This is a genomic window from Leeuwenhoekiella palythoae (genome assembly GCF_900130045.1).
GTDB lineage: Bacteria > Bacteroidota > Bacteroidia > Flavobacteriales > Flavobacteriaceae > Leeuwenhoekiella > Leeuwenhoekiella palythoae.
The window spans coordinates 57,672-288,357 of the sequence record NZ_FQXT01000005.1 but is presented as its reverse complement, the minus strand read 5'-3'; the positions used below and the strand labels follow the sequence as shown (position 1 = coordinate 288,357).

Genomic DNA, 230,686 nt, shown 5'->3' with positions numbered 1-230,686 from the left:
CGCGTTGAAAAAGCCAGATGGGGACGATCGAATATCATTAAAGGTAAGGTGAAGATCGAGCTTCCAAAAACGGTAGATGCTCAAAAGCTGACGCTTGAAGAGGTGAAAGATATTCTAGAAAAGCAAGGTCCTAAGCCAAAGAAAAAAGCGACTAAGAAAAAAACTACCCGAAAGAAATCAACTGCAAAAAAGAAGTAGTCCATGGCTTTTGAGAACCTTCTGCCTATTTCAGATGCTGTAATAGCGCATTCCGCATTATTACATGAGCAAAGTTTATTTAATCAGATTCGCCTGCATACACGCCAAGATGGGTTGCCCAATCTTAGCGAACTTCAGATCGCCATAATAGGCGTTCGTGAAAATCGGGGCGCAGCAGACACTCAGGAAACCTTGATTGATTTTGCGCCTATACGCAAAGCGTTGTATCGATTGTTTCCGGGGAATTGGCATACGGTAATTGGTGATCTGGGAGATTTAGAAGCTGGCGATCAAATTTCAGATACATTTTATGCGCTTCAGGATATGGTTGCGCAGCTGGTAAAAAATAACGTGATTCCAGTCGTTATAGGAGGAAGTCAGGATTTGACGTATGCGCTGTATCGCGCTTTTGATAATCTGGATCAAATGGTTAACCTGGTGAATGTTGACGGTTGTTTTGATCTGGGTGACAGCAGTCTGCCTATGACGCACAAATCTTTTGTGGGTAAAATAATCATCGATCAGCCTTATAATTTGTTCAATTATTCCAACTTGGGGTATCAAACCTACTATAATAGTCAGGAGGAAATTGACTTGATGGAAAAACTGTATTTTGACTCGTTTAGGCTGGGGAATACGGTGTCTAATTTAAGTAGTGTTGAGCCTGTGATGCGAGATGCTGATGTGGTGAGTTTTGATCTTTCTTCTGTTCAATCAGAAGTTTTAGGAGGGATGCACCCTGAAAAAGTTAATGGTTTCAACGGAAGAGAGGCTTGTGCCATTACTAGGTATGCGGGGCTTAGCGATCGTGTAAGTGTTTTTGGGATTTTTGAATATCTGTTAGCTGGAAACACAGAGACCGCTTCGGCATTGGTTGCACAATTAATTTGGTATTTTATTGAAGGTGTAAATTACAGAATGACTGAATCCCTAACTGATAGGGATACAGATTTTCTGCATTACAATGTTCCGGTAGATGATGAGCTGTTGAGCTTTTATAAAAGTACCAAGTCAGAACGATGGTGGATAGAAATACCTTTCTTAGAAGGTGTTAATAATAAATTAAAGCGACATACGTTATTACCTTGCACGCAAGAAGATTATGAGAACGCCTGTAATCAGGAGATTCCCGAGCGATGGTATAAGGCAAAACGCAAGAACGAAATTTAATTAACAAAAATTTCTGGGTTTGAATGTTATTTTTATCAAAAAATTGCTTTTTAGCATTTTTATAGATAGGTTTACTGTCTCAAATCTAGATTTAACCTAATTTACTTATGAAGAAGTTTATTGCATTTATTGCGATGGTAAGCTTATTAGTGAGTTGTGGTCGCAATGACCGTGGCGAACTTGTGGGAGTAAAAGGCAAAAAATGGAATCCTGAAAAACCCTACGGAATGACGTTAGTCTCTGGTGGGGCTTTTATCATGGGTAAAAGTGATGATGATATCGCAGCCATCAAGAATGCCCCAACTAAAACTGTTACTGTTCGTTCATTCTACATGGACGAAACCGAAATTACCAATTCAGAATACCGTCAATTTGTAAGCTGGGTGCGAGACTCTGTTATTCGTGCACGTTTAGCGATCGAAGCTGATCTTATGGGAGAAACCCCTGGGACTGGTGGCATAGGTGAGTATGCGTTTCAGGACTATGATCCTAATAATATGACGCCTTACGAGCAATATATGTATGATAACTACTATAGCTTAAGCGATGACTATAGTGATCGTAAATTAAACTGGGATATTGATCTAATCGAAGATCCTATGAATTATCCTGATGAGTATTACGTTTCTGTGATGGACACGATGTATATTCCATTAGAAGAAGCATATAACGGGCAGCGTACGGTTGACGTAGAAAAGCTTGTTTTTAAATACAAGTATCTAGATATGGAGGCTGCGGCCCGCCAAAAGAAAGGTTCTCGAAAAGATTTTATCATTACGGAAGAAACCAAAATTTATCCTGATACTACAGTTTGGATCAAGGATTTTGCTTACTCTTATAATGAGCCTATGCATAATGATTACTTCTGGCATAGTGCTTATGATGACTATCCTGTAGTTGGAGTTAGCTGGCAGCAAGCAAAAGCATTCTGCCAATGGCGTACTGATAATAAGAATTCGTATAAGAAACAACGTGGTCAAGAGCTTGTAAACCGTTTTAGACTTCCTAGTGAAGCAGAATGGGAATATGCTGCGCGCGGTGGTTTAGAAGGAGCAACTTACCCTTGGGGTGGTCCTTACACTAAGAACGATCGTGGCTGTTTTATGGCAAACTTTAAGCCTTTGCGTGGTGATTATGCAGCTGACCAAGCATTGTACACGGTAGAGGCAGATTCTTATGAGCCTAATGATTACGATTTGTATAATATGGCAGGAAATGTTTCGGAGTGGGTAGGATCATCATACGATCCTAACGCATACGAATACATTTCTACAATGAACCCTAATGTAAACGATACTAAAAATGAGCGCAAAGTGGTGCGCGGCGGCTCTTGGAAAGATGTTGCTTACTTAATTCAAGTGAGCACACGTGACTATGAATATGCAGATTCTGCACGTAGTTACATCGGGTTTAGAACCGTTCAAGACTATCTTGGAGTAGATCAAGAAGTCAATATGAGAAAAGGCCCGTCTCGACGCTAACCTCTAATATATTTCCCCAAAATATATCTTAACCTAATTTCACAAAAACAAAAAATCTATTAAAATGGCAAAAAAAGGAAAACTTTCAGTGACTAATATGATTTACGGTCTTGGAGCGGCAGTAGTAATTGTAGGAGCACTTTTTAAAATTCAGCACTGGCCCGGAGGATCTGAGATCTTAACACTAGGGATGGTTGTTGAAGCTTTGGTATTTGGCTATTCAGCTTTTGAAAGACCAACCCAAGAATTAGACTGGTCGTTAGTTTACCCTGAACTTGCCGGAGACGCTCCAGCGGTTAAAAAAGCTAAACTTGTTGAAGAGCCAACAGAAGCTAAAGGTTTACTTTCAGAAAAACTAGATGCGATGCTTAAAGATGCACGCATTGATTCTGAATTGATGACCAGCTTAAGCACAAGTATTAGAAGCTTTGAAGGAGCAGCCAAAGGAATGGCTCCTACTGCTGAAGCGATGAACTCTACAAAAAAATACAGCCAAGAAATGTCACTTGCTGCTGCACAATTAGAATCTTTAAACAGCTTGTATAAAGTACAGGTTGAAGCTGCAGGTCGTCAGGCTGAAATTAATAATGAGGTTGCTAATAACGCCGGAAGACTTAAAGAACAAATGGAAAGTCTAGCGACTAACCTTTCTTCTCTTAATGGCGTTTATGGTGGAATGCTTTCTGCAATGAATAAGCGCTAAGCTGAATTCTTGATACTAATTTAATAATTCAGTAGAAAAACCACACTATGGCAGGAGGAGGACAGTCGCCAAGACAGAAAATGATCAATCTTATGTATCTCGTTTTTATCGCGATGATTGCGATGAACGTAGATAAAGAGATCTTAAACGCGTTTAAAATATTTGACGTGAAATTCACTAGTTCAAACGCGCGTTTAGAACAAGACAATCAGCTGGCAATGGCTGGTTTAGAAGAAAAGGCTACCGAGCAACCGGCTAAGTATCAGCCGTTGCTAGGAAAAGCGAAAGAGGTTAAAGAAATATCAGATGAATTCTTTAACTACTTAGGAAGCATAAAAGACACGCTTACAGACGGTATCGACACCAGTAGTTACGCGAACTTAGATAAAACCGCTGTTCTTGATGAATTATGGTTTACCGGAGATCGTTATACTAAACAAGGTGATGCGTTCTTAGCTAAAATCGAGAACTATAAGTCAGAAATGAAAAATGCTTTAGGTCCGGAGTTTAGCGAAGTGAATGCTATTATCGAACGCACATTTGCAGTGGAGCCGCAAATTAACAAAGACGGCAAAAAGATTGATTGGTTGCGCTATAACTTTCTGGGATATCCATTAGCGGCATCAATCACGCGTTTTACTCAGATGCAAAATGATGTACGTACCGCGGAATCTGAAGTATATTCTTCGCTTTTACAAGGACAGCTTAGTAAAGACGTTTCTTTAAGTAATTATCAGGCTATCGTAATTCCAGAAAAAACGGCTTTTTTCTCTGGTGAGAATTTTAAAGGAAAAGTTGTTTTAGGACGTTTTGATAACTCTTTAAATTTTGATAAAGTGGTTATTAACGGCAATGAGGTAGATAATTTACAAGCAGGTCAAGTCGTTTTAGATTTTCCTGCAGGAAACGTTGGAACACGTAAAATTACCGGTGAGCTTGTTTACACCGAAGAAGGTGAGCCAAAATCAATTCCGATTAACAGTGAATATGCGGTAATTAACAAGCCTAATTCAGCTACGATTTCTGCTGATAAAATGAATGTAGTATATCGCGGAGTTGCAAACCCAATGACTATTAGTTTTGCAGGTGTTGCAGATAATAATGTTAGTGCTAGCGCTCCCGGACTTTCAAAAGGTTCTGGTAGTAGCTATGTGATGAATCCTGGACAAGGTCGTGAAGTAACCATTAGCGTTTCTGGGACATTGGCTGACGGGACTAAAGTAAGTGACTCCAAACAATTCCGTATTAAAGATATTCCAAGTCCTATTGGTGCCGTGCGCGGTGAAGATGGGATACTAAAAATGCAACGTAATTCGTTAGAGATATCTGAGGTAAGTGCAAAATTACCTGACTTTGATTTTGAATTGAATCTTAGAGTAACCGGTTTCAAGTTTAACGTTCCGGGACAGCCTACCGTGCAAGTGAGCGGTAACAAACTAGATTCGCGTGCAAAAGATGTTTTACGTAGAGCGCAACGAGGATCTACCGTTCAGATATTTGATATTGATGCTCAAATTGCAGGAAACAGCAGTTACAGACTTAAGAAAGTTTCACCTGTACTGATTGAGCTTACTAATTAAAAAAGAGATTGTATGAAAAGCCAGATGCAAGCTTTTAGCATATTATGTTTAATGATTTTAGGAGGTGCTGCTTCGGCACAGACTAATATTCTCAATGCTAAAATGCCTGGTGAAATGTTTGAGAAAACAGAAAGCCAGATTCAGCTAGATAATGATAAACCTTTGCCTTATGGTTATGTTGATAGCCGTGATGTTTTATGGGGTAAGAATACTTGGGAAATCGTTGATCTTGATGAGCGTGTAAACTTCCCGTTATATTATCCGGTAGATACCAATAATATTGGTTCTGATAGAAGATCATTATATGATGTTCTTGTAAAAAATGTAAAGGAAGGAAAGCTTGACATCTATGCAGATTCATACTTTAATCAAAAAATTGAATTGAATGATATTGCAGCAGCAATGTCTCGTGTAGATACTACAGATCTAGGGATCGAACAAATCAACGCCGGTTATGAAGTTGATGAGCAATACATTGATCGCAGAGATATTTCAGCAGCTGATATTGAGCAGTACTGGATTCGTGGGTATTGGTATTTTGATAAGCGTCAAGGAGAGTTAAAGTATCGTTTGATTGGGTTGGCTCCTGTGGCTCCTGATGTAAACTTTATTGATGATGAAGATCCTGTAATGGTACCATTATTTTGGGTTTGGTATCCTACTGCTCGTGAAGTTTTACATGAAGCTAAGGTGTTTAATCCGCAAAACTCTGCACAGCCTATTTCTTTTGATCACATCTTGAACTCACGACGGTTTAATGGGGTTATCTATCAAGTAGATAATATTCAAGGAGATCGACAGGTTAAAGAGTATATTGCAGATAATGCGATGATGCAATTGTTAGAATCGCAACGTATCAAAGAGCAAATAAGAAACTTTGAAATCGATATGTGGAATTATTAATTTCACATTCGAGATAAAATAAAAACGCCTTTTTTAAGGCGTTTTTTTATACCCTATTTTACCAGATGAAGCAAGTTGATTACATCATTGTAGGTTGCGGTCTCGCCGGGATGGCTTTCGCAGATATCTTAGAACGCAAGGGGCACACTTTTACTATTATAGATAAGCAAACGGATGCCGCAAGCCGGGTTGCTGCGGGTTTAATCAATCCGGTGATTCTAAAACGCTATACGATGCCGTGGCAAGGCGAAATGCAATTTGATTTAGCGAATACCTTCTTTAATGATTTAGCTTCGCGATTACAGGTTGAAGCAGTAAAGCAACTTCAGGTGTATAAATTGTTTTCTTCGGTTGAAGATCAGAACAATTGGTTTGAAGCTTCGGACAAACCTATTTTATCACGATTTCTCAATTCACAATTAAAAAGTGATGTTGCGCCTCAAGTGGAGGCAAAGTTACACTGCGGCGAAGTACGTGAAACCCTTAAGATTGATATTCCGAAGTTATTAGATGCGTATAGAGCATATTTGGAAACCATAGGAGCCTATGCTCAAGAGAATTTTGAGTATGAAGCTTTACAAATGTTAGGTGAGCATCAAGTGCAGTATAAAGATATTTTGGCTAAGAAAGTCATTTTCGCCGAAGGCTACGGAATTCATAAAAATCCTTTTTTTAACAAGCTTCCGTTAGTGGGGAATAAGGGAGAATATATAGATATTCACGCGCCGGGTTTAAAACTCACTCAAGCTGTGAAAGCTTCATTTTTTATAATTCCATTAGGCGCTGATCTGTATAAAGTAGGCGCGACTTTCAACTGGAAGGATAAAGATTCGATACCCACAAAAGAGGCGCGAAAGGAACTTATTGAGAAATTAAAAAAGGTGCTCAAATGTGAATTTGAGGTCGTAGCACAACATGCGGCTGTGAGACCAACGACCGGTGATCGCAGGCCGCTTTTGGGCGTTCATCCACAGTATAAACAACTCGTGCTTCTTAATGGTTTAGGAACTCGCGGAACAATGATGGCACCTTACCTTGCGCAGCAACTTTATGCGCATCTTGAATTGGGTGAGGCGCTAGATGAAGAACTATCAATTATGCGTTTTCCGAAGAAGTTCTAGGTGCTTTATTTGTTTTTTTCGGATCGTAATCAAAGAAAAAATTAATCCAGATATTTCGGCTTAGACGCATTATTATTGGTGCAAAAATAAATAGCGTGCCAATGATAGCGAAAAAAGCGGTTACTAAGCTTGTGCCTATAAAAAAATAAGAAATTACAAATGCGGCCACCGCAAAAGCAATACCCACAGCGTAACTCACATACATAGCGCCGTAAAAAAATGAAGGTTCAATTTTATACTTTGTGTGACAATGCGAGCAGCGCTCGTGCATCTTTAAGGTAGAAGATAACTTATACGGATTGCTTTTTACATACATACTTTCCTGTTGGCAAACCGGGCAGCTGCCTGTAAAAATGCTATAGAGCGGATTTCCTTTGAAGATATTTTTCATACTGCAAAAATACGCACTTTCAAAGATTCTATACGTAACACGAGTTACCAAAACCGATTTTATTTAATGCTTTAAAGTCTCTTATTTAATGATAACTTTGCGCCTTAAAATTATGCAAGATGCTTAACATACATAACCTTTCTGTTTCATTTCAGGGAGAATATTTATTTGAAGAAGTAACCTTTAGATTAGGAGAGGGAGACCGCGTGGGACTCGTGGGTAAAAATGGTGCAGGAAAGTCAACAATGTTACGCATTATTTCTAGAGAACAAGAATATGACACGGGCCAGATCGCTACAGATAAAGATATTCAGATCGGGTTTTTAAAGCAGGATATAGATTTTGTAGAAGGTAGAACGGTGCTTGAAGAATCATATCAAGCATTTGAGCTGATCAAAACTTTAGAAAAACGACTCGAAGAAATTAACACGCAGCTTGCAGAGCGTACCGATTACGAAAGTGAATTTTATCACGACCTGATGGTTGAGCTTAATGAAGTACAGCAGCAATACGAGATTCACGGCGGGTATAATTATCAGGGAGAGACTGAGCGTATTTTGATGGGGCTTGGTTTTAATCGCGAAGATTTTAATCGAATTACCGATACCTTTTCCGGGGGATGGCGTATGCGTATTGAACTCGCAAAGTTGCTGCTTCAGAATAATGATGTGTTACTCCTTGATGAGCCTACTAACCACTTAGATATTGAGTCTATAATTTGGCTTGAAGGTTTTCTCAGAAACTATGCCGGTGCAGTGGTGATCGTATCGCACGATAGAATGTTCTTAGATAATGTCACTAATCGTACGATAGAAATTTCGCTAGGTAAAATTTACGATTACCCAAAACCGTATTCTGAATATTTGGTTTTGCGTAAAGAGATGCGCGAGCAGCAAATGGCAGCGCAGAAGAATCAGCAAAAAGAAATTGAGCAGACCGAAAAACTCATCGAGAAGTTTAGAGCAAAGGCTTCAAAAGCGACGATGGCACAGTCACTGATCAAAAAGCTCAATCGTATGGATGTGATTGAGGTTGATGAAGATGATAACAGTGTGATGACGCTCAATTTTCCGGTTTCTGTGGTTCCCGGAAAAGTTGTGATCGAAGCAGATGGGGTTAAGAAAAGTTACGGAGAGAAAAAAGTACTTGATGGCATAGATCTTCTTGTAGAGCGTGACAGTAAAACCGCTTTTGTAGGTCAAAATGGTCAAGGAAAATCTACACTAGCTAAAATTATTGTTGACGAAATCACTCACGAAGGGACGCTAAAACTGGGTCATAATGTGCAGATAGGATATTTTGCTCAGAATCAAGCAGACCATCTTGACGGAAGCAAAACCGTGCTCGATACGATGATCGACGCAGCTAATGAGAAAAACCGAAGTAAAGTGCGCGATATTTTGGGTTCGTTCTTATTTAGAGGGGACGAGGTTGAAAAATATGTACGCGTGTTGTCGGGGGGAGAGCGCAATAGATTAGCGCTAGCAAAACTTATGCTTCAGCCTTTTAACGTGTTGGTAATGGATGAGCCCACCAACCACCTTGACATCAAATCAAAAAATGTGCTTAAAGAGGCTTTAAAACGTTTTGAAGGTACCCTGCTAATTGTATCGCACGACCGGGATTTTCTTCAAGGTCTAACAAATACGGTATACGAATTCAGAAATCATAAAATCAAAGAATACCTAGGAGATATTGATTATTATCTTGAAAAAAGAGCTGTTGAAAACCTTAGGGATTTAGAGAAAAAAGATCCGAAAGCAAAGGTTAAGGCAGAAACCACCGTTACCAAAGATTCCTATAAAGATCAAAAGAAAATCAAGTCGCTTAGTAATCAACTGAGCAATATAGAATCTGAAGTGAATAAGCTGGAGCGCCAGATGAAAACTATGGATGAAGAGCTTGCTGCAGATTACGAGAAAACGAGTTCAAATCCTGACTTTTTTGATAAATATCAAGCTAAAAAGAAAAAGGTAGAGCAGCTTATGGAAAAGTGGGAAACCATATCAATAGAATTGGAATCCTACAGCTAAAATTGCTTTTTATGCTTTTTTTAACTATTCCGCTCGATTAGTCGGGTATTTTTGCGAATAGTTAATTTTTTCATAAAAGGATATAAATGCTTCAAGCTGTACGCGCTATCGTTGCTATTCTCATATTGGGCATAGCAGTCACCATAGGTTATTTTATCGCAACGCGCGATAAAGAAATGCCTACCGAAATCGTTAAAGAGGTTAAAACGGTTTTTGTAAAAGAAGTTCAAAACCGCACGGTACCCATTGTCATTCCGGCAAATGGTAATCTCACAGCAAAAAATAGACTTGAGCTTTATGCAGAAGTTCAAGGTGTTTTTAGATCTAGCGCTCACGATTTTAAACCCGGGCAGCAGTATGGCAGAGGGCAAACTTTACTCAACTTAGATGCTTCAGAATATTACGCTTCTGTGCAGGCAGCTAAAAGCGAATTATTCAATTTGATCACTTCCATAATGCCGGATTTACGATTAGATTATCCGGATTATTACGAGAAGTGGCAGCGTTATCTTGATGGTTTTGATATCAACACAAGTACGCCGGAACTTCCGGAAACCGCTTCTGAGAAAGAACGTTATTTCATAACGGGCCGCGGTATCTTTTCTTCATACTATAATGTGAAAAACTTGGAGCAACGCTTGGGTAAATATCGCATCGTAGCACCCTTCTCGGGAATCTTAACGGAGGCCTTGGTCAATAAGGGAACTTTAGTGCGCTCAGGTCAAAAGCTAGGAGAGTTTATAGATACTTCGGTGTATGAACTTGAGGTTGCTGTAAGTAAGCGCTTTAGTGATTTACTCGAAATAGGAGAAGAAGTGCGTCTTTCTGACCGAAATGGGATCGAAAATTTTATGGGTAAAGTTGTGCGCATCAATGGTAGGGTAGATCAGGCTACACAAACTATAAGAGTTTTCATCGAAGTCAAAGGTTCAGAAAAGCTTAAAGAAGGTATGTATCTTCAGGCTAATCTTGAAGCAAGAGACGAACCTGATGCGATAAGCATTCCGCGTCAATTGCTGGTAGACAACTCGCAGATCTATGTAGTGAAAGATAGTGTGCTGGATCTGGTAGAGATAAATCCGGTGTATTTTTCAGATAAAGAAGCCGTGATTAGTGGTCTTCCTGACGGAACAAAATACCTTTCTAAATCGGTTCCCGGTGCTTATGCAGGAATGCGGGTTAAGATTTTTGAAGATCAAGCAACACCATCAGAGTAGGCTTATGAAAAAAATTATAAGCTATTTTATAAAATACAGTGTTGCCGTAAATGTGGTGATACTCGCATTTGTGATTTTTGGAATCATCGGTATCCTACGTATGCGGTCCTCTTTCTTTCCGCTTATAGATTCACAGATCATTACGATCAGTGTAGCGTATCCGGGAGCAGCGCCTCAGGAAATTGAAGAAGGAGTCATTCTGAAAATCGAAGATAACCTTAAAGGGCTTGTAGGGATAGATCGTGTAACCTCTACTTCTCGTGAAAATGGAGGGAGCGTAACGATCGAAATTGAACAGGGCGAGGACATTAATGTCATTCTTGCTGAAGTGAAAAATGCCGTAGATCGTGTTCCTAGTTTCCCTACAGGAATGGAGCCTTTAGTAGTCGCCAAACAAGAAGCGATACGGGAAACCATTAGTTTTGCGGTAAGTGGAGCTACGCTAGATTTAGCTACGCTGAAGCAAATTGCTCGATCTATTGAGTACGATTTACGGGCGATGGATGGAATTTCTCAAATTGAGATCACCGGTTTTCCTGAAGAAGAAATTGAGATCGCCGTTAGGGAGAATGACTTATTAGCTTACGGTCTTACTTTTCAAGAAGTGGCTCAGGCGGTTTCTAGAGCCAACATTCTAACCACAGGAGGAAATATAAAAACCGAAACGGAAGATTACCTTATTCGCGCAAATAACCGTGCGTATTATGGTAAAGAGCTTACCAATCTTATCGTTCGCGCCGATGCTGATGGTTCTCTTGTGCGTCTAAGCGATGTAGCTATTATTAGAGATCGTTTTTCAGAAACACCTAATGCTTCTTATTTCAATGGAAATTTGGCAGTAAACGTTGAGATCAGCAATACGAATAATGAAGATTTACTTCCCACAGCTGCGAAAGTCAAAGAATATATTGAAGATTTTAATGCGCGTTATGAAGCGGTACAGCTTGATATTACTTCAGATTCTTCGGTGCGTTTAGAACAGCGAACCAAATTATTGGTGGTTAATGGAGCCGAAGGAATTTTGCTGGTACTGCTGTTTTTATCGTTTTTCCTTAATACGCGTCTGGCATTTTGGGTAGCTGCAGGTATTCCGGTAGCGTTTTTAGGAATGTTCATTTTTGCAGGAGGATTCGGAGTTACCATAAATGTGCTTTCCTTGTTTGGGATGATTATCGTGATCGGGATATTAGTAGATGATGGGATCGTGATTTCCGAGAATATTTACCAGCATTACGAGATGGGTAAAACGCCTATTCGGGCTGCGATTGATGGTACTTTAGAAGTGATTCCGCCAATTATTTCAGCGATCATTACTACGGTATTGGCGTTTTCAACTTTTTTATTTTTAGATAGTAGAATTGGTGAATTTTTCGGCGAAGTTTCCACAGTGGTTATTCTTACATTGGTCGTTTCGCTAGTCGAGGCTTTGATCATTTTACCGGCGCATATTGCGCACAGTAAAGCTTTAGTTCACGAGTCTGAAATTGATATTGCATCAAAAAAAGGCATTGATAAGTTTTTGTATAAGCTGCGTTTCTTCAATGAAAAAGGAGATCAGTTTATGAGCTATATGCGTGATAAGCTCTATGCGCCTACACTGACGTATGTGCTGAAAAATCAACTGCTGGCGTTCTGTATTCTTCTTGCAATGCTGGTACTAACCATAAGTTCGATTATGGGGAGCGTGGTAGGTGTGACGCTTTTTCCTAGCGTGGCGAGTGACACGGTTAGGATCGAATTACTTATGCCCGAAGGTACCAATCCAGAGCGCACAGACAGTATCATCACGATGGTTGAGGACGCTGCCTGGAGGGTAAACGAAGATTTTACCGCGAGACAAACAGATCAAATGCAAGTGGTAGAGAATATCATCAAGCGCGTAGGTCCCGGAAATAATAAAGCTTCTTTACGTATCAATTTGCTTCCCGGTGAATACAGAGATTTTGCATCACCAGATATTACCAATGCGATTCGGGATGAAGTAGGGCCTGTTTTTGGTGTAGAGCGGCTAACCTTTGGTTCTGGTGGAAATTTTGGAGGAAGTCCTATTTCGGTTTCTTTGTTAGGCAATAATACGGAAGAACTTGAGGCTGCAAAAGAAGAATTGCGAGCGCAGTTAGAGGATAACATTTTACTTAGAGACGTAGTAGATACAGATCCTGAGGGAATCAAAGAAATCCAAATTCAACTGAAAGAGACTGCCTACGCACTTGGGCTTAATCTAAACAGTGTGATGGGGCAGGTGCGTAGCGGATTTTTTGGAACGCAAGCACAGCGCTTTCAGCGTGGTCAAGATGAGATACGGGTTTGGGTGCGTTATGATCGCAGTGATCGTAGCAGCCTAAATGATCTAGATGATATGCGTATTGTGACTCCAACGGGAGATCGCATCCCACTACGGGAGATCGCGACATACACCATATCAAGAGGCGATGAGTCTATTAGCCATTTAGAAGGACAGCGTGAAATTCAAGTCAATGCAGATATGGCTGATCCTAACGGAAGTGTAACAGATATTATGGCTGATATTCAGCAAAATGTAATGCCTGAGATACTCTCAAAATATCCTACGATTTCGGTTTCTTATGAAGGTCAAAATCGTGAAGCAGAAAAATTGAGTAATTCGGCGAATAAAGTAGTTTGGGTGATTCTGTTCTTGATTTATGCGACCATTGCGTTTACCTTCCGCAGTTATAGTCAGCCGTTCTTATTGCTATTTATGATTCCGTTCAGTATCATAGGAGTTGCTTGGGGGCATTATTTTCACGATTTCCCTATCAATGTGCTTTCAGCATTGGGGATTATCGCTTTGATCGGGATTATGGTTAACGATGGTCTCGTGCTCATAGGTAAATTAAATGGTTCGCTTAAAGCTGGCGTTAAATTTGAAGAAGCCTTGCTAGATGCCGGTAAATCACGTTTTAGAGCAATCTTCTTGACGAGTATTACTACTATTGCAGGTTTGGCACCGCTGCTTTTAGAAAAGAGTAGGCAAGCTCAATTTTTAAAGCCTATGGCGATTTCCATTTCCTACGGAATAGGAGTAGCGACAATTCTAACATTACTTATGCTGCCGTTATTGCTTTCTATCTCAAATACAATCAAAACCAAAGCAGCTTGGGTACGTACCGGAAAAGAACCAAGCAGAGAAGAAGTAGAACGAGCTATAAAAGAATTAAAAGAGCAAGATGAAGCGCACTAGATTACAATTTACATTGCTTTCCTTGTTATTCGTTTTACAAGGAGTTGTTGGAGTAGCTCAAGAGCAAGTATTGTCTAAAGCAGAAGCAATAGCACAGACTTTAGAAAATAACTATAACATTGCGGTTGCCGGTAACTCGGTCTTGATCGCTGAGAATAATGCAGATCTTCTGAATTCAAATTATCTACCTACGGTTTTTGGCCTGGCTGGGACCAATTACAGCGTGCAGGATCAAAGTACAGATAGAGATGATGGTGGTTCTTTTGACCTAAATAATGCAAAGTCAGAAACGTATAATGCTTCGGTGAATTTGGAGTATACCTTGTTTGACGGTTTAGGGCGTTTGTATAATTACAGAAGTTTAAAGGAGACTTATAACCTCTCTAAGCTTGAGGCTAGAGAAACCATTGAAAATACGGTGTTGCAGTTGTTTTCTGTGTACTATGAAGTAGCCCGATTGACTAAAAATGTTGAGATTTTAGAGCAGACTCTAGAGATCTCTCGTAATCGTGTGAAGCGGGCGGGTTATCAATTTGATTATGGACAGAACACGAAGCTTGAGGTGCTGAATGCTGAGGTAGATGTGACTAATGATAGCATCAACCTAATGAATACACGACAGCTCTTACAAAATACTAAACGAGATCTAAATGTGGTTCTTGCCCGGGACCTTAAGGAAGGTTTTGCGGTAGATACTAATGTGGTGTTTATTCCTAAAATTCAGTTAGAATCGTATATCGATATGGCTGAAGAGAACAATGTGCGCGTTCTTCAAAGTGAATCTGCAATAACCTTAAGTGAATATGATATTCAATCTTCTAAAGCGCGCTTTTTACCAACGGTAGGGTTGAGCGGTTCTTATGGCTGGAATCAATCTATCTCTCCTGCTTCGGCATTTTTTGGAGGAAGTACGCGTCAAAATACAGGCTGGCAAGGGGGCTTAAGCTTACGATGGAATCTTTTTGACGGTGGTACAAGTATCACGCAGTTTAAGAATGCTAAAATCGCTAAAAACAATCAGGAATTACTCAAGCAGCAAATCAAACTAGAAGTGGCGCGTGACGTTGCTAATGCATTGGGGAATTACGAAAACCTGGTGGAAGTGTTTGAGATTCAAGAACAGAATGTAATTACCAATAAAAATAATTTTGAGCGGTCTAGAGAGCGTTTCAATCTTGGTCAGATTACTTCGATAGAATTTAGGCAGGCACAGATTAATTTGATCAACGCGCAAACCAATAAAAATTTAGCTAAATATGAAGCTAAATTTGCCGAACTTCAGCTACTGCAACAGATTGGGCAATTGCTCAATATTGAATTTTAAAATGGAAGAACATTTTTTTCAGTGTCCGTATTGTTGGGAAGAAATATCGATGTTATTAGATACTTCGGTACGGCGTCAAGTGTATGTAGAGGATTGCGAAGTGTGTTGTAATCCCATCGAACTTACAGTAGGTTATGACGACGGCATCTTGATGACTTTTGAGGTAGCAAGCATTGAACAATAAATTTCTATATTTGTTAAAACCCCTCTCTGTGTTATTTGATTTCAGTCTTTCTGATAATTCTATTGGTTACATCGTAGAAGGTACGATGGATTATAAAGCCGTTCAAGAACTTAAAGAAGCAATCCTTGATAAGTTTAAAAAGCACGACAGCATCAACCTGTATTTAGAAGATAACAATATTGAGCGTTTCAGTCTCGACGCGGTTTTTATTGCAGGAATTTTCCCGATGCAACACAAAAATCAATTGAATAAAGTAGCCATGGTAACCAATCGAAAATGGATTCACGCCATTGCGAATTTCAATAAAGCGGTCATAGGTAAAGACCTGCGCAACTTCACTATCGATCGCCGTATGGAAGCTATGAATTGGATAGCGAGTCAGGATTAGTCTAGCGCGGTAACGGTTTTAAGCATCCCTTCCTTTAAATTGAGCCACAAATAATTAAAGAATGATTTGTTCTGATCTCTATTTACGTCGCCAGAACCTTCTTTAAAGCCTCCTTCTTCATTTTTACTGGTCTTGGCAATAAAAATATTAGCAAGTGTTGAAACCAGCCATTTCTTGCGTTTCTTTTCCTTGTTTAAGATGCTAACTTTAAAATCATCGTAGGTCATTTGCATATCAATATGCGAGCTGTAATCTGTGCCATAAATCGTAAAATACGTGCGTGCAACATTTCCTGTCATTTCTACGCCTAGATTAGGGCCGGTAAAAGCTTCAAGTTCGTTTGCCGGTAGATGAGACAAGGTGCCTATCAATTTAAATTTATCTTGAGGATCGTTGATGTCAAAATCCCAGTCGATAGTGATGGGAGCGTGCTGCATAAAGCGCGCATCAATAGCGATAGCGGTCTTTTTTTCGCCCGAATTGTACGTGTTGCCAACATTGGTCAAAGTGGCATTAAGTTGATCAAACTGAAGTTGGCCTGCTTCGGCTTCATTATTAACACGCTCAGTATATAAGATCGCGCCGTTTTGAATTTGAATCGTGTCAATCATCAAATCAAATTGCAACTCCCGAAGCATTTTAGAATACAAGGGTTTGGTGGTGTAATCATCAGCTACACGTTTGTCGCGGTAAATATTTAAAGCCGGAGTGCCAAGGGTTAATTTCGGACTGTTAAAAAAGAATTTACCCTCGCTCTGACCGTATTTTAAATCCTTAAAATGAAGCCTTTTTATTTGAAAATTGACGTGATCTCTTTCTTTATCTATGAGCTCGCTCAGCCTACTGCGGGAGACCTCTGTGAGTAATTGGGTTTCTAATAATTCTAACGCGGTGCCATTCCATTCTAGATGACCAATCTTTAATGCATCAAAGGCATTCATTTTAAAGTAGAGTGAATCGGTCTTGATCAAGACATCTTCATATTCAAATGGCCGAAGAATACGCTGCGATTGTGCCGGAGTAACATTCTTTAAACTAAAATCAAAATGTGCCGTGCGCAAGGCTACTTCGGCAGATTCAGGTTTTAAGATCTGTATATAATCTGCGGTGAGCTGAAAATCTTTGATTTTAAATTTTCGGTCTAATTTTTCAGCAGCAATAGGATTGTTAAGGCTGTCATTGTCCTTAGATTTTTTTTGTTCCTTATTTTTGGGTTGTCTGTAGTGCGTAAGAGTGTCGGCGTGAATCTTGACCTCGTTAAAGTAAATGTCTTTGCTTTTGAAGTAAGTCCAATGATTAAAACCGGTAAGTTTTACGGTGGCATTTTTTACTTCGCTTTTAGGTACAGTATCCGTAATATTTATGCGCACCGTGGCGTTGGTCAAACTGGCATTTCCTTGCCAGCTGTCTATTTCTAAATCTTTATATTCTAAGGAAAGGGATTGCGGTAATTCGTTTTCAATTATTCCTTTTAATTGATTTTCTAGATACGTGTTGAGGTAAATTGCAGCCGCTCCCAGCAGTACAATCAAAATTAAAAGGCCAATTAAAAATTTTTTCATCTTGATAAAGATATCTAATAGTCAGCCTACTAAATGTTATTGAAACGATAATATTACAGGAGTGAAAAAAAACTTTTCAAAACCCCTTGTGAGAACAGAAAAAGGGTTGTATATTTGCCGTCCAATATCGCGGGATAGAGCAGTAGGTAGCTCGTCGGGCTCATAACCCGAAGGTCACTGGTTCGAGTCCAGTTCCCGCTACTATATTTTTTCTTACACCTGCATACTGGAAGGTTCAGTATTTAATGTATACTGAAAATGACAAATTCGATATTGAATACCGATTTGGAGATAATATCTACGAAGAAGTAGTGGCTTGTTTGCTTGGTGGATTCGGGCTGAAATCTGAAGTAGGGTTAGCAGCGTTTGACCGTTTGAGGAGAAAAAATCTAATCAGAAGTGGAACTAAATATGAAGACATTATTTCCTGCTTAGAAAAGCCCTTTGAATTAAATGGGAAGAAGATTCGATATCGTTTTCCAAACCAGAAATCTAAGTATATCACACAATTTCTAAATAGAAATGACTTAGATAATATTCCATTATTTGATGACATTGAATTGCGGGATTGGTTGTTATCAATTAACGGTATTGGCCCTAAAACCGCAGCTTGGGTCACGAGAAATTATCTTAATAGTGAAAATGTAGCTATAATAGACATCCATATCTATCGAGCTTTGCTAATAATGGGTCTCTATAAACAATCTTATTCCGTTCAAAAAGATTATGTTAAATTAGAGCATATTTTCTTGAAATTTTGTGGAGAATTAGATGTTCTGCCTTCAAGAATGGATGCTTTAATCTGGTTGCAGATGAAGCAAGCAAATCGAAACGTTTTAAAATTAATAAATCAGTAATCATATGTCAGGAAGTTCAGGAGGTGGAGGAATTCCATCTATTAATCGCCCCAATCAGAATGAAAATTGTGAAGGCCTAATCATTAATACCAATTTAGCTTCACCACAGCCCGAAGTTGTATCAAGTTTGAATCAAGGGGATTTTCTTGAAATCACTATAGCTTCAGATCAAGGTCCTATACAGGCTTTTGATGCTGAGGGCAATTTAGCTGGAAATATTATTTCAAGAGAACAGGTAAAGCTACTTAACTGTATAATTTCTGGTACTGAATATACGGCAGAAGTAATTTCTATATCTGGAGGCCAATGTAAGATTCAAATACGACCAATATGATTGTAGTTGGGGGTACTTATACCGAGATTTGCTTTGAACCCATATGGGAGAATATCTACGGTTCGGGTTTTCGTGCAGTTGATTTAATTTTACAAAATAGTGATTTTGAATCTGTTGAATTTCATACTTGTGGTGATGAAGAAATAAAGGCGCATTTGGGCTATTTTCAAAGGCTAAATCCGAGTCTAAGAAACAATATCACTGACATTTCTAAAAGTCCTGAGTTTCATTACGATTATCCACTACGAACCCCTATGATAGTTCCAAGGTCTGATCTATTTAGTGAAAACAAACCAGAATTAAATGTTGAGGGAAAAAACATCCTCTTTTTTGGCTTATTAGAAGCTTCAGTTTCAGTAAAAGGTAGCAAGGTTGTTTATGATCCCCAATCACCCGCAAATCCAATCTCTTTTTCAGATACAGGTTCTATTGCAGATGATCTCATTACCATTATAAATATTGGTGAAGCGAAAAAGTTAACTGGTCTATTGGATTTAGGAGATATAGTTGATTACTTTTTTGATTCCGAAAAGTGTTCCGCAATTATAATAAAAATGGGCGCGAAAGGAGCCCTTTTATTTCAACCAGCAAAAAAAGAGCCTGTAAGAATACCAGTATTCAAAACGAATTCCGTTTGGACGATTGGTTCAGGAGACGTGTTTTCCGCTTTTTTTGCTATGAATTGGTTTAAAGGTCGAGATATTGAATCGAGTGCGATATTAGCGAGCAAGGCTACAGCATTATACTGTGATTCTAAAGATCTTTCAATTGTTGATAGACTTAAAAACTTTTCATTTGAAAAATTAGTGATAGATAAAGTGCCAAATGGACAAATTTACCTTGCAGGTCCATTTTTCACGTTTAGTGAAAGATGGTTGATTAATGAGGTATGGAATACTTTCAAGTCTATTGGTTTAAAAGTGTTTTCACCTTTTCACGATGTCGGTCACGGAAAAGCGAAAGATGTCGTCGATAAAGATTTACAAGGTTTGGATGAATCGGAGATTGTTTTCGCAGTAATAGATGGGCTGGATTCAGGAACTCTATTTGAGGTGGGTTACGCGATCTGCCAAAAAAAGAAGGTGATCGCATTTGTTCAAAAGGAGGGTGAAGAATCTATAAAAATGTTAGAAGGCACTCACTGCATAATAGAAAGAGATTTTACAACAGCTATTTATAAACTTTACTGGGAACTTGCAAAAAAATAACTCGGCAATATTACTATCAGGTGGAATGGACTCAATTGCTCTCGCCTATTTAAAAAGACCTAAATATGCCTTTACATTAGACTATGGTCAAAAAGCTGCATTGGCAGAAATTAATGCAGCAAGACAGGTGTCTAAAGAATTGTCAATAGACCATCACATAATTAGGGTAGACTGCGGGAGTTTAGGTTCAGGAGATATGAGCAGTAAACCTTCAATATCGATGTCCCCAGTTTCCGAATGGTGGCCCTACAGGAATCAATTATTAGTCACCTTAGCCTGTATGAAAGGCGTTGTTCTGGGAATTAACGAATTAATTGTAGGTTCTGTTAAGACTGATGATGCTCATAAGGATGGAACAATGGAGTTTTACAGTTACTTATCAACTCTTGTTCAGTATCAAGAAGGAGCAATAAAAATTAGTTGCCCTGCTATAGATTTAACCACGATAGAATTAATACGTAAATCTAAATTGCCTGAGTCGTTATTACTATGGGCTCATTCTTGTCACACCTCAAACGAACCCTGTATGAATTGCAATGGCTGTAAAAAGTACTTGTTTACTCTACAATCGCTTAACTTGGATTGATGGAAAATCCAAAACCTAAAAAAACAATTCAAGAGTTTGTCCCTTTTGATTATCCAATCAGTTCAAAAAAAAGGTTAAAACGTACTTTCGATAAAAAGGAAAGAGATTTTTTAGATGTATTATTAACTCGAAGATCCTCTGCAGAACTTGGAAGTATATCGCTTGATACAATAAGTGAATTGCTATTTTTAAGCAATAACATTCAACAAATAGATATTGATGAATCGGGGTATTTAATATCCAAGAGAACGGTACCATCTGCTGGAGGTAGGCATCCAGTAGACATATTAATATCACTTCCTTCAGAAGATAAAAGATTACTTCATTATTACAATCCTATTGAGCATTCTCTTGGTGAACTTTCATTGTCCCAAGAAAATCTTAAACATTTTTTTGAAGATGTAAATATGAATTTACCAATTGATAAAGGATGTTTAATTTGGTTTGCAATCCAAACTAATAAAACGAAGACAAAATACACTAATCCAGAAAGTCTATATTGGAGAGATGCTGGAGCCTTGCTTTACTGCTTACAATTAGTAGCAAATTATTTGAATTTGAAAAGTTGCCCTTTAGGAGGACTTGCAGTTAGTTCTTTTGATCAACTGTTTGATGTGAAGAATTTGCTTTCTGGTGGAGGTTTATTAATTGGTCAGTGATATTGAGATAATAAACAACTCTTTTTTGATTTGCTTCTATTACCACATAAGTTATCGATAGTGGTTCTAGTTAAAAAGGCCAACTTTCCCCTGGTTGTTTGCTCGTAACTTTCCATTGACCATCCACTTTTGCCAACTTAAAAACACCTGGCTTATCATCATACGAAGTATTGTATTGAAAAGCGATTTAGCCTTTTACTAATTGAGAATTTTGAGCGGGTTTATGGTGAGATAAGGTCAACATTCAAAAATTAATATCACTATCTTTATCCCCTAATTTACTTTAATGAATGCCAGAAACAAACCGCATAGAATACAAACGAGAATTGTCCGATGGGCTTGAAAAAGAAGTCATTGCATTTCTGAACTACCGTGAAGGTGGCATTCTATATATTGGTATCGATAAAGACGGAAACACCTATGGTTTGGCTGATGCAGACAGCGACCAGTTGAAGATTAAAGATAGACTGAAGAATAATATCCGTCCTTCTGCTTTGGGTTTATTTGACATCGTGAGCGAGGAAAGAGATGGCAATGATATCCTGAAAATCATCGTGGCGAGCGGTCCCGAGAAACCCTATCATCTCAAAAAGTATGGGATGAGCGAAAAGGGCTGTTTTATACGCTTAGGCTCAGCAGCTGAACCGATGCCACAAAAGATGATAGACGAGCTGTTTGCTAAACGTACTCGAAATTCCATCAGTAAGATTAAAGCAGGGCGACAAGATTTAAGCTTTAGCCAGTTGAAAATCTACTATGAGGAAGCTGGTTACACCCTCGGCAATGCTTTTGCAAAGAACTTGGAACTACTTACCGAGGATGGTGCATTCAATTACGCCGGCTATTTGTTGGCCGACAAAAACAATACCTCTATAAAAGTTGCCAAATATTCAGGAAAGACCCGTACTGACTTAATAGAAAGCAATGAATATGGTCACGAATGTTTAGTCAAGGCCACTAAACAAGTGATAGATAAAATTGCGGTCGAGAACAGAACCGCTACCAAAATCACAGCCAAAGAACGACAACAAGCCAACCTTTGGCATCCCATCGCTTTGCGTGAAGCAATCATTAATGCCTTTGTGCATAATGACTATACCAATGAGATTACCCCAAAGTTTGAAATCTTTACGGATAGAATTGAAATCACATCAGCTGGTGGTCTGCCAGAAGGTTTGAGCAAACAGGAATTTTTCGAAGGCTTTTCAGTCCCTCGGAACAAAGAACTGATGCGGATTTTTAAGGATTTGGAACTGGTGGAACAATTAGGTTCTGGCATCCCTCGTATTTTGGAGCACTATGGCAAAGAGAGCTTTAATTTTTCAGATAACTTTCTTAGAATGACATTTATGGCCAAAGAAACTGCTGTTGAAGAAGGTGGTCAAAAAGGTGGTGCAATAGGTGGTGTAACAGGTGGTGCAATAGATGCTATAGATACACTTACTAAAAGACAAAAAGAAGTTGTTAAGCTTATAGCTGCAAATCCATCTATAACTTACAATGAAATAGCAGACGCTTTAGGTATTAATGAATCTGCTGTTGGAAAACATATAACAGCTATCAAGAACAAAGGTGTTTTGGTACGTCAAGGTGGCACACAAGGTTATTGGGAAATTAAGCTACCGAAAACCTAAAAAACAACTTTCATCAAAAAGGCGATTTATCCTTTGAACCTCTCGCATCTGCCAACCATTTGCCATCCTGTTTAACCAGTTTAAAAACACCAGGCGTCTTATCGTAAGCTGTGGTATATTTTACCCAAGCCACGTCGCCCATAATAGTGTCTTGCAAAACAGTAAAGTTTGAATCATCTTTTACCGCCGCATTAAACATATTTATGGTATTCATATAGTTGGAATATGCCTGTGATGTCGAGTTGGCTTTTAAGGTTTCTTCATCCTTTTCATAAAAACTTTCGATAACAACCTGGGCTGTGGCACTTGGTCCTGAAATTTTAGTTGTGGAATCAGCACACGAAAGGAACAGCAGTACGAGCGTGAAAACGATACTATTTTTCATAATGACTTTAATTTGGGTTATTGATATATCTGTGCGATAGTTTCATCTCAATATTTCGTTCGCCATCCTTTTCATTCAGTTCTAAAATTGCCCTACGGTCATTGGATAACGAGAACTTGGGCAACACATAAACGAACCGTATCGTTTGACCTTCTACAATTTTTGAAGGCAGATTATGTTTATAAATCGGCTCTTGATACAAACGTTGTAACGATTTTCTTTTTCCTTTCTGTCGTGTTTCAATCGAAAGGTTCAAGAAATTCAAATCGTAATCCAAAGTAGAATTATTCTCAATCTGGATAACGAAGTACAGTTCTTCTTTATCAAAAACGATATTCTCAATACTTAATACAATGCCTTCATTTCGCTTTTTAATTCGACCAATGCGCTGTTTTCTATTGAGAAGATACGAACAGAATTTTTGGTAATAATAGGTGCTGTTATCTACACGCTCTTCAGAAGATTCAGCAAGAATTGAATCAGTCACAATCGGTTTTTCATTCCCGATACTACTTGATATCGGAATAAAATAATTGAGCTTAGAAAGCTGTTTTTTATACCTTACAATATACGAAAAAATAGAGCCATTTCGGTTGACTACCAGTAAATTACTTTCCTTCCCTGGCTTGGCTTGTAGCAAGCCAAAATACTGTTCTTTCTCACGGTTATAGGTAAAGACAAAATTATCTGAACCGGTTATGCCTTGCCGAATAGGTTCTGGGAAGAATAGTGCAACATTCTTGGTGTCGTTGGCATAAATGGTATCAAGTACGTGCGTCATTTGTGCGTTCGCTGTATCCTGTGCCGAGCAAGGTCGAGGTACGAAAGTGGAAAGTATCATTGCGAATACTAAAGTGGTTGTTTTCATAGTCTGGGTTTTAGAATTAATCTGTAATTATTCAATACGGTAACTTTCACCCTTCGGTTAGAGCGCCTGAATACTTGTGTAAGTCCGCCAACTTGTGGGACACTCGGGATATTGATATCACCAATAACATCATCGAGCACCTCTCTCGTCGCTTCTTCCCTAAAGTTGTTCTCAACATAGATGCCCTCGCTACCGTCTTGCAAATCGAATGCTTTGAGTTTGGTGGGATGATGCCTTATGTTTTCAATCTCAATCAATGCACGATTGGGTTGAAAGCTGATAAAACCATAAATCGGTGTGTTCTTTGGCATCAGTTTGCCATTGATAGTAGCCGATTTCGTTAGGCGCATCCGTAATCGGGTATTTGCTTGAACAACTTGGTCGCCATCCACGACTACATAAATCGTTTCGTCTGTATTGCCGATAATTGAAACTTCATTGGGTTTGGGCGCAGCGGCAAAGAATAGTTGATGTTCCAAGCCCAGTTCTTTAGCTTCAATTTTTTGAGCTCTTTTAGCTTCAGCTGAATCCACATTTGGTACTGTTTGTTGAACAGCTCGCCTTTGCCCCAAATTTTGATACCGTATTTCGGAATACTTAATCTTGCCAGCATCATAGATACTGTCAACAATGCGTTCTTTTTCACGTTCCGGTAAATCTGGGTCGTAAAAGCCCAGGGAATCAATCAGCTTTTCATCATAGATGCTGGGCGCGTTGGTTTCACGCACTTCCTTGAGGTCGTTGATGGCATCCAGTTTGGACTCGTATTCCTTCTGGTTTTCTTCCAAATCAGGTACTAAGGTCTGTTGTAGGCTTTCGTTCTCACTTTCATCATCGCCCATAACCATTACCGAATAGGAAATGAGGAATATGAAAATCACCGCCAATACCGCTGCAAATACTATTTTGTTTTTCTCTACTTTCATAATCGTGGTTTTATTAAATGCCGATTATCGGCTCAACTTTCATTGTTTAATTTTTTAAGGGTGTTTTCGAAGTAATTCGTAATCAAAAGTCCGTGCGGATTATTGGGAAAGTTCCGGTTCACCATAATTAGGTTTCCGGTGGAAACCAATTCGTAGGTATCGATGATAGAGCCTCTATTGATTTCAAAAATGGTTGTGGTCGTGAAACTGTACGTACCGTTGCTTTCTGAAATTTTTGAATCAATACTCAATACTTTTTGAACCAAGGAATACTGAAGCAATCGGTTGTAAACACCATCCGCTTTTTTCTGACGGTACAGATTGTCCACGGAACTATTGCCCAACCAAAGCGCCTTTTCCAAGTTCCGTTCATAATTGCTCGCATCGATGTTGTAGAAGTTGTTGTGAAACAGTTCCAGATGCGCCAAAGCTTCCACCCTGAAATTCTCTTTTTGTGTAACGAGTTTTAAGGGAATAATACTGCCATCAGTATTGATGGCAAAAGCGCTATTGAGTGCCTTTTGATTGGTGTTGAATACCATCCAAACCGAAAAGGTGCTGGACAGCAACGAACAGACAACGACTGCCAAAACGATAAACCGATTTAATTTTAAGACATTATAAATATTCTTGTAAGGTGTTTTCATTTTGAATTGAATTAGTTGGTAAAGAGTCTGAGTGTGAAGGATGTGGCACGTCTGTACAATTTGAATTTCAGGAAGACGATAAAGCCAACAGAACCCAATTGAACGACAGGTGCAAAAAAGCCCTGACCTGTGTCAGTTCCGAATAGGTTGACCCAGAAATTGGTGTTGATTTCCGTATAAATGGCATTGATAAATACATTGACCAGAAAGAACGCTGGCACAAGCATATAAACGGCGGCGTACAACTTAAAGAAGGTATAGGCGAGCGAACGAAACTTTTCAAAAACCGCAAGGCTAATGACCAACGGGAAGAATGCCTGCATTATCCCCAAAAGGAAAAAACGCTCTGCCAAGAATAGCGGATAGATGAACAAATCCAATATCCAGAGTATGGTACTTAGGATAAAGGCCAATATCTTGAACCCATATAATGGTGTTACCAATGCCTCATACAAAAGCGTCATTGCCGAACTTGCGGCATCAAATAGGCTTACATCTTCCTCTAATGGAATATCCTGCATTTGCAACGGAAGTAACGCAGGTGCCGTGCCCCTATATTGTCCCTCGATGGCTACCAATATCCCATCAAAGAATCCTAACACCTGCGTTGAAAATATGACCAATAGGACAATGGCAAAATTCTTGGCCAGTTCGCCTGGACTCAATCCCCAAGTGTAGCCGTCCTTGTCTGCAATACCTTCGTTGTATTTTTTAAGAATATTGACCAAGAAAAATAGGACAGCAAGTGTTTTCATTCCCGCAATGGTATATTGCGAGAAGTCGCTGGCCTGTATGGTCTGGAACACCGTATCAATGTATTCCAACCCTATCCCTAAAATGATGGTCGCTGTCATTTTTAATATTCTGTTTCGCGGTTATTGACTTTATCCTGCATTTTTCTGAAAGAAATAATGTCACGATAGCGTTTCGTTTTCGTAGTGATGTTGGAAACCATTTGTTTAGATTCCAGTTCTTTTGCTTTCAGTATTTCGGCGCGTTCGGCATCACTCATTTTGAGATAATCACTTGAGAGAACTTCGTCTATGAAATCCACCGTGTCCAAGGAATTTTGTACAATGGTTTCGAAAGAACCCATAACCTTGTCAATTTCCTCGGGTTTGATGTAGGGGGAATTGAGAATATCCTGAAGGTCATTCTGCATTACATTAATAAGGCGCTGATTGTTCTGTGCGATTTCCTCAACTGCCCTAAGCTGTTGGACAACGCTTGATACTTTCTCTATCGCCTCTTTGGCATCCTTCAAGAACTTTACGGACTTAATCATTTCTGCCGTCTGTTTACCCGATTCCAAGAGCTGTTTAACCAAACTGATGAAGTTGGTATTGTCATAAACTGGCATTCCCTGGGCAGTAGCACCTCTTGGTATTAAAAGGGCTGCTGTCATAGCCAATCCAAATAGAATTGTTTTAATTTTTGTCTTCATAACATTATGTTTTAGATGTGAATTGGATTATTGCTTTTTCCATATCGTGATGCTCATTGTAGAGCTTCATTATTTCCTCGTTTTCCTTTCCATCCGTGAGGTAAGCTGCATACACTTCCTTCGGCACTTCAAGCCTGAAGATGTTGCTTTCCTTTCCGATTTTGATGAACATTTCGGTGTATTTGCGTGGTCCGGAAAGACTGTTTTTGATGGATTTTAACTGGTTTAGGTCGTGGCTGGAAAGGTTGAGCCGTTTGACCAGTTCGTCATATCCTTTTTCATTGTTGAGACTATAAATGATTTGGGTGTTTTCAAGAATACTTGCCGAAGTGGAATTGTTGGGTAATTGATTAATGGATTGCAGGATGATACCGATGGCACCGTTTTGTTTTCGGATAGCTTGATAGTAAAATTCCACACTTTCCAGTACGTTGTCAAACTTCAGTTGCTTCGCAAACTCATCAAACAGGATGATGCCTTTTTCGGCACGATTTCGCCAAATGGTACGCTGGATAGCCGACTTAATCAACTTGAGCATTACGGACAGGATTTCTTTATTGTCCTTCACTTCATCGAGCTCAAAAACAATCAATCGCTTATCTTCTATTTTATAAGTCTGGTCTTCGCTAACCTCAAAGAGAAAACTATATAGACCATCGCCGACATACTCGGACATTACGTGCAAGAAGCTCGTCACATTAAAGTAGTCGGGATGGATTTTAAGGGTGTTCAGAATATCCTTCTGATGCCTTTCTATAAAATTGTAGAAGCCTTCCAGAGAATGGTTTTCAGAGGTGCTATCGTAATAATGGCGCAATATCTTTTTGACCGAAACCGATTGGGCTTTGGTCACTTTTAAATCTGAAGCAAACAATTCAAAAAGGAAAATTGATAAATCCTCTAAGCGTTCTGGTGTCAGGTCATTTTTATCGCTGATGAAGAATGGGTTGATACCCAAATTCTTTCCGCTTTCATATCTAAGCACTGTGTACTTTTCAGGATATAGCTTGGCGAATTTGGTGTACGAGCCACCCAAGTCTATGACGACCAGGCGAACGCCACTTTCAAAATATTGGCGCAGTATGTTATTGGCAAGGAACGATTTACCTTCGCCCGTTGGGGCGAAAATGGCAAAGTTTCGTGCTTTGATACGCTTCTTTTGTTCATCCCAAACATCCTTTAAAACTGGAATGTTATGTTCCCTGTCATTAAAGATAATTCCGGTATCATCTGATTTGTAGTTGGTATTATTGATGAACAGGCAAAGCGCGTGCTTTAAATCGGTCACGTACAAATCATTGTTTGAGAAGTTGGAAGAGAAACAGCAATAACTGTTTAGGATGTAATTCTTGCGTTCTTCACCTCTTGGATAGTAAGGGATGATATCGAGTTCTTTAAACTCGGTTTTAATTTTAGAAGTGATGGAATCGAGGCTCTTTTTGTCTTTAGCCCAATACACTACGTTGAGATGACCACGGATAATCCGAGCATTGTCATCCGCATTGATTTGGTCAAGTATGTACTGGATTTTACCAAGCACCACTTTATTCTGTGAACCGAAGTTTGAACTTTTGTTTAGCTCTTCGATTTTCTTATTGAGTAGTTTTCGCCATTTCTGTTTGTCATCCAAATAGAGGATTTGGTTGACGATATGGTTCTCATTTAATGTAAGCCCTAAGCCATCAATAAACCCCTGGTGAAACACAAAATCGTCCGAAGTGAATTTCTCATTGGTCTTGCTACTCTGTACACTTTCGCCAAAGCACAGTTCGCTGTTGACGGCCAGGGCATCAAAATGGTTGTCACCGATTGTGACTTTTTTCTTTTCGAGAAGAATATCGGTATCAAAACCTTCACTGAATCCATTGAAGTATGATCTCGTCAAGTCTTCAATCTCTTTCGCTTCAAGTGAAAGAAAACGCATTTTTCGGCTATTATTGATGAATGAGACTGAATCGCTTACCGCATTTGCAAAGACTTTTATATTGTCATCCATCTGCTGAACAATGCCTTTGGAAACCTTACGGAACGGATTGACATATTTTGGATTGTTGAGCGCCTTGTTTTTGGTCAGGATAAAAAACAGATAACATTGGTGCTCGATATACCCACGCCCATTAAAATGGTTGTGCGTAGCTTTTTCGAGAAAGGATGTATTGGGAAGCTGTTCTGAAGAGTAGGACTTCTTCAAATAGATATCCTGTTTGTGAACGACCGTTCCAACAGGTAAAGACTTCAAAGCCTGAAACCACGCACCGTGTATATCCTCGAAGTCTTTTTCGGAAAGCGAATAGATTTCAGGTAAGTTCCCTTTGAAGCACAATACCACATTGCCATTGTTGGCAAAGACGATATTATCCTGAATATCTGTAATGGGTTGATATGCCGAAAGGTTCATCTTATTCATATTCAAAACCTGAGTTACACTTGTTACTGATGATTTTTGGAAACGGATTGCCCATTTGGAAAAGCTGCGGATTGTTGGCTATTCGGGTTAGGGCAACATAAAGTCCGCCATTAAAGACCATTAGCCCGATGATGATGCCAAAGCTGAAGGAAAAGATGATGATAAGCAGTGATGCCAAAATAGATACCATCATCAAAGCAAATAGCGAAATGGGCAGGCCAAAGATGACCGCCCGTTTCCGCATATTTCTATAGACTTCAAACTTCTTCACTATACTACGATGCCTATTAAATAGGTGAAGATTCCAACTACCGCACCTGCAATGAGTACAAAGACCAAGACACGGGTAATCCCTTTCTTGAGATCTGCGTTTTCACCAAAGAAATGACCTGCATTAAACAGGAAGCCAATAAGGAATATGACCCCTAAAATGATTGGGAAAATGGCTCGGATGGTATCGGAAACATCGTTTACCGAATCTTCAATACCACCAATTTGTGCAAAAAGCGATGTGGATAAGAGCGAAAGAAAGCCCGACAAATAATATGTTTTTTTCATAACGAATGGGTTTAATTTTTTGGTTCATTTTTGTTATGAGAAATTTACATATATTTGAATATAAATAACTGAAAATCAAATATTTGTGAATAAAATATTATTTGATAGTGTTTGGTTTTCGTTGCCATTAAATGGTATCAAATTCTATGAAATTTTGAAACCAAACTGTTGAAAACCCAAAACCTTGAAATGAAAAAGTGGCTCAAAAACGTCAGTTTTGTGATTTTGCTTATCAAAAGTTGCTTGCTTTTGGGTCAGGATTTGGATGAGAAAAAAATCATAGTCATTGACCCTGGCCACGGCGGAAATGATTCTGGTGCAATTGGGGTAAATAACTTAAAGGAAAAAAGTATAACCTTAGAAATAGCAAGGTTGATTTCAGAATTGGCTGTGAAAAACCACTATAAAACTGTGAAAATTTATCAAACACGTTATAGCGACACCTTAATTTCTTTAAGTGATAGGACCAAACTGGCTAAAGCTCTTAACGCAGATTTGTTCCTTTCCCTGCATTGCAATCACTCGGATAATCCGAATGCAAGAGGTGTAGAAATCTATTTATCCAATACACAATCTAAATATTCCGGCGAATCTGTTTGGACGGCGTTTCAATTACAAGTTGACTTGAATGAAAAGCTGGGCTTAGAAAGTAGAGGTGTGAAGTTTGCCAATTTTCAGGTGCTTCGGGAAACCACAGATTTTATGCCTTCGGTACTTTTGGAATTGGGGTTTTTGAGTAATGAAGATGAAGGTAGTTATTTATTGAAACCCGAATCACTGGACTCATTAGCGTCGGTTATATGGGAATGTTTAATCAAAAAATTGGATGGTTATGAGAGAATTGGGGATTGAGATTGTCAGGACAATCAAGTTAGTTCTTATTGAGATTTACAAACATCTTTTCGTTAAACCGAAACTATAGAACGCCCTTGATCATTTTAACTATATCAAAAGATTCTTCTTCGATCCACTCTTCTTTGTCAATGAGTGATCGTATAAGCAGTAATTCATTTCTGGAAAAAAAATTTAGATTTAGTCCCGATAATTCTTTTGTCAAATCCCAATGACTATTGTGATAGGGTATATAGGTACTCACTCTTTTATGCGGCGCGTTGGGAAATAATAAATAAATTGTTCTATTGCGTTCTTTCAACTTAGTCTTTATTCTCGAAAAGATTTGTAAACCGGCTAAATCCCAGTCGCAGGAATAGTATATAGGTTTAGAGAGGTCAGATTCATCTATATCATCAATAATAGATATATTATTGCCGCCTACATACCATAATTTAGTTTGTGTTTCTTTAGCTATCCAGGGTTGTTTTAAAAAAGATTTATTCTCGCACATTATTACCGCTAACGGATTTTTATTATCAATAACCAGACGCCATTGATTCTCTTTCTTGTCCAATGAAAATCTTTCTATATCCAGTATTTTAAAGACCGCATCTTTGACACTTTTCCTATTTTTAAGGTGTTTCGAAATATCAAAAAATTCATTAGAAAAATCTTCTATGGTTGTGGGATTGTTTTTTAATTCTTCCTTGTTTTCAGCGATCAGCATTAACGACTTTATTTCTTCAATAGTGAAGGTCTTATTTGCAGTCGGTGCTATATCGTTTTTAATTAGAAATCTTTTGGCCTCATTAAAGGCTATTTTGAATTCTTTTTCATAAAATATTTCAAACTCATCCGTTGTTATGATAACCTTAGTATTATCCGGCTTTAAATCCAGAATCCCTTTATCGTAAATAAGATATTTTATATAAGGATGATTTTGAATACTTGCTCTTGATTTTTTTAAATGGTAAATGTCGTCGAGAGCCTTTAATTCTTTCCAAGTAACGTTTTTATTCATCGTCAGAAAGTGTATTTATATATTCTTCTATATCCTCAGTAACTTTATCAGAAAATATACCTAATGGCGGAACAAAGCTGTCGATATTGGCTAAATTATTTTCGTTCATTATATAGATATACTGTCCATCATCTGTTATTTCACCAGCAGTCTCAATAGCCATAGTGATAATTTGGTACTCTTCTTTTTTCGCAAGTTTGTGTAGCATATCATAGTTGCTTCCCAAGCCTTCCGCCTCGTCAATTGGCATAATCTTTAATCCGTCTTTACCCTTTTCCTCAATCAGTGATAATCTAGCCAAACATAATAAGGCATTTGCTGCGTATGTCTGTCCGTTGCTGCCAGAATTAATATCTTCATTTTCTAATTTCAGTTCAAAAACCAAATCAAAATAGGAGGTAGGGTTCATTAAATCTTCGGGTAGAACTTTAGTACCGCCACCAAGTTTTTGAAATGCCCTTATCATCATTTTATTTATGTCTATCTCATCTCGAAGATCACTAAAAAGGCCAGTGTAATTCATCTGAGTTTGTAGTTGTTTTCGAAAGGTACTCAGCCAATTTTCGGGATAATGAATTGATTTTTTAAATGTAAGCGATGCTTTATTTCCACCTGTAATTTCTTTGTTATCCTTCTTTAAATACTCATTGATATCATTGATTTTTGTTAGATATTTTCGATAAACATTGTAAACATCGTTAAAGACGCTTCCTATGATGTCAACTTTTCTTGAGCCAATTTCCTGTATGTCTTGAGTAAGCTTGCTAAGTCGTTCTACAATGTCGTTTGAGATTAAATCTTCATCAACTTTTGAAGAGGGAAACACCGTTGGCAATAAGTAATTGGCTAATTGACCTATAGTAGCTGTCTCATCGTACGGAAGGTCTTTAGTTATCAACTTCAGATACTCAATATACGCTTGCTGAGACCTATTAGCCTTACTTTGAACAGATTGATAGCCACCGTCGTCAGGATTCGTCAATTCCTCTTTATTGCCTATTAAGTCGATTGAGCTATTAAAAAGTTGTTCATTTAATAGCTCTGTTTGCTCTATTTCTTCTTGCGCAACAGAAATCAATTTATCCTTGTCTTCAATTCTTATATCTAACTCCTTTATTTTAGCTGAAAGTTCATATTTCAACTTAGTAAGTTTATGCTGGGTACTTATTTCCTTAGCATAGGAATCCAGGAACAACTTTTTATTAAACTTCTTCTCTTTTAAGTATTTTTCCAATTCGAGTAGCTTTTGACTATTGGAATCAATTTTTTTCGATACTACTTGAGTGTCTACTGAATTGGCATTTTCAAAATGAATTGCCATTAATTTTTCAATTGATTTTCGATAACCTTCTAAGAGACTTTTCCAGCTAGTAAATTCTTCAAATTCCTTTTGCAAAGATTTGTATTGCTTTAGCACATTTTCTTTGTCCTCATAAGTTTTCAAAATAAGGTCAAAAGAATCTTGAGTAAGATTAGCTAAGCTATCATCGATTTTATAGTTCAATAACTTATCTTTTCTTTTGAAGAGCTCAATGTGCTTTTCAAGATTAGAGAAATTAAATAATGTTTTCTTCAGATGTTCTTCATTTCGAATTTCAACTCTGAGCTTGGCCAATCTATCTTCAATATTTTCCTTGTACTTGGATAAAGATTCTTTTATGGATTCAGGACTTTTGACATTAAGAATTTGATCTTCCGAGTAGGTGATAAACTCGTACACACCGTCTAGATTTAGCCAAAATCCATCTTTAGTCTTTTTCTTAATATTTACACTCAAATCTTGAAACAGTAATTCTGGAAACGGAACATATCGACTAGAGTTTGTTTCCGACGGTTTGATCTTCCCAAATTTCTGAAAATACTTCAAAGTGCTTTCTTGTATCCGTGAAAGTGGAAATGTTAAGTTATCTAAAGCCCAATTTACCAAGGACTCACTATCACTTGAATCTGAAAATTTGGATAGAGATTCAAGTTCTGAAATTTGCCTTTCAAATCCTTCAATTTTTTCAGAGTATAGCGCATTCTCTTTTTGGTAATTGCTTAGCCAATTTGACTTTTCGAAAGCATCTAGAATATTATTATCTGATAGGTATTTCTTAAAGTTTAATAACGCTAACTTATTCTCATTTTTAGAGCTTTCAGCAGCGAACCATTCTTTTATTTTTTTTATTTGACCATCGTTGGAAATAAACCATTTATCGGCCACCTCGATCTGTAATTTAGACTGACTGATTGCAAAAAATTCAGCTTCAATATTATTACTGTCTTTATGCTTTTCGGTAAGACTACGAACCTTTTCTTGTGTGCTAACAAGCTCTTTCAACTCAATTATTTCTAATCTTAGAATTTCTTTCTTGACAAAATCCTGTTCCGTCTTTTTCTTTTCTAGTTTAGCATTTATTTCAACCTTTTGATTGATTGTTTTGTTCCGGAAACAATTCCAGTAATTGAACTTTTTGCTAATGTAATTTGCATATATAGCCTTATATTCCTTTTGCTTTTCTAGCGCGGTTTTTAATAAAATCTGTTTGTCGTTGATTAGCTTGATTTCATCAGTATATCTGATATGCTCGTGAAAATCATTACTGATATTATTTACTTCCTCTTTATATTTTTGCAGTATGGCGTTTTGCTCATCATCGCCAAATAAGAATTTTTTTAAATTCTCAGATTCTGTTTTAAATCCTTTTCCTCTAGAAAAAGACCTTAAAATATTTGCATAGGTTTTTAGTGTCTCACTCTTAGTCAGGTCTAGAGATACAATATTATTATCAAATAAAATTTGGTGATAGGTTTTTCGCCTGAACGATTTCATTCTGGCAAATTGAATAGTGTCACAAAGATTACTTAACGTATCTACCTTATTATCAACAATTAAATCCTTATTTAAGATGGGTTTATGTAATGGAGCGAGCTCATTCCAATCATAACCATCTTGGATAATGAACATTTCTGCCGCATTACTTGTGCCTTCAATATATGCGCCAATAACAATGTATTTTTTAGGTTTAATTTCAACATTTAGAAAAACATAACCTCTAGCCAATGTTTTCCCCTTCCTAGAAATCAACATACCCTTAACATCTCTATGCTTATTGCCTTGAGTTGCTGATTTGAATTCACCCGAGCCTACTAAAATCAATTGAATCATATCGGCCACCATACTTTTCCCGCTTCCACTCTCACCACTAAAATCCGTTCTATATTGATGAAAAATATAATCAGCATTAAAGTGCTGTTTAATGCCTATAGTAGATAAACTGTATATTCGAGGGTAATTATTCTGCATCCTTTACTTCATTAATTAAATCATCAATAGTTTCAATTTGGGGCTGATAGATAATTCTCAAACGCTCAAATGATGGCATTACTTTAAACTTATTTTTATCACTATCCTTATCCCACACTAGCCAGCCCAAGTCCCCAAACTTCTCAAAAGATTTAGAGATTACATTTTCAAACCGTTGGTCACCTAAATCTGTACTCTTATCAGAAGAATTATCGTTGATTAACTTTCGTAATGCGTTTTTTTGATCATCGTATTCTTCGTAAAGTAAGGAAGTGAAATCAGAAATACTGTCAAGTTCAATATTCCCATCAAGCTTATACATCTTTAAAAAAAGCATACCTATTATGATAAATTCACTTTTTAGGTATTCTCTATTATCAGAGGGAACGTTACTTGTGCCATCATCATTTAAATTCAGATAATAATAACTGTTAAAATCACTTCCCTCTTTGACAAGAACCAAATTGTAAAATTCCTCATAGTAGCTTTTTAATGATTCAAAATTATCAGCATCACTTAAAAATCTGTACAGATTCACATTTTTAGGGTATTCTCTCTGTATATGAATGCCATTTCTAAGAGTATAATCTAACTTAGCAAAAATGCTTTTTGCCCTTTTGTTATATAGAAAGCCATATGGTTCTATTTTTTCTGTAATGTCATTTGCCATATCGATATGCCTTTTTTATTGGTGTCGGATTGTGCTTCTGTTTTGATATCTATCTTATATTTATTTCGGTACGCTGTTTTTTTTCTAATAATACTATGAGCTGTTTTTACTGCGATGGTAATCTTGTCTTCCTTAAGGATTTTAAAAAATAAAGGGGTAAAATCGAACTTACCTTTTTCTTCCAATTCTTTAAATGCTAGTTTGGTCCAATAACTAATTTTTTCTTTATCTCGTTTCCATTTCAATGTCTTTTCTAAAAGTTCCTTTCTTTTAATAGTATCAACCGTCTTTTTAGTTACCGAAATGGGTAGCTTTGGGCTTATATTTCTATTAGGTATTATATTAAGCTTAGGGTTGTGATCAGAGAATTTTATAGCTAAACCCTTTAAACCATCAGGAAGAATTATTCTTTTAGAACTTCCTTCTCTGACTACAGTGGATTTTTCTAATAGGTGGTCGATAAATCTTTTGGTTTTTCTGTCAAAATTCTTTTGGTTGAAGTCGTAGATAAACTCTCGGATTCTTGGCTTTATCTTTTCAATTCTTTTACTAACCTGCTCTAACTGGCTTCTAGATTCATTGTGAAAATTCTGAACTCTTTGTATGTCTAGAGAATTAATATTCCCGTTGTTGCCTTCTAAAAGTCCAATTAGCAGGTCATCGATATCGTAGGATATCTGGAACGCATTTCTAAGTTCTGTAGCTTGTTCTTTTATTATCTCTAGTCTAATTTCAATTTCTCTTAAAGAAGAAAGTATATTTTGGTCTTCAGATTTTATACCTGCTTTGAAATCCTTTACAGAGTCGTTAACTTGTTGGTCTAAAATCTCAATTTGAGTTGTTAACTCAGGAAGTCTTAATTCAAAATGGTCTTCAATCCATTCGCCGAAATCCCTGCCTTCCTCTATGTTTTCGCTTAGACTTTTATATAGTTCAGCAAAGAACCTTTTAATCTTTGCTGGATTATATTTTTCAATCAACCGCTTCTCGATGTTTTGGCAGAGCTCTAGTCCATACTTCTTGAATTGATAGGTTCTTTTTGAAGTATTGCGCCATAGAAAAGATTCTTGAAATCTCAAGATTATGGCATTATTGCGATTGTATTCTGTTCGCGAACTTTCGTTTCCTTGATCTTTAAAAACCTTAGTAATAGCTGCAATTATATTCTCTTCTGTAAAATCTTTATCTTTAAATTTTCCATAGAGAGATAAAAGAATCAATCCGTCATTCCGTTCTGGAATGAGCTTTTCATATTGGTCTTTTGCCTCTCTGTAAAGGTTGAAACTATCCATAATCAAAGGTTCATAGGAAATGGCTTTTTGAATTTTAAAATAAAAAAAGCCAATGACTGAACATTAGCTTTTTAAAAAATCTATATGTGCCTTTTTCGCTTATAAATATATTAATTTATTAACATAAAGGCTTATAGAATAGTGCAGTTAAATCTTTCTTGTATTATTTATTTTCGCTTATCCCCAGCCGCCTTATCAAATGCAATCAGGTTAAAGAGCTCTCGCATTCTGCTTCTAACACGGTTGCCATAGCGTTCTTCCAATTCCTCGGCGTTAAGATTGGTAGTGGCGTGGGTCTTGATTTTCCGTTTAGTATCAAGATAGAGTTCATATCGGGATAAGAGCACTTCGCCCATCACATTAAGATCCTTTCCGTAGAACCTTCCGGACGGTTCAACACCCAAATCATCAAAACAATAGAATTTGGTGTTGCCATATTCTTCAACCGTTTTAAAACCAAGATGGTTAAAGCTGAATGTTACGTTACGGCACGGAATCATTTCATAAGGGCGTTGCAAGGGAACCAAGTGGCGTAATAGCTTCATCAAGCTGGTCTTTCCACAACCTACGGGTCCGGAAAGCAGAATCCCTTTTTCAATATCAATTCCGTAGGTATTACAATTTTCCTTGTCCTTGATGAAGTAAGAACAGAGCTTCAGTAGAATATCCTTGTCCTCATCGTAAATCCTAAATTTTTTTCCGAACAATAGTTTGCCTTTGGCATTCAAGTAAATCAGAATTTTAGGAAAGTCGTAGAGCACACTTTTACCATCAAATTTTCCCAGCGAATATTCCACGCCACCTTCGATAATTTTAGAGGGGTTGTCCATAGTCCTTGTTTTTAGTGGTTCGCAAGTTGTCCTTGATTTGGGACACTTCTTTTTTGTTTGGTTTGTTTTCTTCTTCGAAAAGCTCAGTTCTATCCATCCAGTTTGTGGCCAATGAGCGCCAATCACGTATCGGTTTTCCGTCGCTTGTTTTCCATTCTCGGTCTGCATAATGCTCGTAGAATTTTTTTCCTTCATCAGCATCAAAACCTTTTTCTTCAAAAAATAAAACAACAGCCTGCCAGCCCTTTGGCTGTTTTATATTGTTTTCTTGTTTGATATTGTTTGTATTAGATACCAATGCTTGTCCATCTGTGGGACGGTGTTGGTACACAACCTGTCCATTTTTGGGATGGTGGTGTCCTTCAAGTGGTACACCTCTGGGATGGTACTGTTCCGCAAGCTGTTCTAAAATGGGATTGTACTGTCCCACAACTGGTTCATCACTTGTCCCAATAATGGCCATCTTGATTTTGCTGCCCTTGTAGGGATTGTTGGAAGGAAAGTAGGATAGGTACTGCCAAGAATCTAATTCCACAATACATCTATGGTATGTTGATTTTGAACCAATCTTGGCAACGCCCATCAGTTCCCGTCGGTTTACATAGAATTCATCCATAAACCGAGAGCTGTTCCATTCCTGGAACAGCGCCATATACAAACTGATATGGGTAGGGTTTAAGCGGTCATCAAAATAGAACTTTTCAAAAGCCGCATTAAGTAGCTTTATATAGTTCATCGCTTAAGAATTTAGACCGTGATGCACACGGTTGGCATCCATCACTTTTTGTATTTCCTCTGAATCGTAATAGATAATCCCACCTACTTTGGTATAAGGCAAGGTGCCATTAATACGAAGATTTTGCAAAGTGCCTGGACTGACTTGCAATAAGTCCATCACCTCAGAAGATTTGAGGTATTTTTTTAGTTTCCCACTGGCTTGTCTTGTAAGTAGTTTTTTGATGTCATCGAGCAATTCCATTTTGAATTCCCGAAGGTCGTCTGTGGTAATAATACTTGTCGGCATAATAGAACGGTTTTAATTGAAAGGGACTATCTGGGTTTATACTTTTAATTGATAGTCCCTGACCTAATTTGACTTTCGTTCTACAAATTTGAATAGGTTTATTGGATTTTATTCCCCAGTACGACCGTACTACGGTCAAAATTTAACATCTTGAAATTTGTTATGTTTTATACTGTTTTGAGATAATTTTTATGAAATGATGCTATCAAATCACTCTAAAATTTATGGTAAATTGATGCGGAACTCGATTACCGTAGGTCAACCGTACTACGGTCTTTTATTAAGAGAAAAATTTGCTTGTTATTCCTCGCTTTTATCCATTTCAATGAGTAGTGATGTAGAAAGTTCGTCGAGAAAAAGTGTTCTGCTGTTTTTCCTGTTTTTAATGTCCTGAAAGGTTTTGTAGATGTCCTTTGGTTCAATGTTAAAAAGTTGTTCCAACTTTTTTGAAACTTGCATAATCCCTTGATTATTTTGTTTTCCCAATCCCTTTGAACACAATGCATAGAGCAATTCTACGTAATCTGTATTTGAAAATGGCCAGTCAATTTTTTCCATTGATTTGATGCTCTTGTGTTTTCCGTTTAATCCGTTACGAACCCTATCTTTCTTTTCATCAAAATAGGTCACTAAATAATCATACGCCTTGTATTTGCCCAAAAGCATATCTCTCGGTGTGCAAAATTCAGGGTCTTGGAAGTAGAATTTGGATGTTGTGATATGAAAGGTTTCGAGATAATCTCGTGTGTAATATTCCTTGTCAAAATGGGTAGCCCCAGAATTGACGTATCGACCAAAATCAATATTGTAAAGGAAAAACCGATTTATTTTATTGATTTTTTTCTTTATCGATTTTAGTTGAGCATCCTTATCGCCTTTGGGAAGTTGAATCTCAAATGAATGTATTTCAGAAAAGTAGATGAGTTTAATGAGTGGAATCTGCTTTGTGTTCTTGAAGAAATTTATCTCATCTTGAACTGTCTTAAATTTCGTTTTGATTATTTCTTTTTTATAGGCGCTCAGTAGTTTGCGACAGGCCTTTATGGAAAGGTAGGCACTTTCTATAATGTTTCCATTCTGAATTTTGATTTCATCCAGATCCTTTAAAAGTTTTTGAGATAGCAATTGTGAGTTCATAAGCAGGAACTTTAATATAGTAAACCATAGAAATGGGATTTAGTTGATAAGGTTGGTTAGATGATGTCATAGTCCTGCAAAATGGTATAAATGAAAGTCACGCTTTATAAAATTTGTGGTTCATTGATGTATTTTAGGGAACTCTATCTAAAGTAACTTTACCTTGTGATTTTACAAGGAAAACGTACCGTATATAATTACGGAATAGTCCGTATTTTTCTACGGATAACTTGTGAGGCATAGCCAATAGTGGGTTCTGTAAAGAATTGAATTTACTTATTTTTTCTTCCTGAATCGCTTTAAAAATTCACGCCTATTCTTTACGCCTGTCTTTTTGAAGATATTGGATGCGTGTTTCGATACAGTACTTTCAGCGATGAACAAATCTTTGGCTATATTTTTATAACTCAAATTACTCAGAATTGACAAGGCTACCTCGATTTCCCTTCGAGTCAAATCCTCATAGATGATTTTGCGTTCTACAGATTCATCACGTTGTTTTTTCTTTAGGGCAAATACCTCATACATTCGATTGTTGTTTTCTATAAAATACAAATACCTATCAGCTTCAATAGCAGTTATCGCAAAAAACGCCAAGTTCATTACGGTAAAAGTTATCCATTGGTAGTCGCCTATAACCGTACAAATAGGTAATAAGGCTATGCTTGCCACACTAACCATCGACAGCTTGTTTCGCCTTACAATAAAGGTATTTGGGTTGCTGGGATTTGCGATTCTACGGTAAAAAATGAACAGAAAAATAAAGGCTATTATAGATATGGGAATAGTAAAAAGGAAACGTGCCGATTTCAGTGATTCTGTCAGAAAATAGGGGATCAAAAATAAAACTACAAAACTAACGCTTGCCAGTATAGCGAGATTTCTAATCGATGAGTTGAACTTCAATACAACAATGTCATACTCTTTATAAAGGTAGTAAACAATGTAAACGCAAAGCGCAATGGCCACACCATATGTGATTATATATTGAAGGATAAAAGGTCCAGGAAAGTTTTCTACGGGTAGAAATCCACCGGTGGCATTATAGGCTATGAATAAAATTCCGAGATAAAGAAATCGCCTCAGACTACTGCGCGTTTTCTTTCTTGAAAAATAAAGGGTAAGCAATACAATGAACGTATCTATTAAAAGATAGAAGAACGTTGTCCAATGTATTGAAGTCCCAAACATTTATATTCCTACTCATTGCGCTCAAATTTGTTGGTTTCTAAATTTTTTGAAACATTGTTCCAAAGAAAAATTTGTCCGTTCATAGCAATATAAACATCCGGTTTTAGAAGCTGTAGCGAGCTGATTGCATATCCTAAATTAAATGGTGCATCTGTGTTCTCAGATGAGCCTAAAATGAAAGACCCAACCAGAACAATGGTTTTTTTCAGATTGAGTCTTCCTATATATTTTGCGGTATCTTCCATCGTGAAAGTACCGTGTGTTATTAAAATCTTAGTCGCATTAGATTCCTTAATCTTGCAAACCAACTGCGCTCTGTCATTATTCGTTATGGCTCTGCTATCTTTTTTGAATACACTTTCTATGGTGTAATCAAAACCAATATTGGCTTTATCAAGAAAGCCTTGAATACTGATATTTGATTGGGAAATACCTTTACCATCTACATAATCCAGTCCCTCAATGGTGCCACCTGTTGTAAGAATATGTATCATAAAATAGGACGTGTTGTGACCTATAAAGATAGCGGATTTTTATCGGTAAATCTTTAGCAGCAACATTATGAGAACTTTGAAACATTATGATTACCATTTCATCCGTTGCAACCGAACCGCATTTAATATAGCAAGCAGCGCCACGCCCACATCGGCAAATACCGCTTCCCACATTGTGGCAAGACCACCTGCACCGAGAATAAGCACAATTACTTTTACCCCAAATGCCAAGCCAATATTTTGCCAAACGATGCTTCGGGTAGAACGTCCAATTTTAATTGCCCTTGCAATCTTGCTTGGTTGGTCGGTTTGGATGATAACATCTGCCGTCTCAATGGCAACATCGCTGCCCAAACCACCCATTGCGATACCTACACCACTTGCTGCCAATACAGGCGCATCATTAATACCATCGCCTATAAAGGCTACTTTTATGTCTGGTTGTTTTTTGAGTTCTTCTACCTCGTTTAACTTATCTTCCGGTAGTAGGCCACCTTTTGCCCAATCAATATTTAATTCTTTGGAAACCTGTTGTGTAATGGAATCTTTATCGCCTGAAAGCATTATGATTTTTGAAATTCCCGCCTCACGTATTTGCTTAATGGCTTGGTGGGCATCTTCCTTCAGTTCATCTGCAATGGTCACATAACCTGCAAACTTTCCATCAATGGCAACCATTACTATGGATTCTACAATGCTATCGGTTTCAGAAGGTACTTCGATGCTGTTCGAGGTCATCAATGCTTTGTTACCGACCAAAACGGTTTTTCCGTTGACCGTTCCTTTTAATCCTTTTCCGGCGACTTCAGAAACTTCGGTCGCTTCCAAATCTGCACCATCTGCCTTATATTCCAAAATTGCTTTTGCAATGGGATGGGTGGATTGTTCTTCCATCGCCATCAAGTATTGCATAAATTCCGCTTCCGCGAAAGCGGATTTATTGACTACTTCCTTAATCTTAAATACCCCTTTTGTAACAGTTCCTGTTTTGTCCATTACCACAGTATTTACTTTGGTCATTGCGTCCAAAAAGGATGCGCCTTTGAATAGAATACCGTTGCGCGATGCTGCACCCAATCCGCCAAAATAACCCAAGGGAATAGAAATGACCAACGCACAGGGACAGGAAATAACCAAGAAAATCAGCGCACGATAAAGCCAATCCCTAAATACATAATCGTCTACAAAAAAGTAAGGTAAAAACGTTAAACCGATAGCAAGAAATACAACGATAGGTGTGTAAATCCGTGCAAACTTTCTGATGAACAATTCAGTCTTTGATTTACGTGCGGTGGCATTTTGCACCATATCAAGAATACGGGCAATGGAACTGTCCTTAAATTCTTTGGTGGTTTCAACTTCGATGACACCATCGAGATTGATACTTCCCGCAAAAACCTTTTCGCCTTTCGCAATGGTATCGGGCTTGCTTTCGCCTGTTAACGCTGCGGTATTAAACGACCCTTTCTCTGAAAGTAAAATACCATCAAGTGGTACTTTTTCACCCACCCGAACCTGAATTTTCTCGCCAATCTCGACGGTTTCAGGATTGACAGAGACAAAATCATCATCACGATAGACCAATGCTTCATTAGGGCGCACATCGAGTAGTGCTTTAATATTTCTTTTGGCACGGTTGACCGCTGCATTCTGGAACAGTTCACCCACAGCATAGAAAAGCATAACCGCCACACCTTCGGGATATTCGCCTATGGCAAATGCCCCCAATGTGGCAATGGACATTAAGAAAAACTCTGTGAAGAAGTCGCCTTTTAAGATGCTGTTCCAACCTTCCCGTATAACAGGAAATCCCACAGGAATGTAAGCCACAGTGTACCAGACAACTCGAATCCAACCTTTAAAGAAGGGGAAGGCATCAAAATAATCAATAGCAATACCAGCAATTAGCAACACAAAGCTGAAAATGGCGGGCAAATAAGTTCTGAAGTTTGACAATTCTTCCTGACTGCTATGATTGTGTCCGTCATCGTGGCTGTGCTCGCCCTTATGTTCTTTAGGGTCTATGTCGCGTAAATTTACTTTTTTCTTTTTCATCTATTTTGATATCCAAATTTTTGCTTGTTCTTTATCTTTTAAATCGAAGTATTTTACTTCCGAGCTTGTGAAGAAGTCGGTGGCTTTCGCAGCCCATTCTTGCCATTTCTTTTCGCCGACAAACGCCATTTTTCCATAGTCGTTAATATGTGCGGCATCAGTTTTTATGTCTTCCCAAAATCCTTTAAGGGTATAGCCTTCGAAATTTTCCATTTCAAAATAAAAGTCCACTTTATGACCCTTATCGATAATTTGGTGTATGCGTTCGTGGACGGTCTTTAAATTTTCTTCGTCCAATTTGTCCGATAGCATCGCGGCAATAAGGTTTTCTTTTTGTGTGTCTATAAACTGTATCATAATTTTTCAATAATATACTTACAATTTAAGGGTTCTAATTATGCAACGGAAGTGCATTTATTGCCCACTACATTTCTCACAGATGCCTTTCAGAACCAAGTTTGCATCTTCAGCAATGTATCCTTCGGGAAGATTGATGTGTGGAATCTTATGTTCGGTCAAACACACGGTTTCATCGCAGTTGTTGCAATGAAAATGCAGGTGCAAGTCCTGTTCAAGGTCGCAATTACATCCTGGTTCGCATAATGCGTATTTCTGTATTCCGGTGCCATCGTCTATTTGGTGTACCACACCTTTATCCTCAAAGGTTTTAAGGGTGCGGTATAGGGTTGTCCTTTCCGCTTTCGCGAAAGCGGTCTCAATATCCGTTAACGAAATGGCCACTTCCTTTTCTGCCAAATATTTGTAAATGAGTATTCGCATTGCTGTAGGGCGAACACTTTTGTTTTCCAATGTTTTTTCTATTTCTTTCATTATTTATCAAGATTCTTTTTAATGTTTTTTGCTTTGGTAAAGGCTTCCCACCCTTCTTTTGCCGCGTAGGGGACAATTAATAATGCCGCGATAGGATCGGCCCACCACCAGCCTAACCAATTCACAAGTAGTAATCCTAATAAAACTACTACAGTTTGATAAAGGCAAATAAATGTATCCTTTGCATCAGCTTTTAGAGCTGGACTGTCCAATTTGTTACCATATTTTCTTTTGTAATAAATCAAAATGGGATTTACAACCAATGATACCATCAGTATCACAATGCCAATCGTTGACCAAAAAGCCGTTTCTTGACTAATCAGTTTGGATATGGAATCATAGGATATAAAAGCACAGATGAGCGCAAAGGATATCGCAATGACGTAAAGCGTTATCATTTTTCTTTTCTCTACACGCCTTTCATCGATGCCCTTAATTTCGCCGTGCAATCGCCAGCCCAATGTTCCGGCACTTATCACCTCGATGGTACTGTCAAGCCCCCAGCCTATCAAGGCAGAACTGTTGGCAGTAAAGCCTGCGATAAGCGATACGACCACTTCGATGACATCATAGATGACGTTCCAGATTTGAAGTGTTCGGGCTTCCTTTAAGTCTTGTTTTCTTTTAGTATTCATAGTCATAATTTAGAATGTGGATAATTCCGAGACCATTTCGCTCTACATCTAATCCTGATGCCCACCTTCGGATTTGTTCATTACCGCTTTTAGGGTGTATGCGCCTTTTAATACTATGGCCGTGGTATCCTGTATTTCATCATAGCTCTTTACTTGAACAAATTGGTCCGATTTGATTCCCGGTTCAAAGGCCACTTTTTCAAAGTTGATTTCATTTCCGTTGGTCACGGTTTTGATAAAGAAATAGGAAGTTCCCTTATCCGAGATTATGGCAGAAGTCGGCAGCACCCTTGTTTTTTTGCTGTCCTGCATAATTTTTGCTTCCGTATAAAGCCCTGGTATCAACATCTCATTTTCCTTGAAATGGGCGTGTACCCTTATGGTTTTGGAAACCATATCAAGGTTCTTGCCCACCAAGGAAACTTCCGCTTCAAAAACGGGACTGCCCTCAAAGGCCGGAACGGTAAACTGCACCCTTTGTCCTTTCCTTACTTTGGGAATATCCTTTTGAAACACTTGAAGTTCCAAATGCATATGCTCCCTATTGATGACCTGCATAATCTCTTGGCCAGACACTACTTTCTGGCCGTTATGGGCAGATACCGACGTAACCGTACCGCCAAAGGGCGCGCGCAGATAGACCCGATTCTGAATTTTACCGTTCTCTATAGCACTTGCCCTAATCCCTACATAGGCCAATTGCTCTTTCAAAGCAGCCAGTTCGGCTTTTTTTGCCGAATATTCGGATTGTGCCTGTTGTAGGTTTTTCTTTGCGCCTACATCGGCATCGTTTAGGACTTGCTGTCTGTCCAGTTCCTGTTTCAGATAGCTAAGGCGACCGTACACACTTAGATATTCCTGTTGCAGTTTTACATAGGCCGGGTCTTTTAGTTCTACCAATATCTGACCTTTTTTGACCACATCGCCTTCCAGAAAGTTGATCTTGACCACGAATCCATCCAAAAGGGAAGATATGGATGCCATATTGTTGGGCGGTAGTTCAATAGCACCATTGGCCTCGATCGGTGTTTTGATTTCTTCCTGGTCAAAGGTACCATAGGTAAATCCCGCATCCTCAGCCTGTGATTGCGTTAAGGCGATATGTCCTTCTTCGTGATGTCCCATTTCAGGATTTTCCGTCTCTATTTCGGCGGTATCGGTTTGATTGTCCTTACAAGCGGTCAACGATAAAACCGTAAAACCGAAGGCAGCTATTTTTGATAGATAATTCATTTTTTTACTTTTTAGTAGTTAGGTATTCGACTTCCACAACCGATAAATTGTAATTGAGCAGGGCGTCGAACCAATTGATCTTTATGTTGGTCGCTTCGGACAAGCTCTGTATGTATTCGATATAATCGATGCCGCCCACACGAAAAGAAAGGGACGCCCCGTCGAAAAGTTCCTCGCTCATAGGCAGCCCGGTTTCCTCATAATAGGCCACCTGCTGCAACCATTGTTCGTAATTGGCGGTTGCCGTTGCAAGTCGTTTCGATAACGTCAGTTTTTCATTTTTAAACAGTTCCTCTTGGCGCATCCTTTCGATTTTCAGGGCCTGTACGTTCCCTTTTTGGGAATTGAAAATGAGCGGGATGCTTATCCCGGCCTGAAACCCATAAAACCCGCTGGTTCCATCAATCGTCTGTAACGAATATTGCAAGTTGATATCGGGTAACCATTGGGATTGCTGGACATCGGTTTCTTCCTCGGCCAAATTGACCAACTCGTTTCGATAGGAAAGGAAAGCGTTCCCTTCTGTCAAGAGGTCGTTTCCGTCCTCTATCAGTAAAGGGGTATGCTTTATTTCCGATGGGTACACTTCCGCGGAAATTTTCGAGGCCGTCAACTGTTCCAGTTCCAAGACCGCGGAATTGTAGCGTACTTTTGATTCCTTTAGCCTCAGTTCGATTTGTTTTCGATTGCTACTGGCATTTAGTTGTTCCAATTTGGTCGTTTCGCCGGTCTCGTACCGAAGTTTGGCCGCTTTCTCGAAATTGGTGTATAGACTGTCCAGACGATTGTAAAATTGGACCTTCTGATATCCGTTTACCCATTTATAATAGGCCGTTGCCACTTGCCGTTCAAGTTCATTGCGCTGTAGCTGATAGCTTTTTTCAGAAACTACCGTTCGCTGTTTCAACAGTTGTGAGCGCTGGATATAGGTGGTCGGAAAATCGAAATTTTGGCTAATGCCATAGCTATTGATCCCGCTTCCTAGATTGGACTGGTTAACACCGTTGCCGGGTACTTCCTCCTCTGAATAGAAAAAACTCGTATTCGACGGATTGAATGCCGTCGCCTGCAGTTTTCTGTTCTTTGAAATGTTCAGACTATCCGCTTTTAGCATAGGGTTATTTGCAATAGCCCTTTGCTTTAGCTGCTCAAGGGATACGCCCTTGCTTTCCTTCCCGGTCTGTGCGTGGGTTGAAAAAGAAACGAGTAGCAATATCAGCACCGTTGCAATCGAAGGGTTCAGTTCTATTTTTTTAGGTTTTTCGAACCAGCTGTACAAGACTGGCAAAACGATTAACGTAAGTAAGGTTGCCGTGAACAATCCGCCAATGACGACGGTCGCCAGGGGCCTTTGAACTTCCGCACCTGATGAGCCGGAAAGGGCCATAGGCAGAAAGCCTACGATGTCGGTTACAGCTGTCAGGAAGATGGGGCGGAGGCGGGATTTGGCCGCTTTACGTATCCGGGTCTTCAAATCTGTCACACCATCGGCCTTCAGCTCGTTCAAACTGCTTATCAAGACCAGACCGTTGAGAACGGCAACCCCGAACAGGGCTATAAAACCTACCCCTGCGGAAATACTGAACGGCATACCGCGCAACCAAAGCGCAAACACGCCACCTACCGCGGCAAACGGAATGGCAGTATAGATCAAAAGGGATTGCTTCAACGAGCGAAGGCTGATGAACAGGATGACAAAAATGAGCACCAAGGCCAAAGGAACTACCAACGAGAGTCTTTTTTGTGCTCTTTGCAGGTTTTCGAATTCGCCACCATAGGTAACCGAATAGCCGGGCGGAAGGTCGAGCCGCTGTTGCAGGGTATTCTGCATTTCTTCCACCAAGGATTGGGTATCCCTATTGCGTACGTTGACCCCGATGACGATACGGCGGCTTGTATCATCACGTGAAATCTGGGCGGGCGCATCCTCAAAAGTGATGTCCGCCACCTCTCGCAGCGGGATTTTCTGGCCGTTGGCAAGCGGGACATATAGATTTTGAATGGATGCGATGCCCTCACGTGATTTTTCCTGTAGCCTGACGGTAAGGTCGAACCTTCGTTCCCCCTCAAAAACCTTTCCTGTGGTCGCCCCTGCAAAGGCGGTACTAACGATCTGGTTAAGCTCAGAAATGGTAAGTCCGTATTCCGCCATTCGATTCCTTTTGAAATCGATAACGATTTGGGGCAGTCCTACCACCTGTTCCACACGGACATCCGCCGCACCGGAAATACCCCTTATAATTTCCCCGGCCTGGTTTCCTTTTTCCTGTAACAGTTCCAAGTCCTCACCATAAATTTTCACGGCGATATCCTGTTTTACCCCCGTCATCAGTTCGTTGAAACGCATTTCGATTGGTTGGGAAAATTCAACATCCACCCCCGGTAGAACCGATAGGGCTTCTTCCATTTGCTCGGCAAGTTCCTCTTTGCTATCCGTGGAAGTCCATTCATCCTTATTTTTTAGGCTGACCATTATGTCCGCACCTTCAATGGGCATCGGGTCGGTAGGAATTTCGCCCGCCCCGATTTTGGTTACCACAGTCTTGACCTCAGGAAATTTGTCCAATAGTATGGCTTCCAGTTTGCCCATATTCTTGGTCATTTCTTCAAGGGAAGTTCCGGGCGCCATACGTGTTTCCAATGCAAAATCGCCTTCATCCAGTTTTGGGATAAATTCCCCACCCAATGTCGAGAATATGAAAATGGAAATCCCCAAAAGGACTACAGCACCAATGACCACAAGATTTTTTGCTGATAGTGCCCAATCCAGAACAGGACGGTACCTGCGTTCCAGCCAGCCCATAAATTTGTCGCCCCAGGTTTCTTTATCCAGTTTTTTGGAATACAGTAGGCTGGATGCTATCATCGGTACATAGGTTAAGCATAGAATCATTGCGCCTATGATGGCGAATCCGAAAACGAGTGCCATCGGTCGGAACATCTTGCCTTCAATTCCGCTAAGGGTCAGGATTGGAATGAATACGATCAGAATGATAATCTGGCCGAAAATCGCCGCGTTCATCATCTGGGACGAGGATTTGAACGCCAATTTGTTCACCTCGGATTTCCGCTCTTCCTTCGATAGTTTTTTGAGCTTTGCCAGTCTCGCTACCAAAAGGACGACCATTGCCTCTATGATGATGACCGCCCCATCGACAATGATTCCGAAATCTATGGCTCCAAGGCTCATCAGGTTGGCCGAGACGCCAAAAGTGTTCATCATTCCCAATGCAAAAAGCATCGAAAGCGGAATCACGGAGGCTACGATAAGTCCGGAACGCCAAGTTCCCAACAGGAATACCAAAAAGAATATCACGATAAGCCCACCGATAATGAGGTTTTCAGAAATAGTGGATGTCGTCTTTTCTACCAGTCGGGTACGGTCAAGGAAAGGTTTGATGGTAATTCCTTCCGGAAGTGTTTGCTGTATTCTGGCAACATTGTCCTTGACGCGGGCAATGACATCGGCAGAATTGGCATCTTTTAGCATCATTACGATTCCTACGACGGTTTCGCCCTTTCCGTCCTTGGTAGCGGCCCCATAGCGTGGTGCCTTCCCAACACCCACCTCGCCGATCTGGCCAACGGTAAGCGGCACATCGTTCCTGTTCGTGATTACGGTCTGGCGTATATCCTCAAAATCCTTGGCCAATCCCTTGCTGCGTATATAAAAAAGTTCGGGACCTTTTTCGATGTAGCTGCCCCCCGTATTGGCATTGTTCTGTTGCAATGCATTGAAGACTTCGGGCAAGGTCAGGTCATAGGAATTCAATACGGAAGGGTCAATCGCCACTTCGTACTGCTTGATGTACCCGCCCCAGCTACTGATTTCCACTACACCAGGGGTCATACTCAACTGGCGTTTTACAATCCAGTCCTGGATACTTCGCAACTTTACGGCATCGTATTGGGATTCATAGCCAGGTTCTACTTCCAGCGTGTATTGATAGATTTCGCCAAGTCCGGTTGAAATTGGCCCGATAGAGGGTGTTCCCAAATCGGCACCGATATTTTCTTCGGCTTCCTTCAGTTTTTCGTTTACAAGCTGGCGGGGTAAATAAGTACCCATATTTTCTTCAAAGACCACGGTCACCACGGAAAGTCCAAAGCGGGATATGGAACGGATTTCCACTACCCCGGGAATATTGGCCATCGCCAATTCCACGGGATAGGTAATGAATTGTTCCACCTCCTGTGCGGCGAGGTTCTGTGAAGTTGTGATGACCTGCACCTGATTGTTCGTTATATCGGGTACGGCATCAATGGGTATTTGATTGAGCGAGTAGATTCCCCAGCCTGCAATGAGCAGGGTAAACAGCCCAATAATAAGTTTATTAGTGATTGAGAAATCAATGATTCTGTTGATCATAGACAGGGTATTAATTCAGTAAAAAATGAAATGATGTTTTCGCAAATACGAAAACGGCCTTGAAACTTCCTTGAAGAAATTTCAAAACAGGATGTAACTATCTTAAGAGAACTGAATTAAACCCGAGGGGGCTGGAAAAGGGATTCCAAAAATCTGGAATTGAACTGAGAAGTGTAATGGTCGAACTGGCTTTTGCTCTCTGGCCAGTGCGCTTTTATTTCAATACTATTTGAGTTGGCAATGAACACTACAGGATGACAACATTGGTGGTGGGTGTGATTTGGAACTTTGTCTTTTTCAGAACCATCGTGATGCCCTTCCTTATCGCCATCATCGTTAAAATAATCCTCTACTATAAATTCAAAGAAGGAATCGCCGTCATAGACCTTGTGTTCTTGGTAGTGCGTGATGAAATTGGATATTTTTTCCAGTTGCTCGCACATATCCATATCTGTGCCCATTCCCTGAAACAGGAATAGCATTGATAATGATATGGATGTTATGAGTTTCATTTTGAAATGTAAAGATAACAGAATTTTGCTGCAACTGTGTTGCAAAGAATTTTAGGTTATGTGTAAAGGCCAGGAATATATGTTTTAGGTGTCAAAAAAGGTATGGTCAATCTCGCCTGAACAGTTTGATTGAAAACATAATTCTTGAAACCGGAAATTTCAAAAAAATCATTACGTGTAGGTTCAGAATCTAAAGCATAAACCAAACCAAATGGTGGATAGGTAATCTCACCAAGAGTGTGAAACCCTTTTTCCGTTCTTGCCATTCCCCAACCATTTCTGACTTGCTTTGTAGCAGTATGATATACAAAAACCCTTATATTTTCTGGAAGTGCCTGGGAATCTTTATCCAATAGAAATTTTGATAGCCTTTCTAAATTTAGAAGTTGGTCACTTGTATCAATCGACATAAACATAGACAAGACTTGCTTTAGTATGTTGAGAGGTTGAATGGCGTATTCAAAAGCTATAACCTTTGATGCCCAAATTCGATTTGTCACGGCCATCATTCCCATATATGCAAACTTCTTATAGCTTTCGCCGTAGTAACTGCCCGTTAAGTTGTTGCAGGATTTGCAAAGATAATAGCCGCCAGCACCTTGATTACTGCGAATGCGCTTTCCATACAAGGGACTTTTCTTATCGTGAAGATGTACTGATTTCTGAAAAAATACGGGGTTAGTGTTGAACGCACTCTGAGGCGGAACGTGCTCGAACGTTAGTTTGCCAAATTTGCCGCATATTCTGCAAGTACCTTCGCGTGTCGAATAAGGCTTTGTATTTTTTCGGTTAGACCTTCATCTTGTTCTTTAGTTACAGCTTCACGTTCAACACGCAGTCCTAAGCCCTTGGTCTGATTGATATGATTTGAAGTAAATTGATTTACGTGTGTATAGATGATACCTATATCACTATCTAACCGGCTGTCCCAATCAAATCCATAAAGTTCATCCAACCATTCAGTCGGTGTACTTCTAAACATTACATTCGGGTTTTTATAATGGCGGCCATCGTCCAATAGTATAACCATAAGATAGACCCTACTAAAACCAATTTCAGCATATCCATTAGCTTGTTGAGTCCCTTTTTTCTGTACGCTGTTTACCTTATTTATTTTTGGTGGTTTATTCTCTGAAGATTTTGACTTTACAATTTTACATTCTATACCAATGGTATTTTCTGGTTGCCCATCTTCAAAAAGAAGAATATCAATATCGCCGGGCATTTTATTAGGTACTGTGATGGGCTCTTTAATACCGCAATGGTATTTTACAGAATTGGATGCGGGAAATAAGTTTTCAAATAGCATTCTTCGAAAATCGTTATTGTCCATAAGAGAATTAACGGTCTCATCTTCGCTCTCAAAAGTTCGTGTTACGCTAACATCTGGCTTGGGATTGTTTACGAAAAAGGAAATAGTCGATTTACCATCAATACGCTGTCTGTCCGAAAACACAAATTGCGTTACCTCATATTCAGGTTGTTTATTTTTCTGAAATAGTTTTTTGAGTTTGTTCCTGAATCTTGCAAATAACTTCATAGATTAAAATGGCAATACCTGATTTGTAAATTCTTTGAATATTTCGCTGGCTAATGCTTTATCTAAGGCTTTGGCAGTTACCAAATCATACAACTTAGATTTTAATAGTTGACCGAAAGATTTTTTACTCAGCTTCGGAATATCATCCCTCAGCTCATCAAATTCATCAAATATGATTTGTTGGCCCATTCCCAACTTCTTGACTTCTTTTAAAACACTTTCTATAAGTGCTTTTAGCTCTTCTTCAGAACTACTAATTTTTGAGTAGTCTGTTACTTGGGCTTTTCTTGCCTGCTCTATGGCATATTTTCCTTCCAATGTGAGTTTTGCATTGACGTCCTTACCATTAAGACATTCTATTAGATTTCGATTTTCAAGCATTCTTCCAAAGTCCCAATCTTCACTATGGCCGCACAGTTCAATACCATTGCCTTCAAGAATCCATTTAATGGAATGGTACTTTCTATCGTCATACAGGTCGTAAAGTTTGGAAAGAATAAAGTCGAGCTTGCCTTCCGTATCAAGGGTTTTTCGCTCTTCTAAATCAATTTCATCGGCACGAATTATAGCATCAGAAATGAAGAGTATTTTTAGGTAATATTCGAGGCCATTGATTTCATCTTTTAGAGCTTGGATGACATTTTTAATTTTTTGGTCAATGCCTAACTTCATTCCCAGATTATAGCCTCTCTGGGCTTTGAATTCATAAGCGAAATTAATGTGTTCTGGTTCAAAGGATTTTTTAACAAATTCTATCACATTATTTTCCCAAGACTGCTTTGAAGCTTTTAACTCGGCAAATTCTTCTTCAGTTCTTGAAGATTTATATTTTTCAACCAGAGCTTCGCCCTCAATTATATATTTATCGATTTGACTTTTGAAATCTATCCATTTGACCTTTAAAACCATAAGCAAAAATTTTAGCTTATAAAGGTAGAAGAATGAAATTCTAAAATGTTAGAATTATTATGGAAGATGTTCACAGCTGGCAAACATTTTGCTTAAAAATTTACTACACTGTCCAAAGCATCATCGGCATCTTTGTGGATGAAATTTGCTTGATATCTTATCGTTGTAGTTACAGAAGAGTGGCGATATAATTTTTGCAACATCTGGATTGAGATTTTATCACCAGAAATATTTCCAAAGCTATGCCGAGCAATATGCATACTTATATTTTTCTGTATTCCGAGGCTTTTTGCTGCAATTTTTAATCGTCTGTTCAAATTGCGGGTAATGGATTGGGTTCTTTTTGATACTTCCTCGGTGTTATTTAGATTTACACCTTTCAGTTGAGGAAACACGAGGCCATTATAATTTGAGTTTTCCTTGTAATGATTGAAAATTTCGATGGCTTTATCAGGAATTTTGAGTGAAACCAGTTTACTGTTTTTGTTCATTCGGTAGAGTAGGCGCCCATCATTAAAATCTGACCACTTTAATTTTAAAACATCGCCAACGCGTATTCCAGCAAAGTAAAAACTGATAAGCCAAATATGGATTGCCTTTTGTTGTGCTTCGGTAATACCGTTTGCATTTTCTAGCTTTTGTATTTCATCAGCACTAAATCCTATTTTTTGAGCCTCTGGGATTTTGATTGTCATTTTACCTTTTCCAAATGGATATAATCCTCTATCTGCAATTGATTCAGAAATTGCAAGATTGAATATCGTTCTAATAAGGATTAAATAATTCACGACTGTTCTGGGCGCAAGTTTTTTCTTGTGAAGCAGGAAAGTTTCAAACTTTTTAAGAACTGTTGAATTCAGCTTGTTGAACGGAAGAATATCTTTATCAAGAAATTCCTTGAACTTTTTTATTCGCCCAAGTTCAGTGTCATACTGATGATGTTTATTTCTGTTTTTTAAGTTTTGAAGGTGCATTTCAGCTACGGCAAAAAAATCAAGTCCCTTTGTAGCAATAATTTTCGTTTTAATATCCGATACGGTTTGATACTCAGGATTCATTTCAGATTTCAAAACCTTATCGTTAGCTTCTGCAACCTTGGTTGAAATAAAATTATTCAGCATCTTTGAATTAGGGTGCGACTTCCTAACATTGCGGTTTTTCTCGTCCCAAAATTTTACATCTATATATTGACCTGTATTTAGGTAAGAACTTTTACGGTCTTTAGTTATGCGAATAGCAATAGGAAACCTTCCGGCTTTATTTTTCTTTTTTCTTAAAACCACTCTTACTGTTGCCATAATAATTACTTTTGGATTATAAAGATAATTATTTTAGGTACAACATAGGTACAACATTTGTTAGTTTTATTTGATATTATTTGCTGTTAAAATATATTAAATCATATATAAAACATTGATTTATAGTATTTTTAGGTTAAATTGATATGGTAGTATCAAAAACTCATAACCCGAAGGTCACTGGTTCGAGTCCAGTTCCCGCTACTAGCAAAGACAAGGCTTCACAGAAATGTGAAGCCTTTTTGTTTTTGGTTGCGTTGTAAATTATAACAACGTTGAGATTTGCTTTGAGAACTTGTTATTGGGATTCTGGCGGAATTAAAATAAAAAAACCTGCTCGTAAAAGCAGGTTTTTGTGTTGTTTTGTTCTTAAAACCTATTCGAAACCAAGTTCTCCTAAAGCCTTATGGCTGATTTTGATCGCTTCTAGCGGCTCGTGATTGAAGGTTTGATCTTGTTCTACAAAATAGTATTCCATCCCTGATTTTTCCTTATTGGCTAAAATTCTAGCTAAGTCTATGCTGCCTTCTCCTACCGGAGCAAAGCGCCCTTGATCATCCATATCCTTAACGTGCCATAGTTTAAAACGACCCGGATACTTCTCAAAATATGCTACAGGATCTGCACCGGCCTTGGTTACCCAATAAAGATCCATCTGAAAATTCACAAATTCAGGGTCAGTGTTTTCAAGCAAATAATCAATAGGGATAATACCTTCAGCATTTTCTTTATATTCAAAATCGTGATTGTGGTACAGTAGTGTAAGACCTTGCTCTTTGCATTTTTTACCTAACGTGGTTAAAATATCTGCAAGTTCTTTAGGAGTACCTTCCATTCCTAAAGTTTGAGACTCGGCATCAAAAGTGAACATTCCCATTGGCGGAACCGGTACTACAAAATACTTGAACCCGGCTGCTTTAACATCAGCGATCATTTGATTAGCATTCTCTAAACTAACAGATCCTTGATGGGTGCTCATAGGAGTGATGTTGATGCTATCTAAAAAGCTTTTAAAAGCCTCTGGTGTCATTCCGTAGAACATTCCATCTTCGTATCCTGCAGCTTCAACATAGGCATAGCCATCTTCAGCAACGGTTTGTAAAGTGCCTTTTGGGTCTTGGGCCATCGCATCTCTCAGCGTGTATAAAGCGAGTCCGCCAAAATTAGATGCTTCCTCAGTTTCGGTTGTGATTTGAGTGGTCTCTGAATCAGATTTTTTCTTTTCACCACATGAGATGGCAAAAGTGGTCAGTACTAGTAACAGAAAAAATCTGTTGTAAAAAGTTGTTCTCTTAATAAGTGACATAGTGTATGGTTTGTGTGAAGTATTGATTATTGTAATAAAAGCGTTACTGGAAATTATCAAAAAACGAATTTAAGCGTTAAAATATGACAATTTTTTATTTTTATAAGCTTGTCTTATTTTATTTGATATTTGTCAAAACTACATTAGATTTGCGGCATTTTCCGGGACATTAACTCAGTTGGTTTAGAGTGTCACGTCGACAACGTGGAAGTCATTGGTTCGAATCCAATATGTCCCACTTGAAAGCTTAAGTTCAAAGACTTAAGCTTTTTTTATGCATTGTAATCGCCAAAAATACCCGCTATCGGGTATTTTCAATATAAGATATCACAAGTATATTGCATTTGTAATTACAGGTCATTTTAAATTGATGCTTTTATAATTACAAAAAAATCTTGTTGGATTTAGATTTAAAATGGGCTTATAAAGAATAGGGGACTTTATAGGCTCATTTTTATTGGTGCCAAAGGGTATCTGGTAAAAACATTGTATCTAAATTAAAGTATATCCCGTCAATACCTTATAAACTTCCCTCAGAGATGTTCTGCTTATTGAGAAAATTGTGGAGTAAATTCTGATTACTTTAAAATTACTAATTGTTGCTGTCTAATAGATCTAATAAACCTTCTAGCTTCATTCCGCGGGAACCTTTAATGAGGATTGTTGCTTCTTTTAATTTATCCTGCAAAACCTCTGGAAATCCCGAATTTTCAAGGGCTTCAAGATTTTCGTATTTATATCCCGATGTTTTTACTTTGCCAAAATTCTTTCCTAAAAATACCGTGTAATCAATGTTTAGGTTTGCGCAGGTATCTGCTACGATCTGATGCTCTTCGTGCGCGGTATCTCCCAATTCAAACATATCACCAAGAAATGCGATTTTATTCGCTCCCTTTAAGTCTGAGAAATTCTGAAGCGCCGCAGCCATACTGGTGGGGTTGGCATTATAGGCATCAAGTATGATGGTTTGCTTTCCTTTATTGATGATCTGCGATCTGTTATTTGTGGGTATATATGACTCCAGAGCTTCTTTAATGGCTGTTTTATCAATTTTGAAGAACATCCCAATAGTTGCAGCTGCGGCCAAGTTGATGGTGTTGTATTGGCCCATCAGATTGCTTTGCACGTGTAAATCATCAAATTCAAAATTGGCAAAGGGCTGCGCTTCTTGATAAACGATTTTTGTGTCGGCGTCTTCCAGTGCGCTGAAGCAAAAACTGTGCGTGCTTTTTACTTTTTTTGTCTGAATAGGGTCATCCAGATTTAAAAACAACGTGCCTTTATGTGCTATGAGATATTCATAGAGTTCGCTCTTTCCCTGAATTACACCTTCAACACTACCAAAACCTTCTAAGTGCGCCTTTCCAAAGTTAGTGATGTACCCAAAATCGGGCGCTGCAATTGCTGCGAGTTCTGCAATTTCGCCAATGTGATTAGCGCCCATTTCTACAATACCTATTTCGGTGTTTTTAGTCATAGATAGGAGCGTGAGCGGTACGCCTATATGGTTGTTGAGGTTGCCCTGCGTGGCTGTCGTATTAAATTTTTTAGAAAGGACTTTATTAATAAGTTCCTTGGTGGTGGTTTTTCCGTTACTTCCGGTAAGTGCCAGAATGGGAATGTCTAAATATTTTCTATGGGTGTAAGCCAGTTCCTGAAGCGTTTTTAAAACATCGGTTACTAAAATGGTCTTATCACCGGTGTCGAATGCTTCTTCATCAACAATTGCATAAGATGCGCCGGAGGCTAAAGCTTGATAAGCAAAGGTGTTTCCATTAAAATTGGCGCCTTTGAGGGCGAAAAAAAGCGTGTTCTTACGAATCGCTCTGGTATCGGTGCTTATTCCGTCGCTTTCCAGGAATAAGTGATGAATCTCTTGAATAGTCATATGCAGGAATAAAAAAACGCCCAAAGCTAGTGAACTTAGGGCGTTTAAATAAGATTAGTACTTTATTTAGTTACGCGGACTTTTATTCTTTGTAGATTTTGAGCCTACGCGAGACATTGCGTTTCTAAATCCAATATCGTCTGTAGCCATCGTTTGTGGTAAATATCTACGCTGTGCCGGGTCTAACCAATATTCTCGGTCTCTCCAAGAGCCTCCTTTATAAACTCGAACTTCGTCATCTACAAGAGTAGTACGATCGTTTTGTTTGTCATATTCTTTAACCATCCCTTCTTCTCCAGCAGAAATACGGTTTACCGGAGAGTCATACATACGGTCATTGTCAGACTCTGTGTCTGAGAAACTCTGGTAATATCTAGATGATTGTTTGTCACCATCTCTAAAGTTTCGGTTGTCGCTTTCAGAAAACTGGGTTCTTAAATACGTTTCTTCATCATCAACAGGAACTTGCAAAATTTCTCCCGGGAGATTGCGAGCTACGATTTTTCCATTTTCTAAAGTGTCATAAACGATATCTTCTGTAGTAAGGATCTTTACAGTGCCATCTTCGTTGATTGCGTTTTTAGTATACACGTTACCACGATAGTAGTTAAAGTCGTTATACTCATCGTCAACAATAGGTCTGTACACATCTGCAACCCATTCTGAAACGTTTCCGGCCATATCATAAAGTCCAAAATCGTTAGGTTCGTATGACTTAATTTCAGCAGTAATATCAGCATTATCGTCAGACCATCCTGCAATCCCGCCGTAGTCACCATCACCTTGTTTAAAGTTGGCTAATTGGTCACCACGTGTTTTGCGGTTTCCAGAGCGTGTGTAAGCACCATCCCAAGGGTATTTTTTTCTACCGCGGTACACATTGTATTCTCTTAAACCTACAAGGCCTAATGCGGCATATTCCCATTCAGCTTCGGTTGGAAGACGGTATTTTGTGGTTGAAATAATACCATCTTTCATTTGAACGTAAATATCTTTCGCCTCTGTTCCTGCGCCCGGATTGTTGGGGTTAGCACGAGGAGTATTGTTCTTTTCGCGCTGCGCTGAAGCTTTTCCACCTCTGATCACGTCATCTTGACCGCCATAAGTTAAGCTAGGTGCCTGTAAGTAGGTGTCTGTGTCAAAAGTAGATTGTGCATCTACATTATATTTTGCTCCTTTTTGCGTAAAACCTTCTTGTTCTAAAACATACTCGTTGTAGCGGTTGGTTCTCCAAGTACTGAACTCAACAGCTTGAATCCAACTCACACCTACTACCGGATATCGTGCGTAAGCAGGATGTCTTAGGTAGTTCTCAGTCATAGTTTCGTTAAAGCCTAATCGGTTACGCCATACTAAAGTATCTGGCAATGCACCGTAATAGATGTTTCTGTAGTTTGCTTCTTCGGGTGGGAAAACACGTTTAAGATAATCTAGATATTCAAGATACATAAGGTTAGTAACCTCAGTTTCATCCATATAAAAAGATTGTACGTGCTGTTGTGTAGGGGTGTTGTTCCAGTCGTGCATTACGTCGTCTTGAACACGACCCATGGTAAATGTTCCACCTTCAATAAAAATAAGACCTGGTGCAGCCTCTTGCTCTTTGTAATCTGTATTGGCCTGAAAGCCTCCATCGCGGTCATTGATACTCCAACCGGTGGCACGGGAACTGTTTTTGTAGTCTTTGCCGTTGCGGCCGCAGCTAACGAAAAGTATCGTCGAAAGGCCAAAAACAAGCGTTCTAAACACAAGATTCCTATTCATATGTGTAAATTCTTAAGAAGATTTGGGACTGCAATATACTATAAAGTGCCCAAATTGCAATAAATAATTCATTTTTGCAAATGCTTAATCTTTATGATTCATTGGGGTTTACAAGGCTATTAACGAAAATCACAAGCGTTTAGTATAGTAGTCTGATTTAAAAGGTTTATGTTAGTTTTAAGAACGCGATTGCATGCAGAATAACTACTTAAAATTTTTCCTGTTTTTTGTCCTTTTAAGTGTGCTGAATACTGAGGTGTTTTTTGGGCAAGAAAAAACTCATGAGATTTCTTGGCAAGATGCAGTGAATGTTTCTTTTAGTGCAAAACCGCATCAAGTACCCGGTTTTGCGCCAGAACATTTTGTGTATGCTGTACGGTCTGGTGTGCGTTATGCAGACAAATGGAAAACCAATGAAACTTTTGATCTAAAATCGGTGAGGTTAGAGCGTGTTGTTTATGAGACACTTTCTCCGTCAGCACTAAAGCAGCTGCGTTTAGAGCAAGTACCAGAATCGCACAACTTACAAGTTGAGTTCTCGGGAGCTCGTGGAACCCGATACTTTGAGTATAGTTTTGCGCCCATCATTCAGCAAAATGGAGTCGTAAAACGGGTGAAGCGGTTCACTATCGCTTATGATCGCATCCGCAGTACTATTTCAACACAGCATAAAAATCCGCAACGCAGTAACTCTATTTTACGATCGGGGACTTTTTATAAGTTTTATGTAGATACTACCGGAGTTTTTAAGTTGGATTATGATTTTTTACAGCGTTTGGGGTTCAACCCTCGTACGATCAATCCGCAGACTTTAAAAATTTATGGGGATGGTGGTGCTATGCTTCCGCTGAAAAATGAAGACAATACAGTTTTTGATCCGCAAGAACTTGCGATTAAAGTAGTGGGTGGTGAGGATGGAAGCTTTGATCGGGAAGATTATATATTATTTTATGGGGAAGGGACGCGGCAGTTTAATGCAGAAAGTTTAACTCATGTCAATGCATACGATGATCGCTCTTATTATTTTATTACTGCCGATGGAACTTCCGGACTCCGCGTACAGTCCTTAGTAGAGCCGACAACCACAGCAACGAGAACCATCACCACATTTAGGGATTACCAATTTTACGAGCGCGATGAGTATAATCTTTTAAATCTGGGCAGGCGATGGTTTGCAACGCGGTTTGATGTCGAAAACTTGCAGGGTTTCGAATTTAATTTTCCTAATCGGGTGGCCGATGCGGCTGTGGATTTACGGGTGTACACAGCCGCAATTTCAGAATCGTCAACCTATTTTGCGGTGCGTGTAAACAATCAGCCTGTGGCGAGCTTGAATATTTTGCCAATCAACGAATCTGTTCTAGCTCGGGAGGCTTTTTATGATAGTTATGCCTATCCGGCTGCGAACCCTACGGTTACTACTGCGGGAGATAATATTAGTGTTCAGTTAGAATATAACAATAGCGGAAACCCTTCAAGCGAAGGTTATCTGGATTTTATAGGAGTTGGAGCTACGCGTAATTTATCAGGAACCGGAGGTCAACTAAAATTTAATGGGATTGCTCCTGAAGTTTCAAATGAAATAGGGCGATATCAATTGCAAAATGCTTCAGGGTTTGCTGAAGTTTGGGAAATTACCGATCAATCCACAGTGCGCGTAGTGGATAATAGTGAAGCTTTGGCGACTTTGACGTTTCAGACGTATTTGAATGCTGCTAAAAAATATGTAGCCATTCATCCTGATGATTATTTTGAACCGCTAATTGACCCCGAGAATACTTCCGTAGCCAATCAAGATTTAAAAGGAACTATTTTTCAATCTTCGGGGAGTTTTGAGGATGTTGATTACCTGATAATTACTAATGATCTGCTGCGTTCTCAGGCCGAACGACTGGCAAATCACAACAGGCTGTACCGCGGCTTGCGTGTAAAAGTTGTCGCGTTAGATGAAATTTACAACGAGTTCAGCTCCGGGAAGCAAGATATTGGTGCGATTCGCAATTTGGTGCGTTATGTTTATGCCAATGCGTCATCGGCTGAAAACAGGTTGAAGTACCTCTGTTTGTTTGGGGATACTTCTTTTGACTACAAAGATCGGGTAGATCGCAATAATAATATGGTGCCTACTTTTAACACCTATTATAGTTTTTCGCAATCGCAATCCTATATGAGTGATGATTATTTCGGGGCGATGGATGCAACAGAAGGTGTGATCGAAAACAACAGTCCGGCCGGGAGTGGTGGTTCAGATCGTCTGGATATAGCAGTTGGGCGAATTCTTGCCGATACACCGATGCTCGCTAAGACAGCGGTTGATAAAATTATAAGCTATGACGAAAGGGCCTCTTTTGGTCGCTGGCGAAACAATTTTGTGCTGGTTTCTGATGATGTAGATCAGCCTTGGGAGTTTGAAGAATTAGAATCTACTATTGATGCTCTGGGTGATCAGATTCAACAAGAAAAGCCATTTATTAATGTCAAGAAGATTCACGCAGATAGTTACCAGCAGCAATCCTCTGCAGGCGGAGATCGCTATCCTGAAGTCAATGAAGCTATTATTGATGCTTTAGAATCAGGTGCTTTGGTGATGACCTATTTGGGACACGGGGGTGAAAACACACTGGCTTCAGAATTTATATTTACGCGTGAAAATGCGCAAAATCTGGCTAACGGTGAACGGCTTCCGTTGATTGTGACGGTGACTTGTGAGTTTACTCGTTTTGATAATCCTAATCGGGTGGCTGCAGGAGAAGAACTGTTCTGGAATGATCAAGGCGGGGCGGTCGGTCTGGTGGCGACCACGCGGGAGATTTCGGTGCGCTTGGGAGTTTTGTTTAATGAAGCCCTAGCGTCTAATCTTTTTTCCTTCGGAACCAATACTATCAAAAGTGTTGCTGAAAATCTTCGGGAAACTAAAAATCAAATCAATGATGACAACCGCCGCGTTATTTTCTTTATTGGTGATCCCGCGATGAAACTGGCGTTTGCTAAACCGGATATTCGCCTGACGGCGATCAATGACACGCCCATTACGCAGCAAGTAGATACGCTCAAGGCTTTAAGCCGAATGAAAATGAGTGGAGAGGTCGTTGACGAAAATGGGCAATTACTCACTGATTATAACGGGAAACTTTCGGCAACCGTTTATGATAAATATATCAATCAGCAGACGCTAGGTAATGATGGTGTCACCGATGCTAATGGTAACTTGTTGATTCTTGATTTTAAAACTTTGGGTGCTATTTTATATCGCGGTCAGGCGAGTGTTAATGATGGTTTGTTTGATTTTGAGTTTGTGGTTCCTAGAGATGCAGCGATTCCTTTGGGTAATGGGCGTGTGAATTTTTACAGTGTAAGAGACGGAGTTTTAGAAGATCAAGCGGGAGCTAATGAGCAGATTTTAGTGGGCGGTTTAAACGAGAATGCCGCAGAGGATAACGAAGGGCCAATCATCAATCTTTATATGAATGATGAGAATTTTGTGAGCGGTGGAATAACAAACACTTCGCCTACATTGCTGGTGAAAGTAGAGGATCTAAGCGGAATCAATACCGCTGGTGGAATTGGTCACGATCTGATCGCGATTCTTGACGGCGATGAAGAGAACCCTATAATTCTCAATGATTTTTATGAGAGCGATGTAGATAATTTTAATATCGGGCAAGCACTGCGTACTCTGCGCGATCTTGAGCCGGGATTACATACAGTTACGGTCATTGCTTGGGATACGTATAATAATTCATCTACGGCTGATCTGCAATTTGTGGTCGCCGGAGATGAAGAGCTTAAGCTGGAGCGTGTGCTTAATTATCCTAATCCGTTTGTGAATTATACTGAGTTTTGGTTTAATCATAACAGACCTTACGAGCCGCTAGAAGTGCAGGTGCAGATCTTTACTGTTTCAGGGAAAGTGGTTAAAACGATCAATCAGGTGGTGACCACAACAGGCTTTTTATCAAGAGAGATCACTTGGGACGGACTGGATGATTTTGGTCAAAAAATAGGGAAAGGCGTTTATGTATATAAGATTACGGTGAAATCTACGTTAACGAACAAGAAGGTTGAAAAGTTTGAGAAATTAGTCATCCTCTAAGGTTTATCTATATATTTGTCAAAAGACCCTTTTTTTAATGAATAGATCATTACTTGTTTTAGGCTTTTGTTTTACCGTTCTTCAAAATTTAAATGCACAAGAGGTTGAAGGGCGCCCCATCACTACCGGAGTTCCTTTTCTGGCGATAGCCGCAGACGCGCGCGCCGCAGGAATGGGAGATCAAGGGGTGGCAACACGCCCTGATGCGTATGCCCAACAATGGAATCCTGCCAAGTATGCTTTTATTGAAAAACAGCAAGGTGTTGGGTTTAATTACACGCCATATTTGAGTCAGATTGTTGATGATATCTTTCTGGGTCAGATCACTTATTTTAATCGTATTAACGACCGAAGCGCTTTTGCAGGTAGCTTGCGCTATTTTAGCCTCGGGGATATTGAGTCTATTCAAAGCAGCAATCCTTCTCAAGCCGAATTAGAAAATCCGCTTATTCTTAGTCCGAACGAATTTACGCTTGATGTGTCTTATGCATTGCGTTTGGGAGATCGTTTTTCAATGGCAGTTGCAGGGCGTTATTTGCGCAGTAATTTAAAACTACAGATCAACGATGAAGATGCCAGTGCGGCGAGTTCTATTGGTGTTGATATTGCGGGATTTTATCAATCTGAAGAAATAAGTTACGACGACTTTAACGGGCGCTGGCGTGCGGGATTCAATATTTCAAATATTGGACCTAAGATCAAATATGACGAAGCCGGTCAAGAAAACTTTATTCCCGCCAATATGAGATTGGGTGGAGGTTTTGACTTTATTCTTGATGCATACAATGTAATTGGTGTTGGACTTGAATTTAATAAGCTACTGGTGCCTTCTCCGCAGGATTTTAACGGGGACGGCGTGATTGATGGTTCTGACACCGAAGAATATCAAGCTATAGGCTTTTTTGAAGGAATGTTTCAGTCTTTTGGCGATGCACCTAATGGAATAAGTGAAGAAATAAAAGAGGTTACCTGGTCTTTGGGTGCAGAATATAAATACGATAATGCGTTCGCTTTGCGTGCAGGTTATTTTAATGAAAGCGATTTAAAAGGAGCGCGTAAGTTTGCCACGCTTGGACTTGGCTTTAGATATTCGGCGATAGACATCGATGTTTCTTATTTATTCTCTACCACTCAAGTACGGAATCCTTTAGAAAACACACTGCGTTTTGGCATTACCTTTAATTTTGGTAATGAATACATAGAATACTAAATTTCAGTATGAAAAAAATAAAAATCGAATCTGAACTCGAGGTTTTTGAAGATTTTTCAGAATTGCCTCAGGAGATTCAGCGATTGATGGAAGCGGCTTTTGAAGCACGCGATTCGGCCTACGCACCATATTCAGAATTTCATGTAGGAACAGCTTTATTACTCTCAAACGGGAAGGTGATCAAAGGGAGTAATCAAGAAAATGCAGCTTATCCTTCAGGTCTTTGTGCAGAGCGAACAGCGATCTATTATGCAGGAGCTAACTTCCCTGATGAAACACTAGAGGTGATGGCAATTTCAGCTACCGCAAAACATAAGCCTACAACTACGCCTATACCACCTTGCGGTGCGTGCCGTCAAGCTATTGCAGAATACGAAGTCAAGCAGAAGCAACCTGTGGTGATCTATTTTATGGGAGCTAGCGGTAAGATTTTTAAAAGTGATTCTTTGAGCAATTTATTACCCTTTCTTTTTACCCAAGAATACCTGTAAGTCCTGGCTTTGATAGTTGCACAAAACCTACGTGTAATCGATTCAATTTTTTCTACAAAGATTTTCACGCTTCGTTCCGAATATACTATTTTTGTTCTCCGTCTTTTTGGGCGGTAAAATTATGCCGGTAAAAATCTCGGTATGTTTAATAAAATAACGATTTGAACAAAGCTTTCAATTCGTTTTAAAACTCACACTGTGAGTAAAGTGTATAGATAAATCTATAATTTAATGAAAGAAATCACAAAAGAGGTATACCTGAATTGGTATGAAGAGATGTCCTTCTGGCGCAAGTTTGAAGATAAACTGGCTCAAGTTTATATTCAGCAAAAGGTTAGAGGATTTTTGCATTTGTATAATGGTCAAGAGGCTATTCTTGCAGGAGCCCTTCACGCAATGGATCTTACAAAAGATAAGATGATTACGGCTTACCGTAACCACGTGCAGCCAATAGGTATGGGAGAAGATCCTAAACGCGTAATGGCTGAACTCTACGGAAAGAAGACAGGTACTTCTATGGGATTAGGTGGTTCTATGCACATCTTTTCTAAAGAGCATCGTTTTTACGGAGGTCACGGTATTGTAGGAGGGCAGATTCCTCTAGGTGCCGGTCTTGCCTTTGGTGATAAATATTTTAAGCGTGATGCAGTAACCTTAACCTTTTTTGGAGACGGTGCTGCACGTCAAGGTTCGCTACACGAGACGTTTAACATGGCGATGAACTGGAAACTTCCGGTGGTATTTTGTGTTGAAAATAATGGGTATGCCATGGGAACTTCAGTGAAGCGTACGGCAAACCACGAAGATATCTGGAAGTTAGGTCTTGGGTATGAAATGCCTTGCGGACCGGTAGATGCGATGAATCCGGTGGCTGTGGCAGAAGCTTTTGATGAAGCAATTGCTAGAGCACGTCGTGGAGATGGACCTACGTTCTTAGAATTGAAAACCTATCGTTACAGAGGACACTCTATGAGTGATGCTCAAAAATATAGAACAAAAGACGAGGTAGCAGAATACCAGAAGATCGATCCGATCACTCAGGTGAAAGATATCTTATTGGAGAAAGAATTCGCTACAGAAGAAGAATTAAAGGCAATTGACAAGCGCGTTAAAAAGCGTGTTGCCGAGTGTGAGAAATTTGCTGAAGAAAGTGACTTCCCTGAAAAAGAAGTTATGTATGATGTCGTTTACGAGCAGGAAGATTATCCATTTTTAGCACATAAACCAGAATAATATTATGGCAGAAGTAATTAAGATGCCCCGCCTTAGTGATACAATGGAAGAAGGAACCGTTGCATCTTGGCTAAAGAAAAAAGGTGATAAAGTAGAAGAAGGTGATATCCTTGCTGAGATCGAAACAGATAAAGCAACGATGGAGTTCGAATCATTTTATGAAGGAACGCTGTTGCATATTGGTATTGAAGAAGGCGAAACTGCAAATGTCGATGCACTTCTTGCGATCATTGGTGAAGAAGGAGAAGATATTTCTGGTTTGATCGACGGAAGCGCTGATGCAGATTCAGAATCTGAAGATGAAGAAGAAACTTCAGAAAATGATAGTGCAGATGATGCTGAAGCCTCAAGTGAAGAAGAGAGCGATGATACATCAGAAGAAGAAACTTCTGATGACGCCGGTTCAGAAATTCCTGAAGGTGTTGAGGTGGTAACTATGCCACGTCTTAGCGACACGATGGAAGAAGGTACTGTTGCTTCTTGGTTGAAAAAAGAAGGAGACAGCGTTGACGAAGGTGATATTCTCGCAGAAATAGAAACAGATAAAGCGACAATGGAATTTGAGTCGTTTTATAAAGGAACTTTACTTCATATCGGGATTCAAGAAGGTGAAACTGCAAAAGTTGACGCACTTCTTGCGATCATTGGTGAAGAAGGAACTGATGTTTCTGGAGTGATCAGTAATTTCAAATCTGGAGGTGCTAAAAAAGAAGCGCCTAAGAAAGAAGAAAAGCCTAAAAAGGAGGCTCCGAAGAAAGAGGAAGCTAAGAAAGAAGCTCCTAAAAAGGAGGCTCCTAAAAAAGAAGAATCAAAACCTGCAAAAAATACTTCATCTAGCGATGGCCGTATTTTTGCTTCACCATTAGCTAAGAAACTAGCTGAAGAAAAAGGTATTGATCTTGCTAAAGTTCCGGGAAGTGGAGAAAACGGTCGTGTAGTGCGCAAAGATATTGAGAACTATACTCCGGCAGCTTCAGGAGCAGGTGTGCAACAATTTGTTGCTACAGGAGAAGAAAGCTATGAGGATGTAAACAATTCTCAAATGCGTAAAGCGATTGCCAAGTCTCTTGGTAAATCAAAATTCACAGCACCGCATTACTACTTGAATGTAGAGTTTGATATGGAAAATATGATTGCTTTCCGCAGTCAGTTTAACCAGCTTCCGGATACAAAAGTGTCGTATAATGATATGATTATTAAAGCGGTTGCTATCGCTTTAAAACAGCATCCTCAAGTGAACTCTCAATGGTTTGACGATAAGATGCGTTTAAACAAACACGTGCACATTGGTGTTGCAGTTGCAGTACCAGACGGACTTGTAGTACCTGTTGTTGAATTTGCAAATGAGAAGTCTTTACAGCAAATCAATGCAGAGGTTAAAGAGCTTGCAGGTAAAGCACGTAACAAAAAACTGAAGCCAGAAGAAATGCAAGGAAGTACCTTTACCATTTCTAACCTGGGAATGTTTGGTATCACAAACTTTACTTCGATCATTAATCAGCCTAACTCTGCGATCTTATCAGTAGGGTCCATCATTGAGAAGCCGGTTGTGAAAGATGGTAAAATTGTAGTGGGTAACACGATGACTTTATCTATGGCTTGTGATCACCGTACTATTGATGGTGCTACAGGTGCTCAGTTTTTACAAACATTGAAAACCTATATCGAGAATCCGGTATTGATGTTGGCTTAATTAAGCAAGCATTTTAAAAATAGATAACTTTAAAACCCATCAGTATTTGATGGGTTTTTTTATATTGAACGTATGAATAAGATTATTTTAGGTCTACTTAGTTTAACCATTTTAAGTTGCGGAAGCACTCCAGAAGTGCGTCAGGTAGATGCAGCGGCAGCAGCAAATGCTTCAAAAGAATATGCCGTTTCAAATGAGCCGGCAGAAAGCATAACAACATCGGCGGCGCCCAATCCTAATGCTGTTACTTTTAAAAAGAACGTTAGCGCTTCAGCAATTCAGAAACATATTGAATTTTTAGCTTCAGATGCTCTTGCCGGAAGAAAAACAGGAACAGAAGGAATCGATGAGGCAGCTAATTATATCATTAAAGAATTTCAACAAGCAGGAGTAAAACCGTATTTCACTTCGTATCGGGACAAGTTTGATGCTAAAGGTTTAGATGGATATAATGTAGTCGGTATGCTTGAAGGAACCGATGCTGAGTTGAAAAACGAATTTATTGTCATCGGAGCGCATTACGATCATATTGGCACTGCTGATGCTGTTGGAGGTGATACCATTGCAAATGGTGCTAACGATAATGCATCAGGAACTTCTGCAGTTATTGAGTTGGCGAAGTATTTTGCAAAATCAAAAACCAACAAGCGCAGTATTATTTTTGCGCTCTTTTCTGCTGAAGAAATGGGCTTGCTGGGATCAGCGCATTTGGCGGAGCGCCTAAAAACAACGAATATCAATCCGTATGTGATGTTCAACATAGAGATGATTGGTGTGCCAATGACTGACAAAGATTATTCGCTTTACCTCACCGGTTATGAGCAGAGTAATATGGCGCAAAAATTCAATGCGTATGCAGGAGCTAAAGTGATGGGTTTTTTACCACAGGCAAAGCAGTACAATTTGTTTAAGCGCAGCGATAATTATGCGTTTTATGAGCAGTTTAAAATTCCGGCGCAGACGGTTTCAACCTTTGATTTTACCAACTTTGATCATTATCATAATGTTGGAGATGAGGCAGCTGCTATGAATTTTGAACACGTAGCGAATATTGTGAATCAGTTGATTCCGGGAGTTGAAGGTATGGCAAACAGCGCGACTCAAGAAATTATTTGGAATGAGTAAGAAGATAATAATTACCGGAACGAGCCGTGGAATTGGTTTTGAGATGACTAAACTGTTTGCTTCGGAAGGGCATCAAGTATTGGCCTTGTCCCGAAACGAGAAACCTTTAAAAGAGCAAGCTTTAGAACGCATTGAGGCTTTTCCCTTTGATATATCTAAGACTGAAGATCTACATAAAGTAGCATCTTATGTAAAGACTGAATGGGGAGGTAGTGCCGATGTTTTGATTCATAATGCAGGAGCATTGATCAATAAACCCTTTGAAAGTCTTACACAATTAGACTTTCAGAAAGTTTATGAGGTCAATGTTTTTGGAGTTGCGGCTTTGACGCAGGCCGTATTACCTTTTATGAAGTCAGGAAGTCACGTGGTAACAGTGAGCAGTATGGGTGGCATACAAGGCAGTGTGAAATTTGCCGGTCTTGCGGCTTACAGTTCGAGTAAAGGTGCGGTGATCACTTTAAGCGAGTTGCTTGCTGAAGAGTATAAAGAACAAGGAATCGCATTTAACGTATTGGCTTTAGGTGCTGTACAAACCGAAATGCTAGAAGAAGCCTTTCCGGGGTATCAAGCGCCACTTTCTGCTCAGGAGATGGCAGCGTATATTAAAAACTTTGCGCTTACCGGAAACGCATTTTACAACGGGAAAGTTTTGCAGGTTTCGGCTTCTACGCCATAGACTATGAAGCAGATTTTAGGGAAATACATACCAGAACAAGCGGTGGATCCGGTTTTTGAGTTGATCAAGAACTTTGGTGTTCATCTTAAGATTGTTGATGAGCGTGTTACCCGTCACGGAGATTATAGACGTTTGCCGAACGGCGGACATCAAATTACCGTGAATACCAATTTAAATTCGTATCGTTTTTTGATAACCTTAATTCATGAGATCGCCCACTTAGTGGCTTTTGTGAAATTTGGTAACCGAATTAAGCCTCACGGGAAAGAGTGGAAGTACACGTTTCAGAATTTAATGCTGCCGTTTATACGACCTGAGATCTTTCCGAAGCAACTCTTACCGGTTATCGCCAATCACTTTAAAAATCCCAAAGCGAGTAGCGATACTGATGCTAAATTATCTTTGGCGCTCAAGCAATTTGACCCACCCAACGATAAAAACTATATATTTGAAATTCCGAGAGGTAGTCTCTTTAAACTCTACAACGGCAAAGTTTTTCAAAAAGGAGAACGTCGCGTAAAACGGTATGAGTGTGTAGAGACCGCTACAGGAAAAGTATACTTGTTTCAACCTAACGCCGAGGTTGAACTTTTAACTTAATAACACCAGATGACAAACCACAACTACTATGCAATTATAATGGCCGGGGGCGTAGGTTCCCGTTTTTGGCCGTTGAGCAAAGCAAGTTATCCTAAGCAATTTCATGATATTTTAGGTGCCGGAGAAACCTTGATCCAGCGCACTTTTGGACGCTTGTCTCAAACCGTACCTTCAGAAAACGTACTGGTTTTAACTAACGAAAAGTACAAAGGCCTGGTAAACGAGCAACTGCCTGAAGTTAAAGATGAGAATATTGTTCTAGAACCTGCGATGCGCAATACTGCACCTTGTATTTTGCTAGCTGCGTTAAAGATTTATAAAGCCAATCCTGACGGAGTAATGATCGTGGCACCTAGCGATCACTGGATCGAAAATGAGAAAGCCTTTTTAACGGACTTAAATACAGCTTTTGAAGCGTGTGCTGAAGATACTTCGGAAGAAAAACTGCTGGTTACCTTGGGTATCGAACCTACATTTCCGCATACCGGCTACGGTTACATTCAGTATAATGCTTCAACTGCTGCTGTGAAAGGGGTGGAAGCTTTTAAGGAAAAACCTGATTATGAAACGGCTAAACAGTTTTTAGCGGAAGGAAATTATTCCTGGAATGCCGGAATCTTTATCTGGAGCGCCAGGGCCATTATCGAAGCTTTTGAGAAATACCTTCCGGAAATGTATGCGTTGTTTAATTCAGGTTTTGAGGCTTTAAATACCGAAGCAGAGCAGCAATTTATTTTGGATAACTATGCCAAAGCAGAGAACATCAGTATCGATTACGGTATTCTTGAAAAAAGTGGTCACGTTGGGGTGATCCCGGCAACTTTTGATTGGAGCGATCTAGGAGCTTGGGGTGCACTTTACGATAACTTAGGAAAAGATCAGGATAAAAATGTCATTGTAAATGCTAAAACGGTGCTGCGTGAAGCGCAAGGCAATCTTATTCGTTCTGAAAAAGGGAAAGTAGTTGTCGTAGAAGGGCTCAACGATTATATCGTGGTAGATAGCGATGACGTTTTGGTAATTATGCCCAAAGCCAAAGAGCAAGACGTAAAAATTATACGTGCTGAAGTTGAAAAACAATTTGGGTCAGACTTGGTTTAATATTCCATGGAAGAACAAAAGAAAGTAGGGGATAATGTTTCTAATGAGGCGGTGAAGCGTGATGCCAAGAGCCTATGGCGCAGCGTACGCGTATTTTTATCAGAATTATTAGACATTCGAAGTGATACCGATCGGGATTCAACCATTGAGGCGGTAAAAAAAGATATATCGTTCAAAGGACACAACGCTTGGATTTTGATCTTTTCCATTTTTGTTGCTTCCATTGGTTTAAATGTGAGCAGTACCGCGGTGGTGATAGGAGCGATGCTTATTTCTCCACTTATGGGACCTATTGTAGGTATCGGACTTTCTCTTGCTATTAACGATATAGAAACGCTAAAGCGATCACTCATCAACCTTGCGGTTATGATCATTCTAAGTGTGCTTACCGCTACGCTTTACTTTGCAGTTTCTCCTATCTCTGAGCTCACTCCTGAACTTGAAGCGCGAACCTACCCAACTATTTTAGATGTATTGGTTGCTATCTTTGGTGGACTTGCCCTAATCGTTGCTAAAACTAAAAAAGGGACTATCGCCAGTGTGATTTTTGGTGTAGCGATCGCGACGGCTTTAATGCCACCGCTTTGTACAGTGGGTTATGGTCTTGCTATGGGAGAATGGCATTATTATGCGGGAGCGTTTTACCTCTTCTCGATCAATGCTGTTTTTATAGCGCTTTCTACGTTTTTGGTAGCTAAATTTTTACGCTTCCCGATGGTGAAGTATGCCAATTCTAAACGCAGACGCTTTGTGACTCAAATGGCATCCTTAATCGCTTTGGTGGTGATGATCCCAAGTTTATATCTATTTTATATTCTGTATAAAGAGCAGGTGTTTACTTCAGCGACTAAAGATTATGTCACCCGCGTAATACGTTATGAAGGTGCTGAGGTGGTTAAGTTTTCGCAGGACTATAAATCAAAACGAATAGATGTGTACTTGATCGGTGCTTTGGTTCCGAAAGCGAAGATCGAAGAATGGTACACGCAATTGACCGAAGATGCTTCTCTTGCTGATGTAAGTTTGAAAATTCATCAAGGATCAGATCAGTCGTCGCAAATGGCAGAGCAACTTTCTAGTGCCGTAAAATCTGGTATTCTTGAAGATTTATATGTAAACAACCAGCAGGCATTGGCAGATAAGAATTCGCAAATACAGTTGCTGGAAGATGAGATCAATCGACTTAAAGCTTCGGCTTTGCCTTTTCAAAGTTTGAGTGAAGAGGTGCATATAAATTATGAGAATATCGCACGCTTTGGTTTTTCAAATACGATCAATACCAATTTTGAAAAAGCAGATACGATACCTACATTTTTGATCGAATGGAAACCTTCACTTTCAGAGCGCACAAAACGTAATGAGGAGGCGAAATTGAAAGCTTGGTTAAAAGTGAAATATAATCTAGATACCCTTTCGGTAGCGCGTTATTGATTCTCTTTAAGAACCGCTTCGCGCACTTTTTTAAACAGATCTGAAGAATATACAAAATTGGTCACGTCATCATTGTCGGCTTTAAAGATGGTTTCTTTAGAGCCTTCCCAAGCGAGATGACCTTTTTGAAGGAACACGATCTTTTCACCAATTTCCATAACAGAGTTCATATCGTGTGTATTGATGATCGTCGTGATCTCATACTCGTGTGTGATCTCTTGAATAAGGTTATCAATAAGCGTCGCTGTACGCGGATCTAAACCAGAATTGGGTTCGTCGCAAAATAAATATTTCGGGTTGTTTACAATGGCGCGGGCAATTGCAACACGCTTTTGCATTCCTCCTGAAATTTCTGACGGAAGTTTGTTATTTGCATTGATCAAGTTTACCCGTTTGATCACTTCATTGGCACGTTCCCGGCGTTCTGCCTTGCGCTGTTTTGTGAACATTTTTAGCGGAAACATAATATTTTCTTCAACCGTCATGGAGTCAAACAAAGCACTTCCTTGAAAAACCATTCCCATTTGCTCACGCAGCGTGCGTTGTTTTTCTGACGAAAGTTCAGAATAAGCTTCGCCGTCATAAAGAATTTTACCTTCCGTGGGTCTAAAAAGTCCGAGAAGACATTTTAAAAATACCGTTTTACCCGAACCACTCTGACCAATAATTAAATTGGTTTTTCCTTTATCAAATGTTGTAGAGATTCCTTTTAAAACCAATTCATCTCCGCCAAATCCTTTCTTTAAATTTTGTACTTCGATCATTAGCTTAAAAGTAATTGAGTGATGATATAATTGGTTAAAATGATAAAAACACTAGTCCATACAAAAGATGTGGTACTTGCTTTACCTACTTCAAGCGCGCCACCTTTCATATAATATCCAAAATAGGATGGGATGGTCGCCAGCAAAAGCGCGAAAACAAAGGTTTTTATAAACGCATAAACCAGTTGAAACGGAACGAATTCTTCCTGAAGCCCTTGTATGAACTGATCCCCGGTTGCAAAGCCACCGAAAACCGCCGCGGCGTATCCGCCTAAAATTCCTAAAAACATGGCGATTGCAATCACAAATGGGTAGAACAACATCGCGATTATTTTAGGGAACACCAGATAATTTAAAGAGTTGATCCCCATAACTTCTAAAGCATCAATTTGCTCAGTAACGCGCATGGTACCAATACTCGAAGTGATGAAAGAGCCTACTTTACCTGCCATAATGATGGAGATAAATGTAGGAGCAAATTCTAAGATTATTGACTGTCGCGAGGCAAAACCAATGAGCGACTTAGGAAGAATAGGATTGTCCATATTCAATGCGGTTTGAATCGCAACCACACCGCCCACAAAAAAGGAGATGAAACAGACAATACCTAAAGAGCCAATGATAAGGTCATCAATTTCTTTAAGAACTAAATTGCGTAGTACTGATGTTTTAGTGGGTTTGATAAAAACACCCTTAAGCATCATAAAATAAAGACCTATCTCTTTAAGGTATCCCATAGTTATTTTTTCAGGTCTAAAAATAGCAAAAATAGGCGGGATGCATATTTAAGATTAACTTAAACTTACATCTTGACTCTTATGCTTTAGCTTTGTGTGTCTAAAAAAATATAGAATGAATTTATCACCCTTAAAGTCACTGGCGTTTGGTTTAATAGCCTTGACTGGTACGGTATCCTTTGGTCAGAAAACTTCACAAAAACCTAAACTTGTTGTTGGGATCGTTGTTGATCAAATGCGTTACGACTATCTAACACGATTTGAAAATCAATACGGAGAAGACGGTTTCAAGCGGCTTCAGAATGAAGGTTTTGATTGCCGAAACAATCATTACAATTATATGCCTACTAAAACGGCGCCGGGGCATACTTCAGTTTATACCGGTACTACACCGCAAAATCACGGGATAATTTCTAACGATTGGTATAATAAATTTGAGAAAAAACATGTGTACTGCGCCGAAGATACTACGGTGGCTTCTGTAGGCACAGATGCTGTAGGACCGGGTCAAATGTCACCTCGACGTATGCGTACCTCAACCATTACAGATCAGAACAGATTGCACACGCAAATGCGCGGAAAAACCATCGGTATCTCAATTAAAGATCGTGGGGCAATCCTTCCTGCAGGGCATACCGCAAATGGAGCCTATTGGTTTCAGGGTGGTGACGAAGGCGTGTTTATCACCAGCACCTATTATATGGATGAATTGCCAAAATGGGTGAAAGACTTTAATAAGAAAAAGCCGGCTAAAGCCTATATGAAGGATTGGGATACCTATAAACCAATCAAAACTTATATAGAAAGTGGTGAAGATCTCAATGCTTATGAAGGCGGTTTTAGAGGAAAGGAAACAGCGACATTTCCATACGATCTAAAGAAATTAGGAAAAGAGAATGGGGGTTATAGTATTTTAAAAACAACCCCTTACGGAAACTCGATCACCACTGATTTTGCTCTTGCTGCTTTAGAGGGCGAAGATCTTGGTCAGGATGCAGATACAGATTTTCTTGCGGTAAGCTATAGCTGTACTGATTATGTAGGACACAATTTTGGAGTGAATTCAAAAGAGGTTGAAGATACCTATGTACGTCTGGATCTTGAGATCGCAAAACTTCTTAGCGAACTAGATAAAAAAGTAGGTAAAGGAAATTACTCCGTGTTTTTAACTGCAGATCACGCGGCGGTTCACGTTCCTTCTTTTTTAAGCGATAATAAAATTCCTTCAGGTTATTTTGATATGCGCAGTTTTAGAAATGAACTGGAGACGTTCATTCAACAGAAATATGGGAGAGATGATTTAATCGAAGATATTTCTAACGATCAGGTGTTCTTTAGATATACCGTGCTGGCTGATGAAAGCATCGACGCCGAAGCTTTGCAGAAAGACATAAAGCATTTTGCGCTTCAGCATAAAAACATCAGCAAGGTGTTTACGCGCGCACAAATGGAGCAAGGTTCTTACGATAGCGGCGTGGCTGCGTTGGTTCAAAAAGGTTTTGATCAAGAGCGTAGTGGTGATGTGTTCTTTATTCTAGATCCGGGCTATTTAACGGGTGGTCCTACAGGTTCTTCTCACGGAACACCGTACAGTTATGACACCCACGTGCCTCTGTTATTCTACGGAAACGGAATTAAAAACGGTCATACATTTGAGCAAACGGTAATTACCGACATCGCTCCTACGGTTGCTGCACTTTTAGGAATTCAAGATCCTAATGGCACCACCGGAACGGTGATCAGCGAGGTTTTAGAATAATTTCTGCTTGATTTTACTCCAGCGGAGCTTTCTTATAAAAGCACCTTCTTCTTGGGTAACCAAAAACGGAAGGTGTTTTTTTTGTGCCTTAAAATAGCCGTTCAGGTAGTCTTTAAAGAGCTTGAAGCTTTTCTTTCTAAACGCCAACTTTCCTGAAGCGATTGCAGTAAGCGCGAGTCCGTAACGCATTCCGTAGAAGGCCTCGCCTTGCTTATATTTTGCTTTTGCTGAATACGTGTGCCCGGTAGGTTTTAAATGTTTTACGTGCAGCGTTTCATTCGTAGCAACTTCCCAGACGTGATATTGCGCCAGCAACTCGTCTAAAGTATCCCATCCCATCGCTGTTTTGAGTCCGCCAATGGCTTCAAAACAAGCTTTTCGATAACTTTTGAGCGCGCCGCGGATGTGATCTTTATTAGTAAGGTTTTCGAGCTCCCAAGAGCCGTTGCGCTCCACATAGCAAAAACCACCGTACATCCCCAGATTTTGATTTTGTTCGAAAGCCTTTACGACGGTTTCTAAATAGTTTTCAGGAAAAATCAAATCTGCATCAAACTTGCACAGTATGTCATAATCAGTATCTAAACGCTCCAAACCGTAATTAAATGCCTGCACGACTTTGCTTCCGGGTAAATGTGCAGCTTCAGAAGATTTCTGTATCAGTTGAATGGAAGGATTCTTTTCGGCATACTCAAGAACGACGTTGGGAGTTTCATCGGTGCTTCCATCATCAACAATAACTATTTTTTCTGCTGAAAAACGTTGCGCCAGAAGCGAGTCTAAGGTTTTGCCTATTAGTGCAGCCTCATTATATGCCGGTATGATGATTACTAGTTTCATTTTCGCTCTGCGTAAACAATATAATACCGAGGAGTAAAAAGTCGAAGAAGAGGTCTAAACCCTATTTTTTTTACCGGATGCGTGAATTTTTCCCGCTTTTTGATTTCCCAACCAGACTTCTCTAAAAGCCAGTCAAACTGCCAATCTTCAAACTCGTGATAATGCCTATCCCACATATCGGTTTTACTACGATATGCGGGAGCAAACCAGAGCCTGAGTGGTATACTTGCCACAAGCTTAGTAGCCTTAATGTCTTTTAAAACCTGATATGGTGCTAGTAAATGCTCAAAGATCTCAAAAGCAGTCACCACCTCAGCGTTGGTGTTTTTAACGGCAGACGTATCAAGATCGAGATCTTCTCCGCCCGTGTTTGTAACCGAATATCCTTCAGCTTTCATAATTTCAGAAAAAGGATTACTAACTCCCAAATCTAATATTTCAGCCCCTGTTGGCACTGTATTTTTTAAGAAGCGCGCTGTGATCGCATAGCGTTTATTGGGAAAAGTTTTTTCGTACACCGTAACTAAATTGAATTGCTAAAGCAGCAAATGTAACAGATTAGGTTGATTTATTGGGGCCGCCAAAGGGTGTAATACTCTTAGGCTTGCCCTGAGGTAGTTTACTTAGATGGATATAAGGCTTTCTTATGTTACTATTGACGAAAATAATTTTACTTTTAGCCTACTGTTGAGAATTACGTAAATTTGCGGCTTGTTCTATAACTGACTTACCAATTATGGCAGACCACCAACTCGATCCCCAAAAATGGGTGGATAAATACTCTGATTACCTCTACAATTACACGATTGTAAAGGTGAACGATAAGGAGGTGGCCGAAGATATAATTTCTGAAACCTTTTTGGCGGGATTGAAGTCAATGAAAAATTTTAAAGGAGAAGCTAGCGAGCGTACGTGGCTGATTTCTATTTTAAAACGAAAAATAATTGACTATTATCGCAAGATAAATTCAAAAAAAGGAAAAGCCGAAGTGCGTATGAACTACGCCGATGATGAGGAAGGCGGTGACTGGCTTGAAGAGCGTGTTGCTGATCCTTTTGATCGTACTGCTGAAGACGAACTAGAAAATACTGAGCTGGGCGTGGCGATCTATGCCTGCTTAGGGAAGTTGCCTGAAAAACAGGCGGCTATTTTTAGAAAAAAAACTATCGAAGGGCAGGATACTGAAACTATTTGTAAAGAATTTGATATTACGCCGTCTAACTTGTGGGTGATCATTCACAGAGCCCGTACAGCACTGGCGAGTTGCTTAGAAGAAAACTGGTTATAAAGCATGAAACTATTTATTAATTGTAAGGAGGCTAGACAAATTTGTGATAGAGGTCAATATGAAGAGATCTCTTTTATGGAAAAGCTAAGCGTAAAATTGCACCGATCTATATGTTCAAGATGCGTTAAGTATTCTGAGCGTAACGCCAAGCTTACCCATCTGCTAAAAGACTCTAAGTGCAAGCATATGACTCCTGAGTGTAAGAAACGCATTCGAGAAGAACTAGAGCGTGAACTAGCTAAAACGCCAGAATAAAAATTCCCCAAAGAATAGGGATTCCTTCCACTACAAAAGATGCATAATAATGAGGCTGCTTACTGTTGGATCTAATGATCGCTAAAGCTGTAAGAAGTAGAATAGCATAAGTGCTGAATGCATTGGCTTTAAATGCCTCAAGAACCATACATCCCAAAACCATTGATAAACCAACAAGCTTGGTTTTTTTTATGCCTAATACCTGCGGAAGTGTCCCCAACGCGTTAGAGTCGTAGGTTAAATCGCGTATTTCAAATGGAATAATTAACGCGAGGACTAGCATAAAACGTTGTGCGATTTCGAGATAAAATTCGGTAGAAAAATTAGTAACACTATAAGCGACCGGTAAATATACCGTTACCCCGGCCCAGACTGCGGCGATGATAAATATTTTAATTGATGGTACTTTTCTTAAGTTGGTTTTATGCGGTAAAAAAGGGATTGCATAAAGAACAGTGAGCAAAGCCAAAGGAATACAGGAAATCCAAAAGCTTACCGTAAATTGATAAGCCACATACACTAAGCCTATAAAGCAAATAAAAGAAAATGTCTGTATCATTTTAAGCCTATCGGTGAGGTTTCTGTGATGCAGACCGGCGAGAGCAGCGTATTTCACAAAATTATAGCCGGTAATGGTTCCTAAAAAAATAAAGAGATTGAAGTAGAGATCTAGTTCAAGATCCAATTGTTTTTCGGTAATCAATGCAAGCGCGAGCACAGCAAAGGCCACGTGTATACTGCTGTTGATATAAAAATCAAAAAGGCCTTTGAGAGATTTCATCAGGTAAAGATACAGCAACTGTTAATAAGTGCTTTAAGTGGTTAAAAAAGTAGGAGGTATATCGCTCAGAATATATATCTGAAATTGTACTTTTGCGCCATTCTAAACACACATAAATTGCATATGAGAACAGATGTTTTTTCACTAAGACACATTGGTCCAAGACCTGAGGAGAAGGAGGAGATGTTGAAAGCGATCGGGGCAGAAAATATAGATCAATTGATCTACGAAACCCTGCCTGACGGAATTAAATTGAAAAAAGCCCTTGATCTGGAGCCGGCGCTTAGTGAATATGAGTATGCCACGCACATCAATGCTTTGGCCAATAAAAACAAACTGTTTAAAACATACATAGGTTTAGGGTATCACGAGTCTAAAATTCCTGCGGTTATTCAGCGTAATATTTTAGAAAATCCCGGTTGGTACACGGCTTACACGCCGTACCAAGCAGAGATCGCGCAAGGTCGTCTAGAAGCTTTATTAAACTTCCAGACGATGATTAGCGATCTGACCGGGATGGAACTTGCCAACGCTTCTTTGCTCGATGAATCTACAGCAGCAGCAGAGGCGATGACGCTTCTTGCAGCAGTGCGTAGTCGTGATCAAAAGAAAAACGATGTGGTTAGATTCTTTGTTGATAAAGAAGTGTTACCACAAACTTTATCAGTTTTAGAAACACGAGCCCTTCCGGTAGGAGTAGAGTTGGTTGTAGGAAATCCACAAGAGTTTGATTTTAGTTCAGAATTCTTTGGGGCGCTATTACAATATCCATCTGCATCAGGCGAAGTTCACGATTATGCCGGATTTATTGCTAAAGCGAAAGAAGCAGACATTAAAGTTGCTGTTGCGGCAGATATTATGAGCTTGGTGCTTTTAGAATCACCGGGACATTTAGGAGCAGATGTTGTAGTGGGAACTACCCAGCGTTTTGGAATTCCGTTAGGATATGGTGGGCCGCACGCTGCTTATTTTGCGACACGTGAAGAATATAAAAGAAATATTCCGGGGCGTATCATTGGGGTGACCAAAGATCGCAATGGAGACCGTGCGTTACGTATGGCGCTTCAAACCCGAGAGCAACATATCAAGCGCGATAAAGCGACTTCAAACATTTGTACCGCGCAAGTACTTCTTGCGGTGATGGCAGGGATGTATGGGGTGTATCACGGGCCAAAAGGTCTTGAATATATCGCGACCAAAATTCAGCGTACCGCAGCAACCCTTGCTGATGCTTTAGAAAGTTTAGGATTGTATCAGTTGAACTCTGCGTATTTTGACACCATTCGTGTAAAAACAGATGCAGCAACGGTACGTAAATATGCAGAAGCAAACGAAATCAACTTCTACTATCCGGATGCTGAAACGGTTTCCATTGCAGTAAACGAAGCGACAAGCCTTTCTGATCTTAATAAGGTCATTTCCGTTTTTGCTGAAGCATTAGGCAAAGAATTCACCCATTTAGAAGCTTTAGTTGATGAGATCACAATTCCTGAAGCCTTAGGTCGTAAAACAGAATTTATGACCAACGAGGTGTTTAACAGCTATCATTCTGAAACGGAATTGATGCGTTATATCAAGCGTTTAGAGCGTAAAGATCTTTCGTTGAATCACAGTATGATCTCCTTAGGATCGTGTACGATGAAGCTGAATGCTGCTGCCGAAATGCTTCCGCTAAGTGATGCACGCTGGGGCGGAATTCATCCGTTTGTGCCGGTAGAACAAGCCGAAGGATATCAAACGGTTCTTAAGAAATTAGAAGATCAATTAACCGAAATTACCGGTTTTGCGGGAACGAGTCTTCAGCCTAATTCAGGAGCGCAAGGAGAATATGCAGGATTGATGGTGATCAAAGCCTACCATGAAAGTAGAAATGATCATCACCGAAATATTTGCTTGATTCCATCTTCTGCCCACGGAACGAACCCTGCAAGTGCTGTAATGGCAGGAATGCAAGTGGTAGTAACTAAAGCTACTGATGCAGGAAACATTGACGTTGACGATCTTCGTGAAAAAGCAGAAAAATATAAAGATAACCTTGCTGCCTTGATGGTGACTTATCCATCAACGCACGGGGTTTATGAAAGCGCGATTCAAGAAATAACTTCGATCATTCACGAGAATGGTGGTCAGGTATATATGGATGGTGCAAATATGAATGCGCAGGTTGGTTTGACCAACCCAGGGAAAATTGGTGCCGATGTTTGTCACCTTAATTTGCATAAAACTTTTGCAATTCCTCACGGTGGTGGAGGACCAGGCGTTGGACCTATTTGTGTGGCAGAGCAGCTGGTTCCGTTTTTACCAACGAACCCTGTGATCAAAACCGGAGGTGAACAAGCGATTTCTGCAATTTCTGCAGCGCCTTGGGGATCTTCCTTAGTGTGCTTGATCAGTTATGCCTACATCAAAATGTTAGGCGCAGAAGGATTAAAACAATCTACGGAAGCTGCCATTCTAAACGCAAACTATATTAAAGAGCGTTTAAAAGGAGCTTTTGAAGTATTGTATTCTGGAGAAAAAGGACGTGCGGCTCACGAGATGATCATCGATTGTCGTCCATTTAAAGATAACGGGATCGAAGTGGTTGATATCGCTAAGCGTTTAATTGATTACGGTTTTCATTCGCCTACGGTATCGTTCCCGGTTGCAGGAACAATGATGATCGAGCCTACAGAGAGTGAAAGCAAACAGGAGTTAGATCGTTTTTGTGATGCGATGATCAGTATCAGAAAAGAGATCGATCAGGCAACTGCAGATAATGATAATAACGTGCTTAAAAATGCACCGCACACGATGCATATGTTGACTGCTGAAACGTGGGATTTGCCGTATACGCGTCAACAAGCGGCTTATCCACTAGAGTATGTTGCAGATAACAAGTTCTGGCCTTCTGTACGTCGAGTAGATGATGCTTATGGGGACCGAAACTTAATCTGTACTTGTGCTCCAATTGAAGAGTATATGGAAGAAGCGTAGTCTTCTAAAACATAAATTAAAAAGCGCCATTCATAACGAGTGGCGCTTTTTTAGTTTAGAGCAATTGATAAAGATTGAAAGCGCAAAGAGCAGTGTAAAGTGTCGCAAAGAATACAAAAAGTGTATTCATACCGTAACTTCCTATTTTAAAGATTGGATTTTTGGGAATGTCATACATTGGGTAGTATGCGATTTGAGTGGCAACCTTACCTACCCAGTAAGCAGCAATAAGAGAAGTAAGTGCCAGCGCTAAGGCGCTTCCATTAGCTAAATGTTTTGGAATAACAATTGCGATCAAACCAAAAGAAAAATTCAGCCCTTGAATATAATGTCCATATGTTTTAGCGATCTCTTGGTTCAATGGTTTGAGTTGTTTCACATCATTGTACCAATCAAAAACGCGATGCCGGATAAATGGATAGATCATAGCGGTAAAAATCTGACCAAACCCTCCCGCGATAATAAAATAATTGAGTGTATTCATATCATTATTTTTAAACTTTCAGAAAATATTGAAATGTGTAATTGTATATGTTTTTGAAAAATTCTTCTTAGCCTGAATTTATCCCTTAGAAACCTAAGCTGAAGCTAGGTCATCAGTTTCATGATGGTCTTGGTGATCCAGTTTTCTTTTTGGTTGACGATTTTTTCAAGCATTGTATCTGCTTTGTTTACAAAATCATGAAGCTCTTGGGTTTTCATTTTAAACTTTAAAGCTTCCGGACTTTTGTCGGTTTCGTCAAAGTTTTTTACGCCTTCTAAAACCCTAATTGCCGGTTTGATTTCCCGCTTGCTGCGTTCCACGGCAATCTTGCGCGCCAGCGAATCTACGTCTTGATCCGCTTTAAAATACTCGCGACGCTCGCCGGGTTTGTACTCTTTATATACAATTCCCCAATCTATAAGTCCGCGCAGGTTCATACTGGCATTACCGCGAGAGATCTGCAATTCTTCCATCACATCTTCCATCGATAGTGAATCTGGCGAGATCATTAATAACGCGTGAATTTGCGCCATCGTTTTATTAATGCCCCATTGCGAGCCTAATGCGCCCCAGGTTTGTAAAAATTGTGCTTTTGCTTCATTGAATTCCATACTCAAAGATACTTAAATATTTTAAAGTTTCAGTAATTATTGAAACTTATTTTAATAACGCCGTTAATAGGTATAATATCTAAAGGCGTGATTCGAAATTGGTAGCCAGTTTCCAACTCACGCCTCAAGGGCTTGCAGTGAGGTTGTTTACTGCTGTAGTAAAACTATCTTTGTGCTATGAATGCATTAATTATAGGTAATGTCTGGCCGGAGCCGGTTTCGTCAGCGGCGGGAACGCGCATTATGCAGTTGCTAGAAAGCTTGCAAGCGCAAGGATATACGGTGAGTTTTGCTTGCGCGGCCGGTAGAACGCCCTACGCTGAAGACCTGGATGCACTTGGTGTGCAAACGCACAATATTCAATTGAACAACGCATCGTTTGATGTCTTTATCAAAAAACTCAATCCCGATCTGGTGTTGTTTGACAAGTTCGTGATCGAGGAACAATTCGGTTGGCGCGTAAAAGAGCAATGTCCGGGTGCGCTACGTGTTTTAGAAACGATTGATCTGCACGGCTTGAGAAAGGGGAGAGAGGCCGCTCTAAAAGCGAATGAAGCCTTCTCTGAAAAGTATTTGCATACCGATTACGCAAAACGCGAGCTTGCCAGTATCTATCGGTGTGATCTCTCGCTAATTATTTCGGAAGCTGAAATGCAATTATTGCAAGAGATTTTTAAAGTGCCTGATGCGCAATTGTTGTACTTGCCGTTTATGGTTGCGCCAATTACTTTGGAAGAGCAACAGGCTTGGAAACCTTTTGAGACACGGAAGCATTTTGTGACGATCGGTAATTTCAGACACGAACCCAATTGGCTTTCGGTGCGGTATTTAAAAACGGAAATCTGGCCGCTCATTCGTAAGCAGTTGCCGGATGCCGAAATGCGTGTTTACGGTTCGTATCCCGCAGAAAAGCATACGCAGTTGCACAATCCTAAAGAGCATTTTTATGTGCTAGGCAGAGCCGAAAGCGCACACGAAGTTATTGAAGAAGCTCGGGTGTTACTCGCACCTTTGCTTACAGGAGCAGGTTTAAAAGGAAAATTACTAGACGCAATGCAATGCGGAACACCTGCAGTAACCACAAGCGTAGGTGCCGAAGGAATGCACGGCGAACTGGACTTTAACGGAAGCGTCGTCGATGATCCTAAAGCCTTTGCAGAAGCTGCGATCACACTTTACAAGAACAAGAATAAATTTACCGAAGCGCAAACTAATGGGGTAAATATTGTGAATGAGCGCTTTTCTAAAGAAGCGTGGAATTCCGTTTTTCAAAAGCGCTTAAGCGATATACAAGCCAATCTGGAAAAACATCGCCTTTCCAATTTTACAGGTGCGATGCTTTGGCATCAATCGCTACAGGCTTCTAGGTTTATGAGTAAATGGATAGAGGAGAAGAATAAATAAAAAAGCCTCATCAAGTGATGAGGCTTTGGCTTTTCTATTGTATCAATCCGGCTCTTTTTAAAAGTGCTTCAGGATTAGGTTCTTTTCCGCGGAAGCGCTTGTATAAAACCATAGGATCTTCGGTGCCTCCTTGAGAGAGTACGTGATCTTTAAATTTTTGTGCGACTTCAGCATTAAAAATACCGTTTTCTTTAAAGTAAGCAAAAGCGTCTGCATCCAAGACCTCTGCCCATTTATAGGAGTAGTATCCGCTAGAATATCCACCTTGAAAGATGTGAGAGAATGAAACACTCATACAATTTTCAGCAACATCTGGGTAGAGTTTAGTGTTTTCAAAAGCCGCTTTTTCGTGCGCTTTTACATCGGTTATTCCGCTAGGGTCTGCACCGTGCCAAGACATATCTAAAATGCCAAAACTCAACTGGCGAAGCGTTTGCATCCCTTCTTGAAAGTTGGCTGCTTTTTTGATCTTATCGATCAAAACCATCGGGATGGTTTCTCCGGTCTCGTAATGTTTGGCGAATAGTTCTAAAGCCTCAGGCTCGTAACACCAGTTCTCTAAAACCTGACTGGGTAATTCAACGAAATCCCAATATACAGATGGTCCAGACAGGCTAGGGTAGGTGGTGTTCGCCAGCATTCCGTGGAGTCCGTGACCAAACTCGTGGAATAACGTTGTCACCTCATTAAAAGTTAACAAAGACGGTTTTGAAGCGGTAGGTTTTGTAAAGTTGCACACATTAGAAACGTGTGGTCGTTCATTCACTCCGTCTTTTTTAAACTGACCTTTGTATTGCGTCATCCAAGCTCCTGCGCGTTTACCGGCACGTGGATGAAAATCAGCGTAGAATATGGCGATGAAATTATCCTGGTCATCAAAAACCTGATATGTTTTTACATCTTTGTGATACTTTGGAATGTCTTGTACTTCAACAAAACGAAGCTTGTATAATTTCTGAGCAATAGTGAAAACACCGTCAATAACATTCTCTAACTTGAAATACGGCTTCAGTTGCTCATCATCCAATTCAAAAAGTTCTTGCTTTAGTTTTTCAGAATAAAAAGCGCTGTCCCATTTTTGCAATTCTTCAATGCCATCGCGTTTCTTAGCGAAGTTGGCAAGCTGCGCAAACTCGCGTTCTGCTGCAGGTTTTGCTTTCTCCAATAGATCTTGTAGAAAACGCTCTACATTCTCAGGACTTTTGGCCATGCGTTGTTCAAGAACAAAGTGCGCGTGCGTTTTATAGCCTAAAAGATTAGCACGCTCCTGACGTAGCTTAACAATTTCAAGCACGTTCTCCTGATTGTCGAGTTCGTCATTATGAAAACCTTTTGCACCGAAAGCTATCGCCATCTTTTTCCGCAATTCACGATTTTCGGCGTATTTCATAAACGGAATATAGCTTGGGTATTCAAGCGTAAATACCCAGCCTTTTTTACCTTTTTCTTCAGCGGTTTGTGCGGCTGCTTCTTTGGTACTTTCCGGTAATCCGGCAAGATCTGCTTCATCAGTAAGATGCAGCTCAAACTTGTTTGTTTCCGCTAAAACATTTTCACCAAACGTCAGCGAAAGCTTAGACAATTCGGTATCAATCTCACGTAAGCGCGCTTTTTTATCTTCAGCTAAATTAGCACCGTTACGAGAAAAGCCTTTATAGCGTTTGTCTAATAAAACTTCCTCTTCTCTTGTAAGCTCAAGAGACTCTCGGGAATCGTAAACATTTTTTACACGTTTAAACAAGGCTTTGTTAAGGGTGATATCATTAGAAAATTCTGATAGTAGCGGAGAAACCTCTTGTGCTGTTTTTTGAATCGTCTCGTTAGTTTCGGCGCTGTTGAGGTTAAAAAAAATGCTCGTAACTCGGTCTAATTGATATCCGGCATAGTCTAATGCGGCAATCGTATTTTCAAAAGTTGCCGGCTCTGGATTGTTTGTGATGAAGTCAATTTCTTGTCGGGCTTGAGCGATAGCGGCCTCAATAGCAGGTTTGTAATCTGCATTTTGTATCGCGTCAAAAGGTGCGATATCAAAACTTTGAAGTAGTATATTTTCAGAATTTTTCAATTTTCTATAGTCTTTTTTAGGTTATATGTATTTTAGCTAGTATTATGATACCTTTAGCGAAAATTATAGTTACTTTAAGGTAAATTTGCTAAGCCATAAAATATTGATTTAGATATGTAGGAAAGGTTTGATTAATAATATTTAGAATGGTTAATAAATACTTTAATTTACCTGATACATTTCTTGAGAGCCGTTTTTAACGGCTCTTTTTAGTGGCATATACTTCCTGTTGGTTTGCAGTAAAAAAGTTTACTTTTTGATCGAGGCAGCGCCTTTTATTACCTTCTCTTTTAATCCAGCCTTAAAGTCAACAATGCGATTGCGAACAGCTTCATCTGAAGCGCCAAGAATTTGAGCGGCTAGAATGCCTGCATTTTGCGCACCGTCAAGGGCTACAGTTGCTACAGGAACACCTCCCGGCATCTGTAAAATAGAGAGCACAGAATCCCAACCGTCAATAGAGTTGCGTGATTTTACGGGTACGCCAATCACCGGAAGCGGAGATAAGGATGCGATCATTCCCGGTAAATGTGCAGCACCACCGGCACCGGCAATGATTACCTGAATTCCACGCTCGTGAGCATTCTTTCCGTAATCAAACAATTTGTCTGGAGTGCGGTGTGCTGAAACGATATCAACTTCAGTTTTTATTCCTAGTTGTTCAAGAACATCTATCGCTGCTTGCATCACCGGCATATCGCTGGTACTTCCCATGATTATTCCTACCATACTTGTTTTTTTATTACGCCTAGGCGCTTTTAATTGAATTTGTTTTGTTGAAGTTCAGAATTTATTTGGTGATTACGCGAATGGCATTTTTCACTTGTTCGGCGATGTTACGCGCTTCGCTCAGGTCACTATTAACAATGGTTACGTGCCCCATTTTTCTAAAGGGTCTGGTCTCCCGTTTTCCGTAAATGTGAGGTGTTACGCCTTTGAGCGCCATAATATCTTCGATTTTCTCATAATATACATCTCCGGTATGACCTTCAGCACCTACAAGATTGACCATTACTGCTCCAATTTTACTTTCGGTTTCACCTAACGGAAGGTTTAAAATTGCACGCAGGTGTTGCTCAAACTGGTTGGTATAACTGCCTTCAATACTGTAATGACCGCTGTTATGCGGGCGCGGTGCTACTTCGTTAACCAGGATTTCATCATCTTCGGTTTGAAACATTTCAACTGCTAAAAGTCCTACGTGCTCAAAGGCTTCTGAAACTTGGGTAGCAACTTCGCGGGCTTTAGTCGCGACTTTATCATCTATGCGCCCCGGGCAGATCACGTATTCAACTTGATTGGCCTCCGGATGAAATTCCATTTCTACGACAGGATAGGTTTTTACTTCGCCTTTGGGAGAGCGCACAACAATCACTGCCAATTCGTTCTTAAAAGGAATCATTCTTTCAGCGATGCACGGCGTGTCTACCAGCTTTTCAAGATCTTCTTGTGAGCGAACGACCTGCACCCCTTTACCGTCATAACCGCCCTGGGTGCTTTTCCAAACAAAAGGAAAACTACTTTGATTGGCCGTCAGCGCAAGCTTGAGATCTGCAAGAGTAGGGTATTTCTTATACGGTGCAGTTGGGATGTTTTTTTCAGTGTAAAAATCTTTTTGCACCCCTTTATCCTGAATTTTTCTCAGTGTTTTAGGGCTGGGATACACAGTAATTCCTTCAGCTTCTAGTTGTTCAAGAGCATCTACATTTACTGCTTCGATCTCAAAAGTTACGATGTCAGCTCTTTTTCCAAAGTGATACACCGTATCATAATCCATCAGATTACCTTGCTGAAAAAAATTAGCGGCTAACCGCGAAGGCGCTTCAGGATTAGGGTCTAAAACCAAGGTTTGAATATCAAATTTGCGGGTTTCATAAAGCAACATTTTGCCCAATTGACCGCCACCTAAAATGGCGAGTTTAAAATCTGAAGAAAAATATGAGGTCATTAATTCTAGGTCTTTTTTACTACAAAAAATTAGTCATACAAAAGTAACTTTTTACACAGAGAAAGCCGAAGCAACGCCCGAAATACTTCAGGCTAAAAATTTGATTACACGAGCTATTCTAATTGAATAAGGCTCAAAGCGATATTCGTGAACAATATGTATCTTTGCCGCCTGACACTAACGACCATCAAGCGAATCATGATTACATTAAACGGACTTCAATTTGAGGAATATATTTCTGAGGAAAAATTACTTCAGGCGATAGATAGGGTAGCGGAGCAAATTAATCTTGATTTTAAAGGCAAAGAGCCGGTTTTTCTTGTGGTGCTCAACGGCGCTTATAAGTTTGCAACCGAATTGTTGAGCAGATTTGATGGTGATTGTGAGATCGAATTTATTAAGATGAGTTCGTATGATGGTACCTCAAGTACCGGTCAGGTGCAGACGCATATTCCGCTAGAGGCTGATCTTGAAGAACGAGAGGTGGTGATCATTGAAGATATTGTAGACAGTGGGAACACGATCGAAAAAATCACCCAAATGATGGTAAACGCGGGTGTGAATAAATATCGCATCGCCAGCTTATTTTATAAACCAGCGGCATATACTAAAGAATATAAAATACATTATGTAGGTCTGGAAATCCCTAATGATTTTATCGTGGGATACGGTCTGGACTACAACGGATTGGGGCGTAACCTCAATGCTATATATAAACTAAAAACCACAAAAATGACAAATCTGGTATTGTTTGGCCCTCCGGGAGCTGGTAAGGGTACACAAGCCTCTTTTTTAAAAGAAAAATACAATCTGGTTCATATTTCAACGGGAGATGTGTTTAGATATAATATTAAAAACGCAACCGAATTGGGTACTTTGGCAAAGTCGTATATAGACAAAGGTCAGTTAGTACCAGATTCTGTTACAATTGATATGTTGAGCGCTACAGTAGATAAAACTCCAGATGCAAACGGATTTATTTTTGATGGTTTTCCTCGTACTACAGCACAAGCTGAAGCATTAGATAAACTTCTTGCTGAAAAAGGTACTGAGGTTGCTGCGATGATCGCTCTTGAAGTCGATGATGAGATCTTGGTAAAACGTCTTTTAGAACGTGGGAAAACTTCCGGCAGAAAGGACGATGCAGATGAGGCTGTAATTCGCAACCGTATCAAAGTATATTATGATGAGACGGCAATTTTAAAAGGCTATTATCAAAAACAGGATAAGTATTTTGGCGTTGATGGAGTGGGTGAGATCAAAGAAATCACCACACGCCTAAGCAGCGTTATTGATGCGTTGTAAGCTGTATAAACCAATGTGTTGAGAGTAAACCGCTTTTGTCAAGAGCGGTTTATTTTTGTATTTTAAAAGAAACAGAATAGAAGATGACCGAAGGGAATTTTGTTGATTATGTAAAAATGCACGTGAGCTCTGGGAAGGGCGGTGCGGGGTCGGCGCATTTGCGACGCGAAAAGTTTGTTGCCAAAGGTGGACCTGATGGAGGTGATGGTGGTCGTGGAGGTCATATTATCGCACGCGCTAACCCTAATCTATGGACGCTACTGCACCTAAAATTCAAGCGTCATATTAAGGCCGGTCACGGCGAAAATGGCGGTAAGCAAACCAGTACGGGAGCTGATGGTGAAGATGTTTATATTGAAGTGCCACTAGGGACAGTCATACGTGACACCGAAACGCAAGAGATTTTAAAAGAGATCACAGAAGAAGATCAGGAGTTCATCATCGCCGAAGGCGGAATGGGCGGTCTGGGAAACTCACATTTTAAAACATCAACCAATCAAACTCCGCGCTATGCACAACCCGGAATTGACGGGCAGGAAGTTGATGTGACTTTGGAGTTAAAGGTGCTTGCAGATGTGGGATTGGTAGGCTTTCCTAATGCAGGAAAATCAACTCTACTTTCAGTAATCACTGCGGCAAAGCCTAAAATTGCCAATTACGAGTTTACGACTTTAAAACCCAATTTAGGAATCGTTCAGTATCGGGATTTTCAAACTTTTGTGATCGCTGATATTCCGGGGATTATTGAAGGGGCGGCAGAAGGAAAAGGGTTAGGGTATCGCTTTCTTAGACACATCGAGCGCAATTCGACTTTATTGTTTATGATTCCGGCAGATGCTCCGGATATTACAGAACAGTATCAGATCTTATTACACGAATTAGAGAAATACAATCCGCAGCTTTTAGATAAAGATCGGCTAATTGCCATCACAAAGAGCGATATGCTTGATGCTGAACTCAAAGCTGAACTCAAAGAAGAACTAGATAAAAATCTGCCTATTGAATATATGTTTATATCGTCAGTAGCGCAGCAAGGTCTTACACAACTTAAAGATCGCTTGTGGGCTATGCTCAACCGTCCTGCGGTAGAAGAGTAGTTTAGGTTTTAGGATTTTATTGACTAAGAAGATGCTTTGTATTGTCTATTTTTAAAAGAAAAGACAAGATGAAGCATTTTTTTATTTTCGTACTTGCGGTGGTAGCAATTTCCTGCGGAAGCACCCGTGTAGATTATGACTATGACGAGCAAATAGATTTTTCTCAATATCAAACCTATAATTTTATGCCGGAAATGGATAGCGGCCTGAGTCAGCTTGATTTAAAACGACTTATGGATGCTACCGATGCAGTAATGCAGGCCAAAGGATTTACAAAATCTCAAACTCCGGATGTGTTGATCAATATTATTGCAGAAGAGTATGAAGACGTTCAGCGTAACTCGGTTGGAGTTGGTATTGGCGGCGGAAGCTATGGCGGTGGGGTAAGCGTTGGAGCCGGTATTCCGCTAGGCGGTAATAAAAATCATCAAACCATAACCTTGGATCTTGTTGATGCGCAAAAAGATATTTTGGTGTGGCAAGCGGTAAGTGATAGCAATATTAAAGTGGGTACCAATCCGCAAGAGCGCGTGACCCATTACACAAAAATTGCTCAAAAGATTTTTGAAAAATTCCCTCCGGAGGAATAAACTACCTTTTGTCAAGCTGTTACGTTTTAAATTCATTATAGACATCATTAAAAATCATTTTAATAGTGGCGTGCTTTTTGTTTAGATTTGGCAAAAACAACCATTTATGCATTTGAAGTTTTTAATTGCACTCTTGTTTACTGCTTCGGTTTTTGGTCAGCAGGCTGATTATGAAAAGGCAGAAGCGTATTTCAAGGCAGAAAAGTTTGAGCACGCCAAGCCACTCTTTTCAGCCTACTTAAAGGCGCATCCTAAACACGCTAAAACCCGGGAATATTTAGGCGATATAGCGGCTTATGCAGAAGATTGGGATACAGCCATTGCTTATTACGAGCCTTTAGTAGAAGAGCAACCATCAAGTGCTAATTACCACTTTAAATTTGGTGGTGCTTTAGGGATGAAAGCGCTAAACATTAGTAAACTTCGTGCACTGACGTACATTGATGATATCAAAGAACATTTTACAAAAGCTGCAGAATTAGACCCAAAACATATAGAAACTAGGTGGGCACTGGTAGAACTGTATTTGCAGTTGCCCGGCATCGTGGGCGGAAGCACCAAAAAAGCCGAAGCCTATGCGATGGAACTTCAAACTATTTCTCCGGTTGATGGGTATTTGGCAAGAGGGTATGTGGCCGAATATCAGGATGAGATGCAGGAAGCCGAAGCTTTATATAAAAAGGCAATTGAAGTAGGCGGTTCACCTACCACCTATGAGAAACTAACCAATTTATACGAGAAAAAAAATCAACCTCAGAAGGCGATTGATAATGCAGCTTCAAGCTTAAAATTACATAAGCGTAACCAGATCAATTATCAAATAGGTAAGATTGCAGCTGAGTTCGATATGGAACCCGAACTGGGATTAGCAAGCTTAAAACAATACATAAAAAACCATTCGGTTAAAGATGGGGTTCCGGTAAGTTGGGCGCATTTTAGGATGGCTCAGATCTACAAAAACCTGGGAGATAAAACGCGTGCGACGCATTACATTAACCTTGCCTTGGCTGATAAACCTGATTTTGAGCAGGCTTTAGAAGAGAAACGACGTATTGAAGAATTATAGGGTAGAAACCTGTTTTAATTCCTTTTCTAAAACTGCGATTTCTTAACTTGCAGATTCTATTTTAAAGAGTCTATACAGGATTATGCGAGTACATTTTATAGCGATTGGAGGAAGTGCAATGCACAATTTGGCTTTAGCCCTACATCATAAAGGATATGAAGTAAGCGGAAGTGATGATGCTATTTTTGAACCCTCAAAATCCCGATTGGCTAAATATGACCTGCTTCCTGTAGAGATGGGATGGTTTCCAGAAAAAATTGATGATCAACTTGATGCTGTAATCCTGGGAATGCACGCAAAACCAGACAATCCTGAATTGCTTAAAGCGCAGGAGTTGGGCATAAAGATCTACAGTTATCCTGAGTTTCTTTACGAGCAGTCTAAAGAAAAAACCCGAGTGGTTATCGGCGGTTCTCATGGAAAAACAACCATTACTTCAATGATCTTGCATGTGTTGCATTACCACGATCGTGAGGTAGATTTTATGGTGGGCGCGCAGTTGCCGGGTTTTGAAACTATGGTGCATCTAACCGAAGAAAATGATTTTATTCTGTTGGAAGGGGATGAGTACTTATCCTCACCTATTGATCGCCGTCCGAAATTTCATTTATATAAGCCAAACATTGCCTTGATTAGCGGTATTGCTTGGGATCACGTAAACGTTTTTCCTACGTACGAGAATTATGTTGAGCAATTTGAAATCTTTGCTGATTCTATTTCGCGAGGCGGAATATTAGTTTATAATGAAGAAGATGCTGAGGTAAAACGCATTGCCGAGGCAGCAACAGCACCCACCAGAAAGCACGCTTACGCAACACCGGAGTACACAATCGAATCAGGGGAAACCCTGTTAGAAACTCCAGAAGGACCAATGCCTATTTCCGTTTTCGGGAAACATAACCTGAGCAATCTTGCAGGAGCAAAATGGATTTGCCAGCATATGGGTGTTGATGAAGATGATTTTTATGAAGCCATTGCCAGTTTTGAAGGTGCAGCCAAACGCTTGGAAAAGATCGGTGAGACTGCTGATGCGATCGCCTATAAAGATTTTGCTCATTCGCCCAGTAAAGTTGCAGCAACTACTAAAGCTGTAAAAAATCAATATCCTGATAAAAAGCTGATCGCCTGTCTAGAATTGCATACCTACAGCAGTCTAAATGCCGAGTTTATCAAAGGCTATAAAGGCGCTTTAGATGCAGCTGAAGAAGCAGTAGTCTTTTACACGCCCGAAGCAGTAGCGCTCAAAAAGTTAGAGGCGATTAGCGAGAATCAAATTGCAACTGCATTTGATCGTGATGACCTAAGCATTTTTACAGACGCTGAAGATTTTAAAACCTACTTAGATACTAAATCTTTTGACAATGCGGTGTTGTTACTTATGAGTAGTGGCAATTACGGAGGGTTGGATTTTGACAGTGTTCAAGATCTGCTGGCAAAGTAAATTAGCCCTTGGTGATGTGCCGGCTATAGATTGCTGTCAAATAGTCTTCCATCAGATCTGCGTAGTTGTTGGTTAGCGCTTGTTTTGCTTTTTCTTGATCTATACTGTTTTTATCTTGAGAGAGTTTAAATTTTCCTTCCCAGGCGGTTATTTGCAATTCAAATCCGGTAACATAGTTTACGAAGGTTTCAACTCTTGGGTCTGTTTGTTCAAGCCTGTAGCGCTGTTCTTTACCTTCTAAAAAAGAGGTAAGCGCGACCATCTCACTTTTCAACCCTTCATTAGTGAGTGTTTTTACAACTTTTGTCTCTAAATGTATTTTAATGTAATTCCACGTGGGCAATTGTGAAGTGGTATAAATACTTGGTGAAATATAGGTGTCCGGGCCGTTAAAAAGTACAGTTACCTGTGAACCTTCAGCCAAATGTGGAACTTGCGGATTGTTGTTATCTATATGACCTATAAGTTTTCCGTAGCCCTTATCGGCAACATATCTCAATGGTAAATGAGTGATCACAGGACGCTCGTTTTCTACCGTGATCAACGTAGCTAACGGAAAGGTTTTAAGCGTTTGTATAATATTCTTAAAGTAGGCTTCCTGATGATGTGCCGGAGGATATGTGCTCATACGCCAAATTGGTTAAGATGATGATCCAGATGTTTATACTGCAATTTTCCCCATTGGTCAGTAGTGAGTTTGCCAAAAACCGGATGCGGCTCTAAGTGAGCATTTGGAGTTAGTTGATAAAATGCTTCAATCAATTCTTTAAGTGCGGCTTTTTCAGTAGTAAAATCTTTAGGCTCACTAACTTTAAAACGCTTGGGAGTAGGCATATTTTTTCTGAAGGAACTGTCGTCATACATCGCCTTTTTAAAAAATGTTCTAATCAAAAAATTAGATTTCAGCCCAAAATCTTTATTGTAAAGTGCAATCTCTAAAGGTTTTTGACAATGCGCCAGCATCTGTCTTACAGTCATCTTTCCCCACTGTGGCTTTTGACTAGGCGTTAAGGCATCTATTCGATCAAGGGTTTTAGCGTAACTTTCTGTTGTAAAGAGACTTTCCATTTTATTTTTCGATTAATAACTGAAATCTAAAAATACATTTTTTAATTTTAGACAAGGATCGCTGCCCCACGAGTTCCGTAGAATTTAGACGAATTATTATGCAGCAGAATTCAGAAAGTTTTTCTATCAAACAGTGGTCTTTAGATGATCGTCCTCGGGAAAAATTATTACAAAAAGGAAAAGATGCACTCAGCGACGCAGAGCTTGTGGCAATATTAATCGGTTCCGGAAGTCGAAATGAAAGCGCAGTAGCATTGAGCAAGCGTATTCTTGCTTCGGTAGATCATAACTTGAATGCTTTAGGCAAACTGAGCCTTTCACAGCTTATGAAATTTAAAGGTATTGGCGAGGCTAAGGCGGTGAGTATTGCCGCCGCCACCGAATTGGGTCGCAGGAGGCAAACCGATAAAGCCGAAGAGCCTACTAAGATCACGGGCAGTCACGCGGTTTTTAGATTGCTGCAACCTATTTTAGGTGAACTGCCGCACGAAGAATTCTGGATTCTATACCTTAATAACTCTAATAAGGTTTTACACAAACATCAATTAAGCAAAGGCGGAATGACAGGCACATTGGTCGATGTCAGATTGGTGTTAAAACTGGCTTTAGAACGCGGAGCAGTATCTTTGATTCTCGCACACAATCACCCATCAGGCGGTTTGCGTCCTAGTGAGGCCGATAAGGCGATTACTTCAAAATTAAAAACAGCGGCGGCCAGCCTCGATATTAAAGTGCTAGACCATCTTATCATTACTGAAAATTCCTATTTTAGCTTTGCTGACGAAGGTTTGCTGTAATTCCTTCCGCTTTAATTAAAAATTGCGGAAATTGCCGCTATAAAACTACTTATGCTTCTTATTTACACGCATAAAATCACCCCAAGATTGCGATATACCTTTAAGCATATCTGCACCAATATTCTTGGGATTCCTGTAAAATTCACCACCGCGGTAGACGAGTTTATCGTGCACGATAGTTTGAAGCTTTCGTACACCAGTAAACCGCTAGGGAAAGAGTTGCATATAAAAAGTCAGGAGGTTTTATTTGAACAAGGCATCACAGATATTGAGATCAATATGCAGCCTTGGCGAGAAACAAAGTGTTTTTTTGTGACCGGAACTAAAAGCGCGCTACCCTTTGATATATTTGCTGCGGCCTTTGTGCTTCTTAGTCGATATGAAGAGTTTTTACCTCACGTAAAGGATGAACAAGGCCGGTTTCCGGCTACCGAAAGTCTTGCTTATCAAGAGGAGATTTTAACCCAACCGGTTATTGATATCTGGGCAGGATATTTTAAAGAAGTACTTTTAGAGAAATATCCTGATTATCCTTTTGAGCAGCGTAAATTCAGTTTTCAGGCATTGGTAGATGTTGAGCAGGCTTATGAGATGTACGGCATTGGCATTATGCGGTGGGTGACCAGTTTTTTAATTGATCTGGTGCATTTGCAGTTCAGCAGAATCTGGCTGCGCTTACGGGTGAACCTTGGCTTGCGTAAAGATCCTTATGATACCTTCAGTTGGTTGATCAACGTGCAAAAGAACGCCAAGTTTAAGTTTGTTTTCTTCTTTATGGTAGGTAATTATTCGACCTACACACGGAACATCAGATACAATAAGAAAACCTTTAGAGAGCTTATTAAAATGGTGGGCGATTACAGCGAAGTAGGTTTGTTGTTATCTAAAGAGGCGTTATCAGTAAAACGCCAAATGAAGTTAGAAAAGAAAAGAATTGAGGGGATTACCAATAAACAATTAAGTGCTGTACGTTGTAGCAAGTATATGCAGAGTCTTCCTGAACATTACCGCGAAATGATTCAGTTAGAGATGAAAAACGATTATTCTATGGGGTATCCTGAATATTTGGGTTTCAGAGCAGGAACCTGCACTCCGTTTAATTTTTATGATCTCGATTATGAGACGATAACTCCGTTGCTCATTCATCCTATTTGTGCGCAAGCTTCGGCATTTGAAAGCAGTGCTTCTGATGAAAAAGAACTTAATCAGGAGCTTGATACTTTTTTTGAAATGAAAAAACAGGTAGAACAGGTAAAGGGAAGTTTTGTGTTTAGTTTCAGAAATAAATCAGTCACAGGTAAAGGTCAGGATCAAGGCCAGTGGAAACAATTTTTTAGAGAATTAGTAAATGACTAAAATCAAAGACATAGAGCACATTTTTTTTGATCTGGATCACACCCTTTGGGATTTTGACCGAAATTCCAGATTAGCTTTTGCAGATATTTTTCAAAAGAATAAAATTGATGTTGCGATTGATGACTTTCTGGAAGCTTATGAGCCTATAAATTTTCAATATTGGAAATATTATCGCGAATCTCGAATTACCAAAGAGCAGTTGCGCTACGGAAGACTAAAAAATAGCTTCAAAGCAATTGGGGTTTCCATTGACGATCATTTGATCGATAGGCTTTCGGTGGATTATATTGATTATTTGCCAAAGCATAACTATTTATTTGATGATGCTGTAGAGCAGTTAGAAGATTTGCATAAGCGCTTTAAACTCCATATTATCACAAACGGATTTCAAGAAGTGCAACAGCTTAAATTACAAAACTCGAAGATTGATCACTATTTTAAAACGGTGACCAGTAGCGAGTCTGTAGGTGTCAAAAAGCCAGACTCGAAGATTTTTCTTCACGCGATGGATCAAGCTGCTGCGGTGCCAGGAAACAGTTTGATGATTGGTGATAATTATGAAGCAGATATAGAAGGTGCGCTTAATGTAGGTATGCGTAGCATCTGTTTTAACTATCATAAAACCGTACTACCACCGCACATTCATAAAATTGATTTTTTAAGCGATATAAGTCGTTATTTATAAACTATTTGAAGAAAAAGAGCGTTATTTTGCTTTATACCCCTTCTAATGAAACTACGCTTTACTCATTTTCTATTCTTACTTACCGGCTTGTTTTTAGGTTGTTCAGAGCAAGTTGACTTTGATCAGGCCAACGAAGTTTCTTTAACCAGTACTCAAGATATAGATCTGGTTTATTTTACGCTCAATCAAGATACTTTTGTAGACGGTACCGGGCAATTGCAACAAACCGGCGTTGTTGAAGCGGTAAAACTAGATTTTTTAGACGATCCGTTTTTTCAGAATCATTTGATAAAGATTGTTTTTGCTTTTAAAATGACCAACACATTTCCGCAAGATCTTACTGCGGTGATTAAGTTTAACGACAGCGCCGGTGTAACCCGAGAATCTATTGCTCTTGAAGCGGCCGGAAGCCCGGACGGGACTGAAGTTATTTCTGAATATGAAGTAGTCAAAGAAGGGGCTGCGATTGATAATATTACCAATGCAGATAATGTGCTGGTTGAATATTATTTAAATACCGAAGGCTCCCCGATTGTAGGTAGTTTAACCTTTGAATCAAAAGCAGCATATACCGTTGAATTGTAAAGTTGGACTACTTTTTTTAATGCTGATCAGCGCTTTTAAAACCGTTGCGCAAATTCCGCAGTTGTATGATGCAGACTATCTTCCGCAGAGTTTAATGCTAAATCCCGGTAATGAAGTTGACTTTGATAAGCATTTAGGGATACCGTTATTGAGCGGAATTGGAGTAGGTGTAGGCCTGAGAAATGTTTCGGTTTACGATATCTTTCAAGTGAATGAGAATACTGAAATTAATACCCGTATTCGTGCAAAGGCAGACCAACTGACCAATAAAGATTATGGAGTGCTTCATCAGAATCTCGAAATTTTAAGTGCCGGCTTTCGGAATAAAAAAGGGAATTACATCTCTTTTGGTTGGTACGAAGCGCTAGACGCAGTTGCTTATTTTCCTAAGGATATGGCTACCCTAGCCTATGAAGGGAATCAACAAAATTTGGGCTATTCTTTTAAAGCTTCAGATATTAAAGCCAGAGCCGAAATGGTTTCTGTTTTTCATATTGGGATGAATAAAAAGATCAATGAGCGTCTTACGCTAGGCGGCCGATTTAAGATTTACAGCGGAATGCTCAGCGCTGAAAGCACAACCAACACGGGGACTTTTACGACCTATCTTACGCCAGACGGAAATAACTTTTACGAGCATCGGCTGGCGAATATTGACGGTGGACTAAAAATTGCAGGAACCGGAAGCTTTGAAGAATTTTCGCAGTCGCAAATTCTGCAAAATTCGGTCTTCAGCGGAAATTATGGAGCGGGTATAGATCTAGGTTTTTCTTATAAATTGAATGAACGCTGGGGTGTGAGCGGAAGTCTGCTAGATCTGGGTTTTATTCATTATAGCAGCAATACGTATGAGTATTATGGTGAAGGCGATTTTACGTTTGATGGTATTGAATTTATTTTCCCTTCTGTGGTTGATAATAATATGGTGATACGACCCTACTGGACCGATCTCGAGGATGAATTCAGGGAAAATATGACTTTTGACGAGCGCGCCGATATTCAATATACCGTATTGCGCCCAGTAACTTTGCTGGGAGGACTAAGCTATGCTTTTGGTGAGCGTTTAGATTGTAATTGTTTAAAGCCTGAAGAAGATCGTTTTCGGTTTAAAACAGGTTTGCAGGCTATGGCGATCAAACGACCTCGCGGAGTGCAAGCAGGGTTGACGGCATTTTTGGATGCACCACTTACTTCGTTCTTAAATACAAAACTTACATACGGAATTGATGCTTTTACCTACACAAATGTGGGCTTTCTAATTTCTGCTAAAATCCGTAGTTTTAATGTGTATTTAGCGGCAGATAACTTACTTTCATATTCAAATATTGCCGACTCAAATACAGCCAGTTTTCAAATTGGTTTACAATTAATTTCAAATAAAAACTAATGAATACAAGACACTATATTTTACTTGCGTTTATCGCTTTCATTTCGTTAACATCGGTTTCCGCGCAAGAACTAAAAGATTATAAATACATCGTTATACCGCAGAAATTTGAATTTCAGGATGAGGCCGGACAATATGAACTAAATGCGTTGACTCGTTTTTTATTCATTAAATACGGCTTTGATGCTTATTTAGAAAATGAGCAGCTTCCGGATGATCTTAATGCTTCAGGATGCAATACTCTGTATGCACGTGCAGATATTAGTGGTTTTTTGAGTACGAAAGCTTTGATCACTTTAGTGAATTGTAGAGGGAAAGAAGTTTTTGTACTTCCAGAAGGGAAAAGTAAGATCAAGGATTTTAAAGGAGGACATCAGGATGCTTTTAGGGATGCATTTGAAGAACTTGAAGAAGAATACGGGTATACGTATTCTGATGCCATCGTAGAGCGAGCAGAGCTGATAGAAGAGGTAGAAGAAGAAGAGGAAGCGCCGCAAACTCTGGTTGATGCAGTAGCAAACAATAAACCGCCAAAAAAGGAGGTTGTGGTTATAGCAATACCAAAAAATAGCGATGTGGTTATCAAGGAAGAAGTAAGCACCGCAATTGATGCAGAAACAAATAACGCGGCTACTAATGAAGCAGAAATTGAACAAGATATTAAAACGGTGTTGACTAGTGCAGATGGAGCTTTTAGTATGCGAGCGACTGCAAATGGATTTGATGTTTATGAAGGAAGTAGCAAAATAGGAACTGCTACCAAAACTTCTGCGGGGTCTTATTTAGTGAATACCTCACAATTCACTGGAGTAGGATACTACAATGGCACAGAATTCACCGTAGAACGCGAAATAAAGGGTGTAAGCGGACTGGTAAAAATGATTTTTACACAGGAGTAAATACATAGAATTACAGAGAGCCTCGTTTTAAATGTTGTTTTTCGCTGAGAGAAATAACCTTTGAAACGAGGTTTTTTTATGGCCGCGCGATAAAAGAAATAAGATCTCGAAGTAGTCTTAATAATTGTACTTGTCTCCCCAGCGGTTTTTAAGAAATTTTCTAATGCCATCTTCACGTGCGTTAGCACCGGGATCATATAGCTTTTGATTCGCGATCTCCTCCGGAAGAAATTCTTGTGCAATAAAGTTGCCCGCGCCGTCGTGAGAGTATTTATATTCATCACCATAACCCAATTCCTTCATAAGCTTAGTAGGCGCATTGCGCAAGGCAAGGGGTATAGGTAGATCGCCTGTTTGTTTAACGAGCTGCTGCGCTTTATTGATCGCCATATACGACGCATTACTTTTAGGCGAAGTAGCGAGATAGGTTACGCATTGACTCAGAATAATACGAGATTCAGGATAGCCTATTGTGGTTACAGCAGTAAACGCATTCGTCGCCATTATCAAGGCAGTTGGGTTGGCATTGCCAATATCTTCTGAGGCTAAAATGATCAAGCGTCTTGCAATAAACTTGAGATCTTCGCCACCTTCTAACATACGAGCGAGATAATAAACTGCTGCGTTGGGATCGCTACCTCTTATAGACTTTATAAAAGCTGAAATGATATCGTAGTGCTGCTCACCGGTTTTGTCATACATCACCGTATTTTGCTGTACTTTTTGCTGCACCATTGCATTAGTGATCACGACTTTTTCTGAAGTTTCGGTGGTCACTAAAAGTTCAAAAATATTCAAGAGTTTGCGGGCGTCACCACCACTTATACGCAATAGCGCTTCGGTCTCTTGCAGTTCGATATCTTTTTTGGATAATATAGTATCTTGCTGCATAGCCCGCTTTAAAAGCGCTCTGAGGTCGTCTGCAGAAAACGGATTCAAAACATATACTTGACAACGGGACAATAGTGCGGGAATCACCTCAAAACTTGGGTTTTCGGTGGTCGCGCCTATTAATGTTACCCAGCCTTTTTCAACCGCAGCCAGTAAGGAGTCTTGTTGCGATTTGCTAAACCGATGAATCTCATCAATAAACAATAACGGATTTTTTTGTGTAAACAATCCGCCGGCATTCTTAGCTTTATCAATGACTTCGCGTACATCTTTTACACCGCTGTTGATCGCGCTTAAAACATAAAACGGCCGCTTAGATTCTTCTGCAATGATAGAAGCTAAAGTCGTTTTACCCACGCCAGGCGGACCCCATAAAATCAATGATGGGATTACCCCAGATTTTATTGATGAGGTTAGCGAACCCTTGTCACCAACCAGATGTTCTTGGCTCAAATAATCGGCTAACGTTTTAGGACGTAAACGTTCGGCTAATGGTGTATTCATAGCTTCAAAAATATTTAATTGTAGCAGATAAACTGCCAGTATTTCTTACTTTATGATTTTGGCTAAAGTATTGCTAGATTACCGAATACTATGAGCGCTAAAAAACAAACGTCGGCTTTTCAATTCACCACAGGAGTGGTGTTGTATCCTTTAATAGGAGTGCTCACGCTTTGGCTGGTTTTTTGGTTTGAGTTGAAATTTGGTTTTAATTTCACCCCTTATGGCGTTTTGCCACGTGATCTGAAAGGATTGTTGGGTATCATTTTTTCACCCTTTATACATTCTAATTTGAGCCATTTGTGGCATAATAGCGTTCCTGTTTTGGTTTTGATGGCAGGGTTAATCTATTTCTATAAACCGGTGGCAGGGCGTGTGCTTTTTTGGGTAGCAATAGGTTCAGGGCTGGGAACCTGGCTTATTGGTCGCGAGGCGTACCATATTGGAGCCAGTGGCGTAGTTTATGGTCTGGCTTCTTTTTTATTCTTTAAAGGAATTTGGTCTAAACATTATAGGCTGACTGCCTTTTCCCTCATAGTGGTTTTCCTCTATGGAAGTCTGATCTGGGGAACTATGCCCATAAGAGACGGAATGAGTTGGGAGGGGCATCTTTCAGGATTTGTAACCGGACTGGTTTTAGCTTTTGTGATTAAATCGAAAATAGCAAAGCCCGTAAAGTATGTTTGGGAAACCGAAGCTTATAATCCGGAGGACGATCCTTTTTTACAGCAATTTGATAAAGATGGAAACTTTATTGATCCGCCTCTGGAAGAGGATGATGACGAAGATCGACTTACTTAAGGCGTTGTCTCACAACTTCATAGAGAAATGCACCACATGCTACCGAAACATTTAGCGAACTAATAGTACCTGCCATAGGTAGTTTTGCTTTGTGATCTACCAATTTTAATACACCGGGAGTAACTCCTTTTCCTTCACTTCCCATAACAAGCGCAGTTGGTGAAGAATAATCTAAATCGTAAATAGAATCGTCAGTCTTTTCGGTTGCTGCCACAATCTGTACTCCAGAACCTTGCAAGTAGAATAATGCATCCTTGATATGGTCAACTTTACAAATGGGTATGTTGAAGATCGCTCCTGCTGATGTTTTTACCGTATCGTCAGTTACCGGTGCTCCTCCTGATTTAGGAATGATAATCGCATCAACTCCCGTGCATACTGCAGTTCTGATAATTGCGCCAAAATTTCTAACGTCAGTGAGCTGATCTAGAAGTAAAAATAGGGCTGGCTTATCACCGGCGAGAACCGCTTCAGCAGTAGCTTCAAATTCAGCAAATTGAATAGGGGAGATGGTCGCAATTGCACCTTGATGATTTTGGTCTGAAAGTTTGTAGAGCTTTTCCTGCGGAACATATGAAACAGAAATACCATGCTCACGAATCAACTTTTCTAATTCCTTAGAAAGCGGATTGCTTAATCCTTTTTGAAGATAAATCTTACCAATTTCTTTACCTGCTTGAATCGCTTCGATGATTGCGCGGGTTCCGTAGATGTTTGTGCTTTTTGACATAGGGCAAAGATAAGTTGGTTATTTAAGATGCAGAAATAAAAAAGCCACCTAAAAGGTGGCTTTTCAAAATCAAATAATAACTTAAAAATTAGTTTACGTCCCAGAATAATTTACTCAAGATCGTATCCCCGTTACCTAAATCAGCTGCAGCTGCTGCGCGGTTTTCACCGTTAAGCGTTTGCAGGATTTGCGGGTATCTTAAACGGAAAGGTAAATCCGTTACGCCATTTACACCAGATTCAAAGGTGTAAGACTCAATTCTGTTTCCTTCTGCTTGAGCGTCCACTTGATTTTGTGGTAAGTCAACTGTATCTCCAGGTACTAAAAGTACATTAGGATAACCAGTTCTTCTATACATTGCGTAAGCAGTATTAGGTTGCATATATAAAGCTACATACTTTTGGTTAAGTACGTTTTCTTCAGAAGCGGCAGGCAAAGTGCTTACAAAAGCAGTGATGTCTGCATCAGCAACACCCCATTTTTCCATAGAAGCACGTACACCTTCTTCGTAGTTCGCTTGATCAAATCCATTCTCTTCAGAAAGGATAAAAGCAACTTCAGAATATTCCATAAGTACCTCACCGTAATCTGGTCTTAGAACTTTACTACTCATAAACGAGTAAGAAGTAGAAGGAAGTGCATTCATATTTCTAAAAGCGTATGGAGCTCCTACATAGTCAGCAGGGTCATCACTTGTAGTATAGTTGTCATCTTTTACATCTTCAATACCTACTGAAATAGGTGCTGCCATCTCAAATAATCTTGGGTCAAGACCAAAGTTACCAGTCTCACCTTTTAATAGGTTGATAAATGGAGCAGTTACTGCAAAGTCAGTTCTACCAATGAAGGCTCTCCACCAAGGTGAAGCGTTTAGATCTACTGTTTCGTAGCTCTGAACAGCGTTATCAGCATTAGAAGTCATTACACCAGACTGAATAGCGGCATTAATAGCGCTAGTAGCAGTTGTAGGGTCTACATCACGAAGATTGTTTGCAACTCTTAGAATTAAAGAGTTTGCAAATTTTTTCCATTTTGCAGCATCACCACCAAAAATGTTATCACCAGATGTAAACACAGCAGCATTAACATTGATCATATCTGCAGATTCTCTTAATTCATTTAAAATATCTGCATAGATCTCTTCTTGAGGAGCAAATACAGGATTTAAATCGTCGTCTACAGCAAGTGCTTGAAAATTCTCATTATCCGAACCATAAGAATAGTAAGGTACATCACCAAAGAAATTAGTCAACTCGTAAAACATATAGGATAACATAATACGAGAAGCTGCAATCTGGTTGTCATTATCCCCTGAAGCAGCGGCGTCTGCCATTGTTGCTTCATCAGTGTTAAGGTCAATGATTGATTTAAAGTCTGTTGCAACTAGGTAAGTATTTTGGTAAATACTTTCTGCTGAAGACTCACGATATAAATAACGATCTTCATCAGCATAGGCTGTTTGTCCCCAATATTCTACCCAGTTCTGAGTTAAACGTCCTGAGTTAAAAGCGTTTCGGCTAAAGTCGATATAGCTTTTAGTTGCAGATGCAAAAATATTTGCAGTAGGTACGAGCTCAGGGTCGTTAGGGTTTAGGTTAACTTCTTCTAAGCCATCATCACAAGAACTAAATCCCGCCGAGATGACGAGCATTAATAAGATTATAAATTTATTTTTCATCTTTTTCTTAAAATTTTAATTGAACGTTAAGTCCGTAAGAACGTGTTGATGGTAAAGAACCACCTTCAGAACCTTGAATGTTACCACTACCTGTAGTTGCGATTTCTGGATCAAAGTTGTCATTGTCTAGACCCCATACAAGTAGGTTTCTACCAAATGCAGTAAGTCTTACTTCACTAAATGCATTACCAATCCAGTTTTTAGGTAGGTTGTAACCAAGAGTTACTTCACGTAATTTCCAGTAAGAAGCATCAAATACGTTTTGTGCATCATTACCAAAATAGAAATCAGTACCATATTGCTGTGCAGAAATTACTTGCGTATTTTCAGCAGTATTTGATACTGTGTAAGAACCGTCATCATTATAAGTTACATCACCAGTTACACCAGGAAGAATTAAACCTTCTTCACGAATGTTATTAGCGGCAGTTTGCTCTAAGATACCAGAGTAGTTACCCCAAATGTTGGTCAATGAGCGGTATACACCACCTTTTTGTCTGTCAATTAATACGCCTAAGCTGATACCTTTATAGGTAAAAGTGTTGCGAATACCCATATTGTAATCAGGTAAGATAGAACCAAGGTTTTCTACGTTTTGAGTTTCAGCATAGCTACCATTTGAGTTTACAACGCGATTACCAGCATCATCATAAACGTAGTTAGTACCACGAATTTGACCGTAACGCTCACCTACAACTGCATTTAAAGAAACACCGTTAAAAGGGAAACTTGCTAGCTGAAGTGTTTCAAGACCTTGAGCTAAGCTAAGTAGCGTGTTTTCGTTCTTAGCAAAGTTCCAAGTAACATCCCAAGAAAAATCCTCAGTCATTATCGGGGTAGCATTTACAAGAATCTCGATACCTTTATTTTCCAATTCACCAGCATTAAGAACTGTAGAAGTAAATCCTGTTGAAGGATCAACTTGTACTGGAGTAATCAAATCTTTAGTTAGCTCATTGTAATACGTTACATCAAAACCTAAACGTCTATTGAAGAAAGATGCTTCAACACCAAATTCATAGGTGCGCTTCTCTTCTGGTAAAAGGTTAGGGTTTTTATTACTGCTAACAAGAGTAAATGGTACTGAACCTAAGAAAGGATTACTTCCTGTAAATACATTGCTTAATTGATAAGGGCTTGTATCACTACCAACTTCAGCATAACCAGCTCTTACTTTTAAGAAAGAAAGCCAGTCTGCATTAATAAATTGAGATGCAATAAAACTACCACTTACAGATGGGTAGAAGTATGAGTTATTCTCTGCAGGTAGAGTAGAAGACCAGTCATTACGACCAGTTACTGTTAAGTAAGCAAAATTGTCATAACCTAAAGAAACAGAACCAAATAAACTGTTTATCTGACGCTGAGAATCACTTTCACTAACAGTTGGGTTATCTACAGAGTTACTTAAGTTGTAGAATCCTGGAACTACAAGACCTCCATTAGTATTAGCACCTAAGAAGTGATATTCGTTAACCCTTCTATTACCACCTACAAAGGCGTTGATGCTTAATTTGTCTTCAAAAACAGATTTGTCAAAGTGTAATCTTCCCTCATAGTTGATCTCTTGAAAATCGCGATCACTTTCTGAGTAAGAAGCTTGTGCTTGAGAACCAACAGCTGTTCTTTGATTAATTCTAAAGTCATAAGTATCACCATATACTTTAGCTACCGCATAGAAATCATCAGTAAAGTTATAAGTAGCACCTACAGTACCATACCAACGTGTTCTTTTATCCTCTGCTGTATTTTCATTAAGTACCCAGTATGGGTTATCTGTATACTGTGGAAGAGGATCATTGTAAGCTCTTCTGTTCCAAGTTCTCTGGCGACCATCTGCAGTTTTATATGCCTTAAGACGATCATAGTCTAATGAAGTTTGACCAAATTGATACAACTGAAGAATTACACTTTCTCCTGTATAACCTGAAGCTGGTCTGTTAAAACCATCAGTTACTGTAAAGTTTACCGAAGCATCTACTTTTAATTTATCACCAATTTTAGTTGAACCATTAAAGTTAATACTGGTTTTATTCAGTTTAGTATTTGGTAAAATACCTTCAGTCTGCGTATTGTTGATAGACATACGCATGTTAGAATCTTCTCCCGCTTGAGAGAATGCTACACCATTATTATAAGAATACCCCGTTTTGAATAAAGTGCTACCGTCATTAGCAGGAGCTACCCAAGGTCTAGTTTGTAAATAGCCAGGAGTTCCTGGTTCAAAAGCATCCCAATGTAAAACTGGTTGTCCTTCATATCTTGGTCCCCAAGATTCATCAGTTGCATAATCAACTAAATTGTATGTAGTACCATTAATAGTAGCTTGGTTAAAGCCGCCTTGGTCACCAATAGTGTAGTTACCACCTCCACCGCCGTAGAGTTTTTGAGTTTGTGGTAGAATGTTTACTTCTTCAAAAGTGATACCTGTGTTTACAGTTACTTCACCTTTGCCTTTTTTACCTGATTTGGTAGTGATTTGAATAACCCCGTTAGATGCACGTGATCCGTAAAGTGCTGCTGCTGCACCACCTTTAAGAACGTTCATACTAGCAATATCATCAGGGTTGATGTCAAAACCAGTATCACCAAAATCACGACCACCTCCACCATTTTGGGTAGATGTACTGTTGTAGTTACTGTTGTCTAATGGGATACCGTCAACTACAATTAAAGGTCTGTTTTCTTGTGTGATAGAACCAATACCGCGGATTAAAATTCTTGAAGAACCTCCTAAGTTACCACTTGCATTAGAAATTTGAACACCTGCAACTTTACCAGAAAGCGCATTAAGTGCATTACTATTTCTTGTTTGTGTAAGTTCTTCACTGCTTACCTCCTGAGTTGCGTATCCTAAAGATTTCTTTTCTCTAGAAATACCTAAAGCAGTTACAACTACTTCATCAAGAGCTTCACCTGCAGTTAGACTCACATTAATTGTGCTTGAGGCTCCTACTACTTGTTCAGAATCTCCAAAACCTACGTATGAAAAGACTAAGGTCTGACCCTGAGATGCAGAGATTGCATAATTACCATCAAAATCAGTTTGTGTACCTGTAGTAGTGCCTTGAATTACGATGTTAACACCGGGAAGTGGCACTCCACTTCCATCAGTAACCGTACCGGTTACTTCTTTGGTTTGTGCAAACGAGAATTGCACCACTAACGCTAAGAATAGCGTTAGCAATCCAGTAAATTTAATTTTCATGTTATTGTTTATTTGAATTAGCCGAGGGCGAATTTGTAGAAATAATATTCAATAAACAATTTATTTGTCATAAAATTTTAATAGATGGTTGTTGTATATTCATTAAAAAAGGTGTTTTAATGAGAAATATTTATCATCAAGGATGGTTTATTTGTGTTAATTACAAAAAATGCAAAAGTTGTGTTAATTAAAAGTATAAGGTGTTGTGGTTGTTTTATTTAAGAGTGTTTACATTATGTTAATTTAAAATTTATTAAATCGTTATAGTGATGAAATTTGATAACTGTTTGAATTAGATCTTAATAGTAATTTGATTTTTATTTTCAATCTATAAAAATAAAAAAGCCTGCAATTTTACTTGCAGGCTTCCTTTTCGATTATTGGCTAATAATCTCTACGTGGTTTCTTATAATTATTGTGCACACACTGTGATAGGTAATAAGCCAGATGCTTGCTCACCAAAATCACCAGAATCGTACACTAAATCTCCGTTAGGTGCATATACCTCGAAGCGAATCTCACCATAGTTATCACCTGGGAAGTTCCATTCTGCACTTACTGTGCCTTCTGGTATAGTAACAGTTGCCACGCCCTCGTAACCATCATTTGGTGTACAACCTCCTTGACTTTCATCTAGGAATGCTCCGGAGTTACACCCTCCATAAGGGGAGCATAAACCAACTTCTAAAGTTGTGCTATCTAAAACAATAGTGATTCCTGAGCCACCATTACCACAATCAGTTTGCCATCCATCTCCATAAGAATCAAACATTCTAACGGTATAGTCACCAGGTTCTGGAGAGCAGGTTAATAATGCATTGTATTGAAATGGCGCCTTAAAGAATACACCTGTCAATACACCTGAACTACTTTCTGGCCCTAAAGATCTACCATCTGTAAGGTTTAATACAAGTTCAAAAATGAACACATCACCAGCGGTGTATTCACTGTCAGTAATTCCCATTGCGCTAATAGCTTCTCCGAAAGTAGCGGTCAATGTAGCTCTTGGTAAACCTACAGGCCCTTCAGTGAAGTCAGATGCAGGAACCGTTTTTACTAGGCTTCTGTTTGGATCTGAAGTTCCATTATCGCTTGTAAGGTCTCTAAGTGAAACGTAGATGTCAACACTCTCCATAAGTCCACCGTCTAATTCATCTTGCTCTTCTACGGTCACTGCGAAAGTTGATGTAGGGTCACTAGAGTTTAGAGATGCATTAATAACTTCAATAGTTCTTAATACAGCGCCTTTTTCGTAATCTAAAACAGTATAGATTGCATTATCTGGGTCATCATCACAAGAAACTGTGTTGAAGACGAGCCCTAGAATAAGTATGTATTTTAAAATATTTTTCATCTTCATATAATTTTAGTTTGCAGGGTTAGTAACTCCGGCATCCCAGAATACCTGCGTTAAATTGTCTTGTCGCTGACTAACATTTGGGTTAGCATTAACCTCACTTGATGGGTAAAGAAGTGTTCTAGGGAATGGTCCTGGATTTGGATCAATGTTTCTTGCCAAAGTTCTTGGATACCCAGTTCTTCTTATAAAATTAAATGCATCTGCACCACCGCCATACATAGCGATGAAAAATTGTTCACCTAGGATGTCTAGTTTAGATTTTTCTACAGGCCAGTCAAATGCATCTAATGCAGTGTTCTCATCGGCATCAGAGAACTCGTCAGTAATATCAGCTATAAATTCTGAAATATCTTCTGCAGTAGGAGCCAGACTTGTGTCTGCTGTAGGATCTGTAAACGTGGTAACATAGTTCACAGATTCTGTTACACCAGCTTCAAAAGCATCTTCTGCTGGATCATCCTGCCCAAGCATTAGATATGCTTCAGCTCTCCAGAATTCTACATATGACGAAAGAATAATAGGCTCTATACCTGCACCTCCGGCACCGCGACCAAGACCTACAGCTGCATCATAAAACGTGATGTTGCTTTGATCTGGATTTAAAATTACCCAATCTAAATTGTCATCAAATCGACCTCCAGCTGGATAAACTCCTGTTGCTGTTCTTGTAAATGAATCTGGCGGAATACCTTCATTGTTACCGTGTATTCTTCCCCAATATCCTAAGCGCATAGAACACCAATAATCTTCTTGCTCTGTAAATTCTAAGTGCGATGGTACGTCTTGTGCAGAGCAAGCTAACGATGCTGCGTCTACTGCGCCGTCATACAAATAGTAATTTTCATCAGCTTCCCAGAATAATAGGGTGAAGCTACCTGGAGTAACCGCATTTTGACGGTAGAAGTAATATCTTCTTCGTGGGTCATCATTACCTGAGAAGTCCCCGTAGGTACCTGCCATAAGATTCATTAACCAGTTAGATCTATAAAGACCTGCTCCACTATCAGTGTAATCACTTGCGTAATCAGGATGACGTGTATCTGGTTGCTGTAAATTAGTGCCATAAGCGAAGGTGAAATTATCTTCAGCGCTTTCGATTACGTTGGTAGCGTTGATTACACCATTGTAGTCACCGGTAGTTAACGCGGCTCTCATTTTAAGTGTATTGATAAACTTGATCCATTTACCTCCATCGCCTTCGTAAAAAAGGTCTGTAGATGTCCCAACGCTAGCTCCTTGTAACAGAGAAGAAGCTTCGTTTAGTAAGCTTAGTGCAGCGTCATAAACAGCTGCATCATCGTCTAGATTAGGGTTGGGAAAATCTAGAGGCATATTTGCTTCACTCCAAACAATGTCACCAACATAATCTACAAGTAGCATCATAAGGTGTGCTTGCATTGCTTTTGATGCACCAAGAATATAATCATAAGAACCATCAGTGTTTGATTCTTCAATTACTGCAATATCCGGGTTCATCGAACTGAATAAATTTCCCCAAGGTCCATTAAGGGTTCCGCTTCCGTAGTTATTAAAATAGATACGACCACTCATATAGTCAATTCTACCAAGCTGCGCGCCAATATTATTAAATGACGACACGCCATTACGGTAACTCAATTGCACACTGTTAAACAGAAGTGATGGGTTGGCCTGATCAGGGCTCAGAGAGTTAGGGTTTTCTAGCATTTCGAGCTCTACCGTCTCGCAACTCTGAAAGACTGTAAGGGCTGAAAGAAACGCTATAAATAAAACATTATATATTTTTTTCATATTAAAAATTTTTAGTAGATGCTTTTTAAGTTAAGTGCTTCTACGATTAGCTTAGAATGTAGCTTTTACGCTCAAACCATATCTTCTAGAACTAGGTCCATTTAGATAGTCAAATCCACGCCCGTTACCTACACCAATACCAGCTACGTTAGGATCAAAATTAGCGCGATCTGGAGTGTTGTATGCGTCATACCATAAGTTATATCCGGCAGCAGTAATCGATAAAGTGCCAAAAGGAGTTTTTTCCAACCACTTTTTAGGCATTGTATAACCTAGGGATAGCTCCTTAAGACGAATTACAGAAGCATCATAGATTCTCAACTCGCTAGGACCAAAAAGAACATTATCAAAATAGAATGAAGAGTTGTCTAGCTGCTGTCTGTTAGGAGATCCGTCAGCTAAAACACCAGGAAGAATAAAAGGCTCTCTACGATCCGGGTTTATTAAACCACGACCTAGCAACGTACCTATTGTCTGAGAGTAAATGTCTCCACCGCTTACGTGGCTTACTTGAAAACCTAGCGTAAGATTCTTATAAGAAATAGTGTTGATAAAGTTCATTACATAATCAGGGTTAGGATTACCGATGATAGGTGCTATAGAACGAGCTCCTGGAGTATCGGCATTTACCTCATTTCCTGCATCATCAATATAAACCTCAGTCTCTGATACGTAAAAACCATCATTACCTACTACAAATGAACCATTATCATCTCTAAGAATTCTGCTTCCTACGATAACCCCTAGTTGTTCACCTTGAATTGCAGCATTACCTAAATTAGAGAATCCTGCATAAACTATCTGGTCACTACCAAGTTCGGTAACTATTTGCTTATTGGTAGTGAAGTTCACTCTGGAGTTCCAGCTGAATCCACTAGGCTCTGCACTTTTAAATATGTCAACCCCTAGGTCAACTTCCCATCCGGTTCCTTCAACCTTTCCGATGTTACCCGTTGTGCCGGTATAACCTGAAGATGTTGATAATGGGATTCCTACAATCTGGTCTTTAGTTGTACGATCGTAATATGATAAGCTAACATCTAAACGGTTTTTTAGCAATCTTGCATCAAAACCTACTTCCCATTCGCTGATCAACTCAGGTCTTAGATTTGGATTAGCAAGAGCGTCGCTAACACCATTGGTAACAATTCCTGAAGCTCCACCAACAGCTCCACCAGAAACTTGAGTTGATTGATTGATAGTATTTACGGTTGGGTATCCTGTAGGGAACCCTGCAGAAGAACCAAGACCGGCTCTTAATTTAAGGTAATTTAGTCCTAGGCTGTTCCCTCCGCCAAAACCTTCAAATGCAGAAGTTGGAATGAAAGAGGCGCTAACACTAGGGTAAAACTGACTGTTGTTTTCTGCGATCAAGTTTGAGATCCAGTCATTTCTTCCGGATAGCGATAAGTATAAGAAGTTATCATACTCAAATGAAAGATCACCAAATAAACCAATTGTGTTTCTCTTTTGAGAAAACTGAATAGGTAGCTGGTTTTCAAAGTTGAAGTGTCTCTGAACGTCATAAACGATTTGAGCAGAGCTCGAAACCCCTTGTCTGTCGTAGTATTCTCCTAATGTACTTCCTCCTAAAAGAAAGCTAACATTTAATTTTTGATCAGCTGTTAAGTCGTAATTACCAGATACCGCAGCATAGTGATTAAAAGTAGTGCTGTTGTTATCCCAAGTGTCATAGTAACCAAAACGGTCAGCATCACTGTTAACTCCTCCTTTATTTGCGTAAGAGTGGTTACGTTCGTTATAGATATCAATACCACCTCTATAGAGTACACTTACATTATCGTTGAACTCGTAAGAAAGTTGTGCATTACCAAAAACACGATTGGTAAGCTGACCATTCTGTGCATTTTTAACAGTCCATCGTGGGTTTACAATGTCGTTTCCATTACGGTAATAGATACTACCACCTGTTTCGGGGATTTCAAAAGGTAAGCCCATTAAGTCAACACTTATGGGGGTGAAGAATACCTGACCAAATACAGATAAACCATAATTTGCGTTACCATCACTAGCTGCAACCGGAGGTGTTTTAAAATCAGTGCGTGAATAGTTTAAAATACCGGTTACTGTAAATTTGTTGCTCAATTTAGCGAGTCCACCAACAGAAAGTGTGTTTCTGGTAAGGCTGTTGCCAGGGGTGAAACCTTGATCATCTGTATGCCCGAAGTTTACGTTGAAAGACATGTTACCATCATTTGAAGCGCCTCTGATGTTCAAGGAGGTATTGCTTACACTACCAGTTCTAAAAAAGTTCTCTACACTAGCGTAGGGTCTGTAAGCATAGTCAACCCCTTGGAAGGATTGATACAATTCGTTCTCTCCGCCTAAAAAGTTACTTAAGAAGGCGTTTGTGGCATATGGATGCGGAACATTTCCGTTAGCATCGATAATTCCAGCGGGATCATTTAAATATCCGTCAACTCCTGTTGCATTGAAGTTTGGTCCGTAGTTACTGAAAAACCAACCAAAAGACTGGTTAAAACCACCACCATAATTCTGTTGGTAATCAGGAAGGGATGCGATCTCGTTGAAAAAGAAAGACTGATTTAAAGTGATTTCTGTTTTCTTTTTTGAAGACTGCCCGCTGTTTGCTTTCGTTGTAATTAAGATAACACCGTTACGCCCGTCAGTTCCATAAAGTGTTGCGGCAGCAAGACCTTTAAGAACAGTAACGCTTGCGATGTTGTTGGGATCAATATCTAAGAAACGGCTCGAACCAGTATTACCATTCACAAAACTCCCTGAAGAATTAGTGTCACTGGCAAAGGGAACACCGTCAACCACAAAAAGCGCTTGGTTGCTTCCGTTAATAGAGGTGTATCCTCTAATAACTACGTTTGTTGCAGATCCTGATGTACCATTTTGTGCGGTGATCTCAACACCAGATGCTTTACCTGAGAGTACACGAGCAACATCAGATTCGGGACGCTGTTCAAGAGCTTCAGAAGATACTTCGCTTACAGCATAACCGAGTGCTTTTTTCTCCCTTTTAATTCCTTGGGCGGTTACTACTACTTCTTCTAAAGCTTCTCCAGCGGCAAGCTGAACATCAATTGTAGATGAAGTTCCTACGGTTACGTCTTGAGGAGAAAAGCCAACATAGCTAAATGTAAGCACATCTCCCGTAGATGCTTCAATAGAATACAATCCATCAAAATCTGTTTGTGTTCCGGTTGTCGTTCCAGAGATGAGGACGTTAACTCCTGGCAGCGGAACTCCGCTATCATCGGTTACCGTTCCAGAAATTGTTCTGGTTTGCGCAAAAGAAACTTGCACAACTAATGCTAGGAATAACATTAGAAATCCTTGTAATCGTTTTTTCATGTTTAATATTTATTTGAATTAGCCGATGTTAAAAATGATTAAAAAAAAGCATCAACACAACATTTTAAATCATAAAATTTAATTTTTTGTTAAATTAAATAGCATTATATGTTAATTATGATAATTCTATAAAATTTGGATTATTAAATAAGAATACTTCATTATTGAGTATTTTTAACTAATTAAAACTGTTAAATAGGTTAAATCGTCAGAAAGACTATATCTTACGAAAAATGTAATTGTGGTTGTTTTAGAATTGTGTTAACAGGGTTAAATGTAGGATTGTGTTGCTGAATTTTGGCGTGTTGCCTAGGGTGGTTCCGTTAGCGAAGTTCAGTTTCAAAGTGCCGCTTTGTGTGACTATTGAGGCGCCAAGACCGATAGAGTAGAGGTGGTTTTCTGAATTGTTGATATGATTCTTGCTATAGGCTAGATCAAAAATGCTATTAATGGTTAATCCATTTGTGAGGACTTGTCTAAACTCTGTTAGTAGGGTGGAGTAGGTGCTAGAGAAAATGCTGTTTTCTTTAAAGCCGCGGAGTGTTTTTATGCCGCCAAACCGAAACAGCTCGTTTTCATAATAATCTTCAGAGTTGAGAATACTGGTATTGCTTTCTAAGTAGAGTTGCTGTTTAGAGGAGATTGTAAAGGTTTTTAATGCTTCAATTGTTGTGAAAAATTGACTATTAGTATTTTGGTCTATTCTTCGTGCGCCTCCTATGTCAATTTTGAACTGAGTGATTTGAGGGAGAAGTATATAGTTCTTTCTGTTTGTATAAGTCAACCCTAGGCTTAGGCTGTTTTTGGTAAACGGATTGCTGTCTGGTGTCGAAGTGGTGACATTGGAGCTGGTGTGATTGTATGTGGTGTTGATGCTAAGGTTTTGTGCGGCTTGAAATTCGGCTGAAAGGGATTGTGAGGTGTTAGAGAATAAGCTGTCTTGTCTAAAAAGATTAAAGTTGGCGCTTAGGCTAATTGGGGATTTAAAAAGGTAGGGGAGTCTGGCGGAAAGCTCTAGGATTTGTTGGTTGTCACCGTTGCTCTTGTAATAGAAGCCAAGGGATTCTCCGTAATTGAAGTTGTTTGTTAATTGAAGATCTATGACTCCGTCTATTCTCAATTTATTAGTTTCTTCATCTGAGGCAAAGCCTATAAAACCTTCAAATTGATTGATGTTATTCTTCTCTATATATAGATATAGGTTGGTGCTATCTTTAGTGAAAAGGATTTCGGGAGGTTTTGTTTGGGTGGTAAAAAGGAGGTTGTTAAGATTGTCTGTTTTTTTTTGAATTTCAGATCTGTTGAATGTTTTTGTGGTGTCTAATCTGGCGTAGTGTTTTAGAAATGACTTTGGAAACTTGGGGTATCCTTTTATTAAGAAGTTAGAAACTTTACGTTGTTGTTTTCTTTCAAGATGTAGTTCTGCTGTGAGTTTATTGTTGTCTAAGCGTATATTTTTTAAGCTGGTGGTGGATAGTGGATGTCCTGCGTCGGTTTCCTTTTTGGTAATGTTTTGAAGGAATGCGGGGAGTTTAGTTGTGACAAGTGATTTTTTTTTAGTGAAGTCTAGTTGAAGGTTTTTGTCTTTTATATATAATGTGATCGAATCTGATCTGTTTCCGGGCGTTACTTTAATGAGTTGGTTGTTTTTTGTTAATGAAACTATGTGTTGAAAGTAGCCTTCTTTGTAGAGAGAGTCTTTTAGTCTGTTGAGTGACTCTTGTGCTTCTGAGAAGGAGTCAAATTCTGCTTTCAAGCCAAATGTCTTCAGTAAATCTTTTTCTGTTTTTTCTGAATCAACAATTTGTAGGTGTATTTTTTGGCCGAATAAAGAGCTTCCTATCAATAGGGTGGCGTAAAAGATAATGAGATTCAGCTTCAAGATTGCGATTTATTAGTAGGGTTTGGTGTGCGGTTTTTCAATATCTGAAAAATACCTTTGAAAATTAATGATTTAAGTGTTGAAATACTTAAATTATTTTGTAGCTTTGCACACCCTTAGAAAAGGGCTATTATAATAACTATAATTTAGGTAAAAGGAAATTATGCCAACAATTTCACAATTAGTACGAAAAGGAAGAGCCAAAATAACCAAGAAGAGTAAATCGGCTGCTTTGGATTCGTGCCCACAACGCCGCGGGGTTTGTACCCGTGTGTACACCACTACGCCTAAGAAACCTAACTCAGCGATGCGTAAAGTAGCGCGTGTTAGATTAACTAACGGTAAAGAGGTGAATGCATACATTGGTGGTGAAGGACACAATTTACAAGAGCACTCGATAGTATTGGTTAGAGGTGGAAGGGTAAAAGATTTGCCAGGTGTTAGATATCACATTGTACGTGGAGCTTTGGATACAGCAGGTGTTCAGGGAAGACTACAGCGTCGTTCTAAGTATGGAGCAAAACGCCCTAAGAAGTAATTAAAAACTTTTAAAGAGAAGAAATGAGAAAAAGACAGGCCAAAAAAAGACCACTTTTACCAGATCCTCGTTTTAACGATCAGCTGGTTACGCGTTTCGTTAACATGATGATGTGGGACGGTAAGAAGTCGGTAGCCTTTAAAATCTTTTACGATGCAATGGATATCGTAGAAGAGAAGAAAAACAACGAAGAAAAAACTGCTTTAGAAGTTTGGAAAGATGCATTGTCTAATGTTATGCCTCACGTTGAAGTGCGTAGCCGTAGAGTAGGTGGTGCAACCTTTCAGATCCCTATGCAGATCAGACCAGATCGCAAGATTTCTACTGCGATGAAATGGTTGATTAGTTTCGCTAGAAAGCGTAATGAAAAATCAATGGCTTCTAAGTTAGCTGCGGAAATTTTAGCTGCTGCTAAAGAAGAAGGTGCTGCTGTTAAAAAACGTACAGATACTCATAAGATGGCAGAAGCAAATAAAGCATTCTCTCACTTTAGATTCTAATAAAAATGGCACAAAGAGATTTAAAATTTACAAGAAATATAGGTATTGCGGCTCACATTGATGCGGGTAAAACTACAACTACTGAGCGTATACTTTATTATACTGGTGTGAGCCATAAAATAGGTGAGGTGCACGATGGTGCGGCTACTATGGACTGGATGGAGCAAGAGCAAGAGCGTGGTATTACTATAACTTCTGCTGCTACTACTTGTACTTGGAAGTTCCCTATGGAAAATGCTCAGCCACTTCCTGATACAAAGGATTATAACTTCAATATAATTGATACTCCGGGACACGTTGATTTTACTGTAGAGGTAAACCGTTCATTACGTGTTCTTGATGGTCTTGTGTTCTTGTTTAGTGCGGTTGATGGCGTTGAGCCTCAGTCTGAAACTAACTGGAGACTTGCTGATAACTACAAAGTGCCACGTATGGGCTTTGTAAACAAAATGGACCGTCAAGGTTCAAACTTCTTGGAGGTTTGTAAGCAGGTTAAGGAGATGCTAGGTTCTAATGCAGTGCCTATCGTTCTTCCTATTGGGGAAGAAGCAGACTTTAGAGGGATTATCGATCTTGTGAAAAACCGTGCGGTTGTATGGCACGATGAAACTCAAGGTTCAACTTTCGATGTTGTTGAGATTCCTGAGGAGTTGAAAGAAGAAGCAAAAATGTATCGTGGTATGTTGATCGAAGAGGTTGCTGCTTACGATGAGAACTTGCTTGAGAAATTTATGGAAGATGAAGATTCTATTACTGAAGATGAGGTGCACGCTGCGCTTCGTGCAGCTGTAATGGATATGTCTATCATTCCTATGATCTGTGGTTCTGCTTTTAAAAATAAAGGTGTTCAGTTCTTATTAGATGCTGTGTGTCGTTACTTGCCTTCTCCTGTAGATAAGGAAGGTATTAAAGGTATTAATCCAGATACTGAGAAAGAAGAATTGCGTAAGCCTGATGTAACTGCACCTTTCGCAGCATTAGCGTTTAAAATTGCTACAGACCCATTTGTTGGTCGTTTAGCATTCTTCCGCACCTATTCAGGTCGTCTAGATGCAGGTTCTTATGTATTGAACAACCGTTCAGGTAACAAAGAGCGTATTTCTCGTATCTATCAAATGCACTCTAATAAGCAAAACGCTATTGATTTTATCGAGGCTGGTGATATTGGTGCGGCTGTAGGATTTAAAGATATTAAGACTGGTGATACATTATCAGATGAGAAACACCCAATCGTACTTGAGAGTATGGAGTTTCCTGATCCGGTAATTGGTATCGCTGTTGAGCCTAAAACTAAGGCTGATGTTGATAAATTAGGTATGGCTTTGGCTAAGTTGGCAGAAGAAGATCCAACATTCCAAGTGCGTACAGATGAGGCTTCAGGTCAGACTATTATTTCTGGTATGGGTGAGCTTCACTTAGATATTATTGTAGATCGTCTTAAGCGTGAGTTTAAGGTAGAGGTTAGCCAAGGTCAACCACAGGTTGAGTATAAAGAGGCTATCACTCGTGTTGCAGATCACAGAGAGGTTTACAAGAAGCAGTCGGGTGGTCGTGGTAAATTCGCAGATATCGTATTTACTTTAGAGCCTGCTGAAGAAGGTAAAGTTGGTTTGGAGTTCGTTAACGAAGTAAAAGGTGGTAACGTTCCTAAAGAATATATTCCTGCTGTTGAAAAAGGATTTAAGACTGCAATGATCAATGGTCCATTAGCTGGGTTTGAAGTTGATGCTATGAAAGTTACACTTAAGGATGGTTCTTTCCACCCTGTGGATTCTGATGCATTATCTTTTGAACTTGCTGCAAAACTAGGATTTAAAGCAGCTGCTAAAGCCGCTGGAGCTGTAGTTCTTGAGCCAATGATGAAAGTAGAGGTTATCACTCCTGAAGAAAATATGGGTGATATTGTAGGTGACCTTAACCGTCGTCGAGGACAAATGAGTAGTATGGGTGACCGTGCTGGAGCGAAAGTTGTGAAAGCAATCGTACCGCTTTCTGAGATGTTTGGTTATGTGACTACTTTACGTACGCTTTCTTCTGGTCGTGCAACTTCTACAATGGAATTTTCACACTATGCAGAAACTCCTTCTAATGTATCTGAAGAAGTAATCGCTGCAGCTAAAGGAACTGCTAACGCTTAATTTACTAAGACATGAGTCAGAAAATCAGAATAAAACTTAAATCTTACGATCATAACTTAGTAGATAAGTCTGCTGAGAAAATCGTAAAAACGGTAAAAAGTACCGGTGCTGTAGTAACTGGGCCAATCCCACTTCCTACTCACAAAAAAATCTTTACTGTATTACGTTCTCCACACGTAAACAAGAAATCTCGTGAGCAGTTTGAGCTTAGCTCTTACAAGCGTTTACTTGATATCTACAGTTCATCTTCAAAAACCATCGATGCGTTAATGAAGCTTGAATTGCCAAGTGGGGTTGAAGTAGAGATCAAGGTATAATTCTCATTCCGTATAGCGGAATAACATGTCCTGAGCTGCGAGCGAGGGAAAAACGGATAAAAATACATTCAGGGTCGAAGGTATTTTGACCCTGTTTTATTTCGATGAAAATCGAAGTTTAAATAAGTAAAATAGTAATAATCAATAATAATTAATATGTCTGGGTTAATTGGAAAAAAAGTAGGTATGACCAGCATCTTTGATGAGAATGGGAAGAATATTCCTTGTACCGTTATCGAAGCAGGTCCCTGCGTTGTTACCCAAGTCAGAACCGAAGAGGTTGACGGGTATAGTGCTCTTCAATTAGGTTTCGATGACGCAAAGACTGCAAATAAAGCTGCTCAAGGCCACGCCAAGAAAGCAGGTACAGTTGCAAAGCGTAAAGTTGTCGAGTTCCAAGATTTTGAAGGTGAGTACAAATTAGGTGATGCAGTAACTGTTGAAGTCTTTAAAGAAGGTCAGTTCGTTGATGTAGCTGGTACTTCTAAAGGTAAAGGTTTTCAAGGTGTTGTTAAGCGTCACGGATTTGGTGGTGTAGGACAGTCTACCCACGGACAACATAACCGATTAAGAGCTCCTGGTTCTATTGGTGCGGCGTCTTATCCAGCTCGTGTATTTAAAGGTATGCGTATGGCTGGTCAAATGGGGAATGAGCGAGTAAAAGTTCAAAATTTAAGAGTATTAAAGGTAGTTGCTGAAAAGAATCTACTTGTGGTTAAAGGTTGTGTGCCTGGTCACAAAAACTCTTATGTAATTATTGAAAGATAATGAAAGTAGCAGTAGTTGATATTAAAGGAAAAGAAACAGGTAGAGAGGCAAACCTTTCTGATTCTGTTTTTGCTATAGAGCCTAACGATCACGCTATCTATTTAGATGTAAAGCAGCACCTTGCTAATAAAAGACAAGGTACGCATAAATCTAAAGAGCGTGCTGAGATTGCAGGTAGTACACGTAAGATTAAAAAACAGAAAGGTACAGGTACCGCTCGTGCTGGTAGTATCAAGTCTGGTGTATTCAAAGGTGGAGGTAGAATGTTTGGTCCTAGACCACGTAATTATTCATTTAAATTGAATAAAGGTCTTAAGCGATTAGCAAGACGTTCTGCACTAACTCTTAAAGCAAATGACAAGGCGATTATGGTAATTGAGGATTTCAATTTTGAAACTCCAAAAACCAAAAATTTCGTTGACGTTGTAAAGGCTTTAGGCTTAGATAATAAAAAGTCTTTGTTTGTGTTGGGGGCTTCAAATAATAATGTATATTTGTCGTCACGCAATTTAAGGACCTCTGAGGTTATAACGAGTTCAGAATTAAGCACTTACAAAATTATGAATGCAAATAATGTAGTGTTTTTAGAAGGATCTCTAGAAGAAATTGAGCAAACTTTAAGTAAGTAACAACATGAGTATTTTAATAAAACCCGTGATTACCGAAAAAGCTACAATGGATAGTGAGCTAAATAGCCGTTATACATTTGAAGTAAATCCCGGTTCGAATAAGATCGAAATTAAAAATGCTGTAGAGGCAACTTATGGTGTTTCGGTAATTAAAGTTAGAACAATGAACGTTCGCCCAGATCGTAATACCAAGTTTACAAAATCTGGTATGATCACTGGTAAAACAAAAGGCTTTAAAAAAGCAATTGTACAGGTGGCGGAAGGTGATGTGATTGATTTTTATAGTAACATTTAAGACTAAAAAATGTCAGTAAGAAAATTAAAACCGATCACTCCAGGACAGCGATTTAGAGTAGTAAATGGGTTTGACGCCATTACTACTGATAAGCCGGAAAAAAGCCTTTTGGCTCCGATTAAAAAGTCTGGAGGGAGAAACAGTCAAGGTAAAATGACCATGCGCTACAAGGGTGGTGGTCATAAAAAGCGTTATCGCGTTATTGATTTTAAAAGAAATAAAGAGGGTGTTCCTGCTACAGTAGCGAGCATCGAGTATGATCCTAATCGTACTGCTTTTATTGCGCTTTTAAATTATCAAGACGGAGAGAAGCGTTACATTATTGCGCCAAATGGTTTACAGGTAGATCAGAATGTAGTTTCTGGTTCTGGTGTTGCTCCTGAAATAGGAAACGCGATGCCTTTGTCTGATATCCCATTAGGTACTATTATTTCTTGTATTGAGTTACGTCCAGGGCAAGGAGCTATTATGGCTCGTAGTGCTGGTGCTTTTGCGCAGCTTATGGCTCGTGATGGTAAATTTGCAACTGTAAAATTACCATCAGGTGAAACTAGATTGATTCTAGTGAATTGTATGGCTACAATAGGTGCGGTTTCTAACAGTGATCATCAGCTTATCGTTTCTGGTAAGGCTGGTAGAAAGCGCTGGTTAGGTAGGCGTCCACGTACAAGACCAGTAGTGATGAACCCTGTTGATCACCCAATGGGTGGTGGTGAAGGTCGTGCTTCTGGAGGTCACCCACGTAATAGAAACGGTGTGCCTGCTAAAGGTTACAGAACCCGTACTAAGACGAAAGCGAGTAATAAATATATTGTAGAACGTAGAAAGAAATAATAAGATATGGCACGTTCATTAAAAAAAGGACCTTACGTTCACTATAAGTTAGAGCAAAAAGTTGCTGCTAATGTGGAGTCTAACAAAAAGACGGTAATCAAAACTTGGTCTAGAGCCTCAATGATTACTCCAGATTTTGTTGGTCAAACAATAGCTGTTCATAACGGTCGCCAGTTTGTTCCTGTTTATGTAACTGAGAACATGGTGGGTCATAAATTAGGAGAATTTTCACCTACACGATCTTTTAGAGGTCACGTTGGGTCAAAAAATAAAGGTAAAAAATAATTGAAGCTATGGGAGTTCGTAAAAAGGAAAGAGCAGAGCAGATAAAAGAGGCTAAAAAAAGTTTAGCCTTTGCAAAACTGAACAACTGCCCTACTTCACCTCGTAAGATGCGCTTAGTTGCAGATCTTGTACGTGGTCAGAAAGTAGAGAAAGCGCTTCAAATATTAAAATTTAGTAATAAAGAAGCTTCTCGTCGTGTAGAAAAGTTGGTTCTTTCTGCCATTTCAAACTGGCAAGAGAAAAACGAAGATGCTAGTATTGAAGATGCAGACTTATTTATTAAAGAGATTCGTGTTGATGGAGGGAGTATGTTAAAAAGACTTCGTCCTGCACCACAAGGTCGCGCACACAGAATAAGAAAACGCAGCAATCACGTTACAGTTGTGCTTGGTGCTAAAGATAACACACAAAGCAAGTAATAAATGGGACAGAAGACAAATCCAATCGGGAATCGCCTAGGTATTATCAGAGGATGGGAATCTAACTGGTATGGTGGTAACGACTACGGTGATAAACTTGCCGAAGACGATAAGATTAGAAAGTATATTCACGCTCGTTTATCAAAAGCTAGTGTGTCTAGAGTAATTATTGAGCGTACGCTTAAGCTTGTAACCGTTACTATCACTACTGCTAGACCTGGTATCATTATCGGGAAAGGTGGTCAAGAGGTAGACAAGTTGAAAGAAGAACTTAAACAAATTACTAACAAGGAAGTTCAGATCAATATTTTTGAGATTAAACGTCCTGAGCTTGACGCATTTTTGGTTGCTTCCTCAGTAGCCCGTCAAATTGAAAACCGTATCTCTTACCGTCGTGCTACTAAAATGGCTATCGCGGCTGCAATGCGTATGAACGCAGAGGGTATTAAGATACAGATTTCAGGTCGTTTGAATGGTGCTGAAATGGCACGTTCAGAAGCTTACAAAGAAGGTCGTATTCCTTTATCAACATTCAGAGCTGATATTGATTATGCTTTGGTAGAAGCTCATACTACTTACGGTAGATTGGGTATCAAAGTTTGGATCATGAAAGGTGAGGTTTATGGGAAGAGAGAATTGTCTCCTCTAGTAGGTCTTGCTAAGAAGCAAGGAAAGGGCGGTCGTGGATCTGGTGCTCCAAAATCACGTCGTAGAAAGTAATTTTTTAAAGTAAAACAAGATGTTACAGCCTAAAAAGACAAAATTCCGTAAGCAACAGAAGGGTCGCATGAAGGGTAATGCCGGAAGAGGGCATCAACTTTCAAATGGTACTTTTGGTATCAAATCATTAGACTCAAACTTTCTTACGTCTAGACAAATTGAAGCTGCACGTATTGCTGCCACACGTTTTATGAAGCGTGAAGGTTCTTTATGGATCAGAATTTTTCCAGATAAACCTATCACAAAAAAGCCTCTTGAAGTACGTATGGGTAAAGGTAAAGGTGCTGTTGAGTACTGGGCAGCTGTCGTTAAACCTGGCAGAATGCTTTTTGAAATCGGAGGAGTTGCTGAGCCTGTAGCGCGTGAGGCGTTACGTTTGGCAGCGCAAAAGCTTCCAGTGAGAACAAAATATGTAGTGGCTAGGGATTATCAAGCTGACTAAATTCTAGAAAAATGAAACAATCAGAAGTAAAAGAACTATCTGTAGCAGAATTACAGGAAGAGTTAGTAAAAGCTAAAAGAGCTTATTCTGACTTAAAAATGGCTCACGCTATTTCTCCTTTGGAAAATCCCATTCAGCTTAGAGGTCTAAGAAGATCTGTAGCGCGTATTGCTACTGAGCTTACAAAACGAGAATTACAATAATGCTGCTTAAGATGGAAAAAAGAAATTTAAGAAAAGAACGTATAGGTGTCGTTACAAGTAATAAAATGCAGAAATCTATTGTGGTTTCTGAGGTTAAGAAAGTAAAGCACCCTATGTATGGAAAATTCGTTTTGAAAACGAAAAAATACGTAGCGCACGACGAGCAAAATGACTGCAATATTGGAGATACTGTAAAGATCATGGAAACACGACCTTTAAGTAAATCTAAAAGTTGGAGACTTGTAGAAATCATTGAAAGAGCTAAGTAATTATGTTACAACAAGAATCAAGATTAAGAGTTGCTGACAACACTGGTGCAAAAGAAGTTTTGACCATTCGTGTGTTAGGAGGTACAAAAAGAAGATATGCTTCAGTAGGTGATAAGATTGTTGTTTCTGTAAAAGATGCAACACCTAACGGTCAGGTTAAAAAAGGAGCCGTTTCTACTGCAGTAGTAGTGCGTACACGTAAAGAAGTGCGTCGTCCAGATGGATCTTATATCCGTTTTGATGATAATGCTTGTGTACTTTTAAATGCTCAAGGAGAGATGCGCGGTACTCGTGTATTTGGACCTGTAGCGAGAGAGCTTCGTGAGAAACAATTCATGAAGATTGTATCATTAGCGCCAGAGGTGCTTTAATACAGTATTAAGATGACAAAGCTTAAGATAAAAGTTGGAGATAATGTACGTGTAACTGCCGGAGACCATAAAGGTCAAGAAGGTAAGGTGCAACGTGTTATTAAAGATAAGAATAAAGCAATCGTTGAGGGAATTAACCTAGTGTCTAAGCACGAGAAGCCAAGTGCTTCTAATCCTCAAGGTGGTATTGCTAAGAAAGAGGCGCCTATTCACATCTCAAATTTATCATTAATTGATGGTAATGGTGATGCTACTAAAGTAGGATACCGAATTGAAGGTGACAAGAAAGTGCGTTTTTCTAAAAAATCAAATGAAGTAATTTAGTTATGGCTTACATTTCAAGACTAAAGACAGAATATAAAGAGCGTGTGATAGCTGCTCTTACTGAAGAATTTGGGTATCAAAATGTTATGCAAGTACCTAAATTAAGAAAGATTGTAATCTCTAGAGGGGTTGGTGCTGCTGTAGCTGATAAGAAATTAATTGATTATTCTGTAGAAGAATTATCTACTATTTCTGGTCAACGTGCTGTAGCTACAATGTCTAAAAAAGACGTTGCAGCCTTTAAACTTAGAAAGGGTATGCCTATTGGTGCTAAAGTTACCCTTCGTGGAGAGCGTATGTATGAATTTTTAGATCGTTTGATTACTTCAGCATTACCACGAGTTAGAGATTTTAACGGTATCAACGCAACTGGTTTTGACGGTCGCGGGAACTATAACCTTGGTATTGAGGAGCAAATTATTTTTCCTGAAATTGATATTGATAAAGTACGCAAAATTGAAGGAATGAATATTACCTTTGAAACTTCTGCGGAAACAGATAAAGAAGCAAAATCATTATTAACTCAATTGGGGCTACCCTTTAAAAAGAAGTAATTATGGCAAAAGAATCAATGAAAGCTCGTGAGAGAAAACGCGAGAAACTTGCAGCCAAATATGCTGAAAAAAGAAAAGCCTTAAAAGAGGCTGGTGATTATGAGGCATTACAAAAGCTGCCAAAGAATGCATCTCCTGTACGTCAACATAACCGTTGTAAATTAACGGGTCGTCCTAAAGGATATATGAGAACTTTTGGTATTTCACGTGTTACATTCCGTGAGATGGCTAATCAAGGTCTTATACCAGGTGTGAAAAAGGCAAGCTGGTAAATTAAGAATAAACTGGTTTTAGGTTCGTTAACAATGGTTGTTGATGAAAACCAAGACCGCAATTTAATATAAATGTATACAGATACTATTGCAGACTTTCTAACAAGGATTAGAAACGCAGCAGCAGCAAACCACAGAGTTGTGGAAATACCTGCTTCAAACTTAAAGAAAGAAATAACCAAGATCTTGTTTGATCAAGGTTATATCTTAAGTTACAAATTTGAAGATAAAACGGCTCAAGGATCTATCAAGATCGCCTTGAAATATGACAAGGAGACTAAAGAGTCAGTTATTAAAGATATCCAGAGAATCAGTAAACCAGGTTTACGTAAATACGCATCTTCTAAAGATGTGCCACGTATTTTAAATGGTTTAGGTATCTCTATTGTTTCTACTTCAAAAGGAGTAATGACAGGAAAGCAGGCTCAGAGTGAGAATGTTGGAGGTGAAGTACTTTGCTACGTATATTAATCAGTTAAAAGAAACAGAGCAATGTCAAGAATAGGAAAAAGTCCAGTTACAATACCTTCTGGAGTTACTGTTGAAGTAGCAGAAGGTGTTATTACGGTAAAAGGAAAGTTAGGAGAGCTAAAGCAAGAGTATTCTAACATAGATATTAAAGTAGAAGAGGGTGTTGTAGTTTTAGAGCGTTCTTCTGAAAAGGCTGAATTTAAAGCTAAACACGGTCTATATCGTGCGCTTATTGCTAATATGATTGCTGGTGTATCTGAAGGATATACTAAATCATTAGAATTAGTAGGTGTAGGTTACAGAGCAGCCAATCAAGGTCAGAAATTAGATATGGCACTTGGTTTTTCACATAACATCGTTATGGATATCGCTCCTGAAGTTAAGGTAGAGACCATTACTGAAAAAGGTAAGAACCCTATCGTTAAACTAACTTCTCACGATAAACAATTAGTAGGTCAAGTAGCTGCTAAAATTAGAAGTTTCCGTAAGCCTGAACCTTACAAAGGAAAAGGTATCAAGTTTGTAGGAGAGCAAATTAGAAGAAAAGCAGGTAAATCTGCATAATATATAGAGATATGGCATTTTCAAAGTATACTAGAAGAAATAAAATACGTCGTAGAATTCGTAAGGCACTTGTGGGTACTACAGAGCGTCCAAGACTATCTGTATATAGAAGTAATAAAGAGATTTACGCGCAGATAATAGATGATACTACCGGTAAAACCTTGAGTGCAGCTTCTTCAAGAGATAAGGATTTCTCTGCAGAAGGAAGCAAGGCTGAAGTTGCTAAGAAGGTAGGTATGGCAATCGCAGAGAAAGCTAAAGAAGCTGGAATCGAAGCGGTAGCTTTTGATAGAGGTGGTTATTTATACCACGGTAGAGTAAAACAATTAGCAGAAGGAGCCCGAGAAGGCGGATTAAAATTCTAAGAAGTTATGTATCAAAATTATAAAAACGTCGAGTTAGTAAAACCAAGCGGTTTAGATCTTAAAGATCGTTTGGTTGGTGTTCAACGTGTTACCAAGGTAACAAAGGGTGGTAGAGCTTTTGGTTTTTCTGCTATTGTGGTTGTTGGAGATGAGAACGGTGTAGTAGGTCAAGGTCTTGGTAAGTCTAAGGATGTTGCTAGTGCAATTGCAAAAGCAGTAGAAGACGCAAAGAAAAACCTTGTACGTATACCATTAAATAAAAGTACTATTCCTCACGAGCAAAAAGGTAAATATGGTGGAGCACGCGTTCTACTTATGCCGGCTGCTCCTGGTACCGGGGTAATTGCAGGTGGTGCAATTCGATCTGTACTAGAATCTGTTGGGGTTCACGATGTGCTTTCAAAAAATCAAGGATCTTCTAACCCTCATAACGTAGTAAAAGCTACCTTTGACGCACTTTTACAATTAAGAAGTGCTGAGACTGTTGCAAAGCAGCGAGGAATTTCTCTTGAAAAAGTTTTTAAAGGATAATTTTTAAGACAATGGCAAAGATTAAAGTAACTAAGGTAAAGAGCGCGATCAATCGTACTCAGAACCAGAAGAGAACATTAGAGGCGTTAGGTCTTAAGAAAATGGGCCAAGTTGTGGAGCACGAGAACACTCCTAACATCTTGGGGATGATTAACAAAGTAAGTCATTTAGTTTCTGTAGAAGAAGCTTAAATATAAATTGAGATGGGTTTAAACAATCTAAAACCGGCAGCTGGCTCGGTAAAAAAGAACGACAGCAGGCGAGGTCGTGGTGAAGCTACAGGAAATGGTGGAACTGCAGGCCGTGGGCACAAAGGTGCGAAGTCAAGATCAGGATATTCTAAAAAAGTAGGTTTTGAAGGAGGGCAAATGCCACTTCAAAGACGTGTGCCTAAATTTGGATTTACAAATATTAACCGTAAAGAATTTACTGGTGTAAATCTTGACACGCTACAAGAATATGTTGATGCTGGAAGAATCAAGGATGAAGTTACCATTGATGTTTTAGTAGAAAACAGACTGGCTGGGAAAAATGATCTTGTTAAGATTTTAGGACGCGGTGAGTTAAAAGCTAAATTGAAGATTACAGTTCATAAATTTACAGCCTCAGCACAGAAAGCTATTGAAGCAGCAGGCGGAGAAGCAGTAACTTTATAACATAAATCAGCATGAAGGCTATAGAAACGATTAAAAATATCTGGAAGATTGAAGAGTTAAAGAATCGCATTCTTTTAACCCTAGGATTACTTTTAGTATACCGTTTTGGGGCTCAGATTGTTCTTCCGGGTATTGACGCATCTCAATTAGCAAATCTTGCCGCTCAAACAGACGGTGGGCTTCTTGGGTTGTTAAACGCATTTACTGGCGGGGCATTTTCGAATGCCTCTGTATTTGCTCTTGGTATCATGCCCTACATCTCTGCATCTATTGTGGTGCAGTTAATGGGTATTGCGGTGCCTTATTTACAAAAACTGCAAAAGGAAGGAGAGAGTGGGCGTCGTAAAATCAATCAAATTACACGTTGGTTGACTATTGCGATCACACTTATTCAGGGACCTGGTTACATTACTAATCTATTTAACTTGCTTCCACCGGAAGCCTTCGTTATGGGTAGTAATGTGACGTTTATCATTTCTTCAGTAATCATTTTAACTACCGGTTGTATTTTTGCGATGTGGTTAGGAGAAAAAATTACTGATAAAGGTATTGGTAATGGGATCTCGCTTTTAATTATGGTTGGGATTATAGCTAGACTACCTCAATCATTTTTACAGGAGTGGGTTTCTAGAGTTTCTGAATCAAATGGTGGGCTTATCATGATTCTTATTGAATTAGTGATCTGGTTTGTTATCATTTTACTATCTGTACTATTGGTAATGGCTGTACGTCAGATTCCAGTGCAGTATGCAAGAAGAACTGCTAGTGGTAGTTATGAGCGTAATGTATTCGGAAGTAGACAGTATATACCTTTAAAGCTTAATGCTTCAGGGGTTATGCCTATCATATTCGCTCAGGCTATTATGTTTATTCCTGGTGCAGTTATTGGTCTTTCTGAGTCGCCAACAGCACAGTCTATTGCTTCTCAGTTTACCAATATATTTGGATTTTGGTACAACCTTGTATTCGGTTTATTAATTATCATCTTTACATATTTCTATACTGCGATTACAGTACCTACCAATAAAATGGCTGATGATCTTAAGAGAAGCGGTGGTTTTATAGCAGGTATTCGTCCAGGTACAGAAACTTCAGAGTATTTAGATCGAATCATGTCGCAGATTACGCTTCCGGGTTCTATATTTTTAGCGCTTATAGCAATATTTCCTGCTATCGCAGTAAGTGTACTTGGAATGCAACAAGGATGGGCTTTGTTCTACGGAGGAACATCATTGCTTATTCTAGTGGGTGTAGCTATCGATACGATGCAACAGGTAAATTCATACTTGTTAAACAGACATTACGATGGCTTGATGAAAACGGGTAAGAATAGAAAAGCAGTAGCATAATGGCAAAACAGCAAGCAATAGAGCAAGACGGTTCAATTATTGAGGCATTGTCTAACGCAATGTTTCGCGTTGAGCTAGAAAACGGTCACATCGTAACAGCGCATATCTCAGGTAAGATGCGCATGCATTACATAAAATTACTACCTGGGGACAAAGTAAAACTTGAAATGAGCCCTTACGATTTAACAAAGGCTCGTATAACTTATAGATACTAGTAAGATGAAAGTAAGAGCATCAGTAAAGAAAAGAAGTGCAGACTGCAAGATTGTACGTCGCAAAGGAAGATTATACGTAATTAACAAAAAGAACCCTAAGTTCAAACAAAGACAAGGTTAAGGATTATGGCTAGAATTGCAGGGGTAGATATCCCAAAACAAAAGAGAGGTGTAATCGCTTTGACTTACATCTTTGGAATCGGAAAAAGCAGAGCTCAGAAAATATTAGCTCAAGCAGATGTTGATGAGAATTTAAAAGTAAACGAATGGGATGATGATCAAATTGGTCGTATTCGTGAGGCTGTAGGTTCTTATAAGATAGAAGGTGAACTTAGAAGTGAGGTTTCTATGAGTATTAAGCGTCTTATGGACATTGGTTGTTATAGAGGTATCAGACACCGTTCTGGTTTACCACTTAGAGGTCAGCGTACAAAGAACAACTCTAGAACTAGAAAAGGTAAGCGTAAAACGGTTGCTAACAAGAAAAAAGCAACTAAATAATAAGTAATAATGGCAAAGCAAAACACTAAAGGTGGAGGTAAAAGCGGTAAGGCTGCAAAGACCACTAAAAAGCGTAAAGTAATTGTTGAGTCTGTAGGAGAAGCGCATATCGCTGCGTCTTTCAACAATATCTTAATTTCTTTGACTAATAAGAAAGGTGATGTTGTTTCTTGGTCTTCTGCCGGTAAAATGGGCTTTAGAGGTTCTAAGAAAAATACTCCTTACGCTGCTCAGTTAGCTGCAGAGGATGCAAGTAAAGTTGCTCACGAAGCAGGATTGCGTAAAGTAAAGGTGTATGTGAAAGGACCAGGTAATGGTCGTGAATCTGCAATCAGATCTATCCACAACAGTGGTATCGAAGTAACTGAAATCATCGATGTTACTCCACTACCACACAACGGATGTCGTCCTCCTAAAAGAAGAAGAGTTTAATTAATTTTTTATATCAATCGGGGAGTAACGATTTTGCGAAGGACTAGACCTTAATTCCTTAATCACCCCACTAATTATTTTTAAAATGGCAAGATATACCGGTCCTAAGACTAAAATCGCTCGTAAGTTTGGAGAAGCGATTTTTGGAGATGACAAATCTTTTGAGAAAAGAAACTATCCTCCAGGTCAGCATGGTAACAACAGACGTCGTGGTAAGAAGTCTGAATATGCGATCCAGCTTCAAGAGAAGCAAAAAGCAAAATATACTTATGGGATTTTAGAAAATCAATTCCGTAATATGTTTGAAAAGGCAACAAGTGCAACGGGTATTACCGGGGTTGTTTTATTACAACTTTGTGAGTCTCGTTTAGATAATGTTGTTTTTAGAATGGGTATCGCTCCTTCAAGAAGAGCAGCTCGTCAATTAGTTTCACACAGACATATCACTGTAAACGGTGATTTAGTAAACATTCCTTCTTATCAATTAAAAGCAGGAGATGTTGTTGCTGTACGTGAAAAATCAAAATCATTAAGTGCAATTCAAGATTCTTTAGCAAATGCTAGCCACGTTTATGAGTGGATCTCTTGGAATAATGATTCTAAACAAGGTACTTTCGTTTCTGTTCCTGAACGTATTCAGATCCCAGAAAATATCAACGAACAGTTCATTGTCGAATTGTACTCTAAATAATAAATAACAACTCTTAGAAAACATAATATGGCATTACTAAATTTCCAGAAGCCCGATAAGGTCATAATGATTGACTCTACTGACTTTGAAGGTAAGTTTGAATTCAGACCTTTAGAGCCAGGTTACGGTTTAACTGTGGGTAACGCGCTACGTAGAGTATTGCTTTCTTCTTTAGAAGGTTTTGCAATTACTTCAGTACGTGTTGAAGGAGTAGATCATGAGTTTTCAACTATAGCAGGAGTTGTAGAAGACTTTACAGAAATCATTCTTAATCTTAAACAAGTACGATTTAAGAGACAAATTGATGAGATTGATAATGAGACTGTAACTATTTCGGTTTCTGATAAAGAGCAGTTAACTGCTGGTGATTTCCAGAAATTTATTTCTGGTTTTCAAATTCTTAATCCAGATTTGGTTATCGCCAATATGGAGAAGAAAGTTAATATCAATATGGAAATCACGGTAGAAAAAGGTCGTGGTTATGTTCCTGCCGAAGAGAATAAGAAACAAAATGCACCTGTAGGAACTATTTTTACAGATTCAATCTATACTCCTATTAAAAATGTGAAGTATAGCATTGAGAACTATCGTGTAGAGCAGAAAACTGACTATGAAAAGTTAGTTTTTGAGATCATCACTGATGGTTCAATTCATCCTAAAGATGCTTTAACTGAAGCAGCAAAAACTTTGATTCATCACTTTATGTTGTTTTCTGATGAGCGTATCACCCTTGAGGCTGATGAAATTGCTCAGACTGAAACTTATGATGAAGAGTCACTTCACATGCGTCAGTTACTTAAGACTAAATTGGTAGATATGGATCTTTCTGTACGTGCCTTAAACTGTCTTAAAGCTGCAGAAGTTGAGACATTAGGAGACTTGGTTTCTTATAACAAGAATGATCTGATGAAATTCCGTAATTTTGGTAAAAAATCACTTACAGAGCTTGAAGAGCTGGTAAATGTAAAAGGCCTTAATTTTGGAATGGATCTTTCAAAATACAAATTAGATAAAGATTAGTAACGCTCCATATTTTGCTCCTCAAAATGGGTAGAGCAAGATGGTAGCTTAAATTAAATGTCATGAGACACGGAAAAAAGAATAATCATTTAGGACGCCAGACTGCGCATAGAAAATCTATGTTAGCTAATATGGCTTGTTCATTAATTGAGCACAAACGCATTAATACTACTGTTGCTAAAGCAAAAGCTTTAAAGCAGTTTGTAGAGCCTTTAGTGACAAAATCTAAAGAAGACACTACGCACAATCGTCGTATTGTTATGAGTAAATTGCGTCAAAAGGATGCAGTTGCAGAACTTTTTAGAGATGTAGCTGTAAAGGTTGGTGATCGTCCAGGTGGTTATACACGAATCATTAAATTAGGTAATCGTCTAGGTGATAACGCTGATATGGCGATGATCGAATTAGTTGATTACAACGAATTATATAATCTTGGTAAAACCAAGAAGAAATCTACTCGTAGAGCAGGTAAGAAATCAGCTGCTCCAGCTAAGACAGAAGCTCCTGTTAAAGAAACAAAAGCTAATGACGAGGAAGAGTAAAAACATATTAATGTTTTAAATTTTTAAAAAAGGATAAGCCTTATGGCTTATCCTTTTTTTGTATTTATAAATCTTTAAACTTTATTATCATGTTTAGACAGTTCATCAATCTCACCGTTTTTTTATTCACTGTAATGTCGTTTGCTCAAGATCAAGAGCGTTTAGTGAATAATCCAGACCAATTATTATCTGTATCTAACGGAGTTCGTAATTCTTACGGTTCTATACAAAGTATACCTCCTGTTGCTCGGGTTGAGGGCTCACCTTATTTATTTGATGACTGGATTCACAGTGCTCGCGTTTATGCTACAAATGGACAGCTCTATATGCTTGACAACATCAATCTAAACTTGAATACACAAGCTTTTGTTACTAAAATAGGTCAAGATTCACTCTTTACTTTTCAGTTTAATCAAATTGATTATTTTGAAGTTTTAGGTAGAAAATACGAGAGCAAGTTTACTAAAACAGGTAGACAGATTTACGAGATTCTTGCTGACAATGGTAGTGAGAGACTGCTTAAAGCATATTCGGTAAAGCTAGTGCCTAGTTCGCCAGATCCTATGAAAAACAGACCTACAGATAAATATATCAGAAGGGAGAATTTCTACTACGAGCGTGACGATAAAATAACATTAATGCCACTGCGTAAATCAAAAGTTTTAAAATCTTTTAATTTGGAAAAAGCTAAAGAAAAGGAACTCGTTGAATATGTAAAGCGAAATGACTTGTCTTATGGAGATGAGAAAGATGTTATAAAGATGATGGACTATGCAAATAGTCTGTAAATAAATACAAGACTTCTTTTACGTTTTAAACCTATAAATTAATTTTGAAAAAAAATTATCAATGAAATATCAAACCAATAGAAAAGCACTTTTATTACTAGCAGATGGTACTATCTTCTACGGAAAATCTGTAGGTAATAAAGAAGGGACTGCTTTTGGAGAAGTTTGTTTCAACACCGGGATGACCGGCTATCAAGAAATTTTTACAGATCCGTCTTATTTCGGTCAGATTATGGTTACTACCAATGCACACATTGGTAATTACGGAGGAAATAACGAGGAAACCGAATCTGAAACCGTAAAGATTTCAGGACTCGTTTGCCGAAACTTTAGTTACAATTACTCGCGTATTCGTGTAGATGAATCACTTCAATCTTTCCTTGATAGAAATAATTTGTTTGTGATTTCTGATGTAGACACACGTGCTTTAGTTTCTTACATTAGAGATAATGGCGCAATGAACGCGATCATTTCTACAGACGTAGATAATGTAGACGAACTCAAAAAGCAACTTGCTGAAGTGCCAAATATGCACGGACTAGAGCTAGCTTCTAAAGTAAGTACTAAGGAGCCTTATTATTTTGGCGATGAAAATGCCAAATACAAGGTTGCGGCGATTGATTTAGGGATCAAGAAAAATATTTTGCGCAATATGGCTAAACGTGATATGTATATCAAGGTTTTCCCATATAATGCTTCTTACGAAGAGATGAAAGCTTGGAATCCTGATGGGTTTTTCCTTTCAAATGGTCCTGGAGATCCAGAACCTTTAAAAGAGGTAATTGCAACTGCTCAAAAGATCATTAATGATGATATGCCACTATTTGGTATTTGTTTAGGGCACCAAATAATTGCTTTGGCTAATGGAATCAGCACTTTTAAAATGCACCATGGGCATCGCGGCATCAATCACCCGGTTCTAAATCACGGAAGCGGTAAAGGAGAAATAACTTCTCAAAACCACGGATTTGCCGTGAATTATGATGAAGCCATTAATAATCCTGAGATTGAGGTTACGCATAAGCACCTCAACGATCAGACTGTTATGGGGCTTAAAATGAAAAATAAAAACTGTTTTTCAGTGCAGTATCACCCAGAGGCTGGCCCGGGGCCTAACGACGCCACCTACCTCTTTGATGAGTTTGTAGATAGAATGTCTCAAGTTTCAGTATAAATACAATCCCGGCTAGTCCGGGATTTTTTATGTTTTGCAGGGTGTAAAATGACTTGGCTTGCAGTTTTTCTATCAAAATCCTTAAGATGGTCTCAAGTTTTAAATAATCTTTAAAATCGTGTAAAACCGCCGTAGCTAGCGGCTAAATAGGGCAGTATTCCGTATATTGCGCAAACTATATTAACTAATCAATATTTAGATAACAATGAGTATAATAATCAATATCCACGCACGTCAAATTCTAGATTCTCGTGGAAATCCCACAGTAGAAGTAGATGTTTTAACTGAAAACGGTGTTCTTGGTAGAGCGGCCGTTCCTTCTGGAGCTTCTACAGGTGAGCACGAGGCAGTTGAACTACGCGATGGGGGTTCAGATTATATGGGTAAAGGTGTTTTAAAGGCTGTTGAGAATGTTAATGCAGTAATAGCTCAAGAACTTTTAGGAGTATCTGTTTTTGAACAAAATCTAATTGATCAAACGATGATCGATTTAGATGGAACTCCAAATAAATCAAAGCTTGGTGCCAATGCAATTTTGGGTGTTTCTTTGGCTGTAGCTAAAGCAGCAGCTAATGAGCTTAATATGCCGCTTTATCGTTATGTAGGAGGAGTAAGTGCTAACACGTTACCAGTACCTATGATGAATATCATTAACGGAGGTTCTCATAGTGATGCACCTATTGCTTTTCAAGAGTTTATGGTGATGCCTGTAAAGGCGAAAGATTTCACCCACGCGATGAAAATGGGTACCGAAATATTCCATAATCTAAAGAAAGTACTTCACGACCGTGGTCTTAGTACTGCTGTAGGAGATGAAGGTGGTTTTGCACCTACACTTGATGGTACTGAAGATGCAATTGAAAGTATTCAGAAAGCCGTTGAAAACGCAGGATATAAGTTTGGAGACGAAGTAATGATCGCTTTAGATTGTGCTTCTGCTGAATTTTATGTAGACGGAAAATATGATTACACCAAATTTGAAGGTGATAAAGGTGTAGTAAGAACAAGTGAAGAGCAAGCACAATATCTTGCAGAACTTGCTTCGAAGTATCCTATTATCTCTATTGAAGATGGTATGGATGAGAACGATTGGGAAGGTTGGAAGTCATTAACCGAAAAAATCGGAGATAAAGTACAACTTGTGGGTGATGATTTATTCGTTACCAATGTAGAGCGTCTTTCTCGTGGAATTGAAAACGGAATTGCAAATTCAATCTTGATCAAGGTTAATCAGATAGGAACACTTACTGAAACTATTGCCGCTGTAAATATGGCGCATAATGCAGGTTATACTTCAGTAATGTCTCACAGATCAGGAGAGACAGAAGATAATACGATTGCAGATCTTGCTGTGGCACTTAACACCGGCCAAATAAAAACCGGTTCTGCTTCAAGAAGTGATCGTATGGCAAAATACAATCAACTTTTACGTATCGAAGAAGAATTAGGTACTGTAGCTTATTTTCCTCAGGAAAAAGCCTTTAAAGTAAAATAAGCATTTTTAGTTTTAGAAAAGGGTACTCGTTTGAGTGCCCTTTTTTTATACTTATAAATTCCAAAAAGCGAAAAATTAAAGTAGTGGTTTATTACTTGTAAAGTATAACTTAAGTGATTGGTTTTAACGATTAAGTGTATAATTTTTTTTCGATTTGAAATGTTAGTAAGAAAAAAACTATTAATTTAACCTCGCAAATAAATTGAACAACCAGCCTTCAAAATTAGACTAATGTCACCTAACATTATCTAGTTTACTAGGTCAGAAAATTTGAAGTTGGGTGAAAGAGCGATTCTGAAATAAGTATGTTTCGCTCTTTTTAACCAAACTAAAGATATCTAAGTTTTGAAGTTGGGTGAGGGGTAGTATACTTTTATAGTATTTACCCCTTTTTTATTTTCATTTTTTTAACCTTCCAAAAGTGCCAAATTCTTTAGAAATCCCTTTGTATTTCGTAATTTAGCAGCTCTTGAAAATTTTGATAATCAGCTAAAACATATTAAAGAAATGGCAGATAATGCTAAACTGACGATAGGTGATAAGTCCTATGAGTTTCCTATAGTAACTGGTACTGAAAATGAAAGTGCAATCGATATCGCCAGCTTGCGCGCAGTAACAGGTGGTTATACAACTATTGATCCCGGGTTTAAAAACACCGGAAGTTGTGAAAGTGCGATTACTTTTCTTAACGGTGAAGAAGGAATTTTAAGATACCGAGGTTACGCCATTGAAGATTTAGCCGAGAAAGCATCATTTTTAGAAGTAGTATATCTTTTGATTTTTGGAGAGTTGCCTACTGAAGAGCAGCTGACTAAATTTCATAATGATATCAAAGAAGAGAATCACGTTGATGAAGATGTAAAGAAAATTTTAAATGGTTTTCCAAAGTCTGCTCATCCTATGGGTGTTTTAGCATCACTTACTTCAGCATTAACAGCATTTAATCCAGATGCCGTAAATGTAGATTCTGAAGAAGATATGTATAACGCTATTGTAAAACTTTTAGGGAAGTTTCCGGTGTTAGTGGCGTGGACGATGCGTACCAAAATGAGCAAGCCGCTGGATTATGGAGACGACAGCCTTTCATATGTTGAGAACTTGCATAAAATGATGTTCTCAAAACCTAATAGTGAGTATAAGGTAGATGCTACAATAATTGAAGCATTAGACAAACTTTTAATCCTTCACGCAGATCACGAGCAAAACTGTTCAACTTCAACAGTACGTGTTGTAGGATCTTCTCATGCAGGATTGTTTGCTTCTATTTCTGCGGGTATTTCTGCACTTTGGGGACCACTTCACGGTGGAGCCAATCAAGCGGTTATCGAGATGTTAGAAGGCATCAAAGCAGATGGTGGTGATACTAAGAAATATATGGCTAAGGCAAAGGATAAAGAAGATCCGTTCCGTTTAATGGGATTTGGTCACCGAGTTTATAAAAACTTTGATCCAAGAGCTAAAATCATTAAGAAAGCTGCAGACGATGTACTTGAGCAATTGGGTATTGAAGATGAAGTTTTAGCTATCGCAAAAGGCTTAGAGAAAGAGGCTTTAGAAGACGATTATTTTGTAAAAAGAAAATTATATCCTAACGTAGATTTCTATTCAGGAATTATCTACCGTGCTTTAGGAATTCCTGTTGAAATGTTTACCGTAATGTTTGCAATGGGCCGCGTGCCGGGATGGATCGCGCAATGGAGAGAAATGCGTTTACGCAAAGAACCTATTGGAAGACCACGTCAGGTTTATATAGGAGAAAAACTTCGTCCATTCAAACCTATGAACGAGCGTTAGAAAACAATAAATCAGTTCAGAGCGGGTTTTTGATAGCTATCAGAAACCCGCTTTTGTTTTTATATTTGTGACTATGATAAAACTTAATGTAACAGATGAGACTGCGCGCCTTAGGGCGGTCATTTTGGGTACGGCGTTAAGCAACGGCGGAGTGCCAAAGCTTGAGGATGCTTACGATCCTAAGTCACTGCTTCATATCAAAGAAAACACCTATCCTAAAGAGGAGGATATGGTAGAAGAAATGAATGCGGTCGAGGAAGTTTTTAATAAATACGGAATACAGGTTTTTAGACCGAAACTCATAAATGATTACAACCAGATTTTTGCTAGAGATATTGGTTTTGTAATAGAGGACACGTTTATCAAGGCAAATATTCTTCCAGATCGTGAGCAGGAGATTGAGGCGATTGAACACGTGCTTACTCAGATAGATGAGGATAAGATCATACGCTTTCCAGAAGAGGCGCACATAGAAGGTGGCGATGTTATGCCGCACGGAGATTATATTTTCGTTGGAGTCTATCGCGGTCCTGATTATGCAGATTACATTATTGCACGCACAAACATGCTGGCTGTAGAAGCGCTTCAGAACCAGTTTCCTGATAAAAAAGTGGTTTCTTTCAATCTAAGAAAATCCAATACCAATCCTTATGAAAACGCATTACACCTGGATTGCTGTTTTCAGCCAGTAGGAGAGAAGTATGCTATTTTACACAAAAACGGATTTTTGGAGGAAGAAGAATACCAGTGGTTGGTTGACTTTTTTGGTGCAGAAAATGTCTTTGAAATTTCCTCAGAAGAAATGTTTCATATGAATTCAAATATTTTTTCTATCGCTCCCGATGTGGTTGTTTCTGAAAAGAATTTTACCCGTTTGAATACCTGGCTACGAAGTAAAGGGATCACGGTTGAAGAAGTGCCGTATGCCGAAATTTCAAAACAAGAAGGCCTGTTAAGGTGCAGCACCTTACCACTTGTGCGCGAGTAAGCTTTCGCAAATGCAATTCTTATTAGTTTAACTATTGAATTTTAGGTTAAGCTTATTACATTTGGCCGCAAAAAAAATTACCCCTATGAGTCAAGTTACTGATACCGTTTTGATGGTGCGTCCTGCATCGTTTAGAAAGAATGAAGAAACTGCTGTAAATAATTATTTTCAAGAAGATCTGGCGTTGGAAAACGAAGCGATCAATGCGCAGGCGCAACAAGAATTTGATGCATTTGTAACAAAATTGAAAGCTGCCGGGATCCATGTGCTGGTACTTCAGGATGAAAAGGAATTGAATACGCCAGACTCCATTTTTCCAAATAACTGGGTGAGTACTCACAAAAATGGCGATGTGGCGCTGTACCCTATGTATGCCGAAAACAGGCGTAGAGAACGACGCGAAGAATTTTTTACGTTATTGGAAGATGCTGGTTTTGCAATTAAAAATGTTATCGATTATACCGAAGCAGAAGAAGAGGAACTTTTTCTTGAAGGAACCGGTAGCATTATTTTAGATCGGGTAAATGAAAAGGCATACTGTGCGCTTTCGGCCCGCGCTGATGAAGATTTGTTTATAGAATTTTGTGAAGATTTTGAATATTTACCGGTGCTATTTACGGCAAATCAAACGGTTGGTAATGAACGTCTTCCTATTTATCACACAAATGTGATGATGTGTATTGCCGAAGAATTTGCTGTGGTTTGCCTACAATCTATAGATGATAAAAAGGAGCGCAAACAAGTGATCAATCAGCTTAAAGAATCGGGTAAAGAGGTTATTGCGATCACTGAAGCGCAAATGCATGAATTTGCAGGCAATATGCTGCAAGTAAAAAATGCAGCGGGTAAACGCTTTTTAGTCATGAGTGCGAGTGCGCATCAAGCCCTTGATGCCACGCAGATTGCAAGTATCACAAAGTATTGTGAGATTCTAAGCAGTGATTTAACCACTATTGAGACATGTGGTGGCGGAAGCGCACGGTGTATGTTAGCCGAAATTTTCTTGCCTAAGCTTTAGTCAGCAGACTTTTAATCCAGCGGAATAGCATCCAAACCATAAAGAAGCTGAGCGGCAAAGAGGTTACGATGAGCAGTTTTTGCATCGTGTTTAAAACATCAACGTTTTCTTTATTGAAGCTCAGAATCGTAAAAGCGATTGTAGTAAGTGTCAAAAGTAGTCCCCATAAAATTCGGCTGCGTTTTGATGGGTTTTCAGACCGGCTGTTGTGCAGACTAAGAACAAGTATGGCCGAATCTAATGAGGTTACCAGAAAACTTAGTAGTAAAAGAATGACTAATGCATTAACGATTGACTGCGGCGGATAATTACTTAGGAAGATAAATAAAGAACTGAATACATTATCAAACTCGCGGTTATAGCTTCCCCATTCGTCGATAAGCTCAAAAGCCGATTGGCCAAAAACGGTAAACCAGAAAAAACTTCCCAACGAAGGGATCAAAAGCACACCGATTATAATTTCCCTAAGCGTCCTTCCGCGGGAAATATTAGCGATAAAAATACCCGTAAAGGGTGCCCAAGCGATCCAAAACGCCCAATAATAATACGTCCAATCAGTGAGAAAGGCCTCTCCCGGATCAAAATTTCCGTAAGCTAAACTCAGCGGAATGAAATCAATACAATAATGGTATAAAGCGATCACAAACTGATTTAGTATCGATAAGATATTTCCTTGTAGAAAAACGAAAAACAGAAGGGTAACACACAAAAAGATATTAGCACGGGATATCAGTTTAATTCCTTTTTGTAATCCGCTTAAAGCGGAGATCAGTGCAAAAACTCCAATTGCGCTTATGATTACAAGCGAAACATTTTCACTTAAAAGAGCGCCGTTTAAATAATCAAGTCCGCCTTTAATTTGTCGTGCGCCTAATGCTACAGCAGCGATGAGTCCGAAGACGGTGGTCAAAATTACCAGCAGATCTATACTCTTGATGCCAATTTTAGAAGCACGTGTTTTTGAATGGGTAAAAACTGTACTGCTGGTATAGGCCGGGCGACCGTATTTAAATACAGCAGTGCCAATGGCTAAAGCAAAAACAGCATAAAAAGCCCAGGCGGTAAAGCCCCATTGGTAAAATGTAAATTCTAAAGCCTGAATTTCAGCAGAAGTTTCTGTAGCAATTGGCGGATTCTGCTGCATAAATACGGGCTCTTGAACAGCTCTGAGCAGAATGCCTGCACCCATTCCGGCGCTGTAAAGCATAGCGATCCAAGACAATCGCGAAAATGCAGGTTTTTCATTGGTTCTTCCCAGTTTAAATTTTCCTATGGGAGACACCGCAAGTCCTACAAGAAGAAGCACACATACTAAACCAAGAATAAGATAAAACCTTCCAAAATAGCTGCGAATGCTGGTTGAGAGTGTTTCGATCAATGCATAACTTTCTTCAGTAAATAAAATGATCAGACCGGCAAGACCAAGTAAAATCACAGCCGGAATCAGAATTAAAAGATTTGCTTTTAGCGTAGTTATGAATTTGATATTACTGTAGTTTTAGGTTCATAACGCGCAATATTGCGAATCATTCCTCCGAAAATAAAATAGTGAAAAGGCAGCATGCTGAACCAATAAAGGCGGCCCCAGAGTCCGCGAGGTCTAAAGGTAGCAGTTTGATGTAATATATTGTCGTCGTCGATCTCCCAATCAAGCCACGCCTCTCCAGGAACGCGCATTTCGGCAAAAAGCAATAGACGGCGTTCCTCTTTATCCGCGAGAAGCACGCGCCAAAAGTCAAGAGAATCCCCTTCGTAAAGTTCATTGCTGTGTGTGCGGCCTCTACGTAAACCAACACCTCCCCACAACTTATCTAAAAAGCCGCGAATTTTCCACAAGGTGTTAGCATAATACCAGCCGCGTTTACCGCCAATTGACCAAATGTTCTCAAGCGCTTGTTCCGGATTTTTCAGCTTTATACTTTGGCGATCTTTGAGGCAACCGTATTCAGGAACTTTGATATAATGATTAAGATCTTTTCTAAACCGCCCACTTACTAAACTATCTTTCCAGCTGGAGACTACTTGGTTTTGTTCAATTTTTTCAAAAGCGAGCTTGATAGCATCCGTATAACTTATAGGTTTTATATGGAGCATTTCCTGTAAACGTGTATCGCAGGTAATCACTTCTACACGCATACTGTCAACCAGATTGAGCGCAAGTTTATAACTGGTTGAGGTGACAAAATAAAGCCAATAAGACGAAAGCTTGGGACTCATTACCGGCACGTCTAAAATACTAAGGCTAAGACCTCTTATTTTAGAGTACAGCAGCATCATTTGTTTATAGGTCAAAACATCAGGACCGCCAATGTCAAACGAATTATTGTAGCATGATTTGTTGCCTAGAACTCCGGTTAGATACTGAATCACATTACGAATGGCAATGGGCTGACAGCGCGTTTTTACCCATTTTGGGGTAATCATAAGTGGTAGTTTTTCGCAGAGATCTCTAATGATCTCAAATGAAGAACTCCCGGAACCTACAATGATGGCTGCGCGCAAAACCGTTAGATTAAAATTGCCTTGATATAGCGTGTCTTCTACTTGTTTTCGGGAGGTGAGGTGCTTGCTTAATTTTTCATCATTCACGATACCACTCAAATAAATTACCTGCTCACATCGTGTTTTAGAGAGATAAATATTAAAGTTTTCTGCAGCGCGTTTTTCTTTTTCATCAAAATCTACCGTTGATGAGGTCATAGAATGAATCAGGTAATAGGCCGCATCAATGTCTTGAGGCAGTAAATCTGGATTGGGTTCTTCGAGAAAATCAATTTCAACAATACTGATCTTAGAACGCGTACGCAGGTTTACCGCTAGTCTGTTTTTGTCCCGAACGGCGCAAACCAATTCGTGCCCGGCCTCTAAAAGAAAGGGGATGAGTCGCATCCCGATATAACCATTAGCTCCTGTAAGTAATATTTTCATAGCCTTTTAAAGATACGATTTTTGAAATGGATTTATTAAATGATACAGATTTGTATTAGCAATCTTTAGACCCTAATATCTATATTTGAATTAATGAATGTTTCCTAAGAGTAGCTCAATTTATGCATTTGTAGGTGTTAGTGTGACGTATGATTCTGAATTAAGAGATAATAATGAATATTTATTTCACGGAAGTATTTTTAAAGTGATCAAAGCATCTCAACTCAGTGACATAATTACATAGATCAAAAATCCTCCTAATAAAAATAATGTGAGTAGTTGTGCTTATGCTGATTCTGCTATTGAAGTTGCAAAAAAGAGGAGGGATCACACTTCCTTCAAGTACAGTTTCTTAACTTACTTATTCAGGAAGAAGTCTAGGCAAGTAGGAAGATGAATTCTGATGATGTCATTACTGTAAAAAAATATAAAAGCTATTCTTCTAAAGAATCAGGAAGATGTTAATAAAAAAATCATTCATGAAAAAAGCATACTTTATAGTACTTATTTTAGCTTTTAATGTGGCTTATTCCCAAGAAAATGAACAAGAAAAAATGATATCTCGTTTTGTTTTGGATCTTTTTGATAAATCTATTGATCCAGAAATTGTTTTTGATGAGTATATCTCGACTGATAAAGAAGATAATCTTAAGGCTTCAGTGACCAAAAGGAAAAAACTTGCAATCCAGATTATTAAGGAAACCCGTAAGAATAAAAAAAATAATGGATGGTTAATTCCAAATCCAGAGATTCGAAAACTTAATGACCCTAAAGTTTTCCCCTATGAAGAGCTGAAAGGATTAAGCGAAATCCAGTTACAGTTCAATACATCGGGTGAGTTTAAAGATAGAATTTACGTTCTAACAAATGACAAGGAAACCGAAATCCTTCAGTATTTTCTAATGAGTGAAAATAAAAAGAAGATCAAGTCCTTTACGCTTTTTGTCAAAGCAAAAAACTCGGGCTGGTTTTTTGAATACTAAATAGAAGTCAAAAAAGAATTACTATCAATGCAGTAGGGTGTAATGTCCTACTGCATTTTTTATATCAAGTTAGATCAATATATTTGGCTCTCGTATTATGGCCCTTGTGTTTCCTCGAAATTATTGCCAGTTTATATGAAATGAGGCATCTACAGATCCTCAGGACCTAGCGGAAGATTCTCAGCTTTAAAATCCATTATTTTCTTAATGAATTTATGCGTGGCTTTGTCGTTAGCTTTCGCTCTGATTTTTATAAAATACTGATCTCTGTAAATGCTGTATTCTTCGGCTTGGCCTTTGTAGATTCGTAGTTTGTAGTACGGGATGATCAGTGCGTATGATTCTAGCAACGAGCGGAAACCCACTATGATCCCGTTAGGGCGCATTTCAATATTACAGGTGTTGACATAGCTGTCCAGAATAAGTAGGTTGTGAATTTCAATACTCGTAGCAGTGATAAAGAGTTTTGACGAACCAATCCCTTTCATTTTAATGCGCTCGCGCAGCGTAAAAGGTTTACCAACTTCGGTGTAGATCTTTCGGGTAACTTCAGGATTATTGTAGGAGACATTAAGTAGCATTTTTTCTTTTAAAGATACCACTTTGCGGGCTAATGCTATCTAAGCGGACTTTGATCAGCGTGAGTTGCGCTATTTTGCTTTGTCAACCGCTTGTTTTACGTATCTTTGCGCCTTCAGAAAAAGCACTCATGAATTTATCAGATAAACTCACAAAAGCCGTTAAAGATGCGGTTCAAGAACTTTTTAGCGCAACTCTAGAAAGTGTTGAAATTCAGCCTACTCGTAAGGATTTTGAAGGAGATCTAACCGTTGTGGTGTTTCCTATTTTGCGCGTTGCAAAAGGAAATCCGGCGGTAATAGGCGAGCAGATAGGAACTTATGTGAAAGAGAATCTAGACGAAATCGCAGACTTTAATGTCGTGAAGGGCTTTTTAAATCTTGTGATTTCAGATGCTTTTTATTTGAATTTCTTTGATGTGATTAAAGACCAAAAAAACTTTGGTCACGAGCCTGAAGCCGGTAAAGCAGTGATGGTTGAATATTCTTCTCCTAACACAAACAAGCCGTTGCATCTGGGGCACATCCGTAATAATTTATTAGGTTATTCTGTTGCCGAAATTTTAAAAGCTAGCGGAAAGAAAGTGTATAAAACACAGATCATCAACGACCGCGGAATCCATATTTGCAAGAGTATGCTGGCTTGGCAGAAATTTGGTGCAGGTGAAACTCCAGAATCAACCGGACTCAAAGGCGATAAGTTGGTAGGGAATTATTACGTGAAGTTTGATAAAGCCTACAAAGAAGAACAATCCTATTTAGTAGCGCAAGGAAAAACGAAAGAAGAAGCCGAAAAGGAAGCGCCGCTTATTCTTGAAGCTCAAGATATGTTGCGCAAATGGGAAGCCGGTGATGAAGAAGTGGTTGCACTTTGGAAAAAAATGAACGGCTGGGTTTACAGTGGTTTTGAAGAAACCTATAAAAATCTGGGTGTTGATTTTGACAGTTATTATTACGAAAGCAATACCTATTTATTAGGAAAAGACAATATTGAAGAAGGCCTGAAAAAAGGTGTTTTTTATAAGAAAGAAGATGGTTCGGTTTGGTGTGATTTAACCGAAGACGGTCTTGATGAGAAACTCGTTCTACGTAGTGATGGTACTGCGGTTTATATGACGCAAGATATAGGTACCGCGATTCAGCGGGTGAAAGATCATCCGGATGTAGGCGGAATGATCTATACCGTAGGTAATGAACAAGATTACCATTTTAAAGTGCTTTTCTTAATTCTGAAAAAATTAGGTTATGATTGGGCCGAGCATTTATTCCATTTGAGCTATGGAATGGTTGATTTGCCTAGCGGAAAAATGAAAAGCCGTGAAGGTACTGTAGTTGATGCGGATGATCTTGTGGAAGAAATGGCGACAACTGCCGGAAACATCGCCCAAGAATTAGGAAAACTGGACGGTTACAGCGAGGTCGAAAAGCAAGAGTTGTACAAAATTATTGGTCTTGGTGCTTTGAAGTACTATATTCTAAAAGTAGATCCTAAAAAGCGTATTCTTTTCAATCCGGAAGAATCTGTAGACTTTCAAGGAAATACAGGTCCGTTTATTCAGTATACTTATGCGCGTATTCAGTCGATTTTGAGAAAGGCTCAAGATACCGGAGTTGCTCAAGATTATGTGTATGAAGCGCTTCAGCCTAAAGAAAAAGAGCTGATCAAACAACTTGCTTTATATCCTGAAACGGTACAGTTGGCCGCAGAAAACCACAGTCCGGCATTGATCGCAAATTATACCTATGACTTAGTAAAAGAGTTTAATTCTTTCTATCAACAAGTCTCTATTTTAGGCGCAGATACCGATGCAGAAAAAAGCTTCCGCGTAGCGCTTTCTAAAAAAGTAGGCGAGGTGATCGAGGCGGCATTTGGATTACTTGGGATTCAGGTTCCTGAGCGTATGTAATTAAAACGTCAAGCGGAGGGATGCATTAGGAGTAAAACCTAGTGAATTATTCTGTATGGCAATAGCCTGTGTGTTGTCGTCAGGGTTAACCTCATAATACCTTTGAATGGTATTGGTTTGATTTAGAATATTAATAATACCCAGCGTAAATTTTGCTGTGACTGCATCCCAGTTAAACGAATAGTTAGCGGTGGCATCAAAACGCATGAAGTCTTCTAGATTGGCTGCATTTGGAGTGTCGTAATTCACGACGTAGGTGTTGCTACTGCTGGGCAGCGTTTCTGCATTTTCTATGGGTAAGGTATAAGGTCTTCCCGTGTGATAATTCAAGCTCACTGCAATTTTAAAATTATTAAAGAGCGCATACGAACCTCCCGTATTTATAGAATGCCTGATATCTGTGTTGTTGGGAAAGGTCGCGGGATTCAGCGATTCAAAAGAATACACGTTAGTTGCCAAGGTGTAGGTAAACCAAGTGCTTAATTTTGGAGTGGTTTTGTTTACTAGAAATTCTAAACCTTTGGTCTCATAGCTGCCATTGGTTTTGATGAATTTAAATTGGTTCTGAAAGCCTTGGTTTGATGCAGTTATTCCGGAGACTTGTTTGTAAAAACCAGTAAGATCAATCAGCCAATTATTTTGAGTGTAATCAACGCCTAGACTTATTTGTTTGCTAGTGATTAAAGGAATGTCATTGTCATTGACTAAAACCCACCGCCGTTTTTCTACCCCTAGAAAATTATCTTCAAAATCAATGATCTGTGTGGTGCTTTGGTTTTTTAAAGCGGCTTCTGTTTTTAAAGCAAAATGCCCTATTTTTTGACGAATATTTATGCGAGGCTCTAGTCTAACTTTTTTGAATTTTTCAAAATAGGTTGTACGTAATCCTGTACGCAGCCTGAAATTGTTGGTAGCAAGGCTCCAATCTCCAAAAATTGCATGTTGTCTAACAACATCCTTTTTGCGTTGCTGAAACACCGGCTGATTGACACTTGTTGTATTGCGAATTCCAGTTTCAGTAAATTCATAACCGTGTTCAAAGTTCATGCGGGAATTCAGGTGCCAGGTTCCTTTTGCTTTAAAAGCGGTTTCGAGTACTTGATTGGTTTGGGCTAATACCTGATTGTTGCTGAAATCTTGATCTGTTGAGCGAATGTTGTATTGCGTATAATATGCATTAAGAAACGTGTCATAAGCGGGGTTAATGACGCTGCTTAGATGGATTCCGAAGGCGATATTATCCTGATCTATCAAACTTTCATTAATGAGTTGTTCATCAACGTCAGACTCGGAGTATTCTAGAGTGTTGTTGAGTGATATAAAACTGGCTCTGAGTTGATGTTTTGGACTGATATCGTAAAGAATTTTTGCTGAATAATCGTGAAATCTAAAATCAGAAAGTGATTTGATATTTTCAGCAGAGCTACCATCATTTTTGATCTCTGAATCTTGAAAACTTCGATTGAAATAAGAAGTATATGTGGGTGTTTGAAAATAATCGGCAAAAGACCTTCTTCCGCTTATTTGAAGAGCGAGCTTTGTACTTATAGGTATTTGAAGAAAAGCGTCTGCACTGAGACCATTAAAGCCGGCACCACCTGATATTTTTTCGGTTATAGCATTAGGTGTGTACATTTTTATAGTACTGCTTACTCCACCTGAATACTCTGAGCTGTTGGCGTTTTTAGTGACTTCAACGCGCTCAGTTAAATTAGGGTTATATGCTGAAATTAAGCCAAAAAAATGACCGGTATGATACATTTTGATTTCATCCCAAAGCATCAAGTTTTCATCTTGGGTTCCACCGCGCACATTTATATTATTGATGCTTTCGTCTATACTCTCTATTCCTGGTAAAATTTGCAGCGTTTGTAGAATATCAGGATCTGTCAATCCCGGTAAAATGTCAAATTCACGTGTGTTTATCTCAATACGGTCGTCTGGAAATTTACGAATACCTCGACTGAATAAGCGTTTAATCACCACTTCTTCCAACGTAAAACTTTTAGGAGCTAAACTGATTTGCTGACAATTAGAAGTAAGCCTTTCTACCTTAAGAACCTCGGTTTGATAACCTAAAAACGATACCTTGATGCTATCTCCGGGTTTTATAAGTGCTAGTTCAATATAACCGTTGGCGTCTGTCACGGCACTCGCGTTTTTGTTTAATGCTTGAATTGTTGCTCCTTCCAGTGGTTTCAGCGTTGCAGCATCAAGAATTTGAGCGCAAAAAATAGACGAAGTTCTAGGTAGAATACTATAATACCGATCATCGATTTTAGTGATGGTCAACCCGGTTTGCTTTGTGATATACTGCAAGGTTTGGTCTAATTGCTCAAACGTTGAATTCTGTAATTTTAGGTCTTGTACCGCTTCAGTTTGATACGAGAAACGAATGTTGAATGACGTTTCTACAGTATCTAAATAAGTAACCAAATCAACCTCGCTTCGGTCTTGAGCTGTGCCGAATATGGAAGTGAAAAGTAGCATGATCAGCCAATATTTTTCTTTATTCAGCATAAAATATAAAGCTTTGATCCTTGTCTGATTTATAAGTGATCCCAAACGGGAGGGTTACTCCTTGAAGCGCACTTTCTAATTTTTTGGTACTAAAGCTACCGGTGAATACTTGGTCTTTTAATTGTGCCGGATAAGAAATCTGAATATTAAATTGACGTTCTAGCGCGGCGATCACAATATGATAGGGAACCTCGTCAAAGCTAAGCTCGTAGTCTAGCCAAGAGGGTTGCTTTTGATCATTGTTGATTTTTAATTCAGATTTACCAGATATCAAGCGATAGGTGTCACCAGGTTTGAGAATCAAGGTGTCAAGCGTTACCGCGACTTCTACACTTCCTTCGTAGCAGGAAACTTCAAAATAACCTTTTCTATGATTTACATTAAATTGAGTGCCCAGCACTTGTATTGTGCCTTGCGCAGTAGCAACTTTAAAAACACTTCCTTTATTGACTTTAAAAAAAGCTTCTCCTTCAAGTTCTAAATTACGCGTGCCATCTTCCCAATCTTTAGGATTATAGGAGATCTGTGAAGCATTGTTTAGGGTAGCTTCAGAAGCATCGGGTAAGGTGATTTGCACAAAATCATCTGTTGCTTTGATGATTTTTTGATCAGATTTTAAAAAGATATAAGAGGTTATTAAAATGACCAGTACGGCTGCTGCAGTGCTGATCCAAGTTTTATAGGGAAGCTTAATAACTTTAGGTTGCGGCTTTTGTGTAATTTTTGTTTTAAAGGACTTGTAAGCCGCTTCTTTGTCAAGCGTATTAGGCTTCAACCGGGAAGCGTATGTAGCTATTTTGTGATATTCTTTATACGTTTGGGTTTGTTTAAATGCAGCCAATTCTTCGGCGTTCATGTCGCCGTTTAGCCATTTTAAAAGTTCTTCTTGATGCTGCATAATTTCCTTAGTTACTTGTTAGACACCTTAAAAGCGGAAAACCCTACCCTTTAAGTTGTTAAAATTCTGGGATTTGTTGCCTTAAGTTTTTTAAAGCCTGGCTCATACGTTTTTCGACCGCTTTTACGGAAATGTTAAGCATTTCGGCTATCTCTGCGTATTTCTTTCCATCTATTCTATTTAATAAGAACACTTCGCGCTGGGCTTCTGTTAACGAGGCGATGGCGCTGTTCAGCGTTTTTTTAAACTCTTTTTCGCGTAAAATAAATTGGGGGTCTTCGTTAGATTCTGATTCTTCTGAAGCTTGATTTCTTTGATAGTTCAATACTACTTTTTTATGCTTTACTGCATTAAGAAAAGAATTGTTGATGGTTGTAAATAAATAGGTTTTAGCTTTTTTGAACTCGATGTTATTACAACGATTCCAGATTTTTACAAAAGCCTCTTGAGTCAAGTCTAGAGCTTCCTGTTCGTCCCCGCATTTATAAAAAGCAAAGTTTTTAGCAGCCTGAATAAACTCTAGGTAGAAACGTTTAAAGGTAGCTTCGTGGCAAAGATCGGTATGCTTGTCTTGCTCGTTCATAGGGTTAGGGGCATCTAATATTTCAAAGCTACTAAAATATTTTTCTAATTTTTTTTCAAGTGAGGGTAGGGTAAAGAGGTTTTGGGTTGTCTTAAGGGTGAATACGAACTTTAAATAACCTTTGTATAATTTTACTATTATGAAAAATCTAAAAACATTTTTAAGTATAACTTTTCTCGCAGCATTGCTTTTTGGTTCTTGTCAGAATGAAGAAGACGTGCTGATTGAAGGTAATGAGAATACCAATACGAAACAGTCAGAACCTGCAGAATATATAGAGCGTAGCACTGCAAATGACGGCTCTGAAGACGATATTCTAGATGATATAAGCTGTGCGTCTGTGATTCTTCCGGTAGTTGCAGAAGTGAACGGTCAAGAGCTTACCATTGTTAATGAAGCCAGCTTGACGTTAATCGCTGAGATTTTTGCCGAATTTACTAACGATGAAGATGAGGTGCGTTTTCAGTTTCCTATTGAAATGCGTTTAAGTGATTATTCGGTGGTGACTATTCAAAATGAGCAAGAGTTAGAAGCGTTAGAAGAAGCGTGTGAAGCGGCTGATGAGAGTAGAGATGACGCTATTAGTTGTCTAGAATTTGATTACCCTATTACCGTATTTACCTTTGACGCCAATGCGCAACAGACAGGGAGCGTAGTGCTTACTAGTGATCAGGAAGCTTACGCATTTATCAATGATTTGGGTGACGATCAATATTTCAGCCTTCAATATCCAATTAGTTTATCTGGTTCGAGTGATGGAAGTATAACGATTAATTCTGATGCAGAATTGATTGCAGAATTACAATCGTGCGAGTCAGAAGATGATCTTGAGGAAGAGGCGCGTGATGAAGCCGAAGATCTAAGAGAAGATCTTGAAGAGGCGATAACCGGTGCACGTTTTGAGCTTGAGTCTGGTGTTCAGGCAGGGGCAGAATTCAGTCAGCAATTTGCTAATTATACTTTTGAATTTACAAATGATAAGCGTGTAGTTGTACGTAATAGCCTAACCAATCTGGTAACTGATGTGGAAGCATTTTTTAACACGACCTCAGAAACTGAAGTTTTTCTTGAGCTAAACTTTACGAGTGACTCAGAATTTTCAGTTCTTAACGGAACCTTTGAAGTAGTTAGTCAATCTTCAAGTACCATCGAATTGCAGAGCACCACAGATACGACATTTAAATTGGTTTTTTCTAAGTTATAATGCGTAAAGAATAAACGCCTCTTATAAAACGCTGTTCTTATGGATAAGGACAGCGTTTTTTTATTCCTTTTACCTTATAATAAGGCTTTACAAATAGCCTTCAAATCCTTAGCTTTGCATCCTTATTATTTGAAACACTTGATCCTGCTTTGAGGGCTGTGTTCTTATAGAATATTTTACCAATTCAAAACATTTCCTTGAATTGATATTGAGGAGTGTTTTTTAGTATATGACCTATGTTTGATAATTTAAGTGATAAGTTAGATAAGGCGATGCACGTGCTTAAGGGGCACGGCCAGATTACAGAAGTAAATGTAGCCGAAACCCTTAAAGAAATTCGTCGCGCCCTTGTAGATGCTGATGTTAATTATAAAATAGCTAAAGACTTTACCAATACGGTTAAAGAAAAAGCACTGGGTCAAGATGTATTGACCGCTTTAAAACCAGGTCAATTGATGACCAAATTGGTAAAAGATGAACTTACCGAACTTATGGGCGGTGAGGCTGAGGGCATCAACCTTTCGGGGAATCCTTCGGTTATTTTGATGTCTGGTTTGCAGGGTAGTGGTAAAACCACTTTTTCTGGTAAGCTGGCTAATTTCCTTAAAAATAAAAAGACTAAAAAACCACTTCTGGTTGCTTGTGATGTTTACCGTCCTGCGGCGATAGATCAGTTGCACGTAGTAGGTGGGCAGATCGGTGTTGAGGTCTATTCTAACAAAGAAGAAAAAGATCCGGTTAAGATCTCTCAAGCGGCAATTGCACACGCAAAAGCAAACGGATTTAACGCGGTGATTATTGATACCGCTGGTCGACTTGCAGTTGATCAAGCGATGATGAATGAGATCGCTGCGATTCACGAAGCGATCAAGCCACAGGAAACCTTATTTGTTGTTGACTCAATGACAGGTCAGGATGCGGTAAATACTGCAAAGGCATTTAACGATGTTTTGAATTTTGACGGGGTGATCTTAACCAAATTAGATGGTGATACTCGTGGTGGTGCGGCGCTTTCTATCAAAACGGTTGTAGATAAACCCATCAAATTCATCGGTACCGGTGAAAAGATGGAAGCAATTGATGTGTTCTATCCTTCACGTATGGCCGATCGTATTCTTGGTATGGGAGACGTGGTTTCTCTTGTGGAGCGTGCGCAGGAACAGTTTGATGAAGAAGAAGCACGCAAACTGCAAAAGAAGATCGCCAAAAACCAGTTCGGTTTTGACGACTTTCTGAAGCAGATTCAGCAGATCAAGAAAATGGGTAATATGAAAGACCTTATCGGGATGATTCCCGGTGCCGGTAAAGCACTAAAAGGTCTTGATATTGATGATGACGCTTTTAAAGGAATCGAAGCGATCATTCACAGTATGACTCCGGCTGAGCGTACCCAGCCATCGATTATAAATTCAAGTCGTAAAAAACGCATTAGTAAAGGTTCTGGAACTTCGGTTCAAGAGGTGAATCAGTTGTTGAAGCAATTCAACCAAATGAGTAAAATGATGAAGATGATGCAAGGTGGCGGCGGAGCCAAAATGATGCAGATGATGAATCAAATGCGCTAAGCAGCATTCAGTTTACAGCGTGCAGTTGCAGTAAGCTGTTCGATTCTAACCATAAAACCAAAACGCAATAATGACAATCTTAGACGGAAAGAAAACCAGTAACGATTTAAAAAACGAGATCGCCGAAGAAGTAAAGGCGATGAAAGAACGAGGTGAGAAAGTGCCTCATTTGGCTGCTGTTTTGGTAGGTAACGATGGCGCAAGTTTGACCTATGTAGGGAGCAAAGTGCGTGCTTGTGAGCGTATTGGTTTTGAGTCTACCTTAATTCAATTGCCGGAAGAAACCACAGAAGAAGAACTTTTGGATCACATCAATAAACTGAATAATAATCCCGAGATTGATGGTTATATTGTTCAGTTGCCTTTACCGAAGCATATTGACGAACAAAAAGTGTTATTGGCTGTAGATCCTGACAAAGACGTAGATGGGTTTCACCCAACGAACTTTGGTAAAATGGCGCAAGATATGCCGGTTTTTATTCCTGCAACTCCGTTTGGAATTATGGAATTACTCAAGCGCTATAACGTAGAAACTTCAGGAAAGCATACTGTTGTCATTGGTCGTAGTCACATTGTAGGTCGCCCTATGAGTATTTTGATGTCTCAGAAAGGAACACCTGGAGATAGCACTGTAACCTTAACGCACAGTCGTACCAAAAATCTTGAAGAGCTTACCAAGCAAGCCGATATTATTATTACGGCTTTAGGAGTACCTGAGTTTTTAAAGGCTGATATGGTTAAGGAAAATGTAACGGTTATCGACGTGGGAATTACTCGTGTACCAGACGAAACTAAAGAGCGCGGTTACCGAATCGCAGGTGATGTAGATTTTGCAGAAGTAAGCAAAAAGGCAGATTTCATTACGCCAGTTCCCGGTGGAGTAGGACCTATGACGATCGCGATGTTATTAAAGAATACATTGCTTGCCAGAGCAAGACATAACGATCTTCAATCTTAAGATTGGAAAGTATACTAAAATAAAAAAAGAGGTCTATTAGACCTCTTTTTTTATTGGCGTGCCAAAGGATTAAGTATTTTAGAGCTTGGCTCAAAATTGAAAATTCGACTTTCAACCAATGCCTAAACGCTTGTCCTAAGGTAATTTATTCAGAGAAATTTGAATTAAAGCAAATGTCTTGCACCTAATGCTGCTCCGATAATACCCGCATGATTACGCGTATGAGCCGCTACAATAGGCACGTCAGTTTTTAAATATTTGATGTATTCGTCCAGGTTTTTACTGGCACCACCACCTATGATGATCATTTCTGGTTGAGAAACTTGCATGGTGAGTTGTATGAATTTATTAAAGCGTTTTCCCCACTTTTTAAAACTCATATTATTATCAAGACGCACACGACGCGATGCGTATTTTTCAATAATTTTTTTCTTTTTGTAGCGCATCTGGCCCAATTCAAAATTTGGTATAAGTTCGCCGTTATAAAAAACGCCACTGCCTATACCTGTGCCCACCGTCACTACGATAACGAGACCTTCAACGCCTTTGCCTACACCAAATTCCATTTCTGCAAGGCCGGCAGCATCAGCATCATTCATTACATTTACAGGTAGGCCTATTTTCTGCGAAATCATTTCATCTACCTGAACACCTAACCAAGATTTATCAAGATTACCATGTTCAAGCGCTTTACCCTTATGTATTACCGTTGGAAAACCTACACCTACCGGACCTTTCCAGTCCCAATGTTTAACAACTTCGGCAATAGTGTTAACCATGGCTTTGGGTTCACGAGGAACGGGAGTGTCTAATCTAAAACGTTCACCTAAATATTCTTCTTTTTCGAGATTTACAGGAACGCCTTTTATTCCAGTTCCTCCTACATCTACTCCCAGTATTTGCATAAATAGTTTTTTGGTCTTCAATAAAAAGTACTTAAAATTCAATCGTAAATTTTAAGCAGCTTATAATCTTGAGTGGCAATTTATTGAAAAACGGCAAAAACCAGCAAAATAATTGCAAGAATATAAAATACCCAATAAGGTTTGAAGTCTGTGGGGTTGGGTCCAAAAAGGAGTTTGGTGAGTTTAAACATCTCTGGGCGATGCTTGGCGATAAAGTTATACCCGTGATCACTTAATCGTTGAAAGCTTCGGTTGTTGACATACCAGCGGTGCGCATTCCATTTTATGGAATCACTGTAGGTATAACATCGATAAGCAGAATCTGGACCGCTGTAAATGCTTCCGTCAAGCTCGATTAATCTACTCGCTTTTTTAAATTCTTTCAACGGAATATCAGGAAAGTCTTTGTGCGCGTCTTGGTAGGTTTTATAGACGATGGCGTCTTTGGTTTTCATTTTCCATCGGGTGACCCAATATTTGCAAAAACCACACGTGCCGTCCCAGATCAGGACGGGCTTTCCTTGTGGTGGAAAATTAGTCTTCTTGATTTTCTGAAACATCCGGAATGATTTGATTGATGATTTCAGGTTCAGGATCGCCGTATTCGTGTTTGTAGATTTTTACTACTAAAAGGAATAAACTTATTAGCAAGGGGCCAAAGATCAATCCTATAAAACCAAATAAAGGTACCCCGACAATAACACCAATCAGCGTTACTAGCGGATGTACATTGGCTAAGCGTTCTAGCACATAAAGCCGAATCAAATTGTCTGTAGAGCCCACAACGACAAGACCATATATTGCAATCCCCACGGCTTGGAGGTTGTTGCCACTGGCTATGAGTAAAATGGTAACAGGTACGATACCTAATAAAGTACCTACAAAAGGAATCATACTTCCAATAGCGGTAATAACAAACCAGAAAAAGGGATCGGGAACCCCGAAAATGAAAAATCCTATGAGCGCAACAATACCTTGTGCCAAAGCGACTAACGGAATTCCTAATGCGTTGCTTTTTACCATGGCAACACTTTCGTGACCTATACGGGCTATGTTTTCTTTATTCAGCGGAATAAATGCATAAAGCGACTGGTGCATTTTATCGTTATTGATAAGCATGTAATACAAGATAAAATACATAATACCAATGGCGATAAATACATTAAAGGTGCCGCCGGCAAGGTTTTGAAGGTTAGTAGAAACCCAACTTGTAATGGAGTTGGTATCTATAGACTCGCTTACTTTAAAGCCAAGGTCTGCCTCCCAAACGCCTACTTGTTGCTTTACAACTTCAACCACACGTTCAGAATTGCGCACGGCTTTCCCAATTTTATTGGTAAGCATCATCACAGTCAATCCAATGGGGACCAGTATCACCACAAACGAAGCCAGCATCGCAACAGCAGCCGCAAGGCCTTCTTTCCATTTGCGTTTTACGACTAAAAAGTTGTAGAACTTACGCAGCAATACATAAAGTGTGATGGCGCCTAAAACTCCGGATAAATACGGAGTCATCTCTTCTACGATCAATATGAATAAAAAGAGAATGAGAACAATTAAAAAAAGTTGGCGTACGAGTTCTGGTTTAAGTTTATTCATTATTTAGCAAATAACTGTGAGAGGTCTTTAAAGCTTTTAAATTCAAGCGCATTGCCGCAAGGATCGTAAAAAAACATAGTAGCTTGTTCACCGGGTAGTCCTTCAAACCTGATGTAAGGCTCAATTACAAATTCAACCTTTTTAGCTCTTAGGGTATCGGCGAACTGTTCAAAAGCATCCCAGTCTAGAACTACTCCAAAGTGCGGTACAGGAACCGCCTTACCATCAACGGCATTATGATGTGCAGAAGCTTTTTCTTCTTTCGGTTTATAGTGAATCACCAATTGATGCCCAAAGAAGTCAAAGTCGACCCAATGGGTGTCGCTTCTACCTTCTTCAAGTTCGAGTACATCACGATAAAATATTCGGGCTTTTTCGACATCGTCTACAGGAATGGCCAGATGAAAAGGAGCAGGCATAAGGTTTGTTTTAATTATTACGTAAAGCGTTGATCAATTCTTGTTTAGTCATTTTAGACCTACCTTCAATACCTATTTTTTGCGCTTGCTTATACAGGTCTTGCTTGGTGCGGTCTTCATACTTTTCAGCTTTTCCACCTTTTTTACCGGAGTCTGGAGTATTAGCAATACGTGCAGATTTTTCTTTGCTATAGCCTTTGTCGCGCAAGGCTTCATATTGTTCTTCGTTTTTTACTGAAGGAATTTGAGCTGCCATACTATCTTTTTTGGTTGTAACCTAAAAGTAAGGCGATTAATACACTTAGCCCGTGTCATTAACACAGGTTTAAATGTTTATAGGAATTGTGCTGAAATTAAGGGGAGCCGTTGAGGCTTAATTACGGCGTCTGCGTCGAGGTCCAGTAGGTTTGATTATCGGTTTTTTACCGGTCTCTTGTTCCGGCTCAAAGACTTTACTGCTGTCTGCTAAAAGATTGTTGAGCTCGCTCAATTCCGAAGGTTTAAAAGCTCTGTATTTTCCTACCGGAATATCTAAACTAATATTCATAATGCGCACCCGTTTTAAACGCGTAACATTATACCCCAGATATTCGCACATGCGGCGTATTTGTCTGTTAAGGCCTTGTGTCAGTATAATTTTAAAACGCTTTTTCCCCAGTTGTTCTACCTCACATTTACGGGTGATCGTGTCTAAAATTGGGATGCCGTCAGACATTCGTTTTACAAAAGAAGCGTCTAAGGGCTTATCAACATCCACGATATATTCTTTGTCGTGGTTGTTACGGGCACGAAGAATTTTATTAACGATATCCCCGTCATTTGTTAAAAATATGAGACCTTCACTGGCTTTATCTAATCTCCCTATCGGAAATATTCGGGTGGGGTAATTGATATAATCAATGATGTTGTCCTTTTCCACACGCGTATCTGTAGTGCAAACAATACCTACAGGTTTGTGGAAGATAAGATACACCGGGGCATCTTTTTTCTCACCTACGACTTTGCCATCAACCCTGATCTCATCATTGCTGCTTACTTTAGTTCCCATTTCAGGAACGCTTCCATTTACGGTAACGCGACCGGCATCAATAAGTTTGTCTGCCTCGCGGCGCGAACAAAAACCTACTTCGCTGAGGAATTTATTTATACGAGTAACATTAGCGTCTGACATAGTGTTTAAGGTAAAATTAAAACCGAATTAATCCTTCAAGAAGGTTATGATTTTCTCATTGACATCAGTATCGTAGAGCGAGTGGTTGAGTCCTTCGGTTTCTATAAATTGAGATTTTTGTAGTGCTTTGTGAATGGCTTGAGAACCAGAAAAAGGAGTAATAGGATCTTCTTTGTCGTGGATTACCAATGTAGGTACTTTTATTTTTGTCGCAAAAACCGAAGATGAAAAGTCCCGCGTTTTAAAATCAAAGGTGTTTTGAAAAAACCTGTCTAAGGCTTCTAGCGCTCTGGCGTTGAGTCCTAAAATTTTCTGATAGTCTTTCAATATGCTTTCAAGTTTATCAGGAGCCCCCAGAATCACCAGCTTTTCTGTTTTTATGCTGGATTCTTGCGATTGATTATACAACACGGTCATACCGCCCATCGAGTGTCCAATGAGATAATCAGGACGATAGATCTCAAGCATTTTGTCTAGGGTTTGGTGATATAGCGGAACATAAAAGTATTTTCCGCTACTGTAACCGTGAGCAGGCGCGTCAAAAGCAATGATGGTGTAGTCTTCTTTTTGCAGCCTAAAAATCATTTCTTTCCAGCGGTGACTGTGACTTTCCCAGCCGTGTACTAATAGAACGGTTTTGCCACTGCCGGACCATTTATAAGGTTGAATTTTTAAATCTTCAACTGCAACTACAGGTTCTAGATTAGGGTTTAAAAATTCTTCGTGATGCGCCCCAATGCGTCCCCGGCGCGGTTTACTAAAAACCTTGAAGGCTTTTCTTGCTGAAGCTTTTGGGTTTACCAATGATAAGGCATTTATATAAAACCCTATTGCTTTAGGTAGTATTTTTTTGACCAGTTTATTCATAAAAAAACCCTCTTTTAAAAGAGGGTTCAAATATACGGGTTATGTAAAATTTAATGTCTGTTTTCGGCATCTATAACATCAGTGTCTTTTCTGTACTTTAAGAGCGAAATTCCTGAAAGGAAAAATATACCGCCTAAAATTGCTAATGCCCACGGACTAACACCGGTACTCATACTTCCAAAAATTCCCATAATACCTAATACCAATGCTATGGCGCCGCCAATTACCATTACTAGTGCTAAAATCTTAATCATAATATTTGTACTTATTAGGTTAGATTTTAAAAGTAGTAGAAATGCCGTTTAGCAGCTTTGAGATTAACGTGGCTTTAGGTAAGAATTAATACTTATTTATAATTTTTGGAATTTTTAATCTGATTTTCAAAAGGTTGAAGAGTGTTATTCTTCTTCTCGATGTACCTTATTAAAATCAAATGCCGGTTGACAAACCGATAGGTAAACACATTTTTGGTTAAAAGGGTTACTGTACTGCACCCGCGTACCGGCTTTAATTTTTATAGATTGTCCGGCTTCTAAAATGATGGGTTCATCATCAATTAAAAATTGCTTTTTTCCTTCAATGATGAAGGTGTACTCATCAAATTCAGGGGTTTGAAACGGTTCGCTCCAACGGGGCGGTGCTATCATATGGGCGATACTTATGGCAGTGTTTCCGTCACTGGCTTTGCCAAAATGTTCCCCGATGTATTTACCGTCATCAGTAGGGACGACAAAAGGAGTTTTCTGAATATAGTATTTAGCGTCAGACATTATTTTTAATTTACCAGCCGATCATAAAGTATTTGATCTTGGCGTCATTTGGAATTTCAGCACCGGTAACTTTAGCATCCATATTAAAACGCAACTCTCCCGGAAGCTCATCACGATCAATAGTAAAATACGCATTGATGTCATCAACAAAAATTACGATACTACTTATTAGTGTTTCAATTCTTGAAATCTCATAAGCTTCGGTGATGTCTTTATAGGTACTGTTGAGGTTGATGCCTTCTTCGGTGGTGTAGCGTTCATCAAAAACCTGAACAGTTTTAATTGTTTTTGGATTACCATCTTTAGTGGGCATCAAGCTTAGCAATTGCTTTCCACCTTTTTCATAAATTTCAATAGCGTTCACATTTAGCTCTTCACTTAGACCAGAATTTTGATCCACAACACTATCATTGCTAAAAATGGTTTTTAGTTCGTTTACTTGCGTTTCTTTAGTGAGTTCGCCTACACGATCAGCAGTAACTTTAAAAGAGCTGTCTGAGTCACAAGAGGTGAATAGTAAATTGGTAATTATGGCTGCAAAAAATATTCTTTTCATTATAAGGGTTTGTTTCTGTTAGGGTTTATTTTATAAGTTTTCCTAAAATGCCCAGAACACCGCGTATTACTGTGGCGCTGGTAAGCACTTTAATTATCGCTTTTTCAGTAGTGTTACTTCGGGAAGAAGTACGACTGCTTTTAGACACCGTTGCACGTTCTTCTTTAGCTTTTTCCTTGGCTTCTTCGCTTTCTGCCTTTTTGATTTTAGCATTTAGCAATTCATACGCGCTTTCTCGATCTACAGTATCATTGTACTTAGGAGCGAGTGCAGATTTACGATTTATTTCTTCAATTTCAGCATCGGTAAGAATATCCATTCGAGACATTGGCGCACGCATCATTGTGGCTGCAAGCGGTGTGGGTCTTCCTTTTTCATCAAGAGCCGAAACCAGCGCTTCACCAGTACCTAAAGTGGTGAGCACTTCTTTGGTATCATAATATTCAGAATCGGGGTAGTTTTCGGCAGTGAGCTTAATGGCCTTGCGGTCCTTTGCGGTGAAAGCCCTAAGTGCATGCTGAATTTTTAAGCCTAGCTGACTCAATACACCATCGGGAACATCGGTTGGGTTTTGCGTAACAAAGTATAAGCCAACACCTTTAGATCGTATGAGTTTCACAATGCTTTCGATCTGGCTGTGCAGTGCTTTTGAAGCTTCTTTAAAAATAAGATGCGCTTCATCAATAAAGATGACCAATTCCGGTTGATCGCTGTCGCCCTGCTCTGGAAAAGTGCTGTAAATTTCCGCGAGCAAACTGAGCATAAACGTTGAGAAAAGTTGAGGCCTGTCTTGAATATCAGTAAGCCGAATGATATTTATTTTACCTCGCCCATTGTCATCCAGTCGAAGCAAATCATCAACATCAAAAGATTTTTCACCAAAAAAGATATCTGCACCTTGCTGCTCCAGTTGAACAACTTTTCTTAAGATAGCGCCTGCAGAGGCAGTAGAAATTCTGCCGTATAGATCTTGAATTTCTTCTTTGCCTTCATCTGTCGCGTACTGTAATACTTTTTTAAAGTCTTTCAAGTCTAATAAAGGCAGGCTCTTGTCGTCACAATATTTAAATAAGATGGCGATGATGCCGGCTTGAGCATCTGTTGCATCGATAATTCTAGAGAATAGAACCGGGCCAAATTCACTCACCGTGGCGCGCAGTCGTACTCCATTTTGTTCAGACAAGGTGAGTAGCTCTACCGGAAAATCTTTTGGTTCAAAGGGTAGGCCAATTTTTGCGTGGCGCTCATCAATTTTAGGATGACCTTCACTTGCTTTTGCGATACCACTAAGGTCACCTTTCATATCCATCAATAACACGGGAACACCTTTTTCTGAAAGATTTTCGGCTAAAACCTGAAGTGTCTTGGTCTTTCCGGTTCCGGTGGCGCCAGCAATTAAACCGTGTCTGTTTAGGGTCTTTAAAGGAAGGTTTACGTGAGCTCCGGTTATCGTCTGCCCGTCAAGCATCGCAGCACCCACGGTGATATATGCTCCCTTGCAAAGGTTTCCTTGTATAATGTGTTCTTTAAAGGCTTCGGTCTGGCTCATCGCTAAAAATTTGGACTAAAAATAAGGATTAATGCCAAAATCAAACCGACTTGCAATAGTTAATTTTTAACAGTTTGTAGCGCGTTTCGGTCCCCTTTAAAATAAGGTTGTTAGGCTTTGGTAACGATTTTAATGCGGCGTATCTTTGCGCCCTATGACAAAAGAGGCGACAGCAACCCGGGTAGAGCTGGGAGAGTTACTTCCGTTGATGGAAGAGTTTTATACCATTCAAGGTGAGGGTTACCATACCGGTACTCCTGCATATTTTATACGTGTTGGTGGTTGTGATGTAGGTTGCCATTGGTGTGATGTGAAAGAAAGTTGGGATGCGGCTATACACCCGCCTACTGAAGCTGCCGCGATCGTAGCAAATGCCAAAAAATACAGCAAGACAATTGTGATCACAGGCGGTGAACCTCTAATGTGGGATATGAATCACCTTACCGGCATGTTGAAAGATGAAGGTTTGCAGGTGCATATAGAAACCTCAGGAGCGTACGAACTTACAGGACATTGGGATTGGATTTGCCTTTCTCCTAAGAAGCGTATGTTGCCTAAACCTCGTATTTATGAGGAAGCTCACGAATTAAAAGTGATCATTTACAATAAAAGCGATTTCGCATTCGCGGAAGAACATGCCGCCAAGGTAAATGGTAATTGCAAACTTTTTTTACAACCAGAATGGAGCGTGCGCGAGAAAATGACACCCTTAATTGTAGATTATGTAATGGCTAATCCTAAATGGAGAGTGAGTCTACAAACACATAAATATCTTAATATACCTTAGTAGATTTTTTAAGCATCGGTAGATAGAGGTTTTTGACTTCACTACTTGCTTCGAGACCTTATAAACTTTAGGTAGAACACATAAAAAAGGCTTCCGATTTGGAAGCCTTTTTTAATACTATAATTTGAAAATTACATTTCTACTTCTTCAATAGGTACCTGGATATACATATCATCCCAACCTAAAAACATATCTGATCCATTTTCAGTAGGTTGAAAAGAGATTGAGAAAGATTCAATAGGGGCAGCAGTTTTATGAGCCGGAGTCGTAAAGCGCACTAGGTCGCGTTCTTCTTTATATCCATAAGCGCCCCAAGTGTCCAAGTCTTTGTTTAAAATCACCGTCCACTCATCTTCAGTTGGGATCGTAAACAATGTGTAGGTTCCTGCAGGAACTTTAGTATCACCAACCATCATTTCCTTGTAGAATTTAATTTCGGTAGATTCATTGGCGCCGGTTCTCCATACCTCACCATATTTTTCTAGCCCGTCTTTAGTAGCAAAAACGTCACGTCCTTTTTTCTGAGGACGGCTGTAGATCACGCGTACACGAGGAGTTTTGTCTTGGGCGCGAAACATTGCAATATCAAGCGGACTTTTGTCGAGTTCGCTAAATTTTTGTGCGTTTACGTCATTGCCAAAAATTAAGAAGCTAAGTAGAAAACTACCTATTATTAGGGATTTCATAAATGTTGTTTTTAATGTTGAAAGTCAAAATTTTATACAAATGTACAATGCGGTAAAACCTGTAAATGTTAAGCGAATCTTAAAAGAATGTACCACAAGTAATTTTGTATTTAATAGCATTCAAGAAGTATTCCAAATCTTCAAACCCCAGTAATTACTCAAATCAACTACGATTAGCGGGTATAATTTCCTGTTCTTATCACTTTATAAAATTTGACTGCATATTTTATGCTGAAAGTTTTTTTTTGTAATAAATAGCATTTTTAAAGTTTACATATGTAAGCATATGATTGTTTTTTGTTTGCGAATCAAAATGTAAATCACATCTTTGAACCATCAAATTAAAACAATACGATTATGTGTGGGATAGTATGTGCCTATGAATTGAAACAACCGGCTGAGGTTTTAAGACCACAGCTTTTAGAAATGTCTAAAAAAATACGTCATCGTGGACCGGATTGGAATGGAGTGTATAGTGATGAAAAAGCTATTCTAGCACACGAGCGTTTATCTATAGTTGACCCTGCATCAGGAAAACAACCTTTATTGAGCCCTGATGGAAAATTAATTCTAGCCGCTAATGGTGAGATCTATAACCATCAAGAGTTGCGCAAACAACTTAAAGGTCAGTATGATTTTAAAACACAGTCTGATTGTGAGGTTATTTTAGCGCTTTACCAAGAAGAAGGACCAGGCTTTGTAGATAAGCTAAACGGAATTTTTGCCTTTTCACTTTATGATGCTGAAAAAGATGAGTATTTCGTAGCCCGTGATCATATGGGGGTTATTCCACTGTATATGGGATGGGATCAGCACGGAACCTTCTACGTAGCTTCAGAATTAAAAGCGTTAGAAGGAACCTGTACAAAAATTGAATTATTCCCTCCGGGACATTATTTACACAGTTCAGATGGAGAATTAAAAAGATGGTATTCTCGAGAGTGGATGGAGTATGATGCAGTAAAAGAAAACGAGACCAGTATCGAAAAGTTAAGAGAAGCTTTAGAAGCGGCAGTTCATCGCCAACTGATGTCTGATGTTCCTTACGGAGTATTGCTTTCAGGAGGTTTAGATTCTTCAATTACTTCAGCGGTTGCAAAAAAATATGCTGAAAAGCGCATTGAGTCCGGAGATACAGACGGTGCTTGGTGGCCACGATTACACTCGTTTTCTGTAGGTCTTGAAGGCTCACCAGATTTAGCGGCAGCACAGAAAGTTGCAGATCATATTGGTACGGTTCACCACGAGATCAAGTTTACCATTCAAGAAGGGCTTGATGCTATAAAAGATGTGATTTACAACCTAGAAACCTATGATATCACTACGATTAGAGCTTCGACTCCAATGTATTTAATGGCGCGTGTCATCAAATCTATGGGTGTAAAAATGGTGCTTTCAGGAGAAGGAGCAGATGAGGTTTTTGGAGGGTATCTATACTTCCACAAAGCACCAAATGCTCAGGAATTTCACGAAGAAACCGTGCGTAAATTAAGCAAGCTGCATATGTACGATTGTTTACGTGCAAACAAATCTTTAGCTGCTTGGGGAATCGAAGGTCGTGTGCCATTCTTAGATAAAGAGTTTATGGATGTTGCGATGAGCATCAACCCGCAAGATAAAATGATCAACGGTGAGCGCATGGAAAAATGGGTACTTCGTAAAGCCTTTGAATCATACTTGCCAGAGAGTGTTGCTTGGAGACAAAAAGAGCAATTTTCAGACGGTGTAGGATACAGCTGGATTGATACCTTAAAAGAATTGGTGAACGAAAAAATTAGCGATGAGCAATTGGCTAACGCGAAGTTTAAATTTCCAATTCAGACTCCAACAAATAAAGAAGAGTATTACTATAGAAGCATTTTTGCAGAGCACTTCCCAAGTGATGCTGCGGCATTGAGTGTACCTCAAGAAGCTTCTGTAGCGTGTAGTACAAAAATCGCTTTAGAATGGGATGAAGCATTCAAAAATATGAATGATCCATCAGGAAGAGCGGTGGCAAACGTACACAGTGATGCTTACAAAAAGACTGAACTTGCTTAACTAGCCACATACCACGTAAGTTTAGAGCGCTTTCTTTATTGAAGAAAGCGCTTTTTTTATGGTTTATCTAGTTTAAATTCTACTTCATTTAGAATCCTTGATTTTAGCTGTGATTTTTTCACAATTTGTTGATAACTTCAAATCTTTGGTTGGTCATTTACAAGCGTATTGCAGCGCCTTTTTTTATATTTGTTAGCTATCTATAAACACTGCTTAAAAGTGTTCTTAAAGCGGCTAAAAAGTTGCTGCTTTTTTAGATTTGAGATTAACTTAATAAAGATTTATGAGCGAAGAAGCCAATAAGAAGCAATATTCGGCAGACAGTATTCAGGCCCTAGAAGGTATGGAGCACGTGCGTATGAGACCTTCGATGTATATTGGAGATGTGGGAGTGCGTGGTTTGCATCATTTAGTTTATGAAGTTGTAGATAACTCCATAGATGAAGCTATGGCGGGGCATTGCGACAGCATAAAAGTGATCATTAATGAGAATAACTCGATATCGGTAAAAGATAACGGTCGGGGGATTCCGGTTGATTTACATAAAAAAGAAGGCGTCTCTGCACTTGAGGTTGTAATGACCAAGATAGGTGCTGGAGGTAAATTTGATAAAGATTCCTATAAGGTTTCCGGTGGACTTCACGGGGTAGGGGTGAGTTGTGTTAACGCACTTTCAACCCATTTAAAAGCTACTGTTTATCGTGAGGGTAAAATTTGGGAGCAAGAGTACGAGAAAGGTAAAGCGATGTATCCTGTAAAAGGAATTGGCGATACTGATGATCGCGGTACAGCTGTTACTTTTCTTCCTGATCCTTCTATCTTTCAAACCACTACAGAATACAACTACGATACGCTTGCCAGTCGTATGCGCGAACTGGCGTATTTGAATAAAGGTATTACGATCACACTGACCGATAAACGTCAGAAGGATGATAAGGGCGAATTTGTTTCTGAAACCTTTCATTCTGAAGAAGGATTAAAAGAATTTGTACGTTTTCTTGACGGAAACCGCCAGCCGATCATTGGAGAAGTGATCTCTATGGAAGGTGAGAAGAATGATATTCCGGTTGAGGTGGCTATGATTTACAATGATAGTTATGCCGAAAACTTACACTCATACGTTAATAACATTAATACCCACGAAGGAGGTACGCATTTGGCGGGATTTAGAAGAGGACTTACGAGTTCGCTGAAAAAATACGCCGACGCTTCCGGGATGTTAGATAAGCTGAAATTTGAGATTGCAGGTGATGACTTTAGAGAAGGTCTTACGGCAATTATTTCGGTAAAAGTTGCAGAGCCTCAATTTGAAGGGCAAACCAAAACTAAATTAGGTAACCGTGAGGTTACTTCGGCGGTTTCTCAGGCGGTTTCTGAAATGGTAGAGATCTACCTTGAAGAACATCCTGATGATGCTAAAACTATTGTTCAGAAGGTAATTCTTGCAGCTCAGGCACGTCACGCGGCTAAAAAGGCCCGTGAGATGGTGCAGCGTAAGACAGTAATGAGCATAGGTGGCCTGCCCGGTAAATTAGCAGACTGTTCTGAAACTGATCCTGAAGCTTGTGAGGTATTCCTTGTAGAGGGTGACTCTGCAGGTGGAACTGCAAAAATGGGACGCGATCGTAACTTTCAAGCGATTCTTCCGCTTCGCGGAAAAATTTTGAATGTAGAAAAAGCGATGCAGCATAAAGTCTTTGAAAACGAAGAGATCAAAAATATCTTTACGGCTCTTGGGGTAACTATAGGTACCGAAGAAGATAGTAAAGCGCTTAACCTTTCTAAATTAAGATATAAAAAGATTGTGATTATGTGTGATGCCGACGTTGATGGTAGTCACATTGCAACATTGATCTTAACATTCTTTTTCCGCTATATGCGTGAATTAGTAGAAGGTGGTCATGTTTATATCGCAACGCCACCGCTATATTTACTTAAAAAAGGTAAGAAAATGCGTTATGCGTGGAGTGAGAAAGAGCGTGATGAATACAATGCACAGATGGGCGGAAGCGCTTCGGTGCAGCGTTATAAGGGTCTTGGGGAGATGAATGCAGAACAATTGTGGGATACTACTATGAATCCTGAGTTTAGAACTTTGCGTCAGGTAACCATTGATAACGGTACAGAGGCAGATCGAATTTTCTCTATGTTGATGGGGGATGAGGTGCCACCACGTAGAGAGTTTATCGAGAAAAACGCGGTATACGCTAACATAGATGTATAAAAAGTAATCGGTTAATTACTTGTTTATAAAGCCTGCTTCTTTTGGAGTAGGCTTTTTTTATGGCCTTTTTAATGCATAAGGCTATTGGTTATCAGGGTTTTGTTATTTTTGAGTAAACCAAATCAATTCAATTATGAAGAAAAGAATACTCATTTGTTTTTCCATTTTAGCATCAATAAATCTGTTTGCGCAAGATGATGACGGCTTTGAAGCTGTAATCACTGCTGGAGCAGCAGATGCCAATACATTAATGGGAGCCTATATCGCGCCTGCAATGGAAGGTCTTGTTTACAGTATGTCTGGCGGGTGGTATCATACCGCAAAAACGCATAAAAAACTAGGTTTTGACATTACAATAGGTGTGAATGCAGCAATGGTTCCATCAGAAAAAGAAATGTTTGCTTTTGCTGATTTGAATTTTGAAAATACGATTACAGCCTCGCCGGGTGTTACTCCTACTGTTGCCGGCAATGGGACACCTGCTGAAGTTACAGTAGTTGCTCAGGATGGTGACACCGGGACTTTTACCATGCCCGAAGGTGTAAAAGACGATTTGCCTTTAAATGCAATGCCTGCGCCAACGCTTCAGGCTAGTGTAGGATTAGTTTATGATACTGATTTAATGATCAGGGCGACTCCCAAAGTTGGTAGTGACGATGTAAAAGGAAGTTTGTTTGGGGTTGGACTTAAGCATAATTTGATGCAGTATCTTGGGCCTTTAGATAAGCTGCCATTAAATGTTTCTCTACTAGGTGCTTTCACCACAATGAATGTGGATTATGACATTGAGGACGGTTCTTCTATAGACGGTACCGGACAAGCAGCAGAATTTAAACTTAACTCATATACAGTACAGGGAATAGCCTCGTTAGATTTTCCGTTTATTTCAATCTATGGAGGTTTAGGATATACCGGCGGAAAATCTGAATTAAACGTGTTGGGTACGTATACTGTAGAATACAATGCAGGTACCGAAACGACTACTTTGGTTGATCCTATAGCACTATCTTACAGTCCGTCAAGTGTACGAGCTTCTTTGGGTGCTCGATTAAATCTGGCGTTCTTTAAAATTTATGCAGATTATACGGTTCAAGAATATAGTAATCTAAGTGCGGGGATCGCATTTAGTTTTAGATAAGATAGTTTACCGCTTTTTCAAATGTTGCCTAAGCCACTTTTAATGCTTTTTGCTTAAAAGTGGCTTTTTTGTGGTCTAAAGTCTTAAAAACATGAGGAAGGCGTCGTATATAAAAATCATAACCTAATTTTAAGCTTTAAGAGTCTTAAAAGACTAAATGAAGTCGTAATTTTAAAGCCGCAATCGATAACGCAGGTTATCGCTATTTTTTTAAACTTAATTAATAACATTTTTAAATACATACCCATGAAAGTTACCGTAGTAGGAGCAGGAGCTGTTGGTGCAAGTTGTGCCGAGTATATTGCGATGAAAAATTTTGCGTCTGATGTAATACTTCTAGATATTAAAGAAGGTTTTGCTGAAGGAAAAGCGATGGATTTGATGCAGACTGCTTCTTTAAACGCTTTTGATACACGTATAACCGGTACTACCGGCGATTATTCTAAAACAGCAGGAAGTGATATTGCTGTAATCACTAGTGGTATTCCGCGTAAACCGGGTATGACACGTGAGGAGTTGATAGGTATAAACGCCGGGATCGTAAAAGATGTTTCTTCAAACTTGATCAAACATTCTCCAGATGTGACCATTATCGTAGTGAGTAACCCAATGGATACGATGACGTATTTGGTGCATAAAACTACCGGACTTCCTAAAAATAAAATTATAGGAATGGGTGGAGCGCTTGATAGTGCACGTTTTAAGTATCGTTTAGCTGAAGCTTTAGAGTGTCCTATCTCTGATGTTGATGGAATGGTAATTGGCGGTCATAGTGATACCGGAATGATTCCATTAACGCGTTTGGCTACACGTAATAGCGTTTTAGCTTCTGAATTTTTAGCAGAAGATCGTCTTAATCAAGTAATGGAAGATACTAAAGTAGGTGGTGCGACGCTCACTAAATTATTAGGTACTTCTGCTTGGTATGCGCCGGGTGCTGCGGTTTCTGGACTTGTTCAAGCTATTGCTTGCGATCAGAAAAAGATGTTTCCATGTTCGGCTTTATTAGAAGGTGAATATGATCTTGACGATATCTGCATCGGAGTACCGGTAATTCTTGGTAAAGACGGAATCGAGAAAATTGTTCCTGTAGATCTTTCTGATGCTGAAAAAGCGAAACTTCAAGAAAGTGCAGCTGCAGTTAAGAAGACAAACGGATTGTTAGAGCTATAATTTTTATAGCTGTTTTATAATTTAAAAAGCGCCATTCACTAGGATGGCGCTTTTTTATTGACACCACCGAAAGTTTTAATCTCTGAGTCTTTCTGTGGGATGGTTTACTTTCTAAAGATTGACCCTGTAAATTCCTACGATATTCTGTATTAGATTAATAGAGTTTAAGTAGTAGCATTTTATCACTCCGAAGAAAGCTTTAAAAAAGGCTTTGGTGCGTTGGTAGAGCTAATCTGTTATAACGGTTATTCTGTTTAATTTCAGTTTGTTAAAGCTGCATTGTTTAGGATGAATTTTACGCTTAATGCGCTAAAAAGCAGTACTTTAAAAGGTTAAAGAAATCAAAAAGATATTTATTGGCATTTCTATGTTGAAACCCTATATTTGCACGTTTTACAAAATCGCCTGAAAAAGGTTTGGGAAGAATTAAATAAATATTAAAGAGTAATGCAAAATAAAGGACTCATTAGAGTATTTGCGATTTTATTTGGGTTGGTGTGTTTATACCAGCTTTCGTTTACGTATTTCACTAATCAGACAGAAGAAAAAGCTTCGGCCTATGCGGCAGAACAAGTTGATACTACCGTTGAAGATTATGTAGATAAAAGAGGCGAAGTTGAGCGTCGCTATTTAGATTCTATAGGGAATGATCCTATCGCTTTAGGAATCACCTATAATGACGCTAAAGAAAAAGAACTTAATAAAGGTCTGGATCTTAAAGGAGGTATGAATGCGATCCTTGAAATTTCTGTTGCAGATATTTTAAGAGGATTAAGCAATAACAGTACAGATCCTGCTTTTAATCAAGCCTTAGATCAAGCTGCAGAAACTCAAAAAAATAGCCAGAATAGCTTCTTAGAAGATTTCTTTGATGCTTTTGAAGCAATTCCGGGAGATAATAAATTAGCTTCTCCAGATATTTTTGCAAACACTACCTTAGGAGAGAAGGTAAACTTCAATATGAGTAATGACGAGGTAGAACCTATTCTTGCTCAAGAAGTAGAAGAGTCTATCAATTCTGCGTTTGAAGTATTGCGTAATCGCATCGATAAATTTGGTGTTACTCAGCCTAACATTCAGCGTTTAGACAATCAATCACGCATATTGATTGAACTTCCCGGAGCCACCGATATCGAGCGTGTTAAGTTTCAATTAGAAAGTACAGCGCAATTAGAGTTTTACAAAACACACTATGCCTCTAATGTTGCTCCTTACTTATTGCAAGTAAATGCAGAATTAAAAGAGCTTGTTGCTCCTGCAGAGGAGGAAGAGGCTGTTGCGGAAGTAGATTCTACCGAAAGTACAGACGATTCTATCGAAGATCTTTTAGCAAGTGAAGAAGACTCTATTAGTCCTGCACAAGCTAACAATCCACTTTTTGAAGTGTTCAGTTTTAACCCGGCTATTCAGCAATATGCTCAAGCGCCGATCATAGGTTATGCTCAGGTAAAAGATACCGCAACGATTAATCGCTATTTCTCAATGCCTGAAATCGTGCGTTTACGTCCACAAGAATTGCGTTTTGCAAAATTCAGATGGGGAATTACTGAAGCAGAAACTGATGTAGTTCCACTTTATGCATTGCAGTCAGACCGAAGCGGCGCTCCGGCAATGGATGGTGATGTGGTTCAAGATTCACGTCAACAATATACTCAAGCAGGTCAACCTTCTGTAGGTATTGATTTTGAAGGTCAAGGTCCTGGACAATGGGCAAAATTAACAGGAGAAGTTGCAACAGAAGGTAATGCAATTGCAATTGTTCTTGACGGTACTGTATATTCTGCAGCGACCGCTAAAGCAGAAATTTCTGGTGGTGCTACTGAAATCTCGGGAAGTTTTACAGTAACAGAAGCACAAGATTTAGCTAACGTACTTAAAGCGGGTAAGCTGCCTGCTTCGGCTAAGATTATTTCTTATGATGTTGTTGGACCATCACTTGGTCAAGAAGCGATCAATAGTGGTTTAATGTCGTTTGTGATCGCATTAGTGCTTGTATTGGTGTGGATGGTATTCTATTACGGTAAAGCGGGTCTTTTTGCAGACGTTGCTCTAGCAGTAAACATTTTATTCATTTTTGGAATACTTGCAGGTCTTGGAGCTGTTCTTACTTTACCTGGTATTGCCGGTATTGTATTGACGATAGGTATGTCTGTTGATGCAAACGTTCTGATCTTTGAGCGAATCAAAGAAGAGATCGCAAGAGGTAAATCACAAAAAGATGCTATAAAAGATGGTTTCAGCAATGCTCTATCTTCAATTCTTGATGCGAACATTACTACCTTCTTAACCGCGTTAATCTTATTCTTATTCGGTACAGGACCAATTCAAGGTTTTGCTACTACATTAATGATAGGTATTGGTACTTCGTTATTTACTGCAATATTTGTAACCCGTCTGTTTATTGATGGATACGGTAAAAATGGTAAATCTTTAGATTTTTGTACCGGTGCTACGCGTAACCTGTTTATTAATTTCAATAAGGATTTCCTTGCTAAGCGTAAGGTTGCTTATATCATTAGTGGTGTACTAATCATAGTAAGTTTAGTCTCTTTATTTACTAACGGTCTAGACCAAGGTGTTGACTTTGTTGGAGGGCGTAATTATACCATTCGTTTTGAAAATCCGGTAAACGCTACTGAAGTAGAACAGAAATTGATCGCTGAATTAGAAAGTGCTCAAGCAAAAACTTATGGTGAAGCAAACCAATTAAAAGTTACTACGAAGTATCGTATAGAAGAAGAAGCTTCTGAAGTAGATGAAGATATTCAACAGCGTTTATATACTGCTTTAGAGGAGTATCTTCCTGCTGATTTGACGTTAGCGCAATTTGTAAAAGGAGGTTCTTCTGATGATAAAGTAGGTATTTTAGAGTATAACAAAGTAGGGCCAACTATTGCTGATGATATCAAAAAAGATTCATTCTGGGCAGTGTTAGGTTCGCTGGTTGTAGTCTTCTTATACATCTTGTTACGTTTTAGAAGATGGCAATTCTCTTTGGGTGCAGTTGCTGCTGTATTCCATGATGTGTTGATCGTATTGGGAATTTTCTCTTTAACCTATCAATTCATGCCATTCAATATGGAGATCGATCAGTCTTTCATTGCTGCGATCTTAACAGTAATTGGTTACTCGCTTAACGATACGGTGGTTGTTTTTGACCGTATTAGAGAGTATATGAAAGAATACGGTACTAGCCGTAAAATGGGGATTATTATCAATCAAGCTATCAATAGCACCATAAGTCGTACGTTAAATACGTCTATGACCACCTTAATCGTATTATTGGCTATATTTATCTTTGGTGGTGCGAGTATAATGGGCTTCATGTTTGCCTTGATTGTAGGTGTGCTTGTGGGTACGTATTCTTCGATCTTTATCGCTACTCCTGTAATGTTTGATACCATTCAGAAGAAAGCTTTAAAGCCGGAAAAACAAAAAGAAGAAGAGGAGCCTGTAGCTTAATTCAATTAAAGCACAAGACGCAAAAAGCTCGGTTTACGAAAGTAAATCGAGCTTTTTGTTTAGTGACAATTTGAAGTTTTTATGGGTCACCATAAAGGAAATAACTCCCCCGAAATAGATTGCTTAAAAAACAGAGATTTCAGTTTTTGAGGTAAACAGCTCTAGAACTTTCATACCTAATTCTGAATTGCCTTTTTCGTTCAGAGGTGGGCTCCATACCGCGATGCTGTAATGTTTAGGGTGTAGCGCTACAATACCGCCGCCTACGCCGCTTTTTCCAGGTAGCCCTACTCTGAATGCAAACTCGCCTGATTCGTCATAAAAACCGCACGTAAGCATTAAAGCATTGATGCGTTTGGCGATCATAGGTGGCACCGCAAGGGCTTGCTGACTTTGATCTTGTTTGCTGTAGTTCAAAAATATACTGAAGGCTTGCGCGAGCTGCTGGCAACTCATTGCTATTGCGCATTGATGAAAGTAAAAGTCTAATAACGCATCGACATCGTTATTGATATTTTTAAAGTCTTTCATCAAATGAGCGAGAGCGGCATTACGATATTTATGTTGCATTTCTGAAGCTGCCACACTCGTGTCGTAATCGATAGACTGATCCCCGGCAATATCGCGCACGTATTGTAGAAAATCTTCTTTTGGATTTTTGAGATGGCTCATTAACATATCAGAGACCACAAGGGCTCCCGCATTAATAAATGGATTGCGGGGAATACCTTTTTCATATTCCAACTGAACCAGCGAATTGAATGGATCTCCCGATGGTTCTACGTCAACTCGATTCCATAGTTTGTTTCTTTCAAGTTTAAGCGCAAAAGCCAAGCTCAACACTTTAGATATACTTTGAATCGAGAAACGTTCTTGTGAAGCTCCTAAATGATAGTGATTGCCATTTATGCAGTTTAAATGAAGTCCGAATTTTGAAGAGTCCACCTTTCCTAACTCCGGGATGTATGTCGCTACTTTACCGGTGTTTTTGTAATCCTTTAGATCAGATTGAATGCTTTCGAGAATCGCTTGATAATTCATTCTTCGGGGAAAAATAAATTCCAGTTTTTATTTTCTATAAGCTGAACTACTTGGGTAGAGATAGATTCGCCATTGTACACGACAGTTTGCCCATTCGGCTTAATCAAAGCGCGAGAGCCGCAAAATGCCGGGTTTCTAAAAATAATTTCTCTTAAAAGATTCTCTTTATCAGAATAGTAGTACTCTGTACCATCGCTAGGGGTGTTTTGGAGCTTTATGCCTGGCTCAAAAAAATCTAATCTAACTATGTCTGGGTAGTTTTCTTCAATACTTGCTTTGCGAGCGTCAGTAAGATTTTTCCATTGGTCTATAACCTCTTTAGTGTAGTTGTTTGTTGAATATCGGCTGCATAGGTCATTAACATATGTGTAGGAAATGAAAAAAATCGTGCTATCAGCAAATTTTTTGTTAGTCACCTTTTCTAAATACTCCTTGAGGTCATTGCGGTTTACAACACCTTGTTGATATTGAGGTATTAGTCGAGCAACACGGCTGCTATCTTTTGTTTCATAATCCCACCTAGAATATGCAGAATCGCGATTGCGCCAGAGCTTGTCAAATTCTTTCCTTTTTATTTCTTTTCCCTCTATGTCAAAATGATATTTTACCCGCTGGGCATTGGAGGTAATGCTGAACAAAACAAAAAATAAAAAGAGAATTCTAGAAGGCATATTTATTATTTTAAACGTTTCCAGTCTACGGTGTCTCCCACTTTTATATTCCAGAGTTTGGCGATGCCTGCATTAGTTTCTAAAACGTATTGCACGGGAACTTCAGAGGGGAGGCTGGTTTCATCCATGGGTTTTGCATTTTCTATAATCGTTGCAATGGTTTTGTCCTCTTTGATGAAAAACAAGTCTAGAGGAATATAGGTATTTTTCATGTAAAAACTGTGTGGTCTTACATCCTCAAATACAAAAAGCATTGCCTGATTTTGCTCCATCGATTCCCGGTACATCAGTCCGGTCTCGGTTTCATAGTTGGTTTCGGCGATCTCAATATTAAAATACGCTTTGCTGCCGTCTTCTGTTTGTATCTGAAGTTTTCCTTCTTGCTGAAAAGTAATCTGCTCCTGAGTGATCTGTGTTTCTTCGGCTTCTTTGTTTTTACACGCTAGAAGCGTAAAGCCTAAAATCCCGATGAATAAAAACTTCTGATACATAATTAATGATATTGCGGAGTTTGTTTTTGCTGAAGCGCTCTAAGAATTAAAAAGATTCCGATAAGAATAAAAGGAATGCTTAAAATCTGCCCGGTATTGAAACCAAAGATCCAGTCTTCACGGCCTTCTACTTGTGCGCGTTTAAAGTATTCTACAATAAAACGTACCGTCCATAAAAGCACTAAGAAGAGCCCAAATAGAAAACCTTCTTTTTTGCGCAAATTGGTTTTCCAATACACGAACATTAAAATTAGAAAGACAAATACATAACCAAAAGACTCCATTAGCTGTCCAGGAAAACGATAAGGGATCTCTGCGATATAATTTGCAAATTGAGGATCATCTGTTAAGGCTTGGTAAGCTTTATACTCATTAGGAATGCCGGTTAAGCGCTGTACTTCGTATTTGTTGTATTGATCTTGAACGAACTTAATTCCGAGGTTTGAATCGGTAATTTTCCCAACCATTTCAGAATTAAAAAAGTTACCAATACGCACAAATATGGCACCCAGGGCCACAGGAAGAATTACCCGATCCAACAGCCAAAGCACGCTTTTTTTAAGGATTTTTTTGTTATACAGGTACATTGCGAAAATCATTCCTATTGCTGCACCGTGACTCGCTAAACCTTGAAAACCGGTGTATTCAATTTCCGGAACAAATCTAAAAGGTAGAATTACTGAAAGTGGATCTTCCCAAAGCAATTCGGTTTGATAAAAGAAAACGTGCCCCAATCGCGCGCCAATTAAAATGGCTAAAACCGAATAGATAAATAATGGGTCTAATTTTTCTTCTTCAACACCTTCATTTTTGTACACTTTTTTCATCAGATACCATCCTAATGAAAAAGCGATCACAAACATTAAACTGTAGTAGTGTATGGTGAAAAATCCTAAATCTAATCCGGTTGAAGGATTCCAGGTCATTTTTAAAGGGAGCATAAGCTTTGAAAATTTTGTGTTGTAAATATAGCAAAGCCCAGAGGCTTCTTAACTGTTTTTGGATTTTTTATATGCCGATTGCTTTTTAGCGGGAGGTACAGGGTCATAGCCCGAACCGCCCCAAGGATTGCAACTGGCGATACGTTTTATAGCAAGCCAGCTTCCCTTAAAAATACCGTGACGTTGAATGGCTTCAACACTGTAGTGGGAGCACGTAGGCTCGTATCTGCATGAGGGTGGCAAAAGAGGTGATAAAAAACGCTGATACAGTCTGATAGGAAAGATGAGGGCTTTTTTAGCAAAATCTTTCATCAGGTGGGCTTTTAAGCAAATGTATACGTGGTTCCTTCGCGACCATCTTTAAGCTGTATGCCTAATTCTGCAAGTTGGTCTCTGATCTGGTCGCTTGTAGCAAAATCCTTATTTGCGCGTGCTTCTTTTCTAAGTTGAATAAGCAACTCAATGGCGCCATTCAGTTTGTCTGTATTGGCTTCGGCTGCGGCGTTGATGTCTTCAAGTCCTAAAACATCAAAAACAAACGCATGAACAGATGTTTTAAACGCATCTAGATCGCTTGAAGAAATGGTGGCCTTACCATCCTTAAGTTGGTGGATGTACTTGGCTGCTTCAAAAAGCTGCGCAATAAGAATTGGCGAATTAAAATCATCATTCATCGCATCGTAGCACGACTGTTTCCAAGCTGCGATATCAATACTGCTCTTTGCTGAAGTAGGTAGCGAGTCAAGGAGATTTACAGCTTCCATAAGGCGGTTAAATCCTTTCTCACTGGCAAGTAATGCGTCGTTGCTAAAATCTAGAACGCTGCGATAATGTGCTTGCATCACAAAGAAACGTGCCACACTTGGAGAAAAGCCTTTAGTCAGGAACGGGCTATCTCCGGTAAAAATCTGCGCAGGGAATATGTTATTGCCATCGCTTTTAGACATTTTTTTGCCGTTAAGTGTAAGCATATTGGCGTGCAACCAGTAATTCACAGGGTTGTGGCCATGAGAAGCTTCAGATTGCGCAATTTCACACTCGTGATGCGGGAATTTTAAATCCATTCCGCCACCGTGAATGTCAAATTGTTTTCCAAGGTATTTTGTACTCATTGCAGTACACTCCAGGTGCCATCCGGGAAAACCGTCACCCCAAGGGGAAGGCCAGCGCATAATGTGTTGTGGCTCTGCCTTTTTCCACAAGGCAAAATCCTGAGCATTTTTCTTTTCGCTTTGCGCAGTTAATTCACGCGTGTTAGCGATCATATCTTCAAGGTTGCGACCGCTCAACTTTCCGTAGTGATGACTTTCATTAAACTTTAGAACATCAAAATACACCGAACCATTTTTCTCGTAAGCAAATCCGTTTTCAATGATCTCTTTAATGATCTCTATTTGCTCAATAATGTGTCCCGTAGCGGTGGGTTCAATACTTGGGGGTAAACAATTAAATTTCTGTAAAATATTATGAAAGTCTATGGTGTATTGCTGCACGACTTCCATAGGTTCTATTTGCTCTAGGCGAGCTTTTTTTGCGATTTTATCTTCGCCTTCATCAGCGTCATCGGTCAAGTGACCTGCATCGGTAATATTGCGTACGTAGCGCACTTTATAGCCTAAATGCTTGAGATATCTAAAAATCATATCAAAAGACATAAAGGTGCGTACATTACCCAAGTGCACATTGCTGTAAACGGTGGGGCCGCACACATACATCCCTACATTACCCTCCAGAATAGGTGTAAACGTTTCTTTACTTCCGTTTATCGAATTGTAAACTTTAATTTCTTGCTTCTGGTATAAGGGCGCCATAAATTCTGGGTTGAAAATGCGTTATCGCTTATTTTAGTATAGTGCTTCGGTTGTTGTTAAATTAAAGTACTTCTTAAAATGGAGTTTCTAGTTTGATATAGTCTAAGAATTCGCGCTTAACGGCTTCTTCCTTAAACTTTCCGCCAAATTCACTGGTAACTGTGCTGCTTTCAATATCACGTATTCCGCGGCTGTTAACGCAAAGGTGTTTTGCATCTATAACGCAGGCAACATCTTCTGTGCCTAAAACTTTTTGTAATTCTTGAACGACTTGCATAGTAAGGCGCTCTTGAACCTGAGGTCTTTTTGCGTAGTAATCTACCACACGATTCATTTTAGAAAGGCCTACAACCGTACCGTTTGAAATATAAGCAACGTGCGCTCTACCTACAATAGGAAGCAGGTGATGTTCGCAAGTAGAATACACGGTGATGTTCTTTTCGACCAACATCTCGCCGTATTTATAATTATTCTGAAAGGTAGAGGCTTTAGGTTTGCGCTGCGGGTTAAGTCCGCCAAAAATTTCGTTTACAAACATTTTAGCCACTCGATTAGGAGTGCCTTTAAGGCTATCATCTTTAAGGTCTAAACCTAAAGTTTGCATGATACGGGTTACATCTTCTTTGATGAGTTCGATTTTTTCTAAATCACTTAACTCAAAAGCATCATCTCTTAAAGGAGTAATTGCAGATGTACTGTGGTGATTATCACCTAATTCATCTATTTCTTTCAATTCTTCGTTCTCAAAATTCATTTTCATAGAGCTATTAGTCGCCACTTGGGCTAAAGGCTTGCAAAGATAGTTAATTTAACAACTTGAAAAACTTCTGTTGCTATCTGATTTAATAATGAGTTTATAGGGTCAGTCAATAAAAAAATGCCTCTTGAATTTTTGCAAGAGGCATTTATAAAGTATGTTGATCATCTATCGCAGCCAAAAAGTGTATTTCTCGGCTAGATTACTTAAAGCTGAAACGACAAGGTTGCTACGATGTTGGTATTGATAGTGTCAATAAATGCGGTATTGGTAAACGCGCCGTCGTACAATCTAGGATTTTGATCTTGTTTCATCCAATCGTAAGCAAGGTCAATACGCGTGTTACCGAAAGAATATCCTAAACCTACAGAATAACCGGTAGTGTCACCAAGGGTTGTTTCATTTTCATACGGACTTTCAATAAAACGATAACCGCCTCTGAAACTCCAGCTGTTTACTAAAAACTCTCCTCCTAATTTATAAGAAAAAACGCCTTTTAGTTGATTATCTATTTGAGTGTTCAATTGCTGAAAAAAGGCATCGTTATCCGGCTTAAATTTAATTGAGCTATAATCTTGATACGAATAATCAAAACTTAAAAATCCGCGCTTTCCAAAAATGTAAGCGATACTTCCTGTGGCTTTTCCGGGAGTGACTAAATCGTAATCTTCGTAAATATTAATCACATTAGGCGCGATAACAATCTCTCCATTAGTTCCTGAAGTAGATAAAAACTGCTCAGTTTCTTCAGAAATAGTATAGAGCGTAGGGGTGTCGTATGTGGCGCCAACACGCAGGCTGGGAGAGAGATGGTAAATTCCACCTATCTGTGCCGAAATTCCAGAACCATAAGCTCTATATTCATTATCAAACCTCAGGCTGTTTACGGCGTTATTTGCACTATTATTATCCTCAAATAAAGTGGTTTGCCTTGTGAAATTAAAGGTGTGCGCGTTAAGGTTTATCCCTAAAAAAAGCGCTTCACTAACTTGAGCGGCCGCATTAAAGGTGAATTTGCTGCTGTTCCCGAAGCTGGTATATTGATATTCTTGATCAAAAGAATTTCCATTCTGTGCATTGGTGTATTCGGTGTTATCCAATTCAGAGGAAACAGGGTCAATAAGATATCCTTGATATCCTAGGAAGGCTTGCTGAGTACCAAAATTTTCACTTTCGCCTAAATACTGATACAAGTCATCTGTGGTTTCACCTTCTTGAAATTCTAAGAGATCAAGTGGTGTTCCTTGTGCATATCCTAAAAAGTAATCACTTATTGAGTTCGAGGAGATTCCCGAAGCAACATATCCATTGTCAAAATCATTGGTGCGATCGTAATTGAATCCGAAAGTTAGTTTGCGAAGACCTGCAGCACCCTGAGAGACAAAAACGCCACCAAATTGATTCAAATCTAAATCAGATTCATCGTTTACAGTGATTCCATCATTATAATAGGTCTGGTTGTCATAATTCCCCGAAGATAAACTGAGGGAAACAAAGCTGCGATCAAAGATAGCAGAACCCGCCGGGTTCACATTTATAGCAGAAAGATCACCCCCTAATGCGCCAAACGCGCCACCAACGCCGATGTATCGGGCAGTTCCGGTGATGTTTTGCGTGCTATAACGTATTGCGTCTGCTACATTTTGAGCAAAAGAATATTGTGCACCTATTGCCAAGAATAGGAGTGTTAGAATTTTTTTCATCATAAGAATTTAAAATGAAACTGAATATTATCCGCGACCACCACGGCCTCCGCCACGAGATGAACTTCCACCGCTACTACGGCTTCCGCCACTTGAACGAGCAGGTGAAGCACTACGCGTAGGAACTGAAGATCTTGTCATCGTACGCGAAGTTGAGCGCGTAGGTGTACTTACAGAATTACGTGAGTATGTACTAGAGCGTGTTGCTCTTACAGGACTGCTAGAATTACTTCTGGTAATCGTATTACTAGAGCTTCTTCTAGAGTTGCTTCTATAAATGCTATTGCTTGAAGCGCTTCGATTTCTACTAGAAACTCTAGCTGAATTATTTGAGCTACTTCTGCTGATGCGATCGGTATTCACACCTACATTATTTCTGCTGTATGTTCTACTGGTACGAGCATAATTTACTTCTGAAGAACGTCGAGATGCAGAGCGCGCAGAAGAGATTCTTGAATTAGCTGATCTGTTCGTTCCGTACACATTGCTAGATCTTCTAGAGTTTGAATACGCTAATCTGTTGTTATTATATCTGGAGTAGTAATTGTTTCTGTAGAATACATTTCCATAGTAAGTGTTGTAACCGTAGTATCCATAATATGGGTAGCCATATCCAAACCCCCATCCGTTATAAGGATATCCCCAAGCACCATAGCCCCAGCCGTTGTAGGCGTAGCCAAAGTATGGGTTGCCCCAGCCTCCCCAGCCGCCATATGGTGTAGCCCAGCCTGGTCCAAAGCCGAAACCAAAATTACCCCAACCATAGTTCCAGAAAGGTCTGTAATACCCGCCGAAACCAATACGATTATAGAAATCAGGATAAATATTAACAGTGATATCGTCAACAACATCACCCCAACCCGGTTGAGCTTGGTAAGCTAAATCTTCATCTAGGATAGCTTGTTCTGTAGTATATTCAGCATTAGAACTGTAGGAATCAATATCGGTAAATATATCGCCAGATTGTTGAGCCGCATCTAAATCAGCTGCACCTTGAGAAAAGTAGTTGGCATAAACACCACCATTAACAGTGGTACTGGCCACTTCTTGGGTGGGTTCTTCATATACGGTAGATCTTCCACCGTAAATGCTGTCATTCATTGTATATTGAGAGGGGCCGCAAGATACTAATCCTGCTAGCGCCAATAAACCTAAAAAAGGTTTTAGAAATGTATTTGGAGTATTTATCAAGCCGCGCATATCATCAGTTATTTTATTGTTGAACATTGTAAATTTAACTAGTTTTGCCGTCAATTTTGTGCATTTAACAAAGATGTTGCAAAACTTTAAAATTCATTTATAAAGACACAATATTTGTGCCAAATAAGAAGTTATGGGAAAGAATTTGACCACAAGGGCAGAAGATTACTCTAAATGGTATAACGAACTGGTTGTAAAGGCTGATCTTGCTGAGAATTCAGGAGTTAGAGGTTGTATGGTTATAAAGCCTTACGGTTACGCTATCTGGGAAAAAATGCAGGCTGAACTGGATAGAATGTTTAAAGAAACCGGTCACGAAAACGCCTATTTCCCACTTTTTATACCCAAATCTTACTTCAGTAAAGAAGCGAGTCATGTGGATGGTTTTGCTAAAGAATGTGCCGTGGTAACCCATTATCGTCTCAAAAATGATGAAGATGGAAGCATTATTGTGGATCCTGAGGCTAAGTTGGAAGAAGAGTTAATTGTGCGCCCAACTTCAGAAACTATTATTTGGGATACTTATCGAAAATGGATTCAATCCTATAGAGACTTGCCTATTAAAGTGAACCAGTGGGCAAATGTAGTACGTTGGGAAATGCGCACGCGTTTGTTTTTACGTACTGCTGAATTTTTATGGCAAGAGGGGCATACGGCTCACGCTACACAAGATGAGGCTATCGCCGAAGCTAAACAAATGATGCGCGTATATGCAGATTTTGCGGAACACTTTATGGCAATGCCGGTAGTGCGCGGAACAAAAACCGAAAGTGAGCGTTTTGCAGGAGCATTAGAAACCTATTGTATTGAAGCGCTTATGCAAGACGGGAAAGCTTTACAAGCGGGTACTTCGCACTTTTTAGGGCAGAATTTTGCCAAAGCATTTGATGTTAAATTTGCAACAAAAGAAGGTGGCCAAGAACATGTGTGGGCCACAAGTTGGGGAGTTTCTACACGTTTAATGGGAGCTTTGGTGATGACGCATAGCGATGATCACGGGTTAGTGCTTCCACCTAAATTAGCGCCAATACAAGTGGTGATTGTGCCTATTTACAAAGGGGAGGAGCAGTTAGATTCTATTTCTCAAGTGGCTAAGGAGCTTAAGCGTGAATTACAACTACTAGGCATCAGCGTGAAATTTGATGATAGAGATACGCACAAACCAGGTTGGAAATTCAATGAATACGAGCAAAAAGGGGTGCCTTTAAGAATTGCTATAGGGCCACGTGATTTAGAGAAGCGTACTGTTGAATTAGCTCGAAGAGATACTTTGACTAAAGAAACAGTATCTAAAGATGATATTGTGAGTAGAGTGCAGGATTTATTGGTTGAAATGCAGCGCGCGTTGTTTGATAAAGCAAAGAATTTTAGAGATACGCATATTACTGAAGTAGATACTTACGACGAGTTTAAAGATATTCTTGAAAATAAGACTGGTTTTGTAAGCGCTTTTTGGGACGGAACCAAAGAAACCGAAGAACGAATCAAGACTGAAACTAAAGCTACAATACGTTGTATTCCATTGAATGCCAAAGAGGAAGAAGGGGTTTGTGTATATAGTGGTAAACCTGCGCAAATGCGTGTTTTATTTGCTAAAGCATATTAATTTAAAAAAAGTTTGTTTTGCTATTGTGTGATAATAAAATATGTGTATTTTTGCATCCGCAATTAAGCAAAATAATGGTCCGTTCGTCTAGGGGTTAGGACGCCAGGTTTTCATCCTGGTAACAGGGGTTCGATTCCCCTACGGACTACAAAGAGAATTGTACTTAGAAGTGCAAAAGTTATTTACATAATGGCCCGTTCGTCTATCGGCTAGGACGCCAGGTTTTCATCCTGGTAAGAGGGGTTCGATTCCCCTACGGGCTACAATTTAAAACAGAACGAGATAATGGCAAATCACAAGTCATCTTTAAAAAGAATTAGAAACAGCGAGACTAAGCGTTTAAGAAACCGCTACCAGAGTAGAACTACACGTAATGCAATGAAAAAATTGCGTGAAGCTGATAAGAAAGAAGCTGAGACTTTGTTTCCTTCAGTAGTTTCTATGATTGATAAGTTAGCTAAGAAGAATATCATTCACGATAACAAAGCTTCTAACTTAAAGTCTCAACTTGCAAAGCACGTAAACGCGCTTTAATAAGTCCTGTTTAAGAATTAAGAAAACTCCTACGCAATCTGCGTGGGAGTTTTTTTGTTGTGCTTTTTTTGAATTTATTAGTTGGCCTCGTTTGAGGTGATAATTTGTTCAAACACAAATTCGTCTGAGGGTCGCGGTGTGTTACTCAATAGTATATTAGTTGATGTTCCTACTAATGTATATCTAGGAATATAATTGATTTTGAAAAACGAACTTAACGCAGTGTTACTTTTGGGAGTCATCATAAAATGATTTCCAAGGCTTGTGTATTCCTTAATTCGGTTAACTTGGTCAAGCCAATTGTTTTTACTTTCATCTATTGAAAGGTAGATCCATTCTAGTTCAGCGTTTTCTTTTAATCGTGTTTTAAAGGATTTCGTTTCCTTAATTTCTTTGATGCAAGGCGTGCACCAACTCGCCCAAAAATCAATTATTTTCAAATGCTGCTTAGATTGCACTAGTTCGCCTAAGGAGATCGTGTCTCCTGCAGTATTTAATAATTTTTGTTCTAGAATATATGTCGGGATTTGGCTATTTATCTGTTTAAGATCACTTTCAATCTCCTCCAGAGCTGTGCGATATGATTTTTTGAGTTCTTTTGTTTTTAAACTTGTTATTTCCGCTTTTAAAAAATCTTTGTCAATTCTCCCGTTGCCGAACCCCTTTTGGTGATAATCTGAAAGAATCTGTGTTAAGGCGATATTTTGAATTTCTTTAGGTAGGTTGGATTGAATAAATTCTTTTTCAGCAATATATTTCTCTTTTGTGTAATCTAAATAATCAGATTTTACAAAATACTGTCTAATGAATTGTGTAAGATTTCTTTTGAAATAATCATTTGCCGTGAGATTGGTGTTTTGGAATTCTTCAATTTTAATATTATCTAGATAGCTTGCCATATCAAAGATGCCGTTTTTTTCTATGTCATAATCCTGGGCTATCAAATCTGCTAAAATGAGATTTGTATTTGCGTTGCCGTTGATTCCATCAATGTTTTTTGATCGCGGAGCTATCAGATTATATAGGTATTCTTGTTTTAATTCTGCAGACACTAAATTTTTAAAACCCTCTGAAACATTATGTTCCTCGACATATTGGTCAAAAAAAGCTTTTCGTTTCAGATACATCGATTTAACTTGGGTCTTGTATAGGTCTAGATCGTTAGTGTAAGTCGTATTTGCGTAGTCATTATTGTCTGGATCTAATTCTATGAAAAAGTTGTTTTCGGGGCTATTGTCGCCTAAAAACTTAATGGCTTCATCTTTGATTTTAATTATAATGCTGTCTCCAGGCGATGCAATGAAACGTGTATTGTAATTAGTTTTAGCTCCAAAGGACCAAAATTCCAAAATTTGAGTTGTGTCTAGTGGTTTTAGCTTGAGTAAGGTAGTGTCTTTACTAGTTGATCTATCTTGAATTAATTCATAATAGCTTCCGCTAAATTGGGAATAATCAGCGATGTGAATATTCTTAAACGCTAGCGAATCGTCTGAAATTCCAACTATAACTATTCCGGAGTTTGAAGTTGAATCCTTAGTAACGATTGGTTCATTGCTCGGTTCTGTATTGTTAGTCCTTTTGCATGAAGTAAAGATGGTTAAAACGCAGAGGATTAAACAAGCTAATATTTTCATCGACTAAATATTTAGTTTTAAATATAAGCGAAAAATCAAAACAAAAAAAGCGGCATCTACTCGATGCCGCTTTTGATATTTAAGATGGAGATTGGTTTCTAGCCGTTCATTGAGATTAGAAACTCCTCGTTGTTTTTAGTTTGTTTGATGCGATCGCTAATGAATTCCATGGCTTCAATAGGATTCATATCTGCAAGATACTTGCGCATCACCCACATACGCTGTATTGCGTTTTCGTTAAGCAGAAGATCATCACGACGTGTGCTTGACGAAGTCAGGTCAATAGCTGGGAAGATTCTTCGGTTAGCGATCTTACGATCTAACTGAAGTTCCATATTACCGGTTCCTTTAAATTCTTCAAAAATCACCTCATCCATTTTTGAACCGGTTTCGGTCAATGCAGTTGCAATGATTGATAAAGAGCCTCCGTTTTCAATATTACGCGCAGCACCAAAGAAACGTTTTGGTTTATGCAAAGCGTTAGCGTCAACACCACCACTCAGGATCTTACCAGATGCCGGCTGAACGGTGTTATATGCGCGAGCCAAACGGGTGATAGAATCTAAAAGAATAACCACATCATGGCCACATTCTACAAGACGTTTTGCTTTTTCAAGAACAATATTAGCAACGCGTACGTGTTCGTGTGCTTCTTTATCAAAAGTTGAAGCGACTACTTCACCTTTTACATTGCGCTGCATATCTGTAACCTCTTCAGGGCGCTCATCAATGAGTAAGATCATTTGATAAACTTCAGGATGATTCGCTGCAATAGCGTTCGCAACATCCTTTAAAAGCATTGTTTTCCCTGTCTTAGGTTGCGATACGATCATACCACGTTGCCCTTTACCGATAGGAGCAAATAAATCCATTATACGTGTAGAGATCGTGCTCTGACGTTCAGCAATATTAAATTTTTCCTTCGGAAATAAAGGCGTCAAATGTTCAAATGAAACGCGGTCGCGAACAACACTAGGGTCTAAACCGTTAATTTTTGAAACCTTGATTAACGGAAAATACTTCTCGCCTTCTTTTGGAGGTCTGATAACACCAAGTACGGTATCTCCGGTTTTTAGGCCAAACAATCTAATTTGAGATTGAGAAACATAAATATCATCGGGAGAAGAGAGGTAGTTGTAGTCACTAGAACGTAAAAAACCATAACCGTCTTGCATAATGTCAAGAACACCCTCGCTTTCAATTAAACCGTCAAACTCGTAATCTGGCTCTCTGTAGCGGTTGCGGGTATCTTTATTACCGTTGTTGCTATTGCTGGAGTTATTGTTGTTACGGTTATTGTTGTTATTGCGATTGTTATTGCTGTTGCTGTTCGAATTGTTGTTGTTATTCGAGCTGCTATTGTTGTTGTCTTTAGCGCTTCGGTTGTTATTCGAGTTGTTGTTAGCATTCGAATTATTGTCTTTGCGAGAACGATTATTTTTAGATCTGTTATTGTCAGATTGTTTTGAGTTATCGTTGTCGGAAGTCGCTTTAGCTTGTCTAGGCTTGCGCTGTGGTTTTTCTGATTTATCATCAGTTTTACCGCTGGCTTTAGCATCGTTTTGAGAAGAATCTTTTGTAGTTTCTTTCTTGCTATCGTCTGCTGAGCGTGTATTTTTTTTAGGAGCGCTTTTTTGAGTTTTCTTTTGTGGCGCTTTTGCTTTTGTAGGGGTTTCAGAAGAAGTTTCTTCTATAACTTCTGCAACCGCTTTAGGGTCTGCGGCTTGATGATCAAGAACTTTGTAAACCAGATCTAACTTTTTGAGAGACCGGTACTTAGGGATGTCTAGTCCTTTTGCAATTTCTTGTAATTCAGGCAGCTTTTTAGCTTTTAATTCTGAAATAGTAAACATTAACTATAAGTATGAATTTCTGTAATTGAATTGATTTGAATGCAATCAAAAAATTTTGAGAGAAGATCTAATAAATTTTTTGGCAAGTAAGTAACCTACATAGAAGCGGTTACATTTATGGCTACAATTATACAACAATATTTTTTAATTAATCGGCTGTAGTCTAAAAGAAGTTTTTATTTTTGTCACCCGCAATGCACAATTAAGCAATGATTCAACGCATACAGAGCATTTATTTATTTTTAGCAGCACTTGTAGCTGCAGGTTTGCACTTTGCAATCCCCGTTTACAGTACTGCAGAAGGAGCGCCGGTTTATGCAGTTGATCATTTAGAATTAGTAGCGCTGTTTTTTGGTAGTGCGCTTTTGTCTTTAATTGCGCTGTTTTTGTTTAAAAATAGAAAGCTTCAGTTTGTGCTGGGGCGACTCAATATAATATTGAACTTTATTTTACTAGGTGTGTTGGTTTACCAATCGCAAATCTTATCTGGAGGGGCGGCGGCCCCAGAGAAGGGTATTGGGATGCTTATTCCCATCATTTCTATCGTTTTTATCGCTTTGGCAAACAAAGCAATTAAGCGGGATGAGGATCTTGTAAAATCTGTAGATCGGTTACGATAGACCTAATATCTTAGTTAATTAGTGCGAAGAACCTGCTAGTATGCCAACTAGCAGGTTTTTTTATACATGTAAGTAAAGCGTTTAAAATCAGGTTTTAAACTAACGTTTCATCTCGATAACCTCCAGGTTATCAATTTTTCCTTGATCTACGGTAAAGCGCAACATCGTACGTGCCTTGTGAAATCCGTGTTTACCTATGGCTCCAGGATTCATATGCAGTAACTTAAGTTTTTTATCAGGCATAACTTTTAAAATGTGTGAATGCCCGCATATAAATAATTTTGGAGGATTAGCGCGTAGCTCCTCTCTAATGGCCGGCGAATACCTCCCCGGATAGCCGCCTATATGCGTGATGAGGACATCAACGCCTTCGCATATAAAACGGTTATTTAACGGGAACTCTTTGCGGATTTCGTGATCATCAATATTGCCAAAAACAGCGCGCAAAGGAGCCACTTTTTTTAGAGCATCGGTAACTGCGAGATCACCAATGTCTCCAGCATGCCAGACCTCGTCTGCTGCTTTAGCGTGCTTTAAAATTTGATTGTCTATATAGCTATGGGTATCGCTAAGTAAAAGTATTTTTTTCATAAAAACTATCCTGCTGGTGCTGCTCAGAGAGCAATTACAAAGATGTATCTTTGCCAATTCAATCACAAACAATAGGCTTGCGGTATTTTATTGATATAGCATACGACGGTACTTCTTATCATGGCTGGCAACGGCAGCCTCAAAGCATCACCGTGCAGGAGGTTCTAGAAGAAGCGTTGACCACCTTGCTACGCAGTGAAGTTGCGGTGGTGGGTGCAGGACGCACAGACGCCGGAGTGCACGCCACACAGTTATTTGCTCATTTTGATTGGGAAGAAAAAATTTCTACTGAAGCGCTTCAGCATTTGCAATTTCGTTTAAATCGTTATTTACCCGAAGCTCTCGCGATTAATGCTGTGATTCCCGTTCAGCCCGTAGCACATGCACGATTTGATGCTGTTCGCCGAAGTTATGAGTATAAAATCCATACGACTAAGAATCCGTTTTTGGTCAATCAATCGTATTTCTTTGAGAAGTCGTTAGATGTTGATGCGATGAATGCTGCGACCCAACTGCTTTTAGGGAAACAAGATTTTAAATGCTTCAGCCGTTCAAAAACAGACGTTAAAACGTACATTTGCGAGATTACCGAAGCAGGTTGGACGCAAGATAACACAAACCTTAAGTTTACCATTTCGGCAGACCGTTTTCTGCGCAATATGGTCAGAGCGATTGTGGGAACCTTGCTTGAAATAGGGCAGGGCAAAATAAAGCCGGAAGCTTTAAAGATTATTATTGCCAGCAGGTCCCGTGCACAAGCCGGAGCCTCGGCACCGGCACACGGATTATATTTGACTGAAGTAGCCTACCCAAAAGAAATTTTTAAAATATATGGCGAGTAGTAAAGGAAATGCATTTGATTTTGGCTTGTTTAAAAAGCTGTTAAGCTATACGAAGCCCTATCAGGCACGCATGTATTTTGTCGCGATTTCAGCGATTTTGATCTCGATTTTTGCCGTGCTCAGACCCATTTACATCGAGTATGCGATGGATGAGGGGATGCAGCCTAAAGATATGGACAGTCTGATGTACTACATCGGGCTGAGCTTGTTAGTTCTTTTTGGAGAATCTATTTTTCAATTGCTGTTTATTTACTTTGCAAACTGGCTGGGGCAACAAGTGGTGCTTGATATTCGTACCAAGCTGTTCAAGCATATGATTTACTTCAAAATGCAGTATTATGATAAATCTGCAGTAGGTAGACTGGTGACCCGCGCCGTAAATGATATAGAAACCATTGCAAGTATTTTTAGCCAAGGGCTATTTATGATCATTAGTGATTTGCTGAAAATGCTGGTAATAGCCGGTGTGATGCTCTATAAAAGCTGGCAATTATCGCTAATTGTTTTTGCGATACTTCCTTTTATTCTATATGCTACACGGGTCTTTCAGCAGAAAATGAAAGTAGCTTTTGAAGAAGTGCGTACTCAGGTAGCAAACCTCAATTCGTTTGTGCAAGAGCGCGTAACCGGAATGAAAATCGTGCAGATTTTTTCACGCGAAGCAGTTGAGCGTAAGAAGTTTGACGAGATCAATAAAAAGCATATGACCGCGTGGAATAAAACCGTTTGGTACAATTCCATCTTTTTTCCAATTGCTGAAATGGTCACTTCAATAACCATTGGTTTACTGGTATGGTATGGCGGATTGCGTGCAGCTCAGAGTGATGTCATCACCATTGGTCTGGTAACGGCATTCATTCAGTTTTCGCAAATGCTGTTTACTCCTTTACGCCAAATCGCAGATAAGTTCAATACGCTGCAAATGGGAATGGTCGCTGCGAATAGAGTTTTTGGTATTTTAGATACTGATGCCCGAATAGAAGATAATGGAACACACTTGTTGTGTGGTATTAAAGGAGATCTGAGTTTTGAAAATGTGCGATTCAGTTATATTGACGGTGAAGAGGTTTTACGCGGAATTAATCTTGAAGTAAAGGCAGGGGAAACCGTAGCTATCGTGGGCTCTACAGGTGCCGGAAAATCTACAATCATCAATCTCTTAGGTAGGTTTTACGAGATTGACAGTGGAACAATTAAAATCGATGGTGTTGATATTAGTGATGTACAAGTGGCATCGCTACGTTCAGAAATTGCGGTGGTCTTACAAGATGTATTCTTATTTGCAGATTCTATTTTAAACAACATCACGCTTAATAATCCTGATATCACAGAAGAAGATGTAATCACTGCGGCTAAGGCCATTGGCGTAGACCAATTTATAAGCAGTTTGCCTAACGGCTATCATTATAATGTGAAAGAGCGCGGTGCGATGTTATCAAGTGGGCAACGCCAATTAATCGCCTTTTTAAGAGCGTATGTAAGTAACCCGAGTATTCTTGTTCTGGATGAGGCGACATCTTCAGTTGATTCAAATAGTGAATATTTGATTCAGAAAGCGATCAATAAGATCACTAAAGGGCGTACTTCTATAGTGATTGCGCACCGCCTTGCAACCATTAAAAAAGCTGACAAGATCATCGTGATGGAAAAAGGCCAGATCGTTGAAATGGGAAGTCACAAAGAGCTTTTACAAGTAGAGAACGGTCATTATCGCAAACTTCACGAAGTACAGTTTGCAGCAAATCAAGAACCGGCTTAAATTTTAGCAGACTGGGCGTTTTGCATGTTTTCTAACATTTCATCAATCATACCTAGTTTTACCATTACAATGCCGATTACTATTCCTAGTATGAGCAGTAGAACGCTTCCTATAAGTAGAAATAAGGAAGTTTTTAAAATCAGGCTTGCAGCGTTTAGGTTATATAGTCTTTTCAATACATATCCCGTATAGATAATATAGCCGAACATACCCACTAAACTAAAAAAGGAATATAGTGGAGCTGACCAGATGTTGAGTATGATTAAGGCATAGAAAATAATATTGATATGACTAAATGCATACAGGTAAATGACTACGTGCTCTAAGTAATTAAACTGTTTGTAATTCCAAAATACTATCCGGGAGATCAAAGCTAGTAGTGGAATGCTGATGATGCTCAATAAGCCTTGATACTCATTCATTCCTACAGTAATTTTTTTAGTAAGATCTACCTGAGCCTGATCTGAACCTGACGACAACGCCAACTGATCAAAAAGCGTATCTAGAAAATATTCTTTGATGACAAAGACATAGATACCGGCAATGGTAAGCGATAATGCAAAATAGCCAAAGGCAGAAATGTATCTTTTACGCACCCCATCAATATAACCGCCTATGACATCTTCCGGTTTTGTGAAAAGTGCTATAAACGTTTTAGGTAAAGCCCCGTCAATACTAAGAAATCGATCATTAAAATCTTCAAGAAGATTTTTTGTTGTGATTCGATTTTTAATGATTTTTGCTCCGCAACTCTCGCAAAAAGCGGCGTTAGGGGCTAAGTTTTTAAAGCAATTACGGCAATAGCTAACGACGACGAGCTTACCGTCAGAGGGTTTGGTTTCCATAAGAATTTAACTAAGATCCTTTCTCAAAATCTCAATAAGTTCGGTCAAGTTCTTAAACAAAACAAATTCGCCATCCTTTAAATAACTGATGTTGCCGGTTTCTTCACTGACCACAAGCGCAACTGCATCTGTTTTTTCAGTAATTCCTACTGCAGCCCGGTGGCGTAAACCAAAACGCAACGGGATGTTTCTTTCATTGGATACAGGCAAAATAGCCCGGGTGGCCACAATAGTATTGTCTTCGATGATCACAGCGCCGTCGTGTAAAGTTGAATTTTTAAAGAAAATACTTTCTAAAATAGGTCTGTTAACTTCAATATTCATTTGGTCGCCTGTTTGCTTCACAAAGTCTAAATGCGTGGTGCGCTGAATGACAATGAGAGCGCCGGTGCGAACTTTACCCATTTTATCGCAGGCATCTATGATCTCTTCTACTTTAGTTTTAGAAGAATCCTGGGCTTCGTCATGAAGAAATTTAAAGTGTTTGAGGATTCCGGTTTTTCTACCAATATTAGTAGAGCCTATCATCAGGAGAAACTTGCGTATTTCTTGTTGAAAAACAACAATGAGGGCAAACATTCCGGCACCAATAAACTGCCCAAGAATGGTACTCAACATTTCCATCTGAAGCAATTGTGTGATTTTCCACATTACCCAGATGATACAAATTCCTAAAAATATATTGATGGCGACGGTCCCCTTGACTAATTTATACAAGTAATAGAGCAGGGTGGCTACCAATAAAATATCGACGAGATCGAGTATTCTAAAATTTTCGAGAATGTCCAAATGTGCGCTGTTTTTTGTAAAAATAGGGCAAAATCTGCGTTTTTTTTAGTTAAACCTATGGAGATTCTAGAGGTACTCCAACATAAATTGATCAAGTAAAATTCAAATAACTAGAAAAATAGTTGGTTAACTAGTTTTTTCGTTATATGTTTGTTTTAAGATTTTAATTAAATTTTAGGTGCTTTTAATCAGTAGGTTATCTAAAGCTGACTTGATTAAACCAAAAATTATAGCCTTATGGAAAAATTGACCAATAAAGAAGAAGAGATTATGCACGTTCTATGGAAGCTGGAAAAAGCTTTTGTAAAAGAAGTGCAAGCCGGTTTAGAAGATGAAAATCTCCATTACAATACCGTTTCAACTATCGTGCGTAATCTGGAAGAGAAAGGCTATGTTGATCATAAGGCCTTTGGTAAAACGCATCAATATTTTCCCATAATAAGTAGAGAGGCGTACGGCAAGCGCTTTTGGAATGAAGCTACGCGACGTTTCTTTGACAGCTCTTATAAGAATATGGTTTCCTTCTTTGCCAAAGAGGAGAAAATCACAGCTGAAGAATTGCGTGAGATCTTAGAAATTATCGAAAACAAACAATAATATGGAACCACTTTTTTACTTATTTAAAGCAACAGCCATATTGAGTCTATTCTATCTGCTTTACACGCTGCTGTTGAAGCACGAAACTTTTTTTAAAACCAATAGGCATTATCTGGTTTTAGGTATTTTGGCATCATTTATTACCCCGCTTTTAATCTTAAAACGCACAATCTATAAGCCAATGCCGGCAATGGATTTTGATCTGTTAGCCAACGCCAACTATACCACGACAGTTGGAGAAGAAGTGGCCCCGGCATTTACTTTTTGGGAAGTGGCCTTTGCGATTTACCTCTTAGGTGTCTTGATAATGTTAGGCTCTTTTATTCTAAAACTTAGCAAAGTTGTCTTCTTTTTGCGTAATGCTAAAAAAACCAGTGCCGCGGGCCATCAATTTATTCAAATAGATGGTTTAGATGCGCCGTTTTCATTCTTTAATACTATAGTGATCGATGCACGTACGCACGAGCAAGAAGAGTTAGAGATGATCTTACTGCACGAGCAAGCACACGCTAAGCAGTACCATAGCTTAGATGTTTTACTAATACAGTTAACGTTGATTCTTCAGTGGTTTAATCCGCTTGCTTGGCTCTATAAAAGCGCAATTGTAGAAAATCTTGAATATTTGGCCGATGCTGCTACTGCCAGTCAGGTTACCAATCATAAACAGTACCAACTCGCATTGGTTAAAGTAGCTGCACCAAAATGGGCGCCGGCTTTGACCAATTCTTTTTATCAATCATTCATCAAAAAACGAATAGTTATGTTAAACAAGCAATCATCAAGCGAATTTAAAAAGTGGAAAATACTCCTGATTGTACCAGTACTTGGCGCGTTTATGTGGAGTTTTAATGTGAAAGAAGAAGTGAAATATCTGACTGAAGAAACTGCGATAAGTGCTTCGTCAACACCGGTGATGTATATTTCGCCTTCAAGCAATGATGCAGATCTCGCCGCAATCGAAAGCTATTTTAATACCGAAATTGACGATGTGGATCTACAGATCACTAATGTAAAGCGCAATACTCAAGCGCAACTTACAGGTTTTGCGATCGCAACCCGATTCAAAGGGCAAGCTGATTTTAAAAGAACGCTTGAGCTAACCAAACAGGATGATCTGAACAATATATTTAAGTACGCTATAAGTTATGATAAGCAGGAAATTATCATTGTTGATGTTAATGACGGGCAGCACAAAACCGTGATCGCTAAAGATGGAGTTAAGGGATATACTTTGAGTCCGCAAGTAAAAAATAGCTTAACGACTACGGGGAAACAGAATACAATGAATTTGCCAGAGATCATTGAAGATGCTCCTCAACCAGCACCGCAGAAAACACAAAAAGCGAGTGGTAAGCCTTTTAAAAAGATCATCACCCCAACAACGACAGAACGTGAGATTGAAGCCATTGCGAAGGCATTGGACGCTGAGTATAATGTTGCTATGCAGTTCTCTAGACTGAAGTATAACGATGCAGGAGAAATTTCTAGAATAAAAATTGAAATTCAAGATCGGGAAACCGGTAATAAAGCTTCCGCAAGTTATAATAGAGATGGAAATGCAATCGAACCAATTGCGGTCTATCGAAGTGCTGAACGTACTTTTGGAGTGGTCTCAGGACAAAATTCAATTGTGCAGCGCAGTGCGATGACCGCCGAAGCATTAGCTGAGCGAAAGGAAGAAATGCAAGCACGTATCGAGGAAATGGAAGCGCGCAGAGAAGAGATGCAGGCACGATTTAGTGATTCTACCGAAAGAAGAACAGAAATGAAAGCCAGAATGGAAGAACGCCGCGTAGCGATGCAAGAGCGAATGGAAGCTCGAAAAGCTGAAATGAAAGAACGTGAAGAAGCTATGCGCAGTAAAATGAGAGCGCGTATGAACTTTAAAGAGGACAGCGTTTTTATGGATAAAGAGCGTGTGATCAATGCTTCGGAGTTTAAAAATGCGACTAATAGAAAGTCGCAAATCATATATTACAGGGTTCGTCAACCACAGAACGTTTCAAATGTAATTTATGTTATTGATGGGAAAGTCATGGATGGAGAAGATTTTGACTTTAAATCAATAGATGTTAAGATTATAGATTCCATAAATATCCTTAAAGGAGAGGCACCTTTTAAAAAATATAAAAACTATGTTAATGAAGAAACTGAAGGAGTAATCGAAATTTTCACAAAGCAGAAAGAAAAATGATAGCCTAAACAATTTTCAATGCATTTTAGAATCCGGTGTGACTAGCAGTTGCACCGGATTTTTTTATGCGTGCGACCAAGAAATTTTACTCGGGTAAGGTGATTGAAAAAGATGAAATGCAATTTTTTTAGTGAAAAATGAACTTTTTAACCCTTCGGTATTTCAAAACCCTTAAAAAACAGCCTATAAAAGTTACAAGTGAATTGTACTTCGTGAATTTTAGTTAGTAATATCAACTTAATTGAAGGTGTTTTTATTTTAATTGAAAATAGAACTAATCTTTTTACTTACAATTCTGTATTCAATTGCATTAATACTTCGCGAAAACCTTGTAGATGTGCGTTTTACTTCCGTATTTGTGGTCAGATAAATGTTTAACAATCAAAAAATCAACATTATGGTCACTTTAATTTTAACAATCATTGAGACAGTTTTTGGATAATCACAAATTCGTCTTAACATATTCTGTAAGCGCGCACAGAATACTGTTAAAAGCCTAAATTTGAGTATACTGATTCTTTAATTTGTTAGCATTAAAACAGCATTATGAAAAAACGATTTTTTAAAACATTGGCTAAAATCAATAAGAAAGTGCTACCCAGTTTAACTAAGAAAGAAGTAGATCTTGCCAAAGCAAGCAAATTGCAATTGGCGCTTTTTGGTTACAAACTTTGGGTAACTAAAAATGCATTAGATTAATAGTGCATCAGGCTATGCAAGTGATATTGCTTTAATTTTGACCTTCCGTCAAGAAAACCTAATTCCATTAAAAAATTACACTGCACTACAGTTGCACCACACTGTTCTACAAGTTTACAAGCAGCGGCAGCAGTTCCGCCGGTAGCCAGCACATCGTCGTGAACCACTACATAATCTCCTGGTTGTATGGCTTCCTCCTGAATTTCTATACAATCTTCACCATATTCTAAGGCATATTTTTGCTGAAGAATAGCTCCTGGCAGCTTTCCCGGCTTTCTAATAGGCACAAAGCTTACTCCCATTTTTTGCGCTAAAGCCAAGCCAAATAAAAATCCTCTACTTTCTATACCCACAATCTTTGTAACATTGATATCGTGCAAGCCTTTTGCTAATAAATCTACAGCATAGTCGGTGGCTTTGGGAGAAGCCAGTAGCGGACAAATATCTTTAAATACGACTCCTTCTTTTGGAAAATCAGGAATGTCGTTGATGTATTTTTTTAAATTCATTTTTTAGCGAACTAGTATTACATATTAGGAGTTTAAAGATAAGCATTCTTATACGGCTGCTAGACGTGACTAGCGAGATTAAATGCGCTGTGGCTTGTATAGAAGAATAGGGCGGGTGACCTAGTAAAGTTTGTGGGAGGAGAGTTATTAGAATTAGAGCACGTACCTTTACAGAAATATTCTAAGGAACCTATGGAAACAATTTTAGTGGCACAGTTTTTTGCTGCCTTTTATGGATTTTTGGCTATCGTATTAGGGGCTTTTGGTGCTCACGCATTGAAGAAAAAATTCACCTCAGATCAAATGGCAAGCTTTGAGACCGGTGTGAAGTATCAAATGTATCACGCGATCGTATTGCTTGTTTTAAGCTTTAATTTGGGCTTCAATACACTTCATGAAGAATTGATCATCAATTGTTTTGTATTTGGTACTTTGTTGTTTTCATTTTCTATTTATGGTCTATGCATTACCGGTGCTTCAGGAAAGAAATGGCGATTTTTAGGTCCGATAACTCCTTTAGGAGGGTTGTTGTTAGCAGTGGGATGGCTGTTACTTCTGTATCATTTTATTGAAAATTTCCTATAAAAAAAAAGCCTCTCAAGAGGCCTTTTCACTCGAATATCGAGATGAATATTACTTGTATTTAAAATAACTGCCTCAGAAGTTTATCCTGAGGCAGGGTATTAAGTAGGTTTATCTATTAATTGTTATATAGATACAGCGAAGACGCTGAGGTAAGGGTATTATTTACTGAGGGAGCAATATTCCCGCTTGCGCTAAGCGCATTGCTAAACCCAAGAACGGCTCCGGTAGCAATGTCAGATACGAAAACAGTTTTGGTCTTGTGATCGTATGCTACATCAATAGGATTATTCATAAGAGTGCTTAATCCTTCAATAATATTCTGATCTGCAATGCTGATGCTTCCGCCGTCTGCAGTAGCTTCAATTACAGCGCTAAAGTCTTGAATCACATTTATACCGCCATCAAGAGCACCACCGGCAGCAAGACCAATATCAGTCATTACCAGTACGTCATCTGCGGCGCTGTAGGTAATTCCGTGGGTTCTCACGATTCCGCCTATACTTACGCGCTTGGTAGGCGTTAGTGCCCCATCCATTGTATTGCTGAAGAAATCTTCAAAAATTGCCAAGTCGCTTGTAGTATCTACCACTGCAAGTAAATCGCCGCCTTTAAATGTGATTCCCCAAACCGGGAAACCTGGATCAAAGGTATTCTCAAGAGTGAAAGAGCTTCCGTTATACGAATACACATAGAACATATTTGCAGGATTATCTGCTACTACGACCTTGTTACCATACACGGCGATCTCTCGGGAACTAGATGTTGGTAAATCTGCAGCAAATGCTGCCGTTGCGCTACCACCACTCATTAAGGTTGAAAAATCACTGTAGTATTGTAGTTCGCCTTCCGAGCGTGATCCTAATAAAAGCGCATCATCAAATGCATTATAATAAATACCTTCAGAGCTAGCAGAAGCACTGCTGATCATACTAACCATTGCTCCTGATCCATCATAAACGGTAATGGTTCCGTCAGCAGTAGAAGTAGTATATAAACGTGTAGTTTGATTCATTGAGCTCATCCCAACATTTCCATCGGTTTCATCACTTGAGAAATAAATAGAAGATGCGGTAGCAAGATCAATTTCTAAACTCGGACTAATATCACCACCATCGCCCCAATCTGTAAATCCTAGTATTTTACCATTACCAACTTCTGCAATATAAATCGCTCCGGTTTCAGAATCATAAGCTACATCAATAGGATTCCCCATCATTGTTGAAGATCCGGCAATGCGTGTTTGCATTCCTACCGGTAAAACTTCACCATCTGAAAGTGCATCAAATTTGGTCGAAAACTCACTGATTACGTGAAAACCACCATCATCTGTAGCATTTGAGGCAGCACCAATATCAGTCATAATCATCACATCGTTAGTACCATCATAGGTTAGCCCGTGTGTACGCACGATACCTTCAATAGTTACACGTTTTGAAGGGTACATCATACCATCCATCGCATTGACGATAAAGTCTGAATAAACAGCAAGATCGCTCGTAGTATCTACCACAGCATAAAGGTCGTTTCCTTTAAAGGCAATTCCCCAAACCGGGAACGGTACTTCTACAGTATAATACAGCGCAAAACTGTTTCCTACTTTGTAATACACAAAGAATTTATTTTCACCATTATCTGCAACTACATAATAGTCACCACTAACGGCCAACTCCCGTGGACTATTTAAATCTGTGAATGTGCTGAACGAAGCGTTGATACTTGCAGTTCCTAAGGTACTTGTACCGGCATACGCATCAAGCATCAATCCGGAGCGTGAGGCTTGTACTAATAGGTCAGATTCTGCATCGTAGTAAATTCCTTCTGCAGCTGTTGAAGTAGTGGTGTAGGTCACAATTGAGTCGCCAGAAACACTGTATTTTGTGATATTTCCGTCAGTGTTGTTGGTTACGTAAAGGTCTGCGCGTCTTCCCGGGTTAGATGCCATTTCACAAGGCATACAAGAACCGCCACAGTCAATGCCGGTCTCGTCACCATTCATAATTCCGTCACTACAAGTGGGTTCTTCAACCACAACAGGGGTCGCGTCATCATCATTATTACAGGCTATGAGCGTGCTCACGGCTATTGCAATAATGCTAAATTTTGTAAAAATTGTTTTCATAAATAGCTTAATTTGATTAGAAAAATTGAAAAATTATTAGTGTAATTCATCAATATTTACGGATGTATCAGCGCTTTAGGTTTTCTGAAAACTCACAAAATTTAGTTAAATGACTGTTAATAAAGTGGTTGTGTGCAGGCTTGGTAATTCTCTAGACAAGTAACGGTTTCAAATTTTGAATTCAGCCCATAAAGGATAATGATCAGAAATCATATAGGAAAGCGAACGCTTGCTGAGGTTTCTATTGCTGAGTGCAAAGGGAAGAAAATCATAATTACCCCCATTTATAAATTGCATCGTCAATTCTTTTTTAGTGGAGACATCACGAAACCACGCCAGCTGATCATAATATTTTGTTTCATTAAATATGGAGCGGGTCACTGATGGATCTTGAAGTTGGGGTGGTACGTAAAGCCCTTCTGACAAAAAGGATTGGTCTAATAAATCACCGCGAACATTGATATTGAAGTCACCTAAAACAATCATATCCTGGTGATAGGCATTGAGATTTGAGGTCCAATCTGCAAGCCATCCGGCAATCGCTTTGAGCTCAGGAATACGCGCAGCAGTGTTCTTTCCGTATAAGATATGCGCTGTAACGAGAATAAAGGTATGCTGATTACTTTTAAAACTCACCGCATACGGAGTACGTGCAAACTGCTTGCGCAATGCATCACCGTCAATGGCATTTAACTGCTCTTCAGGAACAACAAGTTCGCACGCCAAGCCTGATAATTGTACCCTGCGGGTGTCAAAAATATATGCAATACGCTCTCCATTTCCGGGTGCACCGGCAGTCACATCTGTAAGTATGAGAGACCAGTGATTGCCTAAATATTTTAAGGTATCGCGCAACGCACGTAAGTTGGACTTCACTTCTTGAATAGCGATGATGTCAAAACGCTTAAGAATTTCTGCAATACATAATAGACTATGTAAATCACGTTTAGGGCTGTCGCCATCCCCGCTATACCATTCACGTGTTAAATTGCCAAAGTGCCTAATATTCCACGTGGCGATGAGTAAATTCTGATCAAGCTTTTTTGAAGGAATCTTAGCTGCTAAATCTGTGGTTAGCGCATTGATGTTTTGCTGAATAGCTTCGGGCGGTGTATCTGATATGTTGGGCATAGTAAATAGATTTGCATCTAATTTACTAATTATCAGAACACTAAGAGTGTTTAAGAAGAAAAGCCCTGAGCACGTATGGCTCAGGGCTTCAAAATATATAATTAACGCTAAATCTAATTTTCAAATCTGATGGCGGCTAATCCAAATAAATAAATGAAAATCATTCTGTTAATTGTAACACTACCTAAAAGACGATGCTTTTAAGCGTACGTGACACAATTTATTTGAATTAATATTTATTTAACATCAGCGGTCTAGAACGGCCAGCTGTGCAAAGCCGAAGCACTATCCCAAAACATAAATTCTAACTGACTGGCAGTATAAAACGCGTGGTGCATACGCTCTTGTTGTTGTGCTGTGCAGGAAGCTGCAACACGGTCGCAAGCTGCAATAGCTTGCTCAACAAGAACACTAAATTCTTCCCCGGCATAGGTGTCAATCCATTTTTGATAGGGATTATTGTGCTCTTTTTGTTTTTCGTAGATCTCGTCACCTACTTTTTTGTAGATCCAAAAGCAAGGCAACACGGCTGCCATCGCAACTTCTACTTGCTCTAAGGCCGCGGTACTTTTTAAAAAGTGTGCATAATGATGCGAGGTAGGCCCTACAGGCCCTGACTTATCAATATGGAACTCCTTAAAAAACGATTCGTGTAGTGCATTTTCTACCACAATAGCACCTTCGGCAAAACGCGTAAAAGTGAGGATGTCTTCTACGTCGTGTGCTCGGGCAGCGATTAAAGCAAGCGCCCGGCCAAAGTTTTCCAAATAACTAGAATCTTGTAAAACGTAAAATTGAAACTGCTCTAAAGGTAGTGTGCCATCAGTTAATTGGGTGATAAATGGCATCTTTAAAATTTCAGAATATATGCCTTCTATGCGTTGCCAGCTCGCTTTACTCCAGCTCATATTTGATTAATTTTTGAGGATTGAAAAAATGATTGAGAGGCCCGTTACCTTGACCTATTTTGACGTCTTTAGCGTGATGAATAGCTTGATGCACATAGTCCTGACCTTTGGTCACGGCTTGTGAAAGGCTGTGTTTTTGAGCTAAATATGAAGCAATCGCCGAAGAAAGTGTACATCCCGAGCCGTGCATATTTTGCGTTTCAAATTTTTCAAATTCAAATTCGTGAACGCTTTGATCCTGATCAAAAAAGAATGAGGTCAGCAGATCAGTCTTTAAATGTCCACCTTTTAGAAGCACTGATTTGCAACCCAGTTTAAGGATTTTAGTTCCGGCGAGCCGCATATCATCAAGGCTTTCAACAGGCATATCAGCAAGAATAGCAGCTTCGTCCATATTGGGCGTGATCACATCGGCACGAGGGAAAAGTGATGTTACAATACTTTTTATGGTCGCATCTTCAATAAGTTTGTGACCGCTGGTCGCGACCATCACCGGATCAAAAACAACTGGAATATCCGGATATTCATTGAGTTTAGCAGCAATAACTTCAACCAATTCTGGCGTGTGAACCATTCCTATCTTTACAGCGCAAGGCGGAATATCTTCAAAAATAGAATCCAGTTGCTCTTTTACAACCGAAGTAGGAATACTAAAAATAGACTGAACTCCCGTAGTATTCTGTACCGGAAGCGCGGTAAGTACTGTGGTAGCGTAGCAACCTAATGCCGAAATACTTTTAAGATCAGCCTGAATGCCGGCACCTCCGCTTCCGTCAAATCCGGCAATGCTTAAAACCGTAGGATATTTATAGTACTTCATAATTAATTTGGTTTTACTGTGCGTGATTTCAGTCCTTTTTCAATCTCTAAGCGTAATTCTTTTGCAGCGCTTTTTGGATTTTTGGCAGCGCAAATCGCTGAAACTACCGCAATACAGTCCGCTCCGGCTTCAATAACTTTTTTGACGTTGGAAGCTTTCATATGACCAATGGCTACAAGCGATTTTTGAGTGCTCGCTCTGATTTTTTCAATGCCATCTAATCCCCAGGTTGTAATGGTGTCTGTTTTGGTTGCAGTGTCAAAAACGGGACTTATTCCTAAATAATCTGATGTATAGGTTTGCTCGTTATAAAGCTGCTCTAGATATTCAATAGAATAGCCTAGAATCCTGCAAGATTCCCAAGCTGTTCTTATTTTAGTTGGAGCAATATCTGAATTCCCCACGTGAATACCTGCTGCAGCGCTTTTTTGAGCCACCTCAAGATTATCGTTGATAATCAGCGGCACGTTATACGGCTGCAACACTTCTTTCAACTGCAGCGCTTTTTTTAAGAAGGCTTCGGTAGTATCGTTTTTTTCGCGCAGCTGAATAAGATCAACACCACCTTGAACTGCGGCTTCTGCAACTTCGAGAAAATTTCTGCCCTGGCACGCTTCTTCAGAAATCACTAAATAAAGACGGTATGGAAATGCACTTGCCATACTTAATCTAGAATTTTGACGGTGTTTATATACTCCTCTTTGGTGATCGAATGCAATTTATCAAGAAGATGCATTTGTAAACTTCCCGGGCCTTGTGAAGACTTGGCGGCAAGTTCCCCGGCGACTGCCATTAAAGAAGTAGCAGCAAGAGCGGCTTCTTTTTTATTAGGGATTACAGCAATGAACGCTGCAAGGATTGCCGTCGCAGAACACCCCATTCCGGTGATTTTAGTCATAAGCGCATCTCCGTTTTTAAGTTGATCAACACTTTCTTCAGAAACTACAATATCAACAGCACCTGATATCACGACTAAAGCGCCGTATTCTTTATTTAAAAATTGCGCAGCTTCAATGGCTTCCAGGCTAGAAGAAGTACTATCAACTCCTTTTGTGGCTGTGGTATTATGTTTTGCTAAAGCCAAAATTTCTGAAGCATTGCCTCTAATCGCTGTAGGTTTTAACGCCAGTAATTCGCTAAGTACTTCATCACGATACGCAGTAGCGCCGGCACCCACCGGATCTAAAATCCACGGTTTGTTATTTTGATTTGCGGCTGCAACCGCCAATATCATAGATTCTACCCAGTATTCATCAAGCGTGCCAATATTAATCACCAAAGCCTGGCAGATGGCTTGCATGCTTTGCATTTCTGGGTGTGCGTGGGCCATTATAGGGGAAGCGCCTACCGCAAGTAAGGCGTTTGCGGTGTTATTCATCACAACATAATTGGTGATATTTTGTACCAACGGAGCTTGCTCGCGAACACTGGTAATATTCTTAAAAAGTAACTCTTTCATAGATTGATTTTAAAAAGTTCAATGGCTATAGAGTTACTTCTAGAGTAGAAGTGCAATGTAGATACTTTTCCCTACGCTGGTCTCAACCAAACAGGTTCAAAGGGACTGTCTCAATTCTAGTTGCTAGAATACCCCTAAAGCCAAATCAAAGATAAATGTTCTGCACGGAATGCAGTAAAATAAGCGTGGATAATTAAGTTATGGCAAAGCCAAAAACTCATTTACCGGTTGGTTGTTTTCAAACTCAAAGAGTTTAGAATAATCCATAACATTTTGAATCTGGTCCAGTTTGCAGAGCAATGCTACCGCTTGGCACATTCCGTTGAACATCACTTCTTTTGAAGTGCGATCAACAGTAATTTCTGAACGTCTAGAAAGCGGAAGCGAATACCCGCAACCTTCTAAAAATGCTGCTTCGATCTGAAGTAATTCAAGAGGGGAGTAGCCCGCAAATCTTCTACCTAAAGATTGATGCACTTTACCCACATAGGTAAGTTTATTGCTTCCGTGGCCTTCCGTAAGGTGTTTCCAGCTGTCTGTATTATCCAGAATATTTCCTACAGCACAACTTTTACAACATTCAGGATTGAGGGTGTTGTTATGAAATGCTTTGTATAATTTTTGAATAGCGAGGTCAAATCGAGCGGTAGCGTGCATCATCTTTTTCTTTTTTATAAAGTTACGAAATTCAAAACGAAGCTTTACTATGCAAAATCATCAAAGCGTGGTTATCGAGATAGTTGCCTTTTTAAGCTGTTTGCCTGACACTTCAAGATTAAGGTTTCCGGGGTTTTTAGTGCTTTCTACAAGAACCACGAGTTTGCCGCTAAAAAGTTTCATCTGAGGCTCATAAAACGATGCTAAAGAAGTAGGATCACCGTTACAAACCGCTTTAAAATTACCTTTACCGGTAACTTTAAACTTCAATGCGTTTGTTGCAGTGGGGCAGGGGTTGCCGTTTTTGTCAACCACAGAAACCGTAACAAAGCTAAGGTCTTTTCCGTTTGCAGTGATGGTTTTTCGGTCCGCTTCCAAAATAATTTGATGAGGTTTTCCTGCAGTTGTGATCGTTTTTTCAGCAGCTTGCTTGCCATTTTTATCAAGCGCGACCACTTTTAGTGTACCGGGTTCATAGATAACATCATTCCACATCAGTCGATACCGTGTTTGCGGTGTAGAATCATTTTTGATACGAATTCCTTGGCTTTTTCCGTTTACAAAAAGCTCGGCGCGGTCATAACTGGTGTACACAAAAACCGGAGTTTTTTTGCCCTCGCGACCTTCCCAATTCCAATGAGGTAACATATGAAGCGTTTCATCTTCTGTATTCCAACGGCTGCGGTAGAGATAATACCTGTCTTTTGGGATTCCTGCAAGGTCGATCATCCCAAAATACGAACTTCGAGAAGGCCAGCTGGTGTCATAAGGCGTGGGTTCACCAAGATAGTCAAAACCGGTCCATACAAACTCCCCAATCACCCAAGGTTTGTCATCTTGCATCATAAAATCGGTCTCCGGAAGATTTGACCAGCTGCAATATTCAAGATCGTACGACGAACTCTGAAAATCAGGATATTCTTTCATACTCGCTTTTTCAACAGGGAATTTGTAAATGCCTCGCGAACTCACCGTTGAAGCAGTTTCTGAACCCAAAATAAAACCCTGCGGAAACTTTTCATAAGCTTCTTCATACAGATGAACGCGGTAGTTTAAGCCGGGAATATCCAGGATTGCGCCAAAACCAGATTCCATTGTAGCTTTTACCTGATCCATACCCACAGTAACGGGGCGTGTAGGATCTTCACGGTGAAAAATATTTTGCAACCATAAGGCACGCTTTACTCCGGCGCTTCCATATTGATCGGGCACCTCGTTACCGGTACTCCACATAACGATAGAAGGATGGTTACGCGTAGCGCGCACCAGATTTACCACATCTTTTTCGGCGTAGTCATCAAAAAACCGATTGTAGCCATTTTTTACTTTAGGTTTTTTCCATTCGTCAAAGCTTTCCGCCAGAAATAAAAAACCCATTTCATCTGCTAATTCCAGTTGCTCAAATGAAGGCATATTATGCGCACTGCGAATGGCGCTACATCCCAAATCTTTTAAAATTTGCATTTGCCTGCGCAGCGCCGCTTTGTTGACGGCAGTGCCTAAAGGTCCTAAATCGTGATGCAAGCAAACGCCTTTAAATTTGCGGGTTTCTCCATTGAGCTGAAAACCGTTTTCTGCGGAATAATTGATAGATCGAATACCAAATTTTGTAGCAACTTCATCCTTAAGATCGTCACCAGAATACAGCTGCGTTACGACTTTATAGAGGTATGGATTTTCAGGACTCCATAAACTGGGCTTCACAACTTTTAAATTCTGGTCAAATTGCTGATCATAAGATACCGGTGTTTGCTGCTGAGCTACAACTAGATTTTGAGCGTCATAGATGGTCGTTTTTAGACTAAGATTTTTACTGCTAAAATTCGTTTTTATATTGACTTTAGCCACTTCCTGAGTAACAACCGGAGTCGTTATGGTAGTTCCCCATTGGTCTATACTTGCAGGGTCTTTGATGATTAAGCTCACAGGTCTGTACAAGCCCGCACCGGGATACCAACGCGATGAAAATTCGGCGTTAGAAAGTTTTACAGCGAGCGTATTTTGACCTTCTAGAAGTGCGTCGCTGATATTAAAGTAAAAGTAGGCATAGCCGTAAGCCCATTCGCCAATTTTTTTACCATTGAGATACACCTCAGGTTCGCTCATAGCCCCTTCAAAAAGGAGAAGAACCTTTTTGTTAAGATCTGCTGCATCAATATTAAAATTCTTTCTGTACCAACCTGTACCGGTAAAAGGTAAGGCTCCGGTGCGCCCGGTTTTTTCGGTGGGTATGGTCTCTCCGTTTTGAGTAATGGCAACGGTTTGCTTGTCAATCTCTTTGTCAAAAGGGCCATAAATCGCCCAGTCGTGAGGTACTGAAACTGTTTGCCACTGTGCATCATCAAAATCGCTAGTTTCTGCATTAGTGGCTTCTCCCTTATGAAATTTCCAATCTTCCTCTAAGGTCACCACGCGCCGTGTTTGTTGAGCTGAAAGCGTGAAAGTGAAAAGAAGTACTACGTGAACTAAGGTATTTTTGAGCATAATCTGGTGTTTGAAAAACTAGGCTCTAAAAATAGAAATAATTAAATGTAATAAATACGTTTTATTTGAATTCTTATGGAAACATATCACAACGGCATGCGTACCATTGTTTCGAAAAACTTTCCAACTCATCAAGGTATTTGTGAATGGCGCTTGTACCTTCAACCGATTTGTCGCTGTCTAGAAGAATAGGCGTCGTTGCCTCTGCAGTTATTGTGATTTTAGAAGGAATGAGTATTTGCTCTATTCGATCAATCAACAATTTGTAGTCTGTGGTATTTGTGATTTGAAGCTCTAGCATAATGATTTGTTCTAGGCTTTTAGTCGAAAGAAAAAGCAAAACCTTAAGTAATTGATGCAATCGATTTCGCAGCCTTGTTTATTTTGGGTATTTTTAGTCAATTCAGTTTAAAGTAATCTTTTTTCCAATGCGTATTTACTATTTCCTATTTGTCCTCTTTTTAAGTTTTAATGCGTGCTGTTTTGCTCAGGATAGTCATTTTACCCAGATACAGCAGATAGAAGAATCTATAGAAACGCCTAATATTCCAGAAAGGACGATTAATGTGTTAGACTATGGCGTTAAGGCAGATGATGCTAAAAATGATAAGCCGGGATTTGATAAGGCTATTGCTGCTTTGGTTAAAGCAGGAGGCGGTATTTTAAAAGTTCCTAAAGGAAGCTATTTGCTGAAAGGACCTATTCATTTAAAAAGCAAAATCAATCTACACCTTGAGGCTGGGGCAGTTCTTAATTTTAGTGATACTCCTAGTGACTATCCTTTAGTCGCAACCAGTTGGGAAGGCACGTTTATTTATAACTACAGTCCGTTAATTTATGCGTACCAGGCAGAGGATCTAGCGATCACCGGTAGCGGCAAGATTAATGGCAATGGTGACGGAATTTGGGCTACTTATAAAATTCGAGAAGAAGCAGATAAGCTAGCCTCCCGAAAAATGAATCAACAGCAAACGGCGGTAACATCACGAAGATTTGGAAACGGACATTTCTTACGGCCGCAATTGGTGCAGTTTTTTGATTCAAAACGCATTCTAATTGAAGGTGTCCGGTTTGAAAATTCGCCTTTTTGGTGCGTACATCTTTTGCGTTCTAATAACATAACTATTGACGGAATCTCTTATGATTCTCAAAATAAAAATAACGACGGTATTGACTTAGAGTACGCCAGTAATGTGGTGATAAAGAATGTAGTTTTTAATAATAGTGATGATAATGTTGCTATAAAAGCCGGGCGAGATACCGAAGGTCGCGCAAATGCCGCAACACCTTCTGAACGTATTGTTGTACGCGATTGTAAATTTAAAGGACTGCACGCGATTGTGATAGGAAGTGAGATGTCTGCCGGGGTTCGTGATGTTTATGTATATAATAACGAAGCTTGGGGCTATCTCAAACGAGGAGTTTATTTTAAAACCAATTCAGATCGTGGTGGGTATATCAGAAATATAAATATTAGTAACAATACGTTTAAAAGGGTAGAGGATGCCATTTTTATGACGGCCAACTATCACGGTGAAGGCAGCGGAAAGCATATCTCTAAAATATCTAAGATCCTTTTAAAAAATCTATATTTTGATCAGGCAGAAAATTTTGGTATTGTGTTAGAAGGCTATCCTAAGCAACCTATTTCAGATATTCGGTTAGAAAATATTCAAATTACTAAGGCTAAAAATGCACTTACTATAAGAGATACTGAAGGAGTTCAGTTTAAAAATATTCAGATCGGGGAAGCGGCGGGAACACCATCTTCGGTTAAATAAAAAAGCCACTCAATTATTGAGTGGCTTTCCTTTTGTGACCTCGGCAGGATTCAAACCTGCAACCTTCTGAGCCGTAATCAGATGCGCTATTCAGTTGCGCCACGAGGCCTTTTTATCTGCAAAATAATAACCATTGGTTATCTCATTTTGCGGGTGCAAATATAAACCTTTTTTGGAGTTCTGCAAACATTAAAATAAAAAAAGCCGTTTTGGTGAGAAACGGCTTTAAAATTGGCTAATTAATCTCTAGTACATATTGTTTAATGCAGTGATGTCATTGGCATTAAATTCCCCATCTTCACTAGCGCTAAAACAAGCGAGCATTACAGAGGTAGGATCGTAACCTGTAGGAGTTCCTGCCACGTGGTTGGTGTCACCACCTTCATTTACGTTTTGTCCACAACTTTGTCTGCTAAACCAGTCTGTATGTCTAAATCCAACCGAGTGACCAATCTCGTGGGTAATAACGTGCTCTACCACATTGGTGTCATAATTGGTAAGACCATAAATCTGAACAAATTTGTAAGGCAAACCATTACTTGGGAATCCTGCGCTACCGCCGGCACCATTAGGATTGTTGACCGTGTTGTTGTAAACGACCATATCTTTATCCTGATAGTTAGTGCCAAAAGTCAAATTAAAACTGATACTTACGCCACTTAGGCGATTGTAGTTGTCTACCGCCCATTGCAAAGCCGTACGTTCTTTTTGACTTAACGCCTGACTTCCGCCGGTATAACCAATGATAGAGATCGTTCTACCTTGACTTACTAAAGATGAAGTACGATACTGTTTAGAGTCGCCTTTTCCTGATTTTGATTCTTCAACGTTAGCGGCCATTGCAGAAAGTTCTTCAGGAGTAATGATGACATCTTCCTCTAAAAAAAGGCGAGGTTCAGAAGAGCCGTCAGGAAAATAAAAGTCATCCCAACGTACATAATTGGTGTTCATCCCCAAGTCTTCAACTTGCTGGATGATGGCTTGAGAAACCTCGAGATTTGCTGTTGGTTCAGCAGTTGCTGTCGAGGTTTCTTCAACATCTTCAGAACAAGATGTAAGTGCCAGAGAAATTCCTAGGCTTAACAAGCCTACTTTTTTAAATGTTTCTGATAACATATAATAATAGTTAGTGTTAATAATACTTGTAAATTATTATAATTATTCAGAATAGCAAACACTTAAACGTTAAAAATAAAACTTTTAACGATTTTAAATCATTTAGGATAAAATGTTATGTAAGAAAAAAGCCTCTAAAATAGAGGCTTTGAAACTGTTTTATGTGCGAAGTATTTAAATAATTTCAGCGCTTAAACCTGCATCTAATAATGCAGAACATCTGGGCTCAAGATCATCATAGCTGCCGGTTTTTACGGTGCATTTACCCTTGTAATGAACTATTAAGGAACATTGCTCTGCCTGAATAGGTGTGTGATCACAAACCTGTATTAAGGTGTCTATTACGTGATCAAAAGTATTTACATCGTCGTTATATACTACGATCTCATTATTTCTATCTACTGCCTCGAGGATATCAACTTCTTCTTGTACCTTCTCTCTTGTGCTCATGGTGTAAAAAACTTAGGTTCAGGGAATTAATTTTTTACAAATTTACACGCTACCCAGTTATTTTTTTCAAAATTCATGATAAAATTTAAACCGTGCTGATTACACACATTAGTAATCGCAGGAATGTCTTGCGTATAAAATCCACTTAAAAGAAGAATTCCTTCGTGATTCAGACATTTAGCATACGTAGGAATATCCTGTAAAAGAATGTTGCGATTGATGTTAGCGATTATCAAATCATAATGCGTATCGCCTAGCATCGTCGCATCACCTTCGTAAGCCTTAATGAAATCTACATCATTTCGGGACTTATTTTCAACTGTGTTTTCAAAACACCAAGGATCAATATCAATAGCATCAACTGGTTTTGCACCCTTAAGGGCAGCAAAAATTGCCAGAATACCAGTGCCGCAACCCATATCGAGTGTGCTTTTTCCTTTGACATCTATTTTAATAAGATGCTTGATCATCAAATGGGTGGTCTCGTGATGCCCGGTGCCAAAAGACATTTTAGGCTCGATCACGATATCATATTCCATATCAGGTTTAGGGTGAAAAGGAGCCCGCACAGAGCAAATACCATCTACTTCAATGGGTTCAAAGTTCTTCTCCCATTCTTCATTCCAATTCACCGGTTCAATGGTGTTAATGGAATAAGTGATTTCAAATTCAGGATTGTTAAGAATAAAGACTTCGTCGAGTAAATTTTCTTTATCTAAAGAAGCGAGGATGTATGCTTTTACACCCTCGTCTGTCTCATCAAAACTTTCAAAGTCAAGTTGGCTCAACTCTGCAATGAGTATTTCGGCACCGGGATTTACCGGATTGACCTTAAACTCATATTCAGCATATACCTCTGCCATAAATAGATTTAAAATGCATTTACAATGGTCATAAAGTCTTCTGCTTTTAAAGAAGCACCACCTATAAGACCACCGTCAACATCTGGTTTAGAAAAGATTTCTTTAGCATTAGCTGGTTTTACACTTCCTCCGTAAAGGATGGTAACATTATCAGCGATTTCTTTAGAATATTCGTCTGCAATAGTTTTTCTGATAAAAGCGTGCATTTCTTGTGCTTGCTCCGGACTGGCAGTTTCACCTGTACCAATTGCCCAAACCGGCTCATACGCTAATACAATATGTTTCCAAGCGTCTGCGTCTAGGTGAAAAAGCGCCTGACTGATTTGCTTATTTACAACCTCAAAATGCTCTCCAAAGTTTCGATCTTTTAGTTCTTCACCAAAACAGTAGATCACTTTCATTTCATTTTCTAGCGCTGCGTTTACTTTTTCAGCAAGCAGATCTTCTTTTTCGCCAAAATAAGCACGACGCTCACTATGACCAAGAATAACCGTTTTTACACCAACACCCTTAAGCATAGCTGCACTGATCTCACCGGTAAAAGCACCAGAAGAGGATTGATGCATATTTTGCGCCGCTACCTCAATATCAGAGTCCTTAAGCGTTTCAAAAGCAGAATAAAGATTGGTAAAAGGAGGTGCGATGATTACTTCAGCATCTGAAGTTTTAGAGATTTTTTTGAGTCCGGCGATTAATTCTTGCGTGTCTGCAAGATCGGTATTCATTTTCCAGTTACCGGCTACGATATTTTTTCTCATTGTATTTGATTTAGTAGTTGATTGTCTTTAGTAGTTATTGCTCTATAAACTTTAATGGTTCCGGAAGCGTCGAGCAAAATGTAACGCGGAATCCAGTCTAGATCTATACTGCTGCATAGTGGACCTTTCCAGCCTGATTTTATATAATAATGATCACCTTTGAGATCGTATTTTTTGATCCCAGCCTTCCATCTGTCAATCTCTTTGTCTAACGAAAGGAAGATGTAATCCAAGTCAGGATTATCCTGTTGTAGTTTTTTGAGATCGGGAAATCCTGCAATGCAGTCTTTACACCAAGATGCCCAGATGTCTATCAAGACACTTTGGCCTTTATGCTGCTCAATAATATCTTTAAATGCAATTTCAGAACCGTCTAAATCCAGTAATTTATCTTGTATGGCTTCCTCAGAAAATGACTTTTTTTGTGAAAAGGCAAATGAAATAAGCAAGATTGCTAAAATTGTAAGTGTATTTTTCATAAAATGAAATAAATTATAAAATTAGGATTAGTCGGCGTATTCTACAACATTTGACCTATCTAATACGCACTTTAGGGTCTAGAATTCCATAAATAATGTCTACGAGAATGTTGATGAGAATAAAAGTTGTAGCTATTACTAAAACAGCCCCCATAATTATAGGAAGGTCTAAAGTATTCAGCGCGTCTACTACTTCTTTACCAAGTCCATTCCACCCAAAAATATATTCTACAAAGACGGCACCGGCAAGCATCGAAGCAAACCAACCAGAAACAGCGGTAACGACGGGATTCAAAGCATTTTTAAGTGCGTGACGCCAAACGATCTGACGCTGATTAAGCCCTTTAGCTTTCGCTGTGCGTATGTATTCTTGATTATAAACTTCGAGTAAAGAATTTCGCATCAATTGAATCACAACGGCAAGCGGTCGTATTCCCAAAACGATCGCCGGTAAAATGATGTTTTTAAGCTGAATGTGAATGCCCTCGCCAAAATCATCCATCTCATATAGGCTTCCGGTCATATTCAAGTTAGTATACTTATTCAGCACAAAACCGAATAACCACGCAAAGAGGATCGCACTAAAAAAACTAGGAACGCTCATCCCAAAAGTGCTGATCACCTGAATGGTTTTATCGAGCCACGTATCACGCATATTTGCGGAAACAATGCCCAACAGGATACCTAAACTGATCGCGATAAAAATAGCGCTTACCGCAAGAACGATCGTATTGGGTAAGGTTTCTGAAATAACCTCAACAACGGTTTTTCCGGTTTTCTGAAAGGACTCTCTTAAGTAGGGCTTTTTTAAAACCAAAGAACGCGCACCAAAATCTACAAGCTTAGTGTACGCGTATTTTTCTGATGCAAGGCTGGTATAGCCGTTTCCGGTATTTTGATGAATAGAAATCGGCGAAAGATCATTCAAATAATAGCCGTATTGCGTCAGCACCGGCTGATCAAAACCGTATTTGTGTTTGATGATCGCAAGTTGCTCAGGATCTTCATTTTGATCAAGCATCATTCTTGCGGGATCACCGGGTAAAACGGTGAATAACAAAAACACTACGGTAATCACCCCAAAGAGTGTGAGTAGTGCATATCCTAATTTATTTAAAATATAAAAAATCAGAGTCTTTTGATTTCAGAAAGTTTGAGGGCTCTAAACTTAGCGTCTTCACCCATTAAATCGGCTACATATTCTTCAATGCTACGCTCAAATCCGGCGGCTTTTCTACGCTCATTAACCATCGCAACATCTTTGATCGGCCAAATGAAAAATCCGTTGGCTGCAGTTATTTGCGCCTGGCTTCCGTAAAGTTGTTCTTTGTTATTCTGCATTAAATACTTGTCTTCAAGAACAGCAACTCTAGATTTAGGAATTTCACCGGCTTCGGCAGCTATTTTAAACAACTCAAGATATTGTTCAATCTGAATAGGATTGTGTTCAATTACATCGAGCGCAATGAGATTTGTAGGTTCGCCCACCACAGATTTGCCGGGGTAACCTTGTGTATCAAGAATGTGTTTTACGATTTTAAGGTTACTGGTGTCAATCATACGCTGTTTTTTCCAAAGGTCACCGGAATAATCTTCAAGGTTTAGACCAGATTTTTCAGCTAATGCTTTGCGTTTTTGCTCATCGGTTTCCTGTAGAATTGGTCGGTATAATTGATCATAACGCGCGATACTATCCAGACGATGTTTTAACTTCAGATCAAGTGAGGTTTTTGCTGAAGGAAGTGTTTCAAGCTCAATTTCATCAGCATCGTTCCAGTGTCTTTTCTGAATAATGGTTCCGTTGTGCAATTTTACAATACCCGGATTACTGCGCACAATAGTTTTTAAGGTAGTAGCATCGGTAAAGTAAAAATCAAAATTGATGTTTTGTTTTTCTTTTAAATCATTAACCGAAGCATCTCCCGAAGCTGTAAGCCCAATAACCGAATATCCTTTTTTGAGCGCTTGGTTGGTAAGCTCTTTAATCACCGGCCAGCCATTCCATTCTGTTTTGCTGAGGTCGTAAGCGATGATCACAATAAGATTTGGAGTGTTTAAGAATTTTTCAGTGAAATTATCACCGTCTTTCTCAATGGTAAAATCGTGAATCGGAGGCACGTAGCCTTTCTCAACAACTTCGGTCTCTACTGCTACAAACTCTCCGTCACTGCTAGGATATTCCCCTTGCGTTGTAATAATTTTTTCCTCTCCGTTGATGTTGAATTTCCAGTGATAATCAAATACGGCTTCCGGCGCACCTTCAGGGATGGTCATCCCTTCGCTAATATTTACACCTTCCTTATACGCTCTAAAATCGATTGCCGGTAAATGCATTAAAACATAATATCCAAAACTCAAACAAGCGATAAATGTGGCAAATATGATGATCGATCTACTAAAGTTTGAGAAAAACGGCTTGATGTGTTTGATGTGGATAAACAGGAAAACAATCATTATCAGCAAAATCACATCTTTAGTGAAAGATTGCCAGGGTGTGAGCGGCAATGCATCACCAAAGCAACCACAATCTGTCACTTTATTAAAATAGGCCGAATAAAAGGTGAGGAACGTAAAGAATATGATCATTAATAAAAGTAGCCACATCGTTAGGCGCTTGTAGTAGCCAATGATGAGCGCAACACCTAGAACGAGTTCTACGATAACAAGAATGATGGCGAGTCCTAATGCAAACGGACTCATAAACTCCATATTCAAGACATCTGGAGCAAAATACTCTTGAAGTTTAAATGAAAAACCAACAGGGTCATTGAGTTTAACAAAGCCTGAGATGATAAACAATACGCCAACAAAAACGCGTATAAAGCCAATGAGTTTTTTCAAAATGATCAGTTATTTGAATGAGATTCTTCAATTAAAATAAGTGCAAAAACCGCATAATTGATCATATCTTGATAATTTGCGTCTATGCCTTCAGAAACGAGCGTTTTGCCTTTATTGTCTTCAATTTGCTTAACGCGCAAGAGTTTTTGTAAGATGAGATCTGTAAACGAACTGATGCGCATATCCCGCCAGGCTTCACCATAATCGTGATTTTTATTCATCATCAAATCTTTAGTGATCTTGATCTGCTTGTCATAGGCTTCAAGCGATTCTTCCAGATTAAGATCTGGCTGGTCAACAACACCTTTCTCTAACTGAACCAAAGCCATAATTGAATAATTAATGATACCTATAAATTCAGAAGATTCATCTTCATCAACCTTATGAACCGCATTTTCTTGTAAACCGCGTATGCGCTGCGCTTTTATGAAAATTTGATCAGTAAGCGAAGGAAGTCTTAGTATACGCCAAGCGCTTCCGTAATCGCTCATTTTTTTAGAAAATAAATCCCGACACGTTTTTATGACTGCGTCGTATTGTGCTGAAGTTTGCTCCATTAACTTGTAAATTATTCTAAATAGTATTGAGAGGAATAAAAGATGTACGCTCAAACCTGTGCATTCGCGCATCGAGGTCATCTAATTTCTGTAAATTTCGCCTAAAATAAGCAATCTAGAAAAACATCCCTCAATTCATGACTAGCATTAACTGTAAAGGAAAACTTATAGATTTTGAAATTCCGAAAGTGATGGGGATTTTAAACGTAACGCCAGATTCATTTTACGATGGTGGAAGTTATAAAAATGAGAAAGATATTTTAGCACAGGCAGAAAAAATGCTCAACGATGGCGCTACATTTATAGATGTTGGTGCTTACAGTTCGCGGCCCGGAGCTCAGGATATTAGCGTAGACGAGGAGTGTGCACGTCTAATTCCTGTCGTAAACTTAATACTGAAAAATTTTCCAGATGTTTTATTGTCTATTGATACCTTCAGATCTAAAGTCGCTCAAGAAGCAGTAAACTCTGGAGCTGCCTTAATCAATGATATTGGTGCTGGTTTTCTTGATGAGGCAATGCTTACCACTATTGCCAAACTACAAGTGCCTTATATTATGATGCATATGCGTGGTACGCCACAGACGATGAAAGATCTTACGGAATATGAAGATGTTGTTCACGATGTGGTTTTTTATTTGAGCGAAAGGGTTGCAGCAGCAAGAGCGCTTGGAGTCAATGATCTTATTGTAGATCCCGGCTTAGGCTTTGCAAAAACCGTAGCGCAGAATTTTGAATTACTAAATGCTACCGAAAAACTGCAAGTTCTTGAGCTACCAATTTTAATAGGCCTATCGCGCAAATCTATGATTACAAAAACATTAGGTGTGGATTCAAACTCAGCCTTAAATGGTACGACTGCCTTAAATATGATTGCGCTAAAAAAAGGAGCGTCAATTTTACGTGTGCACGATGTTAAGGAAGCGGTACAAACGGTACGCTTACATCAAGCACTCAAGGGCTCAAATTAAGTTGGCAACTCTATTACTAATGGGTTGTTTATATTCGCAGCCACAAAATAAAGTTTGATGAGTATTGTATATGTTTTAATAGGCTTGATGCTGCTAGTAGTGGGAGGGGAGTTTCTCGTTAGGGCTTCCGTGGGGCTATCCTTTAAGCTGAATCTTTCTAAAATGGTTATCGGTTTAACGGTGGTTTCTTTTGCAACCTCTGCACCTGAACTTTTAGTAAGTCTTCAAGCCGCACTAGACGGTTCGCCTGATATCGCCTTAGGCAATGTAATTGGCAGCAATATTGCCAATATAGCCCTTGTTTTAGGCCTCACCGCAATCATTTCGACTTTAGGTATAGACAGTGATTTTTTCAAATTTAACTGGCCGGTGATGGTGTTGTTTTCACTAGGTCTTTATTTGGCTCTGGTAAACGATGCTATGATTTCTGCGCTAGAAGGGTTTGTTTTGTTCTTTGCATTGATCGCATACCTTGTTTTGCTAATTCGCAGAGCGAAAAATGCCCGACCAACAGAAGAAGGACAGAATGATGAGATCGACGCCGGACTCTCTAAAACGTCTTACTTTAAAATTGTGGTATGGCTCCTCATAGGAGGATCGGCATTATATTTTGGTTCAGAATGGCTGGTAATGGGCGCTAAGGATCTTGCAAAATCAGTTGGTGTGAGTGATTATGCGATTTCGGTAACGGTAATTGCTATAGGTACAAGTGTTCCTGAGCTTGCAGCTTCGATTATAGCTGCGATGAAAAAGGAAAAAGCGATCTCTTTAGGAAACCTTATAGGTTCTAATATTTTCAATATTGCTTCGGTTTTAGGATTGACTTCTATGATCACTCCCATACGCGTGCTCGACGACAGTATTTTAAATAATATGTTTTGGTTATTAGGATTTGCCGTGGTGTTACTTCCGCTAGGCTATCTTCCCTTAAAATTAGAATTAAACCGTTGGAAAGGCTTCATTCTATTTGCAGCGTATTGTGTTTTTATTGGGCTGGCATTTAGTTAATATCTAGTGACTAAAAAAGACGGCATCCACTTCTCAAAATAGTTTCCTTTTTAAACATAAAAAAAGCCCGCAAGTTGCGGGCTTTCCTTTCTATTGAAAAAAAAGATTAGATTTTTTTCTCAGCTGTTTTTACAGTCTTAACGATACGACCCGCTACTTTGTATGGGTCTGCGTTAGATGCAGGACGACGATCTTCTAACCATCCTTTGTATCCTTTCTCTACAGTAATAATTGGGATACGGATTGAAGCTCCACGGTCTGAAATTCCGTAAGAGAAATCGTGAATAGAAGCAGTCTCATGCTGACCAGTTAAACGCTGATCGTTAAACTCACCGTATACTGCAATATGTTCAGAAGTTACAGGACGGAAAGCTTCACAGATAGTGTCGTATACTTCTTTAGAGCCAGCAGTTCTTAAAGTTGTATTTGAGAAGTTAGCGTGCATACCAGAACCGTTCCAGTCACCTTTAATTGGTTTTGGGTGGTACTCAATATAGTAACCATACTCTTCAGTAAGTCTTTGTAGTAAATAACGAGCTACCCAGATTTCATCACCTGCTTTTTTAGCTCCTTTTGCAAACAGTTGGAATTCCCACTGACCGCTAGCAACCTCTTGGTTGATACCTTCAAAGTTAAGACCAGCGTCGATACAAAGATCTGCGTGCTCCTCAACAAATGCTCTACCGTGTGTGTTTTTACCACCTACAGAGCAATAGTACATACCTTGAGGACCAGGATAACCACCAACAGGGAAACCTAAAGGTAGTTGTGTGTTTTTATCCATAATGAAATATTCTTGTTCAAAACCGAACCAGAAATCATCATCTTCATCATCGATTGTTGCTCTTGCATTAGACTCGTGTGGAGTACCATCTGCATTAAGAACCTCAGTCATTACTAAGTATCCATCTCTACGAGCAGGATCTGGATATATTGCAACGGGCTTCAATAAGCAATCAGAAGAGCCTCCTTCGGCTTGTTTTGTTGAAGAACCATCAAAAGACCAAACAGGACAGTCCTCTAACTTCCCGCTAAAATCTTCTTCTACTTTGGTTTTACTTCTAAGATTGGCAGTAGGTGTATAACCGTCCAACCAGAGATACTCTAATTTTGATTTGCCCATAATAAATTGATTTTAAATTTTTTTTGAATTAAACTAGAAACAAATATAACATTTCTTTAATATCTGCATCTTTAAAAAATAGGGGGTGATGCTTCTTATTAACGGAATAAATTTAATAAGCCCCCCAAAAAATAGGGGTGTATTATGAAATCATATATTTTTGTACGTTTGAATTCTGAATTTCATAAAAATTAGCCTTAAAATGGAGACATTGCGATTTTTTGCCCTAAAAGAAAGCCTAAACAGAAAGCCGGTAACGATCCTAGAAACACAAAAGCGCTCTGAGTTGTTTGGTAAACACGTTTTTGGAAAAGATGCGATGCGTCAAGTTTTATCTCAGGATGCTTTTGAAGCAGTGGAAGACGCAATAAACACAGGAGCAAAAATAGATCGTGTAATGGCAGATAGTATTGCTGCCGGAATGAAGCAGTGGGCGTTAGAATTGGGTGCAACCCATTATACGCACTGGTTTCAGCCTTTAACCGGAGCTACGGCAGAAAAGCATGATGCGTTTTTTGAACAAACTTCAGAAGGAAGGGCTATCGAGAAATTTGAGGGAGCAAAATTAGTTCAACAAGAACCAGATGCGTCATCGTTTCCTCACGGTGGAATTAGAAATACCTTTGAAGCGCGTGGGTACACCGCTTGGGATCCTACATCGCCGGCATTTATTTTAGATACCACCCTTTGTATTCCTACTGTTTTTGTATCGTATACAGGAGAGGCTTTAGATAACAAAACCCCTTTGTTAAGAGCGCTCAACTCCATTGATCATCACGCCACAGAGGTTGCTAAATATTTTAATAAAAGTGTTACTAAAGTCACGGCTACTTTGGGATGGGAACAGGAATATTTTTTGATAGATTCAGCATTGGCAGCTTCTCGCCCTGACATCATGCAAACCGGGAGAGCCTTGCTTGGTCACGCTCCGGCTAAAGGGCAACAATTAGATGACCACTATTTTGGGTCTATTCCGGTACGTGCACTTAATTTTATGAAAGAACTCGAGCAGCAATGTATGCTTTTAGGAATCCCTGTTAAAACACGGCATAATGAGGTCGCACCAAACCAATTTGAGTTGGCTCCAATTTTTGAGGAAGCCAACCTTGCGGTAGATCATAATTCGCTTATAATGGATTTGATGGATCGTGTTGCTAGCCGCCATAATTTAAAAGTGCTCTTTCACGAAAAACCGTTCGCCGGAATAAACGGGAGCGGAAAACATAATAACTGGTCCCTGGCAACAGATACCGGAGTCAACTTGTTAAGTCCGGGTACGACTCCGATGAAAAATTTACAGTTTCTTACCTTCTTTATAAATACTATTAAAGCAGTTCAAGAAAACGAAGCATTGCTTAGAGCGTCTGTGGCCTCGGCTTCTAACGATCACAGATTGGGTGCTAATGAGGCACCGCCCGCAATTATGTCGGTATTCATAGGAAAACAATTAACCGCTGTTCTTGACGAATTAGAAAAAGTAACAGATGGAAAACTTTCTCCACAGGAAAAAACAGATTTAAAACTCAATGTGGTAGGTAAAATTCCTGAAATCCTGTTAGATAATACTGATAGAAACAGGACATCACCTTTTGCGTTCACCGGAAACAAATTTGAGTTTAGAGCCGTAGGTTCCACTACAAACTGCGCAAGACCCATGGTTGTTTTAAATACGATCGTAGCCAAACAGCTTAAAGATTTTAAAGCAGAAGTAGATAAGCTAATAGATAAGGAGAGCATGAAAAAAGATGATGCGATCTTTAATGTACTGCGCGAGTATATAAAGTCTTCTAAAAAAATAAGGTTTGAAGGTGATGGCTATAGTGCAGAATGGGAAAAGGAGGCCAAGAAGCGAAAACTGAGTAATAATAGAACTACTCCCGAAGCTTTAAAAGTTCAAATAGGAAAGCAAGTTTCAAGCCTATTTGAAGAAATGGAAGTGATGAATACCGTTGAGCTTAAAGCGCGTTATGATATTGAATTAGAAGAATACATTAAAAGAATTCAGATTGAAAGTAGAGTTCTGGGTGCCATTGCCGGAAATCATATAATTCCTACAGCGATACGCTATCAAAATCTATTGATTAAAAATGTAAATGGCCTAAAGAATATCTACGAAGCCGACTATCAAGAGTTGGCTCAAGAACAGCTAGAGCTTATTCAGAAAATATCGAAATATATTAGTACGATCAATAAAGAAATAAGTTTTATGATCGAAGCAAGAAAAGAGGCTAATGCACTAGATACTAAAGAAAGAGCAGAGGTGTACCAGACTAAAGTATTACCATTTTTTGATTCTATACGGTATGCTTCAGATAAACTCGAACTTATGGTTGAAGACAAGTTATGGCCGTTGGCTAAAAATCGTGAACTGCTTAATTTAAATTAAACTTTACTAAATGTTTCTTGCTTCTCTCTGGATAGTAATATTAATAATGTATGAATTAATTGTGAAATTCCTACCAATTAAGTAAGTGAAATCTTACAAATTTATTTTCGTGATTATAAAGGGGATTTTTCCCTTCTTGGTGTTGAGGTCAATTAAACTCTAGGTTTATTATTTACAACGTTATATTGATTTGTGGATTTCATCGAAAAGTTACAATCTTCTTAAAATCTGAGCTTTAGATTTTTATAAATTAGCATCGCATTGAGACGCAATGTATAATGTCTCAACCTCCCCTCAAAGTTACTTTTGACCTGAGTTCCCCTCTCATAGATGTCAAAAGATTGAAATAGTATTTTATTAACCATTCTATATATTATTAATTAAAAACTTTTCTATCATGAAAAAAGTAATTCTATGCGCTGGTGCGCTAATGTTTGGGGCAGTTGCTTTTGCTCAACAGAACACTTCAACGGGGAGTCAAAGCGGAACTTCAAATACTGGAGATGTTTATCAAGCAGGAACTATGAACAAGGCAAACTTGGTTCAAAACGGAACAACAAACGCTTCTGAAACATCTCAGTTTGGAGCTGATAACCTCGTTAAGGTTGATCAAGTCGGAACATCAAACACATCTTCTGCTATTCAAGAAGGAGGTTCAGACAATAAAGCTTATGTGGATCAAGATGATTTAGGAAACATGTCTACTATTATTCAAGGAACTGGTATGGCAGCTGTAGGCAATTGGGCAAAAGTAACTCAGTCTGGGTCTACTGATGTCTTAACAGGAAACTATGCTAAAGTTAAACAAACGTATGATCAAAGTAAGGCAGACGTTAATCAATCTGGAGATAGTAATATGGCTAAAGTTACCCAAGTAGGTAAACCTAACCAACCAGGAGCTCCGAATGCGCGTTTTCCTCGTAATGAAGCGGATGTAGATCAAATGGGTACTGGTAATAAAGCCAGAGTGAATCAAGAATCTTATGCTGTGTCAGGTGCTAAGAATATGGCTACAGTATATACAGACGGTATAGATAACTTAGCTGTAGTGGAGCAAATTGAAACTCAAGGTAACCGTGCAACTATTACTCAAGAAAATAATTACGCTGAAGCTTATGTTGATCAAGATTCTGACGATAACAAAGCTACAATCACTCAAACAGGTGATGACGTTGACCTAGTTGCTGGAGCTGGTGATAAAGCTTATGTACACCAAATGGGTTCCACTGGAAACAATGCTATTATTAACCAAGAAAGTATAGATCCTTACGGAGATCCGGGTAGCTACGCAAGAGTTTTACAAGATGGTGCAGATAACTTAGCTCGAGTAAATCAGACTACTAGAGGTCAAGAAGCTTTTGTACATCAAATGGGGACTGATAATACAGTTGATGTAAGTCAATCCGGTTACAGCCAGTACGCAGATTTATACCAAAATGGTTCTGACCATAAGATTGATCTTACTCAAGGATGGTCACAAGGTTCTGCGATTATTTCTCAATTTGGTACAGGTCATACTGCTACGCATACTCAAGGCGGAGGTGGTTCAAATAGTTTCACTGCTTTGCAAGAAGATTTTCCAGGGCAAGGAACTCTTGACTTAACTCCTGAAGTACGTACAACTCCTTCAGGTTACTAGAAATTAATAATTCATTTTAATGAATTGTAAGAATCGAGGGGGTGTGAGTAACACACCCTCTTGCTTCTATATAGAATTGAACATCATACTTAATTCTCTTAAAAATGACTTATTTAAAAACACTAATAGTGCTTTTCTTCTTAGGAATAGTTACAAACATATCTGCGCAAACTTTTGCAACAGATAGTAAGCCTGATGTAGATAGAGATAAGCTGTCTCTTTTTAATTCTGGAGTTTATGAAATACCAAGAGTGAATAATTCCCTTCCTAAAAATAATCAAGTGTATTTAACTCAGGTGGGAGAGTTTAACACTATTAACATCAATACTCAAACTAATAGTTCAGATATTAATGTTAGACAGAATGGGAGTAATAATGATTTGAGCTTTGAATACATTGCAGATCACGCGGTAGCAAACGTTATTCAAAATGGTTCTAACAATAAAGTTGTCGATTACGTCAATCTTCCGGGAGAAACTATTAATCTGAACCTTACTCAAGATGGTTCAAATTTAACCTTTGATAAATATGGCTCAAGCACATTATCAGAATCGCTCCAATTTAAACAAACGGGTTTTTCAAAAACTCTTATAGTAAGAAGCTTTAAATAAGTGAGATACTCTGCACTATCTATATTCATTTTTGTGTTTATGTATTCAACTGTAAACGCTCAATTCATCAATCAAGAAATTGAAGCAAAAATACTAGTGGAGGATAGTGGTGAATTTTATGAGTTTCTGGCTATTGCTGAAAACAAGTCATTGGCGGATCAAAGCTTTAAATATGAGTTTGCAACGTTTATAAGAGATAAGGACAATAGGGTAAAAAAAGATTCTTTAGTAGGAAGATTTGGTTTGGCTAGTCAGTCAAGGGAGCGTTTGAATAAAATTACAATTAGTAGGGCAGAAGAACGACGTGTAATAGTAATGTTGGTTGTCTACAGTTTGGAGGGTAAACCATTAGGGCAAGACCGAGTTGTACTTAATGATAATAATGTTAGTGAATCGATTGTTTTAGATAAGCCAAAGCACCCAGCTAACAATGATATGGCACCATCTCAAGATGGTTTTTTTGTTCAAGGTCTTGTAGTTGAAAATTCTATTACTAAAATGGGACAGGATTTTTATAGGCTGTTTTATTCAAAATATTATTTATCAGGTTTGAAATCAGAAAAAGACATTGTGATTGACGAATTACCTTTTCGGGCTAGAACAACTCGAATTTCAGTTAAGGTAGATAATCAGCTTGTCTGGCAGTTTTTTTCCAATCCTTCACAAGAATTTTTAAAGCGACAATCAGATATGGCATTTAATCGAGTAGTTGCGCAACTTCAGCAAATACAAAATACCAAAGATCAAATTACTAGATATTAATTATGAAGTACTTCTATTTTTTTTCATTTCTTTTTATAGTTGGAGGGACAATGCAAGCCCAGCAACTTACCTACAAACCTATTAACCCAGCATTTGGGGGGGATACGTTTAATTATCAGTGGCTATTGAGTTCGGCATCTGCACAAAATGGTCACAGTGCAAGTTCAGATTCTAGAGATGAACAAACAGAATTAGAAAGTTTTGGGGATAATTTGAATAGACAAATATTAAGTCAATTATCTCGAACACTATTAAATGCTCAGGTTGAGAGTATAGGAGATTTTACGGAAGAAGGCACATTTACGTTTGGATCCTTAAATGTTGAAGTTTTTGAATCAACAGAGGGATTAGTTATTAATATTTTAGATACCTCGACAGGAGAGACTACCCAAGTCATAGTACCCAATTAATTACACATTATGAAAATATATAAGTTATTCCTGCTTTTTGTAGGCGGATTATTACTTAATTCTTGTGGAGCTTATTTCAACCAACCTATAATTCAGCAAGAAGCACGGCAAGGAGAATTTTCTGGAAGCACACAAAATTTACTTGATCTACCCGATGCGCAAACACCAGTAGAAGTTGCAGTTTACAATTTTAGGGATCAAACAGGACAGTATAAATCAGTTGAAAATGGTAGTACCTTTAGTACAGCCGTTACTCAAGGAGCCACAGCAATTCTTCTGAAAGCATTAGAGGATTCAAATTGGTTTATACCTATTGAACGAGAGAACTTAAGTAATCTCACCACTGAAAGGAATATTATTCGAAATACAAAGCAGGAATATATTAAGAACTTAAATCCGAATGAACCTCCCTTGCCACCTCTTAAGTATGCGGGTATTATTTTAGAAGGAGGTATAGTTTCGTATGACACCAATATTGTTACTGGTGGTTTAGGTGCTCGTTATTTCGGTATTGGAGGATCTACCAAATATCGTCAAGATAGAATTACAGTGTATTTAAGAATGGTTTCTACAAGCAATGGAGAAATTCTTAAAACAGTATATATTTCTAAAACCATCCTGTCTCAAGCTCTGGATGCAAGCTTTTTTAGATTTGTAAAATTCCAAAGATTGCTTGAGGCAGAAACAGGTATCACACAGAATGAACCTGTACAACTCGCTGTAAAAGATGCAGTAGAGAAAGCCGTAAAAGCTTTGATCATTGAGGGAGTACAGGATGGGTATTGGTCTGCAAAAGGAGGTAACCAAGTTAATCAAGAACTTGTTGAATCTTACATTCAAGAAAAAAAAGAAGAGCAATCCATCAAACTTTACGATCGAATTTTTCAAGAGAAACAAAAACCTAATTACTTCTCAGTAATGTCTGGTGTGAGTTTAATTGATGGGGATTATTCTCAGCAGAAACCGGGCTTTTACTTTAGAGCGGATTATGGACATAGCCTTACAAATAGTTTTGATGTTGAGCTTGCTGCGAGCTTGTTTCAAGCCAATAATGATTATCAATATAAAAATGAGTATCTGAGTGTAGATCTTAATGCACGATTTAATATTCTACCCAATGACAATTTTGGACCATTTATTTACGCAGGTCCAGGATTTATTTTTGATCACAGGTCTGAAGAAACAGACCAAGATGATCTGACTAGAAGTTTCTTTAAAATGCAATACGGCTTAGGTTTAATTTATACTTTGAATGAGTCATTAGATTTTAAATTAATTGCTGAACAGAATTTGGTTTTAAGTGATTTATTAGATGGGGTTGAAAATGGCAAACGAGATGATTTTTATTACAATATAGGGTTTGGTATACAATATCGATTTGGGTTTAAGAAAAGTGATAACTTAAATAGTGTTACAAATGAAAATTAGAAAACATATATATTTATTATTAATCCTAGCTATTGGTCTAATTTCTTGTAGTGAGGATACTATAGATTTTGTAGGGCAAGGTACTTTATCAGGAAGAGTTGTAAGTGATGAAAGTAAAACAGCGATCTCTAATGTTCGTATATCTACAAACCCTGCGTCATCAACTGTATTTACGGATGAAGAAGGCAGATTTACTATTGAGCCAATAGATGAAGACGATTATTCGGTACAGGCTGAGTTGGATGGTTATGTGACCGCTTTTGAAGCTGTAGTCGTTAGTGCAAATCAAACCAGTACAGTTGCTTTTGAACTTGTGATATCCAAAACCGATAATATACCACCTAAAGCACCAGAATTGATCCAGCCAGCAGACAATACATTAAACGTTGATTTAAACACAACTTTTGTGTGGTCTTCATCTAAAAATGATTCTGATGATATTACCTATGAGTTAGAGTTACGAAATGCAGATGCAAATACCAAAGAAGTATTTACGATTGAAAACGATACCATATTTAGCATAAATGAATTGACTTTAGGTACAACGTATTTCTGGCAAGTTTCAGCAAGTGATGGCGAAAATGAGCAGATTTTAAGCTCAGTTAAACAATTTACGACAAGAACTTTAGATGATACACCATTCTTATTTACACGAATCGAGAATGGGAATAGTGTGATTTATGCAGGAGCCGAGAGTGATGATGGCGTTTATGCAGAATACCAGCTAACTTCATCAAATACCAATAGTTTTAGACCGCGGGCTAATAAGGAAACAGGTAAAATAGCGTTTCTTAGAACAGAAGGAAGCACTGTTCACTTGTATTCCATGAATGCTGATGGCAGCGATGTTAAAAAACTCACAGGTTCAATACCGGTAAATGGTTTTAAGATTAGTGAGGTAGACTTTGCTTGGGCTCAAAATGGTAGTGCTGTTTATTATCCCAACTACGATAAGTTATATAGTATTAGCTTAAATGGAACTGGCGCCAATTTGATTTATCAAACACCTGATGGCAGTTTAATAACTGAAATAGCGGTTTCAGATTTCAATCAGAATATAATAGCCCTCAAAACGAATAACATCAATGGGTATCAGACGAATATTTTCACATTCAATACTGCTACTCAGATGATAGTCAATCAAGTATTAGTAAACTATAATGGTGCTGCAGGAGGACTAGACCTAGATGCTAACGGCAACCGTCTTTTATACACCAGAGATTTATCGGGATCACAAAATAATCAATATAGAATTTTTGAGAGCCGCGTATTTATTTATGATTTCAGTACAGGAATTAGTCTAGCATTGGAGACTGATGTTGATCAAGGAGAAAATGACTTAGATCCAAGATGGTCTCCCTCTGAAGGACAAATAATTCTAACAAGACAAGCCAATAATTTGACTGCAATACCATCAATTTACACTGTAGATTTAAATTCGAATAATAGCTCTAGTGATGACGACCTACTCTTCACTAACGCTTCAATGCCAGATTGGGAATAGTAGTAAAAAGCTTTTTTTAAAAACGTCCTGAAATATCAGGACGTTTTTATTTCTTACTTTTGCCAAATAATTAACAATCATGAGTCAAGAGATTTCTAAACGCTA

221 protein-coding genes, 5 tRNA genes and 1 riboswitch (2 of these 227 only partly in view) are annotated in these 230,686 nt (G+C 39.1%); of the genes, 119 read left to right on the top strand and 107 right to left on the bottom strand.

Translation table 11 applies throughout. The annotated features are described in order from the left end of the window. The 7 genes from topA to BUA96_RS14595 form a co-directional block, all read left to right on the top strand. On the top strand, positions 1–198 hold the 3' portion of the coding sequence (gene topA, locus BUA96_RS14625) for a type I DNA topoisomerase (RefSeq protein WP_072984299.1). It extends 2,313 nt beyond the left edge of the window; only the last 198 of its 2,511 coding nucleotides appear in the window; its start codon lies beyond the left edge, outside the window; its stop codon occupies positions 196–198. 3 nt (positions 199–201) lie between these two features. Next, positions 202–1,368 (top strand): formimidoylglutamase, encoded by a 1,167-nt coding sequence (locus BUA96_RS14620; RefSeq protein WP_072984297.1) that lies wholly within the window; start codon positions 202–204, stop codon positions 1,366–1,368. A 107-nt stretch (positions 1,369–1,475) separates the two neighbouring features. Beyond that, positions 1,476–2,849, top strand: coding sequence for a T9SS ring complex lipoprotein PorK/GldK (gene porK / locus BUA96_RS14615; RefSeq protein WP_072984295.1), 1,374 nt, complete (start codon positions 1,476–1,478; stop codon positions 2,847–2,849). Positions 2,850–2,913: 64 nt separating this feature from the next. Next, on the top strand, positions 2,914–3,552 hold the full coding sequence (gene porL / locus BUA96_RS14610) for a type IX secretion system motor protein PorL/GldL (protein ID WP_072984292.1): 639 nt from the start codon (positions 2,914–2,916) through the stop codon (positions 3,550–3,552). A gap of 47 nt (positions 3,553–3,599) precedes the next feature. Beyond that, the gene (gene porM / locus BUA96_RS14605; protein ID WP_072984290.1) at positions 3,600–5,132 is read left to right on the top strand and encodes a type IX secretion system motor protein PorM/GldM; all 1,533 of its coding nucleotides are present in this window, start codon (positions 3,600–3,602) and stop codon (positions 5,130–5,132) included. 12 nt (positions 5,133–5,144) lie between these two features. Beyond that, entirely contained in the window at positions 5,145–6,035 is an 891-nt protein-coding gene (gene porN / locus BUA96_RS14600; RefSeq protein WP_084673177.1) for a type IX secretion system ring subunit PorN/GldN, read from the top strand. Positions 6,036–6,100: 65 nt separating this feature from the next. After that, positions 6,101–7,156 (top strand): NAD(P)/FAD-dependent oxidoreductase, encoded by a 1,056-nt coding sequence (locus BUA96_RS14595; RefSeq protein WP_072984288.1) that lies wholly within the window; start codon positions 6,101–6,103, stop codon positions 7,154–7,156. On the opposite strand, the gene BUA96_RS14590 is transcribed toward BUA96_RS14595, so the two are convergent. Continuing rightward, the gene (locus BUA96_RS14590) at positions 7,131–7,547 is read right to left on the bottom strand and encodes a DUF983 domain-containing protein (RefSeq protein WP_072984286.1); all 417 of its coding nucleotides are present in this window, start codon (positions 7,545–7,547) and stop codon (positions 7,131–7,133) included. The two genes, BUA96_RS14595 and BUA96_RS14590, sit on opposite strands and share 26 nt — an antisense overlap. A gap of 119 nt (positions 7,548–7,666) precedes the next feature. Between BUA96_RS14590 and BUA96_RS14585 the strand changes: the two genes are divergently transcribed. The 6 genes from BUA96_RS14585 (at position 7,667) to BUA96_RS14560 (ending at position 15,895) form a co-directional block, all read left to right on the top strand. Beyond that, complete coding sequence (locus BUA96_RS14585; RefSeq protein ID WP_072984284.1) at positions 7,667–9,580, top strand: ABC-F family ATP-binding cassette domain-containing protein; 1,914 nt, start codon at positions 7,667–7,669, stop codon at positions 9,578–9,580. A gap of 86 nt (positions 9,581–9,666) precedes the next feature. Next, a complete protein-coding gene (locus BUA96_RS14580; protein WP_072984282.1) occupies positions 9,667–10,797 on the top strand; it encodes an efflux RND transporter periplasmic adaptor subunit in 1,131 nt (376 codons plus the stop codon). 4 nt (positions 10,798–10,801) lie between these two features. Next, the gene (locus BUA96_RS14575; RefSeq protein WP_072984279.1) at positions 10,802–13,999 is read left to right on the top strand and encodes an efflux RND transporter permease subunit; all 3,198 of its coding nucleotides are present in this window, start codon (positions 10,802–10,804) and stop codon (positions 13,997–13,999) included. After that, positions 13,986–15,323, top strand: a complete 1,338-nt coding sequence (locus BUA96_RS14570; RefSeq protein ID WP_072984277.1) for a TolC family protein — start codon at positions 13,986–13,988, stop codon at positions 15,321–15,323. The genes BUA96_RS14575 and BUA96_RS14570 overlap by 14 nt, the downstream gene beginning before the upstream one ends. A gap of 1 nt (position 15,324) precedes the next feature. Continuing rightward, on the top strand, positions 15,325–15,507 hold the full coding sequence (locus BUA96_RS14565) for a CPXCG motif-containing cysteine-rich protein (RefSeq protein ID WP_072984275.1): 183 nt from the start codon (positions 15,325–15,327) through the stop codon (positions 15,505–15,507). Positions 15,508–15,517: 10 nt separating this feature from the next. Continuing rightward, complete coding sequence (locus BUA96_RS14560; RefSeq protein ID WP_128755730.1) at positions 15,518–15,895, top strand: SpoIIAA family protein; 378 nt, start codon at positions 15,518–15,520, stop codon at positions 15,893–15,895. On the opposite strand, the gene BUA96_RS14555 is transcribed toward BUA96_RS14560, so the two are convergent. Continuing rightward, positions 15,892–17,457 (bottom strand): DUF748 domain-containing protein, encoded by a 1,566-nt coding sequence (locus BUA96_RS14555; RefSeq protein ID WP_072984271.1) that lies wholly within the window; start codon positions 17,455–17,457, stop codon positions 15,892–15,894. The two genes, BUA96_RS14560 and BUA96_RS14555, sit on opposite strands and share 4 nt — an antisense overlap. 128 nt (positions 17,458–17,585) lie before the next feature. Between BUA96_RS14555 and BUA96_RS14550 the strand changes: the two genes are divergently transcribed. The 7 genes from BUA96_RS14550 (at position 17,586) to BUA96_RS14520 (ending at position 22,735) form a co-directional block, all read left to right on the top strand. After that, positions 17,586–17,658 (top strand) — tRNA-Met (locus BUA96_RS14550). Positions 17,659–17,702: 44 nt separating this feature from the next. Further along, positions 17,703–18,314 carry an 8-oxoguanine DNA glycosylase gene (locus BUA96_RS14545; RefSeq protein ID WP_072984269.1) on the top strand — a complete coding sequence of 204 codons (612 nt, stop codon included), beginning with the start codon at positions 17,703–17,705 and terminating at the stop codon, positions 18,312–18,314. 4 nt (positions 18,315–18,318) lie between these two features. Beyond that, on the top strand, positions 18,319–18,648 hold the full coding sequence (locus tag BUA96_RS14540) for a hypothetical protein (RefSeq protein ID WP_072984267.1): 330 nt from the start codon (positions 18,319–18,321) through the stop codon (positions 18,646–18,648). Continuing rightward, on the top strand, positions 18,645–19,856 hold the full coding sequence (locus BUA96_RS14535) for a PfkB family carbohydrate kinase (RefSeq protein WP_072984264.1): 1,212 nt from the start codon (positions 18,645–18,647) through the stop codon (positions 19,854–19,856). The genes BUA96_RS14540 and BUA96_RS14535 overlap by 4 nt, the downstream gene beginning before the upstream one ends. Beyond that, positions 19,843–20,442: a 7-cyano-7-deazaguanine synthase gene (locus tag BUA96_RS14530; protein ID WP_217650438.1), complete on the top strand. Its 600-nt coding sequence runs from the start codon at positions 19,843–19,845 to the stop codon at positions 20,440–20,442. Before BUA96_RS14535 ends, BUA96_RS14530 begins: the two co-directional genes overlap by 14 nt. After that, positions 20,442–21,101: a nitroreductase family protein gene (locus tag BUA96_RS14525; protein WP_072984262.1), complete on the top strand. Its 660-nt coding sequence runs from the start codon at positions 20,442–20,444 to the stop codon at positions 21,099–21,101. The genes BUA96_RS14530 and BUA96_RS14525 overlap by 1 nt, the downstream gene beginning before the upstream one ends. 290 nt (positions 21,102–21,391) lie before the next feature. After that, positions 21,392–22,735 carry an RNA-binding domain-containing protein gene (locus BUA96_RS14520; RefSeq protein WP_072984260.1) on the top strand — a complete coding sequence of 448 codons (1,344 nt, stop codon included), beginning with the start codon at positions 21,392–21,394 and terminating at the stop codon, positions 22,733–22,735. Positions 22,736–22,748: 13 nt separating this feature from the next. Here BUA96_RS14520 and BUA96_RS14515 read toward each other — a convergent pair whose 3' ends face one another. The 9 genes from BUA96_RS14515 to BUA96_RS14475 are packed head-to-tail and all read right to left on the bottom strand — an operon-like array spanning position 22,749 to position 29,970. After that, positions 22,749–23,120, bottom strand: a complete 372-nt coding sequence (locus tag BUA96_RS14515) for a hypothetical protein (protein ID WP_072984258.1) — start codon at positions 23,118–23,120, stop codon at positions 22,749–22,751. 7 nt (positions 23,121–23,127) lie between these two features. Then, on the bottom strand, positions 23,128–23,988 hold the full coding sequence (locus tag BUA96_RS14510; RefSeq protein ID WP_072984256.1) for a DUF4138 domain-containing protein: 861 nt from the start codon (positions 23,986–23,988) through the stop codon (positions 23,128–23,130). Then, a complete protein-coding gene (gene traM, locus BUA96_RS14505) occupies positions 23,985–24,914 on the bottom strand; it encodes a conjugative transposon protein TraM (RefSeq protein WP_072984254.1) in 930 nt (309 codons plus the stop codon). Before traM ends, BUA96_RS14510 begins: the two co-directional genes overlap by 4 nt. 32 nt (positions 24,915–24,946) lie before the next feature. Next, a complete protein-coding gene (locus BUA96_RS14500; RefSeq protein WP_072984252.1) occupies positions 24,947–25,561 on the bottom strand; it encodes a conjugal transfer protein TraK in 615 nt (204 codons plus the stop codon). 11 nt (positions 25,562–25,572) lie between these two features. Further along, positions 25,573–26,415, bottom strand: coding sequence for a hypothetical protein (locus tag BUA96_RS14495; RefSeq protein ID WP_067030851.1), 843 nt, complete (start codon positions 26,413–26,415; stop codon positions 25,573–25,575). A gap of 2 nt (positions 26,416–26,417) precedes the next feature. Continuing rightward, positions 26,418–27,005: a conjugal transfer protein gene (locus BUA96_RS14490; protein ID WP_072984250.1), complete on the bottom strand. Its 588-nt coding sequence runs from the start codon at positions 27,003–27,005 to the stop codon at positions 26,418–26,420. A gap of 4 nt (positions 27,006–27,009) precedes the next feature. Further along, positions 27,010–29,412 (bottom strand): TraG family conjugative transposon ATPase, encoded by a 2,403-nt coding sequence (locus BUA96_RS14485; protein WP_072984248.1) that lies wholly within the window; start codon positions 29,410–29,412, stop codon positions 27,010–27,012. Continuing rightward, entirely contained in the window at positions 29,405–29,683 is a 279-nt protein-coding gene (locus BUA96_RS14480; protein ID WP_072984245.1) for a hypothetical protein, read from the bottom strand. Before BUA96_RS14480 ends, BUA96_RS14485 begins: the two co-directional genes overlap by 8 nt. Then, positions 29,683–29,970, bottom strand: a complete 288-nt coding sequence (locus BUA96_RS14475; RefSeq protein WP_072984243.1) for a hypothetical protein — start codon at positions 29,968–29,970, stop codon at positions 29,683–29,685. The genes BUA96_RS14480 and BUA96_RS14475 overlap by 1 nt, the downstream gene beginning before the upstream one ends. Before the next feature lie 189 nt (positions 29,971–30,159). Between BUA96_RS14475 and BUA96_RS14470 the strand changes: the two genes are divergently transcribed. Then, on the top strand, positions 30,160–30,822 hold the full coding sequence (locus BUA96_RS14470) for an N-acetylmuramoyl-L-alanine amidase family protein (protein WP_072984406.1): 663 nt from the start codon (positions 30,160–30,162) through the stop codon (positions 30,820–30,822). A 64-nt stretch (positions 30,823–30,886) separates the two neighbouring features. Here BUA96_RS14470 and BUA96_RS14465 read toward each other — a convergent pair whose 3' ends face one another. The 22 genes from BUA96_RS14465 to BUA96_RS14360 form a co-directional block, all read right to left on the bottom strand. Next, a complete protein-coding gene (locus tag BUA96_RS14465; protein WP_072984241.1) occupies positions 30,887–31,825 on the bottom strand; it encodes a hypothetical protein in 939 nt (312 codons plus the stop codon). Continuing rightward, positions 31,818–35,114: a hypothetical protein gene (locus BUA96_RS17310; RefSeq protein WP_072984239.1), complete on the bottom strand. Its 3,297-nt coding sequence runs from the start codon at positions 35,112–35,114 to the stop codon at positions 31,818–31,820. The genes BUA96_RS14465 and BUA96_RS17310 overlap by 8 nt, the downstream gene beginning before the upstream one ends. Continuing rightward, positions 35,104–35,784 carry a condensin complex protein MksE gene (locus tag BUA96_RS14455; protein ID WP_072984237.1) on the bottom strand — a complete coding sequence of 227 codons (681 nt, stop codon included), beginning with the start codon at positions 35,782–35,784 and terminating at the stop codon, positions 35,104–35,106. Before BUA96_RS14455 ends, BUA96_RS17310 begins: the two co-directional genes overlap by 11 nt. Beyond that, positions 35,757–37,076, bottom strand: coding sequence for a hypothetical protein (locus BUA96_RS14450; RefSeq protein ID WP_072984235.1), 1,320 nt, complete (start codon positions 37,074–37,076; stop codon positions 35,757–35,759). The genes BUA96_RS14455 and BUA96_RS14450 overlap by 28 nt, the downstream gene beginning before the upstream one ends. A 167-nt stretch (positions 37,077–37,243) precedes the next feature. After that, a complete protein-coding gene (locus BUA96_RS14445; protein ID WP_072984233.1) occupies positions 37,244–37,906 on the bottom strand; it encodes a P-loop NTPase family protein in 663 nt (220 codons plus the stop codon). Further along, a complete protein-coding gene (locus BUA96_RS14440) occupies positions 37,890–38,642 on the bottom strand; it encodes a hypothetical protein (RefSeq protein WP_072984231.1) in 753 nt (250 codons plus the stop codon). The genes BUA96_RS14445 and BUA96_RS14440 overlap by 17 nt, the downstream gene beginning before the upstream one ends. A gap of 3 nt (positions 38,643–38,645) precedes the next feature. After that, a complete protein-coding gene (locus tag BUA96_RS14435; RefSeq protein ID WP_072984229.1) occupies positions 38,646–38,930 on the bottom strand; it encodes a helix-turn-helix domain-containing protein in 285 nt (94 codons plus the stop codon). Between the two features lie 300 nt (positions 38,931–39,230). Continuing rightward, positions 39,231–40,067 (bottom strand): RteC domain-containing protein, encoded by an 837-nt coding sequence (locus BUA96_RS14430; protein ID WP_072984227.1) that lies wholly within the window; start codon positions 40,065–40,067, stop codon positions 39,231–39,233. Positions 40,068–40,343: 276 nt separating this feature from the next. Further along, positions 40,344–41,036, bottom strand: a complete 693-nt coding sequence (locus BUA96_RS14425; protein WP_233430657.1) for a response regulator transcription factor — start codon at positions 41,034–41,036, stop codon at positions 40,344–40,346. A gap of 230 nt (positions 41,037–41,266) precedes the next feature. Next, positions 41,267–41,752: an asparaginase domain-containing protein gene (locus BUA96_RS14420; protein WP_072984223.1), complete on the bottom strand. Its 486-nt coding sequence runs from the start codon at positions 41,750–41,752 to the stop codon at positions 41,267–41,269. Positions 41,753–41,842: 90 nt separating this feature from the next. Continuing rightward, a complete protein-coding gene (locus BUA96_RS14415) occupies positions 41,843–43,807 on the bottom strand; it encodes a heavy metal translocating P-type ATPase (RefSeq protein WP_072984221.1) in 1,965 nt (654 codons plus the stop codon). Continuing rightward, positions 43,808–44,164 (bottom strand): SpoIIAA family protein, encoded by a 357-nt coding sequence (locus tag BUA96_RS14410; RefSeq protein WP_072984219.1) that lies wholly within the window; start codon positions 44,162–44,164, stop codon positions 43,808–43,810. Between the two features lie 57 nt (positions 44,165–44,221). Next, positions 44,222–44,638 (bottom strand): Fur family transcriptional regulator, encoded by a 417-nt coding sequence (locus tag BUA96_RS14405; protein ID WP_072984216.1) that lies wholly within the window; start codon positions 44,636–44,638, stop codon positions 44,222–44,224. After that, positions 44,638–45,273: a cation diffusion facilitator family transporter gene (locus BUA96_RS14400; protein ID WP_072984214.1), complete on the bottom strand. Its 636-nt coding sequence runs from the start codon at positions 45,271–45,273 to the stop codon at positions 44,638–44,640. Before BUA96_RS14400 ends, BUA96_RS14405 begins: the two co-directional genes overlap by 1 nt. Before the next feature lie 48 nt (positions 45,274–45,321). Beyond that, positions 45,322–46,506: an efflux RND transporter periplasmic adaptor subunit gene (locus BUA96_RS14395; RefSeq protein WP_072984211.1), complete on the bottom strand. Its 1,185-nt coding sequence runs from the start codon at positions 46,504–46,506 to the stop codon at positions 45,322–45,324. A gap of 4 nt (positions 46,507–46,510) precedes the next feature. Then, positions 46,511–50,875 carry a CusA/CzcA family heavy metal efflux RND transporter gene (locus BUA96_RS14390; protein ID WP_072984209.1) on the bottom strand — a complete coding sequence of 1,455 codons (4,365 nt, stop codon included), beginning with the start codon at positions 50,873–50,875 and terminating at the stop codon, positions 46,511–46,513. A 116-nt stretch (positions 50,876–50,991) separates the two neighbouring features. Continuing rightward, positions 50,992–51,387: a hypothetical protein gene (locus BUA96_RS14385; protein WP_072984207.1), complete on the bottom strand. Its 396-nt coding sequence runs from the start codon at positions 51,385–51,387 to the stop codon at positions 50,992–50,994. A gap of 56 nt (positions 51,388–51,443) precedes the next feature. After that, the gene (locus tag BUA96_RS14380; RefSeq protein WP_233430656.1) at positions 51,444–52,016 is read right to left on the bottom strand and encodes a hypothetical protein; all 573 of its coding nucleotides are present in this window, start codon (positions 52,014–52,016) and stop codon (positions 51,444–51,446) included. A gap of 89 nt (positions 52,017–52,105) precedes the next feature. Next, positions 52,106–52,927 (bottom strand): hypothetical protein, encoded by an 822-nt coding sequence (locus tag BUA96_RS14375; RefSeq protein WP_072984203.1) that lies wholly within the window; start codon positions 52,925–52,927, stop codon positions 52,106–52,108. Positions 52,928–52,930: 3 nt separating this feature from the next. After that, positions 52,931–53,836: a hypothetical protein gene (locus BUA96_RS14370; protein WP_072984201.1), complete on the bottom strand. Its 906-nt coding sequence runs from the start codon at positions 53,834–53,836 to the stop codon at positions 52,931–52,933. 92 nt (positions 53,837–53,928) lie between these two features. Continuing rightward, positions 53,929–55,134 carry a site-specific integrase gene (locus BUA96_RS14365; RefSeq protein WP_072984199.1) on the bottom strand — a complete coding sequence of 402 codons (1,206 nt, stop codon included), beginning with the start codon at positions 55,132–55,134 and terminating at the stop codon, positions 53,929–53,931. Positions 55,135–55,510: 376 nt separating this feature from the next. After that, complete coding sequence (locus tag BUA96_RS14360; protein WP_072984197.1) at positions 55,511–56,440, bottom strand: sugar phosphate isomerase/epimerase family protein; 930 nt, start codon at positions 56,438–56,440, stop codon at positions 55,511–55,513. Positions 56,441–56,603: 163 nt separating this feature from the next. On the opposite strand from BUA96_RS14360, the gene BUA96_RS14355 reads away from it, so the two are divergent. Beyond that, positions 56,604–56,678: transfer RNA gene (locus BUA96_RS14355), tRNA-Val, on the top strand. Between the two features lie 354 nt (positions 56,679–57,032). Here BUA96_RS14355 and BUA96_RS14350 read toward each other — a convergent pair. Both BUA96_RS14350 and gldJ read right to left on the bottom strand, forming a co-directional pair. Continuing rightward, on the bottom strand, positions 57,033–58,352 hold the full coding sequence (locus BUA96_RS14350; RefSeq protein ID WP_317041307.1) for a UDP-N-acetylmuramoyl-tripeptide--D-alanyl-D-alanine ligase: 1,320 nt from the start codon (positions 58,350–58,352) through the stop codon (positions 57,033–57,035). 42 nt (positions 58,353–58,394) lie between these two features. Continuing rightward, on the bottom strand, positions 58,395–60,092 hold the full coding sequence (gene gldJ, locus BUA96_RS14345) for a gliding motility lipoprotein GldJ (protein WP_072984195.1): 1,698 nt from the start codon (positions 60,090–60,092) through the stop codon (positions 58,395–58,397). 193 nt (positions 60,093–60,285) lie between these two features. Here gldJ and porU point away from each other — a divergent pair, with 193 nt between their 5' ends. From porU to BUA96_RS14295, 10 genes are all read left to right on the top strand, one after another. Then, entirely contained in the window at positions 60,286–64,185 is a 3,900-nt protein-coding gene (porU, locus tag BUA96_RS14340) for a type IX secretion system sortase PorU (RefSeq protein WP_072984194.1), read from the top strand. 37 nt (positions 64,186–64,222) lie between these two features. Beyond that, on the top strand, positions 64,223–65,395 hold the full coding sequence (porV, locus tag BUA96_RS14335; RefSeq protein ID WP_072984191.1) for a type IX secretion system outer membrane channel protein PorV: 1,173 nt from the start codon (positions 64,223–64,225) through the stop codon (positions 65,393–65,395). Positions 65,396–65,403: 8 nt separating this feature from the next. After that, positions 65,404–65,886 (top strand): cytidine deaminase, encoded by a 483-nt coding sequence (locus BUA96_RS14330; RefSeq protein ID WP_072984189.1) that lies wholly within the window; start codon positions 65,404–65,406, stop codon positions 65,884–65,886. Between the two features lie 231 nt (positions 65,887–66,117). Continuing rightward, a complete protein-coding gene (gene pdhA / locus BUA96_RS14325) occupies positions 66,118–67,119 on the top strand; it encodes a pyruvate dehydrogenase (acetyl-transferring) E1 component subunit alpha (RefSeq protein ID WP_072984187.1) in 1,002 nt (333 codons plus the stop codon). A gap of 4 nt (positions 67,120–67,123) precedes the next feature. After that, positions 67,124–68,812 carry a pyruvate dehydrogenase complex dihydrolipoamide acetyltransferase gene (locus BUA96_RS14320; protein WP_072984185.1) on the top strand — a complete coding sequence of 563 codons (1,689 nt, stop codon included), beginning with the start codon at positions 67,124–67,126 and terminating at the stop codon, positions 68,810–68,812. Between the two features lie 72 nt (positions 68,813–68,884). Then, a complete protein-coding gene (locus tag BUA96_RS14315; protein WP_072984183.1) occupies positions 68,885–69,937 on the top strand; it encodes a M28 family metallopeptidase in 1,053 nt (350 codons plus the stop codon). Then, positions 69,930–70,616, top strand: a complete 687-nt coding sequence (locus BUA96_RS14310; RefSeq protein ID WP_072984181.1) for an SDR family NAD(P)-dependent oxidoreductase — start codon at positions 69,930–69,932, stop codon at positions 70,614–70,616. Before BUA96_RS14315 ends, BUA96_RS14310 begins: the two co-directional genes overlap by 8 nt. 3 nt (positions 70,617–70,619) lie before the next feature. Continuing rightward, positions 70,620–71,216, top strand: coding sequence for a SprT-like domain-containing protein (locus BUA96_RS14305; protein WP_072984179.1), 597 nt, complete (start codon positions 70,620–70,622; stop codon positions 71,214–71,216). A gap of 9 nt (positions 71,217–71,225) precedes the next feature. Further along, a complete protein-coding gene (locus BUA96_RS14300; protein ID WP_072984177.1) occupies positions 71,226–72,317 on the top strand; it encodes a mannose-1-phosphate guanylyltransferase in 1,092 nt (363 codons plus the stop codon). A 6-nt stretch (positions 72,318–72,323) separates the two neighbouring features. Continuing rightward, entirely contained in the window at positions 72,324–73,748 is a 1,425-nt protein-coding gene (locus BUA96_RS14295) for a DUF389 domain-containing protein (RefSeq protein WP_072984175.1), read from the top strand. On the opposite strand, the gene BUA96_RS14290 is transcribed toward BUA96_RS14295, so the two are convergent. After that, positions 73,742–74,512 (bottom strand): ABC transporter ATP-binding protein, encoded by a 771-nt coding sequence (locus tag BUA96_RS14290; RefSeq protein WP_072984173.1) that lies wholly within the window; start codon positions 74,510–74,512, stop codon positions 73,742–73,744. The genes BUA96_RS14295 and BUA96_RS14290 overlap by 7 nt on opposite strands. After that, entirely contained in the window at positions 74,512–75,249 is a 738-nt protein-coding gene (locus tag BUA96_RS14285) for an MlaE family ABC transporter permease (protein WP_072984171.1), read from the bottom strand. Before BUA96_RS14285 ends, BUA96_RS14290 begins: the two co-directional genes overlap by 1 nt. Positions 75,250–75,364: 115 nt before the next feature. On the opposite strand from BUA96_RS14285, the gene pafA reads away from it, so the two are divergent. Then, positions 75,365–77,008: an alkaline phosphatase PafA gene (pafA, locus tag BUA96_RS14280; protein WP_072984169.1), complete on the top strand. Its 1,644-nt coding sequence runs from the start codon at positions 75,365–75,367 to the stop codon at positions 77,006–77,008. Here the strand turns inward: pafA and BUA96_RS14275 are convergent. Together BUA96_RS14275 and BUA96_RS14270 are read right to left on the bottom strand one after the other, a co-directional pair. Beyond that, positions 77,000–77,848: a glycosyltransferase family 2 protein gene (locus BUA96_RS14275; protein WP_072984167.1), complete on the bottom strand. Its 849-nt coding sequence runs from the start codon at positions 77,846–77,848 to the stop codon at positions 77,000–77,002. The genes pafA and BUA96_RS14275 overlap by 9 nt on opposite strands. Continuing rightward, positions 77,845–78,366, bottom strand: coding sequence for a class I SAM-dependent methyltransferase (locus BUA96_RS14270; protein WP_072984165.1), 522 nt, complete (start codon positions 78,364–78,366; stop codon positions 77,845–77,847). The genes BUA96_RS14275 and BUA96_RS14270 overlap by 4 nt, the downstream gene beginning before the upstream one ends. A 218-nt stretch (positions 78,367–78,584) precedes the next feature. Between BUA96_RS14270 and BUA96_RS14265 the strand changes: the two genes are divergently transcribed. Continuing rightward, positions 78,585–79,136 carry a sigma-70 family RNA polymerase sigma factor gene (locus BUA96_RS14265; RefSeq protein WP_072984163.1) on the top strand — a complete coding sequence of 184 codons (552 nt, stop codon included), beginning with the start codon at positions 78,585–78,587 and terminating at the stop codon, positions 79,134–79,136. A gap of 238 nt (positions 79,137–79,374) precedes the next feature. Here the strand turns inward: BUA96_RS14265 and BUA96_RS14255 are convergent, their stop codons facing one another. Continuing rightward, positions 79,375–80,172, bottom strand: coding sequence for a UbiA prenyltransferase family protein (locus BUA96_RS14255; RefSeq protein ID WP_072984159.1), 798 nt, complete (start codon positions 80,170–80,172; stop codon positions 79,375–79,377). A 123-nt stretch (positions 80,173–80,295) separates the two neighbouring features. Here BUA96_RS14255 and gcvP point away from each other — a divergent pair, with 123 nt between their 5' ends. Beyond that, entirely contained in the window at positions 80,296–83,148 is a 2,853-nt protein-coding gene (gene gcvP / locus BUA96_RS14250; RefSeq protein WP_072984157.1) for an aminomethyl-transferring glycine dehydrogenase, read from the top strand. Positions 83,149–83,203: 55 nt separating this feature from the next. Here gcvP and BUA96_RS14245 read toward each other — a convergent pair whose 3' ends face one another. Both BUA96_RS14245 and BUA96_RS14240 read right to left on the bottom strand, forming a co-directional pair. After that, positions 83,204–83,632: a hypothetical protein gene (locus BUA96_RS14245; RefSeq protein ID WP_072984155.1), complete on the bottom strand. Its 429-nt coding sequence runs from the start codon at positions 83,630–83,632 to the stop codon at positions 83,204–83,206. 104 nt (positions 83,633–83,736) lie between these two features. After that, positions 83,737–84,243: a GbsR/MarR family transcriptional regulator gene (locus tag BUA96_RS14240; RefSeq protein WP_072984153.1), complete on the bottom strand. Its 507-nt coding sequence runs from the start codon at positions 84,241–84,243 to the stop codon at positions 83,737–83,739. Positions 84,244–84,420: 177 nt separating this feature from the next. On the opposite strand from BUA96_RS14240, the gene BUA96_RS14235 reads away from it, so the two are divergent. Next, positions 84,421–85,647, top strand: a complete 1,227-nt coding sequence (locus tag BUA96_RS14235) for a glycosyltransferase family 4 protein (RefSeq protein ID WP_072984151.1) — start codon at positions 84,421–84,423, stop codon at positions 85,645–85,647. A 34-nt stretch (positions 85,648–85,681) separates the two neighbouring features. Here BUA96_RS14235 and BUA96_RS14230 read toward each other — a convergent pair whose 3' ends face one another. The 3 genes from BUA96_RS14230 to BUA96_RS14220 form a co-directional block, all read right to left on the bottom strand. Further along, positions 85,682–87,712: a M3 family metallopeptidase gene (locus tag BUA96_RS14230; protein ID WP_072984149.1), complete on the bottom strand. Its 2,031-nt coding sequence runs from the start codon at positions 87,710–87,712 to the stop codon at positions 85,682–85,684. A gap of 249 nt (positions 87,713–87,961) precedes the next feature. Then, positions 87,962–88,441 (bottom strand): 5-(carboxyamino)imidazole ribonucleotide mutase, encoded by a 480-nt coding sequence (gene purE, locus BUA96_RS14225; protein ID WP_072984147.1) that lies wholly within the window; start codon positions 88,439–88,441, stop codon positions 87,962–87,964. 61 nt (positions 88,442–88,502) lie between these two features. Continuing rightward, complete coding sequence (locus BUA96_RS14220) at positions 88,503–89,660, bottom strand: 5-(carboxyamino)imidazole ribonucleotide synthase (RefSeq protein ID WP_072984145.1); 1,158 nt, start codon at positions 89,658–89,660, stop codon at positions 88,503–88,505. Between the two features lie 198 nt (positions 89,661–89,858). Between BUA96_RS14220 and BUA96_RS14215 the strand changes: the two genes are divergently transcribed. The 5 genes from BUA96_RS14215 (at position 89,859) to BUA96_RS14195 (ending at position 95,159) form a co-directional block, all read left to right on the top strand. After that, on the top strand, positions 89,859–90,965 hold the full coding sequence (locus BUA96_RS14215) for an adenylate kinase (RefSeq protein WP_072984143.1): 1,107 nt from the start codon (positions 89,859–89,861) through the stop codon (positions 90,963–90,965). Between the two features lie 83 nt (positions 90,966–91,048). Then, complete coding sequence (obgE, locus tag BUA96_RS14210) at positions 91,049–92,062, top strand: GTPase ObgE (protein ID WP_072984141.1); 1,014 nt, start codon at positions 91,049–91,051, stop codon at positions 92,060–92,062. Positions 92,063–92,130: 68 nt separating this feature from the next. Continuing rightward, positions 92,131–92,652, top strand: a complete 522-nt coding sequence (locus BUA96_RS14205; RefSeq protein WP_072984139.1) for a DUF4136 domain-containing protein — start codon at positions 92,131–92,133, stop codon at positions 92,650–92,652. Positions 92,653–92,758: 106 nt separating this feature from the next. Then, a complete protein-coding gene (locus tag BUA96_RS14200) occupies positions 92,759–93,718 on the top strand; it encodes a tetratricopeptide repeat protein (RefSeq protein WP_072984137.1) in 960 nt (319 codons plus the stop codon). Positions 93,719–93,800: 82 nt separating this feature from the next. Then, positions 93,801–95,159 (top strand): UDP-N-acetylmuramate--L-alanine ligase, encoded by a 1,359-nt coding sequence (locus BUA96_RS14195; protein WP_072984135.1) that lies wholly within the window; start codon positions 93,801–93,803, stop codon positions 95,157–95,159. Position 95,160: 1 nt separating this feature from the next. On the opposite strand, the gene BUA96_RS14190 is transcribed toward BUA96_RS14195, so the two are convergent. Together BUA96_RS14190 and BUA96_RS14185 are read right to left on the bottom strand one after the other, a co-directional pair. Further along, positions 95,161–95,787 carry an FMN-binding negative transcriptional regulator gene (locus BUA96_RS14190; protein ID WP_072984133.1) on the bottom strand — a complete coding sequence of 209 codons (627 nt, stop codon included), beginning with the start codon at positions 95,785–95,787 and terminating at the stop codon, positions 95,161–95,163. Beyond that, positions 95,784–96,227 carry a DUF1569 domain-containing protein gene (locus BUA96_RS14185; RefSeq protein WP_072984131.1) on the bottom strand — a complete coding sequence of 148 codons (444 nt, stop codon included), beginning with the start codon at positions 96,225–96,227 and terminating at the stop codon, positions 95,784–95,786. Before BUA96_RS14185 ends, BUA96_RS14190 begins: the two co-directional genes overlap by 4 nt. Before the next feature lie 98 nt (positions 96,228–96,325). Between BUA96_RS14185 and radC the strand changes: the two genes are divergently transcribed. From radC to BUA96_RS14155, 6 genes are read left to right on the top strand one after another with little or no spacing between them, the layout of a single operon-like run. Beyond that, positions 96,326–97,024, top strand: coding sequence for a RadC family protein (radC, locus tag BUA96_RS14180; RefSeq protein WP_072984129.1), 699 nt, complete (start codon positions 96,326–96,328; stop codon positions 97,022–97,024). A gap of 51 nt (positions 97,025–97,075) precedes the next feature. Further along, positions 97,076–98,380, top strand: coding sequence for a polysaccharide deacetylase family protein (locus BUA96_RS14175; protein ID WP_072984127.1), 1,305 nt, complete (start codon positions 97,076–97,078; stop codon positions 98,378–98,380). Beyond that, positions 98,373–99,065 (top strand): YjjG family noncanonical pyrimidine nucleotidase, encoded by a 693-nt coding sequence (locus BUA96_RS14170; RefSeq protein WP_072984125.1) that lies wholly within the window; start codon positions 98,373–98,375, stop codon positions 99,063–99,065. Before BUA96_RS14175 ends, BUA96_RS14170 begins: the two co-directional genes overlap by 8 nt. Before the next feature lie 45 nt (positions 99,066–99,110). Then, on the top strand, positions 99,111–99,650 hold the full coding sequence (locus tag BUA96_RS14165; RefSeq protein ID WP_072984123.1) for a hypothetical protein: 540 nt from the start codon (positions 99,111–99,113) through the stop codon (positions 99,648–99,650). After that, a complete protein-coding gene (locus BUA96_RS14160; RefSeq protein ID WP_084673175.1) occupies positions 99,640–101,037 on the top strand; it encodes a DUF5723 family protein in 1,398 nt (465 codons plus the stop codon). The genes BUA96_RS14165 and BUA96_RS14160 overlap by 11 nt, the downstream gene beginning before the upstream one ends. Further along, complete coding sequence (locus BUA96_RS14155) at positions 101,037–101,936, top strand: hypothetical protein (protein ID WP_072984121.1); 900 nt, start codon at positions 101,037–101,039, stop codon at positions 101,934–101,936. The genes BUA96_RS14160 and BUA96_RS14155 overlap by 1 nt, the downstream gene beginning before the upstream one ends. 117 nt (positions 101,937–102,053) lie before the next feature. Here the strand turns inward: BUA96_RS14155 and BUA96_RS14150 are convergent, their stop codons facing one another. Next, positions 102,054–103,331, bottom strand: coding sequence for a replication-associated recombination protein A (locus BUA96_RS14150; protein WP_072984119.1), 1,278 nt, complete (start codon positions 103,329–103,331; stop codon positions 102,054–102,056). A 90-nt stretch (positions 103,332–103,421) separates the two neighbouring features. Between BUA96_RS14150 and BUA96_RS14145 the strand changes: the two genes are divergently transcribed. Next, the gene (locus tag BUA96_RS14145; protein WP_072984117.1) at positions 103,422–104,129 is read left to right on the top strand and encodes a rhomboid family intramembrane serine protease; all 708 of its coding nucleotides are present in this window, start codon (positions 103,422–103,424) and stop codon (positions 104,127–104,129) included. On the opposite strand, the gene rlmB is transcribed toward BUA96_RS14145, so the two are convergent. The 7 genes from rlmB to BUA96_RS14110 form a co-directional block, all read right to left on the bottom strand. Beyond that, positions 104,122–104,859, bottom strand: a complete 738-nt coding sequence (gene rlmB / locus BUA96_RS14140; RefSeq protein WP_072984115.1) for a 23S rRNA (guanosine(2251)-2'-O)-methyltransferase RlmB — start codon at positions 104,857–104,859, stop codon at positions 104,122–104,124. The two genes, BUA96_RS14145 and rlmB, sit on opposite strands and share 8 nt — an antisense overlap. 88 nt (positions 104,860–104,947) lie before the next feature. Next, on the bottom strand, positions 104,948–106,537 hold the full coding sequence (locus BUA96_RS14135; protein WP_072984113.1) for a SusD/RagB family nutrient-binding outer membrane lipoprotein: 1,590 nt from the start codon (positions 106,535–106,537) through the stop codon (positions 104,948–104,950). 7 nt (positions 106,538–106,544) lie between these two features. After that, the gene (locus BUA96_RS14130; protein ID WP_072984111.1) at positions 106,545–109,745 is read right to left on the bottom strand and encodes a SusC/RagA family TonB-linked outer membrane protein; all 3,201 of its coding nucleotides are present in this window, start codon (positions 109,743–109,745) and stop codon (positions 106,545–106,547) included. Between the two features lie 412 nt (positions 109,746–110,157). Beyond that, complete coding sequence (locus BUA96_RS14125; RefSeq protein ID WP_175546503.1) at positions 110,158–111,105, bottom strand: hypothetical protein; 948 nt, start codon at positions 111,103–111,105, stop codon at positions 110,158–110,160. A 6-nt stretch (positions 111,106–111,111) separates the two neighbouring features. Further along, positions 111,112–112,875 carry a SusD/RagB family nutrient-binding outer membrane lipoprotein gene (locus tag BUA96_RS14120; RefSeq protein WP_072984107.1) on the bottom strand — a complete coding sequence of 588 codons (1,764 nt, stop codon included), beginning with the start codon at positions 112,873–112,875 and terminating at the stop codon, positions 111,112–111,114. A gap of 51 nt (positions 112,876–112,926) precedes the next feature. Continuing rightward, positions 112,927–116,220: a SusC/RagA family TonB-linked outer membrane protein gene (locus tag BUA96_RS14115; protein ID WP_072984105.1), complete on the bottom strand. Its 3,294-nt coding sequence runs from the start codon at positions 116,218–116,220 to the stop codon at positions 112,927–112,929. A 250-nt stretch (positions 116,221–116,470) separates the two neighbouring features. Then, the gene (locus BUA96_RS14110) at positions 116,471–117,976 is read right to left on the bottom strand and encodes a BamA/TamA family outer membrane protein (protein ID WP_128755731.1); all 1,506 of its coding nucleotides are present in this window, start codon (positions 117,974–117,976) and stop codon (positions 116,471–116,473) included. A 289-nt stretch (positions 117,977–118,265) separates the two neighbouring features. Here BUA96_RS14110 and rpsL point away from each other — a divergent pair, with 289 nt between their 5' ends. From rpsL to ctlX, 38 genes are all read left to right on the top strand, one after another. Continuing rightward, entirely contained in the window at positions 118,266–118,640 is a 375-nt protein-coding gene (gene rpsL / locus BUA96_RS14105; protein WP_009779177.1) for a 30S ribosomal protein S12, read from the top strand. A gap of 23 nt (positions 118,641–118,663) precedes the next feature. Further along, positions 118,664–119,140 (top strand): 30S ribosomal protein S7, encoded by a 477-nt coding sequence (rpsG, locus tag BUA96_RS14100; protein ID WP_072984101.1) that lies wholly within the window; start codon positions 118,664–118,666, stop codon positions 119,138–119,140. A 5-nt stretch (positions 119,141–119,145) separates the two neighbouring features. Further along, positions 119,146–121,278, top strand: a complete 2,133-nt coding sequence (gene fusA / locus BUA96_RS14095; RefSeq protein WP_072984099.1) for an elongation factor G — start codon at positions 119,146–119,148, stop codon at positions 121,276–121,278. 11 nt (positions 121,279–121,289) lie between these two features. After that, positions 121,290–121,595, top strand: coding sequence for a 30S ribosomal protein S10 (gene rpsJ, locus BUA96_RS14090; protein ID WP_009779180.1), 306 nt, complete (start codon positions 121,290–121,292; stop codon positions 121,593–121,595). Positions 121,596–121,751: 156 nt separating this feature from the next. Beyond that, positions 121,752–122,363, top strand: coding sequence for a 50S ribosomal protein L3 (gene rplC, locus BUA96_RS14085; RefSeq protein ID WP_072984097.1), 612 nt, complete (start codon positions 121,752–121,754; stop codon positions 122,361–122,363). Then, positions 122,363–122,992 carry a 50S ribosomal protein L4 gene (gene rplD / locus BUA96_RS14080; RefSeq protein ID WP_072984095.1) on the top strand — a complete coding sequence of 210 codons (630 nt, stop codon included), beginning with the start codon at positions 122,363–122,365 and terminating at the stop codon, positions 122,990–122,992. Before rplC ends, rplD begins: the two co-directional genes overlap by 1 nt. A gap of 4 nt (positions 122,993–122,996) precedes the next feature. Then, positions 122,997–123,287 carry a 50S ribosomal protein L23 gene (rplW, locus tag BUA96_RS14075; protein WP_072984093.1) on the top strand — a complete coding sequence of 97 codons (291 nt, stop codon included), beginning with the start codon at positions 122,997–122,999 and terminating at the stop codon, positions 123,285–123,287. A gap of 9 nt (positions 123,288–123,296) precedes the next feature. Then, entirely contained in the window at positions 123,297–124,121 is an 825-nt protein-coding gene (gene rplB / locus BUA96_RS14070) for a 50S ribosomal protein L2 (protein WP_072984091.1), read from the top strand. A 6-nt stretch (positions 124,122–124,127) separates the two neighbouring features. Next, positions 124,128–124,406 carry a 30S ribosomal protein S19 gene (rpsS, locus tag BUA96_RS14065; RefSeq protein ID WP_009779185.1) on the top strand — a complete coding sequence of 93 codons (279 nt, stop codon included), beginning with the start codon at positions 124,128–124,130 and terminating at the stop codon, positions 124,404–124,406. An 8-nt stretch (positions 124,407–124,414) separates the two neighbouring features. Further along, positions 124,415–124,825 (top strand): 50S ribosomal protein L22, encoded by a 411-nt coding sequence (gene rplV, locus BUA96_RS14060; protein ID WP_009779186.1) that lies wholly within the window; start codon positions 124,415–124,417, stop codon positions 124,823–124,825. Positions 124,826–124,828: 3 nt separating this feature from the next. Next, positions 124,829–125,545, top strand: coding sequence for a 30S ribosomal protein S3 (gene rpsC, locus BUA96_RS14055; protein ID WP_072984089.1), 717 nt, complete (start codon positions 124,829–124,831; stop codon positions 125,543–125,545). Positions 125,546–125,564: 19 nt separating this feature from the next. After that, the gene (gene rplP, locus BUA96_RS14050) at positions 125,565–125,987 is read left to right on the top strand and encodes a 50S ribosomal protein L16 (protein ID WP_072984087.1); all 423 of its coding nucleotides are present in this window, start codon (positions 125,565–125,567) and stop codon (positions 125,985–125,987) included. An 11-nt stretch (positions 125,988–125,998) separates the two neighbouring features. After that, positions 125,999–126,190, top strand: a complete 192-nt coding sequence (gene rpmC, locus BUA96_RS14045; protein ID WP_009779189.1) for a 50S ribosomal protein L29 — start codon at positions 125,999–126,001, stop codon at positions 126,188–126,190. Positions 126,191–126,201: 11 nt separating this feature from the next. Next, positions 126,202–126,459 carry a 30S ribosomal protein S17 gene (gene rpsQ, locus BUA96_RS14040; RefSeq protein WP_040533212.1) on the top strand — a complete coding sequence of 86 codons (258 nt, stop codon included), beginning with the start codon at positions 126,202–126,204 and terminating at the stop codon, positions 126,457–126,459. Positions 126,460–126,461: 2 nt separating this feature from the next. Beyond that, the gene (gene rplN / locus BUA96_RS14035) at positions 126,462–126,830 is read left to right on the top strand and encodes a 50S ribosomal protein L14 (RefSeq protein ID WP_009779191.1); all 369 of its coding nucleotides are present in this window, start codon (positions 126,462–126,464) and stop codon (positions 126,828–126,830) included. A gap of 12 nt (positions 126,831–126,842) precedes the next feature. After that, a complete protein-coding gene (gene rplX, locus BUA96_RS14030; RefSeq protein ID WP_072984085.1) occupies positions 126,843–127,154 on the top strand; it encodes a 50S ribosomal protein L24 in 312 nt (103 codons plus the stop codon). 2 nt (positions 127,155–127,156) lie between these two features. Further along, positions 127,157–127,708, top strand: a complete 552-nt coding sequence (rplE, locus tag BUA96_RS14025) for a 50S ribosomal protein L5 (RefSeq protein ID WP_072984083.1) — start codon at positions 127,157–127,159, stop codon at positions 127,706–127,708. A gap of 2 nt (positions 127,709–127,710) precedes the next feature. After that, positions 127,711–127,980, top strand: a complete 270-nt coding sequence (gene rpsN / locus BUA96_RS14020; protein WP_009779194.1) for a 30S ribosomal protein S14 — start codon at positions 127,711–127,713, stop codon at positions 127,978–127,980. Positions 127,981–128,052: 72 nt separating this feature from the next. Then, the gene (gene rpsH / locus BUA96_RS14015) at positions 128,053–128,451 is read left to right on the top strand and encodes a 30S ribosomal protein S8 (RefSeq protein WP_072984081.1); all 399 of its coding nucleotides are present in this window, start codon (positions 128,053–128,055) and stop codon (positions 128,449–128,451) included. Positions 128,452–128,472: 21 nt separating this feature from the next. After that, entirely contained in the window at positions 128,473–129,015 is a 543-nt protein-coding gene (gene rplF, locus BUA96_RS14010) for a 50S ribosomal protein L6 (RefSeq protein WP_072984079.1), read from the top strand. Between the two features lie 11 nt (positions 129,016–129,026). Then, a complete protein-coding gene (rplR, locus tag BUA96_RS14005; protein WP_072984077.1) occupies positions 129,027–129,380 on the top strand; it encodes a 50S ribosomal protein L18 in 354 nt (117 codons plus the stop codon). Positions 129,381–129,386: 6 nt separating this feature from the next. Continuing rightward, entirely contained in the window at positions 129,387–129,911 is a 525-nt protein-coding gene (rpsE, locus tag BUA96_RS14000; protein WP_072984075.1) for a 30S ribosomal protein S5, read from the top strand. 11 nt (positions 129,912–129,922) lie between these two features. Beyond that, on the top strand, positions 129,923–130,102 hold the full coding sequence (gene rpmD / locus BUA96_RS13995; RefSeq protein ID WP_009779199.1) for a 50S ribosomal protein L30: 180 nt from the start codon (positions 129,923–129,925) through the stop codon (positions 130,100–130,102). A 12-nt stretch (positions 130,103–130,114) separates the two neighbouring features. Next, complete coding sequence (gene rplO, locus BUA96_RS13990; protein WP_009779200.1) at positions 130,115–130,567, top strand: 50S ribosomal protein L15; 453 nt, start codon at positions 130,115–130,117, stop codon at positions 130,565–130,567. Positions 130,568–130,578: 11 nt separating this feature from the next. Beyond that, positions 130,579–131,916: a preprotein translocase subunit SecY gene (secY, locus tag BUA96_RS13985; protein WP_072984073.1), complete on the top strand. Its 1,338-nt coding sequence runs from the start codon at positions 130,579–130,581 to the stop codon at positions 131,914–131,916. Further along, the gene (gene infA / locus BUA96_RS13980; protein WP_009779202.1) at positions 131,916–132,131 is read left to right on the top strand and encodes a translation initiation factor IF-1; all 216 of its coding nucleotides are present in this window, start codon (positions 131,916–131,918) and stop codon (positions 132,129–132,131) included. Before secY ends, infA begins: the two co-directional genes overlap by 1 nt. Positions 132,132–132,135: 4 nt before the next feature. Further along, positions 132,136–132,252 carry a type B 50S ribosomal protein L36 gene (ykgO, locus tag BUA96_RS13975; RefSeq protein ID WP_009779203.1) on the top strand — a complete coding sequence of 39 codons (117 nt, stop codon included), beginning with the start codon at positions 132,136–132,138 and terminating at the stop codon, positions 132,250–132,252. Between the two features lie 5 nt (positions 132,253–132,257). Further along, positions 132,258–132,632 (top strand): 30S ribosomal protein S13, encoded by a 375-nt coding sequence (gene rpsM / locus BUA96_RS13970; RefSeq protein WP_009779204.1) that lies wholly within the window; start codon positions 132,258–132,260, stop codon positions 132,630–132,632. A gap of 9 nt (positions 132,633–132,641) precedes the next feature. Next, entirely contained in the window at positions 132,642–133,064 is a 423-nt protein-coding gene (gene rpsK, locus BUA96_RS13965; RefSeq protein WP_009779205.1) for a 30S ribosomal protein S11, read from the top strand. An 85-nt stretch (positions 133,065–133,149) separates the two neighbouring features. Continuing rightward, complete coding sequence (gene rpsD / locus BUA96_RS13960; protein ID WP_072984071.1) at positions 133,150–133,755, top strand: 30S ribosomal protein S4; 606 nt, start codon at positions 133,150–133,152, stop codon at positions 133,753–133,755. 27 nt (positions 133,756–133,782) lie between these two features. Continuing rightward, positions 133,783–134,775, top strand: a complete 993-nt coding sequence (locus BUA96_RS13955; RefSeq protein ID WP_072984068.1) for a DNA-directed RNA polymerase subunit alpha — start codon at positions 133,783–133,785, stop codon at positions 134,773–134,775. 62 nt (positions 134,776–134,837) lie between these two features. Beyond that, positions 134,838–135,317, top strand: a complete 480-nt coding sequence (gene rplQ / locus BUA96_RS13950) for a 50S ribosomal protein L17 (RefSeq protein ID WP_072984063.1) — start codon at positions 134,838–134,840, stop codon at positions 135,315–135,317. An 89-nt stretch (positions 135,318–135,406) separates the two neighbouring features. Beyond that, the gene (locus tag BUA96_RS13945) at positions 135,407–136,105 is read left to right on the top strand and encodes a hypothetical protein (RefSeq protein WP_072984061.1); all 699 of its coding nucleotides are present in this window, start codon (positions 135,407–135,409) and stop codon (positions 136,103–136,105) included. A gap of 61 nt (positions 136,106–136,166) precedes the next feature. Beyond that, on the top strand, positions 136,167–137,279 hold the full coding sequence (carA, locus tag BUA96_RS13940; protein ID WP_072984059.1) for a glutamine-hydrolyzing carbamoyl-phosphate synthase small subunit: 1,113 nt from the start codon (positions 136,167–136,169) through the stop codon (positions 137,277–137,279). A gap of 205 nt (positions 137,280–137,484) precedes the next feature. Further along, positions 137,485–138,774 carry a phosphopyruvate hydratase gene (gene eno / locus BUA96_RS13935; protein ID WP_072984057.1) on the top strand — a complete coding sequence of 430 codons (1,290 nt, stop codon included), beginning with the start codon at positions 137,485–137,487 and terminating at the stop codon, positions 138,772–138,774. A 507-nt stretch (positions 138,775–139,281) separates the two neighbouring features. After that, on the top strand, positions 139,282–140,568 hold the full coding sequence (locus tag BUA96_RS13930) for a citrate synthase (protein ID WP_072984055.1): 1,287 nt from the start codon (positions 139,282–139,284) through the stop codon (positions 140,566–140,568). 73 nt (positions 140,569–140,641) lie between these two features. Beyond that, positions 140,642–141,556: a dimethylarginine dimethylaminohydrolase family protein gene (locus tag BUA96_RS13925; protein WP_072984053.1), complete on the top strand. Its 915-nt coding sequence runs from the start codon at positions 140,642–140,644 to the stop codon at positions 141,554–141,556. 85 nt (positions 141,557–141,641) lie between these two features. Continuing rightward, complete coding sequence (gene ctlX, locus BUA96_RS13920; RefSeq protein ID WP_072984403.1) at positions 141,642–142,574, top strand: citrulline utilization hydrolase CtlX; 933 nt, start codon at positions 141,642–141,644, stop codon at positions 142,572–142,574. Here ctlX and BUA96_RS13915 read toward each other — a convergent pair. Further along, positions 142,564–144,021 (bottom strand): BCCT family transporter, encoded by a 1,458-nt coding sequence (locus BUA96_RS13915; RefSeq protein ID WP_262490515.1) that lies wholly within the window; start codon positions 144,019–144,021, stop codon positions 142,564–142,566. The genes ctlX and BUA96_RS13915 overlap by 11 nt on opposite strands. A 26-nt stretch (positions 144,022–144,047) precedes the next feature. Then, complete coding sequence (locus BUA96_RS13910) at positions 144,048–145,502, bottom strand: SDR family oxidoreductase (RefSeq protein ID WP_072984049.1); 1,455 nt, start codon at positions 145,500–145,502, stop codon at positions 144,048–144,050. 479 nt (positions 145,503–145,981) lie between these two features. Between BUA96_RS13910 and BUA96_RS13905 the strand changes: the two genes are divergently transcribed. Then, positions 145,982–146,485, top strand: coding sequence for a hypothetical protein (locus tag BUA96_RS13905; RefSeq protein ID WP_072984047.1), 504 nt, complete (start codon positions 145,982–145,984; stop codon positions 146,483–146,485). A gap of 149 nt (positions 146,486–146,634) precedes the next feature. Here the strand turns inward: BUA96_RS13905 and BUA96_RS13900 are convergent, their stop codons facing one another. Then, positions 146,635–147,066 carry a hypothetical protein gene (locus BUA96_RS13900; RefSeq protein WP_072984045.1) on the bottom strand — a complete coding sequence of 144 codons (432 nt, stop codon included), beginning with the start codon at positions 147,064–147,066 and terminating at the stop codon, positions 146,635–146,637. Positions 147,067–147,194: 128 nt separating this feature from the next. Between BUA96_RS13900 and argS the strand changes: the two genes are divergently transcribed. Continuing rightward, positions 147,195–148,970 (top strand): arginine--tRNA ligase, encoded by a 1,776-nt coding sequence (argS, locus tag BUA96_RS13895; protein WP_072984401.1) that lies wholly within the window; start codon positions 147,195–147,197, stop codon positions 148,968–148,970. On the opposite strand, the gene BUA96_RS13890 is transcribed toward argS, so the two are convergent. Genes BUA96_RS13890 through BUA96_RS13880 form a run of 3 tightly spaced genes read right to left on the bottom strand, consistent with a single transcriptional unit; the run spans position 148,971 to position 152,971 of the window. After that, entirely contained in the window at positions 148,971–151,490 is a 2,520-nt protein-coding gene (locus BUA96_RS13890) for a TonB-dependent receptor (RefSeq protein ID WP_072984043.1), read from the bottom strand. After that, complete coding sequence (locus BUA96_RS13885; protein ID WP_072984041.1) at positions 151,480–152,388, bottom strand: FecR family protein; 909 nt, start codon at positions 152,386–152,388, stop codon at positions 151,480–151,482. The genes BUA96_RS13890 and BUA96_RS13885 overlap by 11 nt, the downstream gene beginning before the upstream one ends. Before the next feature lie 58 nt (positions 152,389–152,446). Then, on the bottom strand, positions 152,447–152,971 hold the full coding sequence (locus BUA96_RS13880; protein ID WP_072984039.1) for an RNA polymerase sigma factor: 525 nt from the start codon (positions 152,969–152,971) through the stop codon (positions 152,447–152,449). Between the two features lie 139 nt (positions 152,972–153,110). Between BUA96_RS13880 and BUA96_RS13875 the strand changes: the two genes are divergently transcribed. From BUA96_RS13875 to folD, 3 genes are all read left to right on the top strand, one after another. Beyond that, positions 153,111–154,175 carry a hypothetical protein gene (locus BUA96_RS13875; RefSeq protein WP_072984037.1) on the top strand — a complete coding sequence of 355 codons (1,065 nt, stop codon included), beginning with the start codon at positions 153,111–153,113 and terminating at the stop codon, positions 154,173–154,175. A 236-nt stretch (positions 154,176–154,411) separates the two neighbouring features. Then, positions 154,412–155,740, top strand: a complete 1,329-nt coding sequence (ffh, locus tag BUA96_RS13870; protein ID WP_072984035.1) for a signal recognition particle protein — start codon at positions 154,412–154,414, stop codon at positions 155,738–155,740. A gap of 70 nt (positions 155,741–155,810) precedes the next feature. Further along, a complete protein-coding gene (gene folD, locus BUA96_RS13865; RefSeq protein WP_072984033.1) occupies positions 155,811–156,698 on the top strand; it encodes a bifunctional methylenetetrahydrofolate dehydrogenase/methenyltetrahydrofolate cyclohydrolase FolD in 888 nt (295 codons plus the stop codon). A 164-nt stretch (positions 156,699–156,862) separates the two neighbouring features. On the opposite strand, the gene ppgK is transcribed toward folD, so the two are convergent. From ppgK to BUA96_RS13810, 11 genes are all read right to left on the bottom strand, one after another. Continuing rightward, positions 156,863–157,603 (bottom strand): polyphosphate--glucose phosphotransferase, encoded by a 741-nt coding sequence (gene ppgK, locus BUA96_RS13860; RefSeq protein WP_072984031.1) that lies wholly within the window; start codon positions 157,601–157,603, stop codon positions 156,863–156,865. A gap of 80 nt (positions 157,604–157,683) precedes the next feature. After that, positions 157,684–158,163 (bottom strand): thiol-disulfide oxidoreductase DCC family protein, encoded by a 480-nt coding sequence (locus BUA96_RS13855; protein WP_072984029.1) that lies wholly within the window; start codon positions 158,161–158,163, stop codon positions 157,684–157,686. Continuing rightward, positions 158,138–159,202, bottom strand: coding sequence for an AI-2E family transporter (locus tag BUA96_RS13850; RefSeq protein WP_072984027.1), 1,065 nt, complete (start codon positions 159,200–159,202; stop codon positions 158,138–158,140). The genes BUA96_RS13855 and BUA96_RS13850 overlap by 26 nt, the downstream gene beginning before the upstream one ends. Then, positions 159,202–159,621 carry a VOC family protein gene (locus BUA96_RS13845; RefSeq protein WP_072984025.1) on the bottom strand — a complete coding sequence of 140 codons (420 nt, stop codon included), beginning with the start codon at positions 159,619–159,621 and terminating at the stop codon, positions 159,202–159,204. Before BUA96_RS13845 ends, BUA96_RS13850 begins: the two co-directional genes overlap by 1 nt. A gap of 10 nt (positions 159,622–159,631) precedes the next feature. Continuing rightward, positions 159,632–159,877 (bottom strand): DUF7218 family protein, encoded by a 246-nt coding sequence (locus tag BUA96_RS13840; protein WP_072984023.1) that lies wholly within the window; start codon positions 159,875–159,877, stop codon positions 159,632–159,634. A gap of 117 nt (positions 159,878–159,994) precedes the next feature. Continuing rightward, positions 159,995–160,792, bottom strand: coding sequence for a 23S rRNA pseudouridine(2604) synthase RluF (gene rluF, locus BUA96_RS13835; protein ID WP_072984021.1), 798 nt, complete (start codon positions 160,790–160,792; stop codon positions 159,995–159,997). 27 nt (positions 160,793–160,819) lie between these two features. Beyond that, positions 160,820–161,659 (bottom strand): alpha/beta fold hydrolase, encoded by an 840-nt coding sequence (locus BUA96_RS13830; protein ID WP_072984020.1) that lies wholly within the window; start codon positions 161,657–161,659, stop codon positions 160,820–160,822. Between the two features lie 50 nt (positions 161,660–161,709). Continuing rightward, the gene (locus BUA96_RS13825; protein WP_072984019.1) at positions 161,710–161,913 is read right to left on the bottom strand and encodes a hypothetical protein; all 204 of its coding nucleotides are present in this window, start codon (positions 161,911–161,913) and stop codon (positions 161,710–161,712) included. 144 nt (positions 161,914–162,057) lie between these two features. Then, positions 162,058–162,429 (bottom strand): cupin domain-containing protein, encoded by a 372-nt coding sequence (locus BUA96_RS13820; protein WP_072984018.1) that lies wholly within the window; start codon positions 162,427–162,429, stop codon positions 162,058–162,060. A 10-nt stretch (positions 162,430–162,439) separates the two neighbouring features. Then, a complete protein-coding gene (locus BUA96_RS13815) occupies positions 162,440–162,985 on the bottom strand; it encodes a hypothetical protein (protein ID WP_072984017.1) in 546 nt (181 codons plus the stop codon). A 25-nt stretch (positions 162,986–163,010) separates the two neighbouring features. After that, positions 163,011–164,534 (bottom strand): helicase HerA-like domain-containing protein, encoded by a 1,524-nt coding sequence (locus tag BUA96_RS13810; protein ID WP_072984016.1) that lies wholly within the window; start codon positions 164,532–164,534, stop codon positions 163,011–163,013. Positions 164,535–164,688: 154 nt separating this feature from the next. Here BUA96_RS13810 and BUA96_RS13805 point away from each other — a divergent pair, with 154 nt between their 5' ends. Continuing rightward, a complete protein-coding gene (locus BUA96_RS13805; protein WP_072984015.1) occupies positions 164,689–165,321 on the top strand; it encodes a 7-carboxy-7-deazaguanine synthase QueE in 633 nt (210 codons plus the stop codon). Positions 165,322–165,452: 131 nt separating this feature from the next. Here BUA96_RS13805 and BUA96_RS13800 read toward each other — a convergent pair whose 3' ends face one another. Further along, complete coding sequence (locus tag BUA96_RS13800) at positions 165,453–166,007, bottom strand: DUF2911 domain-containing protein (protein WP_072984014.1); 555 nt, start codon at positions 166,005–166,007, stop codon at positions 165,453–165,455. Between the two features lie 357 nt (positions 166,008–166,364). On the opposite strand from BUA96_RS13800, the gene asnB reads away from it, so the two are divergent. The 5 genes from asnB to secDF all read left to right on the top strand — a co-directional run bounded on the left by asnB (position 166,365) and on the right by secDF (position 176,044). Beyond that, on the top strand, positions 166,365–168,047 hold the full coding sequence (gene asnB, locus BUA96_RS13795) for an asparagine synthase B (protein WP_072984013.1): 1,683 nt from the start codon (positions 166,365–166,367) through the stop codon (positions 168,045–168,047). A gap of 283 nt (positions 168,048–168,330) precedes the next feature. Then, a complete protein-coding gene (gyrB, locus tag BUA96_RS13790) occupies positions 168,331–170,271 on the top strand; it encodes a DNA topoisomerase (ATP-hydrolyzing) subunit B (RefSeq protein WP_072984012.1) in 1,941 nt (646 codons plus the stop codon). A gap of 133 nt (positions 170,272–170,404) precedes the next feature. After that, a complete protein-coding gene (locus tag BUA96_RS13785) occupies positions 170,405–171,409 on the top strand; it encodes a DUF6588 family protein (protein ID WP_072984011.1) in 1,005 nt (334 codons plus the stop codon). 246 nt (positions 171,410–171,655) lie between these two features. After that, complete coding sequence (locus tag BUA96_RS13780; RefSeq protein WP_072984010.1) at positions 171,656–172,582, top strand: malate dehydrogenase; 927 nt, start codon at positions 171,656–171,658, stop codon at positions 172,580–172,582. Between the two features lie 447 nt (positions 172,583–173,029). Next, complete coding sequence (secDF, locus tag BUA96_RS13775) at positions 173,030–176,044, top strand: protein translocase subunit SecDF (protein ID WP_072984009.1); 3,015 nt, start codon at positions 173,030–173,032, stop codon at positions 176,042–176,044. A 123-nt stretch (positions 176,045–176,167) separates the two neighbouring features. Here the strand turns inward: secDF and BUA96_RS13770 are convergent, their stop codons facing one another. The 9 genes from BUA96_RS13770 to BUA96_RS13730 form a co-directional block, all read right to left on the bottom strand. Continuing rightward, the gene (locus BUA96_RS13770; protein ID WP_072984008.1) at positions 176,168–177,085 is read right to left on the bottom strand and encodes a glutaminase; all 918 of its coding nucleotides are present in this window, start codon (positions 177,083–177,085) and stop codon (positions 176,168–176,170) included. Then, positions 177,082–177,756 carry a hypothetical protein gene (locus BUA96_RS13765; RefSeq protein ID WP_072984007.1) on the bottom strand — a complete coding sequence of 225 codons (675 nt, stop codon included), beginning with the start codon at positions 177,754–177,756 and terminating at the stop codon, positions 177,082–177,084. Before BUA96_RS13765 ends, BUA96_RS13770 begins: the two co-directional genes overlap by 4 nt. A 5-nt stretch (positions 177,757–177,761) precedes the next feature. Continuing rightward, positions 177,762–178,247 (bottom strand): DUF192 domain-containing protein, encoded by a 486-nt coding sequence (locus BUA96_RS13760; protein ID WP_072984006.1) that lies wholly within the window; start codon positions 178,245–178,247, stop codon positions 177,762–177,764. A gap of 2 nt (positions 178,248–178,249) precedes the next feature. Next, positions 178,250–179,188, bottom strand: coding sequence for a prolipoprotein diacylglyceryl transferase (lgt, locus tag BUA96_RS13755; protein WP_072984005.1), 939 nt, complete (start codon positions 179,186–179,188; stop codon positions 178,250–178,252). A 48-nt stretch (positions 179,189–179,236) separates the two neighbouring features. Further along, a complete protein-coding gene (gene yidD / locus BUA96_RS13750; protein WP_072984004.1) occupies positions 179,237–179,500 on the bottom strand; it encodes a membrane protein insertion efficiency factor YidD in 264 nt (87 codons plus the stop codon). A gap of 11 nt (positions 179,501–179,511) precedes the next feature. Beyond that, positions 179,512–180,999 carry a cysteine--tRNA ligase gene (gene cysS / locus BUA96_RS13745; RefSeq protein WP_072984003.1) on the bottom strand — a complete coding sequence of 496 codons (1,488 nt, stop codon included), beginning with the start codon at positions 180,997–180,999 and terminating at the stop codon, positions 179,512–179,514. 73 nt (positions 181,000–181,072) lie between these two features. Next, positions 181,073–181,753 (bottom strand): GTP cyclohydrolase I FolE, encoded by a 681-nt coding sequence (gene folE / locus BUA96_RS13740; protein ID WP_370174935.1) that lies wholly within the window; start codon positions 181,751–181,753, stop codon positions 181,073–181,075. 209 nt (positions 181,754–181,962) lie between these two features. Further along, positions 181,963–183,462, bottom strand: a complete 1,500-nt coding sequence (locus tag BUA96_RS13735) for an OmpP1/FadL family transporter (RefSeq protein WP_233430655.1) — start codon at positions 183,460–183,462, stop codon at positions 181,963–181,965. Positions 183,463–183,486: 24 nt separating this feature from the next. Then, complete coding sequence (locus tag BUA96_RS13730) at positions 183,487–184,686, bottom strand: hypothetical protein (RefSeq protein WP_084673173.1); 1,200 nt, start codon at positions 184,684–184,686, stop codon at positions 183,487–183,489. A gap of 106 nt (positions 184,687–184,792) precedes the next feature. On the opposite strand from BUA96_RS13730, the gene proS reads away from it, so the two are divergent. The 4 genes from proS (at position 184,793) to rpsT (ending at position 186,799) form a co-directional block, all read left to right on the top strand. Continuing rightward, the gene (gene proS, locus BUA96_RS13725) at positions 184,793–186,265 is read left to right on the top strand and encodes a proline--tRNA ligase (RefSeq protein WP_072984000.1); all 1,473 of its coding nucleotides are present in this window, start codon (positions 184,793–184,795) and stop codon (positions 186,263–186,265) included. Positions 186,266–186,341: 76 nt separating this feature from the next. After that, positions 186,342–186,413 (top strand) — tRNA-Glu (locus tag BUA96_RS13720). Positions 186,414–186,456: 43 nt separating this feature from the next. Then, positions 186,457–186,528: transfer RNA gene (locus BUA96_RS13715), tRNA-Glu, on the top strand. 22 nt (positions 186,529–186,550) lie between these two features. After that, on the top strand, positions 186,551–186,799 hold the full coding sequence (gene rpsT, locus BUA96_RS13710) for a 30S ribosomal protein S20 (protein ID WP_072983999.1): 249 nt from the start codon (positions 186,551–186,553) through the stop codon (positions 186,797–186,799). 77 nt (positions 186,800–186,876) lie between these two features. Here rpsT and BUA96_RS13705 read toward each other — a convergent pair whose 3' ends face one another. Both BUA96_RS13705 and rho read right to left on the bottom strand, forming a co-directional pair. Further along, positions 186,877–188,433: a TlpA family protein disulfide reductase gene (locus tag BUA96_RS13705; RefSeq protein WP_072983998.1), complete on the bottom strand. Its 1,557-nt coding sequence runs from the start codon at positions 188,431–188,433 to the stop codon at positions 186,877–186,879. A 98-nt stretch (positions 188,434–188,531) separates the two neighbouring features. After that, positions 188,532–190,286: a transcription termination factor Rho gene (gene rho, locus BUA96_RS13700; protein ID WP_072983997.1), complete on the bottom strand. Its 1,755-nt coding sequence runs from the start codon at positions 190,284–190,286 to the stop codon at positions 188,532–188,534. Between the two features lie 209 nt (positions 190,287–190,495). Between rho and BUA96_RS13695 the strand changes: the two genes are divergently transcribed. Beyond that, a complete protein-coding gene (locus tag BUA96_RS13695) occupies positions 190,496–190,906 on the top strand; it encodes a DUF4293 domain-containing protein (protein ID WP_072983996.1) in 411 nt (136 codons plus the stop codon). Positions 190,907–191,005: 99 nt separating this feature from the next. Here BUA96_RS13695 and BUA96_RS13690 read toward each other — a convergent pair whose 3' ends face one another. Continuing rightward, positions 191,006–191,497 (bottom strand): metallophosphoesterase family protein, encoded by a 492-nt coding sequence (locus BUA96_RS13690; protein ID WP_072983995.1) that lies wholly within the window; start codon positions 191,495–191,497, stop codon positions 191,006–191,008. A 50-nt stretch (positions 191,498–191,547) separates the two neighbouring features. On the opposite strand from BUA96_RS13690, the gene truA reads away from it, so the two are divergent. Then, positions 191,548–192,339 (top strand): tRNA pseudouridine(38-40) synthase TruA, encoded by a 792-nt coding sequence (gene truA, locus BUA96_RS13685; RefSeq protein ID WP_084673172.1) that lies wholly within the window; start codon positions 191,548–191,550, stop codon positions 192,337–192,339. After that, positions 192,329–194,098, top strand: coding sequence for an ABC transporter ATP-binding protein (locus tag BUA96_RS13680; protein ID WP_072983994.1), 1,770 nt, complete (start codon positions 192,329–192,331; stop codon positions 194,096–194,098). Before truA ends, BUA96_RS13680 begins: the two co-directional genes overlap by 11 nt. On the opposite strand, the gene BUA96_RS13675 is transcribed toward BUA96_RS13680, so the two are convergent. Further along, entirely contained in the window at positions 194,095–194,943 is an 849-nt protein-coding gene (locus tag BUA96_RS13675) for a DUF3667 domain-containing protein (protein WP_072983993.1), read from the bottom strand. The two genes, BUA96_RS13680 and BUA96_RS13675, sit on opposite strands and share 4 nt — an antisense overlap. A gap of 6 nt (positions 194,944–194,949) precedes the next feature. Then, complete coding sequence (cdaA, locus tag BUA96_RS13670; protein ID WP_072983992.1) at positions 194,950–195,732, bottom strand: diadenylate cyclase CdaA; 783 nt, start codon at positions 195,730–195,732, stop codon at positions 194,950–194,952. A 237-nt stretch (positions 195,733–195,969) separates the two neighbouring features. Between cdaA and BUA96_RS13665 the strand changes: the two genes are divergently transcribed. The 3 genes from BUA96_RS13665 to BUA96_RS13655 all read left to right on the top strand — a co-directional run bounded on the left by BUA96_RS13665 (position 195,970) and on the right by BUA96_RS13655 (position 199,222). Next, positions 195,970–196,329 carry a BlaI/MecI/CopY family transcriptional regulator gene (locus tag BUA96_RS13665; RefSeq protein WP_072983991.1) on the top strand — a complete coding sequence of 120 codons (360 nt, stop codon included), beginning with the start codon at positions 195,970–195,972 and terminating at the stop codon, positions 196,327–196,329. A gap of 1 nt (position 196,330) precedes the next feature. Next, the gene (locus BUA96_RS13660) at positions 196,331–198,523 is read left to right on the top strand and encodes a M56 family metallopeptidase (protein ID WP_072983990.1); all 2,193 of its coding nucleotides are present in this window, start codon (positions 196,331–196,333) and stop codon (positions 198,521–198,523) included. 546 nt (positions 198,524–199,069) lie between these two features. Next, complete coding sequence (locus BUA96_RS13655) at positions 199,070–199,222, top strand: SsrA-binding protein (protein WP_072983989.1); 153 nt, start codon at positions 199,070–199,072, stop codon at positions 199,220–199,222. Here BUA96_RS13655 and BUA96_RS13650 read toward each other — a convergent pair. Then, positions 199,219–199,731, bottom strand: a complete 513-nt coding sequence (locus tag BUA96_RS13650; protein WP_072983988.1) for an adenine phosphoribosyltransferase — start codon at positions 199,729–199,731, stop codon at positions 199,219–199,221. The two genes, BUA96_RS13655 and BUA96_RS13650, sit on opposite strands and share 4 nt — an antisense overlap. 192 nt (positions 199,732–199,923) lie before the next feature. Between BUA96_RS13650 and BUA96_RS13645 the strand changes: the two genes are divergently transcribed. Then, entirely contained in the window at positions 199,924–200,316 is a 393-nt protein-coding gene (locus tag BUA96_RS13645) for a DUF423 domain-containing protein (protein ID WP_072984396.1), read from the top strand. Between the two features lie 115 nt (positions 200,317–200,431). Here BUA96_RS13645 and BUA96_RS13640 read toward each other — a convergent pair whose 3' ends face one another. The 9 genes from BUA96_RS13640 to BUA96_RS13600 form a co-directional block, all read right to left on the bottom strand. Further along, positions 200,432–202,435: a hypothetical protein gene (locus tag BUA96_RS13640; RefSeq protein ID WP_072983987.1), complete on the bottom strand. Its 2,004-nt coding sequence runs from the start codon at positions 202,433–202,435 to the stop codon at positions 200,432–200,434. Positions 202,436–202,603: 168 nt separating this feature from the next. Further along, entirely contained in the window at positions 202,604–203,566 is a 963-nt protein-coding gene (locus BUA96_RS13635) for an endonuclease/exonuclease/phosphatase family protein (protein ID WP_072983986.1), read from the bottom strand. Positions 203,567–203,820: 254 nt separating this feature from the next. Continuing rightward, positions 203,821–204,474: a thiaminase II gene (gene tenA / locus BUA96_RS13630; RefSeq protein ID WP_072983985.1), complete on the bottom strand. Its 654-nt coding sequence runs from the start codon at positions 204,472–204,474 to the stop codon at positions 203,821–203,823. Further along, the gene (gene thiD / locus BUA96_RS13625) at positions 204,461–205,294 is read right to left on the bottom strand and encodes a bifunctional hydroxymethylpyrimidine kinase/phosphomethylpyrimidine kinase (protein WP_072983984.1); all 834 of its coding nucleotides are present in this window, start codon (positions 205,292–205,294) and stop codon (positions 204,461–204,463) included. Before thiD ends, tenA begins: the two co-directional genes overlap by 14 nt. A 2-nt stretch (positions 205,295–205,296) precedes the next feature. Further along, positions 205,297–205,956, bottom strand: a complete 660-nt coding sequence (thiE, locus tag BUA96_RS13620; RefSeq protein WP_072983983.1) for a thiamine phosphate synthase — start codon at positions 205,954–205,956, stop codon at positions 205,297–205,299. 2 nt (positions 205,957–205,958) lie between these two features. Beyond that, entirely contained in the window at positions 205,959–206,753 is a 795-nt protein-coding gene (gene thiM / locus BUA96_RS13615; protein ID WP_072983982.1) for a hydroxyethylthiazole kinase, read from the bottom strand. 51 nt (positions 206,754–206,804) lie between these two features. Further along, positions 206,805–206,899: riboswitch (TPP riboswitch) on the bottom strand. A gap of 52 nt (positions 206,900–206,951) precedes the next feature. Continuing rightward, a complete protein-coding gene (locus tag BUA96_RS13610; protein ID WP_072984394.1) occupies positions 206,952–207,410 on the bottom strand; it encodes a Na(+)-translocating NADH-quinone reductase subunit F in 459 nt (152 codons plus the stop codon). A 60-nt stretch (positions 207,411–207,470) separates the two neighbouring features. Beyond that, the gene (locus tag BUA96_RS13605; protein ID WP_072983981.1) at positions 207,471–209,894 is read right to left on the bottom strand and encodes a DUF4982 domain-containing protein; all 2,424 of its coding nucleotides are present in this window, start codon (positions 209,892–209,894) and stop codon (positions 207,471–207,473) included. A 73-nt stretch (positions 209,895–209,967) separates the two neighbouring features. Continuing rightward, complete coding sequence (locus BUA96_RS13600) at positions 209,968–210,195, bottom strand: hypothetical protein (protein ID WP_128755732.1); 228 nt, start codon at positions 210,193–210,195, stop codon at positions 209,968–209,970. A gap of 127 nt (positions 210,196–210,322) precedes the next feature. Here BUA96_RS13600 and BUA96_RS13595 point away from each other — a divergent pair, with 127 nt between their 5' ends. Continuing rightward, positions 210,323–211,675, top strand: coding sequence for a glycoside hydrolase family 28 protein (locus BUA96_RS13595; RefSeq protein WP_072983979.1), 1,353 nt, complete (start codon positions 210,323–210,325; stop codon positions 211,673–211,675). A gap of 35 nt (positions 211,676–211,710) precedes the next feature. Here BUA96_RS13595 and BUA96_RS13590 read toward each other — a convergent pair. From BUA96_RS13590 to BUA96_RS13550, 9 genes are all read right to left on the bottom strand, one after another. After that, a tRNA-Arg gene (locus tag BUA96_RS13590) sits at positions 211,711–211,784 on the bottom strand. Between the two features lie 137 nt (positions 211,785–211,921). Then, complete coding sequence (locus BUA96_RS13585; protein WP_072983978.1) at positions 211,922–212,791, bottom strand: M57 family metalloprotease; 870 nt, start codon at positions 212,789–212,791, stop codon at positions 211,922–211,924. A gap of 174 nt (positions 212,792–212,965) precedes the next feature. Continuing rightward, entirely contained in the window at positions 212,966–213,241 is a 276-nt protein-coding gene (locus BUA96_RS13580) for an ATP-dependent Clp protease adaptor ClpS (protein ID WP_072983977.1), read from the bottom strand. A gap of 26 nt (positions 213,242–213,267) precedes the next feature. Beyond that, entirely contained in the window at positions 213,268–214,104 is an 837-nt protein-coding gene (gene prmA / locus BUA96_RS13575) for a 50S ribosomal protein L11 methyltransferase (RefSeq protein WP_072983976.1), read from the bottom strand. An 8-nt stretch (positions 214,105–214,112) separates the two neighbouring features. After that, positions 214,113–214,862: a triose-phosphate isomerase gene (tpiA, locus tag BUA96_RS13570; protein ID WP_072983975.1), complete on the bottom strand. Its 750-nt coding sequence runs from the start codon at positions 214,860–214,862 to the stop codon at positions 214,113–214,115. Beyond that, complete coding sequence (locus BUA96_RS13565) at positions 214,859–215,341, bottom strand: TlpA family protein disulfide reductase (protein WP_072983974.1); 483 nt, start codon at positions 215,339–215,341, stop codon at positions 214,859–214,861. Before BUA96_RS13565 ends, tpiA begins: the two co-directional genes overlap by 4 nt. A 55-nt stretch (positions 215,342–215,396) precedes the next feature. Then, entirely contained in the window at positions 215,397–216,473 is a 1,077-nt protein-coding gene (locus BUA96_RS13560) for an ABC transporter permease (protein WP_072983973.1), read from the bottom strand. Next, the gene (locus BUA96_RS13555; protein WP_164916942.1) at positions 216,470–218,182 is read right to left on the bottom strand and encodes a BT_3928 family protein; all 1,713 of its coding nucleotides are present in this window, start codon (positions 218,180–218,182) and stop codon (positions 216,470–216,472) included. The genes BUA96_RS13560 and BUA96_RS13555 overlap by 4 nt, the downstream gene beginning before the upstream one ends. A 5-nt stretch (positions 218,183–218,187) precedes the next feature. After that, positions 218,188–218,739 (bottom strand): DUF1599 domain-containing protein, encoded by a 552-nt coding sequence (locus tag BUA96_RS13550; RefSeq protein WP_072983971.1) that lies wholly within the window; start codon positions 218,737–218,739, stop codon positions 218,188–218,190. A gap of 137 nt (positions 218,740–218,876) precedes the next feature. Between BUA96_RS13550 and folP the strand changes: the two genes are divergently transcribed. Next, a complete protein-coding gene (gene folP, locus BUA96_RS13545) occupies positions 218,877–219,710 on the top strand; it encodes a dihydropteroate synthase (RefSeq protein ID WP_072983970.1) in 834 nt (277 codons plus the stop codon). A gap of 57 nt (positions 219,711–219,767) precedes the next feature. Continuing rightward, positions 219,768–220,718: a calcium/sodium antiporter gene (locus BUA96_RS13540; RefSeq protein WP_072983969.1), complete on the top strand. Its 951-nt coding sequence runs from the start codon at positions 219,768–219,770 to the stop codon at positions 220,716–220,718. A 106-nt stretch (positions 220,719–220,824) separates the two neighbouring features. Here the strand turns inward: BUA96_RS13540 and BUA96_RS13535 are convergent, their stop codons facing one another. Continuing rightward, on the bottom strand, positions 220,825–221,841 hold the full coding sequence (locus BUA96_RS13535; protein WP_072983968.1) for a glutamine synthetase beta-grasp domain-containing protein: 1,017 nt from the start codon (positions 221,839–221,841) through the stop codon (positions 220,825–220,827). 202 nt (positions 221,842–222,043) lie between these two features. Here BUA96_RS13535 and BUA96_RS13530 point away from each other — a divergent pair, with 202 nt between their 5' ends. The 8 genes from BUA96_RS13530 to BUA96_RS13495 form a co-directional block, all read left to right on the top strand. Next, a complete protein-coding gene (locus BUA96_RS13530; RefSeq protein WP_072983967.1) occupies positions 222,044–224,227 on the top strand; it encodes a glutamine synthetase III family protein in 2,184 nt (727 codons plus the stop codon). A gap of 397 nt (positions 224,228–224,624) precedes the next feature. Next, positions 224,625–225,866: a hypothetical protein gene (locus BUA96_RS13525; RefSeq protein WP_072983966.1), complete on the top strand. Its 1,242-nt coding sequence runs from the start codon at positions 224,625–224,627 to the stop codon at positions 225,864–225,866. A gap of 104 nt (positions 225,867–225,970) precedes the next feature. Continuing rightward, entirely contained in the window at positions 225,971–226,477 is a 507-nt protein-coding gene (locus BUA96_RS13520) for a hypothetical protein (RefSeq protein ID WP_072983965.1), read from the top strand. A gap of 39 nt (positions 226,478–226,516) precedes the next feature. After that, entirely contained in the window at positions 226,517–227,239 is a 723-nt protein-coding gene (locus tag BUA96_RS13515) for a CsgE family curli-type amyloid fiber assembly protein (RefSeq protein WP_128755733.1), read from the top strand. Positions 227,240–227,241: 2 nt separating this feature from the next. Beyond that, a complete protein-coding gene (locus BUA96_RS13510) occupies positions 227,242–227,649 on the top strand; it encodes a curli production assembly/transport component CsgF (RefSeq protein WP_072983963.1) in 408 nt (135 codons plus the stop codon). A 9-nt stretch (positions 227,650–227,658) separates the two neighbouring features. Next, a complete protein-coding gene (locus tag BUA96_RS13505) occupies positions 227,659–229,077 on the top strand; it encodes a CsgG/HfaB family protein (protein WP_072983962.1) in 1,419 nt (472 codons plus the stop codon). Then, positions 229,067–230,581, top strand: a complete 1,515-nt coding sequence (locus tag BUA96_RS13500; RefSeq protein ID WP_072983961.1) for a carboxypeptidase regulatory-like domain-containing protein — start codon at positions 229,067–229,069, stop codon at positions 230,579–230,581. Before BUA96_RS13505 ends, BUA96_RS13500 begins: the two co-directional genes overlap by 11 nt. A 79-nt stretch (positions 230,582–230,660) precedes the next feature. Next, on the top strand, positions 230,661–230,686 hold the 5' end (the start) of the coding sequence (locus BUA96_RS13495) for an AIR synthase related protein (protein ID WP_072983960.1). The gene runs 1,153 nt beyond the window's last position; 26 of the gene's 1,179 nt are visible here — the first part of the coding sequence; it begins with the start codon at positions 230,661–230,663; the stop codon falls past the right edge of the window.

Coding starts and splice junctions, on each gene's coding strand:
- BUA96_RS14620 (WP_072984297.1), top strand. CDS start 202: ATGGCTTTTGAGAACCTTCTGCCTATTTCAGATGCTGTAATAGCGCAT.
- porK (WP_072984295.1), top strand. CDS start 1,476: ATGAAGAAGTTTATTGCATTTATTGCGATGGTAAGCTTATTAGTGAGT.
- porL (WP_072984292.1), top strand. CDS start 2,914: ATGGCAAAAAAAGGAAAACTTTCAGTGACTAATATGATTTACGGTCTT.
- porM (WP_072984290.1), top strand. CDS start 3,600: ATGGCAGGAGGAGGACAGTCGCCAAGACAGAAAATGATCAATCTTATG.
- porN (WP_084673177.1), top strand. CDS start 5,145: ATGAAAAGCCAGATGCAAGCTTTTAGCATATTATGTTTAATGATTTTA.
- BUA96_RS14595 (WP_072984288.1), top strand. CDS start 6,101: ATGAAGCAAGTTGATTACATCATTGTAGGTTGCGGTCTCGCCGGGATG.
- BUA96_RS14590 (WP_072984286.1), bottom strand. CDS start 7,547: ATGAAAAATATCTTCAAAGGAAATCCGCTCTATAGCATTTTTACAGGC.
- BUA96_RS14585 (WP_072984284.1), top strand. CDS start 7,667: ATGCTTAACATACATAACCTTTCTGTTTCATTTCAGGGAGAATATTTA.
- BUA96_RS14580 (WP_072984282.1), top strand. CDS start 9,667: ATGCTTCAAGCTGTACGCGCTATCGTTGCTATTCTCATATTGGGCATA.
- BUA96_RS14575 (WP_072984279.1), top strand. CDS start 10,802: ATGAAAAAAATTATAAGCTATTTTATAAAATACAGTGTTGCCGTAAAT.
- BUA96_RS14570 (WP_072984277.1), top strand. CDS start 13,986: ATGAAGCGCACTAGATTACAATTTACATTGCTTTCCTTGTTATTCGTT.
- BUA96_RS14565 (WP_072984275.1), top strand. CDS start 15,325: ATGGAAGAACATTTTTTTCAGTGTCCGTATTGTTGGGAAGAAATATCG.
- BUA96_RS14555 (WP_072984271.1), bottom strand. CDS start 17,457: ATGAAAAAATTTTTAATTGGCCTTTTAATTTTGATTGTACTGCTGGGA.
- BUA96_RS14545 (WP_072984269.1), top strand. CDS start 17,703: ATGTATACTGAAAATGACAAATTCGATATTGAATACCGATTTGGAGAT.
- BUA96_RS14540 (WP_072984267.1), top strand. CDS start 18,319: ATGTCAGGAAGTTCAGGAGGTGGAGGAATTCCATCTATTAATCGCCCC.
- BUA96_RS14535 (WP_072984264.1), top strand. CDS start 18,645: ATGATTGTAGTTGGGGGTACTTATACCGAGATTTGCTTTGAACCCATA.
- BUA96_RS14525 (WP_072984262.1), top strand. CDS start 20,442: ATGGAAAATCCAAAACCTAAAAAAACAATTCAAGAGTTTGTCCCTTTT.
- BUA96_RS14520 (WP_072984260.1), top strand. CDS start 21,392: ATGCCAGAAACAAACCGCATAGAATACAAACGAGAATTGTCCGATGGG.
- BUA96_RS14515 (WP_072984258.1), bottom strand. CDS start 23,120: ATGAAAAATAGTATCGTTTTCACGCTCGTACTGCTGTTCCTTTCGTGT.
- BUA96_RS14510 (WP_072984256.1), bottom strand. CDS start 23,988: ATGAAAACAACCACTTTAGTATTCGCAATGATACTTTCCACTTTCGTA.
- traM (WP_072984254.1), bottom strand. CDS start 24,914: ATGAAAGTAGAGAAAAACAAAATAGTATTTGCAGCGGTATTGGCGGTG.
- BUA96_RS14500 (WP_072984252.1), bottom strand. CDS start 25,561: ATGAAAACACCTTACAAGAATATTTATAATGTCTTAAAATTAAATCGG.
- BUA96_RS14495 (WP_067030851.1), bottom strand. CDS start 26,415: ATGACAGCGACCATCATTTTAGGGATAGGGTTGGAATACATTGATACG.
- BUA96_RS14490 (WP_072984250.1), bottom strand. CDS start 27,005: ATGAAGACAAAAATTAAAACAATTCTATTTGGATTGGCTATGACAGCA.
- BUA96_RS14485 (WP_072984248.1), bottom strand. CDS start 29,412: ATGAATAAGATGAACCTTTCGGCATATCAACCCATTACAGATATTCAG.
- BUA96_RS14475 (WP_072984243.1), bottom strand. CDS start 29,970: ATGAAAAAAACATATTATTTGTCGGGCTTTCTTTCGCTCTTATCCACA.
- BUA96_RS14470 (WP_072984406.1), top strand. CDS start 30,160: ATGAAAAAGTGGCTCAAAAACGTCAGTTTTGTGATTTTGCTTATCAAA.
- BUA96_RS14465 (WP_072984241.1), bottom strand. CDS start 31,825: ATGAATAAAAACGTTACTTGGAAAGAATTAAAGGCTCTCGACGACATT.
- BUA96_RS17310 (WP_072984239.1), bottom strand. CDS start 35,114: ATGCAGAATAATTACCCTCGAATATACAGTTTATCTACTATAGGCATT.
- BUA96_RS14455 (WP_072984237.1), bottom strand. CDS start 35,784: ATGGCAAATGACATTACAGAAAAAATAGAACCATATGGCTTTCTATAT.
- BUA96_RS14450 (WP_072984235.1), bottom strand. CDS start 37,076: ATGGATAGTTTCAACCTTTACAGAGAGGCAAAAGACCAATATGAAAAG.
- BUA96_RS14445 (WP_072984233.1), bottom strand. CDS start 37,906: ATGGACAACCCCTCTAAAATTATCGAAGGTGGCGTGGAATATTCGCTG.
- BUA96_RS14440 (WP_072984231.1), bottom strand. CDS start 38,642: ATGAACTATATAAAGCTACTTAATGCGGCTTTTGAAAAGTTCTATTTT.
- BUA96_RS14435 (WP_072984229.1), bottom strand. CDS start 38,930: ATGCCGACAAGTATTATTACCACAGACGACCTTCGGGAATTCAAAATG.
- BUA96_RS14430 (WP_072984227.1), bottom strand. CDS start 40,067: ATGAACTCACAATTGCTATCTCAAAAACTTTTAAAGGATCTGGATGAA.
- BUA96_RS14420 (WP_072984223.1), bottom strand. CDS start 41,752: ATGATACATATTCTTACAACAGGTGGCACCATTGAGGGACTGGATTAT.
- BUA96_RS14415 (WP_072984221.1), bottom strand. CDS start 43,807: ATGAAAAAGAAAAAAGTAAATTTACGCGACATAGACCCTAAAGAACAT.
- BUA96_RS14410 (WP_072984219.1), bottom strand. CDS start 44,164: ATGATACAGTTTATAGACACACAAAAAGAAAACCTTATTGCCGCGATG.
- BUA96_RS14405 (WP_072984216.1), bottom strand. CDS start 44,638: ATGAAAGAAATAGAAAAAACATTGGAAAACAAAAGTGTTCGCCCTACA.
- BUA96_RS14400 (WP_072984214.1), bottom strand. CDS start 45,273: ATGAATACTAAAAGAAAACAAGACTTAAAGGAAGCCCGAACACTTCAA.
- BUA96_RS14395 (WP_072984211.1), bottom strand. CDS start 46,506: ATGAATTATCTATCAAAAATAGCTGCCTTCGGTTTTACGGTTTTATCG.
- BUA96_RS14390 (WP_072984209.1), bottom strand. CDS start 50,875: ATGATCAACAGAATCATTGATTTCTCAATCACTAATAAACTTATTATT.
- BUA96_RS14385 (WP_072984207.1), bottom strand. CDS start 51,387: ATGAAACTCATAACATCCATATCATTATCAATGCTATTCCTGTTTCAG.
- BUA96_RS14375 (WP_072984203.1), bottom strand. CDS start 52,927: ATGAAGTTATTTGCAAGATTCAGGAACAAACTCAAAAAACTATTTCAG.
- BUA96_RS14370 (WP_072984201.1), bottom strand. CDS start 53,836: ATGGTTTTAAAGGTCAAATGGATAGATTTCAAAAGTCAAATCGATAAA.
- BUA96_RS14365 (WP_072984199.1), bottom strand. CDS start 55,134: ATGGCAACAGTAAGAGTGGTTTTAAGAAAAAAGAAAAATAAAGCCGGA.
- BUA96_RS14360 (WP_072984197.1), bottom strand. CDS start 56,440: ATGTCACTTATTAAGAGAACAACTTTTTACAACAGATTTTTTCTGTTA.
- gldJ (WP_072984195.1), bottom strand. CDS start 60,092: ATGAATAGGAATCTTGTGTTTAGAACGCTTGTTTTTGGCCTTTCGACG.
- porU (WP_072984194.1), top strand. CDS start 60,286: ATGCAGAATAACTACTTAAAATTTTTCCTGTTTTTTGTCCTTTTAAGT.
- porV (WP_072984191.1), top strand. CDS start 64,223: ATGAATAGATCATTACTTGTTTTAGGCTTTTGTTTTACCGTTCTTCAA.
- BUA96_RS14330 (WP_072984189.1), top strand. CDS start 65,404: ATGAAAAAAATAAAAATCGAATCTGAACTCGAGGTTTTTGAAGATTTT.
- pdhA (WP_072984187.1), top strand. CDS start 66,118: ATGAAAGAAATCACAAAAGAGGTATACCTGAATTGGTATGAAGAGATG.
- BUA96_RS14320 (WP_072984185.1), top strand. CDS start 67,124: ATGGCAGAAGTAATTAAGATGCCCCGCCTTAGTGATACAATGGAAGAA.
- BUA96_RS14315 (WP_072984183.1), top strand. CDS start 68,885: ATGAATAAGATTATTTTAGGTCTACTTAGTTTAACCATTTTAAGTTGC.
- BUA96_RS14310 (WP_072984181.1), top strand. CDS start 69,930: ATGAGTAAGAAGATAATAATTACCGGAACGAGCCGTGGAATTGGTTTT.
- BUA96_RS14305 (WP_072984179.1), top strand. CDS start 70,620: ATGAAGCAGATTTTAGGGAAATACATACCAGAACAAGCGGTGGATCCG.
- BUA96_RS14300 (WP_072984177.1), top strand. CDS start 71,226: ATGACAAACCACAACTACTATGCAATTATAATGGCCGGGGGCGTAGGT.
- BUA96_RS14295 (WP_072984175.1), top strand. CDS start 72,324: ATGGAAGAACAAAAGAAAGTAGGGGATAATGTTTCTAATGAGGCGGTG.
- BUA96_RS14290 (WP_072984173.1), bottom strand. CDS start 74,512: ATGATCGAAGTACAAAATTTAAAGAAAGGATTTGGCGGAGATGAATTG.
- BUA96_RS14285 (WP_072984171.1), bottom strand. CDS start 75,249: ATGGGATACCTTAAAGAGATAGGTCTTTATTTTATGATGCTTAAGGGT.
- pafA (WP_072984169.1), top strand. CDS start 75,365: ATGAATTTATCACCCTTAAAGTCACTGGCGTTTGGTTTAATAGCCTTG.
- BUA96_RS14275 (WP_072984167.1), bottom strand. CDS start 77,848: ATGAAACTAGTAATCATCATACCGGCATATAATGAGGCTGCACTAATA.
- BUA96_RS14265 (WP_072984163.1), top strand. CDS start 78,585: ATGGCAGACCACCAACTCGATCCCCAAAAATGGGTGGATAAATACTCT.
- BUA96_RS14255 (WP_072984159.1), bottom strand. CDS start 80,172: ATGAAATCTCTCAAAGGCCTTTTTGATTTTTATATCAACAGCAGTATA.
- gcvP (WP_072984157.1), top strand. CDS start 80,296: ATGAGAACAGATGTTTTTTCACTAAGACACATTGGTCCAAGACCTGAG.
- BUA96_RS14245 (WP_072984155.1), bottom strand. CDS start 83,632: ATGAATACACTCAATTATTTTATTATCGCGGGAGGGTTTGGTCAGATT.
- BUA96_RS14240 (WP_072984153.1), bottom strand. CDS start 84,243: ATGGAATTCAATGAAGCAAAAGCACAATTTTTACAAACCTGGGGCGCA.
- BUA96_RS14235 (WP_072984151.1), top strand. CDS start 84,421: ATGAATGCATTAATTATAGGTAATGTCTGGCCGGAGCCGGTTTCGTCA.
- purE (WP_072984147.1), bottom strand. CDS start 88,441: ATGGTAGGAATAATCATGGGAAGTACCAGCGATATGCCGGTGATGCAA.
- BUA96_RS14220 (WP_072984145.1), bottom strand. CDS start 89,660: ATGACCTCATATTTTTCTTCAGATTTTAAACTCGCCATTTTAGGTGGC.
- BUA96_RS14215 (WP_072984143.1), top strand. CDS start 89,859: ATGATTACATTAAACGGACTTCAATTTGAGGAATATATTTCTGAGGAA.
- obgE (WP_072984141.1), top strand. CDS start 91,049: ATGACCGAAGGGAATTTTGTTGATTATGTAAAAATGCACGTGAGCTCT.
- BUA96_RS14205 (WP_072984139.1), top strand. CDS start 92,131: ATGAAGCATTTTTTTATTTTCGTACTTGCGGTGGTAGCAATTTCCTGC.
- BUA96_RS14200 (WP_072984137.1), top strand. CDS start 92,759: ATGCATTTGAAGTTTTTAATTGCACTCTTGTTTACTGCTTCGGTTTTT.
- BUA96_RS14195 (WP_072984135.1), top strand. CDS start 93,801: ATGCGAGTACATTTTATAGCGATTGGAGGAAGTGCAATGCACAATTTG.
- BUA96_RS14190 (WP_072984133.1), bottom strand. CDS start 95,787: ATGAGCACATATCCTCCGGCACATCATCAGGAAGCCTACTTTAAGAAT.
- BUA96_RS14185 (WP_072984131.1), bottom strand. CDS start 96,227: ATGGAAAGTCTCTTTACAACAGAAAGTTACGCTAAAACCCTTGATCGA.
- radC (WP_072984129.1), top strand. CDS start 96,326: ATGCAGCAGAATTCAGAAAGTTTTTCTATCAAACAGTGGTCTTTAGAT.
- BUA96_RS14175 (WP_072984127.1), top strand. CDS start 97,076: ATGCTTCTTATTTACACGCATAAAATCACCCCAAGATTGCGATATACC.
- BUA96_RS14170 (WP_072984125.1), top strand. CDS start 98,373: ATGACTAAAATCAAAGACATAGAGCACATTTTTTTTGATCTGGATCAC.
- BUA96_RS14165 (WP_072984123.1), top strand. CDS start 99,111: ATGAAACTACGCTTTACTCATTTTCTATTCTTACTTACCGGCTTGTTT.
- BUA96_RS14155 (WP_072984121.1), top strand. CDS start 101,037: ATGAATACAAGACACTATATTTTACTTGCGTTTATCGCTTTCATTTCG.
- BUA96_RS14150 (WP_072984119.1), bottom strand. CDS start 103,331: ATGAATACACCATTAGCCGAACGTTTACGTCCTAAAACGTTAGCCGAT.
- BUA96_RS14145 (WP_072984117.1), top strand. CDS start 103,422: ATGAGCGCTAAAAAACAAACGTCGGCTTTTCAATTCACCACAGGAGTG.
- rlmB (WP_072984115.1), bottom strand. CDS start 104,859: ATGTCAAAAAGCACAAACATCTACGGAACCCGCGCAATCATCGAAGCG.
- BUA96_RS14135 (WP_072984113.1), bottom strand. CDS start 106,537: ATGAAAAATAAATTTATAATCTTATTAATGCTCGTCATCTCGGCGGGA.
- BUA96_RS14130 (WP_072984111.1), bottom strand. CDS start 109,745: ATGAAAATTAAATTTACTGGATTGCTAACGCTATTCTTAGCGTTAGTG.
- BUA96_RS14125 (WP_175546503.1), bottom strand. CDS start 111,105: ATGAAGATGAAAAATATTTTAAAATACATACTTATTCTAGGGCTCGTC.
- BUA96_RS14120 (WP_072984107.1), bottom strand. CDS start 112,875: ATGAAAAAAATATATAATGTTTTATTTATAGCGTTTCTTTCAGCCCTT.
- BUA96_RS14115 (WP_072984105.1), bottom strand. CDS start 116,220: ATGAAAAAACGATTACAAGGATTTCTAATGTTATTCCTAGCATTAGTT.
- rpsL (WP_009779177.1), top strand. CDS start 118,266: ATGCCAACAATTTCACAATTAGTACGAAAAGGAAGAGCCAAAATAACC.
- rpsG (WP_072984101.1), top strand. CDS start 118,664: ATGAGAAAAAGACAGGCCAAAAAAAGACCACTTTTACCAGATCCTCGT.
- fusA (WP_072984099.1), top strand. CDS start 119,146: ATGGCACAAAGAGATTTAAAATTTACAAGAAATATAGGTATTGCGGCT.
- rpsJ (WP_009779180.1), top strand. CDS start 121,290: ATGAGTCAGAAAATCAGAATAAAACTTAAATCTTACGATCATAACTTA.
- rplC (WP_072984097.1), top strand. CDS start 121,752: ATGTCTGGGTTAATTGGAAAAAAAGTAGGTATGACCAGCATCTTTGAT.
- rplD (WP_072984095.1), top strand. CDS start 122,363: ATGAAAGTAGCAGTAGTTGATATTAAAGGAAAAGAAACAGGTAGAGAG.
- rplW (WP_072984093.1), top strand. CDS start 122,997: ATGAGTATTTTAATAAAACCCGTGATTACCGAAAAAGCTACAATGGAT.
- rplB (WP_072984091.1), top strand. CDS start 123,297: ATGTCAGTAAGAAAATTAAAACCGATCACTCCAGGACAGCGATTTAGA.
- rpsS (WP_009779185.1), top strand. CDS start 124,128: ATGGCACGTTCATTAAAAAAAGGACCTTACGTTCACTATAAGTTAGAG.
- rplV (WP_009779186.1), top strand. CDS start 124,415: ATGGGAGTTCGTAAAAAGGAAAGAGCAGAGCAGATAAAAGAGGCTAAA.
- rpsC (WP_072984089.1), top strand. CDS start 124,829: ATGGGACAGAAGACAAATCCAATCGGGAATCGCCTAGGTATTATCAGA.
- rplP (WP_072984087.1), top strand. CDS start 125,565: ATGTTACAGCCTAAAAAGACAAAATTCCGTAAGCAACAGAAGGGTCGC.
- rpmC (WP_009779189.1), top strand. CDS start 125,999: ATGAAACAATCAGAAGTAAAAGAACTATCTGTAGCAGAATTACAGGAA.
- rpsQ (WP_040533212.1), top strand. CDS start 126,202: ATGGAAAAAAGAAATTTAAGAAAAGAACGTATAGGTGTCGTTACAAGT.
- rplN (WP_009779191.1), top strand. CDS start 126,462: ATGTTACAACAAGAATCAAGATTAAGAGTTGCTGACAACACTGGTGCA.
- rplX (WP_072984085.1), top strand. CDS start 126,843: ATGACAAAGCTTAAGATAAAAGTTGGAGATAATGTACGTGTAACTGCC.
- rplE (WP_072984083.1), top strand. CDS start 127,157: ATGGCTTACATTTCAAGACTAAAGACAGAATATAAAGAGCGTGTGATA.
- rpsN (WP_009779194.1), top strand. CDS start 127,711: ATGGCAAAAGAATCAATGAAAGCTCGTGAGAGAAAACGCGAGAAACTT.
- rpsH (WP_072984081.1), top strand. CDS start 128,053: ATGTATACAGATACTATTGCAGACTTTCTAACAAGGATTAGAAACGCA.
- rplF (WP_072984079.1), top strand. CDS start 128,473: ATGTCAAGAATAGGAAAAAGTCCAGTTACAATACCTTCTGGAGTTACT.
- rplR (WP_072984077.1), top strand. CDS start 129,027: ATGGCATTTTCAAAGTATACTAGAAGAAATAAAATACGTCGTAGAATT.
- rpsE (WP_072984075.1), top strand. CDS start 129,387: ATGTATCAAAATTATAAAAACGTCGAGTTAGTAAAACCAAGCGGTTTA.
- rpmD (WP_009779199.1), top strand. CDS start 129,923: ATGGCAAAGATTAAAGTAACTAAGGTAAAGAGCGCGATCAATCGTACT.
- rplO (WP_009779200.1), top strand. CDS start 130,115: ATGGGTTTAAACAATCTAAAACCGGCAGCTGGCTCGGTAAAAAAGAAC.
- secY (WP_072984073.1), top strand. CDS start 130,579: ATGAAGGCTATAGAAACGATTAAAAATATCTGGAAGATTGAAGAGTTA.
- infA (WP_009779202.1), top strand. CDS start 131,916: ATGGCAAAACAGCAAGCAATAGAGCAAGACGGTTCAATTATTGAGGCA.
- ykgO (WP_009779203.1), top strand. CDS start 132,136: ATGAAAGTAAGAGCATCAGTAAAGAAAAGAAGTGCAGACTGCAAGATT.
- rpsM (WP_009779204.1), top strand. CDS start 132,258: ATGGCTAGAATTGCAGGGGTAGATATCCCAAAACAAAAGAGAGGTGTA.
- rpsK (WP_009779205.1), top strand. CDS start 132,642: ATGGCAAAGCAAAACACTAAAGGTGGAGGTAAAAGCGGTAAGGCTGCA.
- rpsD (WP_072984071.1), top strand. CDS start 133,150: ATGGCAAGATATACCGGTCCTAAGACTAAAATCGCTCGTAAGTTTGGA.
- BUA96_RS13955 (WP_072984068.1), top strand. CDS start 133,783: ATGGCATTACTAAATTTCCAGAAGCCCGATAAGGTCATAATGATTGAC.
- rplQ (WP_072984063.1), top strand. CDS start 134,838: ATGAGACACGGAAAAAAGAATAATCATTTAGGACGCCAGACTGCGCAT.
- BUA96_RS13945 (WP_072984061.1), top strand. CDS start 135,407: ATGTTTAGACAGTTCATCAATCTCACCGTTTTTTTATTCACTGTAATG.
- carA (WP_072984059.1), top strand. CDS start 136,167: ATGAAATATCAAACCAATAGAAAAGCACTTTTATTACTAGCAGATGGT.
- eno (WP_072984057.1), top strand. CDS start 137,485: ATGAGTATAATAATCAATATCCACGCACGTCAAATTCTAGATTCTCGT.
- BUA96_RS13930 (WP_072984055.1), top strand. CDS start 139,282: ATGGCAGATAATGCTAAACTGACGATAGGTGATAAGTCCTATGAGTTT.
- BUA96_RS13925 (WP_072984053.1), top strand. CDS start 140,642: ATGATAAAACTTAATGTAACAGATGAGACTGCGCGCCTTAGGGCGGTC.
- ctlX (WP_072984403.1), top strand. CDS start 141,642: ATGAGTCAAGTTACTGATACCGTTTTGATGGTGCGTCCTGCATCGTTT.
- BUA96_RS13910 (WP_072984049.1), bottom strand. CDS start 145,502: ATGAAAATATTACTTACAGGAGCTAATGGTTATATCGGGATGCGACTC.
- BUA96_RS13905 (WP_072984047.1), top strand. CDS start 145,982: ATGAAAAAAGCATACTTTATAGTACTTATTTTAGCTTTTAATGTGGCT.
- BUA96_RS13900 (WP_072984045.1), bottom strand. CDS start 147,066: ATGCTACTTAATGTCTCCTACAATAATCCTGAAGTTACCCGAAAGATC.
- argS (WP_072984401.1), top strand. CDS start 147,195: ATGAATTTATCAGATAAACTCACAAAAGCCGTTAAAGATGCGGTTCAA.
- BUA96_RS13890 (WP_072984043.1), bottom strand. CDS start 151,490: ATGCTGAATAAAGAAAAATATTGGCTGATCATGCTACTTTTCACTTCC.
- BUA96_RS13885 (WP_072984041.1), bottom strand. CDS start 152,388: ATGCAGCATCAAGAAGAACTTTTAAAATGGCTAAACGGCGACATGAAC.
- BUA96_RS13880 (WP_072984039.1), bottom strand. CDS start 152,971: ATGAACGAGCAAGACAAGCATACCGATCTTTGCCACGAAGCTACCTTT.
- BUA96_RS13875 (WP_072984037.1), top strand. CDS start 153,111: ATGAAAAATCTAAAAACATTTTTAAGTATAACTTTTCTCGCAGCATTG.
- ffh (WP_072984035.1), top strand. CDS start 154,412: ATGTTTGATAATTTAAGTGATAAGTTAGATAAGGCGATGCACGTGCTT.
- folD (WP_072984033.1), top strand. CDS start 155,811: ATGACAATCTTAGACGGAAAGAAAACCAGTAACGATTTAAAAAACGAG.
- ppgK (WP_072984031.1), bottom strand. CDS start 157,603: ATGCAAATACTGGGAGTAGATGTAGGAGGAACTGGAATAAAAGGCGTT.
- BUA96_RS13855 (WP_072984029.1), bottom strand. CDS start 158,163: ATGTTTCAGAAAATCAAGAAGACTAATTTTCCACCACAAGGAAAGCCC.
- BUA96_RS13850 (WP_072984027.1), bottom strand. CDS start 159,202: ATGAATAAACTTAAACCAGAACTCGTACGCCAACTTTTTTTAATTGTT.
- BUA96_RS13845 (WP_072984025.1), bottom strand. CDS start 159,621: ATGCCTGCTCCTTTTCATCTGGCCATTCCTGTAGACGATGTCGAAAAA.
- BUA96_RS13840 (WP_072984023.1), bottom strand. CDS start 159,877: ATGGCAGCTCAAATTCCTTCAGTAAAAAACGAAGAACAATATGAAGCC.
- rluF (WP_072984021.1), bottom strand. CDS start 160,792: ATGTCAGACGCTAATGTTACTCGTATAAATAAATTCCTCAGCGAAGTA.
- BUA96_RS13830 (WP_072984020.1), bottom strand. CDS start 161,659: ATGAATAAACTGGTCAAAAAAATACTACCTAAAGCAATAGGGTTTTAT.
- BUA96_RS13825 (WP_072984019.1), bottom strand. CDS start 161,913: ATGATTAAGATTTTAGCACTAGTAATGGTAATTGGCGGCGCCATAGCA.
- BUA96_RS13820 (WP_072984018.1), bottom strand. CDS start 162,429: ATGTCTGACGCTAAATACTATATTCAGAAAACTCCTTTTGTCGTCCCT.
- BUA96_RS13815 (WP_072984017.1), bottom strand. CDS start 162,985: ATGAAAAGAATATTTTTTGCAGCCATAATTACCAATTTACTATTCACC.
- BUA96_RS13810 (WP_072984016.1), bottom strand. CDS start 164,534: ATGAGCCAGACCGAAGCCTTTAAAGAACACATTATACAAGGAAACCTT.
- BUA96_RS13805 (WP_072984015.1), top strand. CDS start 164,689: ATGACAAAAGAGGCGACAGCAACCCGGGTAGAGCTGGGAGAGTTACTT.
- BUA96_RS13800 (WP_072984014.1), bottom strand. CDS start 166,007: ATGAAATCCCTAATAATAGGTAGTTTTCTACTTAGCTTCTTAATTTTT.
- asnB (WP_072984013.1), top strand. CDS start 166,365: ATGTGTGGGATAGTATGTGCCTATGAATTGAAACAACCGGCTGAGGTT.
- gyrB (WP_072984012.1), top strand. CDS start 168,331: ATGAGCGAAGAAGCCAATAAGAAGCAATATTCGGCAGACAGTATTCAG.
- BUA96_RS13785 (WP_072984011.1), top strand. CDS start 170,405: ATGAAGAAAAGAATACTCATTTGTTTTTCCATTTTAGCATCAATAAAT.
- BUA96_RS13780 (WP_072984010.1), top strand. CDS start 171,656: ATGAAAGTTACCGTAGTAGGAGCAGGAGCTGTTGGTGCAAGTTGTGCC.
- secDF (WP_072984009.1), top strand. CDS start 173,030: ATGCAAAATAAAGGACTCATTAGAGTATTTGCGATTTTATTTGGGTTG.
- BUA96_RS13770 (WP_072984008.1), bottom strand. CDS start 177,085: ATGAATTATCAAGCGATTCTCGAAAGCATTCAATCTGATCTAAAGGAT.
- BUA96_RS13765 (WP_072984007.1), bottom strand. CDS start 177,756: ATGCCTTCTAGAATTCTCTTTTTATTTTTTGTTTTGTTCAGCATTACC.
- BUA96_RS13760 (WP_072984006.1), bottom strand. CDS start 178,247: ATGTATCAGAAGTTTTTATTCATCGGGATTTTAGGCTTTACGCTTCTA.
- lgt (WP_072984005.1), bottom strand. CDS start 179,188: ATGCTCCCTTTAAAAATGACCTGGAATCCTTCAACCGGATTAGATTTA.
- yidD (WP_072984004.1), bottom strand. CDS start 179,500: ATGAAAGATTTTGCTAAAAAAGCCCTCATCTTTCCTATCAGACTGTAT.
- cysS (WP_072984003.1), bottom strand. CDS start 180,999: ATGGCGCCCTTATACCAGAAGCAAGAAATTAAAGTTTACAATTCGATA.
- folE (WP_370174935.1), bottom strand. CDS start 181,753: ATGAATTTTGAGAACGAAGAATTGAAAGAAATAGATGAATTAGGTGAT.
- BUA96_RS13735 (WP_233430655.1), bottom strand. CDS start 183,462: ATGATGAAAAAAATTCTAACACTCCTATTCTTGGCAATAGGTGCACAA.
- BUA96_RS13730 (WP_084673173.1), bottom strand. CDS start 184,686: ATGTTCAACAATAAAATAACTGATGATATGCGCGGCTTGATAAATACT.
- proS (WP_072984000.1), top strand. CDS start 184,793: ATGGGAAAGAATTTGACCACAAGGGCAGAAGATTACTCTAAATGGTAT.
- rpsT (WP_072983999.1), top strand. CDS start 186,551: ATGGCAAATCACAAGTCATCTTTAAAAAGAATTAGAAACAGCGAGACT.
- BUA96_RS13705 (WP_072983998.1), bottom strand. CDS start 188,433: ATGAAAATATTAGCTTGTTTAATCCTCTGCGTTTTAACCATCTTTACT.
- rho (WP_072983997.1), bottom strand. CDS start 190,286: ATGTTTACTATTTCAGAATTAAAAGCTAAAAAGCTGCCTGAATTACAA.
- BUA96_RS13695 (WP_072983996.1), top strand. CDS start 190,496: ATGATTCAACGCATACAGAGCATTTATTTATTTTTAGCAGCACTTGTA.
- BUA96_RS13690 (WP_072983995.1), bottom strand. CDS start 191,497: ATGAAAAAAATACTTTTACTTAGCGATACCCATAGCTATATAGACAAT.
- BUA96_RS13680 (WP_072983994.1), top strand. CDS start 192,329: ATGGCGAGTAGTAAAGGAAATGCATTTGATTTTGGCTTGTTTAAAAAG.
- BUA96_RS13675 (WP_072983993.1), bottom strand. CDS start 194,943: ATGGAAACCAAACCCTCTGACGGTAAGCTCGTCGTCGTTAGCTATTGC.
- BUA96_RS13665 (WP_072983991.1), top strand. CDS start 195,970: ATGGAAAAATTGACCAATAAAGAAGAAGAGATTATGCACGTTCTATGG.
- BUA96_RS13660 (WP_072983990.1), top strand. CDS start 196,331: ATGGAACCACTTTTTTACTTATTTAAAGCAACAGCCATATTGAGTCTA.
- BUA96_RS13655 (WP_072983989.1), top strand. CDS start 199,070: ATGAAAAAACGATTTTTTAAAACATTGGCTAAAATCAATAAGAAAGTG.
- BUA96_RS13650 (WP_072983988.1), bottom strand. CDS start 199,731: ATGAATTTAAAAAAATACATCAACGACATTCCTGATTTTCCAAAAGAA.
- BUA96_RS13645 (WP_072984396.1), top strand. CDS start 199,924: ATGGAAACAATTTTAGTGGCACAGTTTTTTGCTGCCTTTTATGGATTT.
- BUA96_RS13640 (WP_072983987.1), bottom strand. CDS start 202,435: ATGAAAACAATTTTTACAAAATTTAGCATTATTGCAATAGCCGTGAGC.
- BUA96_RS13635 (WP_072983986.1), bottom strand. CDS start 203,566: ATGCCCAACATATCAGATACACCGCCCGAAGCTATTCAGCAAAACATC.
- tenA (WP_072983985.1), bottom strand. CDS start 204,474: ATGAGCTGGAGTAAAGCGAGCTGGCAACGCATAGAAGGCATATATTCT.
- thiD (WP_072983984.1), bottom strand. CDS start 205,294: ATGAAGTACTATAAATATCCTACGGTTTTAAGCATTGCCGGATTTGAC.
- thiE (WP_072983983.1), bottom strand. CDS start 205,956: ATGGCAAGTGCATTTCCATACCGTCTTTATTTAGTGATTTCTGAAGAA.
- thiM (WP_072983982.1), bottom strand. CDS start 206,753: ATGAAAGAGTTACTTTTTAAGAATATTACCAGTGTTCGCGAGCAAGCT.
- BUA96_RS13610 (WP_072984394.1), bottom strand. CDS start 207,410: ATGCACGCTACCGCTCGATTTGACCTCGCTATTCAAAAATTATACAAA.
- BUA96_RS13605 (WP_072983981.1), bottom strand. CDS start 209,894: ATGCTCAAAAATACCTTAGTTCACGTAGTACTTCTTTTCACTTTCACG.
- BUA96_RS13600 (WP_128755732.1), bottom strand. CDS start 210,195: ATGCTAGAGCTTCAAATCACAAATACCACAGACTACAAATTGTTGATT.
- BUA96_RS13595 (WP_072983979.1), top strand. CDS start 210,323: ATGCGTATTTACTATTTCCTATTTGTCCTCTTTTTAAGTTTTAATGCG.
- BUA96_RS13585 (WP_072983978.1), bottom strand. CDS start 212,791: ATGTTATCAGAAACATTTAAAAAAGTAGGCTTGTTAAGCCTAGGAATT.
- BUA96_RS13580 (WP_072983977.1), bottom strand. CDS start 213,241: ATGAGCACAAGAGAGAAGGTACAAGAAGAAGTTGATATCCTCGAGGCA.
- prmA (WP_072983976.1), bottom strand. CDS start 214,104: ATGGCAGAGGTATATGCTGAATATGAGTTTAAGGTCAATCCGGTAAAT.
- tpiA (WP_072983975.1), bottom strand. CDS start 214,862: ATGAGAAAAAATATCGTAGCCGGTAACTGGAAAATGAATACCGATCTT.
- BUA96_RS13565 (WP_072983974.1), bottom strand. CDS start 215,341: ATGAAAAATACACTTACAATTTTAGCAATCTTGCTTATTTCATTTGCC.
- BUA96_RS13550 (WP_072983971.1), bottom strand. CDS start 218,739: ATGGAGCAAACTTCAGCACAATACGACGCAGTCATAAAAACGTGTCGG.
- folP (WP_072983970.1), top strand. CDS start 218,877: ATGACTAGCATTAACTGTAAAGGAAAACTTATAGATTTTGAAATTCCG.
- BUA96_RS13540 (WP_072983969.1), top strand. CDS start 219,768: ATGAGTATTGTATATGTTTTAATAGGCTTGATGCTGCTAGTAGTGGGA.
- BUA96_RS13535 (WP_072983968.1), bottom strand. CDS start 221,841: ATGGGCAAATCAAAATTAGAGTATCTCTGGTTGGACGGTTATACACCT.
- BUA96_RS13530 (WP_072983967.1), top strand. CDS start 222,044: ATGGAGACATTGCGATTTTTTGCCCTAAAAGAAAGCCTAAACAGAAAG.
- BUA96_RS13525 (WP_072983966.1), top strand. CDS start 224,625: ATGAAAAAAGTAATTCTATGCGCTGGTGCGCTAATGTTTGGGGCAGTT.
- BUA96_RS13520 (WP_072983965.1), top strand. CDS start 225,971: ATGACTTATTTAAAAACACTAATAGTGCTTTTCTTCTTAGGAATAGTT.
- BUA96_RS13515 (WP_128755733.1), top strand. CDS start 226,517: ATGTATTCAACTGTAAACGCTCAATTCATCAATCAAGAAATTGAAGCA.
- BUA96_RS13510 (WP_072983963.1), top strand. CDS start 227,242: ATGAAGTACTTCTATTTTTTTTCATTTCTTTTTATAGTTGGAGGGACA.
- BUA96_RS13505 (WP_072983962.1), top strand. CDS start 227,659: ATGAAAATATATAAGTTATTCCTGCTTTTTGTAGGCGGATTATTACTT.
- BUA96_RS13500 (WP_072983961.1), top strand. CDS start 229,067: ATGAAAATTAGAAAACATATATATTTATTATTAATCCTAGCTATTGGT.